The sequence below is a fragment of the Trichocoleus desertorum ATA4-8-CV12 genome, from assembly GCA_019358975.1.
Taxonomy (GTDB): domain Bacteria; phylum Cyanobacteriota; class Cyanobacteriia; order FACHB-46; family FACHB-46; genus Trichocoleus; species Trichocoleus desertorum_A.
Window position 1 is genome coordinate 1 of record JAHHIL010000006.1, and the last position, 191687, is coordinate 191687.

152 protein-coding genes, 2 tRNA genes and 2 pseudogenes are annotated in these 191687 nt (G+C 49.3%); 68 read left to right on the forward strand and 88 right to left on the reverse strand.

Annotation, left to right across the window (positions count from 1 at the left end):
- Positions 1–303: 303 nt before the first annotated feature.
- A complete protein-coding gene (locus KME12_07715) occupies positions 304–651 on the reverse strand; it encodes a DUF1232 domain-containing protein (protein MBW4487662.1) in 348 nt (115 codons plus the stop codon).
- A gap of 218 nt (positions 652–869) precedes the next feature.
- Here KME12_07715 and KME12_07720 point away from each other — a divergent pair, with 218 nt between their 5' ends.
- Both KME12_07720 and KME12_07725 read left to right on the forward strand, forming a co-directional pair.
- Entirely contained in the window at positions 870–1580 is a 711-nt protein-coding gene (locus KME12_07720) for a MotA/TolQ/ExbB proton channel family protein (GenBank protein ID MBW4487663.1), read from the forward strand.
- A gap of 40 nt (positions 1581–1620) precedes the next feature.
- A complete protein-coding gene (locus KME12_07725; GenBank protein MBW4487664.1) occupies positions 1621–2331 on the forward strand; it encodes a biopolymer transporter ExbD in 711 nt (236 codons plus the stop codon).
- Positions 2332–2392: 61 nt separating this feature from the next.
- Here the strand turns inward: KME12_07725 and KME12_07730 are convergent, their stop codons facing one another.
- The gene (locus tag KME12_07730) at positions 2393–4210 is read right to left on the reverse strand and encodes an aspartate kinase (GenBank protein ID MBW4487665.1); all 1818 of its coding nucleotides are present in this window, start codon (positions 4208–4210) and stop codon (positions 2393–2395) included.
- 287 nt (positions 4211–4497) lie between these two features.
- On the opposite strand from KME12_07730, the gene KME12_07735 reads away from it, so the two are divergent.
- Entirely contained in the window at positions 4498–5148 is a 651-nt protein-coding gene (locus KME12_07735) for a ParA family protein (GenBank protein ID MBW4487666.1), read from the forward strand.
- Positions 5148–5960, forward strand: a complete 813-nt coding sequence (locus tag KME12_07740; protein MBW4487667.1) for a hypothetical protein — start codon at positions 5148–5150, stop codon at positions 5958–5960. Before KME12_07735 ends, KME12_07740 begins: the two co-directional genes overlap by 1 nt.
- A 207-nt stretch (positions 5961–6167) precedes the next feature.
- Here KME12_07740 and KME12_07745 read toward each other — a convergent pair whose 3' ends face one another.
- Both KME12_07745 and KME12_07750 read right to left on the reverse strand, forming a co-directional pair.
- Complete coding sequence (locus KME12_07745; GenBank protein ID MBW4487668.1) at positions 6168–7670, reverse strand: NAD(P)H-hydrate dehydratase; 1503 nt, start codon at positions 7668–7670, stop codon at positions 6168–6170.
- Between the two features lie 105 nt (positions 7671–7775).
- The gene (locus tag KME12_07750; GenBank protein ID MBW4487669.1) at positions 7776–8516 is read right to left on the reverse strand and encodes an SPOR domain-containing protein; all 741 of its coding nucleotides are present in this window, start codon (positions 8514–8516) and stop codon (positions 7776–7778) included.
- 210 nt (positions 8517–8726) lie between these two features.
- Between KME12_07750 and mnmA the strand changes: the two genes are divergently transcribed.
- The 7 genes from mnmA (at position 8727) to KME12_07785 (ending at position 17869) form a co-directional block, all read left to right on the forward strand.
- Positions 8727–9830, forward strand: a complete 1104-nt coding sequence (mnmA, locus tag KME12_07755; protein ID MBW4487670.1) for a tRNA 2-thiouridine(34) synthase MnmA — start codon at positions 8727–8729, stop codon at positions 9828–9830.
- A 207-nt stretch (positions 9831–10037) separates the two neighbouring features.
- Positions 10038–11216 carry a sulfate adenylyltransferase gene (sat, locus tag KME12_07760; protein ID MBW4487671.1) on the forward strand — a complete coding sequence of 393 codons (1179 nt, stop codon included), beginning with the start codon at positions 10038–10040 and terminating at the stop codon, positions 11214–11216.
- A 215-nt stretch (positions 11217–11431) separates the two neighbouring features.
- Positions 11432–13930 (forward strand): caspase family protein, encoded by a 2499-nt coding sequence (locus tag KME12_07765; protein MBW4487672.1) that lies wholly within the window; start codon positions 11432–11434, stop codon positions 13928–13930.
- 132 nt (positions 13931–14062) lie between these two features.
- Positions 14063–14287, forward strand: a complete 225-nt coding sequence (locus tag KME12_07770; GenBank protein ID MBW4487673.1) for a hypothetical protein — start codon at positions 14063–14065, stop codon at positions 14285–14287.
- Positions 14288–14460: 173 nt separating this feature from the next.
- Complete coding sequence (locus KME12_07775) at positions 14461–15492, forward strand: amino acid ABC transporter substrate-binding protein (GenBank protein ID MBW4487674.1); 1032 nt, start codon at positions 14461–14463, stop codon at positions 15490–15492.
- Positions 15493–15500: 8 nt separating this feature from the next.
- Positions 15501–16661 (forward strand): ABC transporter permease subunit, encoded by a 1161-nt coding sequence (locus tag KME12_07780; GenBank protein ID MBW4487675.1) that lies wholly within the window; start codon positions 15501–15503, stop codon positions 16659–16661.
- Positions 16662–16669: 8 nt separating this feature from the next.
- On the forward strand, positions 16670–17869 hold the full coding sequence (locus KME12_07785; GenBank protein ID MBW4487676.1) for an amino acid ABC transporter permease: 1200 nt from the start codon (positions 16670–16672) through the stop codon (positions 17867–17869).
- Here the strand turns inward: KME12_07785 and KME12_07790 are convergent.
- Together KME12_07790 and KME12_07795 are read right to left on the reverse strand one after the other, a co-directional pair.
- A complete protein-coding gene (locus KME12_07790) occupies positions 17866–18078 on the reverse strand; it encodes a photosystem I protein PsaX (GenBank protein MBW4487677.1) in 213 nt (70 codons plus the stop codon). The two genes, KME12_07785 and KME12_07790, sit on opposite strands and share 4 nt — an antisense overlap.
- Positions 18079–18600: 522 nt before the next feature.
- On the reverse strand, positions 18601–19503 hold the full coding sequence (locus KME12_07795) for an EamA family transporter (protein ID MBW4487678.1): 903 nt from the start codon (positions 19501–19503) through the stop codon (positions 18601–18603).
- A 100-nt stretch (positions 19504–19603) separates the two neighbouring features.
- Here KME12_07795 and KME12_07800 point away from each other — a divergent pair, with 100 nt between their 5' ends.
- The 4 genes from KME12_07800 (at position 19604) to KME12_07815 (ending at position 21784) form a co-directional block, all read left to right on the forward strand.
- Entirely contained in the window at positions 19604–20095 is a 492-nt protein-coding gene (locus tag KME12_07800) for a MarR family transcriptional regulator (GenBank protein ID MBW4487679.1), read from the forward strand.
- A 393-nt stretch (positions 20096–20488) separates the two neighbouring features.
- Complete coding sequence (locus KME12_07805; GenBank protein MBW4487680.1) at positions 20489–20716, forward strand: hypothetical protein; 228 nt, start codon at positions 20489–20491, stop codon at positions 20714–20716.
- Between the two features lie 5 nt (positions 20717–20721).
- On the forward strand, positions 20722–20997 hold the full coding sequence (locus tag KME12_07810) for a type II toxin-antitoxin system YafQ family toxin (protein MBW4487681.1): 276 nt from the start codon (positions 20722–20724) through the stop codon (positions 20995–20997).
- Between the two features lie 64 nt (positions 20998–21061).
- Complete coding sequence (locus tag KME12_07815) at positions 21062–21784, forward strand: amino acid ABC transporter ATP-binding protein (protein MBW4487682.1); 723 nt, start codon at positions 21062–21064, stop codon at positions 21782–21784.
- Between the two features lie 17 nt (positions 21785–21801).
- Here the strand turns inward: KME12_07815 and KME12_07820 are convergent, their stop codons facing one another.
- The 3 genes and pseudogenes from KME12_07820 to KME12_07830 all read right to left on the reverse strand — a co-directional run bounded on the left by KME12_07820 (position 21802) and on the right by KME12_07830 (position 24591).
- Positions 21802–22476 carry a hypothetical protein gene (locus KME12_07820; GenBank protein MBW4487683.1) on the reverse strand — a complete coding sequence of 225 codons (675 nt, stop codon included), beginning with the start codon at positions 22474–22476 and terminating at the stop codon, positions 21802–21804.
- 198 nt (positions 22477–22674) lie between these two features.
- A complete protein-coding gene (gene ribD / locus KME12_07825) occupies positions 22675–23754 on the reverse strand; it encodes a bifunctional diaminohydroxyphosphoribosylaminopyrimidine deaminase/5-amino-6-(5-phosphoribosylamino)uracil reductase RibD (GenBank protein ID MBW4487684.1) in 1080 nt (359 codons plus the stop codon).
- Positions 23755–24097: 343 nt separating this feature from the next.
- A pseudogene (locus KME12_07830) lies at positions 24098–24591 on the reverse strand (helix-turn-helix domain-containing protein).
- A gap of 141 nt (positions 24592–24732) precedes the next feature.
- Between KME12_07830 and KME12_07835 the strand changes: the two are divergent.
- From KME12_07835 to KME12_07845, 3 genes are all read left to right on the forward strand, one after another.
- Complete coding sequence (locus KME12_07835) at positions 24733–26601, forward strand: mechanosensitive ion channel family protein (GenBank protein MBW4487685.1); 1869 nt, start codon at positions 24733–24735, stop codon at positions 26599–26601.
- 284 nt (positions 26602–26885) lie between these two features.
- Positions 26886–27743: a metal ABC transporter substrate-binding protein gene (locus KME12_07840; GenBank protein ID MBW4487686.1), complete on the forward strand. Its 858-nt coding sequence runs from the start codon at positions 26886–26888 to the stop codon at positions 27741–27743.
- 5 nt (positions 27744–27748) lie between these two features.
- Positions 27749–28633: a metal ABC transporter ATP-binding protein gene (locus tag KME12_07845; protein ID MBW4487687.1), complete on the forward strand. Its 885-nt coding sequence runs from the start codon at positions 27749–27751 to the stop codon at positions 28631–28633.
- Between the two features lie 204 nt (positions 28634–28837).
- Here the strand turns inward: KME12_07845 and KME12_07850 are convergent, their stop codons facing one another.
- Genes KME12_07850 through KME12_07860 form a run of 3 tightly spaced genes read right to left on the reverse strand, consistent with a single transcriptional unit; the run spans position 28838 to position 31073 of the window.
- A complete protein-coding gene (locus KME12_07850) occupies positions 28838–29506 on the reverse strand; it encodes a glutathione S-transferase (GenBank protein MBW4487688.1) in 669 nt (222 codons plus the stop codon).
- A 50-nt stretch (positions 29507–29556) separates the two neighbouring features.
- Positions 29557–30546: a hypothetical protein gene (locus tag KME12_07855; protein MBW4487689.1), complete on the reverse strand. Its 990-nt coding sequence runs from the start codon at positions 30544–30546 to the stop codon at positions 29557–29559.
- Between the two features lie 2 nt (positions 30547–30548).
- Positions 30549–31073, reverse strand: a complete 525-nt coding sequence (locus tag KME12_07860) for a molecular chaperone DnaJ (GenBank protein ID MBW4487690.1) — start codon at positions 31071–31073, stop codon at positions 30549–30551.
- A 280-nt stretch (positions 31074–31353) separates the two neighbouring features.
- Here KME12_07860 and KME12_07865 point away from each other — a divergent pair, with 280 nt between their 5' ends.
- Complete coding sequence (locus tag KME12_07865) at positions 31354–32115, forward strand: DUF429 domain-containing protein (GenBank protein MBW4487691.1); 762 nt, start codon at positions 31354–31356, stop codon at positions 32113–32115.
- Here KME12_07865 and glgP read toward each other — a convergent pair.
- From glgP to speA, 3 genes are all read right to left on the reverse strand, one after another.
- Entirely contained in the window at positions 32069–34636 is a 2568-nt protein-coding gene (gene glgP, locus KME12_07870; GenBank protein ID MBW4487692.1) for an alpha-glucan family phosphorylase, read from the reverse strand. The two genes, KME12_07865 and glgP, sit on opposite strands and share 47 nt — an antisense overlap.
- Positions 34637–34795: 159 nt before the next feature.
- The gene (locus KME12_07875; GenBank protein ID MBW4487693.1) at positions 34796–35029 is read right to left on the reverse strand and encodes a hypothetical protein; all 234 of its coding nucleotides are present in this window, start codon (positions 35027–35029) and stop codon (positions 34796–34798) included.
- 270 nt (positions 35030–35299) lie between these two features.
- On the reverse strand, positions 35300–37303 hold the full coding sequence (gene speA / locus KME12_07880) for a biosynthetic arginine decarboxylase (protein ID MBW4487694.1): 2004 nt from the start codon (positions 37301–37303) through the stop codon (positions 35300–35302).
- Positions 37304–37544: 241 nt separating this feature from the next.
- Between speA and ndk the strand changes: the two genes are divergently transcribed.
- Positions 37545–37994, forward strand: a complete 450-nt coding sequence (ndk, locus tag KME12_07885) for a nucleoside-diphosphate kinase (GenBank protein ID MBW4487695.1) — start codon at positions 37545–37547, stop codon at positions 37992–37994.
- Positions 37995–38292: 298 nt separating this feature from the next.
- Here ndk and KME12_07890 read toward each other — a convergent pair whose 3' ends face one another.
- On the reverse strand, positions 38293–39027 hold the full coding sequence (locus KME12_07890; protein MBW4487696.1) for a DUF475 domain-containing protein: 735 nt from the start codon (positions 39025–39027) through the stop codon (positions 38293–38295).
- A gap of 213 nt (positions 39028–39240) precedes the next feature.
- Between KME12_07890 and KME12_07895 the strand changes: the two genes are divergently transcribed.
- Positions 39241–40383, forward strand: coding sequence for a hypothetical protein (locus tag KME12_07895; GenBank protein MBW4487697.1), 1143 nt, complete (start codon positions 39241–39243; stop codon positions 40381–40383).
- Between the two features lie 45 nt (positions 40384–40428).
- Here the strand turns inward: KME12_07895 and clpP are convergent, their stop codons facing one another.
- From clpP to KME12_07910, 3 genes are all read right to left on the reverse strand, one after another.
- Positions 40429–41058, reverse strand: coding sequence for an ATP-dependent Clp endopeptidase proteolytic subunit ClpP (gene clpP / locus KME12_07900; protein MBW4487698.1), 630 nt, complete (start codon positions 41056–41058; stop codon positions 40429–40431).
- Between the two features lie 77 nt (positions 41059–41135).
- On the reverse strand, positions 41136–43118 hold the full coding sequence (locus KME12_07905; GenBank protein MBW4487699.1) for a pentapeptide repeat-containing protein: 1983 nt from the start codon (positions 43116–43118) through the stop codon (positions 41136–41138).
- A 98-nt stretch (positions 43119–43216) separates the two neighbouring features.
- Positions 43217–43669, reverse strand: coding sequence for a DUF29 domain-containing protein (locus KME12_07910; GenBank protein MBW4487700.1), 453 nt, complete (start codon positions 43667–43669; stop codon positions 43217–43219).
- A gap of 169 nt (positions 43670–43838) precedes the next feature.
- On the opposite strand from KME12_07910, the gene KME12_07915 reads away from it, so the two are divergent.
- Positions 43839–45911 (forward strand): thioredoxin domain-containing protein, encoded by a 2073-nt coding sequence (locus tag KME12_07915; GenBank protein MBW4487701.1) that lies wholly within the window; start codon positions 43839–43841, stop codon positions 45909–45911.
- 263 nt (positions 45912–46174) lie between these two features.
- On the opposite strand, the gene KME12_07920 is transcribed toward KME12_07915, so the two are convergent.
- Both KME12_07920 and KME12_07925 read right to left on the reverse strand, forming a co-directional pair.
- Positions 46175–48106, reverse strand: a complete 1932-nt coding sequence (locus KME12_07920; protein ID MBW4487702.1) for a penicillin-binding protein 2 — start codon at positions 48104–48106, stop codon at positions 46175–46177.
- A gap of 54 nt (positions 48107–48160) precedes the next feature.
- The gene (locus KME12_07925) at positions 48161–48715 is read right to left on the reverse strand and encodes a hypothetical protein (GenBank protein ID MBW4487703.1); all 555 of its coding nucleotides are present in this window, start codon (positions 48713–48715) and stop codon (positions 48161–48163) included.
- A 427-nt stretch (positions 48716–49142) separates the two neighbouring features.
- Here KME12_07925 and KME12_07930 point away from each other — a divergent pair, with 427 nt between their 5' ends.
- Complete coding sequence (locus KME12_07930) at positions 49143–49436, forward strand: DUF3288 family protein (protein MBW4487704.1); 294 nt, start codon at positions 49143–49145, stop codon at positions 49434–49436.
- A gap of 63 nt (positions 49437–49499) precedes the next feature.
- Here KME12_07930 and KME12_07935 read toward each other — a convergent pair whose 3' ends face one another.
- From KME12_07935 to KME12_07945, 3 genes are all read right to left on the reverse strand, one after another.
- Positions 49500–50147, reverse strand: a complete 648-nt coding sequence (locus KME12_07935) for a cadmium resistance transporter (protein MBW4487705.1) — start codon at positions 50145–50147, stop codon at positions 49500–49502.
- 38 nt (positions 50148–50185) lie between these two features.
- Positions 50186–51496 carry an MCE family protein gene (locus KME12_07940; protein MBW4487706.1) on the reverse strand — a complete coding sequence of 437 codons (1311 nt, stop codon included), beginning with the start codon at positions 51494–51496 and terminating at the stop codon, positions 50186–50188.
- Between the two features lie 64 nt (positions 51497–51560).
- Positions 51561–52343 (reverse strand): ABC transporter ATP-binding protein, encoded by a 783-nt coding sequence (locus KME12_07945; GenBank protein MBW4487707.1) that lies wholly within the window; start codon positions 52341–52343, stop codon positions 51561–51563.
- Positions 52344–52871: 528 nt separating this feature from the next.
- Between KME12_07945 and KME12_07950 the strand changes: the two genes are divergently transcribed.
- Positions 52872–54239: a YvcK family protein gene (locus KME12_07950; GenBank protein ID MBW4487708.1), complete on the forward strand. Its 1368-nt coding sequence runs from the start codon at positions 52872–52874 to the stop codon at positions 54237–54239.
- Between the two features lie 24 nt (positions 54240–54263).
- Positions 54264–54794 carry a tRNA (adenosine(37)-N6)-threonylcarbamoyltransferase complex ATPase subunit type 1 TsaE gene (gene tsaE, locus KME12_07955; GenBank protein MBW4487709.1) on the forward strand — a complete coding sequence of 177 codons (531 nt, stop codon included), beginning with the start codon at positions 54264–54266 and terminating at the stop codon, positions 54792–54794.
- Between the two features lie 93 nt (positions 54795–54887).
- Here the strand turns inward: tsaE and gyrA are convergent, their stop codons facing one another.
- Positions 54888–57455: a DNA topoisomerase (ATP-hydrolyzing) subunit A gene (gene gyrA / locus KME12_07960; GenBank protein MBW4487710.1), complete on the reverse strand. Its 2568-nt coding sequence runs from the start codon at positions 57453–57455 to the stop codon at positions 54888–54890.
- Positions 57456–57748: 293 nt separating this feature from the next.
- Between gyrA and KME12_07965 the strand changes: the two genes are divergently transcribed.
- The gene (locus tag KME12_07965) at positions 57749–58666 is read left to right on the forward strand and encodes a histone deacetylase (GenBank protein ID MBW4487711.1); all 918 of its coding nucleotides are present in this window, start codon (positions 57749–57751) and stop codon (positions 58664–58666) included.
- Positions 58667–58770: 104 nt separating this feature from the next.
- Here the strand turns inward: KME12_07965 and KME12_07970 are convergent, their stop codons facing one another.
- The 10 genes from KME12_07970 to KME12_08015 all read right to left on the reverse strand — a co-directional run bounded on the left by KME12_07970 (position 58771) and on the right by KME12_08015 (position 69575).
- Positions 58771–59643, reverse strand: coding sequence for an alpha/beta hydrolase (locus KME12_07970; protein MBW4487712.1), 873 nt, complete (start codon positions 59641–59643; stop codon positions 58771–58773).
- A gap of 321 nt (positions 59644–59964) precedes the next feature.
- The gene (locus KME12_07975; GenBank protein MBW4487713.1) at positions 59965–61653 is read right to left on the reverse strand and encodes a hypothetical protein; all 1689 of its coding nucleotides are present in this window, start codon (positions 61651–61653) and stop codon (positions 59965–59967) included.
- 337 nt (positions 61654–61990) lie between these two features.
- Positions 61991–63508 carry an apolipoprotein N-acyltransferase gene (gene lnt, locus KME12_07980; GenBank protein MBW4487714.1) on the reverse strand — a complete coding sequence of 506 codons (1518 nt, stop codon included), beginning with the start codon at positions 63506–63508 and terminating at the stop codon, positions 61991–61993.
- 116 nt (positions 63509–63624) lie between these two features.
- Positions 63625–64596, reverse strand: a complete 972-nt coding sequence (gene mdh, locus KME12_07985; protein ID MBW4487715.1) for a malate dehydrogenase — start codon at positions 64594–64596, stop codon at positions 63625–63627.
- A gap of 76 nt (positions 64597–64672) precedes the next feature.
- A complete protein-coding gene (locus KME12_07990; protein MBW4487716.1) occupies positions 64673–64888 on the reverse strand; it encodes an NAD(P)H-quinone oxidoreductase subunit O in 216 nt (71 codons plus the stop codon).
- Positions 64889–64990: 102 nt separating this feature from the next.
- On the reverse strand, positions 64991–65902 hold the full coding sequence (locus tag KME12_07995; protein ID MBW4487717.1) for a DNA-formamidopyrimidine glycosylase: 912 nt from the start codon (positions 65900–65902) through the stop codon (positions 64991–64993).
- A gap of 26 nt (positions 65903–65928) precedes the next feature.
- Entirely contained in the window at positions 65929–66303 is a 375-nt protein-coding gene (locus KME12_08000; GenBank protein ID MBW4487718.1) for a photosystem I reaction center subunit IV, read from the reverse strand.
- 104 nt (positions 66304–66407) lie between these two features.
- Positions 66408–67061, reverse strand: a complete 654-nt coding sequence (locus KME12_08005) for a hypothetical protein (protein MBW4487719.1) — start codon at positions 67059–67061, stop codon at positions 66408–66410.
- A gap of 206 nt (positions 67062–67267) precedes the next feature.
- Positions 67268–68203, reverse strand: a complete 936-nt coding sequence (locus KME12_08010) for a hypothetical protein (protein MBW4487720.1) — start codon at positions 68201–68203, stop codon at positions 67268–67270.
- Between the two features lie 595 nt (positions 68204–68798).
- A complete protein-coding gene (locus tag KME12_08015; GenBank protein MBW4487721.1) occupies positions 68799–69575 on the reverse strand; it encodes an RNA polymerase sigma factor SigF in 777 nt (258 codons plus the stop codon).
- 506 nt (positions 69576–70081) lie between these two features.
- On the opposite strand from KME12_08015, the gene KME12_08020 reads away from it, so the two are divergent.
- Entirely contained in the window at positions 70082–70960 is an 879-nt protein-coding gene (locus KME12_08020) for an S-methyl-5'-thioadenosine phosphorylase (GenBank protein MBW4487722.1), read from the forward strand.
- On the opposite strand, the gene KME12_08025 is transcribed toward KME12_08020, so the two are convergent.
- Complete coding sequence (locus KME12_08025) at positions 70949–71548, reverse strand: SRPBCC family protein (GenBank protein MBW4487723.1); 600 nt, start codon at positions 71546–71548, stop codon at positions 70949–70951. The genes KME12_08020 and KME12_08025 overlap by 12 nt on opposite strands.
- Before the next feature lie 39 nt (positions 71549–71587).
- Positions 71588–73537 carry a GAF domain-containing sensor histidine kinase gene (locus KME12_08030; GenBank protein MBW4487724.1) on the reverse strand — a complete coding sequence of 650 codons (1950 nt, stop codon included), beginning with the start codon at positions 73535–73537 and terminating at the stop codon, positions 71588–71590.
- 485 nt (positions 73538–74022) lie between these two features.
- Between KME12_08030 and KME12_08035 the strand changes: the two genes are divergently transcribed.
- A complete protein-coding gene (locus tag KME12_08035; GenBank protein MBW4487725.1) occupies positions 74023–75732 on the forward strand; it encodes an ATP-binding protein in 1710 nt (569 codons plus the stop codon).
- 7 nt (positions 75733–75739) lie between these two features.
- Here KME12_08035 and KME12_08040 read toward each other — a convergent pair whose 3' ends face one another.
- Together KME12_08040 and KME12_08045 are read right to left on the reverse strand one after the other, a co-directional pair.
- Complete coding sequence (locus KME12_08040) at positions 75740–76594, reverse strand: DUF3598 family protein (GenBank protein ID MBW4487726.1); 855 nt, start codon at positions 76592–76594, stop codon at positions 75740–75742.
- Between the two features lie 9 nt (positions 76595–76603).
- Positions 76604–77506: an ABC transporter permease gene (locus tag KME12_08045; protein MBW4487727.1), complete on the reverse strand. Its 903-nt coding sequence runs from the start codon at positions 77504–77506 to the stop codon at positions 76604–76606.
- A 172-nt stretch (positions 77507–77678) separates the two neighbouring features.
- Here KME12_08045 and KME12_08050 point away from each other — a divergent pair, with 172 nt between their 5' ends.
- The 5 genes from KME12_08050 (at position 77679) to KME12_08070 (ending at position 94407) form a co-directional block, all read left to right on the forward strand.
- Positions 77679–86627, forward strand: a complete 8949-nt coding sequence (locus KME12_08050) for a tandem-95 repeat protein (protein ID MBW4487728.1) — start codon at positions 77679–77681, stop codon at positions 86625–86627.
- Positions 86628–86839: 212 nt separating this feature from the next.
- Positions 86840–91795, forward strand: a complete 4956-nt coding sequence (locus KME12_08055) for a tandem-95 repeat protein (GenBank protein MBW4487729.1) — start codon at positions 86840–86842, stop codon at positions 91793–91795.
- 249 nt (positions 91796–92044) lie between these two features.
- Complete coding sequence (gene def / locus KME12_08060) at positions 92045–92608, forward strand: peptide deformylase (GenBank protein ID MBW4487730.1); 564 nt, start codon at positions 92045–92047, stop codon at positions 92606–92608.
- Between the two features lie 171 nt (positions 92609–92779).
- Positions 92780–92974 (forward strand): hypothetical protein, encoded by a 195-nt coding sequence (locus KME12_08065; protein MBW4487731.1) that lies wholly within the window; start codon positions 92780–92782, stop codon positions 92972–92974.
- Between the two features lie 47 nt (positions 92975–93021).
- Positions 93022–94407 carry a PrsW family intramembrane metalloprotease gene (locus tag KME12_08070; protein ID MBW4487732.1) on the forward strand — a complete coding sequence of 462 codons (1386 nt, stop codon included), beginning with the start codon at positions 93022–93024 and terminating at the stop codon, positions 94405–94407.
- Positions 94408–94644: 237 nt separating this feature from the next.
- On the opposite strand, the gene KME12_08075 is transcribed toward KME12_08070, so the two are convergent.
- The 3 genes from KME12_08075 to KME12_08085 all read right to left on the reverse strand — a co-directional run bounded on the left by KME12_08075 (position 94645) and on the right by KME12_08085 (position 99625).
- Complete coding sequence (locus tag KME12_08075) at positions 94645–95262, reverse strand: hypothetical protein (protein MBW4487733.1); 618 nt, start codon at positions 95260–95262, stop codon at positions 94645–94647.
- An 87-nt stretch (positions 95263–95349) separates the two neighbouring features.
- Positions 95350–97020 carry an FHA domain-containing protein gene (locus tag KME12_08080; protein ID MBW4487734.1) on the reverse strand — a complete coding sequence of 557 codons (1671 nt, stop codon included), beginning with the start codon at positions 97018–97020 and terminating at the stop codon, positions 95350–95352.
- A 94-nt stretch (positions 97021–97114) separates the two neighbouring features.
- Complete coding sequence (locus KME12_08085) at positions 97115–99625, reverse strand: protein phosphatase 2C domain-containing protein (GenBank protein ID MBW4487735.1); 2511 nt, start codon at positions 99623–99625, stop codon at positions 97115–97117.
- A 616-nt stretch (positions 99626–100241) separates the two neighbouring features.
- On the opposite strand from KME12_08085, the gene KME12_08090 reads away from it, so the two are divergent.
- From KME12_08090 to hemH, 5 genes are all read left to right on the forward strand, one after another.
- Positions 100242–103793, forward strand: coding sequence for a PAS domain S-box protein (locus KME12_08090; protein ID MBW4487736.1), 3552 nt, complete (start codon positions 100242–100244; stop codon positions 103791–103793).
- Between the two features lie 556 nt (positions 103794–104349).
- Positions 104350–104778 (forward strand): peptidylprolyl isomerase, encoded by a 429-nt coding sequence (locus KME12_08095; protein MBW4487737.1) that lies wholly within the window; start codon positions 104350–104352, stop codon positions 104776–104778.
- 193 nt (positions 104779–104971) lie between these two features.
- The gene (gene gatB / locus KME12_08100; GenBank protein MBW4487738.1) at positions 104972–106456 is read left to right on the forward strand and encodes an Asp-tRNA(Asn)/Glu-tRNA(Gln) amidotransferase subunit GatB; all 1485 of its coding nucleotides are present in this window, start codon (positions 104972–104974) and stop codon (positions 106454–106456) included.
- A 263-nt stretch (positions 106457–106719) separates the two neighbouring features.
- Entirely contained in the window at positions 106720–108060 is a 1341-nt protein-coding gene (argJ, locus tag KME12_08105; protein MBW4487739.1) for a bifunctional ornithine acetyltransferase/N-acetylglutamate synthase, read from the forward strand.
- A 328-nt stretch (positions 108061–108388) separates the two neighbouring features.
- On the forward strand, positions 108389–109552 hold the full coding sequence (gene hemH, locus KME12_08110; GenBank protein ID MBW4487740.1) for a ferrochelatase: 1164 nt from the start codon (positions 108389–108391) through the stop codon (positions 109550–109552).
- Between the two features lie 116 nt (positions 109553–109668).
- On the opposite strand, the gene KME12_08115 is transcribed toward hemH, so the two are convergent.
- From KME12_08115 to KME12_08125, 3 genes are all read right to left on the reverse strand, one after another.
- The gene (locus KME12_08115; GenBank protein MBW4487741.1) at positions 109669–110265 is read right to left on the reverse strand and encodes a DUF4126 domain-containing protein; all 597 of its coding nucleotides are present in this window, start codon (positions 110263–110265) and stop codon (positions 109669–109671) included.
- A 212-nt stretch (positions 110266–110477) separates the two neighbouring features.
- Entirely contained in the window at positions 110478–112715 is a 2238-nt protein-coding gene (locus tag KME12_08120; protein MBW4487742.1) for an ATP-dependent RecD-like DNA helicase, read from the reverse strand.
- 50 nt (positions 112716–112765) lie between these two features.
- Positions 112766–113341 (reverse strand): DUF924 domain-containing protein, encoded by a 576-nt coding sequence (locus KME12_08125; protein MBW4487743.1) that lies wholly within the window; start codon positions 113339–113341, stop codon positions 112766–112768.
- A gap of 202 nt (positions 113342–113543) precedes the next feature.
- On the opposite strand from KME12_08125, the gene KME12_08130 reads away from it, so the two are divergent.
- Positions 113544–114833 carry a Glu/Leu/Phe/Val dehydrogenase gene (locus KME12_08130; protein MBW4487744.1) on the forward strand — a complete coding sequence of 430 codons (1290 nt, stop codon included), beginning with the start codon at positions 113544–113546 and terminating at the stop codon, positions 114831–114833.
- A gap of 201 nt (positions 114834–115034) precedes the next feature.
- On the opposite strand, the gene KME12_08135 is transcribed toward KME12_08130, so the two are convergent.
- The 5 genes from KME12_08135 to KME12_08155 form a co-directional block, all read right to left on the reverse strand.
- On the reverse strand, positions 115035–115979 hold the full coding sequence (locus tag KME12_08135) for a GDP-L-fucose synthase (GenBank protein ID MBW4487745.1): 945 nt from the start codon (positions 115977–115979) through the stop codon (positions 115035–115037).
- A 43-nt stretch (positions 115980–116022) separates the two neighbouring features.
- On the reverse strand, positions 116023–117096 hold the full coding sequence (gmd, locus tag KME12_08140) for a GDP-mannose 4,6-dehydratase (protein MBW4487746.1): 1074 nt from the start codon (positions 117094–117096) through the stop codon (positions 116023–116025).
- A 487-nt stretch (positions 117097–117583) separates the two neighbouring features.
- Positions 117584–118288 (reverse strand): sugar transferase, encoded by a 705-nt coding sequence (locus KME12_08145; GenBank protein MBW4487747.1) that lies wholly within the window; start codon positions 118286–118288, stop codon positions 117584–117586.
- A gap of 62 nt (positions 118289–118350) precedes the next feature.
- A complete protein-coding gene (locus KME12_08150) occupies positions 118351–119529 on the reverse strand; it encodes a glycosyltransferase (protein MBW4487748.1) in 1179 nt (392 codons plus the stop codon).
- Between the two features lie 274 nt (positions 119530–119803).
- Entirely contained in the window at positions 119804–120589 is a 786-nt protein-coding gene (locus KME12_08155; GenBank protein MBW4487749.1) for a metal ABC transporter permease, read from the reverse strand.
- A gap of 415 nt (positions 120590–121004) precedes the next feature.
- On the opposite strand from KME12_08155, the gene trpS reads away from it, so the two are divergent.
- Positions 121005–122015 carry a tryptophan--tRNA ligase gene (gene trpS, locus KME12_08160; protein MBW4487750.1) on the forward strand — a complete coding sequence of 337 codons (1011 nt, stop codon included), beginning with the start codon at positions 121005–121007 and terminating at the stop codon, positions 122013–122015.
- Between the two features lie 105 nt (positions 122016–122120).
- Positions 122121–123068: a methylenetetrahydrofolate reductase gene (locus tag KME12_08165; protein ID MBW4487751.1), complete on the forward strand. Its 948-nt coding sequence runs from the start codon at positions 122121–122123 to the stop codon at positions 123066–123068.
- A 42-nt stretch (positions 123069–123110) separates the two neighbouring features.
- On the opposite strand, the gene KME12_08170 is transcribed toward KME12_08165, so the two are convergent.
- Complete coding sequence (locus KME12_08170) at positions 123111–123986, reverse strand: DUF2236 domain-containing protein (GenBank protein MBW4487752.1); 876 nt, start codon at positions 123984–123986, stop codon at positions 123111–123113.
- Between the two features lie 312 nt (positions 123987–124298).
- Positions 124299–126041 carry an NFACT family protein gene (locus KME12_08175; protein ID MBW4487753.1) on the reverse strand — a complete coding sequence of 581 codons (1743 nt, stop codon included), beginning with the start codon at positions 126039–126041 and terminating at the stop codon, positions 124299–124301.
- Between the two features lie 235 nt (positions 126042–126276).
- Here KME12_08175 and KME12_08180 point away from each other — a divergent pair, with 235 nt between their 5' ends.
- Positions 126277–126543, forward strand: coding sequence for a DUF370 domain-containing protein (locus KME12_08180; GenBank protein ID MBW4487754.1), 267 nt, complete (start codon positions 126277–126279; stop codon positions 126541–126543).
- 121 nt (positions 126544–126664) lie between these two features.
- Positions 126665–127237, forward strand: a complete 573-nt coding sequence (gene gmk, locus KME12_08185; GenBank protein MBW4487755.1) for a guanylate kinase — start codon at positions 126665–126667, stop codon at positions 127235–127237.
- 152 nt (positions 127238–127389) lie between these two features.
- Here the strand turns inward: gmk and KME12_08190 are convergent, their stop codons facing one another.
- The 3 genes from KME12_08190 to KME12_08200 all read right to left on the reverse strand — a co-directional run bounded on the left by KME12_08190 (position 127390) and on the right by KME12_08200 (position 128928).
- Positions 127390–127911: a photosystem I reaction center subunit XI gene (locus KME12_08190; protein ID MBW4487756.1), complete on the reverse strand. Its 522-nt coding sequence runs from the start codon at positions 127909–127911 to the stop codon at positions 127390–127392.
- Between the two features lie 247 nt (positions 127912–128158).
- On the reverse strand, positions 128159–128284 hold the full coding sequence (locus tag KME12_08195) for a Photosystem I reaction center subunit IX (protein ID MBW4487757.1): 126 nt from the start codon (positions 128282–128284) through the stop codon (positions 128159–128161).
- A 95-nt stretch (positions 128285–128379) separates the two neighbouring features.
- Entirely contained in the window at positions 128380–128928 is a 549-nt protein-coding gene (locus KME12_08200; GenBank protein MBW4487758.1) for a Photosystem I reaction center subunit III, read from the reverse strand.
- Between the two features lie 167 nt (positions 128929–129095).
- Here KME12_08200 and tsaD point away from each other — a divergent pair, with 167 nt between their 5' ends.
- Positions 129096–130136, forward strand: a complete 1041-nt coding sequence (tsaD, locus tag KME12_08205) for a tRNA (adenosine(37)-N6)-threonylcarbamoyltransferase complex transferase subunit TsaD (protein MBW4487759.1) — start codon at positions 129096–129098, stop codon at positions 130134–130136.
- A 29-nt stretch (positions 130137–130165) separates the two neighbouring features.
- Here tsaD and KME12_08210 read toward each other — a convergent pair whose 3' ends face one another.
- Positions 130166–131110: an alpha/beta hydrolase gene (locus KME12_08210; protein ID MBW4487760.1), complete on the reverse strand. Its 945-nt coding sequence runs from the start codon at positions 131108–131110 to the stop codon at positions 130166–130168.
- A 99-nt stretch (positions 131111–131209) separates the two neighbouring features.
- Entirely contained in the window at positions 131210–131935 is a 726-nt protein-coding gene (locus tag KME12_08215) for a hypothetical protein (protein ID MBW4487761.1), read from the reverse strand.
- A gap of 241 nt (positions 131936–132176) precedes the next feature.
- On the opposite strand from KME12_08215, the gene KME12_08220 reads away from it, so the two are divergent.
- Positions 132177–132752 (forward strand): GNAT family N-acetyltransferase, encoded by a 576-nt coding sequence (locus KME12_08220; protein ID MBW4487762.1) that lies wholly within the window; start codon positions 132177–132179, stop codon positions 132750–132752.
- Positions 132753–132895: 143 nt separating this feature from the next.
- Positions 132896–132969: transfer RNA gene (locus tag KME12_08225), tRNA-Pro, on the forward strand.
- Positions 132970–133024: 55 nt separating this feature from the next.
- Here KME12_08225 and KME12_08230 read toward each other — a convergent pair.
- On the reverse strand, positions 133025–134362 hold the full coding sequence (locus KME12_08230) for an ABC transporter substrate-binding protein (protein ID MBW4487763.1): 1338 nt from the start codon (positions 134360–134362) through the stop codon (positions 133025–133027).
- Positions 134363–134994: 632 nt separating this feature from the next.
- On the opposite strand from KME12_08230, the gene KME12_08235 reads away from it, so the two are divergent.
- The 4 genes from KME12_08235 to KME12_08250 are packed head-to-tail and all read left to right on the forward strand — an operon-like array spanning position 134995 to position 138273.
- Positions 134995–135774: a hypothetical protein gene (locus tag KME12_08235; protein MBW4487764.1), complete on the forward strand. Its 780-nt coding sequence runs from the start codon at positions 134995–134997 to the stop codon at positions 135772–135774.
- Positions 135775–135810: 36 nt separating this feature from the next.
- Positions 135811–136746 carry a peptide chain release factor N(5)-glutamine methyltransferase gene (gene prmC / locus KME12_08240; protein ID MBW4487765.1) on the forward strand — a complete coding sequence of 312 codons (936 nt, stop codon included), beginning with the start codon at positions 135811–135813 and terminating at the stop codon, positions 136744–136746.
- Positions 136747–136793: 47 nt separating this feature from the next.
- Positions 136794–137423, forward strand: coding sequence for an L-threonylcarbamoyladenylate synthase (locus KME12_08245; protein MBW4487766.1), 630 nt, complete (start codon positions 136794–136796; stop codon positions 137421–137423).
- A 22-nt stretch (positions 137424–137445) separates the two neighbouring features.
- Positions 137446–138273, forward strand: a complete 828-nt coding sequence (locus tag KME12_08250) for a sensor histidine kinase (protein MBW4487767.1) — start codon at positions 137446–137448, stop codon at positions 138271–138273.
- Between the two features lie 7 nt (positions 138274–138280).
- Here the strand turns inward: KME12_08250 and KME12_08255 are convergent, their stop codons facing one another.
- The gene (locus KME12_08255; protein MBW4487768.1) at positions 138281–138757 is read right to left on the reverse strand and encodes a GNAT family N-acetyltransferase; all 477 of its coding nucleotides are present in this window, start codon (positions 138755–138757) and stop codon (positions 138281–138283) included.
- Between the two features lie 505 nt (positions 138758–139262).
- Between KME12_08255 and KME12_08260 the strand changes: the two genes are divergently transcribed.
- Positions 139263–139895 (forward strand): diheme cytochrome c, encoded by a 633-nt coding sequence (locus tag KME12_08260; GenBank protein MBW4487769.1) that lies wholly within the window; start codon positions 139263–139265, stop codon positions 139893–139895.
- Between the two features lie 306 nt (positions 139896–140201).
- Positions 140202–142994 carry a preprotein translocase subunit SecA gene (gene secA / locus KME12_08265; protein MBW4487770.1) on the forward strand — a complete coding sequence of 931 codons (2793 nt, stop codon included), beginning with the start codon at positions 140202–140204 and terminating at the stop codon, positions 142992–142994.
- A gap of 62 nt (positions 142995–143056) precedes the next feature.
- Here the strand turns inward: secA and KME12_08270 are convergent, their stop codons facing one another.
- Positions 143057–145882, reverse strand: coding sequence for a GAF domain-containing protein (locus tag KME12_08270; GenBank protein ID MBW4487771.1), 2826 nt, complete (start codon positions 145880–145882; stop codon positions 143057–143059).
- Between the two features lie 418 nt (positions 145883–146300).
- Between KME12_08270 and KME12_08275 the strand changes: the two genes are divergently transcribed.
- Positions 146301–147455, forward strand: coding sequence for a quinone-dependent dihydroorotate dehydrogenase (locus tag KME12_08275; protein ID MBW4487772.1), 1155 nt, complete (start codon positions 146301–146303; stop codon positions 147453–147455).
- On the opposite strand, the gene holB is transcribed toward KME12_08275, so the two are convergent.
- On the reverse strand, positions 147452–148405 hold the full coding sequence (holB, locus tag KME12_08280) for a DNA polymerase III subunit delta' (protein ID MBW4487773.1): 954 nt from the start codon (positions 148403–148405) through the stop codon (positions 147452–147454). The genes KME12_08275 and holB overlap by 4 nt on opposite strands.
- The gene (gene tmk / locus KME12_08285) at positions 148378–149061 is read right to left on the reverse strand and encodes a dTMP kinase (GenBank protein MBW4487774.1); all 684 of its coding nucleotides are present in this window, start codon (positions 149059–149061) and stop codon (positions 148378–148380) included. Before tmk ends, holB begins: the two co-directional genes overlap by 28 nt.
- 431 nt (positions 149062–149492) lie before the next feature.
- Here tmk and KME12_08290 point away from each other — a divergent pair, with 431 nt between their 5' ends.
- Positions 149493–149840: a hypothetical protein gene (locus KME12_08290; protein ID MBW4487775.1), complete on the forward strand. Its 348-nt coding sequence runs from the start codon at positions 149493–149495 to the stop codon at positions 149838–149840.
- A 73-nt stretch (positions 149841–149913) separates the two neighbouring features.
- On the opposite strand, the gene KME12_08295 is transcribed toward KME12_08290, so the two are convergent.
- The 8 genes from KME12_08295 to KME12_08330 all read right to left on the reverse strand — a co-directional run bounded on the left by KME12_08295 (position 149914) and on the right by KME12_08330 (position 157098).
- Positions 149914–150336 carry an FHA domain-containing protein gene (locus tag KME12_08295; GenBank protein MBW4487776.1) on the reverse strand — a complete coding sequence of 141 codons (423 nt, stop codon included), beginning with the start codon at positions 150334–150336 and terminating at the stop codon, positions 149914–149916.
- A 215-nt stretch (positions 150337–150551) separates the two neighbouring features.
- Entirely contained in the window at positions 150552–150983 is a 432-nt protein-coding gene (locus KME12_08300) for an FHA domain-containing protein (GenBank protein ID MBW4487777.1), read from the reverse strand.
- Positions 150984–151081: 98 nt separating this feature from the next.
- Complete coding sequence (locus KME12_08305) at positions 151082–151522, reverse strand: FHA domain-containing protein (GenBank protein MBW4487778.1); 441 nt, start codon at positions 151520–151522, stop codon at positions 151082–151084.
- A gap of 213 nt (positions 151523–151735) precedes the next feature.
- Complete coding sequence (locus KME12_08310) at positions 151736–154222, reverse strand: heavy metal translocating P-type ATPase (protein ID MBW4487779.1); 2487 nt, start codon at positions 154220–154222, stop codon at positions 151736–151738.
- A gap of 126 nt (positions 154223–154348) precedes the next feature.
- Positions 154349–154531, reverse strand: coding sequence for a hypothetical protein (locus KME12_08315; protein ID MBW4487780.1), 183 nt, complete (start codon positions 154529–154531; stop codon positions 154349–154351).
- Between the two features lie 57 nt (positions 154532–154588).
- The gene (locus KME12_08320) at positions 154589–155083 is read right to left on the reverse strand and encodes a DUF2752 domain-containing protein (protein ID MBW4487781.1); all 495 of its coding nucleotides are present in this window, start codon (positions 155081–155083) and stop codon (positions 154589–154591) included.
- 24 nt (positions 155084–155107) lie between these two features.
- On the reverse strand, positions 155108–155365 hold the full coding sequence (locus tag KME12_08325) for a TM2 domain-containing protein (protein MBW4487782.1): 258 nt from the start codon (positions 155363–155365) through the stop codon (positions 155108–155110).
- Positions 155366–155499: 134 nt separating this feature from the next.
- The gene (locus tag KME12_08330; GenBank protein MBW4487783.1) at positions 155500–157098 is read right to left on the reverse strand and encodes a CPBP family intramembrane metalloprotease; all 1599 of its coding nucleotides are present in this window, start codon (positions 157096–157098) and stop codon (positions 155500–155502) included.
- A gap of 368 nt (positions 157099–157466) precedes the next feature.
- Here KME12_08330 and KME12_08335 point away from each other — a divergent pair, with 368 nt between their 5' ends.
- Complete coding sequence (locus KME12_08335; protein ID MBW4487784.1) at positions 157467–158825, forward strand: histidine phosphatase family protein; 1359 nt, start codon at positions 157467–157469, stop codon at positions 158823–158825.
- Between the two features lie 13 nt (positions 158826–158838).
- The gene (locus tag KME12_08340; protein MBW4487785.1) at positions 158839–160104 is read left to right on the forward strand and encodes a dihydroorotase; all 1266 of its coding nucleotides are present in this window, start codon (positions 158839–158841) and stop codon (positions 160102–160104) included.
- Positions 160105–160108: 4 nt separating this feature from the next.
- On the opposite strand, the gene lepB is transcribed toward KME12_08340, so the two are convergent.
- Entirely contained in the window at positions 160109–160711 is a 603-nt protein-coding gene (lepB, locus tag KME12_08345; protein ID MBW4487786.1) for a signal peptidase I, read from the reverse strand.
- A gap of 287 nt (positions 160712–160998) precedes the next feature.
- On the opposite strand from lepB, the pseudogene KME12_08350 reads away from it, so the two are divergent.
- From KME12_08350 to KME12_08360, 3 genes and pseudogenes are all read left to right on the forward strand, one after another.
- A pseudogene (locus KME12_08350) lies at positions 160999–161297 on the forward strand (hypothetical protein).
- A 253-nt stretch (positions 161298–161550) separates the two neighbouring features.
- A complete protein-coding gene (locus KME12_08355; GenBank protein ID MBW4487787.1) occupies positions 161551–163260 on the forward strand; it encodes a hypothetical protein in 1710 nt (569 codons plus the stop codon).
- A 67-nt stretch (positions 163261–163327) separates the two neighbouring features.
- Positions 163328–164320: a pentapeptide repeat-containing protein gene (locus tag KME12_08360; protein MBW4487788.1), complete on the forward strand. Its 993-nt coding sequence runs from the start codon at positions 163328–163330 to the stop codon at positions 164318–164320.
- A gap of 29 nt (positions 164321–164349) precedes the next feature.
- Here KME12_08360 and dnaB read toward each other — a convergent pair whose 3' ends face one another.
- The 3 genes from dnaB to gloB form a co-directional block, all read right to left on the reverse strand.
- Positions 164350–167184, reverse strand: a complete 2835-nt coding sequence (gene dnaB, locus KME12_08365; GenBank protein MBW4487789.1) for a replicative DNA helicase — start codon at positions 167182–167184, stop codon at positions 164350–164352.
- 177 nt (positions 167185–167361) lie between these two features.
- Entirely contained in the window at positions 167362–167820 is a 459-nt protein-coding gene (gene rplI, locus KME12_08370) for a 50S ribosomal protein L9 (protein ID MBW4487790.1), read from the reverse strand.
- A 181-nt stretch (positions 167821–168001) separates the two neighbouring features.
- Positions 168002–168775 carry a hydroxyacylglutathione hydrolase gene (gene gloB, locus KME12_08375; protein MBW4487791.1) on the reverse strand — a complete coding sequence of 258 codons (774 nt, stop codon included), beginning with the start codon at positions 168773–168775 and terminating at the stop codon, positions 168002–168004.
- A gap of 284 nt (positions 168776–169059) precedes the next feature.
- Between gloB and KME12_08380 the strand changes: the two genes are divergently transcribed.
- Positions 169060–169266, forward strand: a complete 207-nt coding sequence (locus tag KME12_08380; protein MBW4487792.1) for a hypothetical protein — start codon at positions 169060–169062, stop codon at positions 169264–169266.
- Between the two features lie 81 nt (positions 169267–169347).
- A complete protein-coding gene (locus tag KME12_08385; protein MBW4487793.1) occupies positions 169348–170487 on the forward strand; it encodes a glycosyltransferase family 4 protein in 1140 nt (379 codons plus the stop codon).
- Between the two features lie 182 nt (positions 170488–170669).
- Here the strand turns inward: KME12_08385 and KME12_08390 are convergent, their stop codons facing one another.
- Together KME12_08390 and KME12_08395 are read right to left on the reverse strand one after the other, a co-directional pair.
- Entirely contained in the window at positions 170670–171233 is a 564-nt protein-coding gene (locus KME12_08390; GenBank protein MBW4487794.1) for an FKBP-type peptidyl-prolyl cis-trans isomerase, read from the reverse strand.
- 129 nt (positions 171234–171362) lie between these two features.
- Positions 171363–171686, reverse strand: a complete 324-nt coding sequence (locus tag KME12_08395; protein ID MBW4487795.1) for a phasin family protein — start codon at positions 171684–171686, stop codon at positions 171363–171365.
- 271 nt (positions 171687–171957) lie between these two features.
- Between KME12_08395 and KME12_08400 the strand changes: the two genes are divergently transcribed.
- Entirely contained in the window at positions 171958–172299 is a 342-nt protein-coding gene (locus KME12_08400; GenBank protein MBW4487796.1) for a TIGR03792 family protein, read from the forward strand.
- Between the two features lie 52 nt (positions 172300–172351).
- Positions 172352–172711 (forward strand): zinc ribbon domain-containing protein, encoded by a 360-nt coding sequence (locus tag KME12_08405; GenBank protein MBW4487797.1) that lies wholly within the window; start codon positions 172352–172354, stop codon positions 172709–172711.
- Between the two features lie 72 nt (positions 172712–172783).
- Here KME12_08405 and KME12_08410 read toward each other — a convergent pair whose 3' ends face one another.
- Together KME12_08410 and purD are read right to left on the reverse strand one after the other, a co-directional pair.
- Entirely contained in the window at positions 172784–174772 is a 1989-nt protein-coding gene (locus KME12_08410; GenBank protein ID MBW4487798.1) for a HAMP domain-containing protein, read from the reverse strand.
- A 186-nt stretch (positions 174773–174958) separates the two neighbouring features.
- Entirely contained in the window at positions 174959–176251 is a 1293-nt protein-coding gene (purD, locus tag KME12_08415) for a phosphoribosylamine--glycine ligase (protein ID MBW4487799.1), read from the reverse strand.
- Positions 176252–176717: 466 nt separating this feature from the next.
- On the opposite strand from purD, the gene KME12_08420 reads away from it, so the two are divergent.
- Positions 176718–178013 (forward strand): hypothetical protein, encoded by a 1296-nt coding sequence (locus KME12_08420; GenBank protein MBW4487800.1) that lies wholly within the window; start codon positions 176718–176720, stop codon positions 178011–178013.
- A 3-nt stretch (positions 178014–178016) separates the two neighbouring features.
- On the opposite strand, the gene KME12_08425 is transcribed toward KME12_08420, so the two are convergent.
- The 4 genes from KME12_08425 to KME12_08440 all read right to left on the reverse strand — a co-directional run bounded on the left by KME12_08425 (position 178017) and on the right by KME12_08440 (position 182663).
- The gene (locus tag KME12_08425; GenBank protein ID MBW4487801.1) at positions 178017–178463 is read right to left on the reverse strand and encodes a pentapeptide repeat-containing protein; all 447 of its coding nucleotides are present in this window, start codon (positions 178461–178463) and stop codon (positions 178017–178019) included.
- 291 nt (positions 178464–178754) lie between these two features.
- The gene (locus tag KME12_08430; GenBank protein MBW4487802.1) at positions 178755–179780 is read right to left on the reverse strand and encodes an ABC transporter permease; all 1026 of its coding nucleotides are present in this window, start codon (positions 179778–179780) and stop codon (positions 178755–178757) included.
- Between the two features lie 7 nt (positions 179781–179787).
- Positions 179788–181434, reverse strand: a complete 1647-nt coding sequence (locus tag KME12_08435; GenBank protein ID MBW4487803.1) for an ABC transporter substrate-binding protein — start codon at positions 181432–181434, stop codon at positions 179788–179790.
- Between the two features lie 212 nt (positions 181435–181646).
- Positions 181647–182663 (reverse strand): TOBE-like domain-containing protein, encoded by a 1017-nt coding sequence (locus tag KME12_08440; GenBank protein ID MBW4487804.1) that lies wholly within the window; start codon positions 182661–182663, stop codon positions 181647–181649.
- A gap of 362 nt (positions 182664–183025) precedes the next feature.
- Between KME12_08440 and chlP the strand changes: the two genes are divergently transcribed.
- Both chlP and KME12_08450 read left to right on the forward strand, forming a co-directional pair.
- Positions 183026–184249, forward strand: coding sequence for a geranylgeranyl reductase (gene chlP / locus KME12_08445; GenBank protein ID MBW4487805.1), 1224 nt, complete (start codon positions 183026–183028; stop codon positions 184247–184249).
- A 211-nt stretch (positions 184250–184460) separates the two neighbouring features.
- Positions 184461–185831, forward strand: a complete 1371-nt coding sequence (locus tag KME12_08450; protein ID MBW4487806.1) for a tetratricopeptide repeat protein — start codon at positions 184461–184463, stop codon at positions 185829–185831.
- Positions 185832–185933: 102 nt separating this feature from the next.
- On the opposite strand, the gene KME12_08455 is transcribed toward KME12_08450, so the two are convergent.
- Positions 185934–186674, reverse strand: a complete 741-nt coding sequence (locus KME12_08455) for a response regulator transcription factor (protein ID MBW4487807.1) — start codon at positions 186672–186674, stop codon at positions 185934–185936.
- 290 nt (positions 186675–186964) lie between these two features.
- Here KME12_08455 and KME12_08460 point away from each other — a divergent pair, with 290 nt between their 5' ends.
- On the forward strand, positions 186965–188071 hold the full coding sequence (locus KME12_08460) for a glycosyltransferase family 2 protein (GenBank protein MBW4487808.1): 1107 nt from the start codon (positions 186965–186967) through the stop codon (positions 188069–188071).
- 33 nt (positions 188072–188104) lie between these two features.
- Here the strand turns inward: KME12_08460 and KME12_08465 are convergent, their stop codons facing one another.
- The 5 genes from KME12_08465 to KME12_08485 all read right to left on the reverse strand — a co-directional run bounded on the left by KME12_08465 (position 188105) and on the right by KME12_08485 (position 191175).
- On the reverse strand, positions 188105–189286 hold the full coding sequence (locus tag KME12_08465) for an aminotransferase class V-fold PLP-dependent enzyme (protein MBW4487809.1): 1182 nt from the start codon (positions 189284–189286) through the stop codon (positions 188105–188107).
- Between the two features lie 26 nt (positions 189287–189312).
- Positions 189313–189384: transfer RNA gene (locus tag KME12_08470), tRNA-Asn, on the reverse strand.
- Between the two features lie 80 nt (positions 189385–189464).
- The gene (locus tag KME12_08475; GenBank protein ID MBW4487810.1) at positions 189465–190034 is read right to left on the reverse strand and encodes an NYN domain-containing protein; all 570 of its coding nucleotides are present in this window, start codon (positions 190032–190034) and stop codon (positions 189465–189467) included.
- Positions 190035–190213: 179 nt separating this feature from the next.
- Entirely contained in the window at positions 190214–190915 is a 702-nt protein-coding gene (locus tag KME12_08480; protein MBW4487811.1) for an energy-coupling factor ABC transporter ATP-binding protein, read from the reverse strand.
- Complete coding sequence (locus KME12_08485; protein MBW4487812.1) at positions 190912–191175, reverse strand: hypothetical protein; 264 nt, start codon at positions 191173–191175, stop codon at positions 190912–190914. Before KME12_08485 ends, KME12_08480 begins: the two co-directional genes overlap by 4 nt.
- A gap of 359 nt (positions 191176–191534) precedes the next feature.
- Here KME12_08485 and KME12_08490 point away from each other — a divergent pair.
- Positions 191535–191687 (forward strand): photosystem II D2 protein (photosystem q(a) protein) (locus KME12_08490; protein ID MBW4487813.1); only part of this gene is annotated, 153 nt, incomplete at its 3' end.

Here is a 191687-nt window from a genome sequence, read left to right on the forward strand (position 1 = left end):
CGCAAAGTAAGCATAACGCTAGGGCTTGACCTTAGCGGAGTGTCTAGAGGCGCTTTGACTTCGCCTTTAAGAGTTCGATTGTGGACTACTTAAGAATCCCCGTCTCTTTAGAGCGGGGAGTGTCAAACCATAGCAAAAGCCCCTCTAGCTCGGTCACAAACTGAACACCAATCCGGAGGGGGTTATGAAAGATATGCAGTTGTAATGGCAGTTGTAATGAGAGTGCGATCGCGGCTCAACACGCTGCGGCACACAATATTTAGTTAGCCGCTAGCCGTCTGCTAATTCCACTACTAGTTCGCACTACTTAACGGAAACAGCATCCACATCAACCGTGCTGGACCCCGTGGCAGAAGCATTATTGGTGTAAGCATTATTGGTGTAATCAGAAGCTTCACCCGACTCGCTGGTCTTAGAGTCAGACTGCGAGGCCGACTTCAAGCGAGAAGTTAGCATCTGGGAGACTTCACCAATCAAGAGGGTCAGAATTACGGTATCGTCGATCCAACCAATGACGGGAATAAAGTCGGGTGCAATATCAATCGGGCTGAACAGGTACAGCAATGAACCCAGGATAATCCACCAACGATATTTGGGATTCCGGATGGTGTCACGGTACCAGTTGTAAACGCCTTGAATAGAGAAGTTCATAAGCTTGTCCTTAAAGTTATCTTGATCTTGGCAAACTTTTCCCAGAACTTCCGGTGTGGATATCTGGTGTATCAGGTCTGGCAAGCTCTACCTAAAAACTCTTTTAATTTTCTAGAAACTATTTCAGCGGGCGATCGCTCTCTACTTCTTGGCACCAATTGCAGGTACCCTGTAGAGAAAACGCTGGCTTGAGGAATGCACGGAGGCAAGAAATAACTGTGAATATTGCAGAACTATTTCAAAAGGGCGGAATCGCAATGTGGCCGCTACTGGTCTTGTCGATCATTGCTCTGAGTGCCATTATTGAGCGCTTGTGGTTCTGGTCTCGCATCTTGACCCAAGAGAAAGAAACTGTGGAACGGGTGATGGATGCGGCTCCGCACGACTGGGGTAAAGCCGCCGACTTAGCTAGAAGAGCTGATGATCAACCCATTGGGCGTTTTCTCTATGCGCCTCTAAAACTGCAAAACCCAGACCCAGAGCTATTTAAGCTAGCACTAGAAGCCTCAGCCGACGAAGAACTAGCAGCAATGCGCCGAGGTGACAAAGCGTTGGAGGCAGTGATTGCGCTCTCTCCCCTCTTGGGACTTTTAGGCACGGTCGTCGGCTTGATCCAATCCTTGCGATTGATTCGGCTTGGTGACATTGGTACTGCTTCGACGGCTGGCGTGACTAGTGGTATTGGTGAAGCCTTGATTAGTACAGCGGCTGGTTTGATCGTGGCAATTCTAGCCCTGGCATTTTATCGGTTATTTCAAGGGCTGTTGTTTAATCAAGTGAAACTGTTTCGTAAGGCGGGCAATGACTTAGAACTCCTCCACCGTCAGCAATGGCTGGAAAGACACGGGGTCTCGCCTTTGGTAGGCAGTGCTGCCACCAACTATCCTACAGAGACGAAAACGGATACTCCCAATCTGACTGACTATTAATTTCTGACTATTAATTTCGCTGCCCTATTTTCACAAAGCCATGAAAATCAACCTGGATTCCCCCGCCGAAGAAGTTCAAATCCAGATTATTCCGCTGATTGATGTCATCTTCTGTATCCTGACATTTTTCATCTTGGCAGCTCTGCAATTGACGCGACAGCAAGGGATTAATGTAGATTTGCCACGAGCGGGTACGGCGGCGACGCAGATGCGAGAAATGTTGGTCGTCAGCATTGATTCGGTGGGGCAAACCTACATTGACCAAAACCCGGTGACGGAAGCGGGCCTTTATCAGCAACTCGTGGGCTACCAGCAAACTAACCCCGGCGGCATGATTGTGCTGTATGCACCCAAAACTGCTATCTATGACGATGTGGTGCGGGTGCTGGATTTGCTGCGATCTGTGGGGGGCGATCGCGTGGCCCTAGCGACCCTACCCGGCAGTCCGAATCCTGCGAACAATCAAACGAATCCTGCCAACCCCACCTTGCCTGGTTTATCTCCTCTTCCGGGTGGATCAACCTTGCCTGGGGGTGCCTCACCTTATCAGTTGAATCCTTTAGAGACGCCAGGGGCTAATCCATCTCCTACGTTTAATCCCAATGTGCCGCTTTTCACCACTCCAGGGCAGGGGCCAAATGGGGCTGGGCCAAACGGTGCTGGGTCGAATGGTGCTGGGTCGAATGGTGCTAGGCCAAACTCGACGGGTACTTTGACTCAGCCGATCGCACCTGAGGCGGCTCCTCAATAAAGCTCCTAAAAGATCTTTGCTTCCCCTTCCCTTGCAGGGAAGGGGCTAGGGGTTAGGTCTCCTAAGCGGGAACTTGAATTTTTTGGCTACCGGAGAGGTTGAACGCGGCGTGGATGGCTTGAAGGGCGATGACGCCTTGGTCTTGAGCCACAACGCAGCTAACTTTGATTTCAGAGGTGGCGATCATTTGGATGTTGATTTGGTGCTGAGATAGCGCTTCGAACATCTGGGCGGCGATGCCTGGTTTACCGACCATGCCAGTACCAACGATGCTGACTTTGGCGATCGCAGAATCCACAACAATTTCGCCACAACCTAGTTCAGGTGCAGCTTTCTCTAGGATGGTGCGCGCGGCTTCGGCATCGATTTGGGCGACGGTGCAAGCGATATCGCGGGTGCTGGCTCCGTTGACGACTCGGCAGCGCTGAGACTGGATGATCATGTCTACGCTGATGTTTTGTTCGGCCAAAATTTGGAAGACTTTTGCGGCCATACCGGGACGATCGGGGACGTGACGGATCGCGAGGCGCGCTTGGTTCAGGTCTAGCGCTACACCGCGCACAGGAGGTTCGTCGGGGGTGTGAACTTCGACGGCGGGGGTGAGCTTGGCGGAGGAACTGTGGACTTCAAAGGCTTCGCATAAGGTGGCAATGGCGCGATCGCAATCCTCGGCATCAATTACGCAGCTCACCTTCACTTCTGAGGTGGAAATCATCTGAATGTTGATGCCAGCAGCAGCCAAGGTAGAGAACATTTGGGCAGCTACCCCAGGACGACCAATCATTCCTGCACCCGCAATGCTGACTTTGGCAATCTGACGTTGCACCATCACATCTGCGGCATCAGAACCCGTATCAAGTGGGATGCCCAAAGCAGGTACGATCGCGGCGGCGACAGCTTCAGCTTGGTTCAAAGAATTTTTGGTGACGGTGAAGGCGATGTCGTTGGAGTTGCCTTCATGAATAGATTGAATGATCAGGTCTACATCCAAATCCTGAGTGGCAATTTCACCGAACAAGCGGGCTGCAACTCCTGGGCGATCAGGAATGTGCAACAAAGCGACCTTAGCTTGGTCGGTGTCAAACTCCACGCCATCGACGGGACGCGCCAGTTCTAGGTTTTCTAAGGGGCGGGGTTGGGGTGTGGGGGAAACAACTCTGGTTCCAGGCTCCTCTGTCCAGCTAGAGCGCACGACCAAAGGCACGCCGTAATTGCGGGCAATTTCTACCGCGCGAGGATGCAGAACTTTGGCTCCTAGGCTGGCCAGCTCTAGCATTTCGTCGCAGGTAATCTCAGACATCAGTTGCGCGTCTGGTACCAAGCGCGGATCGGTGGTCAAAATGCCAGGGACATCGGTGTAAATTTCGCAGACATCGGCTCGTAGTGCTGCTGCTAAGGCCACGGCTGAAGTGTCAGAACCACCCCGACCTAACGTGGTAATCTCTAGTTCTTCTCGACTAGCAACCCCTTGGAATCCTGCCACTACGACTACTTTGCCTGCTGCTAATTGCCGTTCTACGCGATCGGGCTGGATGTGCAGAATCCGGGCGCGGCTATGCTCAGCTTCGGTGACAATGCCCACCTGTGCCCCAGTCATCGAAATGGCGGGTTGACCGAGCTCTTGAATCGCCATACTCAGCAGGGCGATCGAAACTTGCTCCCCGGTCGAGAGCAGCATATCCATCTCCCGTCGATTGGGATGGGTGGAAATTTCGTGGGCAAGCTTGACTAAACCATCGGTGGTTTTGCCCATTGCCGAAACCACCACTACCAAGGAGTTGCCAGCCTTAACCGCCTTCACCACTCGCTGAGCAACTGCTTGAATGCGTTCTACCGAACCGACAGACGTTCCACCGTACTTCTGGACAATCAGCGCCATGACCCTTACCCTACAACCCTCCCACTCTGCTGTGAACAGTTGTAGCGTCAAATCTGTCAGGGAGCAGGCAGGTACTAATAATTAAATTAACCTAATAAACTTATCAGAATGGACTAGGCGGAAACAGCAAGATTGAGACTAAACCTTACAAGTTTTTCGCCAATGGTAGCCAATAAGAATCGAAACCAAGCAATTTTTATCCCCAGGAACGAGGTATATTCGACCTCAGAGGTGCTTAGATAGCATTTAACTGGCCAACTTCTAGACCGCGCAAAAGGAGATCATCTTTGACGTCAGCGTCCCCGCCACAAAAGATCCTCGCTGTACTGAATGGGAAGGGCGGAGTTGGTAAGACGACTACAGCAGTTAATCTGGCAGCAGCGTTCTCGGACAAATATCGAGTGTTGCTAGTGGATTCAGATCCACAACATTCTGCCAGTTGGTGGGTGGAGCGGAGCGAGAAGGGCATTGGCTTTGATTTAACACGTGAGACAGATGCCACGCGCCTAGCAGACCTGCGAAAAATAAAAGGTTACGAGTTAATTGTGGTCGATACGCCCCCTGCTCTCGGTTCGGATGCGTTAGCAGCAGTGGTGCCAGCGGCAGATTATCTTGTACTTCCCAGCCCTCCTGCGCCAATGGATTTAACAGTTTTGATTGAAACAGTGAAAACGGCGGTGATACCTACTGGCGTAATGCATCGAGTGCTGCTAACCAGAGTTGATCCGCGCAGTTTGGCAGAAGCGCTAGAAGCTCAAAACACCTTACTAGAGTTAGGCATCCCTGCTTGTAATGCCTTTATTCGAGCCTATAAAGCTCACGAGCGGGCAGCTCTAGATGGATCGTCAATCATGCAGTGGCGGGGCAAAAATGCTCGTGAAGCTGAAGCAGACTACCGTCGAGTTGCAGAAGAGATACAGAGAGACTGGAGGAAGTGATGGCGAAGAAAGGCTTAGGCGATTTGCTACGAGAGGAGGCTCAGAAGTCCCTAGAATCAGAAGTAGTTGGAACTGTTGAAAGGAGTCCGGAGTTGGTGCAAACGTCCCCTAATACCCCCAAGAATGCCGAGCCCGCCTCAGCACAAACTGTAGATGTCAAAGCTCAACCCATTGTGGCTCCTGATCAGCCTGAAGATGACGCGGCTGCTAAATCTAAGCGTGGCTCTAGTACAGCTAGCAAGTCCACCAATGCTAAAGCTGCGTCTACGAAAACAGCCAGTAGTAAGGCTAGTGCTAGCGAGAGTGATGCTAGCGCTAAGCAAGATACACTCGACACTTCAGGTTTAGAAGCGGCGATCGCGGAGTTACGGCAAAATCTAGAAGCGGCTCGGAAAACTGAAAAGTCCTTACTAGACAAGATCTCGGCGATCCAATCGGATTTAGACGAGCAAAAGTCACTGGCTCAGAAGTTGCAAGCCGAAGTGAAACACACCAAAAAGCTGGAATCTGAACTGGAGGAAGCTAAGAAGGTGATTCTGCAACTGACTGAATCCAACGCGAAGCCAGAACCCGCAGCAAAGCCAGAACCCGCAGCTAAAGCAGCACTCGCAACAAAGCCCGCAGAAAAGAAGGAGCTTGCTAAGCCCCAAAGTGGGCAACTGGCGCGTACAAACCAACGCCCTGTTGACCCAAATAATAGAGACTACCGATCGCACCGCGTTGTGCTACAGGAGCGCATTCCTCAACACTCAATGCACCAGCACTACCCTAGCAAAACCACTTCCGATTCTGACCTGGGTTGGTTTGACTAAAGCCAATTTTTAATTGAATTAATTACAGGCGATCGCTTCTCAAACAGGGGCGATCGTTTTTTAACCTGAGTATTATCTGGTGCGTGATGCTGACGCTCACAGCATCCTACATATTTATTAGATCAGACCTCTCCCTAAATCCCTCTCCTAAGAGGCGAGGGACTTTGAAGCTCTTGCTCCCCTTCCCTGTAGGGAAAGGGCTGGGGGTTAGGTTTCCAAATGCGATCGCAAGGCTGGCATCAAATATTGAGTCAAAGTAAAGGCATCAACTCCTAACTCAGTGCGCTCTTGAGCCGCGAGAAGGCCTGCTTCCGCGTGCCACCAAACCCCCGTTTGCACCGCTGCCTCGACCGGAGCTGACTGCAACACATCTTGGGCCAACAATCCTCCAATTAAGCCTGTCAGCACATCACCGCTACCACCTCTGGCTAAGGCAGGGGTACTGGCTGGGTTGATCCAGACTGTGCCCTCTGGAGTGGCGATCGCTACTCTTGCACCTTTCAGCAACACCACCGCTCCAGTTTGCTGAGCTGCTTCCCGAACTGCGATCGCTCGATTCGTCATTGCCTCGGCTATAGCTGGGAACAACCGCTTAAACTCGCCGAAGTGGGGTGTAAGAACTGTAGGAGCTTGACGTTTAGTGAGAGTTGGGATGGTGCCTGTTTGAGCCAAGACATTCAAGCCATCGGCATCTAAAACTAAGGGGCGATCGCTGGCTATGACTCGCTCTACAACACTGCTGGCATCCATCGTTAGGCCAGGACCACAGGCGATCGCATTGTACGAACCGAGTTCTAAACTTTCGGGGAGCTGGGCGATCGCGCCACTAGCTGTTTCTGGGCAACCAATGATCAAGGCTTCAGGTAACTGAGCGGAAAGCAACGACTTAATTGACTCTGGCACCGCCACGGAAAGCATGCCAACGCCACTACCCCGCGCCCCTAATGCCGTCAGAATCGCTCCCCCTGTATAGCGACGAGAGCCGCAGATTGCTAGCAAGTGCCCCATTTTGTATTTGTGAGCTGTGGCAGGGCGAGGTAGGGGTAGATTGGCGATCGCGCTCTGCGGGGTAATTCGATGAATGCGAGAGGAATCAGCCAGTACTGCCTCAATATCCGCTAGAGGTAGACCAAAATCAATTAGCTCCGCAGTGCCGACATATTCTAAGGCGTTATCTTGTAGCAACCCTAACTTCCATAACCCTAAACACAGCGTTCGGGTGGCTCGAACGGCGGTGCCTAAAGCGGCTCCTGTATCGGTGTGCAAACCAGAGGGCAAATCAATGCTGACGACGGGCACTGACCACTGATTGAGCTGATTTACCGTCTCGGCGATGGAGCCGGAGAGCGATCGCTCCAGCCCAAACCCAAATAAACCATCGATTAGAAAGGCACAAGACTGTAGCCCTTCGACCTGCTCTACCAAGGGAATCCCCAAACTTTCCGCGTACTGGGCATGCTGCTGAGTTAATTCCTTCAGTTTAGGAAATGGGCGATAAAGGAGAACTTCGTATCCCTGTAAGTGCAACTCACGCGCCACAACTAGGGCATCGCCACCGTTATGTCCTGGCCCAACCAGCACCCCGACTTTCTGATCAGTAGAAAGCGGATAGAGTGTTTGCATCCGTCGCGTGATCAAGCCAGCCACTTTTTCCATCAGTGCAGCCACAGGCAACCCAGCCGCAAACGCCCGACCCTCGATCGCCCGCATTTGCTCAGCAGTCACAATAAACTGCTGGATTTTCTCTAGCCTGTTTTGTCCTTGCGCCACAGTGTCATTCCCCAGCAATTTTTTCAAGCTAACAAGCCGGTAAGCTCAACGTCCGTAATAAACCCGTGCATTAGTCAGGCCGAAATCGTTGACATAGCGGTTCCAGGAATTGGCAGCATTCCAATTGGTGAAAGGGCCAACGGCAATATGGTTGCCTCGTGGCTGATCGCGCGAGATCACGCTTACCCTTAAATCACCTGCTAGTCGTTTTACTTGGGCTTGAACAGCAGCAAGCGCCCCACTGCTAGCAGGAATCACCACATAGTAACCCTTTGGGCTGGCTGGAGCTGAACTGCCGCTGCCAGAGCCAGAAACTTGCGCGACCTCTGCTCGAATTCCTTGGTCTTGCAATGCTTCGGCTCGGCGTCTGGCATTTGATTGATCGATAAATTGCCCTACTTGAATCACAGTACGACCCCGATATTCCTTGCGGAACGCCTCTGGCTCCACTCGTCTCACCTGTTCCAACATCAAAGGGCTATTGCCATTGACGTAAACCAAATAGGTTTGCGAGGGCAATGCCCGGGTGGGAGGTGCTGAAATTGGAGCTGGGCTATTTGGGAAAGGAGCGGGAGCAGGCTCTAAAGTGGGCAAAGTAGGGTCACGCGGCACAATCACCGGAGGAAATTGGCTAGATGGCGGGGGCGGAGGTGCCTCAAAATTAAATTCCTGCGCCACCAAGACGCTGCTCGGTTCAGCCGCGATCGCCTCATGAGCTGCCAGTGCCAATCCACCTTGCCAAAGTAGGAAGGCCAAAGGTGCAGCCCAACTCCATTGTGGTTTCATACTAGGTTTGGTTCCAACCAAGCATCGTTGAGGTTTTTGATTAGATTCCTGAGATTTATTGCCTGAATGAATGGTCATAGCGATCGCAACCCTATTAATATTTCCTAATACTTTCGGCGATAAAAATTTGCGGTTAGTGTAGCACGGAAAAAGCTCTATCTCTTGACAAGCTCTGGGCGAGAGAATGTTAGCCTAGGAGAGTTAGCTTATATGTTTCGGCAGTATTTGCAGTCCATGAATAAAGTTGTGGTAGGACTCTCCGGTGGAGTTGATAGTTCCGTTACAGCCGCCATCCTCCACCAGCAAGGTTACGAAGTTGTGGGCATGACCCTGTGGCTGATGAAGGGTAAAGGCCAATGCTGTTCTGAGGGCATGGTGGACGCTGCCCGAATTTGTGAGCAGTTGGAGATTCCTCACCACATCGTTGACATCCGAGAAACCTTTCAAACCTACATTATTGATTACTTAGTGTCTGGTTACAGCGCTGGAATCACACCACTGCCCTGCTCACAATGCAACAAAGCCGTGAAGTTTGGGCCGATGCTCCAGTATGCCCGTGACAACTTTGGCATCGATCGCATTGCCACGGGACACTATGCTCGGATTACTGTGGACGAAACCACAGGCCGCTATCAACTGCGCCGAGCCGTCGATCGCAGTAAAGACCAAACCTATTTCCTGTATGACCTGAGCCAAGAGATTCTCGCCGGGGTGCTGTTTCCCTTGGGCGAATATCCCAAAACCGAAACCCGTCGCGTTGCCGCCGAGTTGGGCCTCTACACTGCCGAAAAGCCTGAAAGCCAAGATCTATGCTTGATTGAAGCACATGGCTCGATGCAAAAGTTTCTGGATCAGTACATCACGCCCCAAAAAGGCGACATTGTCGATCAAGCAGGGCAAGTCTTGGGCCAGCATGAAGGTGTACATCACTACACGATTGGTCAGCGCAAAGGCTTGGGCATTGCTGCTGCTCACCCCCTGTATGTCATTGGCCTAGATGCGGGGCGAAATCGAGTCATCGTAGGCGAGCGCACGGAAGCTCAAAACCCAGAATGCACCGTGCATCGGGTGAATTGGGTAGCGATCGCTCCTCCCACCGCTCCGATTCGCGCGGAAGTTCAGATTCGCTATCGATCGCCTGCGGTTCCAGTAACGGTGATCCCGCTAGAAACTCAGGACGGGAGCGATCGCGTCAAGCTGGTATTTGACGAACCTCAGTTCAGCATCACCCCTGGTCAAGCTGCGGTTTGGTACGACGGAGAGGTATTGCTCGGTGGCGGCATCATCGAACCTTTAGAAACTTCCAATTCCTAAGAAACCTCACCCCGCCTTGCGGCACCCCTCTCCTAGTAGGAGAGGGGCTGGGGGTTAGGTGAATGCGTCAATTTCTTGACCAGACAAAGTGCGATCGCTCCAAAAACAATTGCCCAAATTCGCACAGGGGTACCGGGGAAAGGTAGGATAAAAATTAGAAAAAATTAACAATCTTCTCGTCGAGCTAACCAGGAAGAGGGAATTATCTTGAGTCACCATTCAGACGGCATTGCACCCCACGGCGGCCACCTGATCAATCGCATCGTTACGCCAGAGCAAAAACAAACCTTTCTAGAAAAAGCGGACTCTCTGCCTCGTGTTCAACTAGATGAGCGAGCCACCTCCGATCTGGAATTGATTGCCATTGGTGGCTTTAGTCCTCTGACTGGTTTTATGGAACAGGCCGACTACATTAATGTGGTCGAGAACATGCGCCTAGCCAATGGGTTGCCTTGGTCCATTCCTATCACCCTGTCTGTCACCGAAGAAGTTGCAGCGCCTCTGCAGGAAGGTGGTTTGGTGCGTCTAGACAATCCCCAAGGTCAGTTTATTGGAGTGCTAGAGCTGACACAGAAATATACCTACGACAAAGCCCACGAAGCGATCAACGTCTACCGCACCGACGACGAAAAGCATCCTGGCGTGAAGGTGGTTTACAACCAAGGGTCAGTGAACTTAGCGGGGCCAGTATGGTTACTGCAACGAGAGTCGCACCCTCTGTTCCCCCAATACCAAATCGACCCTGCCGCATCGCGGGCCATGTTCAAGGAAAAGGGCTGGAAAACCATTGTGGGCTTCCAAACCCGCAACCCTATCCACCGCGCTCACGAATACATCCAAAAGTGTGCGATGGAAACGGTGGATGGTCTGTTCTTGCATCCCCTGGTTGGTGCTACGAAGGAAGACGACATTGCCGCAGATGTGCGGATGCGCTGCTACGAAATTATTCTGGAGCACTATTACCCTCAAGATCGGGTGATTCTAGCCATTAACCCCGCTGCTATGCGTTATGCTGGCCCCCGCGAAGCCATCTTCCATGCGCTGTTGAGGAAGAACTACGGCTGCACCCACTTTATTGTAGGTCGCGATCATGCTGGAGTCGGTGACTACTACGGCACCTACGATGCTCAGCACATCTTCGATGAGTTTGAACCCGGTGAACTAGGGATCACTCCGATGAAGTTTGAGCATGCTTTTTACTGCACTCGCACGCAGGGTATGGCGACGACCAAAACTAGCCCCAGCACTCCTACGGAGCGGGTTCACCTCTCTGGCACTAAAGTCCGCGAAATGCTGCGTCGCGGCGAGTTGCCACCCCCAGAATTCTCTCGTCCTGAAGTAGCGGCTGAGCTAGCACGGGCCATGCGAGTTGCTGTCGAGGCGTAAGCGTTGCAAACTAGTTGCAGACTAATTGATTAACCTTGTGTAGGGGCGTACAACAGTGCGTCCCTACTTTTCGTCTATACTGGCAGTCGTTAAGGCTGGATTCTCCCAGCTACAGCCAACGTCAATGGCGAGGCTGCGGCACTAGGTGCTCCAAAATCCATTTGGGATCGAGCATGTTTACGTGAGATCTAGACAGCCGTAGGGGAAACAAAGGCATGGGATTGAAGCGACGAGCCTTTTTGCAACAAGCTGGCTTAACCTTAGCAGCCTTAGGCATGAGTGATGCGGGGTTGTTGCGACTGAGCGATCGCTACTCTCAAGCTTTGGCGGCACCCACCGCCCGAAAGTTAGCCTTACTGGTAGGCATTAACCAATATCCGGACAGTCTGTATCACCGAACTGCCACTCGCAGCTCAGCCTTAGCGGGATGTGTGACCGACGTTGAGTTGCAGCGAGAGTTGTTGATGCATCGGTTTGGGTTTAGCGATCGCGACATCCTGACGCTGACCGATCGCCAAGCTACTCGCCAAGCCATTGAGTCCGCTTTTCTAGAGCATCTGACCGAGCAAGCACGTCCAGGAGATGTCGTGGTGTTCCATTTCAGCGGCTATGGAGGCCGAGTCCAGGCAGATAACTCAGCGGAAACGGTGCAGAGTAGCTTAGTTCCGGCTGATGCGATCGTATTGACCAACCAGGGCGAGGACACCGTCAACGACTTACTAGAAGAAACCCTGCTGTTGCTGCTGCGATCGCTGGCTACTGACCGAGTGACCACAATCTTAGATACTAGCTATCTTTACCCCGGTAGTTCCTTACAAGGCAACTTACGGCTGCGAGCCAAACCCAAACCTAAATTGGGCAAACCCAGCCCAGATGAACTGGCATTTCAGGAGCAACTCTTAAGCCGTATTCAGGCATCGCGAGAACAAGTGGGCGTGCAACGGCGCTCTGGTCAAGTTCCTGGGGTGGTTTTGGCAGCGGCCAGTTTAGATGAATTAACCAGTGCTACGACCCTTGATTCTGCTCAAGCGCAAGCCTTTGAAACCCAGTGGGGTAGCTTTAGTGCGGGGCTACTAACTTATGCCTTGACCCAACATCTCTGGTCGATGTCTCCCGCTACCACTGTTCAAGTCAGCTTCAAGCGGGCTGCCGCCAGTATTGCTCAATGGGTAGGCAAAGAACAGCCAACTCTGACGGGGTTGCAAAGCCGAGATCAAGCTTTACTCACCTACTCTGTAGCGCCCAGCGATCGCTTTGGAGCCGAAGGGATTGTGACCAGCGTGGATGACGATGGTAGAGCAGGTGAGCTTTGGCTGGGTGGTTTGTTTAGCCCTGGTCTGGAAGCTTACGGTTTGAATGCTGTGCTAAGCGTCGTCTCACCGTCCAGTTTCACAGATTTAGCAGCTCCCCCTACCCAGATTGAGTCAAGCGCGATCGCCTCTGGCATCTCTAAACCTGCTAGCGCCTTGGAAACTGCCACACCTGCTAGCGCCTCGGAAACTGCCACTAAAGCTCAACCCGTACAAGTGCAGATTTATGCTCGGAATGGCCTGACTGCGAAAGCTCGAATTGCCAATGTGGGGGATGCGGCGGCAAATCTCAAGCTCCAAGTTGGGCAACTGGTACAAGAAACCGTCCGGGTGATCCCACGCAATCTGAATTTAGCGATCGCCTTAGACTCAACTTTAGAGCGGATCGAACGAGTGGATGCGACCAGTGCTTTTTCCGCCACACCTTATATCACCGTGGTCACGGCAGGAGAGCAAACTGCGGACACATTGTTGGGTCGGGTTAACGAAACCAGTCGTTCCACTACTACTACGGCAACGGCTGAGATAGCCACAACCGAGGCCAGCATCAGTCGCAGCAGTGACTTCAGCGCCGCTCCACGCGGCTATGGTTTGTTTTCAGTCAGTCGGGAATTAATTCCAGACAGCTTAGGAGAAGGTGGAGAAGCGGTCAAGTCAGCGATTCAGCGGCTGTTGCCTCACTTCAAAACGCGCTTGGCTGCTAAGCTGCTGCGACTCACTGCTAACGAAGCAGCGTCACACTTGGGCGTTAAAGCGGTTTTAGAACTCGTCACGCCTGAACCTGCGATTCTGCTCAGCCGATCCACGCTGCGGGCACAGAGCATTTCCTTTAGCCAGCGGACGACTCCAGCCCCACTCAATGAGTTAGGCGTTCCTACTCTGCCGATAGGTAGCCAAATTCGTTACCAAGTTTCTAACTATAGCGATCGCCCAATTTATGTCGTAGCTCTAAGTTTGGACAGCAGTGGTAGCCTGATTGCGCTTTACTCTAGCCAAGCCACCCCTCCCACTGAAGATGGCGAAACTAAATCTATTTTGAAGCAGGAAGCGATCGCGCCTGGGGAAGCGCTGAGCGTCCCACAAGTGAAAAACTCTCTCCAGTGGACCGTCAGAGGGCCAGCGGGCTTTGCCGAAACTCATCTCATATTTAGTGATGCGCCTTTTAGCCAAACTTTAGCGACCTTGGAAGCTGCAATGCGACCTATGGGGGGAATACAGCGATTGGGTGCTCCTGCCAACCCGCTAGAAGTTGCCCACGCTCTTTTGCAAGATTTGCATCAAGCGAGTGTGGTGCCCACGCAGACCCTCAACATTCCAACTGATGTGTGGGCCTTAGATATGAATCATTGGGCGACACTCAGCTTTTTGTATCAAGTCGTCGAACAGCCGAATAAGCAATTGTGAAAAGCAAATCAACTTATGGATCGCTTTATTAAGTGTTTTGTAACTCTTGTGTCTTCTTGTGTGAACCCAAGTTTGGTATTTCCAGATCAAGATATGGTTGAAAAGTGAAAAGACAATTAAGGAAGAGAATGTATGACTCCTTTAATGCTTCGCCAGTTATGGGCGGTGGTTGAGTCAGCTCAAGCCCAAATATTGCTAAATTTGGATGATTCTAGCCTAGCTCAGTGGTTGCTACGGCAATTAAAGGCTCAGCGATCGCTAGATTCTGATGAAACCAACCTGTTGAATGCCTATATTCAGACCAAAATGCCTCTCATCCGTGATTTAGCCGAAGAGCACTTAGTTCCTCATTCTTAGATTTCTCAATATATTGCAGAACTTAGTACCGTAATGCCAGCAATAGACTCTTTGAAGCCTGTAAGATAAGACTCGATCGAAGGTTTGAGGCCAGAACCAGACCTAGTACCTTGCATTTCTGGTTATACCTCTTGTCTCCCTGGGGTCTATTCAAAGAGAGTAAAGCTGCATTTATGCGTCAATGGCATTCTTTCATCATGGCAACCGTGTTGCTGGGACTATCCTTAGCAGGGTGTAGTCAACAGCAGCGGCAAAGCCAACTAGACACCATCATTAGTCGTGGCAATGTGGTTTGTGGTGTCAGTGGCGAACTACCAGGATTTAGTTTTGTAGGGCAAGATGGCAAATATTCGGGACTCGATGTAGATGTGTGCCGAGCGATCGCCGCTGCTCTGTTCGATAACCCGGACGCCGTAGAATTCCGCAACCTCAACGCTAAAGAACGCTTTACCGCCGTACAGACAGGCGAAGTCGATGTGCTCAGCCGCAACACCACCTGGACGATGAGCCGCGATACTTCCGTCGGTCTGGAATTTGCCCCAGTGGTCTTTTACGACGGGCAAGGGGTGATGGTGAAACAGAATGGCGGCATCAAATCCTTGGCTGACCTGAAAGGCCGCTCCATCTGCACCCAAACGGGCACCACCAACGAGCAGAACTTGGCCGACGAAATGCGGAAGCGCAACATCAGCTACACTCCGGTGGTGTTTGAAGATGTCAATATCGTGTTTGCGACCTATCAAGAGGGCCGTTGTGATGCGGTGACATCCGATCGCTCGCAGTTACTTTCCCGGCGTAGCGCCTTACCCAAGCCCGAAGAGCATGTGATTTTAACTGATGTAGTTTCCAAAGAACCTTTAGCTCCCGCTGTCGCTGCTGGAGATGCCAAGTGGAATGATGCGGTGCGCTGGGCGATCTACACCTTGATCAATGCCGAAGAAATGGGGATTAACTCTAAAAACGTCACACAACTCGCTAGCAGCAGCAAAGATCCGGGGATACGTCGCTTCTTAGGCGTAGAAGGCAACTTAGGGGAAGGTGCAGGCTTACCCAATGATTTCACCGTGCGAATCATTAAGCATGTGGGCAACTATGGCGAGATTTACGATCGCAACTTAGGGCCAAAAACTAAATTGAACTTGCCGCGCGGCCAAAACCAATTGTGGAATCAGGGGGGACTGCTCTACGCACCCCCGTTTAGATAAGCGATCGCATGAAAACACAGGGCTCTATTCCCCTCTGGCGAGATGCTCGGTTTTGGTGGGTCGTCGGGCAGGTGCTAGTTGTACTACTCACTGCGATCGCGATCGCCATTTTCTGGAGCAATCTCAGCCACAACTTACAGCAGTTGGGAATTCAATTTGGCTTTGGCTTTCTCAACTCGCAAGCCGCCTTTGATATTGGCGAAACCCCCATTTCCTACCTGCCCTCCGATAACTATGCCCGTGCCTTACAAGTCGGTCTCGCGAATTCTTTGCGAGTCACCGTTTTTGGCATTGTCTTGGCAACCGTCGTGGGAGTGACTGCTGGCATCGCCCGCCTCTCAGATAATTGGCTAGTGCGGCAACTGGCATTGGTTTATGTGGAAACGCTACGCAATACCCCCTTACTCCTACAACTGTTTTTCTGGTATTTTGCAGTTTTTCTTGGTTTTCCGCGTCTACCTGCCCATATTCAGTTACCAGGACCGATTTATCTAACCCAACAGACTGTAGCCTTACCTTGGTTTCATACCACCCGTGATACAAATATCTGGCTTTTGATGTTGGGGGCTAATTTAGTCTTGGTTTGGGCTTGGCATTGGTGGGATAGTAGAGCCGCTGCTCCCGCTTTGCCCTTGCTGCTGAAATTGTTAAGCACCCTGGTTTTGACAGTTGCGATCGCCCTGAGCGTGCTTGAGAGCGAATTTTTGCGTTGGGATGCCCCCCGCATTGTCGAGGCCAACATTACGGGCGGCTTGCAACTCTCGCCAGAATTTGGCGCTTTGTTGGTGGGCTTAAGTTTATATACCGCCACATTCATTGCTGAAATTGTCCGGGGTGGCGTGCAGTCGGTATCCCAAGGCCAGTGGGAAGCGGCTCGGGCTTTGGGCTTAAAACCTGGCTATATTCTGCGCCTCGTGATTTTTCCGCAAGCACTGCGATCGATCGTGCCTTCCTTAGGCAACCAATACCTCAATCTTGCTAAAAACTCCAGCTTGGCGATCGCGATTGGCTATCCTGACCTGTACGCGGTGGCTTCTACCACCTACAACCAGACGGGTCGAGCGGTGGAAGTCATGGTATTGATCTCAGTGACTTATCTTTCTATCAGCCTGGTTATTTCTAGCTTGATTAATTGGTATAACCGCACAGTGCAGTTGGTGGAGCGCTAAACAAACCTATGACGCTAGATGACGCTCCCCCACCCGCTTTATCGATTACCCCGTGGCACTGGCTACGTCGCAATTTATTCAACACTTGGTACAACAGCCTGCTGACGCTGGTTTGTCTGTGGCTGCTCTTCCAAGTGTTGCAAGCGGTTCTGGGATGGGTGTTTACGCAAGCTCAGTGGACGGTGGTGCAAACCAACTTGCGCCTCTTCTTCATTGGTCGCTATCCACCCAACTTAGCTTGGCGAATATGGCTTGTGTTGGGGACTGTAGTTGGTTTAGCAGGACTTTCTTGGGGCAGCTTGGCACCCCCGCGATCGCCTTGGTTCAAGCGAGGAGTCAGCATCGTTACAGCGATCGCCTTAGGAGTGGCTATACTCTTGCCCTTGCCACTACCACCCCGCCTTTGGTTAGGCGCGATCGTCCTACTCCTATTTGGCAGCTTTGGCTTAGGAAAACGCTTTGCAACTCTACTGAAACCTCAGCTAGTTTGGGCTTGGCTGGGCGCTTTTCCTATACTGCTGTGGCTAATTGGCGGCGGGCTAGGACTGCGATCGGTCAGTACAAATCTCTGGAATGGTCTGTTGCTGACGATGTTGCTGGCAACCACCAGTATTGTACTAGCGTTTCCCTTTAGTGTGTTGCTAGCACTAGGGCGGCAGAGCAATTTACCTGTGGTGCGCTGGTTTTGCACCCTTTTTGTAGAAATCGTGCGCGGCCTACCCTTGATCGGCATTCTGTTTCTAGCGCAGGTAATGTTGCCGCTGATCTTGCCTGTGGAGTTACGGCTAGACCGATTGTTACGAGCGATCGCGGGTCTGGTGCTATTTAACGCGGCTTACCTGGCAGAGAATGTCCGGGCGGGTCTGCAAGCCGTACCCAGAGGTCAAAGCGAAGCTGCTCGTGCTTTGGGACTCAACCCACTATTGGTATTGTGGCTGATCGTGTTACCCCAAGCCTTACGGGTAGTAATTCCGGCGATCGTCGGTCAGTTTATTTCCCTGTTTAAGGACACCTCGCTGCTCTCAATCTTTGCCCTGGTAGAACTCACCGGAATTGCGCGATCGGTTTTGGCTCAACCACAGTTTTTAGGGCGATACGCCGAGGTATATCTGTTTGTGGGACTCATCTATTGGGTGTTTTGCTATTCCATGTCGATCGCCAGCCGACGCCTAGAGAGACATCTGGGCATCGGCCACAAAAGAACCTAAGGGTTGATAATGCCGAAGTAAATGGCTGCAACAAAAAAGTTTATTGCTAAAAAGACGGTTCCCAGTGCTAAACCAAAGGCCCAAGAAGGCTCGGTCTCTTTGGTCATCACGTTCTCAGCAGGTTTAGTAACTTTAGGACCGTCTGCTCCGTCGTAAGCTTTGGTTTTATCGATGCGGCTGGTGTTGCGTTGCTTGGATTGAGTACTCATAGGTCTAAGTTTGTTTTGGTAAATTGTTGAAAATTGTTAAGACTGGACTAACGCCTATGTTCGCGTGCTCCTGCAAAGCCTGCATCAATCTATTGAACTAGTCTGAAAGGTAGTGCTGAGTAGGGCTGGCCTGATTTCTTGTAAATTTTTTGTAGCTGATAACACGGGCTCCGTTTAAACCCTTGCGCTTACTCAATTGTGCCTAGAAGCGATCGCTCTACAAAATCGCTTTCTATTTAGTTCGTTCAGTGGTACATGAGTTTAATGATGAGGGCGATCGCCTTACTGAAAACAGAAGTAAAAAGTGCAGTTCTGATTGATTTCAAAAGCGTGAAATTTCCTACCTTTCCATCTAGATCAGCATGTTATATTGCTGAGTCCTCAAGAGGGCAGAACAACCAAAAGCTACCTCTTGATTTCAAAATCAAGTTAGCGTGAGATTGCCGACGAGGTAGTGTTTTGAGGTTGATGGTTGAGCGATGCTCCAGAGGAGCCACTTTGTGAACGTCCAAAGGAAGCAAGTTAATTTTTGATCTGTGATTTGAAAGAATTAAATGAGCGTTGACGTGGTTGATTAGTTCGTTGTCCGATCAAAACACTCATTAGAATGATGACAATCCCAATCAGTTGAATTAGCGTAAATGTTTGGTGTAGAACGACAAATCCAACGATTGTTGCGACTACAGGACTCATCAACCCCAGATAGGAAACAGCCGATGCTTTGAGTTTATCAATCCCTCGGAACCAAAGCGCATAAGCAAGTCCAGTGCCGACTAAACCTAGATAAATAAAGCCTAACAGGTTGGTTACTGAAAGATGAGTTATTGGACCTTCAATTACTAAGGCAATTGGCATTAGAACAATTCCTCCAACGACTAACTGCCATGCTGTAAAGACAAGTAGAGAAACTGGGCGTTTCCACCGTTTCACTAGTACCGTTCCCAAACCCATTGTTGCAGCTCCAGCAATCGCGGCCACAATGCCAACACTATCAAGGCGTGCAGCAGGTCCGAGAACCAGCAACCCAACACCAACAAAGCCAGCGATCGCTACCGTAATGGACAGCTTAGACGGTTTTTCATTCAATATTCCCCAGGAAAACAATACGACTAGTAGAGGCTGGATCGCGCCTGCGGTTGCTGCAACGCCACCTGGAAGACGATAAGCAGCAATAAATAATAGCGCTTGAAAGAGTCCGATATTGAGGCTGCCTAAGAGCAAAATGCGCCACCACCAAATACCTTGAGGCAATTGTCTCAGCCATGCTATGAGCAGAATACCAATTGGCAGCGAACGTAAGGCCGCCACCAATAGCGGATGGTCAGGCGGTAGGAGTTCAGTTGCCACAACGTAAGTCGTTCCCCAAGTTATCGGCGCTAGAGCAGTCAGCAAAATATCGGACAGATGAACGTGGGCTGTCTTCATAGCTTTTATCTCTATATCAAGATACTCTGTGTCAAGATTACAGCAGTTGTCTTGACATTAAGATAGTTGACATCAAGATTTTTAGATGAGTAGCATTTTAATGAACGCCGATCCAGTCGATGCAGTTTTGGCTCAATGGCAGAAAGAGCGCCCTGACTTAAACGTGTCATCTATGGGCATCATTGGCAGGATAGGGCGGCTAACCAAACACCTAGAACGAGCGCTTCAGGAGATATTTTCAGACTTTGATTTGAATGCTGGAGAATTTGATGTGTTGGCTACATTGCGCCGCTCGGGTCAGCCGTACCAGCTTTCGCCGACTATGCTATTCAACACCTTGATGATTTCATCCGGTACAATGACGCATCGGATAGATCGCTTAGAACAAGCAGACCTTGTGCGGCGCATTCCCGATCCAAGCGATCGCCGAGGAACGCTAATTCAGTTGACCAACAAAGGTTTCAACGTGATTGAAAAAGCTGTTGAGGCTCATGTTGCCAATATGAATCGTCTCCTTAGCAGTTTAGAAAAAGCGGAACGTGAAGTTCTCGCTCAATTGCTACGTAAGCTGTTAATTTCGTTTGAGGAGTAGCGATCGAACATAATTCAAGCCTGAATAAAGTTGTTGTGATAACCGTAAAAACGCAGCATAAAAACCCGCTTGGCTCGGACAGTTGAAAGATCTTGGTGGTGATGCCAAGGTTACTTGTTGCCGCTCAACTGGAACGTTAATACTTCATAGGCGATCGTCCCTTTAGAGTGAAGAAGATTCAATTTGCTGATGGGTATTTGTGATAGCTGAAAGCCTAATGCCAAAAGTTAAATGATACGAGCGATCGCACTTCAGCAAGAAGACAAAAGATTGTGGAGTAGGATCAAAAAAATATATGGGGTTAGAGCGATCGCACACCTAGCAAGAACGAGGGCGATACAATTTATGCAACCTTGTTAGGTGTTGAAAACCTGAAGGAAATAACTTAATTCCATGAATACCCTTGAGCAAGTACTAGAAACTGCGTTGCAACTGCCCTACGAACAGCAGGAAATGTTGATCAAAATTTTGCAAAATCGCCACCATGAAAGTCGTCGCGCAGAAATGGCTGCGGATGCCCAACAAACATTAGCTGATTTTCGGGCAGGTAAATTTCGACCTCAGTCAGCCGAAGATATTGTTTCAGCATTACGTGAGTCCTTGCACGAGCCAGAAGCGTGAGACCGCTGGTTTTAACCCCCAAATTTAAGCGGGCATTTCGTAAGTTTGTAAAGCGAAATGCTGATCTTCAGCAGCGGATTGAAGCAACTCTTCAACAAATGGAAGCAGACGTATTCGCTCCTACCTTAGGTACTCATAAACTGAGTGGTAAGTTGGATGGTCTGCAATCCTGTTCTTGCGGCTATGACTGTCGTGTAGTTTTCTCCATTGAGCAGGATACGGAAACCAATAGTGAAGTGCTTGTCCTGATAGACATTGGAACCCATGATGAAGTTTATTAACCTTGTTAGGCATTACAGCGGTATAACAAGGAGAAAATGGGGAGCTGACTGAGAAGCAATGAGCATGATTGTGGCGGAAGAGGTACATAAGTGGTACGGCAAGTTTCATGTCTTGCGGGGGGCAAGTCTGACCGTAGAGCGGGGGGAAGTTGTCGTAATTATGGGGCCTTCTGGCTCTGGGAAATCTACCTTTATCCGCACCTTTAATGCGCTCGAAGAGTATCAAAAGGGGCGGATTGCAATAGATGGCATTGAGCTATCCCACGATCTGCGGAATATCGAAACGATTCGGCAGGAAGTAGGGATGGTGTTTCAGCAGTTCAACCTGTTTCCGCATTTGACCGTGGTGCAGAATATTACACTGGCTCCAAAATGGGTGCGGAAGTGGGCCAAAACCCAAGCCGAAGATGTCGCGATGCAGCTACTAGAGCGAGTGGGAATTTTGGAGCAAGCCCACAAGTATCCAGGTCAGCTTTCGGGAGGGCAGCAGCAACGAGTCGCGATCGCCCGTGCCCTAGCCATGCAACCCAAAATCATGCTGTTTGATGAACCCACCTCCGCCCTCGACCCCGAAATGGTGCGCGAAGTGCTGGACGTAATGCGATCGCTGGCCGAATCTGGCATGACGATGGTGGTGGTTAGCCATGAAGTGGGGTTTGCGCGAGAAGTCGCCGATCGCATTATCTTGATGGATGGCGGCGCTTTAATCGAGTCAGGTACCCCCACCGAGTTTTTCCAGAATCCCCGCGAGGAACGCACTCGTCAGTTTTTGGCTCAGATTTTGTAGCGCTTGACTACCCTGCTTCAAGGCTTAGATAACAAATCTGAAGGCAATGCCTGTACGCCTGGAACAGCGGTTGCGGCAGGCTTGACAGGTGTTTTATTAAACTGCATAGACACCAGGGCATAGCCTAAATAGGCAGGCAACAAAATTGCGATGAGAGCTGCGATCGCGCTGAGCCAAGTTACCGAGTTATGGGTGGGGCCATAGTGACAGCGATAGGGGTCGTAGTTAAGGTAGTCACCCTTGATAATTTCTCGCATGGCGATCGGGCGCTTGAAGCGGACTCGGCGATCGTCCAGTTTTTCTAGCATGATCCAGCCTGCTTCCGATTCCTCCTGGCACATCCGCTGAAATACGGCTGGGTCACGAAACAAATCCCGACTCGCCCGGATAATTTTGAATTCCCAACCCATTAAGCGTGGGTCGCGCTGAGCTTCTTTGGTGGCTGCATTCGCAGTTTGTCCATTCGCAGTTTGTCCATTTGCAGTTTGGCCATTAGCGGTTTGGCGTGGAGCAGTGGTGTTCCCGTGGCCTGTTTTGGCAATATCTTCTTTCGTCTCGTAGCGGGTCAAAATTTCCTCCTCCTCACTTTGCTGCCCCAAAACTACCTGCTGCCAGCGCAACCAATTTCCTAAGAGAGTTGCCTGAGCGCCCAAACTGCCAACGAATAAGCTCAAAACCGTGATTTCCAACATATCTTTATTTCCTACCTGGATTCATTGGCAAATCCGGAATTCGAGCCTGTTTGAAAGCGCCAGTGCTGAACTGAGTTAGCGCGAATATAGCAGATATTGCTGAAGTTTAAACCTGTTTTAAGCTCCCATACTTCATCATGGTTTTTTGACATTGGTAATACAGATTTAGAGGCAGAGCGATCGCCTACTCTGCCGCTTCTACCGAGTCTTGGCACTGCTTTGGGGTAGATACCCTTCTATTAACAGATCTGGCCCCACCGATCGCCAGCGCAGTTTTTCTAAAGGCAAGGCTTCGGGCATGGTGAGGAAGCCTAGGTCACCCACCGGAGAAGGGGCTGTGCTGCCACCGACAATCTTGGGAGCAATAAAGGCTAAGACTTTTTGCACCGTACCCTCTGCGATCGCTTGAGCAGCCAAGGTGCCGCCACATTCCCACAACACCGACAAAAAGCCGCGATCGTAAAGGTGGGTCATAACCTGGGCAGGTGTAAGCGGGGACAGCTCTACTACCTCTACTCCTAGTTGTCTTAGCAATGCTTGGAACTCAGGCTTCACTCCCGGCTCTGTGATCACCAAAGTAGGTGCTGCTGTGGTTTGCCACAGATGAGCTTGCTCTGGCAAATTTAGGGTGCGGCTCATCACGACCCGCAACGGATGAGGGCCATCAACTTGACGGCTGGTGAGCAATGGATTGTCAAGCCGTACAGTATTGCCACCCACGATCACAGCATCACAAGCGGCTCGCAGTTGAAACACTTCTGCCCTGGCTGCTTGCCCTGTAATCCAGGCACTGTGGCCGCTATTGGTGGCAATTTTGCCATCTAAAGTCATGGCATATTTGAAAATGCCAAAGGGTTGATGGTAGCGAATCCGATGCACAAAAGCTTCATTTAACTCCTGGCAAGCAGCCTCTTCTACCCCTGTCACCACTTCAATGCCTGCGGCTTGGAGTCGGGCAATGCCACCTCCTGCCACTTTGGGGTTGGGGTCTACCATCCCCACCACTGCTTTAGCGAGACCCGCTGCCACCACTGCCTCGGAACAGGGAGGGGTTCGTCCGTGATGGTTGCAAGGCTCTAGGTTGACATAAAGGGTGGCTCCTTGGGCGCGATCGCCTGCTTCCCGTAAGGCAAATACCTCGGCGTGAGGTTGGCCTGCCTGAGGATGAAAACCTTCGCCAATAATTTCTCCATCTTTGACGATGACAGCTCCCACTAAAGGATTGGGAGCAGTGCGGCCTAAGGCACGTCGAGCGAGTTCTAAGCAGCGCTGCATCATGGCGCGATCGAACACCGTCCCTATGGTGGTATTGTTTACCGCTGCAACCGAGGCAAATCCTTTACTCTGATCGCCAGTTGAGTTAATGGGGTCAAAACGTCCAGAATCCAAAGCCGCCTCCGAGCCGCGTTCAATATCCAGAAAAAAATCTTTCCTTAGTTTGACATTCTCGTTACTCCCCCTAAGGATAAAGTTGCAGCGCGATCGCGCCGTTAGACTAGGAGAGTCGTATCGTAACCAAGTGTTACAAATTCACAAACTCAGATTCTGTCCTATTTCAGTCGGCTTCCATTTGACATCCTCTCGCCGACAACCTGACGGTGTGGCGGGAGAAACCTAAGTCTCACGACTTAGGTTTCTGTTTCTTTCCATTACTGGTTTTCTGCAACCGCCCTTTCAACTGATGCTGATCAGGTCTTACGTTCGCTCCACAGACTTTGACCGTGTGCCCCACGGCAAGAATATTTTGAGCGGCATTTATATCTCGGTCATGGTGGGTGCCACACTGGGGGCAGTGCCATTACGCTTCTTTTTGAAGTTGGGGTATTTCGCCCGACCCACAAAGAAGTTGCTAAAAGCGGCTTGCAGATGTCTCAAGCCTTGTTGCAATGGAACGCAACTCACCTCATTCAAAAACTGGAGGTCATCTTGTTTCTTCCATCCGGTCAACAGGGCAGAGCTTTGAACATAGTCAATCCGCTCTTGCCGTTCATACCAGGCTTGAGTTCTCACAGCCAAGGCGCGGTTGTAAACCAATCGCACACAGCCCAACGTTCGACGCAGGAGCGACTCCTGTTCGGGAGTTGGGTAAAAACGGTAGCGATAAGCCTTTTCCATCTCTCGCATCCTATCAAGAGAGCTGTGAGAAGCATAGACTATATGGCAATTTTGGGGCATCCAACCTCGCTCCATTGCCGCTCCTACCCTTCTCGCCGTTAAGTGCTGCGCACTCTAGCAGGAGTCTCTCGGAGGTTTAAGATGAGCTTCTTTCAATGGAACATAGATTTAAAGGTGGGCCAAGTGCGTCGCTGGCCCCGGTGTGGGCATTTCCGGGGAGTGATGGTGGGAGCGATCGCGCTGAGCGTAATGCCTATCTCTCTGTCACCTGTTACGGCTCAGCCTGCCACTACTCAATCTGCCACCGCTCAGCTATCCCAGACGCTCAGCCCCAATGTCCAAAAGCTAGACAGCTTCTTAACTGAGTCCAGACCCCAGGCTGATAGCGCTGATGTAACGACGAGTGAAGTGCGCTTAGATGGCAGAACTCTTTTCTCGATCGCGCTGCCAGAGGTAGCCCAAACACCAGGCCCAACCACGCCAGTGAGACAACGGGCAAGAGATGTTGAGACGATTTTGCAACGAGTTGCCTCCAGTAAATTTGATCCAGGCAAGCTTCAGGTGACCAGTGCGATCGATCAGCAAAGTGGATTGCCTGTCATCTACATCAACGATCAATGGCTGATGACAGTCACAACGCTAGATGCCCAGTTGCAAGGTCGTGACCCAGAACGCTGGGCCGATCGCCTTACCGATATTATTGGCAATGCCTTGATTCGGGCACAGCAGGAACGGCAACCCCAATTTCTGCTGCGCCAAGCTCTAATCGCAGATGGTATTGGGCTTGTGGTGATTGTCGGCAGCTATGGGCTCAATCGTCTGCAACGCCGCCTTAGGGCTAAGCAAATACAGCTGCAAGCGCAGATTCCCACCCAAGCAGAAGTATTGCCAGATGCAGTAAGCTCAGCCGATCCCAGATCCTCTATCAGTGAGCAGCTTGAAACTGCCGCGATGGTCGAGCAGCAATTGACGGCTCGACAGCAGCACAACGTCTACGATATTAAACGCCGCCTAGTGGATGGTGCCCAAGTAGGGTTGTGGGGTGGCAGCACCTATGTGATTCTGGGCTTGTTTCCTCAAAGTCGCTGGTTGCAACCCCTGTTGTTCTCAGCTCCCTTGCAAGTTCTAGGAATTGGCCTCCTGACCTATGTCGCAGTCCGCGCGGCTGAAGTTTTAATTGATCAGTTTTTAGACGCGATCGCCGAAGGGCAACTTTTAGAACCAGAAGCTTCTCAGCGTTTAGCGTTACGAGTGTCTACTTTTTCGCGAGTGCTCAAAAGTGTGGTCACGATTGTTTGCACCTTCGCGGGTGGTTTGGCAGCTTTGTCAGTCGTCGGAGTAGATCTGATCCCCTTACTTGCTGGGGCTGGGATCATTGGTCTCGCGATTTCTTTTGCTTCTCAAAGCATTATCAAAGATGTGATCAACGGCTTTCTGATTTTGCTAGAAGATCAGTACGCTGTAGGCGACGTGATCACCGTGGGGGAAGTCTCAGGTTTCGTCGAAAATATGAATTTGCGGATCACTCAACTTCGCAATAATGAGGGCCGCTTAATCACCATCCCTAACAGTGCGATCGCGATTGTGCAGAATCTCTCCAAAGACTGGTCTCGGGTAGATATCGCCATTGATATTGCCTATGGCACAGACCCCGATTGTGCCATAGAGACCATTCGCCAAGTCGGAGAAGCCATGTACAGCGATCGCGAATGGCGCACGAAAATGCCTGAAGCTCCGGAAGTACTAGGCATTGATAAATTGGATCACGCCGGAATCCTAATTCGGGTTTGGCTCAAAACTCAACCTCTACAACAATGGAAGGTCGCCCGCGAATTTCGTCGTCGGCTCAAGTACGCCCTAGACGAAGCTGAGATTGCGATCGGGTCTCCGCAACAAGCCCTGTGGTTTAGAAGTTCCCTCGATTTGTCTAATCCAGCCTCTGTTGCAGCCGATAAGCAACCTCCACGGCAGCTCCAGTTCACTGCAACTGAGCCCGATCGCGGGTTTTAGCGAAGCGTAGGAGAGCCCGGAGTGGGGCTAGCAGCAAATTCATAAATTTTTTCCAGAATAAGATTCATTATCAATCGAGTAGAATAAGATTGATTATCATTTTCGCGCCAGTGGCAGGCTGGTATCTCTGGAGAAAAGCTGTGCTGAATGCCAACTTGCGATCGCTGCTACAAACCTTGCTGCTGGTGGCGCTGATGGGGTGTAGCCAGCCCAACCCAGGCTCCCCTTCCTCCCCTAGGGCTGAGTCCTCTGGGTCAGCGGCACCCTCCGATCGCCTGCAAGTCATGGCGACCTTCTTGCCCATGTACTTATTTACCAAAGCTGTAGCAGGAGACGCGGCAGACGTAAAAGTGCTAATTCCACCAGGGACTGAAGTTCACGAATATCAATCGAAGCCAGGGGATGTCCAGGCGATCGCTCAAGCAGACGTGTTGGTCGAGAATGGCTTAGGGCTGGAATCCTTCTTGCGGGATACTATAAAAAGTGCTCAGAATTCTAAGCTGGTAGTCGTTGACGCGAGTCGAGGCATTACACCCATTGGTGAAGTGGCTCCTAATCATCATGAATCTGATGAGCATGGGCACGCAGAGGCGGGAGCCGACCATAAAGCAGAGGCGGCAGGCCATTCGCATCCAGAAGGTAATCCGCATGTCTGGTTAGATCCGACTCTTGTTAAGCAACAAATTGCCAATATTCGGGATGAATTAATTAAGGTCGATCCACCCAATCAATCTACTTATACAGCCAACGCCACTGCCTACATCCAGCAATTAGAAACGCTAGATCAGCAATTTCAACAAACGCTCCAAAAATATCCCAACTGTACTTTTGTCACGTTCCACAATGCTTACCCCTATTTAGCTCGGCGGTATCAGTTGCAGCAAGTAGCGGTGGTGGAGCTACCCGAAGATAATTTGTCGCCTGCCGATGTGCAAAATGCGATCGCCACCGTGAAGCAGTACAAAGTGAAAGCTTTGTTTGGTGAACCGGGTACTGATAACAAGCTGCTGCAAAGCTTGGCCCAAGATTTGAACCTCCCCTTGCGTCCTCTGGACTCCCTAGAAGCTGGTTCTCTAGACCCGCAGTATTACTTCACCGCGATGCAAAAAAACCTCCAAACTCTCGAAGCTGCATGTCAATAGAATTGATGAACTCCGATCAACCACATTTCGACTCTGAAGCACAGTCTTGGCAGAACCTAGACTGGCCAAAGCTAGCAAAAACTAGTCAGGAAGGGAAAACGCCCACTCTGCAAGTTGAGCACCTAGTCGTTTATCAAGGGCAGCATGCGGCGGTTCAGGATGTCTCGTTTGAGTTGCACTCCGGTACGGATACAGCCGTTGTAGGGCCAAATGGAGCTGGAAAAAGTACTTTAATTCAAGCAGTTCTGGGTCTATTGCCTCATCAGCAAGGCACGATCCAGATTTTTGGTCGTCCTCTGTCTCGTCTGGGAAACTTACGGCACCAGATTGGCTACGTGCCACAAAATTTTGTCTTCGATCGCAGCTTTCCGATCTCGGTGAGTGAGCTGGTAGGACTAGGCTGGGTTGATTTGCAAACTGAAACCTCTCTAGCTCAACTCTGGAGACGGAGCCTGAAAGCTCTTGTGATGAAACGCGATCGCCAGCAAAGACGGCAAGTTGCGATCGCTCAAGCTTTACAACGAGTGGATGCCTATCACCTGCGCCAGCGGCCCATTGGCACCCTCAGCACCGGACAACTGAAGCGAGTGTTGCTGGCTTACTGTCTCGTGATGCCCCGCAAACTTTTGGTGCTGGATGAAGCCTTTGCAGGGGTGGATGCTCAGGGAGAGGCCGACTTTTACGCCTTGTTGCATGAACTTAAGCAAGAACAACAGTGGACTGTGCTACAGGTGTCTCACGATTTAGATATGGTTAGTCGCCATTGCGATCGCGTGTTGTGTGTCAATCAACGCCTCATTTGTCATGGACAACCAGAGGTCGCTTTATCCCCGCAAAATCTGTTGGCTGCTTATGGGCCTGCCTTTAGTCGATACCAGCATAAACACTGATTTTTAGCAGGCGATCGCTATTCCTGACTAGAATTTTCTCAATATGTAGTATTAATAACAACTTAGGCTCTTCAGGGTCGTTATCGTTAAAGCCATAGGTGGATGTCAAACTTTTTAACCTGAGATTGACTCCTAATTCCTTCAGCCGGGTATGACTGGGACATGGCTTTGCTGTGTCCTTCAATTATTTTTTAGTGCTTTCCCTTAAAATACCTCTCGCGTCTCGCCCCCCTCCAATGCTGGGTCCCGATCGTGTCCGGCTGCTTTCATTCCACGCTGATAGCCAGCACGCTGACTAACTCTTTCCAACCACGCTCGAATGCTGGGGCGGTTGCTGAGCCCCACGTTGTAGAACGCCTTCATAGTGCCAAAGGGGAAGTGCATCATGATGTCAGCTGCTGTGAACTCATCACCCGCAAAGTAGGGTACTTGGGATAGGCGAGTTTCGACCCATTGCAGGTGGCGATCGCGCCGTTCTTGGAGCATGGGTAACAGTGGAGAGCCACTATCTGCACCCGCAGCCATTGTCGCGATCCAGTGCAGGCTCATCTGATTCATGAGACTGGCATTGGCATAGTGGAACCAGTAAAGATAGTCAGGGTATTGAGGCGCTGTGACAGGTACTGTGAGCCGTCCATCTCCGTAGCGAGTCAACACATACTCAAGGATGGCTCCAGACTCAGCCAGCACAACTTCACCATCACAAAGCACAGGCGCACTACCGATCGGATGAAGCGATCGCAGTTCTTCTGGCGCGAATTGGGTAGACGGATCGCGCTGGTATACCTTTAGTTCGTACGGTAGTTCTAGTTCTTCGAGCAGCCAGATAACCCGCTCAGACTGGGAAACGTTGAGATGGTGAACGGTGAGCATGTACCCTCAAATGACGAATTTGCACAATTTCGCCTTGAGTATAGCAACGCTCACGCTGCTTTAGATTGCACTACCTGCGCATTCAAGATCTGTTTTGCTTTGTTGAGCTTCAAAACTACCTCGTAGTTATCAGGATGTAGCTCATTAACAAACTGAATTAGATGATCAACTGTGCAGGGTTTTTGAAAGCCACCATTCCAAATGTGAAATTCTTGGTGAACTACCTCTGCTAGAGTAATCAAGTTGTCTTGGCAAGCGGCGAGATGAGGATAGTATTCTTTTGAATAGATGTGATGTACAACAAAATTACATCTGTTGTATTTGTCTCGCTTTTGATTAGTAATTTGACAGCGGCTACCGTCCCGTCTCTTGGCAGCATTCATTGCTGAATCAATTCTCTTTTGTTGTGCTGTTTCCTCATCAATGATCATCTTAAAGGTTTTCTTGCCTACAACCTCAATGGCCCCGCACCAACTACGGCGATTTTTGACAGTTAACTCTTTGGCAAGATTCTCCGATAATCTATAGAAGCCTGCAAGAGAATAGTGCCGAACACCATCTATGTCATCAAAATCTGTATGAAGTTCAAGTGGAGAATCCGATCTTTGAATATCATCAAAGGCTTTATTTAAACGGGCAGGGCTAGTACAAAGAATATTGACAACATCTTTTTTTGAAAGAAAGTGTCTATTGTTTCTGAGTGTTAGTGAGCTAGAGTTTTCTTGAATCTTTTTGCTGATGAAAGAATTGCGAATTTTTTCTTTATGTTTGGTGATAAATTCTTTAATGCGTGACCAAATACTCTTTTTCTCTTTCTCATCCATGTATTTGGCGATCGCATAGGCTCCTTGCTCAGAAAAGAGCCTTTCATTCAAACTCTTATTAATGTAAATGAAGTGCTCACTTTCTCGTAGCTCCCACTGGTCATTTGGATCGGAGTTAAAGAACTGTACGATTTGATCTAATTCTTTACGGGTGATTTCCAAAGCCTCTGAGAGCTGCTCTTCCCGGATCGTGAAGCCCGAATTTTTCTTTGCCATGACTATGCCTCTGCGCTGATGCTCTTGTACATAATGGTGAGGCGGTTAAAGATAGCAGCGTCACCTGTTTTCGAATTGTCGGGATGGTAGATTTTGCTTAGTTGGTGGTAGGCATTCTGAATGTCTTTATGGGTTGCAGTTTTAGGATCTAGAGCAAAAACCTGCCAAGGCTTGAAGTAATTAAAGACATTAATGCCATTGATGCAGCCATATCCCTGCTGATTTTCTTCGCCTGGAAGAATGCCAATAAACTTGCGATATAGCTTTTCCCATCCATCTTTTGCGCCTAGATTAAGATTGTCCATGCCATCTGTTGCCATTCTGAAAGCACCAGATTTTTTAAGTTCTGTAGTATCTTTAACTGAAAAATGTTGATAGATTGCTGCTTTGAGTTGGGCTAGCGTAAGTGGCTTGACTTTTGTACGTTCGGTAACTGGTTCTTGTTTCTGATGATTTGCAATGACGAAACAAGTAAATTCTTCTAATGCAGTTGTACTTACACCATGTATTTCTGCAAGGCGAGAAATTTCATTTCTTAGATATGTGTTTAGCTGAGCCGACGGCTGTCCTGATTGAGCCTTAGATGATTTCTTCCTAGTTGATTTGGCTTTCGTATTAGTTTTGGGCATAGCTTTTTGAATTATGGAGCGTCAGTGATTCCTCTTTGCTCTCAAGCAATTCTTGCTTAAATAAAGTCTGGAATCCGGAATTTTACTAACTCTTTAAAGTCAATATTTAATGTTCTTGGTACTTGGTTAGCATTCCCATGAGGTCTGAAATAATATTCAAACAGCCAAATTTAAAGTAATGAGATTTCTGGGGATTGATTTGGGGTGGCGATCGCAACCTAGCGGACTCTGCTGCCTCGAATGGCGAGACGGCAAACTACATTTACAGAATTTGGAGCGATTAGAAGCGATCGCTGACGTTTTGGCCTGGGTAGATCACTGGGTTCCGGCTGAAGCATCGGCCATAATTGCGGTAGATGCACCAACCTTAATCCCCAACAAAACGGGGATGCGACTGCCCGATCGCCTGACTCACAAGCATTTTGGCCGCTATCACGCAGGCTGTTACCCCGCCAACTTGGGTTTACCATTTGCTGAACGGACGGTAGCTTTTGGTCTGAGCTTGGAGGCGAAAGGGTTTGATCATGCGCCAGTACTAACAGCGCAACAACCAGGACGCTACCAAATCGAGGTGTTTCCCCATCCAGCGATGATCTACCTGTTTGGCTTGTCGAAAATTTTGAAATACAAAAAAGGCAAGCTGAGCGATCGCCGACTGGAACTGCTGAAGCTACGTCAGCACATTCTGCAAGACTTGCCTACCTTGGAACCAAGCTTATCTCTACTAAACCCAACCACAATTCCAGAAATCCCCAGTAAAGGCACAGAGATGAAAGCCGTTGAAGATCAACTGGATGCCTTAATTTGCGCCTATGTTGCTGCGCATTGGTGGTACTGGGGACTAGAACGCAACTTAGTTTTGGGCGATCGCGAAACAGGCTATATCGTGGTTCCTACGCTTCTGCCCAAAGAATCAACCCTGGCTCGTAAGGACTGCTGAGATATTCATTTTTGGGTAGAACTCGCAGAGATAGACCCTGTAAACCACTACTGGAGTAACTGACATCAATCGTGTAGATGCTGTGCTGGTTGGGGTCTTGGCCTTGATATTCCATGACCACAGGCACACCTTCAGCGATCTCACCTTCGGCGTTGATTGCGCCTTGATACAGTTCCACCTGCACATCCGTAGGGGTTAAAGCTCCCAAGTTCAGACGAGCTTTAACGCTAATGGTTTGGTTGACTTGAATATCCGCAGGTTGAGAGATATCAATATCTTCAATCTTCATGTCGTACCAATGCTCAAACAGGTGCGCTTTCCAGTGGGATAGCTCTTTAGCAGCGGCGTATTGGTTTTCTACCATTGCGTGGTGGCGATCGCTGGCTGGGAAGTAAGCTTGCATGGCATAATCCCGCACCATCCGCGCCGTGTTGAACCGAGGACAGTTAAGTTGGATCGCATGTTTCATCTTGGCAATCCAACCACGCGGCAATCCGTCTGGGTCGCGATCGTAGAACAACGGCACAATCTGTTGCTCTAACAGGTCGTACAACGCATTGGCTTCTACATCGTCTTGATAGTTGGGGTCTGCATAATCTTCACCATGTCCAATCGGCCAGCCTGTTTTGACGTAATCCGCTTCATCCCACCAGCCATCCAGGATGCTGAGGTTGGGCAGGCCATTCATCGACGCTTTCATACCGCTGGTACCCGAAGCTTCGCGGGGGCGACGGGGCGTGTTGAGCCAAACATCACAGCCTGCCACCATCAACCGAGCTACATGGATGTCATAGTCAGGGATGAACACCACATGGCGGCTCATTCCTTCCTCGCGAATAAAGTGAACAATTTGGCGAATCAGTTCTTTACCAGGGATATCTTTGGGATGTGCTTTACCTGCAATCACAAATTGCACAGCCCGATGCTTAGAGCCACCCATCAGAATTTCTTTAATTCGCTCCAAATTTCGCAGGAACAAACTGGCGCGCTTGTAGGTGGCAAAGCGACGGGCAAAGCCGATGGTTAGAACGGTGGGGTCGAGCACCTCTTGAGCTTGCGCTAACTCGCTCAGAGAACCGCCGCGATCGCGAACATTTTTTTGCAGGCGATCGCGCACAAATACTACCAGTTCCGAGCGGCAGCGTTCATGGTTGCGCCAGAGTTCTTCGTCAGGAAGTGACTCCACCCGTTCCCACAGCGGATGGTCTGGCGGCGCATCTGACCAACTGGGGCCGAGGTAGCGATCGTACAGCTCTTGAGTCGATTTAGCGACACAGCTCCGGGCATGAACTCCATTGGTGATGGCGGTAATGGGCACTTCATTCGGTGGGAAATTAGACCACAAGCTTTGGAACATGTGGCGAGAAACTTCCCCATGCAATTGACTGACCCCATTAATAAAGGTCGCTATCTTGATCGCCAGAATCGCCATGCTGAAAGGTGAGGAGAAATCGCCTGTATTCTCCCGACCGAGGGCAAGAAACTCTTCTCTAGGAAAGCCAAAAATTTCAGCGTAGTGCCCCAGATAATCCATGATTTTGTCTGGGGGAAACAAGTCAATTCCCGCTGGAACCGGGGTGTGGGTCGTAAACACCTGCGTAGACTGGGCCACTTGGCTAGCTTCGGCAAAAGTCAGTCCGTCTTCCTGGATCATCTTGCGAATCCGCTCCAAAGCCAGAAACGCCGAGTGTCCCTCATTCATGTGATAAACAGTCGGTTTCAGCCCTAAGGCTTCCAACATGCGGACGCCACCAATCCCCAGCATCATTTCCTGGTGAATCCGCATATCGATGTCACCACCATAGAGTTCGTCGGTGATGTCATGGTCGTAGGGACTGTTCGGTTCAATATTGGTGTCAAGCAGATACAGCGGCACTGTACCCACCTGCACCCGCCACACTCTGGCATAGACCGTCCGACCGGGATACTCTACAGAAATTCGGATCTCTGAGCCGTCTGGATGGCACTCTAGCTCCAGCGGCATGTTATAGAAGTCGTTGATGGGATAGCGCTCTTGTTGCCAGCCATCCGCATTGAGGTATTGGGCGAAGTACCCTTCTTGATACAGCAAACCTACTGCAACCAAGGGTAAACCCAAATCACTCGCAGATTTAAGATGATCGCCTGCCAAAACCCCCAAACCACCTGAATAGATGGGTAGGGAATCAGTCAAGCCAAACTCTGCTGAGAAGTAGGCGTAGCAAGCTGGTTGATCTTTAGCTTTTTGCTTACGATACCAAGTCCGCTCAGCCACATAGCCGTCTAGTTGACGGACAGCCCGCTCCATGTGAGCCAGAAACCCTTCGTCTTCGGCTACTTCACGCAAGCGATCTTGGCTAATGGTGCCAAGCACCAGCACGGGGTTGTGGCGGCTAGACTCCCAAAGGTCTCGGTCTAAACGGCGGAATAAATCTTTCGTTTCAAAGTTCCAGTCCCAATGAAGGTTGTAAGCCAACTTCCGCAGAGGTTCTAGGCGGGAAGGCAAGGAGGGAGAGACATTGAAAGTACGAATGGGCCGCATGATCGAGCAAACTCCAAGTCCAGCTAGGGCTATTGTCCCCCAGTTTCCTCGAAAGTCCGGTACTCTTAACACTGTCTTGAGGCAGGGAGCTTGAAAGAGCTAGCTTTCTAAGGCGATCGCGCCTCCCTTGCTGCAACCCATTAGCATTCACGACGCAACCTAAAAGCGCAACGACTCAAAGATAATGGCACTAGCCATAAAGCAGAGGGCGATCGCGCCCACACGCAGAAACCAGCCACCTACCACAGCTAGCAAAACGGTCACGAGAGAACTCGCGCCTAAACCTGCCAACACAATGCAAAGAATTGAGAAGCTAAACAAGCTCAGAAAGAAATATTTAACGGTTTCGCAAGCCAATTTGAACATCGGGCTATAGCGCTCTGTTGTTTTCATGATGATATTTATCTTGGTTAGATTAAATTTGCCGATCTACCGTCCTACGTGAAATGACGGAAGCTTTTGCAAATTGTTCATGAAGTGCAAAGCGCGATCGCAATGGGTGAAATAGATAGCTAGACCAGAGAAACCGGACGTTGCACTTCCCCTCTTGATTCCAAAGGGTGGTTCTGCAAATCCGGATTTCTACTGAGCCAATTTTGTTGAGTGGCAAGTTTAGCAAAGCTGCTGGAACTCAGAACCCTACCGTTCCAGCCTGTGTAACTATCAGGAGGAGAGATAGGTGTAGCTGCTCAAACTGCGCTCGTAATTTTGTAGCAGCAGTTGAGATTCTTCGAGCGTGATCCGCTTTTCTTGCAGCGCATGTTCTGTCTGCTGGCGAATGTTTTCGATTAGGTCTTCGGCATCGTATTGGACATAGCCCAACACTTCGTGCATCGTGTCACCCTTGACGACATGCTCAATTCGGTAGCCTTTGGGTGTGAGGCTGATGTGAACAGCATTCGTGTCGCCGAACAAATTGTGCAGATTACCCATGATCTCTTGGTACGCCCCACCCAAGAACATGGCTAAGTAATATGGCTCCTCTGGCTTGAGGGTATGCAACTCCAAAACAGATTTGACATCGCGCAGATCAATAAATTGGTCAATTTTGCCATCGCTGTCACAAGTCAAATCGGCCAGCGTTGCCCGTCGAGTCGGTTCCTCATTCAAGCGATGAACTGGCATGATCGGAAAGAGCTGATCGATCGCCCAACTGTCTGGAGCTGACTGAAACACCGACAAGTTGATGTAATAGATCGAGGCCATGATTTTCTCTAAATCTTCGAGATCATCCGGCACATAATCTTGCTGGCGAGCAACTTCCAAAATCTTCTCGCAGCAGGCCCAGTACAAGCGCTCAGCTCTCGCTCGCTCGGTCAGGCTAACGTAGCCAAAACCAAACAAGCTCACCGCTTCTTCTTTGAACTGCGTGGCGTCGTGGTAAGCCTCTTGGTAATTCTCAGCAGTAATAGAGGCGTAAGTGTCGTAGAGATTGCGAATGATCAAATGCTCATCTTCGCGGGCGGGTTCTGGCGTTTCTGACGGCGGTTCACTGGTGCCCAAGACATCAAAGACCAAGACGGATTGGTGAGAGGCGATCGCTCGGCCACTTTCACTCACAATCGTCGGTACAGGCAGATTACGCTCGGCACAGGTTTCCTTGATCTCCGCGACCACATCATTGGCATAGTTTTGCATGTTGTAGTTTTTGGAGGCGTAGAAGTTGGTTTTGGAACCGTCATAGTCCACGCCCAGACCACCGCCCACGTCAATATATTTCATGTCGGCTCCAAGCTGGGCCAATTCCACATAGATTTGGCTAGCTTCGCGAATCGCATCCTTGACGACATTGATCGAAGAAATCTGTGAACCGATGTGGAAGTGCAGCAGTTGCAACGAACCCAACATATCAGCGGCTTTTAGTTGCTCGACTGCATGGAGAATTTCCGGAATGGTGAGGCCAAACTTGGCGCGATCGCCCGCCGAACAACCCCAGCGTCCAATCCCTTTGGCACTCAGCTTGGCCCGCACACCCAAAATCGGTTGAATGCCCAGTTTGCGTCCTGCCGCGATCGCCAACGCCACTTCTTCCACTTGCTCCAGCACAATGATCGGCGTTTGGCCCAAGCGTTGCGCTAGGATTGCCGTTTCAATATACTCGCGGTCTTTGTAGCCGTTGCAGATCAGCAAAGCGCCAGGGGTGTCCAGTGTTGCCAGGGCAATCATCAGTTCTGGCTTGGAACCTGCCTCCAAACCAAACTGGTGCGGCTTGCCAAACTTGACTAAGCTCTCAACCAAGTGACGTTGTTGGTTGCACTTGACCGGAAACACACCCCGGTAGGTGCCTGGATAGTTGTACCGAGCGATCGCCCTACCAAAAGCAGCGTTGAGACGCTCAATGCGGTCTTCCAAAATATCAGAAAAGCGAATCAGTAGCGGCAACCCTAGGTTTCGCAATTTCAGGGCATTCACTAAGTCAAATAGATCCAGAGAGCCGCCGCGATCGCCTTTGGGAGACACTGTAATGTGGCCCGCAGCATTAATGGAAAAGTAAGGCTCCCCCCAACCTTGGATGCGATAGAGTTCTTCGCTATCTTCAATCGTCCAGGATTTACGGAGATTCAAAGTTTCTGTTGGCTTCGCTAAATCCAACGGCTCCAGTTCTGGGTCAGCGTGGTTTTTTCCCAGCTGAGTTTTGTTAGCTCCGTTATTAGCACTCTTCCCCATCCCAGCGTTTGCTGCTGCCCGTCCACCCATCCTGACTTACCCTCTGAGTATCCTTTTGGACAAAAGAAAAGCCCGATCTTGACTCGTTGCTGGCAAAATCAGACCTTACTTCGAATGCCAGTCTAGCGCATCCACCTGATGCGAAATGATCATCTAGCGCACTTTCAGCCTTACCTTCTGGCAGAGACTTTCTGGGGTAATCTGGACTTTGTAACAGTTGATGAAATATCAGGAGTACCCCTTGGAACGGACATTTTTGGCAATTAAGCCCGATGGTGTGCAGCGGAAATTAGTCGGTGAAATCATTCGTCGCTTTGAAACCAAAGGCTTTACCTTAGTGGGCCTCAAGATCCTCAACGTGAGCCGCGAGTTGGCCGAGCAGCACTACGATGTCCACAAGGAAAGACCCTTCTTCGCTGGCCTCGTCGAGTTCATCACTTCTGGCCCCGTTGTGGCAATGGTATGGGAAGGCGAAGGTGTGGTTTCTTCTGCTCGTAAAATTATTGGTGCAACCAACCCCCTCGCAGCTGAACCTGGTACGATTCGCGGTGACTTTGGCATCAACATTGGCCGTAACCTCATCCACGGTTCCGACGCGATCGAAACGGCTCAACGAGAAATTGCTCTCTGGTTCAAAGAAGAAGAAATCGCAAACTGGGAACCCACCCTGATGTCTTGGACTCGCGAATAAAGAGACCTAACCCCCAGCCCCTAGTTAGCCCCTCTAGCCCCCCAATACTGGGCAGGGCTGTTTCATACAACGAAAGCGTTCCCAACCAGGCCCCCCTAGCCCCCCAAATTTGGGGGGAACAAGACTCAAAGTCCCCCAGAATTGGGGGATTTAGGGGGCAGTGCAGGGAGTTGAACCACATTTCAATTTTTCCTCTTGTAACATGAAACAGCCCTGCCCAATACTGGGGGGAACTAGATTCTTGCTTCCCCCAAATTTGGGGGATTGAGGGGGCGAATACAAAAGGTCTACCACATTGCTATTTCTTTACTTCGCTCGGCGATCGCACTTCAGCGACTTCACTACTCACTTCCAACTCTGGCTCAGCTCGCTCAGAGAAACCCCACAGGAACAGTAGGCCGATCAAACTAATCATCAACCACTCTGGCGGCACCAAAGCTTCATTAATCACTCGCAGCAGCAATCGCAAGCCAACTAAAGCGACAGTAACGTAGCCTGCATCTTCCAAATGTGTAAACTCGTCTAACCAGCGGATAAACAGGCCTGCCATAAACCGCAAAGCAATCACTCCGATTAAGCCACCTGTAATCACTAGCCAGGTTTCTTTGGAGATCGCGATCGCTGTCGTCACACTATCTAGAGAGAAAGCTAAATCGGTAAAGGCAATTACCGGAATTGCTTGCCAAAGCGTGGCAAAGCGAGGGCCATGATGAGAATTCTCACTGTCTTCTGGAGTGCTGAAATACTGAAACACTAGCCACAGCAAGTAGGCGGCACCCGCCAACTCAAATTGCCAGTACTTCGTCACCCAGGTTGCTGTCAGAATCAGGGCTACCCGCAAGACGAAGGCACAGACCAAACCCAGGTTAAGCGCCCGACGTTGCAAGGTACTTCCCTCCAGCCCTTGAGCGATCGCAGCCAGGGCGATCGCGTTATCGGCTGACAGGACTGCTTCTAGCACCACCAAGACTGGTAGGAGCAAGAGGGTGTCGTACCCAAAGTTCATCGGAGTGTTTAACAAGTGGTCTAGCATTAATAGATTTTTGAAAAAGTGAGCAATTGAGAATACTTTCAGCTGAAGCCAAGCGAATCAGACAGGTTATTAAGAATTATTGCTTATTCTCTTAGCTTAGCGCTTAACTTGATCTGCTGCCGTATCCCCGTTGGGTTAGAGATTCGGTTCTATCCACCACCCTCTATTCAGCGATCCCTCTTGCAGGTTACACTAAACCACCCAGACAGATCCGTGAATGGGTGCGATAGAACCGCGAGTCAAAAGTTCTCTCAGACAACGCCTGACATCCATCAACCCACTCACTTAGTTTACCCAGATAAAGTTAAGGTGCAATTGAGGCAAACCACGCATAAAATGGACGTGTTTGGGGTTAACTTAGCCCTGCGATATCAGACTCCCGGTGCTGCAATGCATAACCCCAGGGATCAAAATGGAAGCGGTTCTGCGAATTCCCCACGCTTTGAACTCAGCCATGTTAATCAACCTGATGCTGCACCGCTAGCTGAGCGGTCTGGGCAGTCGTTGGCTTTGTCACAGTTTCAAGCTCGTTATCCGATGGGCAGCTTGACGGCTGACTTGCTAGACATTCGGGGAGACAACTATATTGTCAAAGCTTCAGTTCAGGTGGGAGGCAACGTTTTAGCTACAGGGATGGCAGTGGCTACCAGCATTGAAGCAGCAGAAGATCGCGCCAGATTGCGGGCTTTGGAAGTATTAGGGATTCAAGCTCCCCAGCCACCCCAGCCCCCTGCTTCTCCCTCGGCTTATGAGGTGCAGGTGCACTTAATGACTAATCACCAAAGCGAAGGGGAGTTTTCGCCTCAGCCTCGCTTGGCTGATGTCGGTAACTACCGGGAAGTTAGGCAGTTCTCAGCCCAACCGCAAAGACCTCAGCCGTTACCAGAATCAGCACCTCTAGGAATTCCTGCGATCGCGCCAGAACCCGCTTCTACTTTCTCAGGTGACTTTTCTGGCGAGCTATTCGATCAAACCTATACAGATTCGTATCGAGATTCTTATACAGATATTGATATAGATACGGCGGCGATCGCTGAACCTGTCGTTCCTAGCCACCCAGAAGTGCAACCTGCCCCCCGTAGCAATGGGCGCAACGGCAAAAGTGCAGTAAAAGCTCGCGAGATAGCACCAGAACCAGCACCTCGCGAACCCAACCGAGAACCGATGGATTTGTCGGAAGCGATCGCCCAAACCAGTGTAGAAATTAAGCGCTTAGGCTGGACGGATGTGCAAGGCCGTACCTATCTACAACGCACCTATGGCAAGCGATCGCGCCAGCATCTCACCGACGAAGAGTTGTTGGAATTCTTAGAATACTTGCGATCGCAACCTTCTCCCAACGAATCCCCGTTTTGATCCCCCAACCCCCCTAAAAAAGGGGGGAATTTGTAAAGGGAAGCGTTAGTTCACCGCAGCGATCGGGTTTTGAGCAGAGGGACGGCGCTCGATCACTTGGTCAATCAAGCCGTACTCCTTGGACTCATGGGCTGACATAAAGAAGTCGCGCTCGGTATCTTCCGCGATTTTCTCTAGAGGTTGTCCGGTGTGCTCAGCCAGCATCTCGTTCAGGCGTTGCTTGTGGTAGAGAATTTCCTTGGCCTGAATTTCGATGTCAGTAGCTTGACCTTGGGCACCACCGAGGGGTTGGTGAATCATGATCCGGGAGTGGGGTAGGCTGACCCGCTTGCCTTTGGTGCCCGCACTGAGGAGAAACGCGCCCATACTAGCTGCCAAGCCCAGACAGATGGTAGAAACATCGGCCCGGATGTGCTTGATGGTGTCGTAAATGCCCATACCAGCAGTCACAGAACCACCAGGGGAGTTGATGTAGAGGTAAATGTCTTTTTCTGGGTCTTCTGCGTCCAACAGGAGCAACTGAGCCACGATCAGGTTGGCAACATCAGAGTCGATGGCGGTACCCAAGAAGATGATCCGATCCCGTAGTAGCCGAGAGTAGATGTCAAAGGCGCGATCGCCACGTCCAGAGGGTTCAATAACGGTAGGAATCATGCAGTTTGCCTGTCCACGCATTTTTCCCCATTCTACCGATTGAACTGATTTTGGTGGGGTTACGGTCGGTTTAAGCGTGCGATCGCCTCAATTTCGGCTTAAAGTCCAAAGATTCCAGCGATTTGAGGCAATACGTGTTTGCAGAGTTGCACGATCGCGCTGGGTTCGGCGAGTTCGGTTAGCATCCCCTTGAGCCACCGGATCGCTGATTTCGCTCCATTTTTCTTCTCAGGTTCTGCGGGATCTTTTCCTGCCTCGGCTAAGGCTTGCACTTGCTTGAGCGCTTCGGCTTTGTCTTCTGGCTTGAGTTCTTCAGCACTGGCGATCGCTCGGTGCAGTTGTTCTAGCAGTTCTTTGATGCCAGGTTCATCAGGTTGTAGGGAGGCGGGTAGCTGATTAATGGTATTGGTGACGTTACCGCTAATTTCACCGAGGTTCACAACACCGCTGACATCACCCCCCACTAAACTGTTGATGTCGCCAATATTGCCACCAGCGTTAATATTGACTCCGCTATTTTCTGGCATGACATCTCCTCGATGATGATAGTTTTCTGTATAAAATTTAGGCTGTTTGAGAGCTGTTTCTACCATGTTTTCTAAGCTGCGAATGCGATCGTCCTTCTCAGCAAGCAGCAGTTGTAAGTGATTTGCAGGTAGAGCTTTGAGTTGATTGTAGTCTTCAAAATAAGCTTGGCTGAGTTCAGACTTGTCTATCCCTTGGGCAGTTTTAGCCCGCAGCAAAAATTTATCTTTGCCTCGCTTCTCCATTGCGACAATTTCTAGCTCGGCTGCTGGGTTGTCTTCTGCCAAGTTTTTGAAAGCGATCGCGATCGCTCGTGGATCAACTCCATGATTGTGATACAAATCCAGTGTGTCAGTTAAGGGTTTAATGAAATCCTCAAAATCACCCTCTGCAAAAACTTCATTTCTATTATCTGGCTTTCTTAATGGATCTGGATTCTCCCTCGTCGGTAGTCGCATATAGACATATTCACACTTAACTTCAGAAAACTTGGTTGTCGTTTTAATACCCCAATCTTGAATGAAGGCTCCGGTTAAATGGGCACCTGTTAAGTCAGCTTGATCTAGTCTCGTTCGAATAAGGTTTGCCCTGCTAAGATCAGCTCCTCGTAAATTAGCTTGACTTAAATCTGAGTCCATAAAAATGGAACTAGTTAAGTCGGCTTTCTCCAGATTAATATCTCTTGTCTTTTTAGTGTCATAAAATATTTGATTAGCGCCTTGTTTTGTTATCAACAACCGATATAAATAAAAATCTTCTAAGTACGTGTCCTTGATCCATGCATCTTTGACAGTCCAAGCTTGAAACCAGCAAGTACGAACTAAATTGGATTTCCTGAAGTCAACATATGTTAGTGATGCCCTTGTAAAGTCAGCATCAGTTAAATCGGAATTTCGAAAAATTGTTCTTTTACCATCAAACAATACATTCCTAGAGGATATAGGATATGCGAAAACAAGACCTACAAAAGCCGCAAGACACAGCCCCGGAAAGAGCCCTAGAATCATCCACAAGAATAATGCATAAGTAACTTTTGAGCTTTCTGATAAGAAGAAAATTGCCCAAGTAATAAAAGTGCATATAAAAAATGTTTTTGCTAAAAGCTTTGACTTCATTCGGGACATTCGAGATGAGCCAAATAGCTCCATTGAAATTTGAGTTTTGTCCGCAAATTCTCCAATGAATTGTCCAGCCATTATGCTTGTGAAGCAGAAGACAAAAATTACTAATTCAAGAATAGGAAATTTTACGTCTACTCGTAATGGGTTGTCTGAAGCCATTGTGACTTCGGACCAGTGAACTAAATCAGCAGATGAAAAAAGGTTGACAGAAACAACAGAAGTTCCCAGCCCTAAAACAGACAAGGTAATTGAAACTATAAATAAACATGCGCTCCAACTTGGAAGTAAACCTGCTTTGACCCCCGTAAAATTTGCCCCTTGCAAAATGGCACTAGTGAAGTTTGCTCCTCGAATGTCGGCGTAGCTGAAGTTGGCTCCGGTGAGGTCTTGGCCTTTGAAACTGCGGCCTCGGAGGTTTTGTCCGGAGAAGTCCATAGGGGAAGGATGAAGGATGAGGGAGGAAGGATGAAAAGTGAGGGAAGTAGTTTTGCTACAGGGATAGCATAAAAAGTATTGGAGAGAATCAGGATAGGTTATTCTGCTTTAGGTTTTAGCAGCGTGTATTCTTCCTCAAAGACTTCAGCCCAAGATAGGGAAGTTAAGGAACACCGCAGCCCCATTTCATCCTCAGCATCTTTGATGGCTCTGTCGAAGCACTTCTGCCAAATCGACTCAATATGATCTCGATTGAGGCTGGGGAATTCTTCTTGGCTGTCAGCAATTTCTGTCCGCGCATCCCGAATCGTAATTGCCCAACTTGGCGATCGCCGCTCTGGTTGGCACTTCCACTTAATCACATGGCTCATGAGTCGAGTGAGTTGGCTTTTTAGCGCTCGTTTTTCTGACCTACCCATAGAATCAATCAGTGCATGGAGTCCTTCGCCCGCTTCCATCGGTTTGCCCTCTTGCAATAGCTTCTGCACCGCGATCGCAGTTTGGTAAGGAGAACTCGCTGCCAGAAATGCCCAATCTGGTTGTGCTTGCATAATTCACGCCTCAACGGTCTGCTACCGTGAACAGACTCTGGGTTTGGCTCATATTCTAATCGCTTTGCTGAATGGAGTTGAGCGATCGCCCCCAGGGTACAGCCCCTCTCCGCTTAGGCGCGATAGACTGTCGAAGGTATGCCCCTATTGAGTTCTAGAATCAGCCCCTATGACGAATCGTCTGGCTCAAGCCCAAAGCCTCTACTTGCGGAAACATGCTGAGAACCCAATTGATTGGTGGCCTTGGTGTGAGGAAGCCTTGGAAACAGCACGGCGAGACAACAAACCCATCTTTTTGTCGGTGGGCTACTCCAGTTGCCACTGGTGCACCGTCATGGAAGGAGAAGCCTTTTCTGATACGGCGATCGCAGACTACATGAACGCCAATTTCTTGCCGATCAAAGTCGATCGCGAAGAGCGCCCAGACCTGGACAGCATCTATATGCAAACCGTGCAGATGATGACAGGGCAAGGCGGTTGGCCCTTGAATGTGTTCTTAGCTCCCGATGACCTAATTCCCTTTTATGGCGGCACCTACTTCCCCCTCGAAGCGCGGTATGGTCGCCCTGGATTTATGCAGGTGTTGCAAGCGATCCGTCGCTATTACGACAACGAACCCCAGAAAGTGCAGTCACTCAAGGAAGAATTGCTGGGGCATCTGCAAAGCTCTGCCTTGTTGAATCCAGGCCAAGAGTTAAATGACGAGTTGTTGCGGCAAGGGTTGGAGTACAACACCGGGGTAGTCACGTCGGAGGGACACGGCCCCAGTTTCCCGATGATTCCTTATGCCGATATGGCCCTGCATGCCGTGCGATTTCAAGACCACTTGAAGTACGACGCCACCGACACTTGTACCAAACGGGGGCTGAACTTGGCTCTAGGTGGCATTTATGACCATGTAGGCGGCGGCTTCCATCGCTACACCGTAGACCCCACTTGGACCGTGCCCCACTTTGAAAAGATGCTCTACGACAACGGGCAAATTGTGGAGTATTTGGCGAATTTATGGAGTGCGGGCATGCATGAGCCTGCATTTGAGCGGGCGATCGCGGGGACGGTGCAATGGTTGAAGCGAGAAATGACTGCGCCCCAAGGTTACTTTTATGCAGCTCAGGATGCCGATAGCTTTGCTACCCCCGATGAAGTGGAACCCGAAGAAGGCGCTTTCTATGTGTGGAGCTACAACGAACTCGAACAACTGCTGAGCGCCGAGGAACTTGCAGAGCTGACCCAGCAGTTTACCGTGACACGCAATGGCAACTTCGAGGGCCAGAATGTGTTGCAGCGTCGCCAACCCGGAATACTTAGTGACACCATAGAAGCCACTCTCGTCAAACTGTTCCAGGTGCGTTACGGAGCCGAGCCGCGATCGCTTACTACCTTTCCCCCCGCCCGCAATAATCAGGAAGCCAAAACCCAAAATTGGCCCGGACGCATTCCTGCGGTCACAGATACCAAGATGATCGCGGCTTGGAACAGCTTGATGATCTCGGGATTGGCCCGTGCTGCCACCGTGTTCAATCAACCTGAATATTTGCAACTGGCTGCTCAGGCGGCTAACTTTATTCGCCAACAACAATGGGCCGAAGGACGATTCCACCGCCTCAACTACGACGGCCAACCCCACGTCGCCGCTCAATCGGAAGATTACGCCCTGTTTATCAAGGCATTGCTGGATCTCCATCAATCTCGGCTAAGTGGAGAAGTTGCGGTAGAGACCCAGGCTTGGCTAGAAGCAGCGGTACAAGTGCAACAAGAATTCGACGATCGCCTGTGGAGTCCTGAGTTGGGTGGCTACTACAACACGGCTAGTGATGCTAGTCAAGATTTGCTGGTGCGGGAGCGTAGTTACGCTGACAACGCTACGCCTGCGGCCAATGGTATAGCGATCGCGAACCTAATTCGTCTAGCTTTGCTGACTGAGAATTTAGAGTATCTCGATCGGGCGGAGCAAGGGTTGCAAGCCTTCAGCAGCATTATGGAAAGTGCGCCTCAGGCTTGCCCTAGTTTATTTGTTGCTCTCGATTGGTACCGCAACCAAACTCTAGTGCGAACCACCAGCGAGTACTTAGATCAGATCGCTCTGCAATATCTGCCGACAGCGGTTTATCTCCCAGAGCCAAATTTGCCAACTGCTGCGATTGGCTTGGTCTGTCAAGGGCTAAGCTGCAAAGAGCCTGCGACCAGCTTCGAGCAACTGTGGGAACAACTGCTACAAAGCCAAATGCGAACCACGGTTTAGTCCGTGAACCAGTTCCAAGCAGGGGCGATCGCTGTGTGCAGTTGCTCATAGGCTCTCACTTAGAGAAAGAGCAAGCACTCACACAGCGCCCATCCCAAGAGAGAAAACACCATGAAGCAATACATCACGTACTCCATATCCCTATGACTCCATTACCATCTGCACCAAATCTTGCAGCGTTTTAGATTGCTACTTCAAGTTAAAAATTTGGCTCAGCCAGCACTTCTATCTGAAGTTCCAAGGTGAGACGGCATGGCATCTAACTAGGGAGTTGGTTGCGGTGGGGCAACAGGGCGAGGAGAAGTAGGCATGTTTCCAGCAGGAGGCGCGACGGGCGAGGTGGGCATCATCGGTGTATTCCAAGGTTGGTTCGCTACAGGCTGACTGGGCGGAATCCGTTCGATGGTAATCAAGGCTTCCATCACCGCTTTGACAATGGGTGCTGCCACCGTAGAACCGAAGGCATCATCTCCCTGCGGCTCATCAATTACCGCTACCACCACATAGCGCGGAGCTTCGACGGGGAAAATGCCGACAAAGCTAGTGATTTTAGCGCGCTCATAATAGCCACCATTCGGATGTGCCTTTTGCGCGGTTCCGGTTTTACCCGCAATGCGATAACCAGGAATTTGAGCGGATTTTCCTGTGCCTTGAGCCACCACCGATTCCATCATGGCTAGCACGGTTCGCGAAGTTTCTGGCGAAAAAATTTGTTGCGGTGCAGGCAGAGAAGGCTGCCAATATGGTTGTCCTTCTGTGTTAAATAAGCCACGCACTAAATGAGGGGTAACTAACTTACCACCGTTGGCCAAAGCTCCATGTAGCTGTACTAACTGGATAGGAGTGAGAGAAAAACCTTGACCAAAAGAAGTTGTCGCTGGCTCAATCGGTGAACTCGCAAACTGCGATCGCGGCTTCAGAGATCCAGCGATTTCAAACGGTAAATCAATCCCGACCGTTTGCCCCAAACCCAAGCGCTGCAACCAACTGTAGTAAATATCTGGCGGCATCTGCTGCACAATACGCACCATGCCTACGTTGCTGGAGAATTGTAGAATTTGAGCGATCGACAGTGGCCCTCGTGCGCCAACATAATCGTAGTCATAGTCAGCGATCGGCCAACCATCGACGTAAATCTGGCCTTCGTCGTTGAACACACTATTGGGTTGAATCGCCCCAGATTCTAATGCGATCGCCACGTTCAACGGCTTAAAGGTAGACCCAGGTTCGTACAGATCGGTTAGTGCCCAATTCTTAAACAGCTCTACATTGAACTTGTAATACTGGTTGGGATCATAGGAAGGCTCCGAAACAAACGAGAGCAAGGAACCATCTCGCGCATCCATAACAATGACACTGCCTCGCTTGCCGTTAAACTGCTTGATTTGCTGCTGGAGCGAAAACCGAGCGGCGCGTTGCAAACGGCTATCGAGCGTGAGTTGGAGTCGTAGATCATCGACATGCAGGAAACCGCCAGGAACCTGGTCAGGAATTAAAGCTCCGCTGCCCGTACGACTGAGACGCACAGCCTGAACAGAGCGCTCTAATAACTTTTGCTGGCTATATTCCACCCCCGCTTGACCCTTGCGATCGAGATTGACATAGCCAACCACATCGGCAAACAAGTCCTGTTGAGGATAGAGCCGCTGCTGATGACGAAGCAGCTCAACACCATCAATCTGCAAATCTTTAATTTGATCTGCAATATCTTCAGTCAGGGAGTACTCTACCTGGATGCCAGTATCAGTTCGATTGAATTGCTGAGTTAGTTTAGCGGTCGATTGCTTAAGTAATGGTGCCAACTTAGCCGCGATCGCCTCTTTCGCCTCACTAAATAAGCGAGGATGGGCGTAGAGCGTGTAAACAGGTTGGTCGATCGCTAAAACATTGCCGCCGCGATCCACAATAGGCCGCCGGGGAACAAAGGGTCGCAAATAAATCATTTGTTGATCTTGCGCCCGAACCTTTAGCTTCTCAGCCTCCACAATTTGCAGACGAAATAAATTGGCGATCAGCCCTAGCCCACTCGTCATCAACACAATCCATACCAACACCAACCGAAACTGGGAAGGCTGAGTCTGAACAGGAGGTAACGAACGCCAACGACCTCCGGCATCTTGCCAGGACTCATCCCCCGCTTCCAAATGGCGAGCTTGAGGAGAGTTAGGGGTGGAGGGAGGAACAGAAGAGGCCATAAATCCAACACATTAGCAGGACAGCACGGTCAGGCAAGGAGATACAGATCGCTGCTAATAGCCCAGCGGCGAAAATGCAGTAGGTTTTGCATCCTGTGGCGCAATCGGCGTAACGACAGGGGCAGGACGCTGAGGCGCAGGTTGCAGGAAAATTGTATTTGCTGGATTAGAAGGCACCAGTCCTGCTCTAGAAGTTTCTGCTTGTTGGGCAATTTGATTCTTCAGTACTTCGCTGGCTGCTGTCAATTGGCGCTCATTGCGCTGCAAGTTTTCTAGCTTGCGATACTCCTGGCTCCATAGCTGCTGCGAGTACACCGTCTGACCATATACAGAGAGCACAGCAATGGAGAGCGTCCCGGCCAAAATTGACAAACTACGCTGGGCTCCAATTAGCGATCGCAACCATAGAGGTAGCTGGCGATTGTTGGGTAAGCGCTTAACGTTAGCAGACTGAACCCGACGAGGAGCAACGGTTGGCTGTAGTTTCGTAATCGGGGTGACTTTCGGGCCACTCGGATAAATCACGGTTTGACTGATTTGACTTGTTTGACTCAGCTGACTGGGGGGCAAACGCCGAGGGGGAATTCTAGATTTTAGACCAACAGCCATAGACCTCACTCCTAAAGCAGCAACGCGGCAAAGTTTGAGCAGTTTTGTGCCGCCAAATTAAATTCATACACCCACACTCATCAGCCATCCGAACTCTACGGATCTCTTAAGACCTGTTCGCACCTTCACTCAGGTTTGGCAATTTTTGGCAATTAGCTATTCTCTGAGGTTGTGGATAGGTTCTTAGTAGAGTCTTCAGCTAAGGCTACACAGCAGAATTGCTGTTATCTTAGCCTCATTACTTCCACTCAATTCACCCTAACGGTTTTAGTTTTCCTTACTTTCCAGTTTGGCTTCTAGAATCAATAAAATTACGAAGTATAAATATGCAATTGCTCAGTCTACTATCTAATTGGAATTTCAAATAAATCTAAAGGAAGATTTTTCTGAAATAACGACTACAGTCCTGCGAATCTACCCTAATCTTATGGCCGCCAACTCAGAAAGCAAAGACCAGCAACACCCCCTATGGAGTCGCGATCGCCAAGTCATCAGTAGCTTGATTGAAGCAGAAGCCAGTGACTATAACTTGGTTGAGCTAGCACGGCTACGCATTCGCTACAAAGGCTTTCCCGGCGCACGGGATATTCAGGCAGACCTCGACAAAGCTCTGGCCCAGTGGCAACTGAGCGAGGAGGAGTTATTTGCCAAAACTAGAGACATCCATGCTGCGGCTCAGGTTTACAAGGGCCGTGGCTCCCAACGAGATGATTGGAGTTAATAGCTGAGTTTGGCTGCTAAGCAATGGCTGATTCACACTGCCGATTAGCTACCTGCTGATTAGCTACCTAAAGATTGGAAAAAACAAGTTGAAAGTACCCCTTTCAAACATGATAAAAAACCCTAAACCAATCAAAATAATTGGAACAAATGTATTACCATAACGGGTAATTAATTGGATGATTGAGGGGTGACGAGTTAACCATTGTGCGATCAAACACCAAAGTCCTAGCAGCCCCAAAAACACCGAAAGTATGATCCCCAAACCGTGGCGATCGCTACTGGCAAACAAGGGTACATAGATGCCAATGTTGTCACCCCCATTCGCGATCGTGGTGATCGCAACTGCATAAATTTTGGGGTTAAATAAACTCCGCCAACTGGTAGAAGCCGCTATTTGAGGGGATGCAGCCGGAGAACCACTAGCTGAGCTATCACTAACCAGGTGGATAGCCTGCCCATCACTCGCTGCGGAGTCACGATGCCATAATTGGTTGATCCCCAAGGCGATCGGGACCAGTCCTAGCAGCCCCACCCAAGCTGAAGAAATCACCAAGCCACCTAAAAACCCTGGCAAGCTCGCCACAATCAGCACCATAAAGCCTAGGTACTGCCCTATGACAACATGACGCTTCCGGAACGTTGAGTTAACCTGCGAGAAAAACAGGGTTAGCAACAACAGATCATCAAGATTCGTTGCGATAAAGGCCATCACCCCCGAAGTGAGGGTTACCCAAATTCCTGCCTGAGTCACGGTGCCTTCTGTTCCCCCTGGGGAGCTACTAAGGGGCTGACAACCTGCTCTAGAGCTTTGGCTGTTTCTTGAGGTGTAGCTGGCGTTTCAATCAATCGCCTCAGATCGGCCTCCAGTTCACTCGAAGCGGGCGTCACAGCTTCCTGGTTTTGCTGATCTGAAGCAGGCACTGAGGTAGAAAGGGGCGCTAACACCTGAGCGAGTTGTGCTTGCCGTTGCAATTGTTCTGTGGAAGAAACCAAGCCACTTAATCCATTAATTAAGTTGCGCAGATTGTCACGGAAGGCTGGATCTCCCGTCAACTCATCCAGATCAGCGGTAATTTTTTGAGCATTCTGAAAGGTCGCGCGCGCCGAATCTAGAGTTTGCTGCAACACAAGAACATTCGTAGGATTGTTGAGCGATTGAGAGACATCCCGCAAGTTGGCGGAAGCTTGGATAGCATTCAGCGAGAGGGCTTCCAAATTATTCAGCAGAGTGCTTTGCTCAAATCGGCTTAATACTGGGCTAAAGCCCTGCACCGTTACTTGAAGTTGTTCACTGGTCTGCTGAATTGTGCTCAGGGTTTCGGCTAGTGTGTTGCGATTGCTAGTCACTAAGCCGCTGACTTGGTTGGCCGTTAGACCCACCTGGGTAGCCGCTTCGCTAAGGGCAGCAGCCGTAGTGACTGCTGAAGCAGAAACCGTGTTTAAGTTTGCTTGAGTTGATTGGCTGAGAACTGCCACTTCTTTAGACAACTGCGACACCGCCGCTGCCGCCTCCGCAGTATTTTTAGCAGCAGCGTTGACATTTGTGAAAAACGTAGGATCACTATACAGGGCAGCAAACCTGATGCTGGCACGAATTAGTTCATCAACGCTAATGCCAATTTGACCTTTGAGCCGAGAGCCATCGCAGACGATCACTGCTGGATCGCAGTTAGCAGCCAAGGGTCTAGCCGCGATCGCCCCTTGGGGTAAAATTTTACGCGGTGTAATATCAATCGACGTTTCACTAATCAAACCAGATTGATTCGCCTCGACAATCACATCGCTAGGAATGACAAGATCGGACGAGGAAATCTGCAAGAGGACATCTACACCGTTGGGTCCTGGCCGTACTCCTTCGATTTTGCCAATCACCACGCCTCGATACCTGACTGGGGCTCCTTCCTGCAACCCAGCTACATTGGTAAATTCGACAATAACCTGGTAAGTACGATTTCCCACACTGAGACCTCGGAGCCAAAGAATCAACGCTCCAAATAGACCCAGACCTAACAAAATTAGTAAGCCGACTGAGCCTTCTCGAACGGTTCTGGTGCGCATGCCTCGTGCCTCGTTGGTACTTCGTCAAATGGGCGTAGAACTAAGTGTCTCCAGGAAAAACCACTTAACCAATCACCTGGATCGGTCCTTCTACACTGCCACTAAAAAATTGTCGAACTAAAGGGTGATCTGTAGTATCAATATCATTGACTGTGCCTTGCCACTGCACTTTACCTTGGTAAAGAAACACAATCCGATCGGCAGTCCGGCGAATCGTACTATCTTGGTGGGTCACCATAGCGTAGGAGCTACAGCCACCTTGTACGCTCTGTAGTTGCCGCACTAAATCTTCAATCACTGTCGAGGCAATCGGGTCTAGTCCCGCTGTGGGTTCGTCGTAGAGGAGGACTTCTGGGGAACCATCTGGATTGTCTGGATTTGCCATAATGGCACGGGCAAAACTCACCCGTTTGCGCATCCCTCCAGAAAGCTCGGCAGGTAAGCGATCGCCAATCCCAGCGAGACCTACCATTTCCAATTTTTGATTGACTAACTCGCGAATGCGTCGTCGCGATAAATTGGAATGCTCGTACAGCAGGAAACCCACATTCTCTGCCACCGTTAGGGAGTCGAACAAAGCGGCTTGCTGAAATACCATGCCAATCCCAATCGGGTCAGCGCTGTCTTCAATCAATCCTTGCCGTCGTTGTCCTTGCACATAAACTTCGCCTGCATCTGGTGCCAACAACCCCGCAATAATTCGCAAGATCGTTGACTTGCCAGTTCCAGAAGGGCCAATAATGGCTAGGGCTTCTCCGCGATGAATGGTTAGATCTGCATTATCCAACACCACATTTTTGCCAAATGTTTTAGACACTCCTTTCAGTTCAATCAGTGGCTCAGCCATGGAGTTCAAATTAGCGTCTTTAAGTTCTGTCAGTGGCTCAGCCATAGGATGTCCGGGGAAGTTCTGGCAGGGAATTTAGTAACGTTTGTCAAACCTATGTCTCAGTTTGTACTTTTAGCTTCAAGTTCAATTTAAGTAATCCAGATTCCTACTGTAGCCAACTTCTGGCGATCGCTTTCATTGAGGGGCAACGCCTATAAACCTCAGATCGCCTGCTGGTGCCTGATCAACAGCAATTCATAGACGACGGTTCTGTCTTGCAATCTCAGCCTCTAAGATAGGCAGTAACGATATGAGTTTACAAGTTGATGCTGACTCACGTCAGTACTGCTTGGAGCGAAATAGCATCTATCAAAATCGCTCTACCTAAGGGCCACCCAATTCTGAAGACTCATTCTTAAAGACAAAGTAGCAACTTTCGGGTCTCCCCTACAGTCAAATCGCTTCTAGAAGTGTAGTTGTGCTGTTAGAGTCAGAAGCGGTTGCTGCATATTTACCTATCCAGATGTTTTACCTCCTCGCTCAGCAATGACAATTGGTTTATTAAAACAAGCCCTAAATGCCCTGACGCAGGAATCTCGCCAGCGCACGCCTTTGCGAGTTAGCCGCTGGTTCAAGTGGTTAGCACCTGGATTATTCGTTAAACGCTGGTTACTGCTGAGTGCCGGAGGTGTTCTCCTAACCAGCTTAGGCCTAGCCATCTGGATTAAGCTAACCCCAGTTTTCACCTTGATTCAGCTAGTCCAGAACTTTCTAGAATTTATTACAGAAATTATTCCTAGCTACATTAGCGGGCCGTTGGTAATCATCTTTGGCCTGTTGCTAATTTTGTGGGGGCAAACCCGAACGCTCGGTTCTATCACCGAGGTACTGATGCCAGAAGGAGATGAAGAGTTAGTCGATGTACTACTCAATCACCGTCGTCTCAATCGCGGTCCCAAAATTGTCACGGTGGGGGGCGGCACGGGCCTCTCTACCTTGCTGCGAGGCATGAAAACCTATAGTGCCAACATTACTGCGATCGTGACTGTAGCAGATGATGGTGGTTCCTCAGGCCGCTTGCGTCGTGAAATTGGGGTGTTGCCTCCCGGAGATATTCGCAACTGTCTCGCTGCTTTAGCTGACGAAGAGAGATTGGTGACGGAGCTATTTCAGTATCGGTTCCGGGCTGGCGATGGACTCACAGGACACAGCTTTGGCAACTTGTTCTTAACGGCAATGAATGACATCACGGGGAACTTGGAGCAAGCGATCGCCGCCAGTTCTGAAGTTTTGGCGGTACGGGGTCGAGTTTTACCCGCAACGCTGAGTGATGTGCGCCTATGGGCCGAATTAGCCGATGGCCGTCGGATTGAGGGCGAATCTAGCATTACCGCCGCCCAAGGCAGCATCGTCAAAATTGGTTGTACCCCAGAAAACCCGCCTGCGTTACCCCGTGTATTGCAAGCTATCCGGGAAGCAGACTACATCATTATTGGCCCAGGTAGCCTTTACACCAGCGTTATTCCCAATTTGCTAGTCCCCGAAATTGCCGACGCGATCGCTCAGCGCAAGGTACCCCGCATTTACGTCTGCAATATCATGACGCAACCGGGAGAAACCCAAGGCTACAGCGTAGCGGATCATATTCAGGCGATCGATGCGGCTTGTGGGCAACGGCTGTTTGATGCGGTGCTGGTGCAAAGCAAAATCCCTTCGGCTCACGCCTTGATTCGCTATGCTCAAGAAGATTCTGAGCCAGTTGCACTCGATCGCCAGACCGTAAAAATGCTGGGCTGTCGGATTGTCCTTGCCAATGTCATGGACGAAGATGAACGCACCGGACTCGTGCGGCACAATTCCCAACGCTTGGCTCAAATCCTGTTTCGCTGGTACACTCGCACACACAGTTTGTAGCGCTTCTCTAGTGAGCGGGTTCTCATGGCAGTTGAGTCTCTTACGTTCGTCCTCCCGGATGCCGCCGCTACGCGATCGCTTGGCTTGACGTTAGGGCAAGCCTTACCTGCTGGTAGTACCCTCCTGCTAGAAGGTGATTTGGGCAGTGGCAAAACTACTTTGGTTCAAGGTTTGGGGGCAGGTTTAGGCATTGCAGACACCATAGATAGCCCTACCTTTACGCTCATTAATGAGTACATGGAAGGTCGGTTGCCACTCTACCACCTAGACTTGTATCGCTTGCAATCTACCGAAGTTGCACCCCTCAATTTAGAGAGTTATTGGGAGGGAATCGACTACCCCCTGGGTATTATGGCGATTGAGTGGGCCGAACGATTGCCTTATTTGCCAGAATCTTACTTGCAGGTGCATTTGCGCTACCAAAGCGGGGCTGGAGGCGGCAAAGTGGGTAACGAAGCGATCGCCAATCCACCAGTCTTTTCTGGACGCTACGTTGAGTTAATCGGTGTAGGTGAGTTTGACCTAGAGTTCCTGCAAAATTTAGCGGTAGGTTAGCCAAATCCTGCCAGAAAAGGGCGGCGAGAAAAAAGGGCAGGTCCAAGACCTACCCCTACAACTAGAAAATTGAGTATTTCCTACCGTCAGGCTTTATTCTTCAATTTCTTCGTCAGTGCCTTCAACCGAAGGTGGTACTAAAGCCACTGCGGCGATCGCGTCATCTCCATCTAGTCGCTGGACTCGCACCCCTGTCGCTGCCCGTGACTGCGAAGAAATAGCCTTGATCGCTTGACGAATGATGATGCCCCGGCTGGTAATAATCATCAGTTCGTCTTCTTCGTTGACGACCCGTAAAGCTACTAGTTTGTCAACAGCACGCCGCGACTTGAATTTAGTTGCGATCGTACCTTTGCCCGCTCGATTTTGTAACCGGAACTGAGACACGGGTACGCGCTTGCCATAGCCTGAGCTGGTCACCACTAACACCCAAGGCCCTTGGGTTTCTGCAAGCACCGCTTCTTCTGCTTCTAGTTCCTCTTCTTCCTCCACTTCAGGGCCAGAGGCAATATTAGCAACGACACTAGCGGGCAAGATATCCATGCTGATCAGTTGATCACCAGGGCGCAAATTCATGGATTTGACCCCACGGGTGGCTCGGCCCAACGGACGGAGTTGCTCGTTGTTCGCTCGGAAGTGAATTGCCATACCTTGGCTAGAGCCAATGATGATGCTGTCTTCCACGCGCGCCCGCCGTACCCAACGCAGTTGATCGTTTTCTTCTAGGGAGATGGCAATCAAGCCGTTAGTGCGAATGTTGCTGAAGGCAGAGAGCGCCGTCTTCTTGACAAAACCGCCACAGGTCAGCATCACCAAGTATTCGTCACTGCTAAATTCCGAAACTGGGACGATAGAGGTAATCTTCTCGTTTCTGGGAATGGGTAGCATTTGCACCACTGGCATCCCCCGTGAAGTCCTCGACCCGACTGGAATTTGGTAAGCCTTGAGGCAGTAAACTACCCCGCGATCGCTGAAGAACAAAACGCTATCGTGGTCGCAGCAAGTGATGAAGTGTTCAACGCCGTCGTCTTCCTTCATCCGGGTGCCCGCCTTACCTCTGGTGGCTCGGCTTTGAGCTTCAAAAGTGTTGATGGGCATACGTTTGATGTAGCCCTGCTCGGTGAGTAAAATCAGGGCTTTTTCGTTGGCAATCAGGTCTATATCCCCAATTTCCCCTTCTGCCTGCTCAATCACAGTGCGGCGTGGCGTGGCGTGGGTTGCTTTAAGCTGAGCGACTTCAGTGGAGATGATCTCTAGAATTCGTTCTCGCCGGGCCAGAATGTCTTGCAAATTCGCAATTTGGGCTTGCAAATCATCATGCTCTTGCTGAATTTTTTCTGCTTCTAGGGCCGTTAAACGCCGCAGTTGCATTTGCAAAATGGCGTCTGACTGAGCTTCGGAAAGGCCGTAAGTGTCGATTAGCTCTTGCTTCGCGGTGGGAGCATCTGCCGCATGCCGAATCAAATCGATAATGGTATCTAGATTGGTCAGTGCAATCAAGAGACCTTGCAGCATATGATCTCGATCTTCTGCCTTCCGCAACTCATAGCGGGTGCGACGAATGATCGTTTCAATCCGGAAATCAAGGAAGACCTGGAGACATTGCTTCAGCGCCAGGGTTTGAGGTTCGCCATTCACCAGCGCCAGCGTATTCACCCCAAAGTTCGCTTGGATGGGGGTTTGCTTGTAGAGGTTATTCAACACAACGCGAGGATAAGCATCGCGCTTGAGTTCGATCACAATTCGCATACCATCGCGATCGCTCTCATCTCGAATGTCAGAGATGCCTTCCAAGCGCTTCTCGTTGACCATTTCCGCGATCTTTTCGATCAGCGCTGCCTTGTTGGTTTGGTAAGGCAGTTCAGTAATGATAATGGCTTCGCGATCGGGACGACCTCGATGCTCAATCGTCTCAATGCTGGCCACACCCCGCATGGTGATGGAGCCACGACCCGTCATGTATGCTTCGCGAATCCCACTGGTGCCGAGGATTTGACCCCCAGTCGGAAAATCTGGGCCAGGAATCAGGCGGATGAGTTCAGCATCGCTCAAATCCGGATTTTGAATTAAGGCGGTTAAGCCATCAACCAGCTCTCCTAAGTTGTGGGGGGGAATGTTGGTCGCCATTCCCACGGCAATTCCAGAGGAGCCATTCAGCAGCAGTTGCGGAATCTGGGCTGGCAGTACTAAGGGTTCTTGCTGAGAGCCGTCGAAGTTATCACCAAAGTCAACGGTGTCCGACTCAATGTCACGCAGGAGGGCGTTCATCGTTAGCGACTGCAAGCGACACTCGGTGTATCGCATCGCGGCGGGGGGGTCGTTGTCGATGGAGCCAAAGTTGCCGTGCCCGTTAATTAAGGGAGCGCGCATGGAAAAGTCTTGGGCCATGCGGACTAAGGCATCGTAAACGGCTGTATCACCGTGAGGGTGGTACTTACCTAGCACTTCCCCAACCACACGAGCACATTTACGGAAGGGGCGGTCTGCGGTTAGCCCCAGCTCATGCATAGCGTAGAGAATTCGACGATGAACGGGTTTCAGACCATCCCTCGCATCTGGCAATGCCCGACCTACAATTACGCTCATGGCGTATTCCAGGTAAGACCGGGACATTTCATTCCGCAGATCCGTTGGAACAATCCGCTCTGGGGAGGTGCTCATACAGTGAAAAAAACTCCAAAAATGCAGAATTTTGGCAATGAAAGAGAAAAAACGCCCAAAAAATGCCGATAGACTGCTCAATAACTGCCAAATACTCTCTAAATTTTAACACATCTTGATGTTTCGTGGGTTCTATGGTATTAACACCAAGCTCAGCTGGAAAGGCGATTAGGAGTGCGATCGCCCTCTCCCTAACCCTCTCCCACAGGGAAAGGGAACAAGAAATCGGAGTGGCTTTTTTCGCCTAGATTTTGATTGAGTAAAATCGGGGGGTAGCGTGCGGTGGGTTGACCATGCTGGCGGTAATTTACTCGGATGAATTTTTGGATCATAAAACTGGGCGTTTTCATCCAGAGCGACCGGAGCGCTTAACGGCGACAGTGGCAGCACTCAAGGCCACACCTTGGGCCGACCAGTTGCAGTGGCGATCGCCCACACCCATTGCCCAACGTCCGATCATGACGGATTTGGGTCGCGTGCATCCACCCACTTACATCGAACAAATTCAGCAATTAGCACAAGGTGGGGGTGGCTATTTAGATCCCGATACGCCCGTTTCTCCGCGCAGCTATGATGTGGCTTTACTCGCCGTTAGTGCTTGGTTAGATGGCGTGGATCAGGTACTGCGAACAGGCAACCCCGTCTTTGTATTAGCTCGCCCACCAGGACATCATGCCCTCAGTGATTGTGGGATGGGCTTTTGTTTGTTTTCTAATGCGGCGATCGCTGCTTATTCCGCTTTGGAGCAACCGGGTATCAATCGGGTGGCGATTCTAGATTGGGATGTGCATCACGGCAACGGTACGCAGGCGATCGTCGAAAAGCATCCTCAGATTGCTTATTGCTCGCTGCATGAGTCTCCTAATTACCCTGGTACAGGCTTGGCAACGGAACGTGGTTTTCATCACAATGTGTTAAATTTACCCATGCCGCTGGGTAGCACAATGGCAAGTTACCAACCCTTATTCGAGAAACAAGTTCTACCGTTTCTCACCAGCTTTCAGCCCGATTTATTAATAATCAGCGCTGGCTATGATGCCAATCATGACGATCCTTTATCTGGCATTTCACTTAAACCAGAAGACTATGGAATCTTTACTCAATACTGTTTGCAATTAACCCCAAAAATCGTCTTTGGTTTAGAAGGTGGCTACGACTTACCTAGCCTTGCAAAATCTGTTGTAGAAACGATTAATAGGTGCCTAGTTTGACCTGTAGGGGCGAAGCATTCGGATAGAATCTTGGCTAATCACCAACGTATTATTTGCCGAGTGCTTTGCCCCTAACAAAATTTCGCTGTAACAGTCTAGGTATCTTAATCTACAAGAAATTTGTACAAAGCTTTATAGGTGGCTTCTGGAGCTTCTTCAGGTAGAAAATGACCAGAGGCGATCGCCTCACCTGATACATTTTTGGCTCTTTCTTGCCAAATTTTCAAAACATCATATTTGCGTCCAATAATGCCTTGACTACCCCATAAAACGAGTAGAGGACAAATAATTTTTTGGGCTAAATCAGCGCGATCGTGAACTAAATCGATCGAAGCTCCAGCTCGGTAATCTTCACAAGTTGCTCGAATCGCTTCAGTCTGACTAAAGCAACGAATGTATTCCGCTAAAGCTTCAGGTGTAAATGCTGCGAATTTCTTACTCCAGCGTTCTAAACAAGTACGCAGAAAATATTCCGGATTGGTACCGATTAAAGTTTCTGGTAAGGGGTGGGGTTGAATCAGAAAAAACCAGTGATAGTAGGCTGTAGCAAATTCTTGATCGGTCGTAGCGTACAGCTCGTAAGTTGGGACAATATCTAATGCTGCCAACTTTTTAATGCGCTGAGGATAGTCTAAGGCCATGCGGTGTGCCACTCTAGCGCCGCGATCGTGCCCTACCACATAAAACTCTTGATAGCCCAACTGCTGCATCACCTCAACCTGGTCTTGGGCCATGACTCGCTTGGCATAGCTAGCATGGTCAGCTTCTGCTTCCGGTTTAGAACTATCTCCATAACCTCTTAAATCACTCACCACAACGGTAAAGTCTTGGGCCAGATAGGGAGCCACTTTATGCCACATCACATGGGTTTGAGGATAGCCATGTAGTAGCAAGATGGGATAGCCGTTGCCACCTTTCAACAAGTTGATGGTCACGCTACTAGTCTGCATTTGTAGCCGCTGAAATTGAGCAAACATCTACATTCCCCAATTGCTCATTTTTCTGTAGTGAATTGCTTCCCGAGTTGATTAATGCGACTTCTCTAGTCGTTCTAAACTTGAGTCTAAGTGATAAACCTGTAATTTTGTTTACAAAGACTCGATCCTGCACCCTGGCTCGATAGCCTAGAAACAACCTGTTAAACCATCTACAAAACCGCAATTACTGGGTTTCGAAGCGATAAAGCTAGGAACTTTACAGAATGCAAATTAGATATTTTGCTACTAACCGCGATCGCTTTTAGGGATGGCAAGAGCGATCGCAGCTTTTTATTTAATACCAAGTTAGCTAATGACAAGTTAGGCAACGACGAAATTTTGGGCAGTCAGAGAAACGTCATGAAACACCGTGATCGTGTTACTGGGACTAAAAGTAATAACTGAGAACAGTTGGCCTGAGGTTGCATTGCCACTACTCGTAATTGCCCGTAGCAGATCCGCACCTGTACTGGCCCCTAGACCTGCGGCTACTTGAATCGTGTCGTCAGCAACCACAAAGTCACCAATCACATCGGCACCATCACCCGCCTCAAACCTAAACGTATCTCTCCCAAGTTGACCCCATAAAGTATCGTTGCCAGGTCCACCAATCAGGAAGTCGTTGCCGTCTCCCCCCACCAACTGATCATTGCCCGCTTGACCGACTAACGTATCGTTACCTGCTTGGCCAAACAGCACATCCTGCCCGCCAGCACCGCTCAGAAAATCGTTGCCCGCATCGCCTTGGATTTGATCATCACCCTCTAGGCCATCAATATAGTCAGCCAAAATAGTGCCGAGAATTAGGTCATTCCCTGCGGTGGCGATCGCAGGAGTAAAGCCTTGTGTCTGAAATCCAGCAATTTGGTAGCCAATATCTGCCAACATCGCTTGATCTAAGCGGGTGATGGTTTGGCGTACCCCAGGATTCGTAGCTCCCATCAAAATCGGTTTGCCGTCACTCAAAAAGCCATCCTGAATATGGCCTAAATCCGGATCGAGCGAGATAGGTTGTCCTCCATTCACATCTCTAGCATTAGGGCCGCTAAAAGCTCCACCCTGACCCGTCGCTCTAAAAACTGGAGCTGTGCCAAGGCCCAACACATGACCAATTTCGTGCAAAGCCGTACTTAGAAAATCTGTTTGACTGGAAGGGATATCGTCAGTAGTGTTAGGGGTTTGGTCAAAAAACCAAGGAGCAGGCGTCCCATTAGAAAAAGTTGGGGCCGAACTAAAAGAAATACTGCCAACCCAAGGCTCAAAGTTGGAACCGCTGAATCGATTGCTAAAAATACTGCCAGCCACATCCAATCCATCAGGTCCACCTGCTGCCAAGGCTCCTGAAAGATTGCCAAAAGGCACGGTTTGCGCTCCTACAAAAACCAATAGATCATCACTCTCGGCATCTAAGACGACTGTCTCCATCTGGCCTGTTTGGGGATTTTGTACCCGAAATCTTACGCCAGCAGGCAGGTCAGCAAACTCATCTTGAATCACTGCCTCCCAAAGTTCCGCCGCAGCCTCTAACGTCGCTCGATGCTGGGGATTGGCAAAAAAGCCGTTGGTATCAAAGCGATAGTCAAATTGAATTTGGAAGTTGGGTGGGGCACCTATGCGCTTCTCCTCCTGCCCAAAGGCAAGGAAATGCTCAAAGCCATTGCGAAACAGACCTGCCGTAATAGCCTGAGCAACGTCAGGATACTTCGATAAGTAGTACTGGTTATCAAATTGGGCACTGGGCGATTGCCCCTCGAATTGACCTCGATCGAGGAAGTGCTGTAAACCACTACTGGAAAGCCCCTGCACGATCGATTGCGCCCCTTCAGGGTAGCGATTTAGGTAATTACTATTGCTAAACCAGCGACTTGGATTGCGACCCTCTCGTTCTCCGAAGCGCCGAAAGTGCTCAAATCCACTGGCTAGCTCTCTTCTGGCCACTGCTGATGCTACATCAGGATTATGGGCCAGGTAGAACGATTCATCAAAAATATCGAAAATTGACAAGGTCATGGAAGCCACCTGTGCAGTGAAGCTTAGACAAGGCGATCCAGCTACATCGACAGACACTTCAATAGCTACATGCAGTTAGCACCAAGACAGTAATATGACGGAGTAGCTGTTGGTCAAATCCCACACACTTGATAATTTACCGCTTTAACTGTAGTTTCTTGGCTTCTCTGCTCATAACTTTCTTTAAATCTTTAAATTGAGGTTGATTCGAGCTAAGTATGTACGTATAAATGCTGACAAGCGATAACAAAGTTTTAGTAGTTTTAATTCAAATAGGCATACAGATACCTCAGCCACTTTAGGTCGGCCTTAGCTACACCTTGGCTCTGCCGTTCTGTTAGCGGCGATACCAGCTATTCAGGGTCAGGACAACTGCCAGCACCACAAGCAACGGAGTTAACCAATCCCCCCACCGTACAAAAAGAGTTTGGGTTTGGCGACGGTAAATAGTTGCTGCATGAAGTTGGTAGATGTTTAGCCCTGACAGCCATTGAGTTCTGCCGTGGGGATCAATGACACCAGAATAGCCTGTATTGGTAGCACGGGCTACCCAACGATCCGTTTCCACGGCCCGCATGACATCTTGAGCATGATGTTGGGCTGTCATGGCTGGGCTGTAATGGGCATCATTAGAAGCACTGAGGATAAATTGCCCTCCCCGTGCTGCTTGCCACCGAAAATGCTCCGCAAAAGCAGATTCATAACAAATGCCCGCGATCGCTCTGCCAAAAGGAGTTTCGAAGAGGTGCCCCGTTTGCCCAGGTAGCATGTGAGCATCAAGAGGAGACAAACGATCGATTACCCGCCCTAAGACATCCTCAAAGGGAATGTATTCGCCTAAAGGCACCAATCTCACTTTGTCGTAACGACTGAAAATCTCACCATTGCCTAGCACGGTAAACAAGCTATTGGTAATGCTGCGACCTTCTTGGCCAAAAGCGCCCACCCAAGCTACAACACCGCGATCGCGCACTGCTTGGTAAAAAGAACTCTGCGTCAAGTTCGACCCACTCCATAGAAAAGGTAGTGCCCCTTCCGGTGTTAGTACCGCTGCTACACCCTGGTCGGCTAGCTGATTGTAGCCAGTGGTATAGCCATCCAAAGCCCGCCGCCAACCTTGCACATCTAGCTTAATTTCGTTAGGAATATTGCCTTGAATAATGCCTACTTTTAAGGCTGCATCTGGAGGGGACACTAAAGCTCGACTGTACAAATTCCACCCTGTGAGATGCAGTCCTACAAACAGAGCTACTGCTATGACAAAGGGAGCGATCGCCAACTTTCGGACTCGACTTTCAGAAATTTGCCCTTGGCGCGATCGCTGGTAACTCATCCAAGCTTCTGCAAGCAAACCATTCACAGCTACGATTGCCGCCGTAATCACCATCGGGCCAGACAGTTGCCCTAAGTGCAAAATGGCTAAGTTATGAGGGCTTTGGGTATAAGACACCGAAGTCCACCACAAAGGCCCCCAACTCCAGAAGGACTCCAAACTACACCAAAGCGCGACCCCAGTTAATAAACGAACTCCGAATGGCAGCTTTAGCGTTTGCGCCAGCCAGCCCCAGCAACCAGCCCACATTGCCACCAGAACAGCGCCCCACAGGGTGAGAAGTATCCAGCAGAAGAGAGCGATCGCTAAACTAGCCAACCAAGGCACCCCCATCCAGGTCATCGGATGGACCCCCGTAATCCAACTCACCGCTAGCCCGTGATAACCAATTCCCCATGCCAAACCTAAGAGCGATCGTTCTCGATGATTCCCCTTGGCAAACTGTAAAGCCACAGCCCACAAAGGGACTAACGCGATCCAGGCTAACGGCCAAGCATTAACTGGGGCAGGAGTTAGCCCCATCAGAATGCCTCCCCCTAACGCTATGCCCAACCGCCACAGTTGAGAGAGCTTGAGTTCAAGATTCAAAAATTTCGGCATGACAAATCAGATGTGAACGAGCCCTCAGTCCCCTTATTTTAAGGAGTAACCGGGCTGGCACTCGCTTCAAGTAAAGCCTGAGCCTGATTGATACTCTCACGCACCGAGTGAGCAGAGGCTTGTAAAGCAGCTCGTTCCGCATCAGTAAGGCTGAGTTGCAACACCTCTTCGACCCCACTACAGCCCAAGCGGCACGGCACCCCAATAAAAATATCTTCTAAGCCATATTCTCCCTGCAAGTGAGCTGCAACCGGGAGCAGCCGCGATTGATTCAAGAGAACGGCTTCTACCATCAAACAAGCCGCCGAAGCAGGTGCAAAATAGGCGCTACCTGTTTTCATCAGTTCGACGATTTCAGCGCCACCATTGCGGGTTCGTTCGATCAGGCGATCGATGGTGGGAGCGTCCATGAGTTCTGTGATCGGCACACCGTTGACTGTGGAATAACGCGGTAACGGCACCATCAAATCTCCATGACTGCCCAGGACGGTCGCTTTCACATCAGCAGTAGAGAGACCCAACTCCATTGCAATAAAGGTTTGAAAGCGAGCTGAGTCCAGGATTCCTGCCATGCCCATGACTTGAGCGGGTGGTAACCCACTAGACTGCCAAGCCAAATAAGTCATCACATCTAATGGATTTGTCACCACAATCATCACTGTACCTGGTGAATAGGTGACCACTTGACGAGTGACATCCAACACAATTTTGGCGTTGATTTTGAGCAGGTCTTCGCGACTCATCCCTGGCTTGCGGGGAATGCCAGCCGTGATCACGACCACATCTGAATTCACCGTATCGGCGTAGTTATTAGTACCCACAATCACGCGATCGTGCCGTTCGATGCCTCGCGCTTCCATCAAATCCAGGGCAATGCCTTGAGGTCGGCCTTCCAAAACATCTAACAGCACCACATCAGCCAGATTTTTTTCGGCAATCCGCTGTGCCAGAGTACTACCAACGTTACCAGCCCCAATAATGGATACGCGAGTTGGATGACAGACAGTCATAGGAAAGCTCCCAAAGACAAGCGCTATGCTGCCAGCCTAGCTCACTGCCTGCATTGATTGGGGTGATTTGATGCGGTTACTTAACACTCTCCAGTTGATCAACTCGCAACCAGATATTAGGAGTGGGAACTTGGCCAAATTTCACCAAGGCATAATCGCCTCGCATATCCACAATCTCCCCCTTTGTCTCGAACAGATAGGGAGGGAAGCGAGAATCGCTAGCCTGGGCTTCCAGACTATTCTCCAATTTCTCTCGAATGGCACGGACCAGATCACCTTTTTTGACTGCCATAGCTTGTATCGAATCTCTAGACTCCTCTTCAGGATTCATTGTAGAGCTTAACTGCGATCGCCTACAGCAACTCTGGCCTTAGTCGGACAAATGCTCTTTAGTTTATTTTGGCTTGGGATGAGATTGACATTGCGGGCAAAAGTGAGCGGAGCGACCTGCCAGCTTTAGCCGCTCAATTGGACTGTCACAAACTCGGCAAGCCGTGCCTGTGCGGTTATAAACCCAGGCGGCTCGGCCATAGTTGCCATTCACGCCTTGAACGCTGAGGAAGTTACTAAAGGTGGTTCCTCCCGCCTCAATACTGGTTTCTAAAACCTGAATAACAAATTGACGCAGTCGGCTAATTTGCTCTGGCGTTAAGTCTGTGCAGAGGGTTTGCGGATGAATCTGGCTGAGAAATAAAGCTTCGTCTGCGTAAATGTTGCCAACCCCTGCCACTAGAGTTTGATCGAGCAACGCATTTTTGATGGGACGACGCCGATTATGCAGTTGCTGCGCCAGGTATGCCACCGAAAACTCATCCGAGAAGGGTTCAGGGCCAAGTTTTTGCAATCCTGTCATCACGCTTTCAGGCTTTTGTCCAGGGGGCACCCACCACATATGGCCGAAGGTACGCTGGTCTACAAATCTGAGTTCGCGATCGCCTGCTAAAAACAACCTGACTCGCGTGTGCTTCTGCAACGGCTCCCTTGGATCAACCCACAGTAACTGCCCAGTCATGCGTAAATGAACACCTAGCCAACCTCTAGGCTCTGCTGGTTGATCTTCTGCTTGTTGGCTTTCTGCTTGTTGACTCTTTATGGGGGTAGACCGTTCAAGTTTGGCGAGCAAGTATTTACCTCGGCGCTGCCAAGCCGCGATCGCGCTTCCCTTTAAGCCAGTCAAAAAATCAATACTAGAAACTGGGTAGGCAATGCTGCGTTCCAGCAATACATCACCCCCCAGAATTGCTTTGTTCAGGGTCACCTGTTGGAGACCCCGACGAACTGTTTCAACTTCAGGCAGTTCAGGCACAACCCAACCTTAGAATTCGGTTTACCCTAACGGGAATCCGTTCCCTGGTTAGCTCCGCCTTCCACAGTAGCATTCGCTTCACCAGCTTCCGGCTTAGCAGTTTGCTTCGCGTTAGTCTTGGTGTCTTGTCCAGTTCTACGCTTAGCAGAGTCGAGAGTAGTGTTTCCACCGCCAGGTGCAGCAGGAACTCCCTGCTTCGCCTTAGCTTTTGGAGCTTCGATCTCTACGACTTCCTCGGTCGCAAAGTTATTGGTATTGACACCAGCGTAGTTAACCTTGTCAAAGCGAACGATGACTGGATACTTAATACCACTCTGGTCAATTGAGGCAACAGTGCCTACATCTTGGAACCAGAAGGATTCTTTACGGAGGATACGGACTTTAGAACCACGTTGAACCATGAGTGTTTTTTTCCTTAACTAATTTTCAACACATATGGCTAATCGATCCTCAGAGTACTACTCCAGAAGGCCTCTCGGTTCGTTCTGCTCTTTAAGTTTTATTTCTACTCTGTCCAGCGAACCCGCACAAAATGGGCTGGTCGTCCCCAATCATCTCGAATTGCTGCTACGCCTGCGATCGCTAAATTGAAGGGAATTGCAGTTGTCACATATTGTTGGGCCACGCTGCCTAAGCCAGGTGCCAATTGAGCTGCTGTGGTCGTGGCTAGCCCTAGCCCTAGCAATTGCTCGATCGGACCTCGCGGCAGGACCAAGTGAATTCCCAGTGCTAATCCCACCGTGAGCAACATATTGACCGATAAATTGGTGCCACAACGAGGATGAACCGCCAAGTTCCACTCACCTTCAGTCACTCGTTGTAACGCTTGATGTACCGCTCGCCGTAAATACATTGTCTCTACTTGACCATAGAGATAAAACCCTTGATCCGTAGACATTCCTCCCAACAACTCATTGTCCGTCGAGGAGGTTCTAGAAACTATGCTAGAACTAGGACCAACCGAAGATTCACTTAAAACCCACACAGTTGCATGTTCTAAGGCATGCACTTGTCGCAACATCAAAAGCTCTTTGAGGCCAGGAATAAAGTTGAGTTGTCTCAAGAGATCAACGTCTTGGGTCTGGCTGGGAGTGACTAGATCCGTGCCCCAAAAGCGAAAAGGAAATTGGCTGTTCTCTTCAGAAGTAAAGGTAGCCATAACAACCCAACTTAACTCACCAATTCAGCAATAGCAGTCTTCCTCAACTCTAACGTTCACGAGCAGAAACAGCTGCAAATCTTTATTTCCACCTTGCAGATTCAGCTTCAGCAACATAAAAAAAGAAGCTGAGCGATCGCCCAACTTCTCTATTAATAGCTATCAAAGTTTTGGGAAGGTAGTTTTTTTCAACCTTAGTAATAGCGCTATGAAATAGCAGCGCTCTGGTGACGTCTTAACCAAGGCGCATTAAAAATAGCAGCCGTTGGAGTACCCGTTGCTGGCTGAACTACTTCTCCTACCCGTTTGGCAACTTCAATCCCATACTGCTCAAAAATTACAATGGGATCTGAGCCTTGATTCATTTCAATCCTCTTCACTAACACTTGCCCATTGGCTAGTCGCTGCCCCACGCTGACATAGCGACTCGTATTTTCGTTAGGTGCCTTGATGATCGCCTGAGCCTGTTCGCCCACTTGAACCACACCTGAAACCTCAACTGCTTGGGCCAGCGCAGGTTGTGGCAGGGGTGGCAACGCGGCGATCGCAGGTGGTACGGATTGAGGCAGAGTTCCAGGGCGGATAGGCGTCGCTCCTGCTGGCCGTGCCCCTGTCGCAGTTGTTCTTGGTCGTGCCCCTGGCCGTGTCCCTGCCGTAGCTGTCCCTGGTCGTGCCCCTGGCCGTCCTCCCGCACCCGCAGGAGTTCCAGGAGATCTACCACCAGCACGAGTTGTATTGGGTCGTGAGGCTACTGCAGGGGTTCCTGGCAAAGTACGCACTTGGGGAACTGGACGTGGGGCACCAGGTGTAGTTGCATTTGGAGAAACTACAGGAACAGGTGGAAACGCCAACAAAGCAAATGGGTCTTGACGACCCTGTTGAACTTGGCGAGCTCGCTCGTCTGGGTTAGTGGATTGAATAAGAGCAGGTGCAGCAGGTCTCTGCTGTGGGGCCACAAGCGGTGGCTTCGCTGAGAAAGGTTGAGCTTTTGCGGGGGCGGGGCTAGCAGGGGCTTGAGGTGTGGGAGTCGGAGCAACTGAAGGCGTAGGAGCAACAGCTTGTTCTCCCCCTTCATCCCCCGCGCACCCACTGAGCAAGAGGGCCAGTATCCCTGTAAATGCAATCACTTTCGCTTGACGCATTGCCAATTCCCCAAAACTTTACTTACAGAATAGCTTTTTTCGCACTATCTTGTGCTAAGGATTCGACTAAAATCCCACAAAAAACAATGTTATTTCTATCCAATGGCTTGGATAGATTTACATCTTGACTACCATTGATCAACCCACCCTTAAAAGCTAGTGAATTTACACAGTTTTAAGGTAAAGTTTCACAAAGCGAGTTAGTTAAAAGCCAAAAGATGGGTAAGCTCCAAAGCACAACAGCTGAAGCAACAGGTCATTATTGTGGCTTGAGAGTTTGATTAGCAACAAGCTCTAGTTCACCCTGTTCTTCTGTCAGGTAGGTCTGACTTTGTACCAATCCAATCTCTAGCCCTAATGAACAGAATTCGCTCCGCGATCGCCCATTTAGTTTTACTCAAATAGACTTACTTAGCTTGAGTTAAAAACGGCTTGAATTAAAAGCGAATAAACCTGAATCAGTAGAACACTAGGAGCCGACTAATGCTCTCAGAAACTTCAGATCAAACGGGATGGCATACCACCACAGTTCTACGCCATATCTGTATGTCATTGCCTGAAAGACAGCGTGAGATAAATCTAGCCGAGAGCCAACTTACTCTTCTACAGCCGCCATTGACTGCTTGAGGAGATGCAATCCTTTTTTCACCCGACGAGAAACCGTAACAGCGCTAATGCCCAAGCGCTCAGCAGTTTCCTTTTGAGTCAAATCATATAGAAAAACAAACTCCAAGATCTCACGGGTTCGATGTTCTAGTTGCAGTAGCGCCTGCTGTAAACGAATTTGGTCTTCCTGAGCCAGCTGAAAACTACGATACTGATTATCAGGAACCAACTCTCCTAGGGAAGCTGAACCTTCATCTTCATCCCGCACTGGGGCATCTAAGCTCAATGGTGAACGATTCTTTAGGGCTAGTTTAATTTCTTGCCACTCTGAGACTGCAATCTCTAGCTTCGCTGCCACCTCAGCATCTGTCGGTTGACGATTCAGCTGAGTTTGTAAGTTTTGAATTGTCCAAGCCGCTTGCTTTTGTAGCGCCTGCCAACGACGAGGAATGCGAATAGAAGAGCCTCTATCCCTTAAATAATGTTGAATCTCACCCCGAATGTAAGGAATCGCAAAGGAGCTAAAGGCATGCCCCTTTGACATATCAAACCGCTCGATCGCCCGAATCAAACCGATGCAGCCAACTTGAAGCAAGTCCTCATAGTTTTCTGTACACTGGTTGATCCAATGATGAGCCTCTCTCCTCACCAGTCCTAAATTCAGATTAACTAGTTGATTTCGAAGTTTGGCAGAAGGATTTTTTTGATACTCTCGCAACAGTTGCAAGCTTTCGCTCTTAAGTTCGTTGGCGGCGGTAGTTTGCATGACGACGTTCAGGTGGTAGAGCAGTGAACTTAGTAAACACCAGATATAGTCTTGTCTAGTCTTATCAGACCCTTGCAGTTTCGGTTGTGACATGTAACATATCCAACTGCAAAACCTGTCGATAAATTCCTAGCTTCTAGGTAAAAAACAAGATGATTGGAAGGTAGAAAGAACAGAATTAACTCGAAATAAACTTCTATATTGTGAGTTAGCTTCTGTGCCTTTATGTCTTCTCGATGAAGCTATACAGTTGCACCTTAAAGTTATTCTTATCCCAAATCTGAAACAACTGCATTTCTACGGAACCTAATCGTAGGCCACCAGCAACGCTCGCCGAAATTATTTTGATAGGTTACAGCCCCATTAAGCATAAAATCCCGATCTGCAATATAAGATAAATCGACTTTTGAACATGACTTCATAAACCCTAGTTATATGACTAGCAGCCTCCTTGCCAGTAGAATAGCTTGGCGGTGCTATTTGAGAACTATATAGGATAAATCACAATGGCTCAGGCAAAGATTGGCATCATTGGTGGTAGTGGTCTCTACAAGATGGAGTCACTCAAAGACATAGAAGAGCTACAGGTGGAAACACCCTTTGGCCCACCTTCAGATGCCTTGATTTTAGGGACTCTAGAAGGCAATCGAGTTGCTTTTCTAGCAAGACATGGTCGCAGTCACCACCTGCTTCCTTCAGAGCTGCCATTTCGGGCTAACATCTATGCCATGAAAAGCTTGGGCGTAGAGTACTTAATCTCAGCTTCTGCGGTGGGTTCTCTGAAAGCAGAAGTTAAACCACTAGATATGGTAGTACCCAATCAATTTATTGACCGCACTAAAAACCGCATTTCTACCTTCTTTGGTGATGGCATCGTCGCTCATGTTGCCTTCGGTGATCCAGTGTGCCTAAACCTTGCTCAAGTGCTTACAGATGCGGTCACCAGCCTGAATTTACCTAATGTCACACTCCATCAAGGCGGCACTTACGTCTGCATGGAAGGACCCGCATTTTCTACAAAGGCTGAATCGCATTTATATCGAAGCTGGGATGCCACAGTCATCGGTATGACTAACCTTCCGGAGGCAAAGCTGGCTAGAGAGGCGGAAATGGCCTACGCAACTCTAGCACTCGTTACGGATTATGACTGCTGGCATCCAGACCACGATAGTGTAACGGTGGACATGGTCATCGCCAACCTACAGCGCAATGCCGTCAATGCTCAAAAGGTTATTCAGGAAACGGTTCGTCGTCTCAGTGAACATCCACCGGGTTCTGATGCCCACTCCGCTTTAAAGTATGCCATTCTGACTCCCTTAGACAAGGTTTCGGATGCCGCTAAGAGCAAGCTAGACTTACTACTCCGTAAGTACTTACCTAAATAGCTCTTCTACCCGCTGACGAATGGCTAAAAGGTTTAATGGCAAATCTTGCTGCAAGCGACGTTCTAGAAACCCAACAGGCATTGCCCGCTTAGGCCAGACTAAAACTGTATAGCTAAGGTTGGTGCCTGAGCGATCGCCTTCCATCTGAGGCTCTAGTCGCCAGCAGCCTGAGTATGAGTTAAAGTCTCCTTCAACCATACTGAAGCGAATTTCTTGCAAGAATACTTCTTCAAGATCTAAAACAACTCGCGCTGAAAAGTTAAATCGGAGCAGCTTTTGAGTACCAACTTGTTCTAAACGAATTCCCCCTTGAGGATGCTCTAAGCGATCGCTTTTACTCAGGTTAGGGATGAAATCAGGTAGGGCCTCGTAGTTGGTCAGAACTTGCCAAACTTGCTCAGCTGAACGTGGAATGTGAACTTTGGCAGAGATTTGTCGTTTTCTCCCTTCTACAGCCGCAGTCTCAACTTCTACAGTTTGGAGCAGGGCTGGGTCAGCAGCTTCAACAGCAAGATCGAGTCCTGCTTCTAGCTCTTCGGCATCTGCGGACAGGTTAGGGTCTAAGTTGGAAGTGAATTCATTAATCACAAGTTTTCTCAAACAAAACTACGACTATTCGATAAAAGTCTAAGGATTATCACTACGGAAAATGTGCGGCAAAGTCAAGGTAAAAGACGTTTCACAGTGACCTATTTCTTCTAAGGGGCGGCTGGCGACTGTAATCGTACCATTCAAATGTTGAACTAGACATTTCACTAGGGCAAGTCCTAAACCTGTTCCTTGAACTGCTCGTTGAGTCACGCCTTGCCCGCGCCGAAACTTATCAAAAATGTAGGGCAGTTCTTCCTCAGCAATACCAGATCCTGTATTAGACAAGGTTAAAACTGTTTGATTTTCTTGTGCTTCAGCTTGGTGCGCCACAGCTAAACGAATGGTACTGTTAGGTTCTGCATACTTACTAGCATTGGTTAATAGCTCTACTAAGATGCGGTTTAGACTGTCGTAATCGGTTTGCAAAAATAGCGATCGCTTGGGTAGATCTGTAATTAAGGTCAAACCTTTACTCACCAACTTCTCTGCAAAAGCATCTACTAGTTCTCCAATTAAACTTTTGAGATCGACCTTTTGCAGGTAAACAGATGCTTGATTTGATTCTAGTTTTTGCAATGCCAATAAATCATTAATCAAGTTTGTTTCTTGATTGCATTGCTGCTCTAAGATATCAAGGTATTTATTTTGGCGCTCCGGTGTTAACTCTGCTTGGCGTAACATCCGAATTGCTAAAGTCATACTGGTTAAAGGCGTCAGCAGCTCATGGCTCATAGTGCTCAAAAACTCATCTTTGAGCTGGTTAAGTTGCCGTAGCTGGTCGATTTGCTTGCGAGTTCTCTCGTAGAGCTTGGCTTGAACTTCTAAACTTCGCTGTAGTTGAACGGTACGTTCTTCTGCTAAAGCTTGCACTTGGCGTAAGGTTTGCGACTGAATAATGGCAGTACTCACTTGAGCCCCAACCAGCTCTGTCAGTTTCAGTTCTTCTGGTTGCCAGTGCCGAGGCTGGCGATGCTGGAGAACTAGAAATCCTAAAATAGTCCCTTGGTTTTCTAGGGGAATCATCAAAAGAGCGGGGAAGGCATGAGGAGTAAAAATGGGGGCCACACCTGCCCTACGAGCCGTATCGGTGGATTCGTACCCGTTCGTCAGCACGACCGGACTGCCAGAGTTTGTAAATGCTTGCTGACAAAGTATACATTCTGACAACCAAAATCCTTCGTTCAGAGAGGGATCTAAGGTAGCTAACTCAAGACCATTCCCGCCCTCCGGTTTGAACCATTCGGAGACAACTGTAGCTTTAACTCGCAGCGATCGCTCTAACGATCGGCTTTTAACCACCGGGTCAGAATACTTGAGCATTAAGATCAAGCTGCGATCGGCTTGGAGGGCCTGGGCTGCTCCAGAAGTTGCCAACCTCAGAATTTGATTCAGTTCTACGGCATTACGGATAGCTACAGTTAGCTGATCAACTAAAGCTTGCCGATCATCTTGCTGTCGGATTCGCTGTTGAGCATGAAACTGTGAGATCGCGATCGCAACTTGATCTAACACATTATTTAGATTTGTAATTTCCTTATCTGTCCAGTCGTGAGGCTGCGAACGGATTAAACCGACTATGCCATTCTGCTGGCCTTGAAATTGGGTTGTACTACCCAAAAGTGCATGAACGGGTGGGCCATCCCACTGCCAATCAACCCCTATCTCAGATTGAACAGCTTGTAGATCAGAAAGACTACACAAGCTCTTAGAAGCACTAGAAGCACAGTGCAGGATAGTTTGGAGAACAGGATGCTGGGCAATACCCACTGAAGAATCACATACGACTCTATGCTCTAGAGCTTGCCACCAATAAAGCGCCTGAGGCACAATCTCATGATTCCAGCAAACGGCTAAGTAACAATCAGCCTGAAATGTTTCTCCTAAAACTTGAGCAATTTGTTGTAAGACTGCTTCTGGTTCAGTAGCAGTAACCAAGATACGGTTCAACTTTTGCAGAAGAGAGACATTGCCTACAACATGGGGCATAGATGAAGGCAGGGTCTCCTGCGCCAAGACCAATTTTTTTGAGGGAGGCGATGGCAAAGTACTTGTAGTCGCAATAGGTGCCTGCAATTCTACTGGTAGCAATGTTTCTAGCGGCGGAGTGGGGCCGCACTGGTTCTGTAATACATGATGCTTGGAAACACTTCTTGAGTGCTGTGCAGCAAGTCCTGTTGTTTCCTGTGAGTCCATCATGAACTACAAAATCTCACCTAGCTTTACCGACGTAACTCCCCTGCTTAAGATTAGGATTCCCATCTCTACTCGGTCTTTAGCAGGCTGAGGGGCTCGATTTAGAAGTAAAAAATTGTTGATTTGTGTTTACTTTCCAGATGCCATTCGCCTCAGAGTACACTGACCTCAACGGCAAAAGTAACCGTGATTTCCCTGCGATTTTTGATTAAAGTCAAATATTGCAGCTTTGCCGTTATGTTGATACATAAGAACTGCTGTTGCTGTAGAGACTTCGTATGACCGCCAAACAACTTTCTTCGGTCAGGCAACCCACTCCCAATGTGATTGGAACTGTGAAGGGACCGGGAGAAAACGGAAATCAATACGTGTTCATCACTACAGATAATCGGCAGGTCAAGATTGGTGAGTTTGTCTACTACGAGGTGCAACTACAGGCATCTGGGGTTAAAGCATCAACGACACTGCAAATTTTAGGCAAAATTGCGGCTCTACGTCTGATTGATCACTTGCCAGACCGGATCTTTGCAGACACAGAGATCAGTCCAGAGGCAATCGCGGCCTTGGTGGGCTTTGCCTATCCCAATCCAGAGATTTACGAAGTAACCGTTGAAGTGGTCGGTTACTTTGACCGTAATCTTGGCTTCATGAACCCCCGTAAAAGCCCTGATCCAGGAGCCAAGGTTCATTTAGCAAGTGACGAACTTCTACAGCAAATTCTCAACAAAAAGCAGCCGAATGAAATTGGTGCAGCTCAAATTGGCTCAATTTTGCTACGGGAAGGTGAGGCAGTTCCAATCGTGCTGGATGTGAAAGAACTAGTCAGTACACACATGGCAATTCTAGCGGGCACAGGATCTGGCAAGTCTTACACCGCAGGAGTGCTAGTTGAGGAGTTACTACGGCCTTACAATCGAGCTGCGGTGCTGATTTTTGATCCTCACGGCGAATACAGCACGTTAGAGCAAATGCGTGGCCATCCTGCTTTCGCTGCCGATGGCTACTCACCTGAAGTCAAGATTTTACGTCCTGACAGTATTCGGATTCGGATTTCGTCTTTGGATTATTACGACATTTTGATGTTGTTACCAGAGATGAGCGATCGCCAACAGTCGATTCTCAATAAAGCCTTTAATCTAGTGAAGCGGCATAAACGCGGAGAGTACCGCTGGGACGTGCAAGATTTGATTGCTGCTGTTTATGAAGCAGATAAGCAAACCGATGAGGAAGGCAACGAGAAAGCGGGTTCTTCAGCTCCGGCGCTAGAGTGGAAGTTAGAGCGGCTGGAGCGATCGCCCTACTTTCATGCTTTTGAGCATTTAACGCCTAAAGATTTGTTTGCCCCAGGACAAGTGACTGTCTTGCAGATGAATGAAATTAGTCAAGAAGAGCAGCAGGTAATTTGTGCGGCTGTTCTGCGTCAAGCCAATCATGCTCGAATGAATACACAAAAGGAACTTCTGACTCCTGAAGATGAGAACTACTTACCTTACCCTGTGTTTATTTTGATTGAGGAAGCCCATCGCTTTGCCCCAGCTCATGAACCGTCTCGTTGTAAGGCCGTGCTGCGAACAATCCTGAGTGAGGGCCGCAAGTTTGGCTTAGGGGTGGGGCTGATCACGCAACGTCCGGGTAAGCTTGATGCCGACGTCCTGTCTCAATGTATGAGCCAGTTTCTGATGCGGATTGTCAACCCTGTGGATCAGGAAAGTTTGAAGTACGGCGTTGAGGCAGCAGGCCGAGACTTGCTCAAGGAGCTACCTGCTCTGACTAAGGGACAAGTGATCATTTCGGGAGCTTGCGTTAACACGCCCGTATTATGCAAAGTACGGCAACGTCTCACCTCTCACGGGGGTGAAACTCTGAATGCCCCTGATATGTGGCAAAAGTACTTCCAACCTCATCGAATTCAAGAGCGTGAAGTTGAGGTTGCCCCTGTGGTAGGACGCAAACGCCCAACGACTTTTAGAGGAGTGAGCATCGACTGATGCAGCTTTAAGCCGAAACCTTTTGCTCAGTCACTAGAGTGAGACTACTCCAACCTCCCTGAGAGTCGTAGCGACGAACCATGCGTTGCCGCAGATGAGGCTCAATCAACCAACCCACCTCTAAGACAAACGGCTGCCCAACTTTCAGGTGCTGAGGACAATTGGAAGAGGCACCATCAGGCAAAAACAAAACTTGCACTGCTTGAGCACTTTGATCGAAATGGAGGATAGAGCCATCAATCTTAGTTGTTGATGTGATGGTACGCGCTGCATCTCCTTCGCCAAACGTTAATTGCTGTGTCAATCGATCAGCGCTATCTTGATGCAGTTTTAAGCGAGTGGGATACGTATCCGGCGATCGCCAGTCTGGATAAATAGTTACTGCCTCTCCTTGCCATTCTCCTAGCAGATCATCTAATTGTAGGGGAGGCCGCTCCACAGCTTCGGTTCCAGATCGTGTCTCGCGAATCAGAGTTAATTGGTGTAAGCTCCCCTCGCGGTTAAACAACTGCACCAAGCGCAATCGTTGGTTCCCAGCAATTAAACCTAATTCAGCTCCAAACTCAGCAAACGGTCCTAACTGAAGAGAGCCTTGGGAAAACGCTCCATTCTCAAAGAAGAGGGTGCCTCGATTGAGAGAGCTATACTCTAAAACTTTGTCTTGGGGTTCTAGCTCCTCGGAGCTATTTTGACTAGGTAAAAAACGGCGCACTAGCTGTCGCATCGTTTGATTATTGTTAATGCCTTCAAAGGCGACAAGCGTGGGAATATCGGCTAGTACCTCTCCATCAGGGGTGAGCTGAGTGAACGACCCCTGCCATTCTCCTAAGTTTTGTAGCAAGCATTCCCACTGGGATTTCATTGTTAGTCCCTAGCGCACGGCAAATCGACGCACAGCCAATAAGCTACCCATCAAACCAACTAATCCGCCAAAGCTTACCAGCACAAATGGCAGTAATAGCAGCTTCATAGGACTGAGTTGAACGCCAGCTGCTAAAAACTGAATTAGATCAGGTTGTTGAGCCAATAAATTTCCTAGAAAGCGCTGAACCGCCTTAATCAAGGCCCAAGCGATCGCAGCACCAGCAATGCCAAAGGTAATCCCTTGCAAAATAAAGGGTAAATAAATCCAGGCTGTCGTGGCTCCTACCAACTGCATAATCTCAATTTCTCTTCGTCTCGCCATCACAATCAAGCGAATCGTGGTCGTAATCACTGCGATCGCCGTAAGTGTTAATACGCTTGTGATTGTGAAGCTGATCCAGTTCAATCCTTGATTGAGTTGAGCAATCCGCTTAACTGCCTCATCTACATATTGGACTGCTTCAACACCTTGCAATTTTCTCAACTGCTCAGCCAAAGTTGGTACGCCCTTAGAGGTGCGGGCTTTCACCTTGAGTTCATCTACGAGAGGATTGCCGTTCAGTTGCTGCGTTGCGCCTGTAATGTCTGAAATCCCCATTTCTTTGACCAAGGCCATCCAAGCTTCTTCTTTAGAGACTGCCTTCACAGCAATTACTTCTGGCATGGCCTGCACAATGGGTTCCAGCGTTGTTGCTTCCACCCCTGTACTGAGGTAAACCGACACCTCTAATTGACTCCCAAACTGGCCTAGCAAGCCCTCCAGTTGCCAGGACGCCTGTAAGCTAATGCCAAACAAGAAGAGCAGCACCGTTACGGTACTGATTGCTGCCCAGTTCATCCATCCTCCCCGACGGAGACCGAGCAGTGTCTCACGCAATAAATAGTCCAACTTCGTTAGAAATCGAAACACACTTCCTCACGTCTTTGGAGTTACTGACAATTCGAAATAATTTTTAGATCATCACAGTGTTAATTCTGACACCGATTCTGTCCATCCTGATTTATATTGGTGCCTCTTTAAATATTTTCAGTTTTGCCTTTCAGCTCTCTATCTTAACTTCGCGCTTCAGTAGGTAAATTGCATGAGTCTCAGTTTCAGCGACCTCTTCGAGGAAAGTTTTTACCTCGCCAATAACCCTGATGTTGCACAAGCAGTCCAAGCAGGTTCTTTTAGCAGCGGCTTCCAGCACTTTATTCAAGTTGGACAATTTGAGCTCACCAGCGCTCCTAGCCGTGCTCCTAGCCCCTTGTTTAATGAAGCCTTCTACCTGGCTAATAACCCCGATGTAGCTGCTGCTGTCCAAGCAGGTTCTTTTAGCAGTGGCTTCCAGCACTTTATCGAAGCTGGTCAGTTTGAGCTGAGCGACAGCCCTACCCGCTTGCCCAGTCCCATCTTTGACGAGCTCTTCTATTTGTCCAACAACTTAGATGTTGTTGAAGCAGTTCGCAGTGGCACCTTCAGTAGCGGCTTTGAACACTTTGTTAGGTTTGGTCAGTTTGAAGTCGATTCGCGGTTTAGCCGCAATCCTAGCCTTCGCTATGACGAACGCTTCTACTTAGACCACAATCCTGACATTGCTGCTGCGGTTGCCAATGGTTCGTTTGCCAGCGGCTTCCGCCATTACATCTTGTTTGGGCAGGCGGAAGGCCGCAGTGCTGTTAACACTCCTCCTGTGATTGGGATTGACAGCTTCAGTTTCAACGAAGACACAATTAGTATCACCCCCAACTTGCTCACTAATGACAGCGACCCCAACGGCGATCGCTTAATTATTTCTAGCTTTACTCAGCCTGGTGGTGGCTCATTAACTAATAACAATGACGGCACTCTAACTTACACTCCACAGCCTAACTTCAGTGGCACTGACGTTTTCTCCTACACCATTAGTGATACTTATGGGGGTATAGTTAGCAATACCGTCACTTTTACTGTTAACCCCATTAATGATGCGCCTGTTGCTGGTAATGATGCAGTTATCACCAACCAGGATACGACTGCGCTCATCAACTTTGCTAACCTGCTAGCTAATGATAGTGACATTGATAATAATCCTCTCACTATTACAGGTGTCAGTCGCCAACCTACTAATGGCACCCTAACAAGTGGCAATGGCTCGTTTAATTATTCCCCACAAGCTGGCTTTTTTGGCAGTGATAGCTTTGTCTACACCATCAGCGATGGGCAGGGAGGACTCTCATCTGCAACTGTTAACCTCACCGTTAATTTAGTCAACAATCCACCAGTTGCAGCCAACGACTCCTTAGCCATTAATGAGGACACCCCAGGAACAATTAATGTTCTGGCAAATGATACCGATGCTGACCGAAATCCTCTCACCGTTACTAGCTTCAGTTCACCGACAAAAGGCAGCGTCACCAACAACAACGGCACCCTAACTTACACTCCTAACCCCAACAGCAACGGTACTGATAGCTTTACTTACATTATTAACGACGGCCGAACAGGAACCTCCTCAGCGACAGTTAATGTCACAGTCAACCCAGTTCAAGATGCGCCGATCGCTGGTAACGATACAATTACCACTAATGAAGACACGCCGTTCCCATTCAGGTTTACTGACTTAACCGCGAATGATGTTGATCCTGATGGCGAACAAATCTTCCTAAACGGCTTTACTCAACCGAGCCGAGGCAGTGTCGTTGGAAATGGCGATGGCACATTCACTTACAACCCTGCCCCTAACTTCAACGGCACAGACAGCTTTACTTACAGCATTCGTGATAGTGCAGGCGGCAGTACAACTGCTACCGTCAGGCTAACCGTTAACTCCATTAACGATATACCTGTAGCAACTAACGATGTTGTTAGTGCGACTGAAGATACTGCACTCCCCATTAGCACAGCCACCTTGCTAGCTAATGATTCTGATGCTGATGGAGATCCAAAAATCATTACTGGCTTTAGCCAAGCTAGAAATGGCCGCGTTGCTGACAACGGCAATGGATTCCTTACCTATACCCCTGGCTCCAACTTTAGTGGTAGCGATAGCTTTACTTACACCATTACTGACGGCAGAGGTGCTACAGCTTCGGCCACAGTCAACATTGCAGTTGCTCCAGTCAATGACGGCCCCCCAGTTCCTGGTGCTGATGGAGTTACGACGAATGAAGACACAGCGGTTCTGATCAGCGGTACGACTCTTCTCAACAACGATACAGATCCAGACCCAGGCGATATCCTTTCCATTACCAGTGTAGGTTCACCATCTAGAGGTTCACTTACCAACAGCAATAATGGAACCTATACCTACACCCCTAATGCCAATATCAATGGTACCGATAGCTTTACTTATGTAGTTAGCGATGGCAACGGTGGTACAGCCTTAGGGGTTGTCAACTTAACCATTGTCTCAATTAACGATGGTCCTCCCGTTGCTAGTCCTGATAGTGTCACAACGGATGAAGATGTAGCTAGCGCTAGCTTTAATGTCTTGGCTAACGATACAGATGCTGAGGGTGACCTGATTACCCTTCTCAGCAATACATCGCCAGCCAATGGAGCACTAACTAGCTCAAGTAATGGCACGTTTGTTTATACGCCAAGAACGAACTTCAATGGTACTGATAGCTTCAGCTATACCATTAGTGATGGCAATGGGGGGACGGCTTCAACGACCGTTCGCATTGTTGTTAACTCTATTCAAGACCCATTGGTTGCTAATAACGATGCAATTACAACTAATGAGGATACACGCCTTAGCTTTAGCAGTAATGTTCTGACGGCGAATGATAGTGATGGTGATGGCGATCCATTCAGCATCAGTACCTTTAGCCAGCCTGCACAAGGCAGCTTAAGCCGTAATGGGACTGGCGCGTTTACCTATACGCCAAACGCCAATTTCAACGGCAGTGATAGCTTTACTTACACGATCAGAGATAACGTCAATGGTGGCACGGCAAGCGCAACAGTCAACATTGTTGTCAACTCGGCTAACGATGCTCCCATTGCTGTTAATGATGCGATCGCAACCAACGAAGATACTCCCACTCTAATCACGATCGATCCGACGCTACTGGGTAATGATTCAGATCCGGATGGCGATAGCTTATTCATCACTGGCTTTGCACAGCCGAGCCGAGGTTCACTGGTAGATCAGGGAGATGGTACCTATTTCTACACGCCGAATTCTAATATCAGTGGTACTGATAGCTTCAGCTATACCATTAGTGATGGTCGAGGCGGCACTGCCACGGGGGTTGCCAACATTACGATCGCCCCTGTTAACGATGCGCCCACAGCGCGGGATGACGCCTACACCGTTAACGAAGACGGTCGGATTTCAATCACTGGTACAAATGGCGTCCTTAGAAATGACACTGATATTGATGGCGATCGCCTGATTGTTAGCGTTTCTGACACCAACAGCGTTCAAGGTGGAACTGTCGTTGTCAATAACAATGGTAGCTTCACTTACCAGGCTCCCACTAACTTTAGCGGGACAGATAGCTTTACCTATACGGCTGCTGATCCAAGTGGTGACACCGGTTCAGCTACGGTAATTGTGACCGTTAATCCCATTAATGATCGACCTACAGCAACACCTGATGCAGTCACCACAAATGAGGAAGAAGCCGTCACCATTGATCTCACCGATAACGTGAGTGACGTGGATGGTGACGTTCTGACCTTTGCCACAGCAACCAATCCTAGAAATGGGGTAGTCGCTAACAATGGTGATGGGACTTTCACCTACACGCCAAATGTTGACTTCTTTCGCAGTGATAGCTTTACCTACACGGTTAATGACGGTAGGGGAGGAACGGCTGCTTCTACAGTTGTAATTACTGTGGATAATGTCAATGATGCACCAATAGCTCGCAACGATAGTTTTACAACTAGCGAAGATCCGGGTAGTGTCACTATTCCGAATGTCTTGGCTAACGATACCGACGTTGATCGAAATCTCCTCTCTATATCAAGCAATAGTGACCCAACTAACGGCATTGTTGTTAATAACGGAGACGGCACTTTCTCGTACACGCCAAATGCCGAATTTAACGGCACCGACAGCTTTACTTATGTAGTTGATGACGGTCAAGGGGGTACGGCTGAAGCAACCGTTCTCCTAAGGGTCACACCTCTTAATGATGCACCGACAGCAACCGCTGAAGATGTCAGTACTGCTGAGGAAACCGCGATCGCGATCAACCTGCTAGATAATGCCAGCGATGTTGATGGTGATCCACTAACGTTCTCCGTAGGGACTAACCCTAGAAACGGTACTGTTGTCAACAACAATAATGGAGTCTTTACTTACACACCAAGGCTCAACTTCTTCGGCAGTGATAGCTTCACCTACCGAGTCAATGACGGTAGAGGAGGTACTGCTTTCGCCACCGTTGGCATTAATGTAGGGGACATCAACGACTCACCAATTGCCAGAAATGACAGCTTCACAGGCAACGAAGATACAGCGTTCACTTTTAGCGTGGTCGCCAATGACACTGATATTGAAAGTGATGCGTTGACTGTCACTGAATTCACAGAAGCTGCCAATGGTACCCTGACAAACAATAATGGCACCTTCATATATCAAGCCAATGAAAACTTCAATGGCTCTGATAGCTTCACCTATGTCATTGACGATGGCCGAGGGGGCACAGCGACAGCATCTGTCAATCTCACCATTCGACCCGTTAATGACGCACCAGCAGCCAATAGTGATGAGCTAGTCACCAACGAAGACACCCTTGGCAACATCAATGTCCTAGTCAATGATAGCGACGTTGATGGCGATACATTTAGTGTCCTCAGCTTCACTCCAGCGACTCGCGGCACAGTCCGCAACCTTGGTAACGGTAATTTCTCCTATCAACCTCGAACTAACTTCAACGGCTCCGACAACTTCAGCTACACCATTCGCGATAGCAGAGGTGCTACTGCCACTAGCACTGTCAATGTCACTGTCAACTCGGTTAACGATGCGCCTATTGCTCGTAATGACAGCCTAACGATTAACGAGGATGCTGCAGCTACTCCTATTAATATCCTCGTTAATGACACGGATGTTGATGGGGATGCACTGACTGTGATTAACTTCACAGAGGCTACCAAGGGAACCCTGCTCTTGGAGAATGGCGCCTTCAGCTATCAGCCGAATGCCAATGCTAATGGCACCGATAGCTTCACCTACATCATTGATGATGGTCAAGGCGGCTCTGCCAGTGCCACAGTAAACATCACCATTCGCTCCCTCAACGATGCGCCTCTGGCAGCTAACGACAGCTTGACGCTGGACGAAGACACTCTAGGCAGAGTTAACGTCATTGCTAATGACACCGATGCAGATAACACCTTCAGCGTCCTCAGCTTCACTCAAGCGGCTCGCGGCACGGTGAGGAACCTGGGCAATGGCAACTTCTCCTATCAACCTCTGACCAACTTCAACGGTTCTGATAGCTTCACCTACACCGTCCGAGATGCAGCAGGAGCAACGGCCAATGCCACGGTCAGTGTCGGAGTCAACTCGATTAACGATGCCCCCATTGCTCGCAATGACACCCTGAGCATCAACGAGGATGCAGCTGTAACTCTAATTAATGTCATTGCCAATGACACCGATGTAGACCGTGACCCCCTCACCATCGTCAGCTTCACTGATGCTGGCAAAGGCACCCTGATTGACAACGCCAACGGCACCTTCAGTTATCAGCCGAATGCCAATGCTAACGGCACCGATAGCTTCACCTACATCATTGATGATGGTCAAGGCGGCTCTGCCAGTGCCACAGTGAACCTCACCATTCGCTCCCTCAACGATGCGCCTCTGGCCGTCAATGATGCGCTGACCCTAGATGAAGACACCACAGGCAGCATCAACGTCATTGCCAATGACACCGATGCAGATAACACCTTCAGTGTCCTCAGCTTCACTCAAGCGGCTCGCGGTACGGTGAGAAACCTGGGCAATGGCAACTTCTCCTACCAGCCTCTGACCAACTTCAACGGCTCTGATAGCTTCACCTACACCGTCCGAGATGCAGCAGGAGCAACGGCCAATGCCACGGTCAGCGTCGGAGTCAACTCGATTAACGATGCCCCTATTGCTCGCAATAACACCCTGAGCATCAACGAGGATGCAGCTGTAACTCTGATTAATGTCATTGCCAATGACACAGATGTAGACCGTGACCCCCTCACCATCGTCAGCTTCACAGATGCTGGCAAGGGCACCCTGATTGACAACGCCAACGGCACCTTCAGCTACCAGCCGAATGCCAATGCTAACGGCACCGACAGCTTCACCTACATCATTGATGATGGTCAAGGCGGCTCTGCCAGTGCCACGGTGAACCTCACCATTCGCTCCCTCAACGATGCGCCTCTGGCAGCTAACGACAGCTTGACGCTGGACGAAGACACTCTAGGCAGAGTTAACGTCATTGCTAATGACACCGATGCAGATAACACCTTCAGCGTCCTCAGCTTCACTCAAGCGGCTCGCGGCACAGTCCGCAACCTTGGTAACGGTAATTTCTCCTATCAACCTCTGACCAACTTCAACGGCTCTGATAGCTTCACCTACACCGTCCGAGATGCAGCAGGAGCAACGGCCAATGCCACGGTCAGCGTCGGAGTCAACTCGATTAACGATGCCCCCATTGCTCGCAATGACACCCTGAGCATCAACGAGGATGCAGCTGTAACTCTGATTAATGTCATTGCCAATGACACAGATGTAGACCGTGACCCCCTCACCATCGTCAGCTTCACAGATGCTGGCAAGGGCACCCTGATTGACAACGCCAACGGCACCTTCAGTTATCAGCCGAATGCCAATGCTAACGGCACCGATAGCTTCACCTACATCATTGATGATGGTCAAGGCGGCTCTGCCAGTGCCACAGTGAACCTCACCATTCGCTCCCTCAACGATGCGCCTCTGGCCGTCAATGATGCGCTGACCCTAGATGAAGACACCACAGGCAGCATCAACGTCATTGCCAATGACACCGATGCAGATAACACCTTCAGTGTCCTCAGCTTCACTCAAGCGGCTCGCGGTACGGTGAGAAACCTGGGCAATGGCAACTTCTCCTACCAGCCTCTGACCAACTTCAATGGCTCTGACAGCTTCACCTACACCGTCCGAGATGCAGCAGGAGCAACGGCCAATGCCACGGTCAGCGTCGGAGTCAACTCGATTAACGATGCCCCTATTGCTCGCAATGACACCCTGAGCATCAACGAGGATGCAGCTGTAACTCCTATTAACGTTCTAGCTAATGACACTGATGCTGATGGTGACACTCTAACCATCATCAACTTCACTGATGCGACTAAGGGAACGCTGCAATTCAATAACGGCACCTTCAGCTATCAGCCGAATGCCAATGCTAACGGCACCGACAGTTTCACCTACATCATCGACGATGGCAATGGTGGGTCTGCTAGCGCCTCAGTCACTATCAACATCACCTCAATCAACGATGTACCACTGGCTGTCAATGATGCGCTGACTCTAGATGAAGACACCACAGGCAGCATCAACGTCATTGCTAATGACACCGATGGCGACAGCGACCCAATTACGCTGTTCAGCTTTAGTCAGGCTGCTCGGGGCGTGGTGCGAAATAACAATGGCGCCATTACGTACACCCCAAATGCGAATACGAGTGGGACAGACAGCTTTACCTACAGCATTACAGATGGAAGAGGTGGCACCTCGACCGGTACTGTGAATGTCACGATTAACCCTCTGAATGATGCTCCTCTAGCAGTCAACGACAGCGTGACCACTAATGAAGACACACCAGCAACATTTAATGTGTTTACTAACGACACGGATGTAGATGGTGATTCGCTCATTGTGATCAACTTCACTGATCCTGGTAAGGGGAGCGTCACAAGTACAGGTAATGGTTCCTTCACCTACACTCCGAATGCAAATGCCAATGGTTCAGATAGCTTTATCTACATTGTGAATGATGCTAACGGAGGTACGGCGGCAGCTACGGTCAACATCAATATCAACCCAATCAACGACCTACCAATCGCTGTGAATGATTCCGTCACTACTAGTGAAGACACCACAGTTACTACCGTCAATGTGTTGCTGAACGATACAGATGGTGATGGTGATCTACTAACGATTAGTAGTTCTAGCCAAGGTAGCAACGGAGCTGTTACAGACAATGGCAATGGCACCTTCAGCTATACTCCTAACCCTAACTTTAGTGGCACCGATAGCTTTACCTACACCATCTCTGATGGCAGTGGGGGCACAGCTACAGCTACAGTCAACGTTGCGATCGCGGCGGTGAATGACTTGCCGATTACAGGAACTGACTACTTTATTGTTGGTGAAGGAGTTTCTCGTCCGATTAGCGATGCTAATCTCTTGGCTAACGACTTTGATGATGATGATCTGCAAAGCAGTTTGAGGATTATTGGCCTTGCTAGTTCCCCAACTAATGGCAGCATTACTCGAAGTAACACTGGGTTCAATTACACACCAAGAGCAAACTTTAATGGCAACGATAGCTTTAGCTATATCGTTCGTGATGCTCAGGGTGGTACCTCGACAGGTACGGTCAATCTTGTGGTAGCTCGCGACGTTGATAGTCGCTCCAGCTATTCTCTGAACCCTGACAGTAACATTGAGAACGCCACTACCATTCCTCATGCAAGTATCTTGAACGTAGCAGGAGATGGCACGTTTGATTACTACGCCTTTACTGCGGGAGGAAGTACAGCAATTCTTGATATTGACTTCGGTGCGAAACCAACAGGGTCGATCGATACGGAACTATTCCTCTTCGATCAAACGGGTGCTCTTGTCGCTCGAAACGATAATGCTTCGACTGCATTGGGTGCAGGTGGTAGTACATCGGGCCTTGATGCTTATATCAAAGCCAGCAATCTCACAGCAGGTCAGCTATATATAGTTGGAGTTGCTCAGAGCGGGGCTGGCTTCTCGGGTGGTCAGATATTTGGTAACCCACCAAATTCTGGCCAAACTTACAACCTTCACATCTCTGTTGAAGGTCATCCTACATCGGCCTTCTAACCATTTGGAAGCTGTCGTTTTCTAGCCCTAACACTGCCTCAACTGCGATCGCAGTTGAGGCAGTGTTTCTAGCTAGCTGGCTTTTCTATCCATAATCACAGATCAAAACAGATCAAAATTTTTAGAGCTCCATCGCAAATCTAAACTACGCCTTCAAAGGATTCGATGTAGCATCTCTTCATCTTCACTTCACGCTTCAGTAGGTAAATTGCATGAGTCTCAGTTTCAGCGACCTCTTCGAGGAAAGTTTTTATCTCGTCAACAACCCTGATGTTGCACAAGCAGTCCAAGCAGGTTTTTTTAGCAGTGGTTTTCAGCACTTCATCCAAGCTGGTCAGTTTGAACTCAGCAACAGCCCCAGCCGCGCTCCTAGCCCCTTGTTTAATGAAGCCTTCTACCTGGCTAATAACCCCGATGTAGCTGCTGCTGTCCAAGCAGGTTCTTTTAGCAGTGGCTTCCAGCACTTTATCCAAGCTGGTCAGTTTGAACTCAGCAACAGCCCTGCCCGCTTGCCCGGTCCCCTCTTTGACGAGCTCTTCTATTTGTCCAACAACTCGGATGTTGCAGAAGCAGTTCGCAGTGGCACCTTCAGTAGCGGCTTTGAACACTTTGTCAAGTTTGGTCAGTTTGAAGTCGATTCGCAGTTTAGCCGCAATCCTAGCCTTCGCTATGACGAACGCTTCTACCTAGACCATAATCCTGACATTGCTGCTGCGGTTACCAATGGCTCTTTCGCGAGTGGCTTCCGCCATTATCTGCTCTTTGGCCAGCAGGAGCGCAGAAGTGCTGTCAATACCCCGCCTGTCATCGGTAGTGATAGTCTCACCGCCAACGAAGACACCCTGACCATCACCCCAAATCTCCTGGCCAACGACACCGACCCCAATGGCGATCGCCTCATCATCTCTAGCTTTACTCAGCCTGGTAATGGAGTACTAGCCAGTAACGACAATGGAACATTCTCCTATACACCAAATTTAAACTACGAGGGAATTGATAGCTTTAGTTACACAGTGAGCGATGGCTATGGTGGTTTCGTCAGCAGCACCGTTAGCATCAGCATCAATCCCAGCCCAGACACGCCGGTTGCAGGTAACGATGCTTTTACCACAGACGAAGATACTCAACTTAGCTTCACAAGTAATCAGCTACTAAGTAACGATTTCGACCCTGAGAACGATCCCTTCTTTTTTAATAGCTTTACTCAGCCTACAAACGGTACTGTTGAAGGATTGGGTAATGGCACCTTCACCTACAATCCCAAGTCCAACTTCAACGGCACAGATAGTTTTACTTACACGATTACAGATGGTGACGGCACTACAGTCGCTGGCACCGTTAACCTCACTGTTCGTTCGATCAATGATGTGCCCATAGCGGGTAATGATACTTTCACTACCGATGAGGATACGCGAGTCAGTTTCAGTCGAGCTACGTTGTTAAACAATGATACTGACGCTGATGGCAATCCTATTTTAATTACAGGCTTTACTCAGCCTCTAAACGGTAGAGTCGTTGACCTTGGAGGCTCCTATACCTACACCCCCAATGCCAATTTCAACGGTTCTGATAGCTTCACCTACACCATTACAGATGGTCGGGGTGGTAATACAAGTGCGGTTGTCACTCTGAACGTTAACGCGATCAACGATGCACCGATCGCAGGTAACGATATCATTACGACAAATGAGGATACATCTGTTACCTTTAGTCGAGCAAACCTGTTATCTAATGACAGCGATGCTGACCAAGATACCCTTCTAATTACTAGCTTCTCCCAGCCAGGACGAGGCACGCTGGCGAGTAGTAATGGGACTCTTACATACACACCTACTGCCAACTTTAGTGGCAGTGATAGTTTTACTTATGTTGTTACCGATGGCAAAGGTAGTTCTACAACTGCTACCGTCGCCCTAGTCGTCAACTCAGTTCAAGATATTCCTGTTGCCAATAATGATGCATTCACGACCAGTGAAGACACAGAACTACTCATTAGTCCTAGTGATCTCCTTAGAAACGATAGTGATGCAGACCAACAGCAACTGCTAATTAATAGCTTTGGTCCAGCATTAAATGGCGTCGTCAGGGATAACGGCAACCAAACCTTTACTTATACTCCAAGCCCTAATTTTAACGGTTCTGATAGCTTCACCTACACCATTACAGATGGTAGTGGTGGAACCGCAACCGCTACGGTCAACGTCAATGTTACGTCAGTCAACGATATTCCTGTTGCTAATAGTGACGCAGTCACCACGAATGAAGATTCGGTGGCTTTAATCACTAATGTACTGACTAACGATACAGATGCAGACCAAGACGCGATCGCAATTGTTAGCTTCACCCAGCCCAGTAGCGGCACAGTAGACAGTCGCAACAACGGCTCATTTAATTACATACCTAATCCTGACTTCAACGGCTCTGATAGCTTCACCTACACCATCAGTGATGGCAGGGGAGGCAGTACCACTGGCGTTGTCAACATCACTGTTAACGCGGTGAACGACCCACCCATTGCCCTCAACGATACAGCAAGTACCGCTGAAGACACACAGGTCACAATTGTCAATGTCTTAGCCAACGATAGTGACATTGAGGGTAATACCTTTTTCCTCACCAGTAGTACCTCAGCTGCTAATGGTCAGCTCATTGATCAGGGGAATGGCACCTTCCGATACACCCCCAACACCAACTTCAACGGCTCTGACAGCTTCACCTACACTATTACAGATAGCAACGGCGGCTCTGCTTCTGCCACAGTCAACATCACTGTTAGCGCGGTGAACGACCCACCCATTGCCCTCAACGATACGGCAAGCACCACTGAGGACACTGTTGTCACCATCCCTGTCCTGACAAATGACACCGATGCTGAAGGCAATGCTCTCACGATTGACAACTTCTCCACTCCGACCCAAGGCAGCTTGAGCCAAAGTAACGGCGTCTTCACTTACACGCCCAATGCCAATGCCAACGGCTCTGATAGCTTCACCTACACCATCAGTGATGGCAATGGTGGAACCGCCTCTGCCACGGTCAGTGTCACCATCACCCCGGTCAATGATGCTCCCATTGCCATCAGCGATACGGCAAGCACCACTGAGGACACTGTTGTCACCATTCCTGTCCTAACGAATGACACCGATGTCGAAGGTAATGCCCTCTCGATTACAGGAGTCTCTGTCAATCCCACTCTTGGCTCTGTGGTCAACAACAACGGCGTCTTCATCTACACCCCCAATGCCAATGCCAACGGCTCTGATAGCTTCACCTACACCATCAGTGATGGCAATGGTGGAACCGCCTCTGCCACGGTCAATGTCACCATCACCCCGGTCAATGATGCTCCCATTGCCATCAGCGATGCTGTCAGCACTAATGAAGACACTGTTGTTACCATCCCTGTCCTGACGAATGACACCGATGCTGAAGGCAATACCCTCACGATTGACAACTTCTCCACTCCGGCCAAAGGCAGCCTGAGCCAAAACAACGGGGTCTTCACTTACACCCCAACTGCCAATGCTAACGGCTCTGATAGCTTCACCTACACCATCAGTGATGGCAATAGTGGAACCGCCTCAGCCACGGTCAATGTCACCATCACCCCGGTCAATGATGCTCCCATTGCCATCAGCGATGCTGTCAGCACTAATGAGGACACTGTTGTCACCATTCCTGTCCTAACGAATGACACCGATGTCGAAGGTAATGCCCTCTCGATTACAGGAGTCTCTGTCAATCCCACTCTTGGCTCTGTGGTCAACAACAACGGCGTCTTCATCTACACCCCCAATGCCAATGCCAACGGCTCTGATAGCTTCACCTACACCATCAGTGATGGCAATGGTGGAACCGCCTCTGCCACGGTCAATGTCACCATCACCCCGGTCAATGATGCTCCCATTGCCATCAGCGATGCTGTCAGCACTAATGAAGACACTGTTGTTACCATCCCTGTCCTGACGAATGACACCGATGCTGAAGGCAATACCCTCACGATTGACAACTTCTCCACTCCGGCCAAAGGCAGCCTGAGCCAAAACAACGGGGTCTTCACTTACACCCCAACTGCCAATGCTAACGGCTCTGATAGCTTCACCTACACCATCAGTGATGGCAATAGTGGAACCGCCTCAGCCACGGTCAATGTCACCATCACCCCGGTCAATGATGCTCCCATTGCCATCAGCGATGCTGTCAGCACTAATGAAGACACCATTGTCACGATCGCGGCTCTAGCTAACGACATTGATGTCGAGGGTAATGCTCTCTCAATTACCGGAAATACTAATCCTGTTCATGGCTCTGTTATCAGCAACAACGGTACCTTCCGCTATACCCCGACAACCAACTTCAATGGTTCTGACAGCTTCACCTACACCATCAGTGATGGTAACGGCGGGACCGCCTCTGCCACGGTCAATGTCACCATCACCCCCGTCAATGATTTGCCCAAAGCTCTAGGTGATCTACTTGTAGTCGCTGCTCCTACATCAACCTCGATTAGTCCTGCTGCCTTGCTGGCCAATGATACGGATGTGGATGGTGTGCTCACGATCGCTAGCGTGACTCAACCGTCACGCGGTAGTTTAACCACCAATTCGGATGGTACGTACACCTACAACCCAAGCGCTAACTTCAACGGTAATGACAGCTTCACTTACATTGTCAGCGATGGTGCAGGTGGAACTGCTTCAGCAACCGTGAATCTAATTGTGGCTCAGGCTCTTGATGCTGGCTTCTCTGTGGCCCCTAACTCCAATATCACCAATTCGACAACCATTCCTCATGCCTCGGTTGAAGCCATAGGAGATAACAACTTCGACTACTACTCATTCACGGCTACAGCAGGTTCTCAAGGGATTTTCGACATCGACTTTGGCGATCGCGGTGGTACTGCTGCTTTAGATACGGAAATCTTCCTGTTCGACGGCAACGGCACCCTTCTGTCCACCAATGATGATGCGACTACAGCCGATCCTGGTAGCAGTTCCATCAACGACTCATTCTTGACTTACAACTTCACGTCCTCTGGTCGTTATGTCATTGGTGTTGCCAAATTTGACTCAACCAATACCATTGGAGTTGGCATTACAGGAACCCCACTGACACCCAACGATAGCTACACGCTCCATGTTTCAGTTCAAAACCCCACCATTGCTTAGATAGAAGCATTGACAAAGCTAGCTCACTCCAACTTACTTCCTCGCAGATGTCGGGTTGGCTGTGATTTTTAAAAGCAAGAGAGGTGTGGACTGCCACACCTCTCTTGCTTTTAAGGCAACCAGAGCAAGAGGTAAATTTAGATCAGAAAATTAAGCATTTTCTACCCAGACAATCCAGAGCAAGGGTTGGTAAGATGAATATAAAGCGGAATCATTCCGGAATTTAGCCCTAATTGTGAGCATACGTTCATGACTTCTGAGGTTCTTGTCGAAAAGAAAAAGTTAGATAGTCCGCCTTTAGAGATTCACCATCTTGGCGATCGCGTCTTGCGTCAGCCAGCGAAGCGGATCAACAAAGTGGATGCAGAAATCCGTGAATTGGTTCGTGAGATGCTGCAAACGATGTATAGCGCTGACGGGATTGGGTTAGCGGCTCCTCAAGTGGCTGTGCAGAAACAGCTGATTGTGATCGATTGTGAACCAGACGACCCCACTAACCAACCGCTAATTTTGATCAACCCCAGCGTTAAGCATATGGGTCGCGATATCTGTGTGGCTCAAGAAGGCTGCCTCAGCATTCCAGGAGTTTATTTGGATGTTAAGCGGCCTGCTGCGGTCGAGGTATCTTATAAAGACGAGTACGGACGGCCCCAAAAGCTTAGCGCGACAGGTCTGCTTGCTCGCGCCATTCAACATGAAATGGATCACTTAAATGGTGTGTTATTTGTAGATCGTGTCGAGAATGGTCTCGCTCTGAATCAAGAGTTGGCTAAGCATGGTTTCTCAGCCCAAGCTGTCAAGCCTATGGCTTAGTGTGATTGGCTAAATTCGGAAATGATTCTGGAGGGGTGGTGCTTAGATAGCTGGGAATTTCTCAAGGACTATCCACAGGCCATCCCTAGATTTCTTAAACACGCTTTAAGCATAGAGTGGCTAATTGCCTCTATTCTTGACTATTGACGCTTAATTAAAGGTGGGACAGCATTGACCCCTAAAAGTGGTGTATTCCTAGGCGGTTCTTGTGTAGCGGCGATCGCTGCCGTCGGTTCTGTATTTGAGCTAGCTTCTGGCAAACCAGACCTAGGCGGGCTAATTACAGGAGTCATTCTGGCTATTAGCATCCCGTTAACGGCCATATTTTTCTTGGCAGCGGTGCGAGATGCCAGAGCAAACCAGTAAAAGTGTGGCAAGATATGCCTAGCTGCTAAAATCCAGCCCTTCTGACGATGACGGGTCAAGATCCTTACGTCGCTTTCCTCTGGCAAGTTCCTCCTCTAGGTTCAACAGAACGAAACTCTCCTTGCTACCCGTTGTCGCGCACTGAGTCAGTGACAGTTGGGCGTGATCCCTATTGTCAAATTATTTTAGACTCCAATCTTTTTGGGATGGTTTCGCGGCGTCACGCCCAAATCCGCCCTATTCTAAATCTTAGAACTCAGACTAGAGAACCCGTCTGGGAGATTTGCGATCTCAACAGCGCCAATGGCACTTATCTGAATGGGCAACGATTGCAAAGTTGCCAGATCATGCAGATTGGCGATCGCATTACCCTTGGCAACAATGGGCCAGATTTTGTCTTTGAGTGCCACCGCGTTGAGCCTCCAGTCGCCTCTCGCTTTGCAGTTACTTCATACGGCAGTTCTGCACCGCGTCAATCTGCTCATGCAGCGACAGTACCGCCTGCCAGAGGTGCTCAACTGACCCCAGCAGATTCAGTCACTTTGACCCAGCTCTTTCCCATTCTTTCTACTGGAAAAGAGCTAGCCCGCAAAGCTTACCTTGTTCCTGGCATCATTACCGTCGGCTTTGTCGTCTTGATGTTTGCAGCGGTTGGTCAGCCCATCGCCTTCAATCTACTGCTAGCTACCTATCTAGTAGGAGTGGCTTATTATCTCGTTTACCAACTCTGTGGTAAGCGCAAACCTTGGTGGGTTTTGTTTGGCGCTCTCGGCATTATGGTGTTGATTTTACGTAGCCCCATTTTGTCTACGTTTATCGTCTTTTTCCGACAAGTTCTGCCGGGTCATCTTCCTACCCCAAATGAACCTGTAGGCTTCTTTAGACTCATAATCAGCATGTTTTTTGGCGCAGGCTTGATGGAAGAACTGCTGAAAGCTTTACCAGTTTTAACGGCTTACTGGCTTGGTCGGTTGGTGCGATCGCCTTGGCGCGAACAAATCGGAGTTTGGGAGCCACTCGATGGCATTTTGCTGGGCACTGCTGCTGCCGCCGGATTTACGCTAGTGGAAACGTTGGGCCAATATGTTCCAGAAATTGAGCAGCAATCGGGTTCCTTGGAAGGACTACAACTTCTAATTCCAAGAGTGCTCGGCTCTGTAGCAGGCCATATTGCCTACAGTGGCTACTTAGGCTATTTCATTGGGCTGAGTGTGCTCAAGCCGAGAAAGCGTTGGTCTATTTTGGGAATTGGCTACCTGAGCGCAGCCATCCTTCATGCTCTATGGAATGCTGCTGGCACGATTAACGCTTTGTTGCTCATGATCGTCGGTGTCGTGTCTTATGCTTTTTTAGCAGCAGCAATCCTGAAAGCTCGCCAATTATCACCCACCCGCTCCCAAAATTTTGCCACTCGACTTTCCAATTCCTCTTAATGTTTCTCTTACACCTTCAGCGATCGCATGGATAACTAAGTCCAGCACCTGTTTGCAGCTTGAATCAGCTTCGAGAAAGCTTAGACAAGACCTTAAACCCCTACACCCCTACACCCTGTACCTTTCTGGCTCAGTTCGCCCAGTTGGGCGATGATGCAATCAGGCGAGGATGGTTGAATATAATTATTGAAAGCAACTTTTTATACCCAAAAACAGCGGAGCTTGTTGATGCTTAGACTATTGCTCACCATCCTCATCAGCTTCAGTGCTATTAGTTTGGTGCAGTTGGGCCAAAGCACATCGAGCGATCGCCAAGCTCAGGCGGGCCTGTTCTAGTTCCGATAGCTCTTCCCAACTCAAGGGTCGCACTGATTGAAGCGTAGATTCCACAACCTGAGCAGTTTCTGTTTCTACACCCCGCATCGCATAGGCCAATGGACGCGCCAAAACCTGCAGGTCATCGACATTCCAATCGGGTAGACTTTCCTGCACACACTGAATCAATTGGTCAGCCAGGGACAAATTGCTTGCTACTACCTTTTGAGCTTGCTGCACGATCGCGTTTAGTACACTTTGGGGTGCCCAAGCTGCGAAGCGCTGCGACAAAGCAGTTTGAGCCCAAATTCCGTCCAAACGAGCAAAGAAATCTTGCGATCGCTGAGCTATTTCTTCATCTAGCCAGCTATCCAAGGAAAACTCTTGCTCTAATTTCTCTATATAAGTGGCAGAGGCTGGGTCTGTGAAATCCCAGGGGTAAGGCGTGTCAGTACTCAGGACAGCATCTAGCAAGTCGTCTAGCTCGACTTGAAATTGAGAATGTTCAAAATAATCTGATGACATAGTTCCGTTTCTCATCGTGCTACTCCTGATTGCATTTGACGTGGGTAGCTACACGCCGATTTTTGAGAGTTCCGCAAGCAATTACAATTTAAGCCAATTGGCTTAGAAGTTGTGTTCCCCTAAAGTTAGAGACTCATGTTCAACCAAAAACTCTACCGCCTCCCCCTTAGGATTGCCAAATTTTAGCTGAACTCCAGAGTTTAAAGAGACTTCCTGTTGATGGATTTTTTGCCAACCATTGGCTCCCAAAACCAGAGTGCCAAACCGAGAAAAATCTCTGAGGAAATAGGATGGCTGACTATTAGCATCATTGGAAGCGTCTCGGTAGAAAATTTCGGCATGATAACGAGATACACCAGGTTCCGGTAATACCAAATCGTTGTCTTCCTTGCTACCAACTTGAATTCTGCCGTCTCGAACTGGCCACTTTTTTGCAGGGGGTCCGACTCGTCGCAGCGATGCCATCGGAATTCGGGCTGGAATGTCGCTTGGCCCTGGGGGTGGCAGCATTGTGTTCTCTTCGGGCTTAATCAACTGACCATCAAACTGCGGATGCATGTACAGCACAGGCAGAGTCCAGGCAGGTTGATTAAACTTATAAAGCATCAAAAGATGCTGTCTAGCCAAGGCAACGGCTCGGTCAACGGGTTGGCGTTCTCGTAATGCTTGGGCCAGTGCTTGGATAAAGCTGAGGGCTTCTTGATCCGTAATCGAGTCACGCATGCCCAAGACCGCCGGAACTCCATGATGAATCAGGACTTCTGCCAAGCTGCTGCGAGGAATCGGTTGCTGGTTTGTGTGGTCGGGTTGGGCTCCCCAACAAGCATTAAACACTGCCAGAATGACACCACGACGGGTTAACACTTGAGCTAGTTCTGTTCCACTCAGGGTCGTTCCAGGACTTAATAAGAGCAACCCACCGTCGGGTGCTGGAGTCCCGTGCCCTGCATAAAAGAAAATGTTGTAATTTCCGGTCTCTAAACGCTCAATCAGTTCTGCTGAGGTTGGCTGAATCAAAGTATCTACTTGAGGCAGATCGGGAACAATTCGTCCTCCCATCGAGCTAGGGGCTTCGTACCGAGTCAAGATATGGACTAAAGTTTCAGCTTCTTGTTCTAGATCTAGCGCCGGGGATGCAGCTCTGTTGTCAGCCTTAACCGCAGCCCGGTCAGACAGTGTTTCGGTTTCTTGCCCCAAAACTAATAGGATTTTCAGCGATCGATCGAGGCGTAGAGGCGGCAGGGGCTCTACATCACTGGTTGTGCGGCTGAACAAGAGATGTTCACTATTGAGGGCGATCGCGGGCTTACCCATTTGCGATTGCATAATTTCCCAAGGCAGGGCGATCAGCTCAGGCGCTTGAATTTCTAGCCGTAATTGCAACCGCCCTCCCAAGCCAAAAGCAGCTCCTTGACTCCGATTGAAATTCGCTTCGATTGGGCCATTAAATAGCCATTGCCACAAACTGACACCCAAATGCTGCATCAACCGCGCCCCGTAGGGCAAGGCGTTAGAATCGGGGGGCAATACAAATGGGGGCGTCGGTGACAGGGGCGTCGCTGAGAGGTGAGGCACTTGGGGCAGCCCCCGGAGGGAAAACATTTCCTGCCAAGCATGCCAAGTTTGAGACAGTGCATCAGGCCAAACGCGATCGTGGAGAACGTACCCGCTCGGATACGGAGCGTTTGTCACCCAAATTGCATACCGATTCGCCTCTAAAGCATCTAGGCGTCTAATGGCTAAGCTGAGGCAGAGAGTTCCTGACACAGGCATTCAAAATCTTAAGTTATCAGAACCTGAGCGATCGCTAGTTTTCTTATCAGTCTATCTGGTCTTGTGGTGTAGTAGCCCTCTTGCAAAATTCCATTTAATCTGGGATAGCTGACGGGCTGAGTTCCTCTGTCGGGGTCGGGGGAGAAGCTGGCGTGGTCTGCGTACAGGCTCCTAACTGATTCGGTTGAAGTGTAGCGCTGGGTATAATTAGCGGCGTTAAAACTGCTTCTTCAATCCAGCCACTTTCCCCAGGTGCCAAGAAGCGATCGCTCGTAGGGGATGGAGTTGCGGGAACTGTAGCTGGAGTTCTGGGACTAGGAGTTGCGGGGACTGGAGCCGTGCTGGCATTAGAACTCGCATCGCTAGAAGGTGAGCAAAATTTTAGTCTGACCCAACTGCCTTGAGCCGGAATCACCTGTTTACTCAGGACTTGCAGCGTCCCACCGACAGGTACTAATCGAGCTGTTGTGGCAGTAGAGGGGCGATCGCCAGATGCAGTGGTAAAGCTGCCGGGTTGAGGCTGTAGTTCTATCGCTTCAGGCCCACTCTGATTGGGTAGCTGATTGGGTAGCTGATTGGGTAGTTCAGACCTGTTGGCCTGCCGAATTTGCACCAAAGTCCCTGGAGACAGAAGGAGCGGTGGGGAGTTAGGCGGGGAGTTAGGCGCAGCAATGGTAGCAATCGGATCTGGACTCACAGCCGTAGTATCTGGTTGAGGTTCCCAGCCTAACAATGTATCCACGCGACGACTCACACCTGGTAGCAGTAGGTAAGCTAAAACACCACCCAAACCTGCAAGCAGCAGAATTCCCAGGAGCAGAGCTGCTGCATTCTGGGAGCGTTGAGGTGGCAAGATTTGAGTTTTGAGGGTGGAAGGTGCCGTAGCAGTTGGAGTGGGCGGCTCAACCGCGATCGCCGTTTGGGTTAACTCTCTATCCTGAATTGGCTCCCTAAGAGGAGGGACTTCTAGTTCTAGTGGCTCCGTCAGCAAAGACTCTGGCAATTCAGCGATCGCCTCGCTATGAGTGACGTGATAGTAAAGCATCCCCACGGTGACGTTGTCGTGACCGTTCCGCATATTGCCAATCTCAACTAATCTTTGGCAAGCAGTGGCTACATCAACCTTGCCATCTAAAATTGGCAAAATTTCGCTTTCCCAATATTCTTCGACACGATCGTTGTCACTCAAGCCATCGGAACAGAGCAGGAAGACCCCTGCTTCATCTAGCATGAAACGCTGTACGGTGGGATGTAAGGTCGCGGAACTACTCATGCCTAGAGCTTGTACAAGCGAACCTGCGACTGGTTGGTGTACGGCATCTCGATACAAGGCATAGCCTAAGCGCACTTCTCGCGAAGCCACGTCATCGTCTACGGTGATTTGGTAGCAGCCTGTGCGAGTGATCCAATAAACTCGGCTGTCACCAATATGAGTGATATAGATTTCATGACCACGGGCTAGCGCCATCACAAGGGTTGTCCCCATACGCTGGCGATCGGTCCGTCTTTCCTGATCGTTGCGCTGGCAAATTAAGTCATTGGCGATGCAAACAGACTGCTCTAGTTCTGCCATCAAGTTATCTGGTTGCTGCAAAACCACGTCAATTTCTAGCGCCTGAATGCGTTCCTGAATCGCCGCGATCGTCAGATTAGAAGCAACATCACCGCCTTCGTGACCTCCGATTCCGTCACATACCAAGGTTAAGGTTTTATGGGCTTCGCCGGGATGCAGGGGCACTGAAAGAGCAGTTCCACTGGCAGGGTAGCAGGCATCTTCGTTGCGCTGGCGGCTGGGGCCTTGATCGGTGCGGGTAGCAATCTGAGCTAAGCGAGCTTGCGATCGCCCACAGACCGTTAGCCCTCGATCCAGTTGCGCCATTAACTGTTCGGGCGTACGAATCTGCCTTTGAATCATTTGATGGCATAGAGCTGCCAAGAAACGTGCAATCTCAGGCCGAGCGGTAGGTGCCCATTGCAACCAAAGCTGTCCCAGTTGCATCAAGGTAGGAGCTGCTTTGCGATCGCTTTGAAGTTCTAGCAAACGGACGAGCGGCCCCTCCACTCGCAGTAGTTGCGGTTCCAGCAAGCTTGAAGCGACCCCCTCACTGCTGAATGGTTGCCACAGTTGGGCTATTTGCCATAACCAATTGAGCTGTCGCAGTGGCGTTGCCTCTGACCAAGCATTCGCTAGAGATGGAAAGAGCGGATCAGATAGTTTGGCTGCATTTTGGCTCAGCTCTCTGCTGTTAATCGGCGCTTGCTCTAACAGCACGACAGCGGCTCCCTTATCTGTCTGCACCTGTCCATAGACTTGAGGAATATGCAGTTGATAGGGAAACAACCTCAGGTAAGAGGCGATCGCCGCCGAAATATCACTAGGCAGATCTGGCAGCAGCCCCGGCTTCGTATCAAACAGAACTCGGCGACCTTTGAGCACATAGCGATCGCCTAATATATCCCCTATTTGATAGGTATCAACGCTGGTTCCTACAGCCCAAAGATACCGTTTGGGCAAAGCAGAGCGGCATTGTTGGCAAAAGTTATGGGTCTCCGCATTAAGCGTCTGACAAACGGGGCAATAAATTGGTGCCGTAGCATGGTTCATGAATGGTCCTCATCGGAGCCGCCAAAGGGCACAGCCATAATTTGTGGGACTAGCTGTTGCTATGGATTGTAGCGTCTGACTTCCACTAGATTAGCTGTTTTTAGGCTAAGTGCCTCCACATCCCCCACCCTGCCGCGAACACAAGGACGATCACCACAACTCATTATGCGGGATTGATTACTCATCCTGGCAGAAACAGCAACTATATATGAACTAGCGAATTAGAGCTGAGTTCCGTAGAACTTCACTAAAGACAGAAGACAGGAGCCGCCTCACTTTATACCTTGTTACTTAGATATTAAAAATCCGATGAATAATTCATTAATTAAAGACCATGAAGAATCAATGCATCCACTGGGTTGACTGGTAGCAGCATCTTTATTCGCAGCACCGACCGTTCTACAGCCAATTGTCCTAGCTTTATAACCATTACTGTTTCCACCCCAGATTGGCTACTAAGTCACTAGAGTTTGAGACCTTCACTCGAACTCCAGTTAGCTTGCGAATAGGCATCATTCTCAATTTTTTATGACTTTTGTGCCTTCACAAATCGTCTGTACCTTCGTAGGTGCCTCTGAAATGATCCAACTTCCCTTGCTACCGCCTGTACAGAAAAATGCTGCTAGTCAACCGCTCATTACTACTGCGCTATGGGATTGCTGTTCTAGGAGTGGCAGTCGCTTTACTTCTGCAATCCCCACTATCTCATCTCTTAGAGTCACAAATTCCCCTTCTACTCCTCTTTAGTGTTGTTATTGGCAGTGCCTGGTACGGCGGCTTCGGCCCAGGAATGGTGGCCACTCTTTTAGCTACGATTAGCTGTGCCTATTTTTACGTATCACCATTTCCCTTTTTCACTAATCTAGCTTCAGAGCCAACCATTGAGTTAGGACTGTTTGCCTTAGAGGGAGCTTTAATCAGTTTACTGAGTGCCCAGTTACATACGGCGCAAAAGCGGACAGAAGTGTCGTGGCTCAGGTCAAAGCAGCATCAGGAAACACTGCGTCGGAGTGAAGAACAGTATCGCCTGCTAGTAGAAAATGTCAAAGATTACGCCATATTCATGCTCGATACGCGGGGGCGGGTCACTAGTTGGAGCCTTGGGGCTGAGCGCATTTTAGGCTACCAGGAAGCTGAAATTTTAGAGCAGCATTTTTCTTGCTTTTTTACCACCGAAGATGTGCAACAGGCGCAGCCAGACCAGGAATTAAAGCAAGCGATCGCCGAAGATCGAGCCGAAGATGAGCGTTGGCACGTGCGGAAAGATGGTAGCCGCTTTTATACGAGTGGAATCACGACTGCGTTGCGCGATCGCTTTGGGCAACTCCAAGGCTTTTCTAAGCTCATGCGCGACATGACCGAGCGCAAACAAGCCGAAGAAGCACTCCAGCAAGCCCATGATCGCTTAGAGACAGAGGTAATCAACCGGACCTCTGAGCTTTCGGAAGCTAATGTAGCCCTCCAAGCCCAAATTGCGGAGCGCTTACGCACAGAAGCTTGGTTGCGGAATGATGCCGAGCGACTGGCAGCCATTATTGACACCCAGCATGACATTGCCACCGCAGAACTCGATTTGTTGCGAGTCATGACTTTAATTGCGGAACGAACCCAAAAAATCACCTCTGCTACAGGTGCAGTAATTTTGTTGCCCAACGGCAATGACATGGTCTATAGAGTCGCTAGCGGTACGGCAGCTCCCCACACGGGCTTGCGGGTCAGCATAGATTCCAGCCTTTCAGGGCAGTGCTTCCGGACGGGCGAAATTTTGCGCTGTGACAATGCCGAAAACGACCCTCGCATCAACCATGAGGTTTATCATCACGTCGGAGCCCGCTCCATGATTGCCGTGCCTCTACGCTATGAGCGTAGAATTTCGGGAGTTCTAAAGGTTTTATCTTCCGAGGTCAACGCCTTTAGCGACCAGGATGCTCACACACTGCGGTTAATGGCAGGCTTTATTGCAGCAGCTGTGATGCACGCGGCTGAATTTGAAGCTCGACAAGCAATGGTCGTAGAACACACGATTGCCCTTACAGCTCTGCGGGAAAGCGAAGAGCGCTTTAAAGGAGCCTTTCATGATTCAGCGGTAGGAATGGCTTTGATCGCCACAGATGGCCGATTCTTACAAGTGAATCGCTCCCTTTGCCAAATACTGGGTTATGCAGAGTCCGATCTGCTCAATACCAACTTTCAAGCCGTCACTCACCCAGAGGATCTGGACAGAAGTCTGACCTTTGTCTGCCAAATGCTGACTGGAGAGATTCAGTCGTATGAGATGGAAAAGCGCTACTTCCACAAGCAAGGGCAGATCGTTTGGGTTTTGCTTAATGTATCCCTGGTGCACAACTCTCAAGGCGAGCCTGTACACTTTATTGCCCAGATTCAAGACATTACAGAACGTAAGCAAGCAGAAGAAGAACGAGCCCAGCTGATCTCTGAGCAAGCGGCGCGTGCAGTGGCCGAAGCAGCCGAACAACGCTCAACATTTCTGGCAGAAGCCAGCGCTGTCCTAGCTTCCTCTCTGGACTATGAAGCAACGCTGATCAGCCTTGCCCGCTTGGCAGTGCCTTATCTGGCTGATGTATGTGTCATCGACATGATGGAAGACGAAAAATCTCTGCGCCCTCTCACTGTCGCCCACATTGATCCTTACAAAGAAAATTTAGCGCGGCAACTCCAGCAATATTCGCCTCTGCGACTCAACCACTTACGTCCTGTATTCGAAGTCTTACAGACAGGAGAATCACAACTGTTGGAGCATGTTTCAGAAGCAGCGATCGCCACCTCAACAGATGATCCTGACTATTTACGACTGATTCGATCGCTCTGTCCCAAATCTGTGATGATTGTGCCTCTGATGGCAGCAGGGCGAATCATCGGCATCATTTCCTTTGCCACTTCTGAATCAGAGCGACGTTACAACACCATTGACTTAACGCTAGCTGAAGATTTAGCTCGTCGGGCGGCGTTAGCAGTAGACAACGCCAGACTCTACAAAGAAGCTCAGGATGCGAACCGGATGAAAGATGAGTTTCTGGCTACCCTTTCCCATGAGTTACGGACCCCCTTAAATTCAATTCTGGGTTGGTCCCGACTGCTGACCAACCGCAAGTTTGATGAAACCACCACGACTAAAGCTTTAGAAACGATTGAGCGTAACGCCCAATCCCAAGCCCAGTTGGTTGAAGATATTTTGGATGTCTCACGAATTGTGCAAGGCAAGTTGCAATTGCAGGTGCGGCCTGTGGAATTACTGGCTGTGATCGAAGCCGCCACAGATGCCGTGCGCCCTGCTGCCGAGGCCAAAGCCATCAGCTTAAAGTCTCGGTTAAATGGGGTAGGCAGTCACGTCCTAGGAGACCCCGATCGCCTGCAACAGATTGTCTGGAATTTGTTGTCCAATGCGATTAAGTTCACCCCTAGAGGAGGTCAAGTCGAAATTAGCCTGGAGCCTACAGATACCTGGATTCAAATTCAAGTGACAGATACAGGTCAAGGCATCCATCCCGAATTTCTGCCCCACGTCTTCGATCGCTTTCGCCAAGCAGACAGCACCAGTACACGATCGTATGGCGGCTTAGGCTTAGGTCTGGCAATCGTCCGTCATCTCGTAGAGTTGCAAGGTGGCACTGTCAGTGCCGAAAGCCCTGGGCAAGGCCAAGGTGCTACCTTTACCGTAAAGCTGCCGCCTTTAGTTATCCCTTCTACCAATGGAGCGCTTGCTCCTACTTCTCACTGCTTGCTCCAGAGTGCTGCCCACACCTTCGATCCTTCTCTACTTCAAGGGGTGACTGTCTTAGTAGTTGATGATGAAAACGATGCTAGAGAACTGCTACAAACCATTTTGGAGCAGTCTGGGGCCAATGTGACTGCGGTTGCTTCCGTCGCTGAGGCGATCGCTGCTTACGAAGCCATCCGACCTGACATTCTCATTAGCGACATTGCTATGCCTGGTGAAGACGGCTATGCCCTAATTCATAAAGTCAAAACGTTGGAAGATTACCAAGCCAAGCCGATGCCTGCGATCGCGTTAACCGCCTATGCCAGAGAAGAGGATCAAGATCAGGCATTGAGTGCAGGATTTCAGATGCATTTTGCTAAACCTGTAGAGCCAACTTCTCTAGTCAGTGCCCTGGCTAACTTACTCGGTCGGAATGTAACAGCCTGAGTCAAGGCATTGACTTCCTTAAACTAGGATGAAGCCACTATTGGGACTGATAGAAACTCAAGCTAGCGATCGCAATAAGAAAGCTAAATTGGTGGGTAGTTTTTGCCTTAAAAGCCACTCTTTAAGTAATTAGAATCTCTATATTTGTTTGTAGCTTTAATAACAAGCTAAGTTACCATTCAACCTTCTAAGCTTTAGCTCTCACAAGTTGCTTCTATATCGATTCAAAACAGCTTTTCTAGAGGTTTACTTGATTTAAAGTTGGCCAAAAACTTCTGAATCATCTAAGTGAGATGCCATTTTTTAGATTAAATCAGCCGATTCTGACAAAATTTCTTGAGCCTAGCCCTCAATTTCGTCTGTAGACGATTCAGCAACCTCTGCCCTTAATAAACTCCCAATTAAATTGTTAAATTGACCCTAAAATGAAGCCGATCAACCGCTCCATCCGCTAACGTTGGAAATTGAGCCCAAGGAGCAAAGTTTCATGCCTGTCTAATAAAACGGTGTTAGCCCCTCCCTTTGGCACTGCAAGACTAGAAACGCGAGATTAAAAATGGTACAAGCAAAAATCGGTGATACCGTAACCGTTCACTACACAGGTCGTCTAGATGATGGCACTGTATTCGACTCCTCGACGAATCGCGATCCTCTGGAATTTACTCTTGGTCAAGGCGACCTAATTCCTGGTTTTGAGAAAGCTGTAGTGGGTATGAGCCCAGGAGAATCTAAAACCGAGAAAATTCCAGTCGAGCAAGCTTATGGCCCTTACCGTGAAGAAATGGTAGTCGAGATCGATCGGCAGCAAATGCCAGAAGATTTAGAGCCTGCCGTGGGGCAGCAACTACAAGTTCGCGAAGAAACTGGGGGGGTGATTCCAGTGGTCATCACCGACGTCAACGATGGCACCGTCACTCTAGATGCCAATCACCCTCTGGCAGGCGAAGAGTTAACCTTTGACATTCAACTGGTAGAAATCGCCTAAGCTCACAGCAATCATCTAGCACTCAATTGGCTGACAAATCTTTGAAATGAGGTTTGTCAGTTTTTATTTCTTAGTCTTTATCAGTCAATGATCTTTAGGAGATCTTTGGGACAACAGCTTTAGGAAAACGCAGAGCGAGGCACTCCAGGGCTACAATAGAGCCAAATTGTTGCATAGCTGCAATCTGTATCCCATGACGACTGCTGCTCCAGTTAAGACTCAGTACGAAGCGATTATTGGCCTTGAAACCCACTGTCAGCTCAAGACTGACACGAAGATCTTTTGCAATTGCTCCACCGAATTTGGCGGCGACCCTAACAGCCAAATTTGCCCAGTTTGCATGGGTATGCCGGGGGTGCTACCAGTACTGAACCAGAAGGTGCTGGAGTACGCGGTTAAGACAGGCACGGCACTCAACTGCCAAATTGCCCCCTTTAGTAAGTTCGATCGCAAGCAGTATTTCTATCCCGACTTGCCCAAAAACTACCAAATCTCTCAGTTTGATTTACCGATCGCTGAGCATGGCTGGATAGAAATTGAGCTAGTAGACTCAGATGGTAATTCCACCCGCAAGCGCATCGGCATTACCCGTCTGCATATGGAAGAAGATGCGGGCAAACTGGTGCATGGTGGCAGCGATCGCCTTGCAGGTTCAAGTTTCTCCCTGGTGGACTACAACCGCACCGGAGTCCCTCTACTAGAAATCGTTTCCGAGCCAGATTTACGCACAGGGCAAGAAGCGGCTGAGTACGCGCAAGAACTCCGTCGCATCATCCGTTATCTGGGTGTGGGTGATGGCAACATGCAGGAAGGCTCCTTGCGTTGCGATGTCAACGTTTCCATCCGTCCCGTGGGGCAGGAGGCGTTTGGCACCAAAGTCGAAATCAAAAACATGAACTCCTTCAGCGCCATTCAAAAAGCGATCGAGTACGAAATTGAACGGCAAACTCAGGCTCTAGAAACTGGGGAACGCATTGTTCAAGAAACTCGCCTTTGGGAAGAAGGCTCGCAGCGCACGATTAGTATGCGGATCAAGGAAGGGTCCAGCGATTACCGCTACTTCCCCGAACCAGATCTAACCTCGATTCAAGTGACGACTGAGCAGCTAGAGCAATGGCGATCGGAACTGCCCGAACTGCCAGCGCAAAAGCGGCACCGCTATGAAACCGAGTTGGGCTTGTCTCCCTATGACGCGCGAGTCCTCACCGATGATCGCAGCGTGGCTGAGTACTTTGAGACCGCGATCGCAGCGGGAGCTAGTTCTAAACCTGCGGCCAACTGGATCATGGGCGACATTGCGGCCTACCTCAACGCCAACAAGCTCAACATTACCGAAATTGGCCTCAAACCAGAGGCGCTGGCAGAACTCGTCAAGCTAATTGAAGACAACACCATCAGCAACAATGCCGGGAAGGAAATTCTACCTGACCTGCTAGCGAATGGGGGTTCTCCCACCAAAATTGTGGAGGAGCGCGGCTTAGCTCAACTCTCTGACCCTGACGCGATCGCCGCCATCATTGATGAAGTGATCGCAGCCAACCCCAAAGAACTAGAGCAGTACCGAGGTGGCAAAACCAAGCTGCTGGGCTTCTTTGTCGGTCAGGTGCTCAAGAAAACGAGTGGACGCGCCAACCCTAAACTGACCAATCAGTTGTTAGCCCAAAAGTTAAATCCATAGCTCTCTAGTTACGGAACTCACCAGGGATCGTCCTCGTCGGATGAGACCTTGGTGATTTTTTTGGATGAAATTTTCATGAGGGGTATTACCCCCCACCCCCTTAATGGCATAATGTGATAAGTAGATGCACCCTGATGGCGGGGAGAGTCGCTACAGACTCTCCCTTTTTCTTATGCGTCTAGCAATTGTGAGCGAAGTAGCAGCCAGTTGATATAATCCCCTTTCAAGCCCTTTCAAGCATGTCAGTGGTGGCAGGAGGAACAATGTCAGATTGGCGAAAAATTCCCGGTGGAATCACAGCTCCAAGAGGATACCGGGCTGCGGGAATTGCTGCTGGCTTGAAACCCTCTGGCCTACCCGACTTAGCTTTGATCTTGTCCGATGTCGAGGCGATCGCGGCGGGCGTTTTTACCACCAGTCAAGTCCGAGCTGCTTGCGTGGACTACTGCCGAGAGCGCTTACAAGCTAAAGGAAGTGCCCAAGCCATTCTCTGCAATGCGGGTCAAGCCAATGCGGCCACTGGCTCCCCAGGCTGGATTGACGCGATCGAAAGTGCCCAAAGTTTAGCCCAGGCTCTCAATATTTCTTCAGACTCAATTTTGCTAGCTTCAACTGGGGTGATTGGTCAGCGCATCCCGATGGACGCCTTGAAAGCTGCCATTCCCCATCTCGTCGCCGCCGCTTCTGATCAAGGCTCCGAGCATGCCGCTCAAGCGATCATTACCACTGACCTCGTTACTAAATCGATCGCGTTAGAAACCACCTTGCAGGGTCGTCCGGTGCGGATCGGGGGCATTGCTAAAGGCTCGGGGATGATTCACCCCAATATGGCGACGATGTTAGCCTTTGTTACCTGCGATGCCACCGTTTCCCCGCCCCTCTGGCAAGACATGCTGAGCCGCGCTGCCGATCGCAGCTTTAATCAAATCACGGTGGATGGCGACACCAGCACGAACGATACCCTCTTAGCCCTTGCCAACGGTCAGTCTCGGACTCCTGCCATTACTGAACCTGGACCCGATGCCGACAAGCTAGAGGCGATGTTGACGGAAGTTTGTGCTTATCTGGCTAAAGCGATCGCCCGTGACGGCGAAGGAGCCACTTGCTTAATTGAGGTGCAAGTCTCCGGTGCGCCAGACGACAGCTCAGCTCGGCAAATTGCTCGCACGATCGCAGGTTCTTCCTTAGTCAAATCAGCCATTTTTGGTCATGACCCGAACTGGGGCCGTATTGCTGCTGCTGCTGGCCGTGCGGGAGTTTCCTTTGGACAGGAAAATCTGCAAATCAAGTTAGGTGACTTTTTGCTGATGGATCAGGGTCAGCCTCAGAAGGTCGATCGCGCAGCTGCCAGCGACTACCTCAAGCAAGCAACTGCCAAAGGCATGCTACCTCCCGATATGGTTAGCACCCAGCTAAGCCATGACTTGATGGTCATGAAGCATGGCGAGTTAGTTGCCTTCCCTCGCCTTGACACCAGTGAAACCCAAGCTCAAAACGTCGTCGCGATCGCAGTGAGTATCGGTAACGAATCTGGCTCTGGCACCGCCTGGGGTTGCGACCTCAGTTACGATTACGTCAAAATCAACGCCGAGTACACCACATAACTGCAAGGAAAGCAGATTGCTCGTGACCTTTGTAGCTGGACGCAAAGCCAAAAGACCAAAAGCAGAAAGTCTGCTTGACTTGGAGCTAGGGCGGAGTTTGCTGGATTACTCAGCCCTTTTACTTGAAGAATTTTCGCATCAAGCGATTGATTGGCATCAGTCATGGCAAACTTATAGTTAACAGGAGTTGTAAACCTTTTAAGAACTTGAAATATACATACTTTAGTTATTAAAGTTGGAACCTTAGAGCCGTGATCTCAAACGGATTTAGGAAATTAATTGTTAAACTCAGTAACAAACATGAGAGGGTAGGGGGATCGTGACCACAATGGGTCGTACTGGCGTTCTATTACTCAATTTAGGTGGGCCTGATCAACTGGAGGATGTCCGTCCCTTCCTGTTCAACCTATTCTCCGATCCAGAGATCATTCGACTGCCTTTCCCTTGGTTGCAGAAGCCTCTAGCCTGGTTTATCGCCACGAGCCGAGCCAAGAAATCCCAGGAAAATTATCGGCAGATTGGTGGCGGCTCCCCTCTACGGCGCATTACAGAAGCTCAGGCTCAAGCCATCCAAGACTCATTGCAGCAGAAAGGGCACGATGCCTCGGTCTACATTGGCATGCGCTACTGGCATCCCTTTACAGAGGAAGCGATCGCCCGCATTAAGCGCGATCAAATTGAAAAGGTAGTAATTCTGCCCCTATACCCTCAGTTTTCCATTAGCACCAGTGGCTCTAGCTTCCGCTTACTAGAGAAGCTTTGGCAAGAAGACCCTGCTCTCAACCAAATTAAATACACAACGATAGCGTCTTGGTACAGCCGTCCTGGTTATCTCCAGGCGATGGCCCAGTTAATTGCTCAGGAGCTAGATAAATTCCCCAACCCAGAGCAGGTGCATATCTTCTTCAGCGCTCATGGTGTTCCCGTCAGTTATGTGGAAGAAGCAGGCGATCCCTATCAAAAAGAGATTGAGGAATGCACAGCGCTGATTATGCAGACCCTCGATCGACCCAATACTCACACACTGGCCTATCAAAGCCGCGTGGGGCCAGTAGAGTGGCTAAAACCCTATACCGAAGATGCGATCGTGGAACTGGGAGCCCAAGGGGTCCAAGATCTAGTGGTCGTCCCTATTAGCTTCGTTTCCGAACACATCGAAACCTTGCAGGAAATTGACATTGAGTACCGAGAGTTAGCGGAAGAGTCTGGAATTCACCACTTTCAACGGGTGCCAGCTCTGGATACCCATCCTGGTTTTATTGAGGATTTGGCCAATCTGGTGGTAGAGGCATTGGAGGCTCCGCCCATTGCTCTGTCTCAAGTCACCCAGATCAAGAAGATGGTGAAGATGTATCCTCAAGAGCGCTGGGAGTGGGGTCTGACGACTGCGGCGGAAGTTTGGAATGGCCGAATTGCCATGTTGGGCTTCATTGCCTTGATGATCGAGCTACTAAGTGGTCATGGTCCTCTGCACTTTGTGGGCTTGCTATAAGTCCCAATTAAGCAGTCCCAATTACAGCAATTCTCGCCCCCCTAGCCCCCCAAATTTGGGGGACAAGACTCGAAGTCCCTCTGAACGATTAGGCCCTCGCACTTATTTGGTTTTGGCTAGTCTGGTTCTCGCTTGCGTCGTCGGGGTTGCTGGCGATCGCTAGGATGAGCTTGCTCGACATACCAGCGCCGCCACTCTTTAGAACTCCGAATAGCCAGCCACAGCAGCAATAAGGCAATGAGTCCACCTTCACGGGGAGCATCAAACGCAAAGAGGACTAAGATAACACATAGGCCATCTTGAGCAAAAACCATCCAAAGCGGTAGCTTGCGTAAGCGGTAAAACCAGCCGATTTGCACGAGCTGTAAAACTAGCGCTAGCAGACCCCCAGTGACACCGATCAGCCCTACTAACCACGTCGGCATCTCAGCGACGCGAGCGATCGCCATCCCCATCAAAGCGCCGACAATGGGGCTAAAAATAACTTGAATGATTTGTAAAGCCCGCTGTCCTAATCGCCGCTTCGAGATTGAGACTTCTACTAAGGACCAACTCACTAACACCCCAATTACTACAGGGGGTGGAATATGAGCCAAGATTGGCACACGGGACCACAAGTCTCCGCCTTGCAGCAACCCAATAACCAATAACGGCAAAGCAATTCTTAAACCTGCTGCCGAAGAAGCGGAGAGCGCGGCTAGAATCTCAATCATAATGACTATTTAGCCTGCACTGAAACCTAACAGCTCTCAAGGTTTGTTATCTAGTTTAAGAGATTTGCAGCCAGGGGTTGTAATCAGACTGACATGTTTCTGAACTCTACCCCTAAATAATTCTTCTAGGGGAATTTTTAAGATCGGAAGTTTTTGCTGCGGTTTGGCCTCCAAGACCTTAGAAAAAGCCGTTTAGCGTTTTGAGCTTGCTACTACCTCAAGCGACGAGCTAGGGCTGTGTAACGCTGTTGGTCTTTAACTTGATTCACGGCGATCGCGATCGCCTTCTTCGGCCCGACCAGAATGGCTAATTGCTTAGCACGGGTGAGCGCAGTATAGAGTAAGTTGCGACTCAGCATCATATAGTGCTGCAAGTACAACGGTAAAATTACCACTGGGTACTCACTGCCTTGGGCTTTATGGGTTGTGATCGACCACGCCAAGGTGATCTCATTTAAGTCGGCGCGATCGTAGTTGATGAGACGATCGCCAAACCGCACGCTCACTTCTTGCTCCTCCGGGTCGATCGCGCTGATTACCCCCAAGTCCCCGTTAAACACTTCTCGATCATAGTCATTGACTTGTTGAATCACGCGATCGCCGACTCGTAAGATCATGCCGCCTCTAGTAGTCTCAGTTTTACCGCTATAGGGCGGATTAATCAGCTGTTGCAATACTGTGTTGAGATTGCGAGTTCCTACTTCGCCGCGCGTCATGGGGCACAGAACCTGCACATCTTGGGCAGGGACAAACCCCAATTGAGGAATCAAATCGTTAATCAGGTCATGAATCGCCTGAACACCGTCTTCTGGTTGCGGTGCTCCTAACCAAAGGCAGTCGGTTTGGGGGGCAGCAGAAACTGGTTCCAGTTGCGGCACCTGTCCTTGATTAATCCGGTGGGCGTTTCGAACAATGTGACTCGCTTGAGCTTGCCGAAACACTTCTGTGAGCCGAATTACTGGCACCTGTTTCGATCGAATCAAGTCTCGCAGCACATTGCCTGGACCAACACTGGGTAACTGATCAATATCACCTACGAGCAGCATCTGGGCATCCAGTGGCACAGCCTTGATCAAGGAGTTGGCGAGAAACAAATCCAACATCGAGGATTCGTCTACAATCACAGCCTGAGTTTCTAGAGGATTGTCGTAACCGCGTTTAAAGCCAAAAGTTTTCGGGTCAAACTCCAACAGACGATGTAGGGTTTTAGCTTCCTGTCCGGTCATTTCACTCAGCCGTTGCGCGGCCCGTCCGGTAGGGGCAGCCAGTGCGATCGCCTTCCCCATTGCTTTCCAGAGCGCCACAATTGTCCGTGTGGTAAAGGTTTTGCCGCAGCCTGGGCCTCCAGTCAAAATCAGCACCCGCTGACTTGCGGCCATTTCTACGGCTTGACGTTGTTGCTCAGAAAGAGCCAATCCAGTTTTGGCGGTAAAGCGGTCAATCCAAGCTTGGACTCTGGGCAAATCCACGGTGACTGGGCGCTGCAACCATTGCCGCAGCCGCTCTGCCATATTGGTCTCTGCTTGGAAGAAGGCAGGTTTATAGCAAATGAATTGACCTTGTAACTCGCCAGAGCCACCTTGCATCACCAATTGATCTTCCAAACCCATTTGGGTCACGATCGCCGAGATCTGCTCCGGGTCTGGCTCGTGGTCCGTCAAGGCTAAGCGCTGCACCGTGCGCTCTACCAACTCTGGCTGGGGTAAAAAGCAATGCCCTTCCTCGCTTGCCTCTGACAAAACATGCAACAGACCGCTACGGTAGCGAAATTCTGAATCTGGAGCAATACCGAGATTTCGGGCGATCGCATCTGCGGTGACAAAGCCAATGCCGTAGACATCAGTTGCCAATTGATAGGGGTTGTTAGTAACCGTGGCGATCGATTCTGCCCCATACTGCTTATAGATTTTGACGGCATAGGTGGTAGAAACGCCGTGACTTTGGAGAAACAGCATCACCTCTTTGATCGCCTTTTGCGTTTCCCAAGCCGCCTGGATCATTTTGACCCGCTTCTTAGCAATGCCGGGGACTTCTCCCAGGCGATCGCAGTGATTTTCAATGACCTCTAGAGTTTCTAGGCCAAAGTGCGCCACAATGCGCTTAGCAGTCACAGGGCCAATCCCCTTAATCAGGCCACTCCCTAGATATTTCTCAATTCCTGTCAGGGTGGCGGGCTTGGTTTCCTGGTAATAAGTCACCTCAAACTGAGGACCAAACTTGGGATGATCTCGCCACAGCCCTTGCATCTGCAACGTTTGACCCGCTTGGATATTAGGAAAGGTGCCCACAATTGTCACCAAGTCCCTGGCACGCGGAGCCTTTAACCGAGCGACCGTATAACCCGACTCTTCCGAATGAAAAGTTAGGCGCTCCACCACTCCTTGCAGTTGCTCGGTTTGAGCAGATGGGGCGGCATTTGCTTGTCCATAGGATGGTGAAGAAGTGGACATAATAATTCGATAACCCTGTCAACAGCTACCAAAATCTGATCTCAAAAAACTTAAAATGATGAGCCGCGTTGCTTCAAGAACTCTGCTTCTTCAGGTGTTGTGGTCCGCCCTAAAACTTGATTGCGATGCGGAAAGCGCCCAAACCGCTCAATAATTTCTTTGTGACGAATCGCGTAGGGAAAGTGATCTGCTATTGCAGGCACATCATTTAGCTGCCGCAACAGTTCTACCGACAAACGCTGGTGCTCTAGATTTTCACTGTGCTCAAAGGGTAAATAAATAAAGATCCGCTGCACTGGCAGTAAAGCTTGGTCAAAATCTTGCGCGATCGCTTGCTGAGCCGTCACTAAAGCTTGAGCATCCGTGGCAAAAGCTCGGCGATCGCCCCGAAAGATATGGCGCGAAAACTGATCGAACAACAAAATCAACGCCAAGCAACCATCACGCGAGGCTCTCCAACCATCGTAGTTACCAGCGGCAGCCGCTTCGTAATCGAGCAGAAAGCGATCGGTCACATCTCGATCAAATTCTGGATCTTTGGAGAACCAAACCTTGCGGCTCTTGCCATAACTTTCGGATTCTGGGCTACCAAACCAGAAATTCAAGATTTGCTCAATTCGTGACATTTTGCGATTCAGCCAGTACTAGCTCTAATGAAAATTCTAGCGATCGCTACCACTTATGATCTGGCAGCTACCCCAGGTAGCATTTTTACTCCAGAGAAAATGTAACGAATTTTACCAAAATCCAGAATGATCCCCATTGAGAAGGCTAGGCTACGGATAGATACCCAGTTCGCAGAGAGACTGCGATTGTGAGAGTAATGTTATGGGTTCACCATCAGTCTTGCCTTTAGAACCTGCTTCACCTGCCCACATTTGTCCCTTAGATCAAACCTGCAGCTATCTTGACGAAGCGGCTAGAGAACTCCAGCTAGATGCTGGTTTACAAGCCATCTTGAGTCATCCTCGTAAAGTCGTCACCGTTTCAATTCCCATCAAACTTGATAACGGTACTGTACAAGTTCTAGCGGGCCACCGAGTTCAGCACTGTGATGTCCTCGGCCCTTACAAAGGCGGTACGCGCTATCACCCCGCCGTGACCTTGAGGGAAGTTTCGGCTCTGGCCATGCTGATGACCTGGAAATGCGCCCTTCTAGGCATTCCCTACGGTGGCGCTAAAGGGGGCATTGCCCTGAATCCCAACGATTACAGTGTTGCTGAGCTAGAGCGAATTACCCGCCGCTATACCAACGAGCTGATTAAAGATATTGGTCCCTCTGTAGACATCCCCGCGCCTGACGTTGGCACCTCCGCGCGAGAAATGGCCTGGATGATGGACACCTACTCTATGAACGTGGGCCACGCTGTCCCCGGAGTGGTCACTGGCAAACCCATTTCTATCGGTGGTTCTCGCGGACGAGAAATGGCCACAGGCCGAGGGGTAATGATTACTGTCCGGGAAGCTTTGGCGGCTCAAGGCAAGTCCCTGGCAGGTGCCCGAATTGTCATTCAAGGATTTGGCAATGTTGGTCGCTCAGCCGCTCAGTTACTGTACGAAGCTGGCGCTAGAATTCTGGCTGTCTCCACCAGTTCCAACGGTCTATTTGCTGACGCTGGCCTGGATATTCCCGCCTTACTCGCTTACACCGCCGAAAATCATAAAAGCTTGGTTGGCTTTCCGGGGTCCACGCCGATTAGCAATGATGATCTCTTGCTCCTTCCTTGCGATGTCTTGATTCCAGCGGCTTTAGAAAACCAAATTACCGAAGCTAATGTCGATCAAGTCAAGGCTCAGATCGTCGTAGAAGCTGCCAATGGCCCGGTGACGTTAGCCGCAGATCAAGCCTTGGAAGCGAGAGGAGTGACGGTATTTCCTGATATCCTGGCCAACGCAGGTGGAGTGGTCGTCAGTTATCTGGAGTGGGTCCAAGGGCTATCTTACGTTTTCTGGGACGAGGAACGGGTGAACCGCGAAATGGAAAGCTTGATGGTTCATGCCTTCCAGCGTGTCTTGCAGCAATCACAAAACCGCCAAGTTCCACTCCGCTTAGCAGCCTATACCCTAGCTGTAGGACGAGTGGCCCAAGCGGTTAGCGATCGCGGTCTCTATCCTTAATTCTCGCTCCTCCTGTTTAGAGGATTAGGGTTTTAGCGATCGCCCTTGCCTAATTTGAGGGAAAGAGGGCGATCGCTTTTTCTCTCTCATTGTTTTTGTTAGTCGCAATAAACGTAGGGGGCGGGTTTAGCAGGAGTACTCGCGTTATCGCAATACCTACATTACAAAACCCGCCCCTACAGATGATGGCTCGATTGTGGCTTAGCTGGCGTGCTGTTTGTACCACTCGATCGTGTTTTTCAGCCCTTGCTTGAATTCCATTTGAGCCGTAAAACCAAAGAACTGTTTAGCTCGTTCTGTATCTAAGCAACGGCGAGGCTGACCGTTGGGTTGGTCGGTTTCCCAAACAATCTCACCCTCGAAGCCCATCAGCTCACAAATTAGAGTCACCAGATCACGAATTGAGATCTCGTAACCAGTCCCCAGATTCACAGGCTCAGAATCGTTGTAAGACTGCGCACCCATGACAATGCCACGAGCCGCATCCTCAGAGTAGAGAAACTCACGGGTCGGGCTGCCGTCACCCCAGACAGGAAGTTGCTGGTCTCCCCGTTGCTGAGCTTCATAAACCTTGCGAATCAAGGCTGGGATGACGTGGGAACTGCGAGGATCAAAGTTATCTTCAGGCCCATACAAGTTCACTGGCAATAAGTAGATGCCATTGAAGCCATATTGCTGACGATAGGATTGCAGCTGGACCAACAGAGCTTTTTTAGCCACACCATAAGGTGCGTTAGTTTCCTCCGGGTAGCCGTCCCAGAGATTCTCTTCCTTAAACGGAACCGGGGTGAACTTAGGGTAAGCGCAAATGGTGCCCACACAGACAAACTTTTGCACTCCTGCTTGATAGGCGGCATGGATCAGCTGCGTGCCCATCATCAAGTTGTCATAGAACAGCTCTGCTGGCTTTTCCCGATTCAGCCCGATACCACCCACATGCGCCGCTAAATGGATCACCACATCCTGCTGATCAACCGCTCGTTGGCACTGTTCGAGGAAACGAAGATCACAATCCCGCGATCGCACGACTGTAATCTTCTGAGGATCAGCACCCGCGCTTTGGAGTTGGGCGATCACTTGACGCCCTAGGAAGCCAGCTCCCCCGGTCACTAAAATCCGTTTATCTCTGAGATCCAGCGTTGTCATGGCTTTTTCATCTCTATTGAAATAAATCAGGAATGCTCAGAGATTAGCTCATTACATTGCTGACTTCGTGACGAATGGTAGCGTGTTCCAAAGACGAACCTCTACCATTTTCCATAGTAAGTCCCAAAGCTTGCAAGTCAGCTTCCACCATGATGGCGACAAGCTGTGCAAAAGTCACAGAAGGCTCCCAGCCCAACTTCTGCTTCGCTTTAGCGGGATCTCCAATCAGCAGGTCAACTTCTGCCGGACGCAGGTAGCGCTCATCAAATTCAACGTAGTCGTGCCAGTCCAGGTTGACGCACCTGAAGGACAAATCGAGGAACTCACTAATCGAGTGCGTTTCACCCGTTGCCACTACGTAGTCATCTGCCTCATCTTGTTGCAGCATCAACCACATTGCACGCACATAATCTTTGGCGTATCCCCAGTCTCGCTTGGAATCTAAGTTACCCAAGTAAATTTTCTTTTGCTTACCTGCCACAATTCGGGCGATCGCTCGGGTAATTTTGCGAGTGACAAACGTTTCACCCCGACGTGGAGATTCGTGGTTGAACAAAATCCCATTAGCAGCAAACAGACCATAGGATTCGCGGTAGTTTACAGTTTGCCAGTGAGCGTAAACTTTGGCACAAGCATAAGGACTACGGGGATAGAAGGGCGTAGTTTCTAGTTGGGGTACTTCCTGCACCTTCCCAAACATTTCTGAGGAGCCTGCTTGGTAGAATCGCACTTCTAAGCCTGTACGGTGCTGATAGTCCCGGATCGCTTCCAGTAAGCGAAGTGTCCCCATACCCACTGCATCAACCGTGTACTCTGGCGAGTCAAAGCTGACGCGCACATGCGATTGAGCCCCTAGGTTGTAAATTTCTTGTGGCTGTACTTCTTCTAAAATACGGCGTAGCGTTGTCCCATCTGTTAAGTCACCATAGTGCAGAAACAAACGCGCTCCCTCTTTGTGAGGGTCTTCGTATATATGGTCAATCCGATCCGTATTGAAGGTTGAAGTTCGTCGAATAATGCCATGAACTTCATAACCCTTTTCTAACAGTAATTCACTGAGGTAAGAGCCATCTTGACCTGTAATACCTGTGATTAGCGCTCGCTTCTGTTGGGTCATTTGCAAAGTTCCTTCTGTGGCTGACATGGGGGCTGGGGAAACAATAACTTTTAGCTGTTTAAGTAGCTGTCTGAGCTTGTCACAGCTCCAAGTAATTCTCGTGGAATCTGGGAGCGGACAGAGGCTATTTAAAGCTTGCACCTAGCCGTTACACCTTATACATCCCATTTTTGTGGGAGACTGCTCAGGAAAAGACTTTGTCGTCAATGGTAAGCCATCTTCTGAGGTTGCTTTTCCATAAGCATGCTGCACAAGTAAATAGATACTGCGGGTGTGAGAATCAATCCATACGTTAGCTTGAAATTCTCAACAAAACATCAAAAAACTATGTAATGTCTGCAAAGAATCAGGACCCTCTGTATATTTTTGCCAAAGATTGAGATTCAGCTTTCCCAAGAAAAAATAAGTCAACTCATATTGTGCTCATACTGTATAGTTGGACACTGACCATAGAGAAATCAGCCCTAATAAATGTGATGGATTAGCTTCAATAAGCACCATTTTTGCTGGGGAAGATAACTACACCAATCGTCTTCACGATTAACCAGAGATCCATCCAAAGGTTACGGGCGTTGACGTAGTAAAGATCCATTTGGACACGACGATGATAAGGAATATCATTTCGTCCGGAAACTTGCCAGAGTCCTGTAATTCCAGGTTGAATGGTCAAAATTCGATCCATGTATCTGCCGTATTTTGGTAACTCTTCCTCTACCAGAGGCCGAGGACCCACGACGCTCATATCACCCTTCAACACATTCCAAAATTGCGGAAACTCATCCAGGCTTGTAACCCGCAAAAAACGGCCGATCCAGGTAATACGAGGATCGTATTTCAGTTTGAAATTGGCTTCAAATTCTTGCCGAGCTTCCGGGGAAGTTGCCAACAGTTGGAGCAACACCTCGTCAGCATTTGCAACCATTGTTCTGAATTTGATGCAGCCAAACGGTTGACGATTCTTACCAATTCGTTCTTGAACATAAAAAATCGGCCCTGGAGAGCTAAGGGCAATCAACAGGGCCAGGAGCAGATAAACCGGAGAGAACAAAATCAGAACCGCAAGCGAAAACCCAATATCAAACACCCGCTTGGGAAACTCTCCGTCTAGACTAATTAACGTAACTGGCGGCAAGCTCCGCTTAAAAATCGCCCGAATTGTCTTGCCGGAGATAAGTTGACTTTCGGCAGTCATTGTACTCCTTCAACTCACAAACTCACACCACACAGTCCTGATCATAAAGCCAGAAACACCTTCTACGGTGATTTAGGTCTAAAAGACAATGCCCGACTGGGATCGCTAGACCGAAATTCTTGGCAGCAGTGTTCCACAAAGCTGAGATATTGTTGCACAAACGCTTTAGCGTCAAAGGTTAGGGCATGCGATCGCACCACCTCAGCATTAAACGCTTGGGCATGAGCTTCAAAATATTCCACCGCTTCAATTAAAGCCACCTCCGATTGAGTTGAGAACAAAACTCCTGTCGCAGCATCAGGATACTGCCGCACATCTCGCACCGTTTCCAAGGCTCCTCCTGCTCCATAGGCAATAACAGGGGTACCACAGGCTTGAGCCTCAACTGGAGCGATGCCAAAATCTTCATGGGCCGCATAAACAAAAGCCTTCGCCTCGGCCATGTATTTCTCTACGACTGCATCTGGTTGCCAACCCAACACTTGTACATTCGGCTGGGCGATTTTGCGTAGCTCTTGCAGTTCCGGACCACTCCCAATCACCACCAGCGATCGCCCTGACTGATTAAAAGCACGCACAATCAGCGAGGTTTTCTTGTAGCTCACCAAGCGAGAAACTGTGAGGTAAAAGTCTTTTTTCTGAGCCTGGAAGGGAAATCGCTCCGTATGCACAGGCGGATAAATCACTGTAGCGGGACGCCGATAGTAGCGCCAAATCCGACGGGCTGTGTTGCAAGAATTGGCAATGAAATAATCTACCCGATTCGCAGATAAGACATCCCATTGCCGCAGAGAGTGCAGTAGCCAGCGAGTTACCCAGCCTGGGACTCCACGCCCCAAGGCACTGCTGCGCAAGTAGTCAAAGGTTAAATCCCAGGCATAGCGCATGGGTGTATGGCAATAACAAATATGCAACTGATGGGGTCCAGTTAGGACTCCTTTCGCAACGGCGTGGGAAGAAGAAAGAATCACATCATAGGGACGCAAATCCAGTTGCTCGATCGCTAAAGGCAATAGGGGCAAATATTTCTGCACCCCTTGGCGAGCACCGGGAAAATACTGCAAAAAAGTCGTGCCAATCTGACGCTTAAACAAATAGCTGTCCGGATTTGTGGATTCGAAATCAATCAATGCATAGAGGTCGGCATCCACATGCTGCAAGATCTCCTGCACAACTAGTTCCGAACCCCCTGTTGCTTTTGGCGTTAACCATTCATGAACCAGCGCGTACTTTAATTGCACAGTCAGTTTAGAGATTAGGGAGATTAGGGCTGCTTAAAGGTGTTATCACCGAGTTTGTCACACTCTAGCGATGATGAGTGACAGAAGTATGAATTGCTGACCAGCCTCAACCTCATTTTGGTCAAGCTGTAGAGAGTATAAAACGTGGATAGTGTTTCACCAAGCCTGAAGGTGGCAAGAATTCGGTCTCGCTAACTCTCAACTACTAAGTCTTTACGATATAGCGTGCCTTTGTCAGGAAGATCTTGGCTCAGGTTGACCACGCTCTTAGCGCTCAGGTTGGTAACGCTCTTAGCTTAGTCAGACTGAGAACGACCAAAAAAAGCACAAATTGAACTAACACAATACTAGGGCCAGAAGCAAAATTCAGTGTTCCAGATACCAACATGCCCATGATGCTACTGAGCGCTCCGATCGCAACTGATAGGAGCAAGAAACGGGCAAAACGCTGGCTTAGCAACTTAGCAGTCGAGGCTGGAATAACCAAAAAGGCATTCACGAGCAAAATACCGATCGCTTTGATGGAGACAGCAACTGCCAAAGACAGCAACACCACAAACAAATAACGGTGCAGTTGAACTGGAATCCCTTGCACTTGAGCTACCGCTTGATTGAGCGTCAGCAAGATTTGTTGTCGGAGCGTCGATAGCAAAAAAATAGCACTGACAATCAGCAACAGTAGTGTCAGCACTAAGTCGGTGCGGTTGATGGCTAGGATGTCGCCAAACAACACTCCCATCAGGTTGCCTCGGTAGCCCTGAATAAAGCTAGTCAGGATTACCCCGATCGCTAAAGCGCCTGAGAGCACAATGCTGAGGATGTTGTCACTCCACAAGTCGGTTTGGTCAATCAGGTAAAGCACCGCCAAACCAAACAGGAGGGTGAAAGGTAGCAGCATCCAAGTTGGGTTTAACTGGAGCAAAACGCCTAAAGCCACTCCAACTAAGGCTGCATGACCCACCGCATGACTAAAAAATGACAATTGCCGCAAGGTGACAAAGCAACCCAGCAGCCCGCCCAGCACCCCCATCAAAATCCCCCCAGCGATCGCCCGTTGCATGAACGGAAATTGCAGGAGATCAATCAACTGATTGGGATTAATAGCAGCAAACTGCAACTGATCAACCGGAAACCAGGGTAGACAGCCTAGGAGCATAATGAGGAGCCGAAAAGAATGAATAGACTGGGCGATCGCCGAAAAGCGCTAAGCAGATCTTGAGTGGGCCAAACGGATTTTGATCAGACTGCGGCATAATTGGAAAGGACTGAGACTTTAGAGATAAATAACTTTGATAATTTCAGAAACTCAGCTTTTTAGTCGTCTTTGAGTTTACATAAAGAAAAGTTAATCTTTGCATCATAAAGCTTTACTCTAGTTTTAGACTGTCCCGCTTTTGGCATAGGTGACTGTGACAACAGCATCCAATGGGCCTTGCGTCCTAGGACAGCTTTGGCATGTGATCGTTTTGAAAATTATGGTTAAGCAGCGGGTTCTTTCTGGCATTCAACCGACAGGCAATCTCCACTTAGGTAACTACTTAGGAGCCATTCGCAATTGGGTGGAAGGCCAAAGCCAATACGAAAACTTTTTCTGTGTCGTCGATCTTCATGCCATTACTGCGCCCCACAATCCAGCCACTTTGGCCGCTGACACCTACGCGATCGCAGCCATCTATCTAGCTTGTGGCATTGACTTGGAGCACGCCCATATCTTTGTACAGTCCCACGTTCCAGCCCACAGCGAATTAACCTGGTTGCTGAATTGCATCACCCCTTTGAACTGGTTGGAAGACATGATTCAGTTCAAAGAAAAAGCGGTAAGACAGGGTGAGAACGTCAATGTGGGCTTGCTCGACTATCCCGTGCTAATGGCCGCAGATATTTTGCTCTATCAAGCGGATAAGGTTCCGGTGGGAGAAGACCAGAAGCAGCACTTAGAGCTGACTCGTGACATTGCGGTACGCTTTAATCACCAGTTTTGCAAAGACAACTCTCCAACCTTTAAGCTGCCAGAACCGTTGATTCGGGCGGCGGGAGCGAGAGTCATGAGCTTGACGGATGGCACTCGCAAAATGTCTAAATCTGATCCTTCGGATTTAAGTCGGATCAACGTTTTAGATCCTCCTGAGCAGATCCAAAACAAGATTAAGCGCTGCAAAACTGATCCCGTCAGAGGGTTGGAGTTTGACAACCCAGAACGGCCTGAGTGCAACAACTTGCTAACGCTCTATATGCTGTTGTCAGGCAAAACTAAAGCTGAGGTGGCGGCAGAGTGTCAGGATATGGGTTGGGGCCAGTTTAAGCCGTTGTTAACTGAAACTACGATTAGCGCCCTGAAACCCATCCAAGACAAATACAACGAAATCATGGCGGATAAAGGTTATTTAGAGTCAGTGCTGCGCCAAGGTCAGGAAGCTGCTGCCGCGATCGCCAACCAAACCTTGAACGAGGCAAAATCAGCCTTGGGCTATGCCTTGCCGTTGTAGCAGGGAGGCTCACTCGCCCATTGCCGCGTAGGAGTACAGAATGCCAGATGAAGTGACGATGGTGAGGTTAATCAAGTGATGGATAACGGTCAAAACAATCTCGCGATGCTGAATTCATCCCTATTGCCATCTCCCTCTTGCTTCCGCAATGCGGTTCAGTCTGGTGAGTTTTTAGTTACGGCTGAGGTCGCTCCGCCTAAAGGTGGTGATGCGGCTCACATGCTGCAAATGGCCCTGCTGCTCAAGCATCGAGTGCATGCCGTCAACATTACCGATGGCAGTCGGGCCGTGCTCCGCATGAGTTCCCTGGCAGCATCCATCATTCTGCTTCAGCATGGCATTGAGCCGATTTGTCAGGTCGCTTGCCGCGATCGCAACCGCATTGGCTTACAAGCCGATTTGATGGGAGCCCATGCTTTAGGCGTTCGTAATATTTTGGCTTTAACCGGAGACCCCGTAAAAGCTGGCGATCACCCCGATGCCCGGGCCGTGTTTGATTTGGAGTCGGTACGGCTGCTGCAACTGATCTCCAAGTTAAATCAAGGCTTTGACGGCAACGACAAACTGATGCCTGATGGCCCCACCGATTTGCTAGTGGGGGCAGCGGTTGACCCGCAGCTCAATAGCTGGTCAGGCTTACAGCGTCGCTTTGAGCGTAAATTAGCGGCAGGAGCCCAATTTTTCCAGAGCCAGTTAATTTGCGACTTTGATCGGCTGGAAAAATTCATGACTCAGATCGCGGTAGGTAGCAATAAGCCAGTTCTAGCAGGAATTTTCTTGCTGAAGTCGGCTAAAAACGCTCAGTTTATTAACCGCAACGTACCCGGTGTTTCCATCCCAGATGACATTATTCAGCGTTTGGAGCGAGCTGCTGACCCCTTGCAAGAAGGCATTGCGATCGCGGCAGAGCAAATCAAGTTAGCAAGAGAACTTTGCCAAGGCGTACATATGATGGCTGTGCGTCGAGAAGACTTGATCCCCCAAATTCTAGATTTAGCTGGAATTCCGCCTATCACTCAAGCTGCTCCTGTCTTTCAACCTGCGGGAAGCTAAGGGCGATCGCTCAACTTGGCTCACAGGACTTATGCAACAAGCCTACTCAGGCTTCGTATCGTGATTGAGTGACTCTAGCATCTGCGGTGGGCCAAGCTGCGTGAGCTGGTAACCTTTGGGATAGCTGCGATGGTGAGCGTCAGTGTAAAACTTGGGCTGTTTCCGAGCTGGCAACCAGCGGAGAACTCGGCCTCGCAATCTCAAGCTGTAGGCGATCGCTTGTCGCAGGAAAACGGGTGGAGCGGTGAATCCATAAGCTTCTAGCATTCGGTCATCTAAGAAACTGTGGACGCTCGGTCTAACTAAAGGGCGCAACCAGCTCGGAAACCAACTCAGCATCAAGTTTTGGGTAGAGTCACCGACGAGACGATTGGTTCGGGCGTAGCAGAAGTGCTGCCGTTCGTACTCAACGTTGTAGCGCTCAAATCCTTCGTAGGTGTCAGGAATATCTTGAATCTGCATTCGCTGACCCACTGCCTGCCAGAAATAGAAAGAAGCCAAGCGTTCGTTGTGAGACATAGGTCGCCAGCCAAAGCGATCGATCCAACGTACAGGCTCATAGATAAATGTAGAAAGCACATACAAGAAATCGGCGTTGCTGATCTGAAAACGCCCATGCATGTGATTCATCCGTCGAATCGCTTCTTGACCGCGATCGCTGTCATATCCCCATTTCGAAATCTCAGCCACAATCAAGGCTGTATCGTCGTAACGTTTTTGCGGGCGCTGATGAAACTCTCCGGTTTTGTCGAGTAGCACTGAAATACTCGGCACACAAAATGTCCGAAACAGCGCAATTTCTAGAGCCCGATTAATATCCCAAGGAAATTCGTAGCCTGCCATCAAGCTGCAGATCTCCTGATGATCCTGCATGGGATCTAACTGCTGAATTTGATGCAGATTTTGATAACGTTTCATACACTCCTGCTGCAACTTAAGTCTTACAGAAACTATCAGGCCATACGGCAGTGAATTCGGGTAAAGCGGCACAAAAAAAGCCAGCTCCCATAGCTGGCTACTTTTAATTTTTAATGACGTTGTCTTCTCAATTTGGAGGAACCTAAGCTGCGCGTTCCCACACTTGCAGCAGGTATAGGGTTATTGTTCCCGACTCCAGAAGTATTGTAACAAGATACACAAACTTTTTGTCATGAATGTTTACAGCAATTTTTGAGAAGCTGCATCACTCTTTAGCTGGAGCCAGATGACATCCTACCATTCATTTCAACTTTAATTCTCTGGCACGGTTAAATAAAGGCGGGCTCGCTGAGGTTGGCCCCAAATCACTTGCTCTTGCTTATAAATTGCCATCCCTGGTTTTGCCCCCTTGGGCTTGTAGACATATTTTGGCTCTGTGTAAACCACAGGAACTTGCTCGCTCTGACGGGCACGACTGTAATAGGCGGCTAAGTCAGCCGTAAATTGTAGGTCTGCTTCTTCAGGAACCTTTCCTGGTTCTAGCCGCAAGAGGACATGACTGCCAGGAATTTCTTGAGTGTGGAACCATAGGTCATAATCGCCAGCGAGTCGGAAGGTTAACTGATCATTTTGGCGATTATTGCGACCAATGAGTAACTCAAATCCGCTCGGCGTTTGAAAGCGATAGAATTCTGTACTAGTCTTACTCTCCGGGCGACTGCGATACTCCAGTGACTCCAAATATTGCTGCTGAATCAATTCATCGCGAATTTCTTCTAAAGCGATCAGGTCAGCGGGGACTTGATAGCTAGCCATCTGCAATAGGGCCGCTTCTACTTGCTCCAGATAGTCCACCTCTACTTGTACCTCAGCTAGCAACGGCTCCACGGCCAAACGGGCTCGCTTAAGTTTCTGGTGTTTTTTGTAGAGAGACTGAGCATTCTGTACGGCGTTTTTCTCCGGATCGAGGGCGATCGCCACAGGTTGCTCAGTATGAAAATCTGCCAACGTCATAGCTTTCATTCCGGGTTGCCATTCTTGCAAATGGGCCATCAATAAGTCTGCTTGCTCTCGGTATTGGTCGGCTTGGTCCGATTGCGCCAAGCGCTGCCGAAACAAGTCAGCTTTGAGCCGCACTTTGGCCAAGACATTATTTACTTTTTGGGTCAACTGATGATGAAGCTGCGCAAACTCCTGGCGATTGAGTTGGGCGGTGTAGTACTGGTTGAGCAAGGTTTGTACAGACTCGACCGCTTGCGTCTGACCCCAACCCAAAACGGTATACCCCTGCTGAGTCCAGCCTGGATGCAGTTCACAACTTTCTAGCGATCGCAACCAAGTTTGCCAAGCTGCAAACAACCGCTGCCACTCTGACTCGTCTAGGTCTTCTGTCGATCGCTCTGGGTCAAGTTCTATCGCCTGCAACATTGACAACACTAAGGCTGAGCTTAAGCCACGATAATTCTTGATTAAGGTGCGCCGCAAAGCCCCAGGCACCAGGCTAATCCGTTCTCGCCAACGTTCATACGGCTCACTTAAGCTAGGGGCTGGATCAGTAAGTGCAGGCGGTAATTCATAGGGTTGTCCTGTGAGAATGGGGCGAACGCTGGACTGCTGGGCACTGACTTGATGAGCCGCTGTCACAATCAAGTTCTCCTGGTTCGCCAGGATGGCATTGCTGTACTTGCCCATAATTTCGACATACAGGTGCCACAACGGGGGATCTCCAGGCCGTCGCGCAAACTGTAAATCCAAAGCACGTTCCCAAGGGGCGATCGCCTCAATCGCAACCAGGGCCAAGCCGCCCAGTTGATGTTGGAGTTGCTGGCTAAAGGTAAATGTGTCAGGGGTGCGAGGGGGTGGGTCGCCCATGCAAAGACGGGCTGCTTGCGGGTGCCAGGAAATAGTCAGCCAACTCCGGTGCTTTAGAGTTCGCAAGGCAATGGCCAGAGTAAAGCGATCGCGCTGATAGACCTGCTCCAGTCGGGATGGCAGCCAATCAGCTCGAAGTTCACAGCAGGCAGCAGTTAGCGTAGTAAAGTCAACAGGTTGCAAAGTGAAAAATCGTACAAGTCACAGGATCGCTGCTCAGTCTAACGCTAATTGCACCGGATCGATCACCGAGCTGAGGGATTAGTGAGTCAGATCTATACCCAAAGGTAGAAAGCTCCCTAGCAAGCCAAAAAACTCTGTTATGCTGCGAATTTTAGCCTTGTTAGTCCAAATTTTTGTAGATACCATTGAAATTAAGTATTTATGAACTCCTTACGCAGCCAAGCCGCAGTTCATTATGGATATTAAGCTGATCAATATCGGTTTTGGCAATATTGTGTCTGCCAACCGAGTGGTTGCCATTGTCAGCCCAGAGTCCGCCCCCATCAAACGAATCATTACGGATGCCAGAGATAGGGGGCAACTGATTGATGCAACCTATGGGCGGCGCACCAGAGCAGTTATCATCACCGATTCGGGCCATATTATTCTTTCTGCTATTCAGCCTGAGACCGTCGCCAACCGCTTCATTGTCAGTAAAGACGGAGCGGGCAACGATGAATAACGACCGTGTCAAGCTCCTACTACAATCCTAATCCCTGCGGCTCCTACCGTTGAATCGATCGCCTACAGATAGTGCTACCCTAAGAGGTTTAAGCAACGTAACTCGAACGGGTAGTGAGAGCATGCAAGTAGGCAAATTGGTTGTATTGACTGGGCCGAGTGGAGTCGGAAAAGGCACCTTACTGCGATCGCTTCTACAACGCCATCCAGACCTCTATGTTTCTATTTCAGTCACTACTCGTGCTCCCCGCCCTGGCGAAGTTGATGGGCAGCATTACTACTTTGTGAGTCGTACCGAATTTGAGCGCATGGTCGCTGGTGGTGAGCTCTTAGAATGGGCAGAATTTGCGGGAAATTGTTATGGCACGCCCCGCCTAGCGGTAGAGCAACAGGTTCAGCAAGGCAAGTGTGTGATCTTAGAAATCGAGCTGGAAGGAGCTAGACAAGTTAGGCAAACCTTTCCGACTGCCTTTCGCATCTTTATCCTGCCACCTTCTTTGAATGAACTAGAGTTTCGCATTCGCAATCGGGCTCAAGACTCAGAAGAAGCGATCGCTCGACGCTTGCAGCGGGCACAAGCCGAAATGGATGCTGCCAGCGAGTTCGACATTCAAATCATCAATGATGATTTTGAGAAAGCTTTAACTGAGATTGAGGCTGCTTTGCTTGCGCCTGTTCATTGCTACAGCGTCTAGTTGGCAGTTAAACCATAAATTAAGGCAGTCAATCACACTTCCATTCCGACTAAAGCTACCAGTGAAGTGAATATATCAAGCTGGCAACTTTGAAGACTAAAAGTGAACGATTGACTGCCTTAGAAATAACTCTAGATTCTTGTCAAGAATGACTAGAAGGGATTTTGCAGGAGTTGGATGTTAGCGAGTAGGGCGTAAGCAAAAGCTGCTCCACCAATTCCACCAATCAAGAATCCGCTGGCAAATTCGTTCCAACCCTCTTGGGCAGTCAAAGCTGCGGGTGGGTTGGGGGTGGTGATGGTTTGGGTTGGATCAGGAGGGCAACTGTTTGCATACAGCGACAAGCCGAGTGTCAAAATGACGACTAGGCCAACAGTTGACAACAAACCAGCGAGGTTTGCCACATCTGTATCTCTCAAGGGACCTAGCTTGGCAAAGGGGCCAATGAGCCAGTAACCATGAGCCATGCCAATCTCCAAACCGCGTCGCAGTGGAGAAAGACCCCGCCGATAAGCAGGCAGGTTATTAATGTAAGCTTCTGTGAAACCTGAGGCGTTAATTGGGGTTTCCAAATTACCAGTTTGAGGGTCGCCGCCTGCAGGACGCACGACTTCCCGGTTTCTCGGATCGCCTAAGCGATCTTTTGATCTATCTATCGTTTCTACGGGTACCATATTGCTCTTTTAGTTAATAACGTTGTAGCCCTATTTTAAGTGAGAAGTCTATTCTCACTTCCCGAACCAAAGTGCACTTAAAAAAAATTAATTTTACACTTTGGTCAGTAATGGTTCGGCTAGGAAACTCGCGACTTCAAGAGGGCGATCGCGAGTTTCTCAAGTTAAAAACCTTGATCTTTCTAGAACCAAGGCTTGCTAACTTAGCAAAGCAAGAATTCTAGGAAAAAGAAGTTCTTAGTGCAGTCTAAGGAGACAGAAAGAGGCCGTCGGGAAACGTTTTATTGATCAGAATAAACGCTGTCAGCGCACCACTCACAAACAACACTGCTAATACAGGAGCATTAGACAGATACTTGACGAAATCATTCATACCAAACTCCTAAGGACAAGCTAAAGGAGAAATAACGAAAATGGAAGCGAGAAGGAAATCAACTAAACTCTGGCAACAGAGTTCAGAGAACTTCGTTAGCGAGGAGAAACAGGAATGTTTTCCTCTTTTTCGACCAGCTCTCCGCTGAGCAATTCTTTTACTGCTGCCAAAGGCCACAGCAAACCGCCGATAAAGCATTGAATTGCCAGAGGTACGTTGATTTGAATTTCGCTGTACTCTGGATAGTCGCTCTTTTTGACAGTTCTGATATAGCTACGGCCAGACCAACCTAACCAGCCAGCCAGATACAAGAAAAGCAACCCAGGATATTGGAAATCACCCCAGTGGCTAGGACGACCATCGGTGATCAAACGGGGCAAACCTTCAGGGCCGCAAAGCATCCCTTCATAGCGTGCAAACCGTTCCCGAGCCCGCTCAATTCTGCCTTTGATAAGTGCAGCAGAGTCGCTGTTGGGATCATATTTTTGCAAGCGGGCCTCTTGGCCTCTCACAGTGTTATTTAGACGTTGCTGAAAAGCAGGAGTCTCACCGCAGGGAACTAACCCAGCTACATCTGCTGAGGCAGGGGGGGCCATACCTAGCCAGAGGCAAACAATGAGAACTAAAGCAAACAGTCGTTGCATGGAATCATTTCCTTTTGTTACAAAACTCAAAGTTTGTTGTACAAAAAGATTACGCTATTTGTACAGGAAAGTTTGCTGAACTTGGAAGCAATCATACTCTTCCGAGTAGACCCAGTAAAGTTTTAAGTTACTAGAAATAGCTCATTCATTCAAAAAATTACCAGCGAATGGCAACGGTTTTAGCACTTGAAACAAGTTGTGATGAAACAGCGGTCGCGATTGTTAAAAATCATCAAGTTTTAAGTAGTATTGTTTCTTCTCAGATTGATATTCATCAACAATATGGCGGGGTCGTACCGGAAGTTGCGTCTCGCCAACATGTAGAGATGATTAATTTAGCGATCGCTGAAGCGTTTCAGGAAGCGTCACTAGATTGGTCTGCCATTGATGGGATTGCTGCCACTTGTGCCCCTGGGCTGGTGGGTGCCTTGCTCGTTGGCCTCACAGCCGCTAAAACCTTGGCCCTAGTTCATCAAAAGCCCTTTGTTGGCATTCATCACCTAGAAGGCCATATTTACGCTTCGTACCTCACCGACCCAGCGCTAGAGCCACCTTTTCTCTGTTTGCTGGTTTCGGGTGGGCATACCAGCCTGATTTACGTCAAAGCTTGTGGTCACTACGAAACCTTAGGTCAAACTCGCGATGATGCCGCCGGAGAAGCCTTCGACAAAGTAGCTCGCCTGCTAAATTTGGGCTATCCCGGTGGTCCAGCGATCGATCGTCTTGCGACTCAAGGGAATCCTCAGGCTTTTCCCTTGCCCGAAGGCAATGTCTCACGGCCCGAAGGTGGTCATCATCCTTACGACTCCAGCTTTAGTGGTCTTAAAACTGCGGTGCTGCGCTTAACCCAAAAGCTTCAACAAGAAAGCAACCAACTACCCGTTGCCGACCTCGCTGCCAGCTTTCAAGAAACTGTGGCGCGATCGCTAACTCGACGGGCGATCGCCTGTGCCCGCGATTATGGCCTCACCACGATCACGATTGGGGGAGGCGTTGCCGCCAACAGCAGTCTACGCCGTCACTTACAAGCCGCTGCCGAAATGCACAATCTCCGAGTGCTTTTTCCACCCCTCAAATTTTGCACCGATAATGCGGCCATGATCGGGTGTGCTGCCGCTGATCACCTGAATCACGGTCATACTTCATCCCTAACCCTAGGAGCGCAGTCACGGCTGGCGATCGCCAACGTCATGCAGCTTTATCAGTAACTACCGCAACTACCGAGTAAGTTTGCCAATCACCCAGTCGCTCTGCGGGGAGCTACTTGCTCCTGAACTTCGTGTCGAGCCACAATTGCGCGCAGTTGAGCCACCACGGTATCCGGTTGCTCTACCATCGCCATATGCCCACAATTGGGAATCTCAATCACGTTATCGCCACAGGCTCGAAAAGTTGGGTGAAAACTGGCTAAGTGCCGTACGTACTTGGGCTCCATGATGGGATCTTGCGCCCCCGCCATAAAATAAACAGGCTGTGGCAAACGGGACACCACATGAGGAAGATGATGCACCTCTTCTTCGGTAGTGGAATCCAGCAACGCTCCCAAGGCCGCTTGTGGATTAGCCATGACAAAATCGATCACCCGCTGCCGTCCCCAAACACGCTCAATCGGACGAGCGACAGTGGCACGGCTAAATAGTAAATCAATCAACGGCAGTTGCGAAAACCAGCGAGGCCGAAATCTTAAAATTTTGGCTCCTGCCGAGCGAAACCGCTCAAACTCCTCTTTGAGGTAAATGCCACCCCCTGCATTCAAGCAAATCACGCCCTTCACAGCATCGGGTAACTGATGGCCTGCCCAGAGAGCAATACTGCCACCCAGGGAATGACCTACCAACCAAGCGTTAGAGATATTCAGCTGTTTTAATAAAACGGCTAGATCTTGAGCGTAGGCAGCGGGTGTATATCTTGAAGCTTTAGGTGAGGCGATCGCTTCCTCTATCAACTCCGCAGTCACAGGAGACAAACTGCGCTGGTGATCGGAGATCGAGCATTGGGACTCGCCGAATCCACGCAAATCATAGGACAAGCATTGATAATCCGGTGACAACCGCTCAATTAATGGTTGCCAATATTGACGGCTCAGGAGCCAACCGTGAATAAAAACAAGGACAGAGGGAGATGCAGTAGCCGCCGTCAAATCGTAGGCGTGCGGAACTCCTAGGACGTTAATGCTGGTCATACTTTTATCCTAGCCCGAAGTTCAACTGAAACACCCTAGGGGCTTCAGCCGACATTACAGCAACAGGCCTTGGGCATCGAGCCATCCCACTCGCTGAGCTTAGTGTCGTCGTCCTAGCAACCGTTGTCGGACTCCTTCAGCAATTTTCTGGCCAAGATACTCTGGAATTAAGTTTTCGTTGGGACCTAGCAAGTACAAAATCAAACGGGTTCGGCCCCGCCACACCAAAAGATTGGCGTTGACCACCAGCAAATCCTCTTGCCAAATGGCGTACATGACTTTGTAAAACAGACCCGGTTGGTTGTCGGCCTCAATTAGTAAGGCTGGCAGGTGGAACACTGGGTCTACATAGAACTCCGTTTCTACTTGCTCTAGTCCAGCGTCTAGATTAAACTCTACCGCCAGCATTTCTTCGACTTCAAACCGCCCTGCTAATGCCTCTCGCACCGCCCGACAGACGTTCTCCGCAGTTTTCTCGGTTAAGGTCTTGCCGCCTCGTGATACAACCAGCTTGATGAAAACCAGCATGGGTGGATAAATCTGCCCATACAAGCTGAGGCTATGAATGGTTAGCCCGTAAGCTGCCAAAACTCCAAAAATATCGCTGAGTAAAAAAGACTGATTACGGTAGGCAAAATGTAGCGCACTCTTACTACCTTCCGGCTTCAGCTCAATCACCGCTTGCTTGGTTTTATAAAGCTGGTAAGCCAACCTCAGGTTTTGTAACTGAATTTCGCTGCTAACAAATTGCTCATAAAACTGGGGAAACGCTCGGTTGAAGCGCTTCAGCAGTTCTAGTGTGGACGATTTCAAACCCGAGGCCATAACGGAGAGTACAACTCACTTGCTACAACAGAAGCCTGGACGAGAGAGCGATCGCCAAGGTGCAAAACTCAACCTTAGGTCAATTTCTCACAAATTTTCATCGTTCAACTTTTATTTCCTCAGATGATTTTCCCCGACAACTCGATCAATCTGATGAATAAGTGCAACGATGAGAATCAAGTTCGGAAGATATACTAGCTAGTACTGTCTTCTAACTCCTACTTACCTTAACCACGCCTACATGGGTTTCTGGAAAAGTTTATTTAGTGGTTCTGACACTACCCCCAGCTCTAAGCCCACTGCTGTTGAGGGATATATTGCTGAGGATGAAAACAGCTTACCCACTGAGGCACCACGCGATCCTAGCTTAAGTGGCTCAGCGGCCCGAAGCCGCAGTAGTTCTCGCATTTTCTTCAGTACCGATCGAGACATCGACCTCTACGAATTAGAGGAACTGTGCGATGCGGTGGGTTGGTCGCGGCGACCTCTACGCAAAGTCAAAAAAGCAATTCAGCACAGCTTTCTCGTCGTTACTATGTGGGAGCAGCGAGGCGTACAGCGACGCTTGATTGGCTTTGCACGAGCTACCTCTGATCATGCCTTTAACGCCACGCTTTGGGACGTTGTGGTTCATCCAGACTTCCAGGGCAAAGGATTCGGGAAGGCTCTCATGAAACACGTGATCAAGAAATTGCGAAGTGAAGATATCAGCAACATTACTCTATTCGCTGATCCTCAAGTCGTTACCTTCTATCGTAACTTGGGTTTCATGGCGGATCCAGAAGGAATTAAGGGCATGTTTTGGTATCCCGACTAAGCGCAAATTCAACTTGCACCTTCCCTCTCAGTATTCCCCATCTCTCTAGCTGCTCTTACCTGGCTTACAGGTTCGTTGCCGTAAAGCTAATTTTTTTGCTCACGGATGCTTGAGAGTAGGGTATACTAGCTAAGTGACGTTAACGGGATGTAGCGCAGCTTGGTAGCGCGCCTGCTTTGGGAGCAGGATGTCGCAGGTTCGAATCCTGTCATCCCGATTTAGACAAGATTTTGCAAAAGCTCAGAGCCTAAAAGTTCTGAGCTTTTGCCATTTTATGAGCCACCCACACTGATCTGACCTTTAACAGCCAACTCGCCGTCTTCTTGAATGGTCCAGATATCGTAACTGCCCACAACATCTCCTTGGGCGTCGAGTTCTAGGGTGCCACTAGCGCCTTGGTAGTTCACATCTTTTCCTTGGCGTACGAGTTCTAAGGCTTGGCAAATATCGGTCACTTCTTGCCCCGGTGCGCTGGCGATTTCGCGAATCTTGTCTTTGAGAGCAGGCCCCGTTGCTGCTTGAGCAGATTCAGCCGCCAAAACCATTAAAGCTGTGGCATCCCAGGTATTGGGATCGTACACACTAGGCTGACGCTTGTACTCAGCGTTGTAAAGTTGCCGAAAGGCGGCGATCGCGGGTCCTCCGGCACTGGCTGCTGTACCGATCAATCCACTGGCAATAAATTCTCCTGCCTGATTTTTGCCGACTAGGTTGGCGATCGCAGGATCTTTCAGGCCATCGGTCGCCAACACTTTCGTTTTCTGATCCAACAGCCCTTGTTGATAAGCAGATTTCAGAATGAGGCTGCCTGTCTCTGGATAAGCAATTAACAAGACTGCATCTGGATTGCTACTAAAGGCAACGCTCACCTCCGACTCGAATGTAGCGGCATCTGGGGGATAGCGGGTGGGTTGGCCTGACACAACTTTGCCGCCCAACGCCTCAAAAGCTGGAATGAAGGATGCTACCAAGCCATTGCCGTAGTCATTATTAATGGCCAAAATTGCGACTGTTTTAAAGCCTTGATCTTTTGCCAATTTCGCCAGGGCTTGCCCCTGGAAGGTGTCAGGTGGGGCCGTGCGAAACCAAAATCCCTGGAAGTCACCTTTCTGGGCTCTTTCCGTGAACACAGGACTGGTACTCGCAGGCGAGATTTGCGTCACTTGATTACGAACTGCAATATCCACTGCTGCGCTGGAAACGGCACTTGATGCTGCGCCTACCACCCCAGCGACTCGATCGACCTCGGCCAATTTAGTCATGGCTGAAGCACCAGCAGCAGGTTCCGTTTGGTCGTCTTCTGAGATCAGTTCTACTGGCTGGCCCAAGACTCCCCCACAGTTGTTAACTGTTTTGACAAGTAAACGAGCACTGTCTTGCATGGGTGGACCATACTGAGCCAAGTCCCCTGTAATGGGTAACAACGTACCTAGCTTCAAGCCGTTACTGGATTGAGTGGGAGTTTGACAGCTCGATAAAGCCAACAGTGCGATCGCAACTGGACTGCGAACAACGATTTTGGGTAGCCAATAAAGTAAACCGCCAGAAAGAGTATGAAATTTAGACTCCTTAGGATGGGAGCGCTCAACGCTCGATCGATTAAAACTCATATCAGGTCCGCATGTTATGGCAGTGTTAGTGTCAGTGAAAATCTCAAATGCTAAACACAGCTATAATCTCAACTACTCTCAACTACACAGTAGTGCTAAAAAATATGTGTCTCATTGGCACGAACTGAGCAGATATCACATTGCCCTCAAGGAGCACGACGTTTAGCCAAGCCCAAGTACTGACTCAGTTGTGTTAGTATCCTACAAGCCAACTGGTGCCTGCCAAGAAAAGTCCCTAGCTAAACAGATTATCCCGCTTCTTTTCTGGCCCTGGAACCATTTTCGTTGGGACCAAGTCACCTGTAACTGACATCAGAGCAACGTAGATCATTTGCGAATACGTCCTGTTCAGCAAGGTCTTTCGATGGAGTGAATTAGTGTAGAGCTAGTGTGTGAAGCTGGGTAAGAACAATAATTTTGCCACATCTCTATCTTGAAATTCGGGCGGCACTAGTGATGAAAGATACCCAATGTTTGGTGAACTTGCAATTGCATAATTAGCAAACAGCTAGCAAACTAATTCATGACAATTCGCAATTCGGCAAACTATCAGCCGCACCTCGATTTCTCACTCGCAAACGCTAGTTAAAAGCGTCAATATTAACTCCTTTGCAATCTTTCTAGGAGAAACAATGAAGTCTTTTGTCCGTTGGAGTGCAGTTCTGGGTTTAGTTGGAGGTGCATTACTAGGCCCCTCTATCGCAGGCAATATGGCTGCTCTAGCCTTGCCTAAAGAGCAAGTATTGCAAAAACTGCGTACGGTGCCGATGTTCACGATTGCAGATGCCCAAGGAGCGCCATTGGTTGCTTCTGCACCTAAGGCCGCGAATGGTCAAAAGAATACTCCAGTGGCAGGAGTTTTTGTTAGCCAGCAGGATGCTCAAGCGTTTTTAAACAACTTGAAAACCAAGAATCCTGATCTAGCTAAGAATGTCAAGGTAATGCCTGTTTCGTTGGCAGAAGTTTATGAATTGAGTCTGGCTAACAAAAACAAACCTGATGGCCTGACCTTTGCTTTTGTGCCAACTCAGCAGCAAGTCGCATCAGCAGTTGCGCTCTTAAAGCAGAGCGGTCAAAAGGTAGAGCGCTTTAATGGTGTGCCTGTCTTTATTGCTAGAGGCGGAAAAAACAAAGGCTATTTGACCGTGAAGCGGGGGAATCAGCAGATTATTCCTCTTTTCCTCAAGAAAGAGGAGTTGCAAAATATGGTGCAGCGCCTCAATCAGCAGCAACCCGACTTGGCATCCAGTGTAGATATCCAGGTGGTCAACCTCGAAGGTGTGATCCAAACCTTGACAGATAGCAACAACAAAGAACTGGAAGAAATCGCCATTGTTGCACCACAAGAGTCAATTGAATTTCTGCGATCGCTTCAGCCTGCCCAAGGTCAAGCTAGACCCGCAGCGAAATAACTTCCTGCCTTCCCTCATGACTGTTCAGTGACAAACATGCACTCCCCTAAGACATGGACAGTCTCAGGACAGGAGCTTTGGCAATGGCGGGATGAAGCTTGTGCCGCAGCATTAGCTGCGGCAATTTCGTCTGCTGAAGTAGACTGGCTATTGCAGGAGTTAGCTGGCTTAGACCGTTTAACTCTACGCCTAGAGTCTTTCAAGCATTGGCCGCAAGTGCAGTTGCAGATATCCTTACCAGAACTGACAGAGCTGTGGCAGAAGCGGATTCAAGCTCGCGTTCCGGTTCAATATTTAGTTGGAACTGCACCTTGGCGACAGTTTAATTTAACGGTGTCTCCAGCTGTCTTGATTCCACGGCCAGAAACAGAATTAATTATTGATTTGGCTGTTGCTGCGGTCAAAGCCACTGGCCTTTCAACTGCTTTCAATTCTGGCGTTAGCACTAGAGAACCGGAGATTTGGGTTGATCTAGGCACAGGCAGTGGGGCGATCGCCATTGGTATAGCAACCGCATTTCCAAAGGCAACGGTCTATGCCGTGGATTGCAGCCCTGCCGCCCTTGCCGTAGCACAGCAAAATATTACTGATTTAGGCTTGGGCGATCGCGTCCAGTTTCGCCAAGGTGCTTGGTTTCAGCCTTTAACTGGCCTAGAAGGCCAATTGTGGGGGATGGTCTCTAACCCTCCCTATATCCCTACTGCAATGGTGTCTGACTTGCAACCAGAAGTTGCTTGGCATGAGCCCCATTTGGCTTTAGATGGAGGAGAAGATGGTTTAGATAGCATTCGCCATTTAGTAGCAACGGCTCCCACATATCTCAGGTCAGGTGGCATCTGGTTGATTGAAATGATGGCAGGTCAGGCAGAGCAAGTCGTGGAATTATTAGAACGGCAGGGCGATTACGATCGCGTTCGCGTTCATGCTGATTTGGCAGGCATCGATCGCTTTGTCCTAGCTTATCGACGCTAATGGCGCTAATTTAGTTCAGGGTTCTTCTTAGCTCAGCACTCCACGACATGCCTCAAGTTTCTTTAACTGCTTTAGTGGCCCAGGCAAAAGCGGGCGATCGCGTGATTAGCTTTCCAACCGACACGGTGCCAGCTTTAGCCGTCCGCCCTGATCGCGCCGATTTAATCTTTGCCGCCAAACAACGAAGCCAAGAAAAGCCATTGATTTTGATGGCGGCAGAGGCGAATGATTTATGGCCGTTCGTGCAGGGTGACACAGAGGCGCAACAAATTTGGCAACAGGTAGCGGCTCGATATTGGCCAGGGGCTTTGACGCTCGTTTTACCAGCTAGCGATCGCGTTCCCGCTGCCATCCATCCCCATGACCCCACCAGCATTGGACTACGGGTGCCCTGCCATCCAGTCGCTCAAGCAATCTTGGCCCAAACAGGTCCTTTGGCGACTACCAGCGCCAACTTATCGGGTCAGCCCCCTTTAGAAACAATGGACGCGATCGCCGCTCAGTTTCCAGAAGTTTTGACGCTCTTACCGCATGAATTAGCGCATCTGACTCTAGCCTGGGATGCCACTGTAACCCAGGGGCGCGAATCAGCCTCTGGCATCCCTTCCACGGTCATCAAGTGGACCGACTCCACTTGGCAAGTGCTCCGCGCTGGAGCGGTTAAGCTAGAAATTTGAGTTGGGCAGCAAGGGCACGTCAATGGTAAACCAAGACCAAACAATCGCAGCATTGCAACAAGAGTTAGAGCAAACGCGACTGGCTTATCAAATGGCAATAGAGATGCACCAGTTCAAGTCTGGGTTTCTGGCTAGAGTCTCCCATGAGCTGCGATCGCCCCTCAACGGCCTGATTGGGATGCACCAATTGATTCTGTCTGACCTCTGCGATGACCCAGCGGAAGAAAGAGACTTTCTGGGTCAAGCGCATCAGTCGGCCCTAAACCTAATGCAGCTACTGGATTTGATTTTGGATGTAGCGAGGTTAGAGCATGGCTCTCGGCAAATTCAACCTCAACCCTTGCAACTGGCCCAAGTCTTGCAAGAAGTTTACAACCTGACTCACTTGCAAGCACGCGATCGCAATATTCGCTTGCAGCTCTTGCCAATTTCTGAGGATATTTATGTCCAAGCTGACCCTAAATGGCTGCAACAAACCTTAGTAAGCTTGGTTGACACCTCCATTCGTTTAACGCCTGAGGGTACTATGCGGCTATCAGCTACAGTCAAACCTGAAACAGAGCAGGTTGCCATCTGGGTTGAAGCTCCCTACCCCGTGAGCCTCTGGAGCGAACCTACCCAGCTTTTATTCACTCAGGTACCTACAACATCCAATATTCCAGCGGCTTTATCACCCGGACTCGCTTTATTGATGCATCAAAGCGTCAGTGAGTGCATGCAAGGTCGCTTAGAGATCATGGCTCTGCCTAGCGAACGAGAAGCTGTTAACTCGGATTTTGTGGATGCTACCGAGTCTACTCGCATTCAATGCATTATGCCCCTGGTGATGCCAGAGGCAGACTTAGCCTAATGTCGTGTCAGCCCGGAGCTTGGGAGGTTTGAGGCATTTCTACCATCATCGGAGCAGGAGGTTGTACCATCGGTTGATTGCAGAGCACCATCGTAGTGCTGGCATTAAGCTGAAAGCCAATTCGCTCGTAGAACTGTTGTTGATGGGTCGTCATTAAGTACACCCGCTCCACCCGATTCATGCGGGGATGGCTTAAGACAGTTTCAACTAACTTGCGGCCCAAGCCTGCTCTCTGGTAGTCGGGATGAATCACAACGTCCCAGATGGTAGCGCGGTAAATTCCATCAGAGGTAGCACGGGCAAAGCCAATCATTTGGTCTTGATCCCACACACTGATGACTGGGTCACTGTTGGCGATCGCGATCTCTAGCTCTTCAACCCGTCGGTCTTTTGCCCAGAAAGCCGCTGCCTGAAACAATGCTTGGAGTTGATGTAGGTCGATGTGAGACCGCTGATGGGAAAACTGAATATGGCGACAATCCATCACAACTAGATTTCCTCTCCCTTAGGGAAATAAGTAGTGGTTCAATAGCTCCTGCAAGAACGGCAGTGGCCTCCGTAACTAGGTACAACTGGTAAAAAGGGGAGGCAACTGACTGAGTTAAGCATTCTTAATCAACAAAGATAATGCCTATCTCGTCAATCTGGCACGCGGCGATTCCTGACTCCGTGGAGAAATGCTGACAAGTTAGCCACGCTTACCTCAATCTCCTAAATCTGATGATCCTAATTTAATGGCTATATTTATTAAGTTTTACATTTAATTTTAGCGATCGCTCTGCTGAGGCTATCTATCGCTCTCGGTAGAAATCACCACGACCCTTTTGGTAGGTTAGTGGTCAAACCAATAGCAGAGATAATTTCCCTCCCTAGCCCGCCACATTGGACTGATTTAGGTCTGGGCGTAGGCAATCTAGGCACCTGTAAGTCAAAGATCACGTCACGACAACTGTTAACATCCTGAAGTTCTTGGTAGTGAGTTCATACGCATGTCCCGCTCTTCTCAATCAACCGATACCAGAGAATCTCATCCCACCCCGCAGAAGGAGCTAAACTCCAAGCGACGACCTCGCAGGCGATCGCCCGTGATTCTCCTGGTGTTAGTTCTATTGTGGAGTGTGGCGTTGGGATGGGGCTTAGCTCAAGCAACAGAAACGCCCCAAGCCGCTCAGCTCGCTCAATTTACCCCTAGCGTAGAAAATCTCACGCCTGCGGCAACTCCTGTGGGCACCGTAGACCCAGTACCGTCCAAATACCAACTCGGTCAAGAACTTTATTTAGAAAACTGCGCTACCTGTCACATTGGTTTGCCACCCGCAATTTTGCCAACAGAAACTTGGCGGCAAATATTGCAAGACCGCCAACACTATGGTCAGCAAATCAAACCCTTGGTTGACCCACCCCGTCTCTTGGTTTGGGACTACTTACGCACCTATTCTAGAGTCCAAGATCAAGAAGAAGAAACGCCCTACCGCATCGCCGATTCCCGCTACTTCAAAGCACTGCACCCCAGAGTTGAATTGCCGCGATCGCTGACTATGGCAAGCTGTGCCAGTTGTCACCCTGCGGCTGCTCAGTTCAACTTCCGCCGCCTCACTCCAGAATGGGAAAACTCGCCCTAACTCTGCGACAGGATGGGTACAAAATGTTCACGAACCTCTAGCAGGTTGAAATTACCACTACATCGGGCGGCGATCGCGCCATGCCATGCCGTCCCACTCAGGGCTGAAATGATAGGATAAATAATGATTTGGGTCGGCAATCTGAGTCTGTAAGCGCATCGGTTGCTTAGGTGCATAGTTTGCTTCTACTTACTCAATGCAGCCGTCAACTTACAGGTTGGTTGAAAATCCCAGACCTAGCTTTGTTACATTGGACTTTTATCTCGTTAACAAAGCGCTTTCAAGGAAATATCTCTCCCTCCTGCCATGCTTAAGAATCTGCTGGGCGATCCCAACACACGCAAGCTCAAAAAATATCAACCCATTATTACCGAGATCAACCTGCTCGAAGAAGAAATCCAAGAACTCTCTGACCAAGCGTTACGCGGCAAAACGGCAGAGTTTAAACAGCGGGTTGAACAAGGGGAATCCCTTGACGACCTTCTACCAGAAGCCTTCGCTGTCGTTCGAGAGGCTGGCAAGCGTGTGCTGGGGATGCGCCACTTCGATGTCCAGCTCTTGGGCGGCATGATCCTCCACGATGGCCAGATTGCCGAGATGAAGACTGGGGAAGGGAAGACTCTGGTTTCTACATTGCCAGCTTACCTAAATGCTCTCCTCGGCAGAGGGGTGCACGTTGTCACCGTAAACGACTACCTAGCTCGTCGGGACGCAGAATGGATGGGGCAGGTACACCGTTTCTTGGGCTTGAGCGTGGGTCTGATTCAGCAGACCATGACCCCCAACGAGCGGAAACGCAACTACGACTGCGACATCACCTACGCCACCAACAGTGAGCTGGGCTTCGATTACCTGCGCGATAATATGGCCACCTCAATGGTGGATGTCGTGCAGCGACCGTTCCAATATTGCGTGATTGACGAAGTGGACTCGGTGCTGGTTGATGAAGCTCGTACTCCTTTGATTATTTCGGGTCAGGTAGAGCGACCCAGTGAAAAATATATTCGGGCCGCTGAGGTAGCAGCGCGATTGCAATCAGAGAGTCACTACGAAGTCGATGAAAAAGCTCGCAACGTCCTCCTGACAGATGAAGGCTTTATTGAAGCAGAAAAAGCCTTAGGGGTTCAGGACTTGTTTGACCCCAAAGATCCTTGGGCGCACTATATCTTCAATGCCATTAAAGCTAAAGAACTCTTTATTAAAGATGTAAACTACATCGTCCGCGATGACGAAATCGTGATTGTAGATGAGTTTACCGGGCGGATCATGATGGGTCGTCGATGGAGTGACGGCTTGCATCAGGCGATCGAAGCTAAAGAGCACGTAGAGATTCAGCCTGAAACTCAGACCTTAGCGACAATCACCTACCAAAACTTCTTCTTGCTCTATCCCAAACTGGCAGGGATGACCGGAACGGCTAAGACGGAAGAAGTGGAATTTGAAAAAATCTACAAACTAGAAGTCACGATCGTTCCGACTAACCGTAAAACAGGTCGGGCTGACGTATCGGACGTGGTTTACAAAACGGAAGAGGCCAAGTGGAATGCGGTTGCGTCTGAATGTGCTGAAATCCACCAGTTGGGCCGCCCGATCCTAGTGGGTACGACCAGCGTAGAAAAATCAGAAGTCCTATCTCACTTGTTGCATCAGCAAGGTATTCCGCACAACCTACTGAATGCAAAGCCAGAAAACGTCGAGCGAGAATCAGAGATTGTCGCGCAGGCAGGCCGTAAGGGAGCCTTGACCATTGCTACCAACATGGCGGGTCGAGGTACCGACATCATCTTGGGTGGTAACGCCGACTATATGGCGCGTCTGAAGGTGCGCGAGTACTTCATGCCCCGGATCGTGCAGCCTGAGGATGAAGATACTTTTGATGTCACCAGAGTTGCAGGAGCGAGTGAGAGTCGAGGGGGTGGCCAAGGCTTTGTCCCTGGTAAGAAAGTCAAAACCTGGAAAGCTTCTCCTCAAATTTTCCCCACCCAACTGTCGAAAGAAGCCGAGCAAAAGCTCAGATCAGCCGTTGACTTTGCGGTACAGCAGTATGGTGAGCGATCGCTGCCAGAACTAGAAGCAGAAGATCTGGTTGCGGTTGCATCTGAAAAAGCACCGACTGACAACCCAGCGATTCAGCGGTTGCGGGAAGTTTATAACTTGATCCGCAAAGAATACGAACAGTTTACCGAACGTGAGCATGAAGAAGTGATTCGCTTGGGTGGTCTGCATGTAATCGGCACCGAGCGCCATGAGTCGCGCCGAATTGACAACCAATTGCGCGGTCGGGCAGGACGGCAAGGTGACCCTGGTTCTACCAAGTTCTTCCTCAGCTTGCAGGATAACTTGTTGCGGATCTTTGGTGGCGATCGCGTCGCGGGCCTGATGAATGCCTTCCGCGTGGAAGAAGATATGCCAATTGAATCTGGTCTTCTGACGCGATCGCTAGAAGGGGCACAGAAGAAAGTTGAAACCTACTACTACGACATCCGGAAGCAGGTTTTTGAGTACGACGAGGTGATGAACAACCAACGTCGGGCCATCTATGCCGAAAGACGCCGGGTTCTAGAAGGACAAGACCTGAAAGAACAGGTGATTAAGTACGCTGAGCGCACGATGGATGACATTGTGGAAGCTTACGTCAACCCTGACTTACCTTCAGAAGAGTGGGATCTCGGCAGTATGGTAAGCAAGGTGAAGGAGTTCGTCAACCTCCTGTCTGACCTAGAGCCTGATCAGCTGATCGACCTAACGATTGGAGAAATTAAAACTTTCTTGCATGAACAGGTCCGGATTGCCTACGACTTAAAAGAAGCCCAAGTCGATCAAATTCAACCGGGTTTGATGCGGCAAGCAGAGCGTTTCTTTATCTTGCAGCAAATCGATACACTCTGGCGGGAGCACCTCCAGCAAATGGACGCGCTGCGAGAATCGGTGGGACTGCGTGGCTACGGTCAGAAAGACCCTCTGATTGAGTACAAGAGTGAAGGTTATGAACTCTTCTTGGAGATGATGACCGACATTCGCCGCAACGTGGTTTACTCCCTATTCCAGTTCCAGCCTCAAGTTCAGCCTGCGGTTGAAGCACCCACTGAGATGGTTTAAGCCATTTGAATCACTGGATCTAGGTTAAAGGGGCAGGAGTTGAACAACCTGTCCCTTTTTCTTTAGAAGAGGCCAGTGGTGTTGCCTCGGTTCGCGTAGACTTTGTCAGTCGGAGATCCTGCCGAAAGCGGAATCACCAAGCGGCTCAAAACGCGACCATCCTCTAACTTGTAGAGGTTGAATTCGCCTCCCATTTGCTTAATCAAAGATTGGCAAACTAGTAGGTGCAAGCCAGGGGGTTGATCCAGTGTGGAAGGAGCCAGCAAGTCTACAGAGCGTCCGGTCTGTAACTCAGCAACTAACCTCGGCTCAATCACGCCATTGTCTGTAATTGACAGCTCTAGCCAACGCTCTTCTAAAGTACGGCACCAAATATCAATACGGCCACTCGGTTGGCAACGGTGACAAGCCGTAACTAGCAATTCATACAAAATCGCCTCAATTTTGGTGATGTCCCCGGCGATCGAGAGGTTGCCTTCGTTGTTATGTACCTGAGACCACAACTGGCGTTGCTTAATTAAGTGATCGACTCGCTCTAGCGATCGCTTGAGCAATGTGGCCAGAGGCACCGTCTCGTAGTAGGCCCGTAACCGCCACGGTTCGTCCTTAATTAGCTGACCAACGCTATTGAGGGCATCTCCAAATTGGCGGAGGTTCTGCTGAAAGCGAGTGCCCACCAGTGGATCGTTCTGAGTCGAAAGTTCGTTGAGGCGTTTGAGCGTTAAGTTGAGCGAACGATACATTTCTTCAATCCGGCGCTGTTTGTACCAGTTCAATCGCTCCAGGCTTTCCCGCTGCGCTTTTAGGGTGTCGGTCAGGAGCAAATTACGACGCGACCAAGCCAACTGGCTGACCAGGGTACCCAAAGCATTCAAATGTCGTTCTGGCCAATGCCGCGATCGCTCATCTGCAACAATCACAATTCCAGTCGGTTCATGCTCTGGAGCGCTGCGGAGTGCTATGACTAAAATTTGACCGATTCCAGACCCAGAAAGCCATTGTCGCGTTTCTACAGTCAGATCATCAGCGGTCAAAGGTAACAGCCCGTCGGCTTGCAATGCCCACTGCACCAGCGTATCTGTCTGCACAGGCACGACTATTTCTGTATTGATCATGAACTGACTGTTCGCCATCACTGGGGCCACAATCCGTCCCCCTCGTCGCCCTGGTAGCCACGTCACCATGATGGCAAAAGGAACTTGCAGAATTTGAGCAATGTGCTGCAAAGCCGAGCGCTCTAGGCGATCCGGCTGGTAAGTCTGCTGGATGGTGGTGAGGCCCCACTGAATTGTCTGGGAGATTTTCTGCTGCTGTTCAGTTTGCCGCTGGAGTTGCCATTGGTGCAAAATCAAACCAATTTGCTGACTCACCACTCGGAGAATCTCTCGTTCGGGACGGCTCCAGGTGCGAGTTGCTTCATGGCAAATTACGACTAACCCTTCTAAGGGATGACCAATAGACGTACTACACATGAGGAGCGATCGCACCCCAATTTCGAGGAAGACCTCTTGCCAAGCCATCAGCTTTAAGTCTTCATCTAAATTTTCTACACCTACCGCTTCGGTGCTGCGCTCCAGCATTTGCCAATCCACATCGTTTAGCATATTCAGCGGTGTGGTTGCGGGCCGACGATTGGCGGGTTGGCTTTGGTAGCAAATGTCAAACTTCTCTTGGTCTTTGTCGTAGAGCAAAACCAGAAAGCGTTCCGCTCGTAGGCGTTGGCAGAGTTTATCTGCACAATTTTTTAGCGTGCTCTTCCAGTCTTCGTCGCTGTAGATGGCATGGGTGACTTCGGCGGTGAGCGATTGATCCAACCGCGTTTGTTGAATAATCTCCTCCATTTCTTCTAGGGGAGCGGTCAAAGCAATCAGTTGAGCCGCACCCCGGACATAACTTTTTTCTTCCTCTTCCCAAATCCGAGCTTCGCTGCCTTCTACGGCCAGAAACCCGATCAGCTCGTTCTGAAACAAAATCGGAGCGGCCAAGAGCGATCGCGCCTTGATCTGCTGCATCAATCGGCTGGTTGTATCCGCCTTGAGCGAACTGTGAGCTTCACCAATCGAGACCAGTTGATCAGCTGCTAGGGCTTGATAGAAACCACTAATTTCCTGCACTGTAATGCCAGAAGCTACTTGATTCGCATCACTAAACCCGGCTGTCTTCTGGTGATTACCCACTCGCCGCCAAAAATAGCGCCGTTCTCGCTCAAACCAATAGATATTGGTCCGAGAAGGCCCAATAAAATGGTGGGTTTCTTCCACGACTGCTTCTAAGCGTTGCCCTAAAGTCGGCAACATCCGCAACTTAGACAACAGCGTTAACAACGGCTCCTCTGGCCGCTTGGTTTGTTGTCGCTGCCAATCCTCTTCGATTTGGTAGAGCGCTGCGGCCAAACCACCAAAAATCATTGAAAGTCGTGCTTTTTCATCCGAGCGGGGAGAAACTCCCCAGAGCGTTGACCCCAATAGAGACACGCCAAAGCAGCGATCCTTGTAGCGAATCGGAAATAGCATCGTGCCCTGAATATTGAATTTCTGAGCCGCCTTCCGCCACTCTCCTGCCCGCGTTTCTTCCCGTAGATCTGGCACGCCGACCGGGCGCTGCTGAATCACCACCTGCTCCAAAATATCGCCTGGAGACAGGATGAAGCGCTGCCGCAAAAAAGAGCTGTCACCATTGGGCATAACGCCACCTTTGCCAAACAGACGGTGCTCTAAGCGATCGTAAAGACCAATCCAGATCAAGCTATAGTCAAATTCATCCTGTAGATAATTGAGTGTAGTTTCAATTAAAACATCGACGTTTTCCTCTTCCCGTAGGGTCTGGAGGACACGACCTAAAGCAACTAGTTGTTTTTCGTAGGCTGTCGGCTCTTTCTGCTGACCCATGTTATTTGGACTCCGGTTCCGGGCAGCTTATGCTTTTTACACAAAGAATTGGAAGAGAGAAATCCGAGGCACCTTTAGACCTGAAAGGGTACTTGCAGCCTGGATCAACACATTTCTAACCCCTTTTGGGGTTGCAGCAGATAGTCACCACAGGGTCGGTAAGATGAGCAGCTGATGGCAGGCAGGTTGGTAGACCACAAACAGGATTATTTTCCCAAGCTCTCAAAATTCTATCTGGTGATGCCCCTTTTCCTCATAGATCTACTCAACCAGTTATGCAAAAGAGCTTGTAATATCTAGAATGCCCACAACTAAGATGCCCATAAAATTGATGAGTATTTGCGTTTGCTTCTAAGCTTGACATTCTAGTTGTCTCTGTTTACCTCTGCCGTTCGATCCCTGACAATTACACAAGAAATTGGACATCTATCAAGTCGGTTTACGTCCCCTTCTCTTCTCTGGATTGAAAGCAGATCCAGAGAAGTTGCATCTACAAGCGCTTCAACTGCTCAGTTGGTTAGACCGCACTGGTAATCAGCTACCTGCGAGTTGGGCACAAGCTCGATTGCAGCAATCTTGTTGCTTCTCAGATCCACGACTTGAGCGATCGCTGTGGGGATTAAGCTTCCCCAATCCTGTTGGGTTGGCTGCTGGCTTTGACAAAGATGGCGTGGCCGCTGGGGTTTGGCCTCATTTGGGCTTTGGGTTCACCGAAGTTGGCACCGTGACGTTTCAGGCCCAGCCCGGAAATCCGCAGCCTCGCTTGTTTCGCTTACCCCTGGATCAGGCGGCCTTAAACCGGATGGGCTTCAACAACCAAGGCGCAGCGGCGATGGCGGCTATGTTTGAGGCGAGGAGGCAGCGGCAAGTAACACCCAATGCTTCTCAGCTCAAAATTCCCATTGGTATTAATCTAGGCAAGTCTAAAATTACGCCCTTAGAAGAGGCAGCGGCAGATTACTTAGGCAGTTTCCGGTTGCTCAAGGATTGGGGTGATTATTTTGTGATCAATGTTAGCTCTCCCAACACCCCAGGATTGCGATCGCTCCAAGCTACTGAACAACTAGAACCGATTTTGGCCGCTTTGCAGCAAGAAAACCAACGGCAAAAGCCGATGTTAGTCAAGATTGCGCCCGATCTAGAATGGGAGGCGATCGCGGATGTGATTGCCCTGGCCCAAAAACATCACTTAGCGGGGATCATTGCTACCAACACCACGATTCGACGGGATGGCCTCAAAACAGAGGTGATTGAAGCCACGGGCAAATCAGTGCAGGACGAAGCAGGCGGCATCAGTGGTGCTCCAGTGCGACAACGATCCACAGAAGTCATTCGCTTTATCTACCAACAAACTCAAGGTCAGTTGCCCATCATTGGCGTCGGTGGCATTTTTACCGCAGAGGATGCTTGGGAGAAAATTACCGCTGGAGCCAGTTTGGTGCAGGTGTACACAGGCTGGATTTACGAAGGCCCGTGGATGGTACGGCGAATTTTGACCGGGCTGGGGCAAAAGCTGGAGCAACAAGGACTCGCCACTTTAGCCGATGCAGTTGGCATCAATACGCAAGCTTAAGGTTGAGCGATCGCCATCAGAGTCACCTCCCAAACCAAGCGAGGCTGGGCATAGCTAAGGAGAGCTTGGCGAGCTTTCTCTAAGTGTTGCAGCAGTTTGGGTTGCCGCCGCGATCGCCAAAGAGCATGTTGTAGATAGTCTACTAACCAAAGTTGTGCTTCTGTATCTAAGGCTTTGGCCAAACGCCGAGCTAGCTCTAAAGCTTCACGCGGTGAGCGCAGGGGCTGAGTCAGAGTGGCTAGCAGATCTGGAGGAATCGCTTGCAATTGCTGCCAACTAGCGATCGCTTCTCCGGGGCTACCTTGAGCAATCTCCAACAACTCTGGATGCTGCAAGATCTCGGCATAGCCTTCCTGCTCTAACACTTGAGCGAGTGCTTCTGTACTCAGGCGATGAAAGGGAATCCGCTGACAGCGAGATACCAATGTCGGCAACAAAGCTTCGGCTCCCGGCGCAATCAAAATCAGCGTCGCTGGCCCTGGTTCTTCTAGCGTTTTCAGCAATCCATTTGCAGCTGCTTCCGCCATTGTTTCTGCTTGCTCAATCACTATAACGGAGCGGGTTGCTTCCATCGGGGGACGACCGAGAAACTGTGCCAATTGCCGCACTTGGTCAAGACGAATTTGAGGAGGCGCTTTCCGTTTAAGCCCCGCAGCTACAGCTTCCGCTGCTGACAGCAATTTGCCCTGATGTAAGTAGGTCGGTTCCACCCACAACAGATCAGGATGGTTACCTTGTTGCAGACGCTGTTGCAGTCCTGGTTGTTTAGCAGACAGCGCATCTCGCTTAAATAGCAGTTCTAGAAAACACCGAGCCGCTAAACTACGTCCTACACCGGATGGGCCTGCAAACAAGTAGGCAGGCGCAATTCGCTGTTGAAGTACGGCTTGGTGCAGCAATTCCACAGCCTGCGATTGTCCGATTAGGGGTGCAAAAACGGTTGATACCATTGCGTTAAGCGCTGACTGAGAACTTGTTGAATCTGTTGGGTAACGGCCTGTTCACTCTGACTCGCATCAATGCGAATCATCCGCTCTGGATACTGCTGATGTAATGACTGAAAGCCCTGTTGCACTCGCTGGTGAAAGGCTAAATCAGCTTGTTCGATCCGGTCAGCTTGGCCTCGCTGTCGCATCCGAGCCAAACCCACTTCGGCATCCACATCCAACCATAAAGTCAAATCACTCTCTAGGCCACCTGTTGCAGCTCGGTTGAGTTGGTCAATCAAGGCTAGATCCAACCCCCGCCCATACCCTTGGTAGGCAATTGTGGAGTCGGTATAGCGATCGCATAAAATCAGAGATCCCTGAGCTAACTGCGGCCTTAAATAGCCATCGACATGCTGCGCGCGATCGGCGGCATAGAGAAGCAACTCAGCTCGATTTTGAATTGCTTCTTGCCCTTGATAGCCCAGCAACAACTGACGTAACTCTAATCCCAGCTCGGTGCCTCCTGGCTCCCGGGTCACCAAAATGGGTGGAGCTAGATCTTGAGCTTTGAGTAACTGGAACCACTGGTTTTCAGAAAGCCATGCTTGCGATCGCAGCATTTGGGTGGTTTTCCCACTGCCTTCAACTCCTTCAAAAACAATCAACCGACCTTGCATAAGCTGCTATTGAATGACTCCTCACCACGCACATAGATTCTGCCCGAAGTGCTACTGGCAGGCCACTCCCCAAATCAATTCATTGACCTTGGCCCCGACGCACTCTAGCAGAAATCGGGTACCGACAGTACATACAAGCTCGTTGCCATTAGAAATTAGTGATTTATGCCACTTCACCTGGCCTCGACTTTCTCAATTGCAAGCATTCTGTCCGGATCAGAGGCTGGTATGCTAGAAGCTGGTAAAGGCCAAGCCAAACATGCTGAGGTTAATTGCAAAGCTTCCCGCTTTTATGCAGCCTAAGCTTTGAATGGTACGATTGGCCCTTATGATTTGAGTCTTATCCTAGCTATTAACCTAAGTATGACTTAGCCATGCTTAGCGAACGTTATGATAGGAAGGTCTTAAAACTGCCACGCCTGGGGTTGCCTATGGCTCGCTATACTTGTCTGTTTACCGTTGAAGTACCTGTTAACAATCTCCAGCAACAGCTGATCGGGATTCTAGAATCCTGTAATTTTGACATCATTTATGACACGGGTGATTACCTGATGGCACGTGAAGTGCCTGGTCATATTTCCTTTTCAAAACTAGTCACAGTAGAAGTTCTGATTGATAAATCGGTTGCCACTGATCGCGAGATTCGGATGAATTTTGTGATTAAAAATGAAGAACTACCCCTTCATCTCGATAATCATTGCCACCAGATGTATGAGTTGGTTAGCCGAGCTGTAGCGGAAAATCGGCATTGGCAACTCATTGAAGCAGTTGCAGGATAATGATCTTAAAAGAAGCTAGCCCAGATCTTAGAGATCTGACTAGCTAGCCCACAAGTAGATATTCACATTCAGGTCAATCTTCTGGATCGCCAATCATACCGGGGCTAATTAATGTAATATCGAACTCATCTGGCGGTATGGTTGACATCCCATCTTGCTTTAGCAAATAGTAGACGGCTTTTACTTGCGGTCCGAATATAATTTCGTCTTCATTCTGCAAGTCATGAGCTTGCAGTTTACGACCGTTAATTAAGAGGCCATTCGCACTAGGTTTGCCCTTGAGGTTGCCATCTACAACTCGATAGTAATAGCTGCCATCTTCACGAGGGAGTTGTACTAAAGTGGCATGACGACGAGAAACAAACTGAGAAATCAAACGAATATCACATTTGGGATCTCTCCCGATCGAGTAGATAGGGTTATTAAGAACAAACTCGCGGCGGCCTTTGTCATCTTCAATAATTAATAAATGATTTTGGGGCGGTTCTGGTGCCATTGCCAAGTAAGTGGTGCCGTGAACAAACAAGTTAATCGCTAGGATTGATCAAAATCAAAAATAGACAGCCCAACTAGAACAGTCAGGTTTGGTGCCTGTATCCTAGCTTATTTTCTCTAATTATCGACCCAGCTTCACTTTAATTACTCTGTAGCTCCTCGACTGTAACAAAAGCCTGTCCAAAGCTTTTGAGCGAATATAGTAGCGATCGCCAGTCAATCTTCGCAAGCGGCTCCCACCATTTTGGGATCAATCAAAGTGATATCAAATTCAGGTAGATCCAGTGTGTCCAGATCAAGGGTCTCGTTTTCTAAAACAAAGTAGGTTATTCGCACACAGGGGCCAAAAACAACGATATCTTCGTTCTTGAGATCATGACCTTGGAGTTTATGTCCATTGATTAGCAGCCCGTTCACACTAGGCTTGCCCTCTAGATCACCGTCCACAATTCGATAGGAATAGCTACCATCGTCGTGCAACTGTTGTACTAAGTTGGCATGGTGGCGACCCACAAAGAGTGAAGAGAGGCGAATATCACACTTGCGGTCTCTACCAATTGAATACCGAGGTTTACCAAGAACCAACTTGCGCCAACCTTTGGCGTCTTCAATAATCAATAAGTGGTTTTGGGATAGTTCTGGTACCATTGCCGCGCGGGAAGTACAATAGACGACCTAGTTTGATGGTATAGCGGGTCAGTAACGTAAGATTGCCATCAAGAATACTAAAGTGTTAAAGGCAACCCTCAATCTTCCGAAGAAACTCCTACCATTTTAGGATCAATTAATGTCACATCAAATTCTGGGATATCAAGCTCATCAGGATCTAAGTTAGCCAGCTCATCTTCTTCTAAAACAAAGTAAATAATTCGCACCGAAGGGCCAAATACCACTACATCTTTGGTTTGTAAGTCATGGCCTTGCAGCTTGTATCCATTAATCAGCAACCCATTCACACTGGGTTTACCTTTCAGGCTGCCATCTTGGATACGGTAGTAATAGCTGCCATTTTCCTTAGGCAGTTTGACTAAGGTGGCATGCCGCCGTGACACGAACAGAGAGGCGAGACAAATATTACATTTGGAATCTCTGCCAATTGTATAGACCGAACCGTCAAGGGTAAAGTGTCGTTGCCCCTTGTCATCTTCAATGATTAAAAGATGATTTTGCTTAAGTGCTGAAGACATAAGGCCGTGGGAATTTCAAATAGTTAGAAGTTATAATGCAGAGCCTGACGAGATTCTGAAGATTTTGTGCCTTGAAACCACTAATATAAGCTATGTCTTAAGGTTACCCATCCGAACGGGCTTTTGAGCGTGATAGTGCTTCAAAACTAGCATGCAAAACCAATATTTGAAGCTTTAGCGATCGCTGTTACTTTTTGAAGCTAGAGGGTGATCTTAGAAGTGAGAGAAGTTTGGGTTCGTTTCATCCCTTTTAGCAGCGGGAGTATAGCGAAGTAAAAGTGAATTGGTGACGACACTGACAGAACTAAAAGCCATCATAGCGCCCGCTGCTGCTGGACTTAGAGCAAAACCTGTGGTTACGAGAAGAGCACCCGCAGCCAAGGGAATACCCAGCACATTGTAAGCAAAGGCCCAGAATAAGTTCTGACGGATTTTGTTAAAGGTAGCGCGACTCAGTCGAATTGATCGTACAACGTCCATCAGGCGATCGCGCATCAGCACAATCTCGGCGGTTTCCACGGCGACATCGGTACCTGAATACAGGGAAATACCAATATCTGCTTGCGCTAAGGCAGGCGCATCATTGATGCCATCCCCCATCATTGCGACTCGATGCCCCTCGGTTTGTAGCTGAGCGATCGCGGCTGCTTTTCCGGCTGGACGGATCTCAGACTGCACGTTCTCCGGAGCAATTCCAACCGCTTGAGCAACGGTGGCTGCTACTTCGGAGCGATCGCCACTTAAGAGGCAAACACGTAAGCCCATTTGCTGAAGCTGCTTGACAGTGGCACAAGCATCAGGCCGCAGGAGATCAACGGCAGCAATTAACCCAGCTAATGTACCTGCGATCGCAACATAGACAACCGTTTTGCCAGCTTTCGCTAATATTTCTGCTTGATGCTGGGCTAGGTCACTCACAGGAATGCCCTGCTGCCGCAGCCAATCAGCATTGCCGAGCACCACTGGGCGATCGCTGACTAATGCCGAAACTCCCAGCCCCGGTTCCGTGTGGAAATCTTTGGCAGGTAGAAAATCCAAATTCTGAGCTTGGGCTTGCTGCAAGATTGCGGCGGCTAGGGGGTGACGGGCACCGTTTTCAACCGTGGCAGCGAACTGTAATAAATCCTGGGGAGAGAGTGGTTCAAGATTGGCGCTAGCAGTGACTAGAGGTAAGCAATCGGTAACAGTGGGCTGCCCCCCAGTCAGAGTACCAGTTTTATCAAACACAATGGTGTCGAGGTGATGCACCTGCTCCAGTACATCGCCTCCTCGAATCAGCAATCCCTGCTCAGCCCCTAAGCTAGAACCCACCAAAATCGCGGTTGGAGTCGCCAAGCCTAAAGCACAGGGACAGGCAACAACCAACACGGCGATCGCTAATTTGAGGCTTAACAATAATGGCGAGGTCTGTGTCGGTAAGTCTGCTAAGTGGCTCTGCTGCATCAGGTGAGCATGAGTCGTTAGGGAAGCGATCGCTACGGGGCGGCTCAAAACTTCGGGCCAGAGATGGGTGCCGATTCCGTACCAAAAAGCAAAGGTGACAGCCGCGATCGCCATGACCGTATAGGTGAAGTACCCAGCCACGGTGTCGGCCAAATGCTGAATCGGGGCTTTGCGAGTTTGAGCCGTTTCTACCAGAGCAATGATTTGAGCCAGCGTCGTGTCCTTGCCTGTGCGGGTGGCTTGGATGGCGATCGCTCCTGATTGGTTCAGGGTGCCTGCTGCGACCAATTCCCCAGGCTGTTTGAGCACAGGTAACGATTCACCAGTCAGCATCGACTCATCGACTGTGGTTTGCCCAGCTACCAATTTGCCGTCTACAGGCATCTTTTCTCCCGGTAGCACTTGCAGCCACTCCCCTACTCGCACTCGCTCCGCCGGAATTTCGACACAAGTTTGTGAGGTGAGCGCAGTTTGATTGCCGGGGTCAATTGTGGGTTGGGGGATCAGTCGGGCAACCCGAGGTTGAAGCGATACCAAAGCTTCAAAAGCGGCAACGGCTCGGCCTCTAGCTCGCTGCTCTAGCGTACGGCCTAACAAAATAAACCCCACTAACATCACGGGTTCATCAAAGAAACACTCCCAGCCCAACCTGGGAAAAAACAGGGCAATACAACTGGCGGTGTAAGCAGTGAAGGTGCCCAAACCGACGAGTGTATTCATGTTAGGGGCGTTGCGTCGTAGCCCTCGCCAACCTTCGACTAAGATGAAACGTCCAGGCCCCAAAAGTGCCAGCGTGGCTAGACCCCAATGGAACCAAATATTGCTGAGACCCGGAAGAGTTAACCATCCCCACTGTCCGAGGTGACCTAGCCCAGACAGCAGTAGAAGTAAGCCTGCGATCGCAGTTCGGCGGGTTTGTTGTTGAATTTCAAGTTGATGGCGTTCTCTAAAGCTTGGAAAGGCAGAGTTAACTCTAGCCGTAGCATCAGTGGCTGTGGCTGCATATCTAGCTTGTGTCGGGAAGCCCGCTTCGGTCACGGCCTGAGCCAAAATAGCAGGATCAGCAATTCCTGCTGCACACTCAACTGTTGCGACCTCAGTTACTAAGTTGACTGAGGCGGAAATCACTCCCGGATGCTGACTGAGCCGCTGTTCTACGGTTCTGACACAGCCTGCACACTTCATCCCCGCAACTTCTAAAGTCACAATTTCTGGGGAGGTTGGAGTTGCAACAATTTGGTCTGGAGTCAGTTGCATAAGCTTCTCGATCTACCGCCATCACGGGATACCTAAATTGGCATCTCTTCTTTGAGGGTAGGCGAAGACTCCAAAAATTGCCGTAAAAACGCTAAGTTTTTTCCTCTCAAGCCCAAATTTGGAATCTCAATTGGTTTCGCGCCGGAACATAAACAGATAAATCAAAGCTCCGACTTGAATCGGTAGCAGGGCAATAGAGCTTTTTAAGAATGGCATTACCTCTACCGTGGACATAGCACTAAAGTACCCTGCCCCAATCAGTGCCAACAAAAGAGTGAACAATAGCCTTTTACGTTTGAGCGCTAGCATCGGAGCCTACCTAATAACAAAACTTCAGTTGTGCTTGACCTAAAGGGGAAATTGAGTTTAAGCCATGCCTGGGCTAGCGAATAGCATGTGCCCTAGAGGAGAGTGGAGAAACGCCAGACTTAATTCTCCTGATTGGGACAAGCCGTAAAGTCGCCAAATATGGTAGCTCAAAAACATTGCTAGCCCCAGATAATGCACTTGCCGCTGACTAATTAGGGCAGAATAGCCAGTCGTAATCCGTCGCCCCACTACAAGTTCAGCCAATAGATGCACTGCCGCGATCGCCAAGCTGACAAAAAGCACAGGCCCAAACAAGTGATGAACTAAAGCCTGATTCCAGTCACCTTGAGCGATCGCCATAAACGACCGGGTCATGCCACAGGTGGGGCAAGGAATCCCTGTTAAATGCCGAATGGGACAGCCTAAAAAAGGTAAGCGGTAGCCTTGGCTATACCAGTAAGCTCCAGCAATGGGCGCAGCACATAGGCCCAACACTCCCCAACGAATGAGCCGCCCTTGGCGAGATAAAGCATGTTTGGAGAATGCCAACATAGTTGAAACCAGGCTTAGGTTTCTCTAGAACCAACCTTTTTTAGTCAATACGTAGGTGCTAACGAACTCTTCATCTGACTTGGTGAGGTAGATAATTCCTTCTACCAAACCAATCACTCCCATAATGGCTCCGCCAATGCCGCAAGTCAGCAAAGTGCCGAGCAGCATAATAATGCCTTCGGTGTTGTAGCCCAAAATGAATTTGTGAACACCGAGGGCTCCTAGCAAAATGCCACAAATGCCAGCAGCAGTTTTTTTATCAGCTTGATTGGAGCTAGTCATTTAAGTAGGTCTCCTTGAAAAGCGGGTATGAATTGATTCCGCAGTCAGTATGCCCAACTACACCACGCAATTAACGAGAAACGGAAACCTACTCGTCTCTGATTCAATTTTTTATCTCAACCGAATGCTTCAGCCTAAGTTGAGCCACTGCCCAGAATAAAGAGACTCAGCAAAGTGCCGCTATTCCAGAGGCTGTGCATCAGCATGGGAGCGAGGAGATTGCGCGATCGCGTGTAGACAAATCCCAGCACCATCCCCAAAACCATCAGCGGTAATATTTCTGACAGGCTTAGGTGAGCGAGGGCGAATAGAAAAGCACTGATTGTAATCGCTCCCCAGACAGGCACGTAGCGGGTTAGCGAGGGCAGCAGAAACCCCCGAAACATCACTTCCTCAAATAAAGGAGCTGCGATCGAGGCGGTTAGGAAAAAGATTACCAAGGCCACATTATCTCGGCCCTCTAATACAATCGGCAAAATGGGATTGCTGCCTCCCTGCCCTTGCCAAAACTGTTGGTTGATCAACGACACCAAAATCACTAGAGGTAGGGCCATGAAATAACCGCCTAGACCCCACCAAAACCAACTGCCTCGGCCATTGATGCGAAACCAGTCTTCATAGCCTTCATCAGGGAAGGGTAAGAATGGCTTCAAAGAGCTGTAGAGAACCAGAAGCCCGACACTTACCAGCAAGGCGTACACAGCCAGAATATAAATGGCTTGCGTCCGACTATCAAAGCTAGCGGGGTTAATCCCTAAAATCTGAAGCCCCAAGGGCAAGGCAATCTGACCGACAAAGAATTGCCCTACGAAAAACAGGACTAAAACTTGCCAAATAGTTTCGCCACCCCAGGAAGTTGGCCAACTCAAGGCTCCATTTTGCACTAACAGGGCTTGTTTTCCTTTCAGCAGCCACTGCACGACCAAATAGATCAAAATGGCAATGCCAATCAAAAAGCCAAAGACTGGAATCCCAGCAATGAGTAACAATTTAAAGGCGGCTTGCTGAGCCAGATCTTGTTCGGCGGCCTGTAGCTCCCTGAGACTCGTTTGGCGCTGCTGCAACTCATACAACCGCGCTAGAGCCTGGTAGCGAAACCAGCCATCCAATCCTTGTTTAATTTGGAGTTCAGCATTGGGCAAGAGCTGGGAAGGTGTACTCCACAACCCCAATAAAGCGGTTGCTGTGTTACCCAAACTACCAAATCTGCTGCTGGGCTGAGTGGTATCAATTAGCCGACTCCAAGTTGCCAGAGCCGCATCGGTTTGCCCCTGCTGGGCTTGCAAAACTCCTAACCGCAAGTCCAGATTATGGAGGCGCTTCATTTGAGCGATGGGTTCTTGGCTTTGTTCTGCTTGAGTTTTGGGAGCAGGTGTTTCTGTCACTGGAGCCACTTTGGGCTGAGTTTCTGGTTTTATAGCCCGATTGAGTTGAGGTTGCGATCGCGTTTGTAACTTGTCTAAAGCGCCTGCCACCGATTGGCGAACCTCTTGATACTGCTTCAAGGCGGCTTTGACAGGTTCATCACCAATCAATTTATCCCGTGCCACTTTGAGATCTACCTCGCTATTGGCATCACCTTGCCACTCGGAAGCGTGCAGCAACAGATTGGTTTGATAGAGTTCTAGATCGCTCTGAACTTGAGGCTGGCTCCAGCTTTGGGCTAAAGATAAACCAATAAAAGCGATCGCAATAATCGTCAGAACCCCTAAAATCAATGACTTCAGTCTCATTCCCTTCCCCAGCAGCAAGTGCAGTGATTTCACCCCCAATTTGGAGTGATGAACCCGTTCAGCTCGATCAATGTGAGTGCAATGTTAATCAGCCTCAAAGGCATTATCTCATTGCTAGTCCTGCTCCGTGGCCTATCAGCAGTTAGAGCCATCAGCTTTTCAGGAGAGATAGGCGATCGCGGCTACCACCGAAAGCAGAGCAGACCGTATCTTTCATGATCCAGCGCGTCTCCTCAACGGGGTAAAATTCTTCTGGTCTCTTTTCTACTGGTCTTGTTTTTCTACTGGTCTTGTTTTAAAGAGTCTGCATCGTTGGCGATCGCTCTATTTCTTACACCCTTGCCCTGATTTGATTGGAGGATAAAGCCCTGAGTACTCGTGTCATTCTTGTGCGCCACGGCGAGAGTAGCTATAACGTTGAGCGCCGTGTTCAGGGTCACTGTGACCAATCAACCTTAACTGAAGTAGGTCGTGCTGCAGCTCAAAAGGTTGGGGCAGCTTTGAGTGGCCTCACCTTTGATGCGGTGTATAGCAGCCCACTAAAACGAGCGAAAGAAACGGCTCAGCTGGCTCTTTCCTGCTTTCCGGCGGCTACTCACTATCCCCCCGAAATCCAGCTAACCGACAACCTCAAAGAAATCAATCTAGTGCTCTGGGAAGGCATATTGTTTGATGAGGTCGAAGCCAAATTCCCCGATGACATCCAGTTGTGGCGAGACCAGCCCCATAAACTACGGATGGAAATCCCTGGCCCAAACGGTACGGTTGATTTCTTTCCAGTCCCAGCGCTTTACGAGCAAGCTCGACAGTTTTGGCAAGAAGTTTTACCTCGGCATGGGGATCAAACAATTCTGGTCGTCGCTCACAGCGGTATTAATCGAGCTTTGATTAGCACCGCCATTGGTCTAGATTGCGATCGCTACCAGTCTTTACAGCAATCTAACTGCGGCATCACAGTCTTAAACTTTGCAGGTGGCTTAGACGCGCCTGTGCAGGTAGAGTCTTTGAACTTGACAGCTCACTTTGGCGAACCATTGCCAAAGCGTCGCTCTGAACAAAAGGGACCTCGCCTCTTGCTAGTGCGGCACGGGGAGACGGAATGGAATCGGCAAAAGCGCTTCCAAGGTCAAATTGATGTCCCACTCAACGACAATGGGCGCGAGCAAGCTCGACAAGCGGCTGAGTTTTTGCGCTCCATTAGTATTGATGCGGCAGTGAGTAGCTCAATGCAGCGGCCCAAAGAAACAGCAGAAATTATTCTGCAACACCACCCCACCATTGAATTAAAGCTCGACGATACCTTGCAAGAAATCAGTCATGGTTTGTGGGAAGGCAAGCTAGAGTCAGAGATTGAGGCAGAGTTTCCGGGTGAGTTGCAGCGCTGGCAAGCCACCCCAGAAGCCGTGCAAATGCCTGAGGGCGAAAACTTGCAACAGGTGTGGGATCGGGCGATCGCAGCTTGGAACGCCATTGTCGAAACAGCGGCTGCATCCCCTACCCCTCAAACTGTACTAGTGGTAGCTCATGATGCCATTAACAAGGCCATTCTGTGTCATGTGGCGGGCTTAGGGCCAGAAAACTTCTGGAACTTCAAGCAAGGGAATGGTGCGGTGAGTGTGATTGACTACCCCAAAGGCCCAGCAGGGCAACCTGTCTTGCAAGCGATGAATATTACGTCTCACCTAGCAGGTGGAGTCTTAGACAAAACGGCAGCAGGAGCTTTGTAAGTACGAAGGCACCATGACTAATGAACTGCTCCAACAAGTCCGAGTCTTAGATCCTGCTACAGTGACCGATCGCGTGGCAGATGTCTTGATTGTCGATGGCAAAATTGAGGCGATCGCAGACTCTATCTCTGAGTGGCCCACCGATACTCAGATACGAGATGGTCGAGGCTTGATCTTAGGGCCAGGGTTAGTCGATTTATATAGCCACTCTGGCGAACCCGGATTTGAGGACAGGGAAAGCTTACGTTCTTTACAGCAGGCAGCGATCGCAGGTGGCTTTACGCGCCTAAATATCCTGCCTGACACGACTCCCGCCCTAGATAATCCTGCTGGACTCGCCTGGTTGGAAGACAAACGGCAATTTCAGCTTTCAGTCCAAGTTCAGGCATGGGGCGCTTTGACGCTAGCGGTGCAAGGACAACAAATGACCGAGCTAGCCGAACTAGCAGCAGCGGGCGTTGTGGGTTTTGCCGATGGTCGAGCCTTATCTAGTTATGGGCTACTGCGGCGGTTACTGGAATATCTCAAGCCATTACAAAAACCTGTAGCACTTTGGCCTTGCGATCCCAAGCTAGCGGGTAATGGGGTGATGCGAGAGGGACCAGAGTCGATTCGCTTTGGCTTACCTGGAAGTCCTGCGATCGCCGAAACCACTGCGATCGCCGCGCTTTTAGAACTCATTACCGCGATCGGCACCCCTGTGCATATCATGCGAGTTTCGACAGCTCGGAGCGTGGAGTTAATTCAAGCGGCTAAAGAGCGTGGCTTACCCATCACGGCTAGCACCACCTGGATGCATTTGCTGCTCAATAGTCAGGCGATTCAAAGCTACGACCCCAACTTACGGCTGGAGCCTCCACTAGGCAATCCAGCGGATCAAGCCGCTTTAATGGAGGGCATCAGGCAAGGCGTGTTAGATGCGATCGCCATTGACCACACTCCTTACACCTACGAAGAAAAAACAGTGGCTTTTGCCGAGGCTCCTCCAGGCGCGATCGGATTAGAACTGGCACTGCCGCTGCTATGGCAACGCTTTGTCACCAGTGGCGAATGGAGCGCTTTAGAACTGTGGCAAGCCCTCAGTAGCAATCCAGCCAAATGCTTACAGCAGCCTGTTGCAGCAGTCGGGCCTGGTCAACCTGCTGAACTGGCTCTGTTTAACCCCAACCAACCTTGGGTAGTGAGCGGACAATCTCTCAAATCCCTGTCCACTAATACACCTTGGCTCGGTCAAGAGGTGCTGGGTCAGATCGTGCAAACTTGGTGCGCTAGTGCTTAACGAGTTATTGAGCAGGCTTGAGTTTATAAGCTGGATCTTGCCCTAGCTCTCCAACTCGGTTGGGAGGCCAGAAGCGCACCACAGCTCGACCAATAATGCGATCGCGAGGGACAAATCCCCAATAGTGGCTGTCGTAGCTGTTATTGCGGTTATCGCCCAACACTAAATAAGAGTCAGAAGCTACCTGCACAGGCCCCCACTGGTAGCTTGGTTGCTCCTCAATGTAATCTTCTCGCAGAGGTTGATCATTAATAAAGACTCGCCCTCCCTTGACTTCCACCTTCTCACCCGGCAGACCAATGATGCGTTTGATGAAAGCATCCTTAAAGCCTTGATCTGCTAAGGTTTGAGTCGGTGAGAACACGACAATATCACCTCGATCTAAGCTCTGGAAATGGTAGCTGAGTTTATCTACAATGAGGCGATCGTTGATTTGTAGCGTTGGCAGCATTGACCCAGATGGGATGTAGCGTGCTTCAGCGACGAAAGTGCGAATTCCCAAAGCTAAAATGACACTCAGCCCTATTGTCTTGAACCCCTCTAGCCAAGGATTTTCAACTTGTGGTTGGGTATTTTCTTCAGGCGCTTGATTCTGCACACGAGTCATAGGTGTTTAGTTACCAAGGAAAAGAGCGGTATCAGTTCAGAGTTATAAGATTTACTCAGACTACCAGCCTATCAATTCAAACCTATAAATGGGTTTGACACTGCGATGAAGCAGGGGGAGCTTGTAAAACTCTGACATAAAAATCGATATTTGGACACGCGATTATTTACGTTATCTTAGCCAGTTACTGATCTCACAAACGGTTAGCGTGATGAATGCTGCCTCTCATTTACTCATCCGTCAGGCTCAAGTACTCAGATACGATCAACAGCTCTGGGAGCCAGGAAATAATAGACGTTCAAGGACTCACTTTGTTGCCGGGAGTGATTCACCCGCAGGTCCACTTCCGCAAACCAGGTCTGGAACACAAGGAAGATTTATTTACCGCCAGTTGTGCCTGTGCCCAAGGAGGCGTTACTTCATTTCTTAGAAATGTGACGGCAGAAGTGCCTCCCAACACTTGCTACTAAATACAGATGCCTATGCCAAGATTGGCACGATGGCTCAGATAAATCCACCGCTGCGATCGCCCCACGATAATGAGGTGTTATGGCAAGCCCTACTCGATGGCGTGATTGACTTTATTATTGTCGGAGGCAAAGTCGTTTATGACCACGGAAAATTGAATAAGGACATCCGGGGTCAAGCGCTAACGTTCAGCCCAAACTGAGGGATTTCCAGATCGTCTGAGTCTAGAGTAGGGATTGAGCCGAATTAATCTCTTGGTGATATACCAAGTTCATCTAAGTAACTGGGCATGTTTAAAGTAAAGAATTCTACGAGATTTCTTCCTTGAGTTGCCTTGATTCACTTAGGTGCATTCTCCCCAACAGAGCAGCATGGCAAATAGAGAACTAATACATGCGATCGCCCACGATTTAGAACAGCACTCCAATTCCATTCGAATTAGGAAGCTGATTTTTTATATTTGCAAGCGCACTTGGGAAAATGATTTGGATACGCTGAAGTCTTATCCGCTTAATACTCTGATTCAAGAGTTAATTCAGCTTTATCCTAAATTACCTGAGCTAGACTCTCAGCTTAATAAAGTTGCCCGTAGCTTGAGCAAACCCGCTGAATACAGCTTAACTGCCAATCTTATCTTGCAGAAAATTAGGAAGCTTTATTCTGAGGTTCAGCCAAAGCCGAATATCGCCTCGAAACAGCAGCAAATCCTTCAAATTATTGATAGGTTTTCTCAAGACAAAAACTCAATTAGAATCAAGAAAATCTTAGTTTATATTTGTAGAAATATTTGGGAAAATGACGGCGATCGCCTCAGTCAATATAACCTGCAAGAGTTACTCGAAGAATTGCTACAAATTGCCCCCACTCTCGAAAGCCTTAACCTGGTACTTAACAGCGTTGTCAAAACACTGAATCGACAAGCAGAATACACTCTTGTTGCTAATACCATCTTAGGTCAAATTGGCAATTTATATCCTAAGCAGGCAGACTCAACTCAGTTAGTAACAAATGATTGTAGTACACAGATAGTTATTCAAACTGAATTAACAAATTTAATTATTGAACCTCAACAAACTGAAATTTCTAATCCTCTAGAACTAACTTCTTATATACAAATCGCATCCTTTTTAGAAGCCCAGCCAGAGCAGATTCGGATTAAAAAGCTAGTTTTCTGTGCTTGTAGAAATCATTGGGAGAATGATCCAGACAATCTCCATCAAGTTTCACTAGAAGTTTTAATTCAGGAGTTGCACGCCATGGCTCCTGCGATCGCAGATCTAAAACTACTCTTATGCAATATTGTTAATACCTTAAACCGAAAAGCAGAATACTTTTTAATTGCGGATACTCTCACCCAGGCTCTCGAAGCCCTCTACTGTTGCTCAACTCATTCAGTTCCAGCAGTTCAGTCTTTAGGTCAGCAAGCTCAAGTTAGCTTAAATCAACCAACCGATCATCATTCATCACTGCCACTGGAGCCACCACAAGGAACAACCACAGCAGTAGAAAATGCTTACGATCTCTTCGAGTTGCGGCTCGAAATCATGAAGTATACCAATCCTCTGCGAGCCAAGATTTTACTCTTTTCAGTCCTTAAGCATAAGTTTTCTTTTACTACTGCCGATTGGTCTACACTCAAATCTTGTGGCTTTGATGATTTATTGCAGCAACTCTTGGAACAGTGCGACACTTTATCGACTCTGGAATCTCGGCTAGAAATTATTGCTAGTTGCTTAGAAGATTCCGCCGAATACAATCAGGCAGCAGGGGCTATTATTCAGTGCGTTAAACCCTTTTACCCCCTCATACAACGGCAGCAACAACTGATCTTAGCCACATCCGTCCCATCACCCATTTACTCAGGTCAGCTCTCATCTGAGCAAACCAAAATTAAACTCAATTTTGAAGAAACGCTTTTAACCACTGGTCACACTATTGTTGAAGCGGATGATGAGCATACTCGTCAGTTTTTCTCCGCTTCAAATTCCTCCAAGAATGCTGTTGAGCGATCGCCCAGTAATTTGGAGCAAACTTGCGAATTATCCTCCACCCTGCCACCACAAACCTCATCTTTTCAATAAAGCTTTTCAAAAGCGAAAACTCTAGCAGAACTGCAATTTAACTCTCACCAAATTTTATATATCTTCTATGAATGCTGACGAACTAATCGATCGCTATGCAGCAGGTGAAACGGAATTTAACGGATTAAGTTTGGCTGGCATCAATCTCAACAGCGCAGATTTAATTGGGATTAACTTATCAAGAGCTGATTTACAAGGAGCATCACTGCTTTTTGCTTATCTCAGTCGAGCCAATTTGAGCCGAGCCAATCTCATTGGCACTAAGTTATGTGGTGCTAACCTCAATCAAGCAGACTTACATCGAGCCAACCTCAGTGACACGGACCTCCACGGCGCTAGTCTGCAAGCTGCTGATCTTCGCAGTGCGGATATTACCTTAGCGAATCTACTGGACGCTAACTTAATCGATGCTGATTTACGCAACGCTAACCTGAGCGGCGCAGATCTCACAGGGGCTTGCTTGCGAGGCGCAAATTTTCGCCAGGAAAATCGTCAATACACAGCCAATTTAAGAGGCGCAAATTTAGCCAAAACAGACTTGAGGGGCGTTAACTTAACGGGTGCAGATTTAACCAGAGTAAACCTCCGAGGCGCGAACTTGAGCGAGGCTATGTTAAGAGAAGTTGACCTGAGCGGCGCAGACCTCACAGACGCTATTCTTAACGGCGCTTTCCTTACAGAAGCCCAGCTTAGCGGTGCGATTTTAGTAGGAGCAAACATGGTTAACGCCAAACTGGAGCGAGCCATATTATGTGACGTTGATTTGACAGGAGCGAATCTGCACAACGCCATCTTGCCCGATACTAAGCTGAGCCGCGCCAAACTAGAGCAAGCCAATCTCAGTGCCGCAAAGCTGAGCCGCACTGACTTGAGCCGTGCTAATCTTCGTCACGCTAATTTGACTGATGCCAACTTAATTGATGCTTATTTAGCAAGAGCTGATTTAAGTTACGCCAACTTGACCGATGCCAACTTGGTCCGGGCCGAACTTAGTAGCACAAATTTAATGAACGCCAACCTGAAAGGAGCCAAAATGCCCGATGGTAGAGTCAATCATTAAATTGGTTAAATCCAGTTAAATAATTGTCCTCAAGGACGGTTCGGTGAAGCCAAGTTGCGAAAACAGGTGAATTGCGGCTCAAATAGCAGTTTTACAGTTCCCACCGGGCCATTACGATGCTTAGTAATAATCACCTCAGCCACCCCGCGATCGGGCGTGTCCGGATTATAGTACTCGTCGCGGTAAATCATCATAATCAAATCCGCGTCCTGCTCGATCGATCCCGATTCGCGTAGGTCAGACATCATAGGTCGCTTGTTAGTACGAGACTCCACTCCTCGGCTCAACTGAGACAGAGCAATCACTGGAACACCTAGTTCCCGCGCTAAACTCTTCAAGCCGCGAGTTACTTTCGACAACTCTTGCACTCGGTTCTCTGAACCACTGCCCTCCATTAGCTGCAAGTAATCGATCAATACAAGTCCCAAAGGTTTGCCGTTCTCTGCTTGCAAGCGACGGGCTTTGGAACGCATCTCTGTCACGCTGATGTCCGGCGTATCGTCGATGTAAACATTCAGCTGCGATAAGGTGCTGATGGCATGCCCCAAAGGTTCCCATTCGGTCTGGCTGATCCGCCCAGAACGTAAGCGACCGCTCTCAATCCGAGACTCACTAGAGAGCAAGCGATAAACTAACTGCTCCTTGGACATCTCCAAGCTAAAAACTGCTACGGGTAGCTTATGGAATGCCGAAATATTCCGAGCAATATTCAAAACGAAGCTCGTGTTATGAACGCAGATATCATTCGCGACAAAATTGTGTGTCTCTGGAATGGTTAAGTCATAAACTTGCTTGTATCCGACAGGTTCAATTGAAACAATTTCGTCCCAATAGATATCGCTAGTCGATAGGTTTTGCAGATCTTGATTTTCTAGAGCGGTGGCTAAAGCCAATAATCGTTCACGAGTGGGTGCCCGTTTGCCCACATGAATATTGCTATAACCAGCAATTCCAGCCCGAACTGCTAAAGCTTGCCAGGATTCAGTGCCTTTCGCCGTCGTGATCGCTGCCCAAACCTCCATCGGAATTAAATCTCGATTGGTTTGGTATTTCTTATTGAGCAGCGCGGCTTGCACTTTGGACAAAGCTGGCTCTTTACCAAAGATGCCAATCTCAGAAATAAAAGTCTTGATAGACAAAGCATCAGTGATATCGAGTTGCCAAGCAGGTCGGCGCGTATCTTTATACTTAACAGACCGTTGTTTAAGAGCAGCAATAATGCCAAAGCGCAGTAGCAAATGCTGGACTTGCCGAGCCAGTTTTTCACTCACCGTGGCGTAACCTAGCTGTGCCTGCCCACTGGTTAGCACGCTAGCCCAGCCATCTGTGGCAAACAGACGGTTGAGAAATAAGGCAACCTGCGATCGCTGCAATTTAAACACAAGCGGCGGAATCACTTTTTCGTGGGCACTCTTACCCCACAACCTTAGTTCACGTAACCAAGCAGTGAGGGCATTTTGGCGATCGATTGCACTCCATCCTTCTGGCAGAAGCGCTGCTAGCTCCTCTCCCAGAAAATCACTCAAACTCTGCAAGTGCTGCGGGCTAGGAGTACAAATACCTTGTTGCCACTGGCAGACTAAAGAAGCGCTCACTTCAAGTTTTTGAGCTAGTGCTTTGGCTGTCAGAGGGCTTGACTTGATCGAACCACCAAGGCGATCGCCAAAAACCTTACGATTAGCTGCGACCGTTTCCAGGTTCCTAGAAACATAGAAACTGGGAGTTCTGTCCCCAGAGATGTCTCTGCGAACTTTGAGACTAGCAAAATCAGCTACGGCTTCAGTAAAGTCCTGCTGAATCTGACTATTGCTATTTGTAAAGCCTGGGTTTGTTCTGGTTAAACAGCCATCCCCAATCAGATAGCCCAGCAATTTAACTGCACATTCTCGCAGTGTTTCTGTCCCAAAAACTTCCAGCTTACGAGGCACGGCAATTTTGTCGCCAGGTTGTAACTCAGCTAAGGGTCGCCATCCTTGAAGCGTCAAGTAAGGATGCGTAATAGTAGTTTCAACCGATCGCCCTAGGCGAGTTGTGACTCGGAAAACAGGTTTGATGCCATCATCTACATAAGCTGAAGGGTGAGTCAGGTTAAATCGCCAGTTCTGATCCAAGGTCAGCAATTTTCCCTGGCGACGTTGATACACTTCCTCAATTGTGGCAATACTGCCGTCTTCCAAAACAATCTCTGTCTGAGCCTCACAACACTTGCCCATTGACGGGCGACCCGCCACAATCACAAGATCCGATCGCTGGAAACCTTGAGTCATGGCATCCAGATCATAGAAACCACAAGCGATCCCTGGCATCACCATGCCTAAGGAGCGGCTTTCAATGTCGGAAAAAGTGTCTGTAAGAATATCCGAAGTTGGGACTAGACCTTGTTGCGGGCGGTCTTGAGTGATGCTAAAAACTTTTTGCTCAGATTGATCGAGGATCTTGACTAGTTCGCTATTGGTTTCATAACCGAGCTGCGCGATCTCAGTGCCAACCTGAATCAACTTGCGGCGCAAATACTTATCCATGACCAGCGAAGCATACTGGTCAATATTGACGGCGCTGATGGTTCGATCTACCAGTTGAGCGAGTCGGCTTTGCCCCCCAACTTTTTCCAGCAGGCTGTGATCTTGCAACCAGCTTGTGATGCTCATGAGATCGGTCGGCTTACCCTGGCTATGGAGCGTGACCGCTGTGCGATAGATTTCTTGATGAGCACTAATGTAAAACGCTTCAGGCCGCAGAACATCAATCACGCGGTTGATGGCTTCTGGGTCGAGCAAGATACCGCCCAAAATTGCTTCTTCAGCATCAATATTTTGCGGCGGCAGGCGATCGCTCAACGGCTGAAAACTCAAGTCGTGGACCATAACAGGTACAACTGTAAAAAGGTTTGGATCAAATGAGACGGATGAGCGGCTGACTCACCCGTCCTGCACTGAAGAACAAAACTGGTCAGTTGCAGCCTCTATGGGGCCTCACATACTAGCCTGTTATGTATATCAGAATTTTACCGACTCCAAGCGGCAAGAATTAGCTAACAAGCCTTAGCTAGCGATAACTTCAATCTCAACTACAGCGCTGACATCAGGATGCAGTTTGATCTCCGCTCTGTAAGTACCCACCTTATTAATGTCGGGTAGAGAAATTTCGCGGCGATCGACATCTTCACCGGTTGCTGCTTGAATTGCTTCCACCACTTCACGAGCTGTAACCGTACCAAAGATGGCATCTCCTTCGCCTACTTGCTTCTGGATAGTGAAGCGCGCTGCTTTTTCTAGAGCTGCCTTTTGCGTTTCAGCTTGCTGCTTCTGTTCGAGCAATAGTACCCGCTCTTTCTCTCTACGGCGCTCTACTTGCTTGAGAATGCCAGGATTGGTCTTAACTGCAAAGCCTTGAGGAATTAAGTAATTGCGAGCGTAGCCGGGAGCGACTTCTACCAGATCACCAGTTCTCCCTAACTTGCTAACATCTCGATTTAAAACTAACTGAACACGTTTCGCCATGATCTTTCCTGTGATTAACTGTGCGTACCTTGGGAGGTGTTGTCGCTGTCATCAGAACACTTTATCGTATCGAAATGTGAGGAGCGATCGCAAGCTGATCACCCGTCCAGTTTCCCTCAACTTCTAGCATCTCCTAACATTCCGTTTGGCCTCGCTAGCTTTGAGCCAAGTGTCCCACCCCCTAAAACTTCTCCTTGAGTTGACGTAGACGGGCGAAAGTTTCTACTGGCTCAGCCAACTTGACTGCTTGTTGGACACCCGGTAGATCCCAGCGTAGGAAAGGATTGATGCGTTTTTCTAAACCCAAATTTGAGGGTACAGTCGATTCCAGACGCTGACGCATCGCCTCTACCTCAGCTAAGCGAGTTTGCAAATCCAAGTTGCTGCTTTCTACACTGAGGGCAAACTGCAAATTCTTCAAAGTGTATTCATGGGCGCACCAAACCCTCGTATTGTCTGGCAAAGCCCGTAACTTGCTTAAAGATTGCACCATCTGCGCTGGAGTCCCCTCAAACAAGCGCCCGCAGCCACCCGCAAAGAGCGTATCCCCGCAAAATAGCTCTCCCGACTCTTCGGGGTGGGTAGGTAAAAAGTAGTAGGCAATATGAGCGCGAGTGTGCCCTGGAACGAACAGCACTTCTGCCTCTCGGTTAGCAAAGAAAACGCGATCGCCTTCTCGCAGAAACTTTTGTTGTCCCGGAATACGACCGCGATCGCCCTCCCCCCCGTATACACTTAACCTGGGAAATCTATTCAGTAGTTCCGTATTTCCACCCACGTGATCGCTGTGGTGATGAGTATTAAAGATTGCCACTAGCTCTGCATCAAGCTGAGACAAACACTCCAAGACTGGCCGTGCTTCCGCTGGATCTACCACCGCTGCAATCCGCTGTTCCGGCGCATGCAGAACAAAAATGTAATTATCAGAGAGGGCTGGGAGTCGATAAACTTGCATCAGTCTCTATTCCTGGGCTTGTTTCATCCTAGTCTGGTTTCTCTGAACTGACAGAACACTACGCTGGAATCAAGACTAAACTTCCCAAATTAATCGAGTCTTTACATCCTTAGGACTGCTATAAGCCAAGACAGAAAGTGAACCCAGAGAATTTGACAAATTCACCAAGTCTTTACTTGTTCTCATTGCAACTTTGTCAAATTCTGTAGTTAGAGCAAAGACAATAGCTTTATGAGGCGTGCCTCAGTGCAACCCAACAAGCTATACCAGGACAATTCATTCCTATGGTTTGGACAGCACAAAGCAAGTCAAGCCTGAGTATAAAAACAACTACAGATCGAATTATTGAATCAGGACAACTTAGCCGCCAAGAACACTTGCAGCTAACATCTGTGATTCTTTCTGACTCTCAACTCTCTAACCAAGACCGTCGCCAGATCAACTTAATTTTTGACTATCTACAAACAGGTCGTCTAAAATTAGCCGACTAGGATTCTGATAGTATCGCTGTATTCAATTCTTCTACGATCTTGAGCCCCCAAACAACTAAAAGTCGTACTAAGATTTCTGTCATTACACCTGACCTCTCAGGGGGTGGAGTGACACGAGCTTATTTGTTGAGCCAAGTTCTCCAGAAACTTGACTATGACGTAGAAGTTGTAGGTTTTCTCTTCGGCCAAGCGATCTATCCCACTGCCCCCATCGGTCTGACAGTTCACTCATTTCCTGGATGTGATTACCCAGGCTTGCTTGCTCCTGCCAAACAACTGCTCGATCAGGTAAGTGGTGATCTTATTTATGCTGTCAAGCCTAGGCCCACAAGCTTTGGCATGGCTTTATTGAAAGGATTATTTTCTAAACGACCCGTCATTCTAGACATTGATGATTGGGAATTAAGCTGGTATGGCGGCGACCAATGGGCTTATCGCCCCACCGCAAGGCAGCTAGCTAGAGATATTTTGAAAAAGCAAGGGGCGCTGAGACAACCAGAACATCCACTGTACTTAAAATGGAGTGAGAATCTAGTCAGTCGGGCAAATGCCATTACTGTAGATACACAATTCCTTCAAGACCGTTTTGGCGGCACTTATCTGCCGAATGGTAAAGATACTGCCTTATTTAACCCAGAGAAATTTGACCCTGATACCAGCAGGGAGCGCTACGGTCTGTCAGGATATCGAGTCCTGATGTTTCCCGGAACACCCCGCCCCCACAAAGGGCTGGAAGATGTCCTAATAGCCCTAGAGAAATTGAACGAGCCCGACTTGAGACTAGTGATGGTGGGTGGACGCCGACCAGACGACTACGATCGCCAGTTAGTTGAGCGTTGGGGACAATGGATTATTCAACTGCCCAGATATCCAGTGGAGCAGATGCCTGAAATTGTGGCGGCAGCTCATGTGGTTGTGGTGCCCCAACGAGATACTCCCACAGCGAAAGCCCAATTTCCGCTCAAGCTAACTGATGGAATGGCAATGGCAAAGCCAATTCTATCTACTAAAGTTGGTGATATTCCCACTATTTTGGATGGGATAGGATACCTAGTTGAGCCTAGCGCTCCAGAACAAATTGCTGAACAGATTCAAGCTATTTTTCAAGATTTTGCAGCGGCTTGCCAACTCGGTCTAAAAGCCCGGCAAAAGTGCATAGAACACTACAGCACCGATGCAATGGCCTTAACCCTAGAAAAGCTAATTGGGCAACTGAATTGAGCCAGTTCAGTAGTGCTAAAACCCAATTTTGCAGGAGCTAGCCCAGCACTGTAGGTCAGGTTGAGGCACGTACGCATAGCGTTCTCAAATAACCCAACAAAGTTAGGGTGTTGGGTTTCACTCAACCCTACCTACAATTCGGTGCAACTTTACCGAAAGTCGCAACAAGGCAGCTATAAGAACTAACTAACTTTTAGTAGCTCGACATCAAACAGCAAGGTGGCGTTAGGTGGAATCACACCGCCCGCACCTCTAGCTCCATAACCCAGCTCAGCAGGGATAATCAGCTTGCGACGACCGCCAACCTTCATGGTGCCAACGCCTTCATCCCAACCCTTAATGACCTGACCTACCCCAATTTTGAAGCTAAAGGGCTGACCGCGATCGCGCGAACTGTCAAATTTCTTGCCGTTCTCTAGGGTTCCGGTATAGTGAACCACCACCGTTTGCCCAGACTGAGGCGTAGCTCCCGTTCCCTCTTCTAACTCCACGTACTGCAAACCAGAAGGAGTTGTGACGACATCATTATTATCCATTACCACCTCAGTACTTTTAGACTTCTCTGTTGATGCTGATGCGGGCTTTTGAGCGATCAAGGTATTATCGACTGTTTCTACCGCCACTGATTGGGCCTGCGTGTTTTGCAGTTCTCCAGCGATCGCGGGGCTGCGACCACCAATCTGCGCCACGAGTAATAGGACGCAGCAAACCAGCATCACGCCCAAACTCATTAAAATTTCTCGCAAAATTCTGTTCCTCCTAGCATCGAAAATACAACTAACTTAGCGGCCAGCACGTTGCTGTTATAGGTTAGCGTATGTTTTTCAGTTTAAGCTCTGGGTTGAATGCTGCGATCGCCTACTTTGAAATGCTCTTTAACGCCACAGTTTATTTTCCATGTCCCGCACTTGCCGCTCTAGGCGATCGAGACGACCGCGTAACTCATCCATTTCAGACTGCTTAGGCACGCCCAAGTCTTGTAGAACATTGCGGAGCTGACGTTGCATTTGAACATCTAAATTGCCTTGTTCTGACTTGAGATGAGTCATCAAGTCATCCACAAATTTTTTCGCCTGTTCGGGATTGAGCTGACCTGTGCTTACCCACTCGTCACTCACCTCCCGCAGCTTCTCCGCGACTAAAGAGGTTGTACCAATCCCAATCATAAGTAGTTGCTTGACGAAGTTATTGTTATCCATGCGATTTCTCGAAGTTACGCCTTTGAAACAGTAGCTAAACGTAGGCTTTTATGTAATTAATAAAGTCCTATGTGTTTTCTTCCAATCTGACTGAAGCTAGCCTACAGCTTTATTCTGTCAAATCTACAGCGTTCCTAACCTGTCTGCGTGGCAAAACACAGTTGACTATCTGTAGGCTTAGGGTGTTGCAATCGAGTCGTCACACTCATTAGCTGTTTCATGACGCTCGATCACTTCACTCATTTGCAGGAATATCGAGACTAGCGTGTTTATGGTAATCGAGTGGCTCAAAATCAAGGTTGCTCCTGAAATGCGAGAGCAGTACATCCAAAAAGACGCTGAGATTTGGACTGCTTTCCTGGCAGAGTGTCCTGGTTTTTTGGGTAAAGAAGTCTGGATTAACCCAGAAGATTCTACAGAAGTTGTTTTGGTGATTCGCTGGGCTAGTAAAGAGACTTGGAAAGCTGTGCCGAGCGATCGCCTTGCCGCAATAGACCAGCGATTTGCCCAGGAGTTAGCTGGTAATTATCCGATTATTGAAGCAGGTGAGTATCAAGTGAGGAAGTTTGCTCAGTCGCAATCTGCTACTGCTAGCACTCCAAATTCCTTCTAAGGCTCTCTAGCGCTAGGCTAGCATACGAAAAAGACCACACACTTTCTCTGTCATGCCTGAATGCCCCCGCTGCAACCAAACTGTTGAGTCACAAGCTGTCACCTGTCCATACTGTCATCTAGCGTTGAAAGCTTACGGCCATCCTGGGATTCCGTTGTATCGAGCTGCTGGAGAAGCTTACTTGTGTGATACCTGTACTTACCACGATGATGATACTTGTAACTTTCCGCAACGGCCTCACGCGAAAGAGTGCACTCTGTATCAAGACCGCAGCAAGAGCACTACCTCCCTCAAAACAGGAAGCGTAAGCCAGAGTTCTCGTTTAGGTCAGCTCAAAACTTGGCTCAAACGCAATGCAGGCTGGGTAGCGCTCGTTGGCTTAGTGGTGGTTAGTTTACTATTGTCGCTGTAGTGGGTGACCGTCAATCTAGCGCGATCGCCCAGCTTAAGTAGTTTCTTAGAGTTACAAGCCTAAGGATGCAATCTAAGACAAAGTAGCAGGCACTGAAGCGACACTGGCATTATTTGCGTGCTCCAATGCAGGTGAGGTGTCTACTAATGTGGCTTCTTCCTGAAAAACAGCCAAATCAAACCAGAAGGTTGTGCCCACCCCTACTTCGCTGACTAAATGCACAGAACTGTAGTGCTTTTCGACAATATTTCGCACAATTGACAAGCCCAAACCTGTTCCTTCTAACGTGTGAACTCGGTTTTCCACTCGGAAGAAGCGATCGAAAATAGCTGCTTGATCTTCTTGATCAATCCCAATTCCTGTATCCGACACCTCAATCCGCACAGCGCGAGGTTGATTTTGTAAGGGTGCTGACTTTAGGCGTAGCTGCGGTTGCAGCACATAGGCCCGAATCGCGACTTTGCCACCAGATTCCGTAAACTTCAGTGCATTACCAACCAGATTGGCAAACACTTGCAGCAGCAAATCATAGTTTCCGACTACCGCAGGCAAGTCTGGCTCAATTTCGTGGCTGAGTTCGATGCCTTTGTCTCTAGCATTGAGCTGATAAGTTCGTAAGGTTTGCTCAATGGGTTGACTAACATCTACAGCCTCGAAGTGGTAACGTTTGCAAGATTCTAGACGTGATAAATCTAAAACGTCATTCACCAAACGAGTCAGGCGATCGGTCTCTCGATTTGCGGTTTCTAAAAATTCGCATCGCTCTTCTTCAGTCAGCTCTTCGCCATATTCATGCAAGGTTTCAATGAACGACTTGATGTTGAATAATGGCGTTCTCAACTCGTGAGAAACGTTGCTGATGAACTGGCTCTTGGCTTCGTTTAACTCAACCTCGCGGGTAATGTCTTGAACGGTGATAGCAACGCCCTTGACACTCTCGCGGTACTGGTCAAACACAGTGGTTAGCAAAATTCGGACAGTGCGGCTAGTGGGTTCCAGTAGCGTAATCCGGAACTCTGCTCCTTCGCGATCGCCCGCTGTCAACTGGTATAGAGGCCGATTTAACTCTACTTGCACCGACGCGGGTAAGTGGTGCAGCACATTGGCCCCAATTAAGTTTTTACCGTCCCAGCCAAAAATGCGCCGAGCTGTAGGGTTCACTAAGACGACATGCATACTAGCGTCTAGCAACACTGCGCCATCCGCGATCGTTGAGACTAGGGTTTCCAGTTTGGCTTTCTCTGCGGTTAGTTCTTCAATGTTTTGCTCTTCATAGCGTTCCAAGCGCTCCGCCATGTCATTGAAGCTGAGAATTAATTCGCCTAGTTCTCCGCCTAAAGGCAAATCAATTCGCTGCTTAAAGTTTCCAGCCGCAATATTTTTAACGCCAACTAGCAGTTCTTTAATTGGTTTTGTAATCGTGAGGGCATTAAACACGGCCCCCAAAATCACCATGACCCAAATTGAGACAAAAACTGCGATCGTTACATCGCGAGTGAGATTAGAAGAAATAACGACCGTTGGGTTGGGGTTAATGCCGATCGCTAAAACCCCTAGGTACTTGCCTTCATGCAGCAGGGGCACAAACACATCGGTGACTTCGCCATCGGGAGTCAGGTGCTGACGTACCATTGGCAGTTCCGAGTGCTCAGCATAGTTATCGGGCAGTTGAATGCGCCGCCGAATCGTGAGCGAATTCTGCACTTCCGACTCAGAAAAGGGAATGCCGAAAAAGATGTTGCCATCCTCGTCGGCGTAGAGCATGTAGCGAATGCTAGAAGTGCTGCTATAGAAGCGATGCGTAAAACGAGCTAGCTCCGTCCGGTTGTCGTCGGCAATCAGAGGGGCAACGTTGGCTGCCAGGAGTAGACCCAAATCCCGACCAAAGCGAGTGTCGTTCAACCGAGCATCTTGTTGAATCGTGTTGACTGCCCAGAAGGTGAGGCCACTCATCACCAGTGACACGACCAAAGTAGCAGCCGCCATCAGCTTGGTCTGGAGGGTAAACTCAGACCACCAGCGAGCCAAAATTTCTCTAATTGTCGTTAAAAGCGCCAGCAAGGTTAATCTACGCAACGAGGACAGTGATACCTTCAAGGCTTCCCAGAACTTCCTGTCTCACAGCTACAGTTCCCATAGAAGCGCTTAAGTACCTATATTTTATACATGTTCCTCCAGGAGATCCGCTTTTTAGGGCTGCTCTGCCCTCCGGTCAAATGTCTTAAACTAGGCGCTGCGGTGAAGTCCTTAGCTGAGAGGGGTACTGGTGGTGCGGACTCGGTGCCCAATGTCGCGGCGGTAGTAGGCTCCTTCAAAGTGAACGCGCTCTACTGCTTGGTAAGCATTGGCGATCGCTTCATCAAAGTTATTTCCAGTCGCCGTTACACCCAAGACTCTACCACCATCGCTCAAAATCTTTTGGTGTTTCAGTTGGCTCCCTGCATGGAACACCACAGCCCCAATTCCTTCAGCCTCTCCAATGCCAGTAATTACCTGGCCTTTTTGATAAGCACCCGGATACCCCCCAGCCGCCATCACGACACAGGCCGCAGCACCGGATTTCCAGGCAATCGGTGGCATCTCTCCCAAGCGCTTTTGTGCACAAGCCATTAACAGATCAGCCAAAGGAGTTTCTAGGAGTGGCAGAATCGTTTGAGTTTCTGGATCACCAAAGCGGCAGTTAAATTCGACGACTTTAGGCTCACCTTCTGGTGTAATCATCAACCCTGCGTAGAGCACACCTCGGTAGTCAATGCCTCGTTTCTGCAAGGTGGCGATCGCAGGCTCCAAAACCTCCTGTTGAACCCGCTGCATCAATTCTGGGGTCATAATGGGCGCTGGGGCGTAGGCTCCCATTCCGCCTGTGTTGGCTCCGGTGTCTCCGTCACCAATTCGCTTATGGTCTTGTGCGGGTAGTAGGGGCCGAATCGTCAAGCCATCGGTGAGGGCGAGTACAGAGACTTCTTGCCCCGTCATACATTCTTCAATCACAACCCGATGGCCCGCTGCACCAAACTGACCGTCAAAGGCGGCAGCGATCGCAGCTTGTGCTTCTGCCACAGTCATCGCCACGGTCACACCTTTACCTGCCGCCAAACCATCGGCCTTGACCACAATTGGGGCACCTTGAGCCGCTACATAAGCTTGAGCAGGTGCGGCTTCAGTGAACACAGCCGCCTTAGCCGTAGGAATCCCTGCCTCTGCCATCAGCTCTTTAGCCCAAGCCTTGCTCGATTCAATTTGAGCACCTGCTTGAGTAGGGCCAAAAACAGTAATATTTTGCTGTCGTAAGTAATCTGTAATGCCTAATGATAAAGGAAGCTCAGGCCCCACTACTACTAAGGAGATGTTGTGAACGAGCGCAAAGCGGGCCATACCCTCAAAGTCATCTACTCGTAGGGCCAGATTTTGGCAACGATTTAAGGTCGCAGTCCCTCCATTTCCGGGTACGCAAACAATCTGCTTCACTCGATCAGATTGCAGTAGCTTCCAGGCTAGGGCATGCTCACGCCCCCCATTGCCAACAACCAAAATCTTCACGCTTTCCTCACTCGCCACTCTTGTATGTATGCAACCAAAACATTCAGTGTTTCGCTCCAGCACCCATCGTAGAGTGCTGACAAGCAGGCTTACCTTTAACTGGGCTTACCTTTACAGCTGGTAACTATATTTATATTTGTGATTTATATTCGTGGACCTGCCTATGCCCAGGCTTCCCAGTAGCAGTCCTAATTAATTGGGTGGTTCAAGGAATTAAACTACTGATTTGGGACATCATCGCCTTTATCACGAACAAAGGCACATTATGCCACGCTATCTCTGTACTTTAATGCGTTTTGTTAAAAGTTCTTTCAGCTTACCTTAAAGCCCACTCAATTTCGTCAGGCCAGTTTTGCCTCTTAGCAGTCCATTACAGATGCTAAATCTAGAAACTTTCAGGCCAGAATTAGATTCTGCTTTATTTAAGATGCTTGCTTTAACTAGGATGCAACAATCCACCTCAACTATGACTTTTTCCTTTGGTTCTCTTGAGCGGCTAGCCAGCATTCATTGGCGGCGATCGCCTCAATTTCAACGCAGTGGCATTATCACCGCCATTGCAGTGCTTTGTTTAAGTAGCTACGCTCCCAGCGCCTTTGCCCAAAAAACTGTCTCACCCGACGAGTTTCCGCCCAATCCTTTAGAGCTGAAAATTCCTGATCCACTGCTACCCCAAACTCAGACTGGCGATCGCTCACTCACAACCCAAGAGCAACAAACTTTAAGCACTGCCTTGGATGAACTCAACACTCAGGCTACTAAACAATTTCAATCAGGCCAACTAGAGGCAGCTTTTGAGACTTGGTACCGAGAATTGCGGCTGCGACGAGTATTGGGGCTACTAGAAGAAGTAGCAGCCTTGAGTCGGGTGGGCACTATTGCTTGGGAAGAAAACCGCACCACGGATGTCAGACAAATTACAGAGCGACTGCAAGCCATTCAACAACAAGCCCCATCCTCTGGCGATGTAACGCTGTTGCGATCGCTGGGACAAGCCTATCAGCAATTGCGGGCTAAAGATTTAGCGGTAACTGTATATGAACAAATTTTGAGTGCAGTTCGTCAGCAGCAAGATTTGACCGCAGAAGCAGCTACCTTAGATACCATTGGTCAGTTGCACGTCAACTGGTTTTCCTACACCAAGGCTGCGGCAACTTATCAGCAACTCCTAACTCTGGTGCGTAACCGAGGCAGTCTTCCTGGAGCGACTCCTGAGAGAACTTTGAGTGAAATTAGCTTGCTGCAACAACTTGCACACATTTACCAACAAGGCAAGCAGCCAGAACCTGCGATCGCTGTTCAACAGGAACTGATCAATCTCTACCAAACTCAAGATCCGACTCAGGTGCCTAGAGTAAGGCTAGCGATCGCAGATAACTATCAGGCTCTAGGCCAACGTCCTCAAGCAATAGAAAACTATCAAGCTGCCTACCTCCTAGCACAGCCACTCCAGCAATTTGCCCACGCCAGTGAAGCGCTGAAACGTCTGGGCACACTTTATCGTGCTCAAAACGAGCTAGAAGCGGCCTTACGGATTTACACGTTTCTAGTCGATGTGGAAGCTCAATCTTACAATGTCTATGGCAGAATGAATGCCTACGACACCATAGGTCAGATTCACATAGCGCGGCAGGAATATCCTCAAGCCGTGACAGCTTTTCAGCAAGGCCTCACTTTGGCTCAGCAGCTAAATTACCAACAAGCTCACTTTACTCAGCAAATTGAGCAAGCAACCCAAGCTCAAAGCCGCAAAGCACCCTGAGGCTTACTCGCCACCAACGTTGAGATTGGTGCCAAAAAGCTCTGTGCCTGCAAGATTGGCTCCATTAATGGTGGCACCCCGCATGTTGGTGTGATACAGCTGGGCGCTGGTCAGATTAGCGAGGTTCAGGTTCGCCTGATCAAACACTGCATCACTGGCAAACACAGCCACCAAGCTAGCGCCTTGCAAGTTAGCGCCTGTCAAATCAGCGCCTTCTAGATTGGCACGAGTCAAAGTTGCTCCTCGTAAGTCTGCACCTCTGAGGTCAGCCCCAATCAAATGAGCTTCTGACAAGTTAGCGCCCCTTAAATCAGCGCCGCTTAAGTCACAGCCTCCGCAGATTTTGCTGGTTAGTAACTGTCTGACGTGGTCAGGGTTCTCTGCTTGCGCTGGTACAGCTACCCACAATGTGGTCAATAGTGCTGTGGCTGCTAATAGTTCTCTTTTCATATTCCTTGCCTCCAAGGAATGCTTGGCTCTATATATAACTTCGCTTAACTGCCAAACTTTTACCTCCTGCATCCGGACGAGCCGCAAGGATGAAATCATCGGCTGCTCAGTCAGGTAGCAGGCTGTTTCTACCTACCTTAGTTGTAATTCCAATTTGACTGAATTCACCCATTTGAGAGAGATTCTTAACGCAGAGCTAGCTCACCAAGCCTGCGGTGGGCCATATTCTAGTCAGGTTACAGGTACGCGATCGCTCCCTTCTACCCAGTGTTTTGTCCCTGTAAGTACCCCTTAGTAGCGGATTCGGGGATCAACATAAGCATTCAACAGATCAATAGCAATGCTCGCCAGAACCACGATCGCCGCGAAAAATACTACAATCCCTTGCACCGTCGGGTAATCGCGGAGTGAAATTGCTTCGTACAGCCGATTGGCTAACCCTGGCCAGGAAAAGGTAACTTCTGTCAGAATGGCCCCGCCCAGCATTGCAGCTAGAGTCAGCCCTAAAACTGTAATCACAGGAATCAGAGCATTTTTGAGAGCGTGCGACCACAGAATCTTACCCTCAGAAATTCCTCTGGCTCTAGCAGCTTCTACATAATCTGCTTTCAAGGTTTGCTTGAGATTCACTCGCACCATCCGCTCAAAGATGCCGCTGAGCAAAATTCCTAAGGTGAGGCAGGGCAAAGCCAGATAGTAGAGGGCTACCCCAAACTGCATCAGGTTGCCACTTAGCAAACTATCAATGGTGTAAAGCCCTGTAGGGCCTTGAGGAGCAGGAATAGTAGCTGGGAACCTTGTCCCCAAAGGAAACCAACGCAGTTGTACCGCAAAGATTAGTTGCAACAACATGCCTGCCCAGAACAATGGCACCGAGTAAGTAATGATGCCAAACAGCCGCCCGCCCACATCAAAGACGCTATCAGGCTTAGAAGCTGAGAGAATACCTACCCCAACGCCAACCACCAGCGCGATCGTCATGCTAAAGACCGCCAACTCCACAGTGGCAGGAAAATAAGCTTGAATAATCTCCCAGACCGATTGGCCCCGACTCGTCAGCGAAGTACCCAGGTCTAGACGCAGCAAATCACCTAAGTAATTGAAGTACTGCTGCAACAGCGGCAAATCCAATCCGAGTTGTGTGCGGAGCGCTACCTTCGCCGCTTCTGGTGCTCTTGGCCCCAAAATTACATCCACCGGATCGCCAGGAGTTGCCCGCAATAAGAGAAATACGGCGGTAGTAATAGTCCACAGCATTAAGGGAGCTAAGAGCAAACGGGCGACAATATAATATTGGAGCGCTTTTGAGCGAGACATAAAGAATCTATTTGTTGATTGAGCTGAAGGGCACCTTCTGTGTCGCTTCTAGGCGAGCTCCTTCTATCCCTTTCTGGACAAACAGATACTCTTTGTTTTGCCAGAGAGGAATAAAAGGCACATCGTTTACCAGAATGTTTTGAATTTCCGCGAAGATTTTTTGGCGAGCTTGCGGATCTTGTTCTTGGCGCTCTTGGTCAATGAGTTGGTTGACGCGATCGCTGTAGTAGAAAGAGCCTTGGCCTTTGCTAGCTCCCTCTTGGCAACCCGTAGCTTCTGAGCCTTTGGCACAGGCTAAAAACGGCTGAATATAGTTGTCGGCATCTAAAAAGTCAGGAACCCAGTCCAAAAGAAAAATGGGATACGCTCCTTTGTCTAGGTTCTGGTAAGCAGTAGCTGATTCTACACTTTTGAGGTCAATGGTCATGGCACCCTCTAGTCTCTGTGCGGCTAAAGCCTTGAGGGTAGTGGCCACTAGTTCATTACTGGTGAGGTTAGAACGATACCAAAGCTCTAGTTGTAACGGCTTGTCCTTGGAGTAGCCCGCTTTGGCTAGTAATTCTTTCACCTTAGCGACATCCCCATCCCCATAAGACTTCTGAAACACGGGGCTGTAGGCATCGAGACTAGAAGGGATCAAACTGTAAAGTGGCTCAACTTGCCCTTGAAATACCCGTTGTTGCAGGAGGGGACGATCCACTAAGGCGGCAAGAGCCTGACGTACGAGCACTTGGTCTAACGGCTTGTCTTGCAGATTTAAGGTGAGGTAATAGATGCCATCACCACGACCTTCAATCACTTGCCATCCCGATCGCTGTGCCCCTTGTTGCAAACTCTGAATCTGATCGAGATCTAGGTTTTGGTAGGCAACATCTACCGCCCCGGTTTGAAATGCGTTGTACAAGTTCGCTGGGCTAGAGAGACTTTGAATATCCACGCCTTGGTTGGCAGGCTTTTCACCCCAGTACTGGTCAAATACGTCTAGCTTTAACGAATCTGTGCCATATTGAGCCAGCTTGTAAGGGCCAGTGCCAACAAAAGTTGATGGCTTAAATTTCCCTTCACCAATCTCGTAAGCTTTAGGCGACACTGCAACGGCCCCTGAAAAGGCGAGCAAATTTGGAAATGCTGCAAATGGCTTTTTCAGTTTAATCGTCAGCTCATTTTCGCCCGTGGCCTCGACTGATTCCACTGTGTCGGAAAGTAAAAAGGAAGGTTGACCGCCATTTTCGATAAAGCGACGCAGGGAGAAAGCCATTGCTTCAGCATTAAAAGGAGTGCCGTCATGAAACACTACCCCTTGCCGTAACGGAATCTTGTAGGTTAAGCCGTCTTCACTGACCTGAGGCAGCGCTGTAGCCAACTGCGGCTTGAGATCGGTGGTGCGAGTTTCGTAGGTATAGAGGCGATCGCCCAAGTTATAAAGCAGGTTACCCGCCCAAATATCGTAAGCATCCGCTGGGTCGAGAGTCCGCACTTTGGCCGTGGTGCCCAAAACAATCCGATCGCTGTTGGTAGAAGCGGCGGGGGAACCAGTGGGTTGAGTGGTCTGCCGAGAAGCGCAGCTAATGGCGAGGAAGCAACACAAACTGAACAAACCCAAGAATTTTCCCAGCGATCGCCACTGCCGACCAGACAAACTCAACCAATTCATAGCACACGATTCCAAGTTACTAGGCACAGCATAGGGTAAGCACTCTAGCACTACTCACTAGTAGCAGTGACTATTAGCCCTTTTAATTAAAGCCGAAAGCAGGCTCATAAGTTAAGTCGAGCGGCTCCCCACTGCTTCCCTCCGCGATCGCCCGGTTGGATCAGGAAAAATCTTCTAAGTTCAACGATGGCACCCAATTGGGTAAAGCCAAATTAGATGGAATAATACAGCGGGAATGACTTGGCTTCTTTGGGTTTGACGTACACACGCTGCTGCGGTTCTAGGTGCAGCTCATTAAAGCGCTCTCGTGTGAGATGAGCCGTGACCACTTGCCCATCCTCTAGCGTCAATTCTGCTTGGATTTCCCAACCCAAATGAATCAAGCGGCTGATTCGTGCTGGCACCGTCGTCCCGTTGGGTGAAGTTTCGACCATGACATCATGAGGCCGCAAGAAAACTTCTGGATGCGCTGAGTCAAAGCCATTGTCTTGAAAAATTCGAGATGAGCTAGGCAACACGTTTACAGGACCAATGAAGCTCATGACAAAGGCACTTGCCGGATGATCGTAGATTTCGGCAGGACTGCCCATCTGCTCGACACACCCCTTATTCATGACCACAATTTCGTCGGAGACTTCCATCGCCTCTTCTTGGTCATGGGTGACAAATACTGTCGTCACATGCACTTCATCGTGTAGCCGCCTGAGCCAAGCTCGCAAATCCTTCCGCACTTTGGCATCTAAAGCACCGAAAGGCTCATCTAGTAGCAACACTTGAGGCTCCACTGCTAAGGCCCGTGCTAATGCTACCCGTTGCCGCTGCCCCCCAGAGAGCTGTGAAGGATAGCGATCGCCCAACCCCCGGAGCTGCACTAGTTCTAGCAACTCTTCAACCCGCGCCTTAATCTTGGCAGGTGGCACTTTACGAATCTCTAAAGCAAAAGCGATATTTTTACGCACCGTCAAATGCTTGAACAGGGCGTAGTGCTGAAAGACAAAGCCGATATTTCGGTCTTGGACACTTTGGTGAGTCGCGTCTCTACCAGTCAGCCAAATTTTTCCTGCATCCGGACTTTCTAGACCCGCAATCAAACGCAATAGCGTGGACTTCCCAGACCCAGATGGCCCCAACAGCGCCACCAAAGAGCCAGTTTTTACTTCCAAGCTCACTTGATCTACGGCCTTAAAGCTGCCGAACTGCTTAGATACGTTTTCGACTACAATGCCCATTGCTAATGACCTAGGAAGGATAAAGGCGGAAGGATGTACGCCCTTGGCGTTCCCGTAGGGTGGAGTAAATCCTACCCAAAATCCCGGTTTGCCGATGAAGTTACTGTAGTTTTATAGCACGAACTGTACTGACCTGCTGCAAGTTTGTAAGTAGATGCGGCAGATTACAGATATCTTTGCTACTTGTTGCAAACTTTTGATAGCATCCCTGACAATTTGACCAAACTGCAATCCCAATTTCATGTCGGTATATTAAGGTCTGTTGCATTTCGGTCATATCTCCGCAGTTCAGTCTGCTGGAGAGAAAAAGTCCATGATACTATCCTCTCTTGTAGCCATAGAAGAGATTGGGAGAAAGACCTTTGGCACTAAGGGTTGCTGTTGTTGGAGGCGGTCCAGCAGGTTCTTCCGCTGCTGAGACATTAGCAAAAGCTGGTATCGAAACTTATTTATTCGAACGCAAATTAGATAACGCTAAGCCCTGTGGTGGAGCCATTCCTCTCTGCATGGTGGAAGAATTTGATCTGCCGCTCAACATCATTGATCGGCAGGTGAGAAAAATGAAAATGATCTCACCCTCCAATGTTGAGGTCAGCATTGGCAGCACGCTCAAAGAAGGCGAGTATATCGGCATGTGCCGTCGGGAAGTCTTGGATGGCTTTATGCGCGATCGCGCTGAAAAGCTTGGTGCCAAGTTGATTAATGGCACAGTCCACAAACTTGAGATTCCCAGCAACAATAAAGACCCTTACACGCTGCACTACGCTGACCACTCTAATGGCAGCTTAGAAGGCACTGCTAAGACCTTGCAAGTTGATTTGGTGGTGGGGGCAGATGGAGCAAACTCCCGGATTGCCAAGGCCATTGATGCAGGGGACTACAACTATGCGATCGCTTTCCAAGAGCGTATTCGTCTGCCAGATGACAAAATGGCCTACTACCAAGACCTGGCAGAAATGTATGTGGGCGATGATGTTTCTACCGACTTCTACGCTTGGGTTTTCCCCAAATACGACCACGTAGCTGTTGGTACGGGCACCATGCACGTCAATAAAGCTGACATCAAAAAGCTGCAAGCAGGAATTCGCACCCGTGCTGCGAAGCGTCTAGAAGGTGGCGAAATTATCAAGGTGGAAGCTCACCCCATTCCTGAGCACCCCAGACCTCGCCGTGTGGTAGGCCGTGTGGCACTCGTTGGCGATGCTGCGGGTACGGTCACCAAGTCTTCGGGCGAAGGGATCTACTTTGCGGCTAAGTCTGCTCGGATGTGTGCTGAAGCGATTGTGGAATTCTCCAACCAAGGCCAGCGGATTCCGACCGAAGCTGACTTGAAGGTGTACATCAAGCGCTGGGACAAAATGTACGGCCTCACCTACAAGGTGTTGGACATCCTACAATCTGTCTTCTACCGCTCAGATGCCACCCGTGAAGCGTTTGTAGAAATGTGCGCTGACATGGATGTGCAGAAGCTGACTTTTGATAGCTACCTGTACAAAACCGTGGTACCTGCTAACCCCTTGGTACAACTCAAAATCACAGCTAAAACGATTGGTAGCTTGCTACGCGGTAACGCTCTCGCTCCCTAATTGATTTAGCGCAGTCCTCCATTCGCAATTACTCCAATCGCGATCGCTTGACTTAACAGTTAGGCGATCGTTTTTTATGCTAATTAACGTATTACTCTATCTTCTTGACGAGATTAAGGCCAAAAATTTTTTAGTGGCTCATTAAACTCTAATCACAAAGACTTAAGAAGTGGGAAAACTACTTTACAAAGTCGCTAACTATGAGATGCAGATGCCAACAAGAGTATTTCTATGTAATCGGGAAACTTGGTATCACAGTGTTGAAGATGAAATAAAACAAGCAAAAGAATCATTAGCTAAAGGCGAAATTCATCAAGGTGCTTGGACTTGTGGCGGCGTTAAGTCCATAGAGGTCAACGATAATGCTTACTTCAAGAGGGTAGGCAGTGAGCCTCTTGGCTTCTTTGCGTATGGACGAATTGTTGCTGCTGAAAAAGAGTATCAACTTAGGCTAGTAGAAGAAGACTACAGTAATGTCAGTGAAGCATATGAAGCCTGCTATGACGATGAAGGAAATGTGGTTTTAGCTGTTGCTTATGAATGGCACTCAGTTGTTGATTACAATCAAACTCTAGAAATCAAACGACTCAAGCAGGATTTAGAGTTTTCAAAGACTAATTTTCATTTTCAGGGGTCAGGAGGAAGTTTTAGAGAGGAATGTATTAGCCTACTAAATGAATATTGGAGAAGGCATGTTCTGAATCTATCAAGACAAGGATTTGGAGTTCATCTAGCAGAAATTCTCTATAAAGCAGCACAAGAGAGTAGTAACCAAAAACTGTATGTAGAAGCTATTGAAAAATTCACTCAAGCTATTCACATCGACCCTAATTATGCCAAAGCTTATATTGGTCGAGGAAATGTATATCAAACGCTAGGAGATCAGCGTGAAGCTTTGCACAACTATGATGAAGCAATTCAAATAAAATCTACAAACAACTCAATCGCCTACTACCAACGAGGAATTATTCATACTGAGTTAGGCAATAAACAGAAAGCGATAGAGGATTTTACCAAAGCTGAAAAACTGTTTCTGGACAAAGCAGATTTAGTTAACTATCAGAAAGTTCAGGAAAGAATCAAAACGTTAACTTCAGGTAAGACCTTAGAACTAAGTGAGCTTGCTGCTTTAAGAGAGCGTATTGTTGACGTTCCTAGCACAGCAAAAAGCTTGAAAGAGGCGAGAAAAGGAATCCTAGTTTCTATTATTCGACGGCAAGGCCAATCCCTATTTCGGCAAAAGCTACTTGAAGCGTATAACAACCAGTGTGCAATAACAGACTGTGGCGTAGAGGAGGCTTTAGAAGCAGCTCACATTATTCCTTACAGCGAAAATGGCAGTAATCAGATCGTAAATGGACTGTTACTGAGAGCCGATTTACATACACTCTTCGATCTCAACTTAATTGCAATAGAGCCAAAAACTTATACGGTAGTGCTCCACCCTAGCCTTCTCCAAAGTAGCTATGGTGGACTGCATCAGAAAAACTTATGCCTTCCTTCATCCACAAATTACAAGCCTAGTCAAGAAGCACTTCAACAACGCTGGAACCAGTGTGAGTGGGCTAGAAATCATGAGTAAGAGTAAGGTGCGATCGCCATGCAAAAGCTAGCCTGCATTGGTGAGGAGCGATCGCAGGCTGAGCTAGAGAGGATGAAAACTGAATTTGTAGAACGAGTGACCTTATTCCGCTAAGGCTGCTTCCACATCTTCCGACTTTTCATGGCTGGGTAACTCCAGGCAATAGCCTGCACCATACACAGTCTTGATGTAGCGCGGGTGACGCGGGTCTGGTTCTAGCTTGGTTCTCAAGTGCCTGACGTGAACCCGAATGGTTTCGATGTCATCATCGGGGTCGTAGCCCCAAACTTCCTTAAGAATTTCGCTCGGTGAAACCGTTTGACCATGCCGCTGCAACAGACAATGTAAAAGTTCAAATTCTAAATGAGTTAACTTAACCGTTTGATCAAACCAGATTGCTTCAAATCGTTCTGGCACCAGAGTCAGAGGCCCGTAATTCAGAATCTCACTGTGCTTAGCCGCTTGAGGAATGCGATCGGTACGACGCAACAAAGCTCGCACTCTAGCCAGCATTTCTTCCAGCTCAAAAGGCTTGGTGAGATAGTCATCCGCACCCGCATTAAACCCTTCTACCTTGTCTTGGGTTTGGCTCAGGGCAGTCAGCATCAGGACTGGAATGTCTGCGGTTCGCTCGTCTCGGCGGAGGCGCTGGCAAACGGTAAAACCGTCTACCTTGGGTAGCATCAGATCCAGCATGATTAAATCTGGCTGCAATTGCAAAGCTAGGGCCTGACCTTTAATGCCATCCGGCGCTTGGCTCACATCATACCCAGCCATTTCCAGGTTGACTGCCACTAGCTCTGAAATCGCAGGATCATCATCAATAACAAGTATCCGGGGCATCATTAAGAAGTCTTCTCTACAGTGATTTTTTAAGGTTCAATACGAACCGCTTGAGGAATGCGAAGATTCCTGTACAGATTATAAGCAACGATTCTAAATCCTTCCTAAAGGATGATGTAAGACTTGCTCAACAATCGTTTTTCATTGGCAGTAGGTTTCGATACTTAGCTTCTCATGAGGAAGGTAAAACTTTGATTTTGTTAGCGGTCCTGCTCCTGGCTTTGGGAGGAATCGGGCTTTTTTCAGCAAGAGTACAGCAATCGATCGCCAGTGCTCCCCAGCTACAGCCCATGCCAGCAAGTGCGATCGCAACTGAGAAACTACCGCGTGTCTCAGTCATTATTCCTGCCTATAACGAGGCTGAGAACATTCAAGAGTGCATGATGGCAGTACTCAACAGCACCCATTTGCCCCCAGAGCAATTTGAACTGTGGGTGGTGGATGACCAGTCTTCAGATAATACACTTGCGATCGCCCAAGCTTTACAGGCCAGTCTCAATGCTCCGCGACTAAAAGTTCTAGCGGGTCAGTCTCGCCCCTCAGGAGAAGTATGGGCTGGCAAAAATTGGGCTTGTACCCAAGGCGTAGAACAGGCCAATGGTGACTTCCTATTATTTATTGATGCAGACACTCGTTTACAGCCCCAAGGGCTTGAGACAGCGCTGCAAACGGCAGTTCAGGAGAACGTTGATTTATTGAGTTGTGGCCCTGGCTTGATCTGTGGGTGCTTAGCTGAGTGGCTCGTGCAACCGCTCATGTTTAATCAACTCATTGCTGCCTTCAACTTTGCCGAGGTCAATGATCCCACCACAACCACAGCCTTTGCCGCAGGCCCATTTATGCTGTTCCGGCGGACGGCTTACGAGCACCTGGGTGGTCATCGCGCCGTAGCTAGCCAAATTGTTGAGGATGTGGAACTAGCTCGACGCACTAAACAAAATGGGCTAAAGCTGCAATACGTGATTGGGGCCAATATCGTCAAAGTGCGGATGTATCGCTCTTGGGCCGCTCTCTGGGAAGGCTGGACCAAAAACCTCTATTTGGGGGCGCACCGGAGTATCAACTTGATGCTTTATCTAGCGTTGATTGTCTTAGTGGTTTACTCTGTGCCGTGGCTGGGACTCGCGATCGCTCTCTATCGAGTTTTTACTGGCCCCCTCAATGGGCTAGATTACGCAGCCACTGGGGTTGCTCTCATCGCAATTTTGCTCCAGTACAACCTACGACGCATTGGTAGCCAAGCCTCTGGCAGCTCTACTCGCTATTGGTGGCTGAGTGGATTAGGGGGGCTATTGGTAGCCGCGATCGCGATTGGCTCAATTATTAAAACAGAAACAGGTTGGGGCTGGACCTGGCGGGGTCGCGTATTGCAGTTGCCTGAAGAATCTGTTCCTTAAACTTTCCCTTTACCAAAGGCTGCTGCCTCTTTTCTATCCCGCTTCGGTTGCCAGCAACTCTACTAGCGCCTGAGCCAGATATTCATATTGCGGCACTGTGTTGTAAATCTGCGCGGCTACCCGGACTAAGCGCTTTTGTCCCCCAGGCCAAGGCACGATTGGCACTTCGATACCGTATTGGTTGAGGAGAGCGGTCTGCAAAGCCTGGTAAGAGCCATTGGGTAGCGGCACTACTGCTAAAGCTGCAATCATGTCATCGGGACAGGGTGGCGAGACGTTTAGGGCTTCACACAGAATTTCTCTAGCTGCTAGAGCCTTCGCACGATTCTGCGCCATTAATTCTGGCCAACCCCCAGGCAACAAGCTTCCCATGAACTGAATCGCGGCGGGTATAGACAAATAAGTGCTCGGATCATAGGTTCCGGGCCAGTCAAACTCTAGACGAAATCGTGAGCGATCGCTGCGGGGGGAGTTAGCACCGTGGCTAATGGTCAAAGGACGAATTTGAGCTTGGTGATCACGCTGCACGTACAGAAACGCTGCCCCTTTAGGCGCACACAACCATTTATGGCAATTACCTGTGTAATACGTCGCGCCAATCACTGATACATTTAACGGCACTGACCCTGGTGCGTGCGCCCCATCTATTAGAGTATCGATGCCTCGTTGGTTTAGTTCGCGTACCAACCGCTGAATCGGCATCACCAAGCCAGTTTGACTCGTGACGTGATCGAGTAGTGCTAATCGAGTTTTAGGTGAAATCTTGGCAATAATTGCCTCTATCACCTGATCAGGAGACTGAACCGGCAAGGAAATTTCTGCCACTACGATACGAGCGCCAGAGCGGGCTGCTACAAAATCGAGGGCATTCCGGCAGGCGTTGTACTCGTGGCTGGTAGTCAGCAGCTCATCGTCAGGGGTGAATTGGAGCGATCGCAAGACAGTGTTGACCCCGGTCGTGGCATTAGGGACAAAGGCTAAATCTAAGGGGTCTGCCCCAACAAATTTAGCTAATACTCCACGGGCAGCATCTAGCAAGTCTTCCAAGTCTTGGGCAAGAAACCGTAACGGTTGTCGCTCTAGGCGTTGGCGGAACTGCTGTTGAACTTCTAAGACTGATTTCGGACAAGCACCAAAGGCACCATGATTCAGAAAGGTAACCTCTGGTTCTAACCACCAGAAATCCAACCAATCTTTGTCAGGTGTAGGTTTCACCTAATATCAACCTTGTTTTTTTTGAACTCCCCAGGCAGGACTCGAACCTGCGACCAATCGGTTAACAGCCGACCGCTCTACCACTGAGCTACTGAGGAACGTTTCAGTGCGCGAAAACTATAATAACTAGACCTACCCTATCTTTGCAACCCCTTTCAGCAAATTTCTCGAAAAAAATCTAATATTCCTTGATTTTTTTTGGTTTGATGCCCATCCGCAGTTCCGCTAAACGTTGTTGGGCAGCAGGATCGAGGAGGTTGGCCAACAACCGCTGTGACGATCGCTGAGTATTGCGTTGCTTGCGCTGAATCCGCCGGGCAATGGTTTCAACCTCAAAAGCCAACTGCTGGGCTGACAGCCATTCAGCTCCATACCCCACCACTGTCAATTGCTGAGCCCGATCTGAAGTCGCGACAATCAGCCGACTATGAAATTTACGCAGATCATGGCGAAACAAGGCACAAGCTTTTTCGATATAAGTATCTGCGGTCTGACCAAAATCCGTGTAGTGAACCGATAAATTTTGGGTAACAACTTCGCAGCTACTGGATGTATCGCGATACTGAGCATCGAAAACAACTTGGGTTTCATAGCCTTGAAAAGCGCTGTAATTGGTTAAAGCCTCAATGAGTTTCCACCTTGCTGCTTCTAGACCATCACAATCACGCGCTTGTTTCAGCTCAGGCCAAGTTCCGACTACGTTATAGCCGTCCACTAGCAAAACAGCCTGCGGCACAGAGCGGGGCATTGTTCAAAAAAGGTTTCTAGGTTTGCATAACTGTATAATCCATATTTCTAATCATTGCATTTTTTGTTACGTCCTGTTACAAGAAAGCGGCGACAGACTCTCTGCCATCGCCGCCAATAACTAATTCACTTAGAGCAATCCATTGGTCAGGAGCGGAGTTCAAAACGCTGCTGGATTGCTTAAGAGGCAACCTCTTGAATCTGCATCAGACGCTGTTTCAAACGTTCTGGATCGCCAGAGTCAACCACGCTACCGCGATCGAGCAAAAAAGCACCATCGCAGTAATTTAATTCATCAAGACGATGAGTGACCCAAAGAGCAGTTAATCCGCGACTTTTTACCAAACGTTGTACTTGCACGACTAAATCCAGTTGGCTATCTGGATCGAGGAGTGCCGTCGGTTCATCAAGCAGCAAAACTTCGCAATGCCGAGCGATCGCTCCTGCAATCGCAATTCTTTGCTTTTGCCCACCACTTAGGGCGTAAATAGGACGGCGTTGAAACGCCCACAGATTCACTGCTGTTAAAGCCTCTTCCACGCGCTGACGCACCTGTAGCGTTGAGAGTTTCTCTTCTACTAAACCAAAGGCGACATCAGCCCCAACCGTTGGCATCACCAACTGGTGATCGGGGTTTTGAAACACAAAGCCGACAGGTTGCGCGGTGCGGATCTGCCCAGACTCAGGACTGAGCAAACCAGCCAGCAATCTCAGTAACGTTGATTTACCGCTGCCATTGGTCCCTAAAAGCATCCAAAATTCGCCTTTAGGGACGGTCAGCGAGCAGCCTTGTAGCACTGAATCCCCCTTCGGCCATTTGAAGGCAAGATTCTCCACTACGACGGCTGCATCAGTGGTTGGGGATTCCGTGGCTTCGTTCATTCAGCCAGAGCAAAGAAACCAGGGGGTCTACCAGAAGCAGTGCCGGATTTTTCTGAAATCTGAACACCAGAGATTTCGCTGCTCAAGATAGCAATTTTTTTATCTGGCTGGCGATCGCAAGTCAATTCCAATACTTGAGCATTACCAGATTTAATCGCAGCCAAAATCTGCTGATAGGTGGCATCAGCATCCTCGGATGCCTTTCGCTGAACCGAGACAGTAAGGGGAGTGTTTTTCAGAATCAAGTCAATGGTGAACATGTAATTCAGAATTTATGGGAAAGTTGACTGCATTTCAATTTCAACTATAGACAGATTCCAGAGTAGATGAGACGACAAGCTACTTTTAGCCTCCACCATTCTGTCTCTCAGAGCTGACTAGTCATGCATTCTTGCAGGTTGAAGCAGGGAAAGTAAGGGTAAAAGAAAGATGAATCCCTGCCTCCAAGCATTAAGGGGATGAAATTTTAAAAAGTTACTCATATAATGAAAGGCATAGTAAAGAAACGTAAACTCTACTCACATTTCAACGTAACTGCTTTCATTTTCTAGATAGAAACCGTTGATTTGTGTCGTGGAGTGCGTTCTTTCAGTACTCATAAATTTTGGAGATTTGCGCTATGACCATAGCAATGGGACGCGCGCGGGCAGAGCGGGGGTGGTTCGACGCCCTCGACGACTGGCTCAAACGCGATCGCTTCGTCTTCGTCGGCTGGTCCGGGATTCTCCTGTTCCCCTGCGCCTTCTTGGCAATTGGCGGCTGGATGACCGGA

What these genes read in the sequence shown, in the direction of transcription:
- KME12_08355 (MBW4487787.1), top strand. Translation starts at nt 161,551, where the DNA reads ATGGCAAATAGAGAACTAATACATGCGATCGCCCACGATTTAGAACAG.
- KME12_08250 (MBW4487767.1), top strand. Translation starts at nt 137,446, where the DNA reads ATGGTAAACCAAGACCAAACAATCGCAGCATTGCAACAAGAGTTAGAG.
- rplI (MBW4487790.1), bottom strand. Translation starts at nt 167,820, where the DNA reads ATGGCGAAACGTGTTCAGTTAGTTTTAAATCGAGATGTTAGCAAGTTA.
- KME12_07725 (MBW4487664.1), top strand. Translation starts at nt 1,621, where the DNA reads ATGAAAATCAACCTGGATTCCCCCGCCGAAGAAGTTCAAATCCAGATT.
- mdh (MBW4487715.1), bottom strand. Translation starts at nt 64,596, where the DNA reads ATGACTGTCTGTCATCCAACTCGCGTATCCATTATTGGGGCTGGTAAC.
- KME12_08095 (MBW4487737.1), top strand. Translation starts at nt 104,350, where the DNA reads ATGGTACAAGCAAAAATCGGTGATACCGTAACCGTTCACTACACAGGT.
- KME12_07835 (MBW4487685.1), top strand. Translation starts at nt 24,733, where the DNA reads ATGAGCTTCTTTCAATGGAACATAGATTTAAAGGTGGGCCAAGTGCGT.
- gyrA (MBW4487710.1), bottom strand. Translation starts at nt 57,455, where the DNA reads ATGAGCACCTCCCCAGAGCGGATTGTTCCAACGGATCTGCGGAATGAA.
- KME12_08085 (MBW4487735.1), bottom strand. Translation starts at nt 99,625, where the DNA reads ATGAACCATGCTACGGCACCAATTTATTGCCCCGTTTGTCAGACGCTT.
- ribD (MBW4487684.1), bottom strand. Translation starts at nt 23,754, where the DNA reads ATGATGCAGCGCTGCTTAGAACTCGCTCGACGTGCCTTAGGCCGCACT.
- KME12_08070 (MBW4487732.1), top strand. Translation starts at nt 93,022, where the DNA reads ATGACGGGTCAAGATCCTTACGTCGCTTTCCTCTGGCAAGTTCCTCCT.
- KME12_07815 (MBW4487682.1), top strand. Translation starts at nt 21,062, where the DNA reads ATGATTGTGGCGGAAGAGGTACATAAGTGGTACGGCAAGTTTCATGTC.
- KME12_08145 (MBW4487747.1), bottom strand. Translation starts at nt 118,288, where the DNA reads ATGACTGCCGAAAGTCAACTTATCTCCGGCAAGACAATTCGGGCGATT.
- KME12_07765 (MBW4487672.1), top strand. Translation starts at nt 11,432, where the DNA reads ATGGGATTGAAGCGACGAGCCTTTTTGCAACAAGCTGGCTTAACCTTA.
- KME12_08440 (MBW4487804.1), bottom strand. Translation starts at nt 182,663, where the DNA reads ATGGGCATTGTAGTCGAAAACGTATCTAAGCAGTTCGGCAGCTTTAAG.
- KME12_08405 (MBW4487797.1), top strand. Translation starts at nt 172,352, where the DNA reads ATGCCTGAATGCCCCCGCTGCAACCAAACTGTTGAGTCACAAGCTGTC.
- KME12_08230 (MBW4487763.1), bottom strand. Translation starts at nt 134,362, where the DNA reads ATGAGTTTTAATCGATCGAGCGTTGAGCGCTCCCATCCTAAGGAGTCT.
- KME12_08020 (MBW4487722.1), top strand. Translation starts at nt 70,082, where the DNA reads ATGGCTCAGGCAAAGATTGGCATCATTGGTGGTAGTGGTCTCTACAAG.
- KME12_08395 (MBW4487795.1), bottom strand. Translation starts at nt 171,686, where the DNA reads ATGGATAACAATAACTTCGTCAAGCAACTACTTATGATTGGGATTGGT.
- KME12_08420 (MBW4487800.1), top strand. Translation starts at nt 176,718, where the DNA reads ATGACTTTTTCCTTTGGTTCTCTTGAGCGGCTAGCCAGCATTCATTGG.
- KME12_07740 (MBW4487667.1), top strand. Translation starts at nt 5,148, where the DNA reads ATGGCGAAGAAAGGCTTAGGCGATTTGCTACGAGAGGAGGCTCAGAAG.
- KME12_08300 (MBW4487777.1), bottom strand. Translation starts at nt 150,983, where the DNA reads ATGGTACCAGAACTATCCCAAAACCACTTATTGATTATTGAAGACGCC.
- KME12_07940 (MBW4487706.1), bottom strand. Translation starts at nt 51,496, where the DNA reads ATGCGCACCAGAACCGTTCGAGAAGGCTCAGTCGGCTTACTAATTTTG.
- KME12_07970 (MBW4487712.1), bottom strand. Translation starts at nt 59,643, where the DNA reads ATGTTTGCTCAATTTCAGCGGCTACAAATGCAGACTAGTAGCGTGACC.
- KME12_08135 (MBW4487745.1), bottom strand. Translation starts at nt 115,979, where the DNA reads ATGACAACGCTGGATCTCAGAGATAAACGGATTTTAGTGACCGGGGGA.
- KME12_08195 (MBW4487757.1), bottom strand. Translation starts at nt 128,284, where the DNA reads ATGAATGATTTCGTCAAGTATCTGTCTAATGCTCCTGTATTAGCAGTG.
- KME12_08055 (MBW4487729.1), top strand. Translation starts at nt 86,840, where the DNA reads ATGAGTCTCAGTTTCAGCGACCTCTTCGAGGAAAGTTTTTATCTCGTC.
- KME12_07795 (MBW4487678.1), bottom strand. Translation starts at nt 19,503, where the DNA reads ATGAAGACAGCCCACGTTCATCTGTCCGATATTTTGCTGACTGCTCTA.
- tmk (MBW4487774.1), bottom strand. Translation starts at nt 149,061, where the DNA reads ATGCAAGGTCGGTTGATTGTTTTTGAAGGAGTTGAAGGCAGTGGGAAA.
- KME12_08480 (MBW4487811.1), bottom strand. Translation starts at nt 190,915, where the DNA reads ATGAACGAAGCCACGGAATCCCCAACCACTGATGCAGCCGTCGTAGTG.
- gloB (MBW4487791.1), bottom strand. Translation starts at nt 168,775, where the DNA reads ATGCAAGTTTATCGACTCCCAGCCCTCTCTGATAATTACATTTTTGTT.
- KME12_08170 (MBW4487752.1), bottom strand. Translation starts at nt 123,986, where the DNA reads ATGAAACGTTATCAAAATCTGCATCAAATTCAGCAGTTAGATCCCATG.
- KME12_08460 (MBW4487808.1), top strand. Translation starts at nt 186,965, where the DNA reads ATGCCAGCAAGTGCGATCGCAACTGAGAAACTACCGCGTGTCTCAGTC.
- KME12_07805 (MBW4487680.1), top strand. Translation starts at nt 20,489, where the DNA reads ATGAATACCCTTGAGCAAGTACTAGAAACTGCGTTGCAACTGCCCTAC.
- KME12_08090 (MBW4487736.1), top strand. Translation starts at nt 100,242, where the DNA reads ATGCTGCTAGTCAACCGCTCATTACTACTGCGCTATGGGATTGCTGTT.
- KME12_08290 (MBW4487775.1), top strand. Translation starts at nt 149,493, where the DNA reads ATGGCTCGCTATACTTGTCTGTTTACCGTTGAAGTACCTGTTAACAAT.
- KME12_07820 (MBW4487683.1), bottom strand. Translation starts at nt 22,476, where the DNA reads ATGTTGGAAATCACGGTTTTGAGCTTATTCGTTGGCAGTTTGGGCGCT.
- KME12_07875 (MBW4487693.1), bottom strand. Translation starts at nt 35,029, where the DNA reads ATGAAAACAACAGAGCGCTATAGCCCGATGTTCAAATTGGCTTGCGAA.
- KME12_08305 (MBW4487778.1), bottom strand. Translation starts at nt 151,522, where the DNA reads ATGTCTTCAGCACTTAAGCAAAATCATCTTTTAATCATTGAAGATGAC.
- glgP (MBW4487692.1), bottom strand. Translation starts at nt 34,636, where the DNA reads ATGCGGCCCATTCGTACTTTCAATGTCTCTCCCTCCTTGCCTTCCCGC.
- KME12_07990 (MBW4487716.1), bottom strand. Translation starts at nt 64,888, where the DNA reads ATGGCAGTCAAAAAAGGTGATCTGGTCCGTGCCATTCGAGAGAAATTG.
- KME12_08330 (MBW4487783.1), bottom strand. Translation starts at nt 157,098, where the DNA reads ATGAGACTGAAGTCATTGATTTTAGGGGTTCTGACGATTATTGCGATC.
- KME12_07780 (MBW4487675.1), top strand. Translation starts at nt 15,501, where the DNA reads ATGAAAACACAGGGCTCTATTCCCCTCTGGCGAGATGCTCGGTTTTGG.
- lepB (MBW4487786.1), bottom strand. Translation starts at nt 160,711, where the DNA reads ATGACTCGTGTGCAGAATCAAGCGCCTGAAGAAAATACCCAACCACAA.
- KME12_07890 (MBW4487696.1), bottom strand. Translation starts at nt 39,027, where the DNA reads ATGCTAGACCACTTGTTAAACACTCCGATGAACTTTGGGTACGACACC.
- KME12_08435 (MBW4487803.1), bottom strand. Translation starts at nt 181,434, where the DNA reads ATGAATTGGTTGAGTTTGTCTGGTCGGCAGTGGCGATCGCTGGGAAAA.
- KME12_07775 (MBW4487674.1), top strand. Translation starts at nt 14,461, where the DNA reads ATGCGTCAATGGCATTCTTTCATCATGGCAACCGTGTTGCTGGGACTA.
- clpP (MBW4487698.1), bottom strand. Translation starts at nt 41,058, where the DNA reads ATGCGTGGACAGGCAAACTGCATGATTCCTACCGTTATTGAACCCTCT.
- KME12_08255 (MBW4487768.1), bottom strand. Translation starts at nt 138,757, where the DNA reads ATGGATTGTCGCCATATTCAGTTTTCCCATCAGCGGTCTCACATCGAC.
- gmk (MBW4487755.1), top strand. Translation starts at nt 126,665, where the DNA reads ATGCAAGTAGGCAAATTGGTTGTATTGACTGGGCCGAGTGGAGTCGGA.
- KME12_07750 (MBW4487669.1), bottom strand. Translation starts at nt 8,516, where the DNA reads ATGAAACCACAATGGAGTTGGGCTGCACCTTTGGCCTTCCTACTTTGG.
- KME12_08115 (MBW4487741.1), bottom strand. Translation starts at nt 110,265, where the DNA reads ATGATTGAGATTCTAGCCGCGCTCTCCGCTTCTTCGGCAGCAGGTTTA.
- holB (MBW4487773.1), bottom strand. Translation starts at nt 148,405, where the DNA reads ATGGTATCAACCGTTTTTGCACCCCTAATCGGACAATCGCAGGCTGTG.
- KME12_08120 (MBW4487742.1), bottom strand. Translation starts at nt 112,715, where the DNA reads ATGTCCACTTCTTCACCATCCTATGGACAAGCAAATGCCGCCCCATCT.
- KME12_08040 (MBW4487726.1), bottom strand. Translation starts at nt 76,594, where the DNA reads ATGAAATCCCAGTGGGAATGCTTGCTACAAAACTTAGGAGAATGGCAG.
- KME12_08200 (MBW4487758.1), bottom strand. Translation starts at nt 128,928, where the DNA reads ATGCAACGACTGTTTGCTTTAGTTCTCATTGTTTGCCTCTGGCTAGGT.
- KME12_08130 (MBW4487744.1), top strand. Translation starts at nt 113,544, where the DNA reads ATGGGTTCACCATCAGTCTTGCCTTTAGAACCTGCTTCACCTGCCCAC.
- KME12_08000 (MBW4487718.1), bottom strand. Translation starts at nt 66,303, where the DNA reads ATGGTTCAACGTGGTTCTAAAGTCCGTATCCTCCGTAAAGAATCCTTC.
- KME12_07915 (MBW4487701.1), top strand. Translation starts at nt 43,839, where the DNA reads ATGACGAATCGTCTGGCTCAAGCCCAAAGCCTCTACTTGCGGAAACAT.
- KME12_08485 (MBW4487812.1), bottom strand. Translation starts at nt 191,175, where the DNA reads ATGTTCACCATTGACTTGATTCTGAAAAACACTCCCCTTACTGTCTCG.
- KME12_08235 (MBW4487764.1), top strand. Translation starts at nt 134,995, where the DNA reads ATGAAGTCTTTTGTCCGTTGGAGTGCAGTTCTGGGTTTAGTTGGAGGT.
- tsaD (MBW4487759.1), top strand. Translation starts at nt 129,096, where the DNA reads ATGGCAACGGTTTTAGCACTTGAAACAAGTTGTGATGAAACAGCGGTC.
- KME12_07865 (MBW4487691.1), top strand. Translation starts at nt 31,354, where the DNA reads ATGAGATTTCTGGGGATTGATTTGGGGTGGCGATCGCAACCTAGCGGA.
- KME12_08430 (MBW4487802.1), bottom strand. Translation starts at nt 179,780, where the DNA reads ATGTCTCGCTCAAAAGCGCTCCAATATTATATTGTCGCCCGTTTGCTC.
- KME12_08380 (MBW4487792.1), top strand. Translation starts at nt 169,060, where the DNA reads ATGGTTTGGACAGCACAAAGCAAGTCAAGCCTGAGTATAAAAACAACT.
- KME12_08075 (MBW4487733.1), bottom strand. Translation starts at nt 95,262, where the DNA reads ATGAGAAACGGAACTATGTCATCAGATTATTTTGAACATTCTCAATTT.
- KME12_08310 (MBW4487779.1), bottom strand. Translation starts at nt 154,222, where the DNA reads ATGCAACTGACTCCAGACCAAATTGTTGCAACTCCAACCTCCCCAGAA.
- KME12_08450 (MBW4487806.1), top strand. Translation starts at nt 184,461, where the DNA reads ATGCCAACAAGAGTATTTCTATGTAATCGGGAAACTTGGTATCACAGT.
- tsaE (MBW4487709.1), top strand. Translation starts at nt 54,264, where the DNA reads ATGGCAGTTGAGTCTCTTACGTTCGTCCTCCCGGATGCCGCCGCTACG.
- KME12_07975 (MBW4487713.1), bottom strand. Translation starts at nt 61,653, where the DNA reads ATGACCTTGTCAATTTTCGATATTTTTGATGAATCGTTCTACCTGGCC.
- KME12_08475 (MBW4487810.1), bottom strand. Translation starts at nt 190,034, where the DNA reads ATGCCCCGCTCTGTGCCGCAGGCTGTTTTGCTAGTGGACGGCTATAAC.
- KME12_07920 (MBW4487702.1), bottom strand. Translation starts at nt 48,106, where the DNA reads ATGGCCTCTTCTGTTCCTCCCTCCACCCCTAACTCTCCTCAAGCTCGC.
- KME12_07770 (MBW4487673.1), top strand. Translation starts at nt 14,063, where the DNA reads ATGACTCCTTTAATGCTTCGCCAGTTATGGGCGGTGGTTGAGTCAGCT.
- KME12_08180 (MBW4487754.1), top strand. Translation starts at nt 126,277, where the DNA reads ATGGATATTAAGCTGATCAATATCGGTTTTGGCAATATTGTGTCTGCC.
- prmC (MBW4487765.1), top strand. Translation starts at nt 135,811, where the DNA reads ATGCACTCCCCTAAGACATGGACAGTCTCAGGACAGGAGCTTTGGCAA.
- KME12_07925 (MBW4487703.1), bottom strand. Translation starts at nt 48,715, where the DNA reads ATGGCTGTTGGTCTAAAATCTAGAATTCCCCCTCGGCGTTTGCCCCCC.
- KME12_08030 (MBW4487724.1), bottom strand. Translation starts at nt 73,537, where the DNA reads ATGCCCCATGTTGTAGGCAATGTCTCTCTTCTGCAAAAGTTGAACCGT.
- KME12_08425 (MBW4487801.1), bottom strand. Translation starts at nt 178,463, where the DNA reads ATGAAAAGAGAACTATTAGCAGCCACAGCACTATTGACCACATTGTGG.
- KME12_08340 (MBW4487785.1), top strand. Translation starts at nt 158,839, where the DNA reads ATGACTAATGAACTGCTCCAACAAGTCCGAGTCTTAGATCCTGCTACA.
- KME12_07950 (MBW4487708.1), top strand. Translation starts at nt 52,872, where the DNA reads ATGACAATTGGTTTATTAAAACAAGCCCTAAATGCCCTGACGCAGGAA.
- KME12_08455 (MBW4487807.1), bottom strand. Translation starts at nt 186,674, where the DNA reads ATGCCCCGGATACTTGTTATTGATGATGATCCTGCGATTTCAGAGCTA.
- KME12_08325 (MBW4487782.1), bottom strand. Translation starts at nt 155,365, where the DNA reads ATGACTAGCTCCAATCAAGCTGATAAAAAAACTGCTGCTGGCATTTGT.
- KME12_07790 (MBW4487677.1), bottom strand. Translation starts at nt 18,078, where the DNA reads ATGAGTACTCAATCCAAGCAACGCAACACCAGCCGCATCGATAAAACC.
- def (MBW4487730.1), top strand. Translation starts at nt 92,045, where the DNA reads ATGACTTCTGAGGTTCTTGTCGAAAAGAAAAAGTTAGATAGTCCGCCT.
- KME12_08210 (MBW4487760.1), bottom strand. Translation starts at nt 131,110, where the DNA reads ATGACCAGCATTAACGTCCTAGGAGTTCCGCACGCCTACGATTTGACG.
- KME12_08295 (MBW4487776.1), bottom strand. Translation starts at nt 150,336, where the DNA reads ATGGCACCAGAACCGCCCCAAAATCATTTATTAATTATTGAAGATGAC.
- KME12_08190 (MBW4487756.1), bottom strand. Translation starts at nt 127,911, where the DNA reads ATGGTACCCGTAGAAACGATAGATAGATCAAAAGATCGCTTAGGCGAT.
- mnmA (MBW4487670.1), top strand. Translation starts at nt 8,727, where the DNA reads ATGTTTCGGCAGTATTTGCAGTCCATGAATAAAGTTGTGGTAGGACTC.
- KME12_07730 (MBW4487665.1), bottom strand. Translation starts at nt 4,210, where the DNA reads ATGGCGCTGATTGTCCAGAAGTACGGTGGAACGTCTGTCGGTTCGGTA.
- KME12_08400 (MBW4487796.1), top strand. Translation starts at nt 171,958, where the DNA reads ATGGTAATCGAGTGGCTCAAAATCAAGGTTGCTCCTGAAATGCGAGAG.
- KME12_07785 (MBW4487676.1), top strand. Translation starts at nt 16,670, where the DNA reads ATGACGCTAGATGACGCTCCCCCACCCGCTTTATCGATTACCCCGTGG.
- KME12_08315 (MBW4487780.1), bottom strand. Translation starts at nt 154,531, where the DNA reads ATGCTAGCGCTCAAACGTAAAAGGCTATTGTTCACTCTTTTGTTGGCA.
- KME12_07905 (MBW4487699.1), bottom strand. Translation starts at nt 43,118, where the DNA reads ATGGACTTCTCCGGACAAAACCTCCGAGGCCGCAGTTTCAAAGGCCAA.
- speA (MBW4487694.1), bottom strand. Translation starts at nt 37,303, where the DNA reads ATGGGGAAGAGTGCTAATAACGGAGCTAACAAAACTCAGCTGGGAAAA.
- KME12_07850 (MBW4487688.1), bottom strand. Translation starts at nt 29,506, where the DNA reads ATGCTCACCGTTCACCATCTCAACGTTTCCCAGTCTGAGCGGGTTATC.
- trpS (MBW4487750.1), top strand. Translation starts at nt 121,005, where the DNA reads ATGGTTAAGCAGCGGGTTCTTTCTGGCATTCAACCGACAGGCAATCTC.
- KME12_08165 (MBW4487751.1), top strand. Translation starts at nt 122,121, where the DNA reads ATGCTGAATTCATCCCTATTGCCATCTCCCTCTTGCTTCCGCAATGCG.
- KME12_07800 (MBW4487679.1), top strand. Translation starts at nt 19,604, where the DNA reads ATGAACGCCGATCCAGTCGATGCAGTTTTGGCTCAATGGCAGAAAGAG.
- KME12_08220 (MBW4487762.1), top strand. Translation starts at nt 132,177, where the DNA reads ATGGGTTTCTGGAAAAGTTTATTTAGTGGTTCTGACACTACCCCCAGC.
- KME12_07935 (MBW4487705.1), bottom strand. Translation starts at nt 50,147, where the DNA reads ATGGCCTTTATCGCAACGAATCTTGATGATCTGTTGTTGCTAACCCTG.
- KME12_07930 (MBW4487704.1), top strand. Translation starts at nt 49,143, where the DNA reads ATGGCCGCCAACTCAGAAAGCAAAGACCAGCAACACCCCCTATGGAGT.
- KME12_08155 (MBW4487749.1), bottom strand. Translation starts at nt 120,589, where the DNA reads ATGCAACGGGCGATCGCTGGGGGGATTTTGATGGGGGTGCTGGGCGGG.
- secA (MBW4487770.1), top strand. Translation starts at nt 140,202, where the DNA reads ATGCTTAAGAATCTGCTGGGCGATCCCAACACACGCAAGCTCAAAAAA.
- KME12_08050 (MBW4487728.1), top strand. Translation starts at nt 77,679, where the DNA reads ATGAGTCTCAGTTTCAGCGACCTCTTCGAGGAAAGTTTTTACCTCGCC.
- KME12_08125 (MBW4487743.1), bottom strand. Translation starts at nt 113,341, where the DNA reads ATGTCACGAATTGAGCAAATCTTGAATTTCTGGTTTGGTAGCCCAGAA.
- lnt (MBW4487714.1), bottom strand. Translation starts at nt 63,508, where the DNA reads ATGGGGCTAACTCCTGCCCCAGTTAATGCTTGGCCGTTAGCCTGGATC.
- KME12_07855 (MBW4487689.1), bottom strand. Translation starts at nt 30,546, where the DNA reads ATGGCAAAGAAAAATTCGGGCTTCACGATCCGGGAAGAGCAGCTCTCA.
- KME12_08010 (MBW4487720.1), bottom strand. Translation starts at nt 68,203, where the DNA reads ATGCGTCAAGCGAAAGTGATTGCATTTACAGGGATACTGGCCCTCTTG.
- dnaB (MBW4487789.1), bottom strand. Translation starts at nt 167,184, where the DNA reads ATGGTCCACGACTTGAGTTTTCAGCCGTTGAGCGATCGCCTGCCGCCG.
- KME12_07840 (MBW4487686.1), top strand. Translation starts at nt 26,886, where the DNA reads ATGGCGACCTTCTTGCCCATGTACTTATTTACCAAAGCTGTAGCAGGA.
- KME12_08360 (MBW4487788.1), top strand. Translation starts at nt 163,328, where the DNA reads ATGAATGCTGACGAACTAATCGATCGCTATGCAGCAGGTGAAACGGAA.
- gatB (MBW4487738.1), top strand. Translation starts at nt 104,972, where the DNA reads ATGACGACTGCTGCTCCAGTTAAGACTCAGTACGAAGCGATTATTGGC.
- KME12_07745 (MBW4487668.1), bottom strand. Translation starts at nt 7,670, where the DNA reads ATGCGGGCGATCGAGGGTCGGGCGTTTGCGGCTGGGTTGCCTGTGGCT.
- KME12_07910 (MBW4487700.1), bottom strand. Translation starts at nt 43,669, where the DNA reads ATGCAAGCACAACCAGATTGGGCATTTCTGGCAGCGAGTTCTCCTTAC.
- KME12_08245 (MBW4487766.1), top strand. Translation starts at nt 136,794, where the DNA reads ATGCCTCAAGTTTCTTTAACTGCTTTAGTGGCCCAGGCAAAAGCGGGC.
- KME12_08035 (MBW4487725.1), top strand. Translation starts at nt 74,023, where the DNA reads ATGACCGCCAAACAACTTTCTTCGGTCAGGCAACCCACTCCCAATGTG.
- KME12_08320 (MBW4487781.1), bottom strand. Translation starts at nt 155,083, where the DNA reads ATGTTGGCATTCTCCAAACATGCTTTATCTCGCCAAGGGCGGCTCATT.
- KME12_07945 (MBW4487707.1), bottom strand. Translation starts at nt 52,343, where the DNA reads ATGGCTGAGCCACTGATTGAACTGAAAGGAGTGTCTAAAACATTTGGC.
- hemH (MBW4487740.1), top strand. Translation starts at nt 108,389, where the DNA reads ATGGGTCGTACTGGCGTTCTATTACTCAATTTAGGTGGGCCTGATCAA.
- argJ (MBW4487739.1), top strand. Translation starts at nt 106,720, where the DNA reads ATGTCAGATTGGCGAAAAATTCCCGGTGGAATCACAGCTCCAAGAGGA.
- KME12_08215 (MBW4487761.1), bottom strand. Translation starts at nt 131,935, where the DNA reads ATGGCCTCGGGTTTGAAATCGTCCACACTAGAACTGCTGAAGCGCTTC.
- KME12_07715 (MBW4487662.1), bottom strand. Translation starts at nt 651, where the DNA reads ATGAACTTCTCTATTCAAGGCGTTTACAACTGGTACCGTGACACCATC.
- KME12_07965 (MBW4487711.1), top strand. Translation starts at nt 57,749, where the DNA reads ATGCTGGCGGTAATTTACTCGGATGAATTTTTGGATCATAAAACTGGG.
- KME12_08260 (MBW4487769.1), top strand. Translation starts at nt 139,263, where the DNA reads ATGTCCCGCTCTTCTCAATCAACCGATACCAGAGAATCTCATCCCACC.
- KME12_07845 (MBW4487687.1), top strand. Translation starts at nt 27,749, where the DNA reads ATGAACTCCGATCAACCACATTTCGACTCTGAAGCACAGTCTTGGCAG.
- KME12_08005 (MBW4487719.1), bottom strand. Translation starts at nt 67,061, where the DNA reads ATGGCTACCTTTACTTCTGAAGAGAACAGCCAATTTCCTTTTCGCTTT.
- KME12_08080 (MBW4487734.1), bottom strand. Translation starts at nt 97,020, where the DNA reads ATGCCTGTGTCAGGAACTCTCTGCCTCAGCTTAGCCATTAGACGCCTA.
- KME12_08015 (MBW4487721.1), bottom strand. Translation starts at nt 69,575, where the DNA reads ATGCAAACTACCGCCGCCAACGAACTTAAGAGCGAAAGCTTGCAACTG.
- gmd (MBW4487746.1), bottom strand. Translation starts at nt 117,096, where the DNA reads ATGACCCAACAGAAGCGAGCGCTAATCACAGGTATTACAGGTCAAGAT.
- KME12_08270 (MBW4487771.1), bottom strand. Translation starts at nt 145,882, where the DNA reads ATGGGTCAGCAGAAAGAGCCGACAGCCTACGAAAAACAACTAGTTGCT.